The 230686-nt window shown below is 49.3% G+C and carries 209 protein-coding genes and 1 pseudogene (2 of these 210 only partly in view); 100 read left to right on the top strand and 110 right to left on the bottom strand.

Features of this window, described 5'->3' with window-relative positions:
• The 6 genes from ACO0K3_RS13450 to ACO0K3_RS13425 form a co-directional block, all read right to left on the bottom strand.
• Positions 1–2392 carry the 5' portion of a TIM-barrel domain-containing protein gene (locus ACO0K3_RS13450; RefSeq protein ID WP_422985366.1) on the bottom strand. Its footprint begins 26 nt before the window's first position, so 2392 of the gene's 2418 nt are visible here — the first part of the coding sequence; it begins with the start codon at positions 2390–2392; the stop codon falls past the left edge of the window.
• A 73-nt stretch (positions 2393–2465) separates the two neighbouring features.
• On the bottom strand, positions 2466–4163 hold the full coding sequence (locus tag ACO0K3_RS13445; protein WP_422985364.1) for an alpha-amylase family glycosyl hydrolase: 1698 nt from the start codon (positions 4161–4163) through the stop codon (positions 2466–2468).
• A 92-nt stretch (positions 4164–4255) separates the two neighbouring features.
• Positions 4256–5578: an MFS transporter gene (locus tag ACO0K3_RS13440; RefSeq protein WP_422985362.1), complete on the bottom strand. Its 1323-nt coding sequence runs from the start codon at positions 5576–5578 to the stop codon at positions 4256–4258.
• Between the two features lie 271 nt (positions 5579–5849).
• Positions 5850–7049 carry a cation:proton antiporter gene (locus ACO0K3_RS13435; RefSeq protein WP_422985360.1) on the bottom strand — a complete coding sequence of 400 codons (1200 nt, stop codon included), beginning with the start codon at positions 7047–7049 and terminating at the stop codon, positions 5850–5852.
• A gap of 119 nt (positions 7050–7168) precedes the next feature.
• Positions 7169–8677, bottom strand: a complete 1509-nt coding sequence (locus ACO0K3_RS13430; RefSeq protein WP_422985358.1) for a tryptophan halogenase family protein — start codon at positions 8675–8677, stop codon at positions 7169–7171.
• Between the two features lie 87 nt (positions 8678–8764).
• The gene (locus ACO0K3_RS13425; protein ID WP_422985356.1) at positions 8765–11578 is read right to left on the bottom strand and encodes a TonB-dependent receptor; all 2814 of its coding nucleotides are present in this window, start codon (positions 11576–11578) and stop codon (positions 8765–8767) included.
• Between the two features lie 595 nt (positions 11579–12173).
• Here ACO0K3_RS13425 and ACO0K3_RS13420 point away from each other — a divergent pair.
• Both ACO0K3_RS13420 and ACO0K3_RS13415 read left to right on the top strand, forming a co-directional pair.
• Entirely contained in the window at positions 12174–12617 is a 444-nt protein-coding gene (locus tag ACO0K3_RS13420) for a thioesterase family protein (RefSeq protein WP_422985354.1), read from the top strand.
• Between the two features lie 69 nt (positions 12618–12686).
• Positions 12687–13280: a flavin reductase family protein gene (locus ACO0K3_RS13415; protein WP_422985352.1), complete on the top strand. Its 594-nt coding sequence runs from the start codon at positions 12687–12689 to the stop codon at positions 13278–13280.
• A 32-nt stretch (positions 13281–13312) separates the two neighbouring features.
• Here the strand turns inward: ACO0K3_RS13415 and ACO0K3_RS13410 are convergent, their stop codons facing one another.
• A complete protein-coding gene (locus tag ACO0K3_RS13410) occupies positions 13313–13834 on the bottom strand; it encodes a hypothetical protein (RefSeq protein WP_422985350.1) in 522 nt (173 codons plus the stop codon).
• 55 nt (positions 13835–13889) lie between these two features.
• Here ACO0K3_RS13410 and ACO0K3_RS13405 point away from each other — a divergent pair, with 55 nt between their 5' ends.
• Entirely contained in the window at positions 13890–14609 is a 720-nt protein-coding gene (locus tag ACO0K3_RS13405) for a ribonuclease HI family protein (protein WP_422985348.1), read from the top strand.
• A gap of 64 nt (positions 14610–14673) precedes the next feature.
• Here the strand turns inward: ACO0K3_RS13405 and lnt are convergent, their stop codons facing one another.
• Together lnt and ACO0K3_RS13395 are read right to left on the bottom strand one after the other, a co-directional pair.
• The gene (lnt, locus tag ACO0K3_RS13400) at positions 14674–16251 is read right to left on the bottom strand and encodes an apolipoprotein N-acyltransferase (protein ID WP_422985346.1); all 1578 of its coding nucleotides are present in this window, start codon (positions 16249–16251) and stop codon (positions 14674–14676) included.
• Between the two features lie 63 nt (positions 16252–16314).
• Entirely contained in the window at positions 16315–17193 is an 879-nt protein-coding gene (locus ACO0K3_RS13395) for an HlyC/CorC family transporter (protein WP_422957537.1), read from the bottom strand.
• Positions 17194–17380: 187 nt separating this feature from the next.
• Here ACO0K3_RS13395 and ACO0K3_RS13390 point away from each other — a divergent pair, with 187 nt between their 5' ends.
• Together ACO0K3_RS13390 and ACO0K3_RS13385 are read left to right on the top strand one after the other, a co-directional pair.
• Complete coding sequence (locus tag ACO0K3_RS13390; protein WP_422985344.1) at positions 17381–17881, top strand: GFA family protein; 501 nt, start codon at positions 17381–17383, stop codon at positions 17879–17881.
• Positions 17882–18341: 460 nt separating this feature from the next.
• On the top strand, positions 18342–19898 hold the full coding sequence (locus ACO0K3_RS13385; RefSeq protein ID WP_422985342.1) for an oligopeptide:H+ symporter: 1557 nt from the start codon (positions 18342–18344) through the stop codon (positions 19896–19898).
• Between the two features lie 132 nt (positions 19899–20030).
• Here the strand turns inward: ACO0K3_RS13385 and ybeY are convergent, their stop codons facing one another.
• The 4 genes from ybeY to ACO0K3_RS13365 form a co-directional block, all read right to left on the bottom strand.
• A complete protein-coding gene (gene ybeY, locus ACO0K3_RS13380) occupies positions 20031–20483 on the bottom strand; it encodes an rRNA maturation RNase YbeY (protein WP_422985340.1) in 453 nt (150 codons plus the stop codon).
• Positions 20484–20582: 99 nt separating this feature from the next.
• Positions 20583–21719 (bottom strand): PhoH family protein, encoded by a 1137-nt coding sequence (locus tag ACO0K3_RS13375; protein WP_422985338.1) that lies wholly within the window; start codon positions 21717–21719, stop codon positions 20583–20585.
• On the bottom strand, positions 21719–23059 hold the full coding sequence (gene miaB / locus ACO0K3_RS13370; RefSeq protein ID WP_422985336.1) for a tRNA (N6-isopentenyl adenosine(37)-C2)-methylthiotransferase MiaB: 1341 nt from the start codon (positions 23057–23059) through the stop codon (positions 21719–21721). The genes ACO0K3_RS13375 and miaB overlap by 1 nt, the downstream gene beginning before the upstream one ends.
• A gap of 197 nt (positions 23060–23256) precedes the next feature.
• Positions 23257–23610: a hypothetical protein gene (locus ACO0K3_RS13365; RefSeq protein ID WP_422985334.1), complete on the bottom strand. Its 354-nt coding sequence runs from the start codon at positions 23608–23610 to the stop codon at positions 23257–23259.
• A gap of 350 nt (positions 23611–23960) precedes the next feature.
• Here ACO0K3_RS13365 and ACO0K3_RS13360 point away from each other — a divergent pair, with 350 nt between their 5' ends.
• Both ACO0K3_RS13360 and ACO0K3_RS13355 read left to right on the top strand, forming a co-directional pair.
• Positions 23961–24467, top strand: a complete 507-nt coding sequence (locus ACO0K3_RS13360) for a flavin reductase family protein (protein ID WP_422985332.1) — start codon at positions 23961–23963, stop codon at positions 24465–24467.
• Positions 24468–24480: 13 nt separating this feature from the next.
• Entirely contained in the window at positions 24481–24741 is a 261-nt protein-coding gene (locus ACO0K3_RS13355; RefSeq protein WP_422961624.1) for a SemiSWEET transporter, read from the top strand.
• A gap of 52 nt (positions 24742–24793) precedes the next feature.
• On the opposite strand, the gene ACO0K3_RS13350 is transcribed toward ACO0K3_RS13355, so the two are convergent.
• The 9 genes from ACO0K3_RS13350 to ACO0K3_RS13310 form a co-directional block, all read right to left on the bottom strand.
• On the bottom strand, positions 24794–25849 hold the full coding sequence (locus tag ACO0K3_RS13350) for an L-threonylcarbamoyladenylate synthase (RefSeq protein ID WP_422985330.1): 1056 nt from the start codon (positions 25847–25849) through the stop codon (positions 24794–24796).
• A gap of 161 nt (positions 25850–26010) precedes the next feature.
• Positions 26011–27216, bottom strand: a complete 1206-nt coding sequence (locus tag ACO0K3_RS13345) for a 5-(carboxyamino)imidazole ribonucleotide synthase (RefSeq protein WP_422985328.1) — start codon at positions 27214–27216, stop codon at positions 26011–26013.
• A gap of 279 nt (positions 27217–27495) precedes the next feature.
• The gene (purE, locus tag ACO0K3_RS13340; RefSeq protein ID WP_422985326.1) at positions 27496–28008 is read right to left on the bottom strand and encodes a 5-(carboxyamino)imidazole ribonucleotide mutase; all 513 of its coding nucleotides are present in this window, start codon (positions 28006–28008) and stop codon (positions 27496–27498) included.
• Between the two features lie 2 nt (positions 28009–28010).
• Positions 28011–28907 (bottom strand): phosphoribosylaminoimidazolesuccinocarboxamide synthase, encoded by an 897-nt coding sequence (locus ACO0K3_RS13335; RefSeq protein ID WP_422985324.1) that lies wholly within the window; start codon positions 28905–28907, stop codon positions 28011–28013.
• Positions 28908–29011: 104 nt separating this feature from the next.
• Complete coding sequence (gene fba / locus ACO0K3_RS13330; RefSeq protein WP_422961629.1) at positions 29012–30076, bottom strand: class II fructose-bisphosphate aldolase; 1065 nt, start codon at positions 30074–30076, stop codon at positions 29012–29014.
• 97 nt (positions 30077–30173) lie between these two features.
• A complete protein-coding gene (pyk, locus tag ACO0K3_RS13325; protein WP_422961630.1) occupies positions 30174–31607 on the bottom strand; it encodes a pyruvate kinase in 1434 nt (477 codons plus the stop codon).
• Positions 31608–31758: 151 nt separating this feature from the next.
• Positions 31759–32952, bottom strand: coding sequence for a phosphoglycerate kinase (locus ACO0K3_RS13320; RefSeq protein WP_422985322.1), 1194 nt, complete (start codon positions 32950–32952; stop codon positions 31759–31761).
• A gap of 111 nt (positions 32953–33063) precedes the next feature.
• A complete protein-coding gene (locus ACO0K3_RS13315) occupies positions 33064–33387 on the bottom strand; it encodes an AzlD domain-containing protein (protein WP_422985320.1) in 324 nt (107 codons plus the stop codon).
• Positions 33380–34138 carry an AzlC family ABC transporter permease gene (locus ACO0K3_RS13310; protein ID WP_422985318.1) on the bottom strand — a complete coding sequence of 253 codons (759 nt, stop codon included), beginning with the start codon at positions 34136–34138 and terminating at the stop codon, positions 33380–33382. Before ACO0K3_RS13310 ends, ACO0K3_RS13315 begins: the two co-directional genes overlap by 8 nt.
• A gap of 166 nt (positions 34139–34304) precedes the next feature.
• Here ACO0K3_RS13310 and ACO0K3_RS13305 point away from each other — a divergent pair, with 166 nt between their 5' ends.
• The 4 genes from ACO0K3_RS13305 to ACO0K3_RS13290 all read left to right on the top strand — a co-directional run bounded on the left by ACO0K3_RS13305 (position 34305) and on the right by ACO0K3_RS13290 (position 36780).
• Positions 34305–34508: a zinc-finger domain-containing protein gene (locus tag ACO0K3_RS13305; protein WP_422985316.1), complete on the top strand. Its 204-nt coding sequence runs from the start codon at positions 34305–34307 to the stop codon at positions 34506–34508.
• A gap of 201 nt (positions 34509–34709) precedes the next feature.
• Positions 34710–35141 carry a YybH family protein gene (locus ACO0K3_RS13300; RefSeq protein WP_422961635.1) on the top strand — a complete coding sequence of 144 codons (432 nt, stop codon included), beginning with the start codon at positions 34710–34712 and terminating at the stop codon, positions 35139–35141.
• An 11-nt stretch (positions 35142–35152) separates the two neighbouring features.
• Entirely contained in the window at positions 35153–36109 is a 957-nt protein-coding gene (locus ACO0K3_RS13295) for a YheT family hydrolase (protein WP_422985314.1), read from the top strand.
• 41 nt (positions 36110–36150) lie between these two features.
• The gene (locus ACO0K3_RS13290) at positions 36151–36780 is read left to right on the top strand and encodes a DUF2946 family protein (RefSeq protein ID WP_422985312.1); all 630 of its coding nucleotides are present in this window, start codon (positions 36151–36153) and stop codon (positions 36778–36780) included.
• Positions 36781–37156: 376 nt separating this feature from the next.
• Here the strand turns inward: ACO0K3_RS13290 and ACO0K3_RS13285 are convergent, their stop codons facing one another.
• On the bottom strand, positions 37157–38662 hold the full coding sequence (locus tag ACO0K3_RS13285) for a M48 family metalloprotease (protein ID WP_422985310.1): 1506 nt from the start codon (positions 38660–38662) through the stop codon (positions 37157–37159).
• Between the two features lie 159 nt (positions 38663–38821).
• On the opposite strand from ACO0K3_RS13285, the gene moaC reads away from it, so the two are divergent.
• On the top strand, positions 38822–39322 hold the full coding sequence (gene moaC, locus ACO0K3_RS13280; RefSeq protein ID WP_422985308.1) for a cyclic pyranopterin monophosphate synthase MoaC: 501 nt from the start codon (positions 38822–38824) through the stop codon (positions 39320–39322).
• A gap of 86 nt (positions 39323–39408) precedes the next feature.
• Here moaC and ACO0K3_RS13275 read toward each other — a convergent pair whose 3' ends face one another.
• From ACO0K3_RS13275 to ACO0K3_RS13215, 13 genes are all read right to left on the bottom strand, one after another.
• The gene (locus ACO0K3_RS13275; RefSeq protein ID WP_422985306.1) at positions 39409–41121 is read right to left on the bottom strand and encodes a Wzy polymerase domain-containing protein; all 1713 of its coding nucleotides are present in this window, start codon (positions 41119–41121) and stop codon (positions 39409–39411) included.
• Between the two features lie 103 nt (positions 41122–41224).
• Positions 41225–41992, bottom strand: a complete 768-nt coding sequence (tfpZ, locus tag ACO0K3_RS13270) for a TfpX/TfpZ family type IV pilin accessory protein (RefSeq protein WP_422985304.1) — start codon at positions 41990–41992, stop codon at positions 41225–41227.
• 153 nt (positions 41993–42145) lie between these two features.
• Positions 42146–42586, bottom strand: a complete 441-nt coding sequence (locus ACO0K3_RS13265) for a pilin (RefSeq protein ID WP_422985302.1) — start codon at positions 42584–42586, stop codon at positions 42146–42148.
• A 418-nt stretch (positions 42587–43004) separates the two neighbouring features.
• A complete protein-coding gene (locus ACO0K3_RS13260; RefSeq protein WP_422985300.1) occupies positions 43005–43445 on the bottom strand; it encodes a pilin in 441 nt (146 codons plus the stop codon).
• A 184-nt stretch (positions 43446–43629) separates the two neighbouring features.
• Positions 43630–44235 carry an FHA domain-containing protein gene (locus ACO0K3_RS13255; protein WP_422985298.1) on the bottom strand — a complete coding sequence of 202 codons (606 nt, stop codon included), beginning with the start codon at positions 44233–44235 and terminating at the stop codon, positions 43630–43632.
• A gap of 39 nt (positions 44236–44274) precedes the next feature.
• Positions 44275–45081 carry a Stp1/IreP family PP2C-type Ser/Thr phosphatase gene (locus ACO0K3_RS13250; RefSeq protein ID WP_422985295.1) on the bottom strand — a complete coding sequence of 269 codons (807 nt, stop codon included), beginning with the start codon at positions 45079–45081 and terminating at the stop codon, positions 44275–44277.
• 411 nt (positions 45082–45492) lie between these two features.
• On the bottom strand, positions 45493–46374 hold the full coding sequence (gene sucD / locus ACO0K3_RS13245) for a succinate--CoA ligase subunit alpha (protein WP_186947208.1): 882 nt from the start codon (positions 46372–46374) through the stop codon (positions 45493–45495).
• Positions 46375–46392: 18 nt separating this feature from the next.
• Positions 46393–47577, bottom strand: coding sequence for an ADP-forming succinate--CoA ligase subunit beta (sucC, locus tag ACO0K3_RS13240; protein WP_422985531.1), 1185 nt, complete (start codon positions 47575–47577; stop codon positions 46393–46395).
• 41 nt (positions 47578–47618) lie between these two features.
• Positions 47619–48209, bottom strand: coding sequence for a DUF2889 domain-containing protein (locus tag ACO0K3_RS13235; protein WP_422985293.1), 591 nt, complete (start codon positions 48207–48209; stop codon positions 47619–47621).
• Positions 48210–48439: 230 nt separating this feature from the next.
• On the bottom strand, positions 48440–48913 hold the full coding sequence (recX, locus tag ACO0K3_RS13230) for a recombination regulator RecX (protein ID WP_422985291.1): 474 nt from the start codon (positions 48911–48913) through the stop codon (positions 48440–48442).
• Positions 48914–49054: 141 nt separating this feature from the next.
• Positions 49055–50089, bottom strand: a complete 1035-nt coding sequence (gene recA / locus ACO0K3_RS13225) for a recombinase RecA (protein WP_422961648.1) — start codon at positions 50087–50089, stop codon at positions 49055–49057.
• A 949-nt stretch (positions 50090–51038) separates the two neighbouring features.
• Positions 51039–51494 (bottom strand): hypothetical protein, encoded by a 456-nt coding sequence (locus ACO0K3_RS13220; RefSeq protein WP_422985289.1) that lies wholly within the window; start codon positions 51492–51494, stop codon positions 51039–51041.
• Positions 51495–51633: 139 nt separating this feature from the next.
• Entirely contained in the window at positions 51634–52539 is a 906-nt protein-coding gene (locus ACO0K3_RS13215) for a LysR family transcriptional regulator (RefSeq protein ID WP_422985287.1), read from the bottom strand.
• A 254-nt stretch (positions 52540–52793) separates the two neighbouring features.
• Here ACO0K3_RS13215 and ACO0K3_RS13210 point away from each other — a divergent pair, with 254 nt between their 5' ends.
• The 13 genes from ACO0K3_RS13210 (at position 52794) to ACO0K3_RS13150 (ending at position 66957) form a co-directional block, all read left to right on the top strand.
• On the top strand, positions 52794–53369 hold the full coding sequence (locus ACO0K3_RS13210; RefSeq protein ID WP_422985285.1) for a YceI family protein: 576 nt from the start codon (positions 52794–52796) through the stop codon (positions 53367–53369).
• A 69-nt stretch (positions 53370–53438) separates the two neighbouring features.
• Complete coding sequence (locus tag ACO0K3_RS13205; protein ID WP_422985282.1) at positions 53439–54047, top strand: FMN-dependent NADH-azoreductase; 609 nt, start codon at positions 53439–53441, stop codon at positions 54045–54047.
• A 30-nt stretch (positions 54048–54077) separates the two neighbouring features.
• On the top strand, positions 54078–54665 hold the full coding sequence (locus tag ACO0K3_RS13200; RefSeq protein WP_422985280.1) for an NADPH-dependent F420 reductase: 588 nt from the start codon (positions 54078–54080) through the stop codon (positions 54663–54665).
• A 100-nt stretch (positions 54666–54765) separates the two neighbouring features.
• The gene (locus tag ACO0K3_RS13195) at positions 54766–55812 is read left to right on the top strand and encodes a pirin family protein (protein ID WP_422985278.1); all 1047 of its coding nucleotides are present in this window, start codon (positions 54766–54768) and stop codon (positions 55810–55812) included.
• Positions 55813–56503: 691 nt separating this feature from the next.
• Positions 56504–57256 (top strand): SDR family NAD(P)-dependent oxidoreductase, encoded by a 753-nt coding sequence (locus ACO0K3_RS13190; protein ID WP_422985276.1) that lies wholly within the window; start codon positions 56504–56506, stop codon positions 57254–57256.
• 568 nt (positions 57257–57824) lie between these two features.
• The gene (locus ACO0K3_RS13185) at positions 57825–58589 is read left to right on the top strand and encodes a response regulator (protein ID WP_422985274.1); all 765 of its coding nucleotides are present in this window, start codon (positions 57825–57827) and stop codon (positions 58587–58589) included.
• Entirely contained in the window at positions 58586–60133 is a 1548-nt protein-coding gene (locus ACO0K3_RS13180) for a sensor histidine kinase N-terminal domain-containing protein (protein ID WP_422985272.1), read from the top strand. The genes ACO0K3_RS13185 and ACO0K3_RS13180 overlap by 4 nt, the downstream gene beginning before the upstream one ends.
• A gap of 19 nt (positions 60134–60152) precedes the next feature.
• Complete coding sequence (locus ACO0K3_RS13175; RefSeq protein ID WP_422985271.1) at positions 60153–60494, top strand: DUF4212 domain-containing protein; 342 nt, start codon at positions 60153–60155, stop codon at positions 60492–60494.
• On the top strand, positions 60494–62530 hold the full coding sequence (locus ACO0K3_RS13170) for a sodium:solute symporter family protein (RefSeq protein WP_422985269.1): 2037 nt from the start codon (positions 60494–60496) through the stop codon (positions 62528–62530). The genes ACO0K3_RS13175 and ACO0K3_RS13170 overlap by 1 nt, the downstream gene beginning before the upstream one ends.
• Before the next feature lie 83 nt (positions 62531–62613).
• The gene (locus ACO0K3_RS13165) at positions 62614–64038 is read left to right on the top strand and encodes a circularly permuted type 2 ATP-grasp protein (protein ID WP_422985267.1); all 1425 of its coding nucleotides are present in this window, start codon (positions 62614–62616) and stop codon (positions 64036–64038) included.
• A 71-nt stretch (positions 64039–64109) separates the two neighbouring features.
• Positions 64110–65060, top strand: a complete 951-nt coding sequence (locus tag ACO0K3_RS13160) for an alpha-E domain-containing protein (RefSeq protein WP_422985265.1) — start codon at positions 64110–64112, stop codon at positions 65058–65060.
• A 109-nt stretch (positions 65061–65169) separates the two neighbouring features.
• Positions 65170–65988, top strand: coding sequence for a transglutaminase family protein (locus ACO0K3_RS13155; protein WP_422985263.1), 819 nt, complete (start codon positions 65170–65172; stop codon positions 65986–65988).
• Positions 65989–66081: 93 nt separating this feature from the next.
• The gene (locus tag ACO0K3_RS13150; RefSeq protein WP_422957592.1) at positions 66082–66957 is read left to right on the top strand and encodes a peptidase; all 876 of its coding nucleotides are present in this window, start codon (positions 66082–66084) and stop codon (positions 66955–66957) included.
• A 120-nt stretch (positions 66958–67077) separates the two neighbouring features.
• On the opposite strand, the gene ACO0K3_RS13145 is transcribed toward ACO0K3_RS13150, so the two are convergent.
• The 3 genes from ACO0K3_RS13145 to ACO0K3_RS13135 form a co-directional block, all read right to left on the bottom strand.
• Positions 67078–67626: a DNA-3-methyladenine glycosylase I gene (locus tag ACO0K3_RS13145; protein WP_422985261.1), complete on the bottom strand. Its 549-nt coding sequence runs from the start codon at positions 67624–67626 to the stop codon at positions 67078–67080.
• Positions 67627–67790: 164 nt separating this feature from the next.
• Complete coding sequence (locus tag ACO0K3_RS13140) at positions 67791–68504, bottom strand: site-2 protease family protein (RefSeq protein ID WP_422985259.1); 714 nt, start codon at positions 68502–68504, stop codon at positions 67791–67793.
• A 60-nt stretch (positions 68505–68564) separates the two neighbouring features.
• Complete coding sequence (locus ACO0K3_RS13135; RefSeq protein ID WP_422985257.1) at positions 68565–69470, bottom strand: DUF2167 domain-containing protein; 906 nt, start codon at positions 69468–69470, stop codon at positions 68565–68567.
• A 244-nt stretch (positions 69471–69714) separates the two neighbouring features.
• Between ACO0K3_RS13135 and ACO0K3_RS13130 the strand changes: the two genes are divergently transcribed.
• Together ACO0K3_RS13130 and ACO0K3_RS13125 are read left to right on the top strand one after the other, a co-directional pair.
• Complete coding sequence (locus ACO0K3_RS13130) at positions 69715–70227, top strand: peroxiredoxin family protein (protein WP_422985255.1); 513 nt, start codon at positions 69715–69717, stop codon at positions 70225–70227.
• Between the two features lie 131 nt (positions 70228–70358).
• Positions 70359–70871: a TlpA family protein disulfide reductase gene (locus ACO0K3_RS13125; RefSeq protein ID WP_422985253.1), complete on the top strand. Its 513-nt coding sequence runs from the start codon at positions 70359–70361 to the stop codon at positions 70869–70871.
• Between the two features lie 60 nt (positions 70872–70931).
• Here ACO0K3_RS13125 and ACO0K3_RS13120 read toward each other — a convergent pair whose 3' ends face one another.
• The 5 genes from ACO0K3_RS13120 to purM all read right to left on the bottom strand — a co-directional run bounded on the left by ACO0K3_RS13120 (position 70932) and on the right by purM (position 76833).
• Positions 70932–72461, bottom strand: a complete 1530-nt coding sequence (locus ACO0K3_RS13120) for a cryptochrome/photolyase family protein (protein ID WP_422985251.1) — start codon at positions 72459–72461, stop codon at positions 70932–70934.
• Between the two features lie 112 nt (positions 72462–72573).
• Positions 72574–73872, bottom strand: a complete 1299-nt coding sequence (locus tag ACO0K3_RS13115) for a DASH family cryptochrome (RefSeq protein WP_422985249.1) — start codon at positions 73870–73872, stop codon at positions 72574–72576.
• Positions 73869–74012: a DUF2256 domain-containing protein gene (locus ACO0K3_RS13110; protein WP_422960822.1), complete on the bottom strand. Its 144-nt coding sequence runs from the start codon at positions 74010–74012 to the stop codon at positions 73869–73871. Before ACO0K3_RS13110 ends, ACO0K3_RS13115 begins: the two co-directional genes overlap by 4 nt.
• 6 nt (positions 74013–74018) lie before the next feature.
• A complete protein-coding gene (locus tag ACO0K3_RS13105; RefSeq protein ID WP_422985247.1) occupies positions 74019–75560 on the bottom strand; it encodes an FAD-binding domain-containing protein in 1542 nt (513 codons plus the stop codon).
• 229 nt (positions 75561–75789) lie between these two features.
• Positions 75790–76833, bottom strand: coding sequence for a phosphoribosylformylglycinamidine cyclo-ligase (gene purM / locus ACO0K3_RS13100; protein WP_422985245.1), 1044 nt, complete (start codon positions 76831–76833; stop codon positions 75790–75792).
• Between the two features lie 241 nt (positions 76834–77074).
• Between purM and ACO0K3_RS13095 the strand changes: the two genes are divergently transcribed.
• The 7 genes from ACO0K3_RS13095 (at position 77075) to panB (ending at position 82689) form a co-directional block, all read left to right on the top strand.
• Positions 77075–78160, top strand: a complete 1086-nt coding sequence (locus ACO0K3_RS13095) for an AI-2E family transporter (protein ID WP_422985243.1) — start codon at positions 77075–77077, stop codon at positions 78158–78160.
• The gene (gene hda / locus ACO0K3_RS13090) at positions 78157–78840 is read left to right on the top strand and encodes a DnaA regulatory inactivator Hda (protein WP_422957605.1); all 684 of its coding nucleotides are present in this window, start codon (positions 78157–78159) and stop codon (positions 78838–78840) included. The genes ACO0K3_RS13095 and hda overlap by 4 nt, the downstream gene beginning before the upstream one ends.
• 38 nt (positions 78841–78878) lie before the next feature.
• A complete protein-coding gene (locus ACO0K3_RS13085) occupies positions 78879–79556 on the top strand; it encodes an HAD family hydrolase (RefSeq protein WP_422985529.1) in 678 nt (225 codons plus the stop codon).
• Positions 79553–80905 carry a polynucleotide adenylyltransferase PcnB gene (gene pcnB, locus ACO0K3_RS13080; RefSeq protein ID WP_422985241.1) on the top strand — a complete coding sequence of 451 codons (1353 nt, stop codon included), beginning with the start codon at positions 79553–79555 and terminating at the stop codon, positions 80903–80905. Before ACO0K3_RS13085 ends, pcnB begins: the two co-directional genes overlap by 4 nt.
• A complete protein-coding gene (gene folK, locus ACO0K3_RS13075; protein WP_422985239.1) occupies positions 80906–81391 on the top strand; it encodes a 2-amino-4-hydroxy-6-hydroxymethyldihydropteridine diphosphokinase in 486 nt (161 codons plus the stop codon). It abuts the gene before it with no gap.
• Between the two features lie 89 nt (positions 81392–81480).
• Positions 81481–81828 (top strand): DMT family protein, encoded by a 348-nt coding sequence (locus ACO0K3_RS13070; protein WP_422985237.1) that lies wholly within the window; start codon positions 81481–81483, stop codon positions 81826–81828.
• Positions 81829–81876: 48 nt separating this feature from the next.
• Positions 81877–82689: a 3-methyl-2-oxobutanoate hydroxymethyltransferase gene (gene panB / locus ACO0K3_RS13065; RefSeq protein ID WP_422985235.1), complete on the top strand. Its 813-nt coding sequence runs from the start codon at positions 81877–81879 to the stop codon at positions 82687–82689.
• 222 nt (positions 82690–82911) lie between these two features.
• Here panB and can read toward each other — a convergent pair whose 3' ends face one another.
• The 5 genes from can to grpE form a co-directional block, all read right to left on the bottom strand.
• A complete protein-coding gene (can, locus tag ACO0K3_RS13060) occupies positions 82912–83601 on the bottom strand; it encodes a carbonate dehydratase (RefSeq protein WP_422985233.1) in 690 nt (229 codons plus the stop codon).
• Positions 83602–83814: 213 nt separating this feature from the next.
• A complete protein-coding gene (locus ACO0K3_RS13055) occupies positions 83815–84429 on the bottom strand; it encodes a chalcone isomerase family protein (protein WP_422985231.1) in 615 nt (204 codons plus the stop codon).
• Positions 84430–84807: 378 nt separating this feature from the next.
• A complete protein-coding gene (gene dnaJ, locus ACO0K3_RS13050) occupies positions 84808–85929 on the bottom strand; it encodes a molecular chaperone DnaJ (RefSeq protein ID WP_422957612.1) in 1122 nt (373 codons plus the stop codon).
• Positions 85930–86055: 126 nt separating this feature from the next.
• Positions 86056–87993: a molecular chaperone DnaK gene (dnaK, locus tag ACO0K3_RS13045; protein ID WP_422960791.1), complete on the bottom strand. Its 1938-nt coding sequence runs from the start codon at positions 87991–87993 to the stop codon at positions 86056–86058.
• 133 nt (positions 87994–88126) lie between these two features.
• On the bottom strand, positions 88127–88690 hold the full coding sequence (gene grpE, locus ACO0K3_RS13040; protein ID WP_422985229.1) for a nucleotide exchange factor GrpE: 564 nt from the start codon (positions 88688–88690) through the stop codon (positions 88127–88129).
• Between the two features lie 521 nt (positions 88691–89211).
• Here grpE and rfbB point away from each other — a divergent pair.
• From rfbB to ACO0K3_RS12965, 15 genes are all read left to right on the top strand, one after another.
• Positions 89212–90282: a dTDP-glucose 4,6-dehydratase gene (gene rfbB / locus ACO0K3_RS13035; RefSeq protein WP_422985227.1), complete on the top strand. Its 1071-nt coding sequence runs from the start codon at positions 89212–89214 to the stop codon at positions 90280–90282.
• Complete coding sequence (rfbA, locus tag ACO0K3_RS13030; protein WP_422985527.1) at positions 90282–91175, top strand: glucose-1-phosphate thymidylyltransferase RfbA; 894 nt, start codon at positions 90282–90284, stop codon at positions 91173–91175. The genes rfbB and rfbA overlap by 1 nt, the downstream gene beginning before the upstream one ends.
• 78 nt (positions 91176–91253) lie before the next feature.
• Positions 91254–91799, top strand: coding sequence for a dTDP-4-dehydrorhamnose 3,5-epimerase (gene rfbC / locus ACO0K3_RS13025; RefSeq protein ID WP_422985225.1), 546 nt, complete (start codon positions 91254–91256; stop codon positions 91797–91799).
• Positions 91796–92719, top strand: a complete 924-nt coding sequence (gene rfbD / locus ACO0K3_RS13020; protein ID WP_422985223.1) for a dTDP-4-dehydrorhamnose reductase — start codon at positions 91796–91798, stop codon at positions 92717–92719. The genes rfbC and rfbD overlap by 4 nt, the downstream gene beginning before the upstream one ends.
• A 14-nt stretch (positions 92720–92733) precedes the next feature.
• On the top strand, positions 92734–94059 hold the full coding sequence (locus ACO0K3_RS13015) for a flippase (protein WP_422985221.1): 1326 nt from the start codon (positions 92734–92736) through the stop codon (positions 94057–94059).
• Positions 94056–94988, top strand: a complete 933-nt coding sequence (locus tag ACO0K3_RS13010) for a glycosyltransferase family 2 protein (protein WP_422985219.1) — start codon at positions 94056–94058, stop codon at positions 94986–94988. The genes ACO0K3_RS13015 and ACO0K3_RS13010 overlap by 4 nt, the downstream gene beginning before the upstream one ends.
• A 141-nt stretch (positions 94989–95129) precedes the next feature.
• Complete coding sequence (locus ACO0K3_RS13005; RefSeq protein ID WP_422985217.1) at positions 95130–95864, top strand: hypothetical protein; 735 nt, start codon at positions 95130–95132, stop codon at positions 95862–95864.
• Between the two features lie 3 nt (positions 95865–95867).
• A complete protein-coding gene (locus tag ACO0K3_RS13000) occupies positions 95868–96839 on the top strand; it encodes a UDP-glucose 4-epimerase family protein (protein ID WP_422985215.1) in 972 nt (323 codons plus the stop codon).
• Positions 96840–96858: 19 nt separating this feature from the next.
• Positions 96859–97419 (top strand): sugar transferase, encoded by a 561-nt coding sequence (locus ACO0K3_RS12995; RefSeq protein WP_422985213.1) that lies wholly within the window; start codon positions 96859–96861, stop codon positions 97417–97419.
• An 84-nt stretch (positions 97420–97503) separates the two neighbouring features.
• Positions 97504–99438 (top strand): polysaccharide biosynthesis protein, encoded by a 1935-nt coding sequence (locus tag ACO0K3_RS12990; protein WP_422985211.1) that lies wholly within the window; start codon positions 97504–97506, stop codon positions 99436–99438.
• A 42-nt stretch (positions 99439–99480) separates the two neighbouring features.
• A complete protein-coding gene (locus tag ACO0K3_RS12985) occupies positions 99481–100857 on the top strand; it encodes a phosphomannomutase/phosphoglucomutase (RefSeq protein ID WP_422985209.1) in 1377 nt (458 codons plus the stop codon).
• A gap of 247 nt (positions 100858–101104) precedes the next feature.
• Positions 101105–102106: a lipopolysaccharide heptosyltransferase I gene (gene waaC / locus ACO0K3_RS12980; protein WP_422985207.1), complete on the top strand. Its 1002-nt coding sequence runs from the start codon at positions 101105–101107 to the stop codon at positions 102104–102106.
• 173 nt (positions 102107–102279) lie between these two features.
• A complete protein-coding gene (locus ACO0K3_RS12975) occupies positions 102280–103182 on the top strand; it encodes a DMT family transporter (RefSeq protein ID WP_422985205.1) in 903 nt (300 codons plus the stop codon).
• 12 nt (positions 103183–103194) lie between these two features.
• Entirely contained in the window at positions 103195–104475 is a 1281-nt protein-coding gene (gene waaA, locus ACO0K3_RS12970; protein WP_422985203.1) for a lipid IV(A) 3-deoxy-D-manno-octulosonic acid transferase, read from the top strand.
• 296 nt (positions 104476–104771) lie between these two features.
• Positions 104772–107261: an adenosylcobalamin-dependent ribonucleoside-diphosphate reductase gene (locus ACO0K3_RS12965; protein WP_422985201.1), complete on the top strand. Its 2490-nt coding sequence runs from the start codon at positions 104772–104774 to the stop codon at positions 107259–107261.
• A 541-nt stretch (positions 107262–107802) separates the two neighbouring features.
• On the opposite strand, the gene ACO0K3_RS12960 is transcribed toward ACO0K3_RS12965, so the two are convergent.
• Entirely contained in the window at positions 107803–108219 is a 417-nt protein-coding gene (locus ACO0K3_RS12960) for a hypothetical protein (RefSeq protein ID WP_422985199.1), read from the bottom strand.
• Positions 108220–108528: 309 nt separating this feature from the next.
• Entirely contained in the window at positions 108529–108909 is a 381-nt protein-coding gene (locus ACO0K3_RS12955) for a hypothetical protein (RefSeq protein WP_422985197.1), read from the bottom strand.
• Between the two features lie 268 nt (positions 108910–109177).
• Between ACO0K3_RS12955 and ACO0K3_RS12950 the strand changes: the two genes are divergently transcribed.
• The 3 genes from ACO0K3_RS12950 (at position 109178) to ACO0K3_RS12940 (ending at position 110709) form a co-directional block, all read left to right on the top strand.
• Positions 109178–109321: a phage integrase N-terminal SAM-like domain-containing protein gene (locus ACO0K3_RS12950; protein WP_422985525.1), complete on the top strand. Its 144-nt coding sequence runs from the start codon at positions 109178–109180 to the stop codon at positions 109319–109321.
• A gap of 3 nt (positions 109322–109324) precedes the next feature.
• Positions 109325–109576: a tyrosine-type recombinase/integrase gene (locus ACO0K3_RS12945; protein WP_422985195.1), complete on the top strand. Its 252-nt coding sequence runs from the start codon at positions 109325–109327 to the stop codon at positions 109574–109576.
• Between the two features lie 227 nt (positions 109577–109803).
• Positions 109804–110709, top strand: coding sequence for a PEP-CTERM sorting domain-containing protein (locus ACO0K3_RS12940; protein ID WP_422985193.1), 906 nt, complete (start codon positions 109804–109806; stop codon positions 110707–110709).
• A 236-nt stretch (positions 110710–110945) separates the two neighbouring features.
• Here ACO0K3_RS12940 and ACO0K3_RS12935 read toward each other — a convergent pair whose 3' ends face one another.
• Positions 110946–111431, bottom strand: a complete 486-nt coding sequence (locus tag ACO0K3_RS12935; RefSeq protein WP_422985191.1) for a hypothetical protein — start codon at positions 111429–111431, stop codon at positions 110946–110948.
• A gap of 402 nt (positions 111432–111833) precedes the next feature.
• Here ACO0K3_RS12935 and ACO0K3_RS12930 point away from each other — a divergent pair, with 402 nt between their 5' ends.
• Positions 111834–112430 carry a hypothetical protein gene (locus ACO0K3_RS12930; protein ID WP_422985189.1) on the top strand — a complete coding sequence of 199 codons (597 nt, stop codon included), beginning with the start codon at positions 111834–111836 and terminating at the stop codon, positions 112428–112430.
• Between the two features lie 84 nt (positions 112431–112514).
• Positions 112515–112772, top strand: coding sequence for a TIGR03643 family protein (locus ACO0K3_RS12925; protein WP_422985187.1), 258 nt, complete (start codon positions 112515–112517; stop codon positions 112770–112772).
• 19 nt (positions 112773–112791) lie between these two features.
• Here the strand turns inward: ACO0K3_RS12925 and ACO0K3_RS12920 are convergent, their stop codons facing one another.
• The 3 genes from ACO0K3_RS12920 to ACO0K3_RS12910 form a co-directional block, all read right to left on the bottom strand.
• Positions 112792–114969, bottom strand: coding sequence for a prolyl oligopeptidase family serine peptidase (locus tag ACO0K3_RS12920; protein WP_422985185.1), 2178 nt, complete (start codon positions 114967–114969; stop codon positions 112792–112794).
• A 276-nt stretch (positions 114970–115245) separates the two neighbouring features.
• Entirely contained in the window at positions 115246–116166 is a 921-nt protein-coding gene (locus ACO0K3_RS12915) for a foldase protein PrsA (protein WP_422985183.1), read from the bottom strand.
• A gap of 229 nt (positions 116167–116395) precedes the next feature.
• Positions 116396–117052, bottom strand: coding sequence for an energy transducer TonB (locus ACO0K3_RS12910; protein ID WP_422985181.1), 657 nt, complete (start codon positions 117050–117052; stop codon positions 116396–116398).
• A 320-nt stretch (positions 117053–117372) separates the two neighbouring features.
• Between ACO0K3_RS12910 and ACO0K3_RS12905 the strand changes: the two genes are divergently transcribed.
• Positions 117373–118023, top strand: a complete 651-nt coding sequence (locus ACO0K3_RS12905) for a response regulator (protein WP_422985179.1) — start codon at positions 117373–117375, stop codon at positions 118021–118023.
• Between the two features lie 2 nt (positions 118024–118025).
• Complete coding sequence (locus tag ACO0K3_RS12900) at positions 118026–119546, top strand: ATP-binding protein (protein ID WP_422985177.1); 1521 nt, start codon at positions 118026–118028, stop codon at positions 119544–119546.
• 51 nt (positions 119547–119597) lie between these two features.
• Here ACO0K3_RS12900 and ACO0K3_RS12895 read toward each other — a convergent pair whose 3' ends face one another.
• From ACO0K3_RS12895 to ACO0K3_RS12860, 8 genes are all read right to left on the bottom strand, one after another.
• On the bottom strand, positions 119598–120392 hold the full coding sequence (locus ACO0K3_RS12895) for a tetratricopeptide repeat protein (protein WP_422985175.1): 795 nt from the start codon (positions 120390–120392) through the stop codon (positions 119598–119600).
• 114 nt (positions 120393–120506) lie between these two features.
• Positions 120507–121829 carry a TolC family outer membrane protein gene (locus tag ACO0K3_RS12890; RefSeq protein WP_422985173.1) on the bottom strand — a complete coding sequence of 441 codons (1323 nt, stop codon included), beginning with the start codon at positions 121827–121829 and terminating at the stop codon, positions 120507–120509.
• A gap of 85 nt (positions 121830–121914) precedes the next feature.
• The gene (locus ACO0K3_RS12885) at positions 121915–122238 is read right to left on the bottom strand and encodes a rhodanese-like domain-containing protein (RefSeq protein WP_422985171.1); all 324 of its coding nucleotides are present in this window, start codon (positions 122236–122238) and stop codon (positions 121915–121917) included.
• An 18-nt stretch (positions 122239–122256) separates the two neighbouring features.
• Positions 122257–122907, bottom strand: a complete 651-nt coding sequence (locus ACO0K3_RS12880; protein ID WP_422960757.1) for a protein-L-isoaspartate O-methyltransferase family protein — start codon at positions 122905–122907, stop codon at positions 122257–122259.
• A gap of 124 nt (positions 122908–123031) precedes the next feature.
• Positions 123032–126190 (bottom strand): efflux RND transporter permease subunit, encoded by a 3159-nt coding sequence (locus tag ACO0K3_RS12875; RefSeq protein WP_422985169.1) that lies wholly within the window; start codon positions 126188–126190, stop codon positions 123032–123034.
• 3 nt (positions 126191–126193) lie between these two features.
• On the bottom strand, positions 126194–127381 hold the full coding sequence (locus ACO0K3_RS12870) for an efflux RND transporter periplasmic adaptor subunit (protein WP_422985167.1): 1188 nt from the start codon (positions 127379–127381) through the stop codon (positions 126194–126196).
• A gap of 170 nt (positions 127382–127551) precedes the next feature.
• A complete protein-coding gene (locus ACO0K3_RS12865; protein WP_422985165.1) occupies positions 127552–128184 on the bottom strand; it encodes a TetR/AcrR family transcriptional regulator in 633 nt (210 codons plus the stop codon).
• A gap of 657 nt (positions 128185–128841) precedes the next feature.
• On the bottom strand, positions 128842–129861 hold the full coding sequence (locus ACO0K3_RS12860; protein WP_422985163.1) for a LacI family DNA-binding transcriptional regulator: 1020 nt from the start codon (positions 129859–129861) through the stop codon (positions 128842–128844).
• 719 nt (positions 129862–130580) lie between these two features.
• On the opposite strand from ACO0K3_RS12860, the gene ACO0K3_RS12855 reads away from it, so the two are divergent.
• From ACO0K3_RS12855 to ACO0K3_RS12815, 9 genes are all read left to right on the top strand, one after another.
• The gene (locus tag ACO0K3_RS12855; protein ID WP_422985523.1) at positions 130581–131834 is read left to right on the top strand and encodes an MFS transporter; all 1254 of its coding nucleotides are present in this window, start codon (positions 130581–130583) and stop codon (positions 131832–131834) included.
• Between the two features lie 126 nt (positions 131835–131960).
• The gene (locus tag ACO0K3_RS12850) at positions 131961–133316 is read left to right on the top strand and encodes a GH1 family beta-glucosidase (RefSeq protein ID WP_422985161.1); all 1356 of its coding nucleotides are present in this window, start codon (positions 131961–131963) and stop codon (positions 133314–133316) included.
• A 314-nt stretch (positions 133317–133630) separates the two neighbouring features.
• Positions 133631–136054 (top strand): TonB-dependent receptor, encoded by a 2424-nt coding sequence (locus ACO0K3_RS12845; protein WP_422985159.1) that lies wholly within the window; start codon positions 133631–133633, stop codon positions 136052–136054.
• Positions 136055–136503: 449 nt separating this feature from the next.
• On the top strand, positions 136504–136761 hold the full coding sequence (locus ACO0K3_RS12840; RefSeq protein WP_422985157.1) for a YkgJ family cysteine cluster protein: 258 nt from the start codon (positions 136504–136506) through the stop codon (positions 136759–136761).
• A 46-nt stretch (positions 136762–136807) separates the two neighbouring features.
• On the top strand, positions 136808–137176 hold the full coding sequence (locus tag ACO0K3_RS12835) for a VOC family protein (protein WP_422985155.1): 369 nt from the start codon (positions 136808–136810) through the stop codon (positions 137174–137176).
• A 156-nt stretch (positions 137177–137332) separates the two neighbouring features.
• Positions 137333–137911: a transglutaminase-like domain-containing protein gene (locus ACO0K3_RS12830; protein WP_422985153.1), complete on the top strand. Its 579-nt coding sequence runs from the start codon at positions 137333–137335 to the stop codon at positions 137909–137911.
• A 301-nt stretch (positions 137912–138212) separates the two neighbouring features.
• Positions 138213–139076 (top strand): undecaprenyl-diphosphate phosphatase, encoded by an 864-nt coding sequence (locus ACO0K3_RS12825; RefSeq protein WP_422985151.1) that lies wholly within the window; start codon positions 138213–138215, stop codon positions 139074–139076.
• A 3-nt stretch (positions 139077–139079) separates the two neighbouring features.
• Positions 139080–140921 (top strand): DNA helicase RecQ, encoded by a 1842-nt coding sequence (gene recQ, locus ACO0K3_RS12820; RefSeq protein ID WP_422985149.1) that lies wholly within the window; start codon positions 139080–139082, stop codon positions 140919–140921.
• Positions 140922–140931: 10 nt separating this feature from the next.
• A complete protein-coding gene (locus tag ACO0K3_RS12815; RefSeq protein ID WP_422985147.1) occupies positions 140932–141621 on the top strand; it encodes a helix-turn-helix transcriptional regulator in 690 nt (229 codons plus the stop codon).
• Between the two features lie 90 nt (positions 141622–141711).
• Here ACO0K3_RS12815 and ACO0K3_RS12810 read toward each other — a convergent pair whose 3' ends face one another.
• Together ACO0K3_RS12810 and ACO0K3_RS12805 are read right to left on the bottom strand one after the other, a co-directional pair.
• Entirely contained in the window at positions 141712–142104 is a 393-nt protein-coding gene (locus ACO0K3_RS12810) for an MAPEG family protein (RefSeq protein WP_422985145.1), read from the bottom strand.
• 241 nt (positions 142105–142345) lie between these two features.
• Complete coding sequence (locus ACO0K3_RS12805; protein WP_422985143.1) at positions 142346–144493, bottom strand: NHL repeat-containing protein; 2148 nt, start codon at positions 144491–144493, stop codon at positions 142346–142348.
• A gap of 189 nt (positions 144494–144682) precedes the next feature.
• Between ACO0K3_RS12805 and ACO0K3_RS12800 the strand changes: the two genes are divergently transcribed.
• Positions 144683–145057 (top strand): VOC family protein, encoded by a 375-nt coding sequence (locus ACO0K3_RS12800; protein WP_422985141.1) that lies wholly within the window; start codon positions 144683–144685, stop codon positions 145055–145057.
• Between the two features lie 215 nt (positions 145058–145272).
• Here the strand turns inward: ACO0K3_RS12800 and trmB are convergent, their stop codons facing one another.
• The 16 genes and pseudogenes from trmB to ACO0K3_RS12720 form a co-directional block, all read right to left on the bottom strand.
• Positions 145273–145992, bottom strand: a complete 720-nt coding sequence (trmB, locus tag ACO0K3_RS12795; RefSeq protein WP_422985139.1) for a tRNA (guanosine(46)-N7)-methyltransferase TrmB — start codon at positions 145990–145992, stop codon at positions 145273–145275.
• A 283-nt stretch (positions 145993–146275) separates the two neighbouring features.
• A complete protein-coding gene (locus ACO0K3_RS12790; protein WP_422985137.1) occupies positions 146276–147355 on the bottom strand; it encodes a porin in 1080 nt (359 codons plus the stop codon).
• Between the two features lie 504 nt (positions 147356–147859).
• Complete coding sequence (locus tag ACO0K3_RS12785; protein ID WP_422985135.1) at positions 147860–149137, bottom strand: multidrug effflux MFS transporter; 1278 nt, start codon at positions 149135–149137, stop codon at positions 147860–147862.
• Positions 149138–149497: 360 nt separating this feature from the next.
• The gene (locus ACO0K3_RS12780) at positions 149498–150970 is read right to left on the bottom strand and encodes an NAD-dependent succinate-semialdehyde dehydrogenase (RefSeq protein ID WP_422985133.1); all 1473 of its coding nucleotides are present in this window, start codon (positions 150968–150970) and stop codon (positions 149498–149500) included.
• A gap of 194 nt (positions 150971–151164) precedes the next feature.
• A complete protein-coding gene (locus tag ACO0K3_RS12775) occupies positions 151165–152175 on the bottom strand; it encodes a THUMP domain-containing class I SAM-dependent RNA methyltransferase (protein WP_422985521.1) in 1011 nt (336 codons plus the stop codon).
• Between the two features lie 66 nt (positions 152176–152241).
• Positions 152242–152376, bottom strand: a pseudogene (locus ACO0K3_RS12770) (class I SAM-dependent RNA methyltransferase); the annotation flags it as partial.
• A gap of 286 nt (positions 152377–152662) precedes the next feature.
• Positions 152663–153265, bottom strand: coding sequence for a 2-hydroxychromene-2-carboxylate isomerase (locus ACO0K3_RS12765; RefSeq protein WP_422985131.1), 603 nt, complete (start codon positions 153263–153265; stop codon positions 152663–152665).
• Between the two features lie 17 nt (positions 153266–153282).
• Positions 153283–153705, bottom strand: coding sequence for a CopD family protein (locus ACO0K3_RS12760; protein WP_422985129.1), 423 nt, complete (start codon positions 153703–153705; stop codon positions 153283–153285).
• 79 nt (positions 153706–153784) lie between these two features.
• Entirely contained in the window at positions 153785–155050 is a 1266-nt protein-coding gene (locus ACO0K3_RS12755; protein WP_422985127.1) for a glutamate-5-semialdehyde dehydrogenase, read from the bottom strand.
• A 235-nt stretch (positions 155051–155285) separates the two neighbouring features.
• Entirely contained in the window at positions 155286–156302 is a 1017-nt protein-coding gene (holA, locus tag ACO0K3_RS12750; RefSeq protein WP_422985519.1) for a DNA polymerase III subunit delta, read from the bottom strand.
• Between the two features lie 105 nt (positions 156303–156407).
• Entirely contained in the window at positions 156408–156941 is a 534-nt protein-coding gene (lptE, locus tag ACO0K3_RS12745; protein WP_422985125.1) for an LPS assembly lipoprotein LptE, read from the bottom strand.
• A gap of 2 nt (positions 156942–156943) precedes the next feature.
• Entirely contained in the window at positions 156944–159619 is a 2676-nt protein-coding gene (leuS, locus tag ACO0K3_RS12740; RefSeq protein WP_422985123.1) for a leucine--tRNA ligase, read from the bottom strand.
• Between the two features lie 117 nt (positions 159620–159736).
• Positions 159737–160189, bottom strand: a complete 453-nt coding sequence (locus tag ACO0K3_RS12735) for an ExbD/TolR family protein (RefSeq protein WP_422985121.1) — start codon at positions 160187–160189, stop codon at positions 159737–159739.
• 5 nt (positions 160190–160194) lie between these two features.
• Positions 160195–160851 (bottom strand): MotA/TolQ/ExbB proton channel family protein, encoded by a 657-nt coding sequence (locus tag ACO0K3_RS12730; protein WP_422985119.1) that lies wholly within the window; start codon positions 160849–160851, stop codon positions 160195–160197.
• A 200-nt stretch (positions 160852–161051) separates the two neighbouring features.
• On the bottom strand, positions 161052–161858 hold the full coding sequence (gene dapB, locus ACO0K3_RS12725) for a 4-hydroxy-tetrahydrodipicolinate reductase (protein WP_422985117.1): 807 nt from the start codon (positions 161856–161858) through the stop codon (positions 161052–161054).
• A gap of 14 nt (positions 161859–161872) precedes the next feature.
• A complete protein-coding gene (locus ACO0K3_RS12720) occupies positions 161873–162451 on the bottom strand; it encodes an outer membrane protein assembly factor BamE (protein WP_422985115.1) in 579 nt (192 codons plus the stop codon).
• Between the two features lie 188 nt (positions 162452–162639).
• Here ACO0K3_RS12720 and fur point away from each other — a divergent pair, with 188 nt between their 5' ends.
• Positions 162640–163077: a ferric iron uptake transcriptional regulator gene (fur, locus tag ACO0K3_RS12715; protein ID WP_422985113.1), complete on the top strand. Its 438-nt coding sequence runs from the start codon at positions 162640–162642 to the stop codon at positions 163075–163077.
• 4 nt (positions 163078–163081) lie between these two features.
• Here the strand turns inward: fur and ACO0K3_RS12710 are convergent, their stop codons facing one another.
• Positions 163082–163465: a response regulator gene (locus ACO0K3_RS12710; RefSeq protein ID WP_422985111.1), complete on the bottom strand. Its 384-nt coding sequence runs from the start codon at positions 163463–163465 to the stop codon at positions 163082–163084.
• Positions 163466–163522: 57 nt separating this feature from the next.
• Positions 163523–164551 (bottom strand): heat-inducible transcriptional repressor HrcA, encoded by a 1029-nt coding sequence (gene hrcA / locus ACO0K3_RS12705; protein WP_422985109.1) that lies wholly within the window; start codon positions 164549–164551, stop codon positions 163523–163525.
• 149 nt (positions 164552–164700) lie between these two features.
• Between hrcA and ACO0K3_RS12700 the strand changes: the two genes are divergently transcribed.
• From ACO0K3_RS12700 to arsC, 3 genes are all read left to right on the top strand, one after another.
• Positions 164701–165048, top strand: a complete 348-nt coding sequence (locus ACO0K3_RS12700) for an ArsR/SmtB family transcription factor (RefSeq protein ID WP_422985107.1) — start codon at positions 164701–164703, stop codon at positions 165046–165048.
• The gene (locus ACO0K3_RS12695) at positions 165045–165734 is read left to right on the top strand and encodes an aquaporin (RefSeq protein WP_422985105.1); all 690 of its coding nucleotides are present in this window, start codon (positions 165045–165047) and stop codon (positions 165732–165734) included. Before ACO0K3_RS12700 ends, ACO0K3_RS12695 begins: the two co-directional genes overlap by 4 nt.
• Positions 165735–165900: 166 nt before the next feature.
• A complete protein-coding gene (gene arsC, locus ACO0K3_RS12690; protein ID WP_422985103.1) occupies positions 165901–166320 on the top strand; it encodes an arsenate reductase (glutaredoxin) in 420 nt (139 codons plus the stop codon).
• 108 nt (positions 166321–166428) lie between these two features.
• Here arsC and ACO0K3_RS12685 read toward each other — a convergent pair whose 3' ends face one another.
• The gene (locus tag ACO0K3_RS12685; protein WP_422985101.1) at positions 166429–167118 is read right to left on the bottom strand and encodes an HAD family hydrolase; all 690 of its coding nucleotides are present in this window, start codon (positions 167116–167118) and stop codon (positions 166429–166431) included.
• A 173-nt stretch (positions 167119–167291) separates the two neighbouring features.
• Between ACO0K3_RS12685 and ACO0K3_RS12680 the strand changes: the two genes are divergently transcribed.
• The 4 genes from ACO0K3_RS12680 to ACO0K3_RS12665 all read left to right on the top strand — a co-directional run bounded on the left by ACO0K3_RS12680 (position 167292) and on the right by ACO0K3_RS12665 (position 171998).
• Positions 167292–168185, top strand: a complete 894-nt coding sequence (locus ACO0K3_RS12680; protein WP_422985099.1) for an NAD kinase — start codon at positions 167292–167294, stop codon at positions 168183–168185.
• 112 nt (positions 168186–168297) lie between these two features.
• Positions 168298–169944 carry a DNA repair protein RecN gene (gene recN, locus ACO0K3_RS12675; protein WP_422985097.1) on the top strand — a complete coding sequence of 549 codons (1647 nt, stop codon included), beginning with the start codon at positions 168298–168300 and terminating at the stop codon, positions 169942–169944.
• An 81-nt stretch (positions 169945–170025) separates the two neighbouring features.
• Entirely contained in the window at positions 170026–171132 is a 1107-nt protein-coding gene (gene hemH, locus ACO0K3_RS12670; RefSeq protein ID WP_422985095.1) for a ferrochelatase, read from the top strand.
• 20 nt (positions 171133–171152) lie between these two features.
• Positions 171153–171998, top strand: coding sequence for a symmetrical bis(5'-nucleosyl)-tetraphosphatase (locus ACO0K3_RS12665; protein ID WP_422985093.1), 846 nt, complete (start codon positions 171153–171155; stop codon positions 171996–171998).
• Positions 171999–172059: 61 nt separating this feature from the next.
• On the opposite strand, the gene ACO0K3_RS12660 is transcribed toward ACO0K3_RS12665, so the two are convergent.
• From ACO0K3_RS12660 to ACO0K3_RS12635, 6 genes are all read right to left on the bottom strand, one after another.
• Positions 172060–172794, bottom strand: a complete 735-nt coding sequence (locus ACO0K3_RS12660; protein ID WP_422985091.1) for a lysophospholipid acyltransferase family protein — start codon at positions 172792–172794, stop codon at positions 172060–172062.
• A gap of 246 nt (positions 172795–173040) precedes the next feature.
• The gene (locus tag ACO0K3_RS12655; RefSeq protein WP_422985089.1) at positions 173041–174324 is read right to left on the bottom strand and encodes a dihydroorotase; all 1284 of its coding nucleotides are present in this window, start codon (positions 174322–174324) and stop codon (positions 173041–173043) included.
• A gap of 119 nt (positions 174325–174443) precedes the next feature.
• Positions 174444–175403, bottom strand: a complete 960-nt coding sequence (locus ACO0K3_RS12650; protein ID WP_422960325.1) for an aspartate carbamoyltransferase catalytic subunit — start codon at positions 175401–175403, stop codon at positions 174444–174446.
• Positions 175396–175908, bottom strand: coding sequence for a bifunctional pyr operon transcriptional regulator/uracil phosphoribosyltransferase PyrR (gene pyrR, locus ACO0K3_RS12645; RefSeq protein WP_422985087.1), 513 nt, complete (start codon positions 175906–175908; stop codon positions 175396–175398). The genes ACO0K3_RS12650 and pyrR overlap by 8 nt, the downstream gene beginning before the upstream one ends.
• On the bottom strand, positions 175905–176309 hold the full coding sequence (gene ruvX, locus ACO0K3_RS12640; protein WP_422985085.1) for a Holliday junction resolvase RuvX: 405 nt from the start codon (positions 176307–176309) through the stop codon (positions 175905–175907). The genes pyrR and ruvX overlap by 4 nt, the downstream gene beginning before the upstream one ends.
• Positions 176309–177007, bottom strand: a complete 699-nt coding sequence (locus tag ACO0K3_RS12635) for a YqgE/AlgH family protein (protein ID WP_422985083.1) — start codon at positions 177005–177007, stop codon at positions 176309–176311. The genes ruvX and ACO0K3_RS12635 overlap by 1 nt, the downstream gene beginning before the upstream one ends.
• Before the next feature lie 199 nt (positions 177008–177206).
• Between ACO0K3_RS12635 and ACO0K3_RS12630 the strand changes: the two genes are divergently transcribed.
• A complete protein-coding gene (locus ACO0K3_RS12630) occupies positions 177207–178706 on the top strand; it encodes a cryptochrome/photolyase family protein (RefSeq protein ID WP_422985081.1) in 1500 nt (499 codons plus the stop codon).
• A 64-nt stretch (positions 178707–178770) separates the two neighbouring features.
• On the opposite strand, the gene ACO0K3_RS12625 is transcribed toward ACO0K3_RS12630, so the two are convergent.
• The 6 genes from ACO0K3_RS12625 to ACO0K3_RS12600 all read right to left on the bottom strand — a co-directional run bounded on the left by ACO0K3_RS12625 (position 178771) and on the right by ACO0K3_RS12600 (position 189473).
• Positions 178771–185265 carry an Hpt domain-containing protein gene (locus tag ACO0K3_RS12625; protein WP_422985079.1) on the bottom strand — a complete coding sequence of 2165 codons (6495 nt, stop codon included), beginning with the start codon at positions 185263–185265 and terminating at the stop codon, positions 178771–178773.
• Between the two features lie 93 nt (positions 185266–185358).
• Entirely contained in the window at positions 185359–187695 is a 2337-nt protein-coding gene (locus ACO0K3_RS12620; RefSeq protein WP_422985077.1) for a methyl-accepting chemotaxis protein, read from the bottom strand.
• 59 nt (positions 187696–187754) lie between these two features.
• A complete protein-coding gene (locus ACO0K3_RS12615; protein WP_422960318.1) occupies positions 187755–188345 on the bottom strand; it encodes a chemotaxis protein CheW in 591 nt (196 codons plus the stop codon).
• A 32-nt stretch (positions 188346–188377) separates the two neighbouring features.
• Positions 188378–188743, bottom strand: coding sequence for a response regulator transcription factor (locus tag ACO0K3_RS12610; protein ID WP_262837714.1), 366 nt, complete (start codon positions 188741–188743; stop codon positions 188378–188380).
• 29 nt (positions 188744–188772) lie between these two features.
• Positions 188773–189174: a response regulator gene (locus ACO0K3_RS12605; RefSeq protein ID WP_422985075.1), complete on the bottom strand. Its 402-nt coding sequence runs from the start codon at positions 189172–189174 to the stop codon at positions 188773–188775.
• 146 nt (positions 189175–189320) lie between these two features.
• Complete coding sequence (locus ACO0K3_RS12600) at positions 189321–189473, bottom strand: rubredoxin (protein ID WP_262837817.1); 153 nt, start codon at positions 189471–189473, stop codon at positions 189321–189323.
• A 205-nt stretch (positions 189474–189678) separates the two neighbouring features.
• On the opposite strand from ACO0K3_RS12600, the gene thiD reads away from it, so the two are divergent.
• From thiD to ACO0K3_RS12580, 4 genes are all read left to right on the top strand, one after another.
• Complete coding sequence (gene thiD, locus ACO0K3_RS12595) at positions 189679–190509, top strand: bifunctional hydroxymethylpyrimidine kinase/phosphomethylpyrimidine kinase (RefSeq protein ID WP_422985073.1); 831 nt, start codon at positions 189679–189681, stop codon at positions 190507–190509.
• A gap of 131 nt (positions 190510–190640) precedes the next feature.
• A complete protein-coding gene (gene hemL / locus ACO0K3_RS12590; RefSeq protein ID WP_422985071.1) occupies positions 190641–191924 on the top strand; it encodes a glutamate-1-semialdehyde 2,1-aminomutase in 1284 nt (427 codons plus the stop codon).
• Between the two features lie 121 nt (positions 191925–192045).
• Complete coding sequence (locus tag ACO0K3_RS12585) at positions 192046–192747, top strand: transglutaminase-like cysteine peptidase (RefSeq protein ID WP_422985069.1); 702 nt, start codon at positions 192046–192048, stop codon at positions 192745–192747.
• A gap of 12 nt (positions 192748–192759) precedes the next feature.
• Complete coding sequence (locus tag ACO0K3_RS12580) at positions 192760–194667, top strand: bifunctional diguanylate cyclase/phosphodiesterase (RefSeq protein WP_422985067.1); 1908 nt, start codon at positions 192760–192762, stop codon at positions 194665–194667.
• Positions 194668–195099: 432 nt separating this feature from the next.
• Here the strand turns inward: ACO0K3_RS12580 and corA are convergent, their stop codons facing one another.
• The 9 genes from corA to mpl all read right to left on the bottom strand — a co-directional run bounded on the left by corA (position 195100) and on the right by mpl (position 204068).
• On the bottom strand, positions 195100–196065 hold the full coding sequence (corA, locus tag ACO0K3_RS12575) for a magnesium/cobalt transporter CorA (RefSeq protein WP_422960313.1): 966 nt from the start codon (positions 196063–196065) through the stop codon (positions 195100–195102).
• Positions 196066–196148: 83 nt separating this feature from the next.
• Complete coding sequence (locus ACO0K3_RS12570) at positions 196149–196577, bottom strand: hypothetical protein (protein ID WP_422985065.1); 429 nt, start codon at positions 196575–196577, stop codon at positions 196149–196151.
• Entirely contained in the window at positions 196574–197260 is a 687-nt protein-coding gene (gene mtgA / locus ACO0K3_RS12565; protein WP_422985063.1) for a monofunctional biosynthetic peptidoglycan transglycosylase, read from the bottom strand. Before mtgA ends, ACO0K3_RS12570 begins: the two co-directional genes overlap by 4 nt.
• Positions 197257–198135, bottom strand: a complete 879-nt coding sequence (gene aroE / locus ACO0K3_RS12560; protein ID WP_422985061.1) for a shikimate dehydrogenase — start codon at positions 198133–198135, stop codon at positions 197257–197259. The genes mtgA and aroE overlap by 4 nt, the downstream gene beginning before the upstream one ends.
• A complete protein-coding gene (locus tag ACO0K3_RS12555; RefSeq protein ID WP_422960309.1) occupies positions 198132–199028 on the bottom strand; it encodes a TonB family protein in 897 nt (298 codons plus the stop codon). The genes aroE and ACO0K3_RS12555 overlap by 4 nt, the downstream gene beginning before the upstream one ends.
• A gap of 69 nt (positions 199029–199097) precedes the next feature.
• Positions 199098–201221 carry a ribonuclease catalytic domain-containing protein gene (locus tag ACO0K3_RS12550; RefSeq protein WP_422985059.1) on the bottom strand — a complete coding sequence of 708 codons (2124 nt, stop codon included), beginning with the start codon at positions 201219–201221 and terminating at the stop codon, positions 199098–199100.
• A 173-nt stretch (positions 201222–201394) separates the two neighbouring features.
• Positions 201395–202042 carry a chorismate--pyruvate lyase family protein gene (locus tag ACO0K3_RS12545; RefSeq protein WP_422985057.1) on the bottom strand — a complete coding sequence of 216 codons (648 nt, stop codon included), beginning with the start codon at positions 202040–202042 and terminating at the stop codon, positions 201395–201397.
• A gap of 32 nt (positions 202043–202074) precedes the next feature.
• A complete protein-coding gene (locus ACO0K3_RS12540) occupies positions 202075–202647 on the bottom strand; it encodes a YqiA/YcfP family alpha/beta fold hydrolase (protein ID WP_422985055.1) in 573 nt (190 codons plus the stop codon).
• Positions 202644–204068, bottom strand: coding sequence for a UDP-N-acetylmuramate:L-alanyl-gamma-D-glutamyl-meso-diaminopimelate ligase (gene mpl, locus ACO0K3_RS12535; RefSeq protein WP_422985053.1), 1425 nt, complete (start codon positions 204066–204068; stop codon positions 202644–202646). The genes ACO0K3_RS12540 and mpl overlap by 4 nt, the downstream gene beginning before the upstream one ends.
• Positions 204069–204374: 306 nt before the next feature.
• Between mpl and ACO0K3_RS12530 the strand changes: the two genes are divergently transcribed.
• The 7 genes from ACO0K3_RS12530 to ACO0K3_RS12500 all read left to right on the top strand — a co-directional run bounded on the left by ACO0K3_RS12530 (position 204375) and on the right by ACO0K3_RS12500 (position 210511).
• Entirely contained in the window at positions 204375–204968 is a 594-nt protein-coding gene (locus ACO0K3_RS12530) for a hypothetical protein (RefSeq protein ID WP_422985051.1), read from the top strand.
• Positions 204965–205504 carry a TlpA family protein disulfide reductase gene (locus ACO0K3_RS12525; RefSeq protein ID WP_422985049.1) on the top strand — a complete coding sequence of 180 codons (540 nt, stop codon included), beginning with the start codon at positions 204965–204967 and terminating at the stop codon, positions 205502–205504. The genes ACO0K3_RS12530 and ACO0K3_RS12525 overlap by 4 nt, the downstream gene beginning before the upstream one ends.
• Positions 205505–205571: 67 nt before the next feature.
• Complete coding sequence (gene aroQ, locus ACO0K3_RS12520; protein ID WP_422985047.1) at positions 205572–206009, top strand: type II 3-dehydroquinate dehydratase; 438 nt, start codon at positions 205572–205574, stop codon at positions 206007–206009.
• A gap of 123 nt (positions 206010–206132) precedes the next feature.
• Positions 206133–206591, top strand: coding sequence for an acetyl-CoA carboxylase biotin carboxyl carrier protein (gene accB, locus ACO0K3_RS12515; RefSeq protein ID WP_422985045.1), 459 nt, complete (start codon positions 206133–206135; stop codon positions 206589–206591).
• A 152-nt stretch (positions 206592–206743) separates the two neighbouring features.
• Positions 206744–208114 carry an acetyl-CoA carboxylase biotin carboxylase subunit gene (gene accC / locus ACO0K3_RS12510; protein WP_422960301.1) on the top strand — a complete coding sequence of 457 codons (1371 nt, stop codon included), beginning with the start codon at positions 206744–206746 and terminating at the stop codon, positions 208112–208114.
• A 93-nt stretch (positions 208115–208207) separates the two neighbouring features.
• Complete coding sequence (gene prmA, locus ACO0K3_RS12505; RefSeq protein ID WP_422985043.1) at positions 208208–209119, top strand: 50S ribosomal protein L11 methyltransferase; 912 nt, start codon at positions 208208–208210, stop codon at positions 209117–209119.
• A 12-nt stretch (positions 209120–209131) separates the two neighbouring features.
• Positions 209132–210511 (top strand): DUF3426 domain-containing protein, encoded by a 1380-nt coding sequence (locus tag ACO0K3_RS12500; RefSeq protein WP_422985041.1) that lies wholly within the window; start codon positions 209132–209134, stop codon positions 210509–210511.
• A gap of 11 nt (positions 210512–210522) precedes the next feature.
• Here the strand turns inward: ACO0K3_RS12500 and ACO0K3_RS12495 are convergent, their stop codons facing one another.
• Both ACO0K3_RS12495 and ACO0K3_RS12490 read right to left on the bottom strand, forming a co-directional pair.
• Positions 210523–211446 carry a pseudouridine-5'-phosphate glycosidase gene (locus tag ACO0K3_RS12495; protein ID WP_422985039.1) on the bottom strand — a complete coding sequence of 308 codons (924 nt, stop codon included), beginning with the start codon at positions 211444–211446 and terminating at the stop codon, positions 210523–210525.
• A 10-nt stretch (positions 211447–211456) separates the two neighbouring features.
• Positions 211457–212548 (bottom strand): PfkB family carbohydrate kinase, encoded by a 1092-nt coding sequence (locus ACO0K3_RS12490; RefSeq protein WP_422985037.1) that lies wholly within the window; start codon positions 212546–212548, stop codon positions 211457–211459.
• 652 nt (positions 212549–213200) lie between these two features.
• On the opposite strand from ACO0K3_RS12490, the gene rbsK reads away from it, so the two are divergent.
• The 13 genes from rbsK (at position 213201) to ACO0K3_RS12425 (ending at position 225740) form a co-directional block, all read left to right on the top strand.
• Positions 213201–214130: a ribokinase gene (rbsK, locus tag ACO0K3_RS12485; protein WP_422985035.1), complete on the top strand. Its 930-nt coding sequence runs from the start codon at positions 213201–213203 to the stop codon at positions 214128–214130.
• Between the two features lie 220 nt (positions 214131–214350).
• Positions 214351–215352: a BMP family lipoprotein gene (locus ACO0K3_RS12480; protein WP_422985033.1), complete on the top strand. Its 1002-nt coding sequence runs from the start codon at positions 214351–214353 to the stop codon at positions 215350–215352.
• Positions 215353–215657: 305 nt separating this feature from the next.
• Positions 215658–217235, top strand: a complete 1578-nt coding sequence (locus tag ACO0K3_RS12475) for an ABC transporter ATP-binding protein (protein WP_422985031.1) — start codon at positions 215658–215660, stop codon at positions 217233–217235.
• A 2-nt stretch (positions 217236–217237) separates the two neighbouring features.
• Positions 217238–218314, top strand: a complete 1077-nt coding sequence (locus ACO0K3_RS12470) for an ABC transporter permease (RefSeq protein WP_422985029.1) — start codon at positions 217238–217240, stop codon at positions 218312–218314.
• Positions 218315–218324: 10 nt separating this feature from the next.
• Positions 218325–219296, top strand: coding sequence for an ABC transporter permease (locus tag ACO0K3_RS12465; RefSeq protein WP_422985517.1), 972 nt, complete (start codon positions 218325–218327; stop codon positions 219294–219296).
• Positions 219297–219498: 202 nt separating this feature from the next.
• Positions 219499–220491, top strand: a complete 993-nt coding sequence (locus ACO0K3_RS12460) for a nucleoside hydrolase (protein ID WP_422985027.1) — start codon at positions 219499–219501, stop codon at positions 220489–220491.
• A 12-nt stretch (positions 220492–220503) separates the two neighbouring features.
• Complete coding sequence (locus ACO0K3_RS12455; RefSeq protein WP_422985025.1) at positions 220504–221346, top strand: isopenicillin N synthase family dioxygenase; 843 nt, start codon at positions 220504–220506, stop codon at positions 221344–221346.
• A 166-nt stretch (positions 221347–221512) separates the two neighbouring features.
• The gene (locus tag ACO0K3_RS12450; RefSeq protein WP_422985023.1) at positions 221513–221929 is read left to right on the top strand and encodes a cytidine deaminase; all 417 of its coding nucleotides are present in this window, start codon (positions 221513–221515) and stop codon (positions 221927–221929) included.
• Positions 221926–222156, top strand: coding sequence for a TIGR02450 family Trp-rich protein (locus tag ACO0K3_RS12445; RefSeq protein WP_422985021.1), 231 nt, complete (start codon positions 221926–221928; stop codon positions 222154–222156). The genes ACO0K3_RS12450 and ACO0K3_RS12445 overlap by 4 nt, the downstream gene beginning before the upstream one ends.
• 149 nt (positions 222157–222305) lie before the next feature.
• Entirely contained in the window at positions 222306–223187 is an 882-nt protein-coding gene (locus ACO0K3_RS12440) for a dienelactone hydrolase family protein (RefSeq protein WP_422960289.1), read from the top strand.
• 152 nt (positions 223188–223339) lie between these two features.
• Complete coding sequence (locus ACO0K3_RS12435; protein ID WP_422985019.1) at positions 223340–223801, top strand: methyltransferase family protein; 462 nt, start codon at positions 223340–223342, stop codon at positions 223799–223801.
• Between the two features lie 360 nt (positions 223802–224161).
• Positions 224162–224968: a ZIP family metal transporter gene (locus tag ACO0K3_RS12430; protein WP_422985017.1), complete on the top strand. Its 807-nt coding sequence runs from the start codon at positions 224162–224164 to the stop codon at positions 224966–224968.
• 1 nt (position 224969) lies between these two features.
• Positions 224970–225740, top strand: coding sequence for a C1 family peptidase (locus ACO0K3_RS12425; protein ID WP_422960285.1), 771 nt, complete (start codon positions 224970–224972; stop codon positions 225738–225740).
• A gap of 182 nt (positions 225741–225922) precedes the next feature.
• Here the strand turns inward: ACO0K3_RS12425 and ACO0K3_RS12420 are convergent, their stop codons facing one another.
• The 3 genes from ACO0K3_RS12420 to ACO0K3_RS12410 all read right to left on the bottom strand — a co-directional run bounded on the left by ACO0K3_RS12420 (position 225923) and on the right by ACO0K3_RS12410 (position 229151).
• A complete protein-coding gene (locus tag ACO0K3_RS12420) occupies positions 225923–226780 on the bottom strand; it encodes a sulfurtransferase (RefSeq protein ID WP_422985015.1) in 858 nt (285 codons plus the stop codon).
• Between the two features lie 123 nt (positions 226781–226903).
• On the bottom strand, positions 226904–227839 hold the full coding sequence (locus tag ACO0K3_RS12415; RefSeq protein ID WP_422985013.1) for a DMT family transporter: 936 nt from the start codon (positions 227837–227839) through the stop codon (positions 226904–226906).
• A gap of 202 nt (positions 227840–228041) precedes the next feature.
• Positions 228042–229151: an aromatic ring-hydroxylating oxygenase subunit alpha gene (locus tag ACO0K3_RS12410; RefSeq protein WP_422985011.1), complete on the bottom strand. Its 1110-nt coding sequence runs from the start codon at positions 229149–229151 to the stop codon at positions 228042–228044.
• 750 nt (positions 229152–229901) lie between these two features.
• On the opposite strand from ACO0K3_RS12410, the gene ACO0K3_RS12405 reads away from it, so the two are divergent.
• Positions 229902–230686 carry the 5' portion of a lipase family alpha/beta hydrolase gene (locus ACO0K3_RS12405; RefSeq protein ID WP_422985009.1) on the top strand. 148 nt of this gene lie beyond the right edge of the window, so 785 of the gene's 933 nt are visible here — the first part of the coding sequence; it begins with the start codon at positions 229902–229904; its stop codon lies beyond the right edge, outside the window.

The following is a 230686-nucleotide window of genomic DNA, read 5'->3' as shown; positions in this document are numbered from 1 at the left end:
TCTGCGCGATATTTGCACGCCAGTCGACCATGATATTCAATTGCTTTTTTTGCGCATCCCATACAAACGGAATAGCACGCTGATTCAATTTTACTGCGCTCGGTTTGGACGATACATTGTGTACAAAGATAGTCACTTTTCTGTCGATAGAGTCAACATGACGTCCGAGTCGGTTAGCCAGATACAAGTTCAACTGCTGCGCAGAAAATGTACTGGAAAATTCCAATAATTCGTAACGTCCCTTTTCATATGCGGAAGACGTTTCACCATCGTCCTCATACAATTTTCCACTACCCTTCGTTACGGATGCATCATGGTAGTAATGTAAATTGAATGATTTAGTGGAATACGCTGTCGTATTTTGAATCACATTGATCATAGGAATAAAGGCACCCGCCCTGACAAACACTGGAATATGCGAATTAACTACCGGCAAGAATTGCGTAGTACCGCCTTTGAATTGTTGATCCGTATAAAAATCAAACCAGTTGCTCTTTGCAGGGAAATAAATACTCGCTTCTTTTTCTCCCGCCTTCATGATGGGATGGACTAAAAAGTCGTTTCCCCAAAAATAGGTATCGGCCACATTAAACAGCGCCTGATTTTCTGGTTCCGCATAGAACAAGGGGCGCATGAACGGCACGCCAAGCTGGTTGTTATCAAATGCCAGTGTGTAGTTATACGGCAGTAACTGATAGCGCAACTGAATCGCTGCTTTTGCTAATTCCTTCGTTTTTTGCTCACGCAAGACCGGCTCCGAAGCAACTTCCTCCTGAGCATGCGGACGGAACACTGGTTGAAATACGCCGTATTGCAGCCAGCGGGTATATAACTCATCATCAAGGTTCGCTCCCGCAAAACCGCCAAGATCAGAGTGCATATACGCCATCCCCTGCATACCCATTTGCAATGCAATTTCAGGCTGCGAGCGAAGTCCGCCCCAAGTCCTGTTCACATCGCCTGACCATGGAATCATGCCGTAATGCTGGGAGCCAGAATAACCGGATCGCATCAGGATAAAAGGTCTTTGCCCGGGAAATTCTTTTTTATATCCATCGGCAATAAGTTTGGCCCATTGATGACCATAGATGTTGTGCATCTGATCGGCAGATCCGGTCTTATGCTGCAAGCCTGAAGGATGTACCTCAGGCTCCCCCAGATCACCCCACCAACCGGCAACGCCTTCACTTTTTAAATTTTTATAAATATTCCATAGCCAGTCTTGTGCCAGAGGATTAAAAATATCGATCAGACCAGTATTGCCGAAATAAAAATCATAGGTGAATGGTTTGCCGTTTTTATCGGTAGCGAGAATATTTTTTTGTACCGCCTCGCTCCATTTACCAGATGTCGTCAAGATAAACGGCTCAGTAATCAATATCGTTTTAACGCCTTTACCTGCGAAGTCCGATATCATTTTTTTCGGATCAGGGAAATTGTCTTTATCAAACTCCAGATTTCCCAGAGTTCCTTTGATATCCTTACCGAACCAGTACAAATCAAAAATAATCGCATCAACCGGAATCTGTTCCGCCTCAAATCGATCAAGAACAGAACGAGCCTCTGCTTCTGAATGATAGCCAAAGCGGCTTGCAAAATTCCCGAAGGCCCAGCGTGGCGGCAAAGGCTGTTTACCCGTTAGATTTGTATAATTGCCGACGATTTCTTTCCAACTATCACCAGCGATGACCTGATACGTTTTACGACCACTGATCGTTTCGTACGCTAATACATTTTCTTTTTTACTATCCAGATCCAAGTAGCCAATCGGCGCATTATCGAAATGTAGACCGTACATCTTTGAAGAGAATACTAAGGGAATGGCAAAGTTCATTTGCTCAGACCGCTCTTCATAACCGTAGTGTGCCTTGTTGTACAGAGGCAGGCGATGACCACGACGATTCATTCCCAAAGCGCGCGCACCGGCGCCGTATAGCGCTTCGCTGGCATCAAGATTAAAGTCCAGAACCTCTGTGCCTTCTTTTTTTACATAACCATTTTTCTCGGAAAGTAGCTGCTTTCCTTTATAAAAATAACTGATCTGAAAAGGTGACTTGCTGATACTGACATACATCTCGGCAACACGATATTCAAGCTTGCCGGGCATGATCGTCAGCTTGTGTTTTATCTCCGATGGCACCATGACGACAGCATGTGACGCCGGATCAAAGTTCTCACCATCTGGAATAAAACTGGTCTCGATAATTTTGTCAGAATATGGCTTGATGAAATAGCGACCATCATTGGTTTTGATCTCAAGATAGCTCGTTTTATCTGTAATACTTTCTATCGTCCGACTTATATTTTGCGCCAGTACATTGCTTGCCAGCATAAGCGGAAATATGCTGATTACAGCACGCTGGACGTGCTGGATTATCTGATTTTTTTTCATTGTGGAGAGCATAGTCGTCTGGCTTGATTTATTTTTTTGGCAAAATACATTCATAGGAATAAGCTACGTTCATCTATTCGACAGCGATTAAAATCACGGGCGCCTTAGCAGGAAACAAAGCCTTACCGTTAGCGACCGTGGCACTCGTTCCGGAATAGTAGTCTTTGACTTTCTGTCCATCAGCGAAAACACCTGCCACACTAATCGCAACCGTCTTTCCTACCGGTATATCAAGTGCGATAACGACCCTGTCATTGATTCCGCTCGACTCATAGATACGTCTGAAGGTATATGGCTGCTCCGCTATTTTTTGATGGACACCTGCACCCACCGCGGGATGTGCGTGACGGAACAGACCAAGCTTGCTCCAATGTGTGCGTATGTCTGAAAGACTAACTCCGTTACGTACGGCATGTGAACTCAACTCACTCCAGTTCATCGGTGAGCGCAAGTTTGCGTCACCTTCAGCACCGTCGACAACTAAGGCGCGGGCTGTTTCATCACCATAATAAATTTGCGCAGTACCCGGACTTAGTAATAATTTGGTAGCAGCTTCAAACGGTCGTTGACGCAAGCGATCAAAAGGTTCGCCATCATCATGCGAGCTGATGTAGTTCAGCACGGAATAGTTTTTTAAAGGGCCGTTTATTTTTGCGGAATAATCGCTGAATAAAGCTTCATATGACTGGTTCGCATCAGACTTGAAGCCGAAGTTAATCAGGCTATCAAAGCCGTTGTTATAAAAATTAACGCGACTACCGCCATCCATTGTGTAATACAAACCTTCTGCGATACTGTAGCCGTACACCTCCGCCGTCATGAAGAACGGATCGTCACTCAGTTTTTTATCTGGATATCGGTGCTTCCAATCCTCGTATGCAGCGCTGGCGACTTGCTTTAATTCTTTCCAGACAGCAGGTTCCACGTGTTTAGCCGTATCAGCTCTGAATCCATCTACACCAAATTTCTTGACCCAGTCTGCATGCCATTTCATCAGGTAATAGCGCGGCGCACGCGGCCAGCCTGTACGCGTGAAGAACTCATCAAGCTCTTTGACTTCGCGCTCGTAGCGCCCCTCTGACTTCCATTTTTCTGTCAATGCTGGCGGTAACGCCACAACCTGATTACTACCAGTCAAAACATCGGGAAGATTTTTGACTAGGGTGCAATCGACCGTACTGGCAACATCCTTATAGGTACATGGCGGTCCGGTACGAACCCAGGTATCCGGCCAGACCGGATCACTCGTGGTTACAGGTCCGGTATGGTTCATCACCACATCCAGCAAAACACGAATACCGTGCGCATGGGCAGTATCAACAAATTCACGCATGTCACTATCGCTTCCCAGGTTCGCGTCAACACGGGTCCAGTCCCGCGCCCAATAACCGTGAAAACCATAGGATTTGCCTGTCCCCTCATCCGTTGAACCATGAATCTGTTCAACAGGCGGTGTCAGCCAGATCACATCAACACCGAGATCTTTAAAATAACCTGCCTTAATTTTCGCAGTAATGCCTGCGAGATCGCCCCCCATAAATCCCCGCAATGGCGCAGCATCGGCACGGCGGTCATACGCAAGATCGTTCGCGGTATCCCCGTTATAAAAACGGTCTATCATCAGAAAATAAACTGTCGCGTTTTGCCACAGAAACGGAGCATCAGTAGCATGAGTGGCAAGCAGCTTTGCCGCCTGATCGCTGGCGATAGCTGATGTCGAAAAACTCGCAAAAAAGCAAACAAGAGTAAATGGAATCGCAAAAAATTTCATGCGCAGAATTCCAATCAAATCGAAAGTAGATAAGGTTAATGCGGCGCTCATATCCAGATAAGCGAATTGGCTATCTGGACAGAGCGGCCATTTTATTTTGTAGCGGCATCGTCTTTTACAAGCATCGTCAACAGGCCCGCCAGAATCATGCAGGCACCACCGAGCATTAACACCTTGACCGATTGATCGTTAAACCAATGTTTCAGCATAGCGCCAAGTACGACACCTGCCACGATCTGAGGAATAACAACGAAAAAATTGAATAAGCCCATGAAGTAACCCATCCGATTTGCCGGCAAGGCTCCCGCCAGAATTGCATACGGCATGGTCAGCACACTAGCCCATGCAATACCAACACCCACCATAGGCAGCAACAGCATTTGCTTGGAGGTGATTGCAAAGATGCTGATCAGACTGACGCCGCCAATGATCAGGCACAGCATATGTACAAACTTACGGCTGGTCTTGGCTGCCAGCACTGGCAATATGAACGCGGCTAGCGCAGAGATACCGCCATAGACGGCAAACATAATACCGACCCAGTTACCTCCCTCCTGATACGCGGCAGATTGCGCGTCGGAGGTATGAAATACCGTATCGGTAATTGATGGCGTGGTGTAGACCCACATCGCAAACAAGGCAACCCAGGTAAAAAACTGCACCAGAGCCAATTGCACCATGGTCTTCGGCATTTTAGTAAAGCCGCCCAGAATCTCCGTCAATGCTTTACCAATACCCTGATTATCTTTACGCTCCTGACGGAATTTTTCGAGATCCGCCGGTGGGATTTCTTTGCTGGTAAATACAGTCCACATGACTGCCAGTGCGAATACGGCGCCACCGAAATAGAAGGCATATCTAACTGTATCGGGGATTGCGCCATTGACCGGCACATTACTGACACCGAGATAATCCGTGAAAATAGTCGGTAGTAAGGAGGCAATTACACCACCGCAACCAATAAAGAAAGTCTGCATCGCAAACCCTGCAGTCTGCTGAGAAGGGTTCAGCTTATCGCCGACAAAAGCACGGAAAGGCTCCATCGAGATATTGATTGCAGAATCCATCATCCACAGTACGGCAACTGCCATCCACAACATGCTGGAATTAGGCATCAGGAACATCGCAATCGATGCGAGCAAGGCGCCGATGAAGAAGAATGGGCGACGCCGCCCCCAGAAGGCATGCCAGGTGTTATCACTCAGATAGCCGATGATGGGTTGTACCAGCAAGCCCGTAATCGGCGGCGCCAGCCAGAACAATGCGAGGTCATCGGTATTCGCACCCAAGGTGGAAAAAATCCGGCTGGTATTGGTATTTTGTAGTGCGAAACCAAATTGAATACCGAAAAAACCAAAACTCATGTTCCAGAGCTGCCAGAACGAAAGCTGCGGCTTGTTTGTCGATGTATGCATACTGCCAGTCCCCAATCTTTTTTTAATGTTTTATATAAGCGATCAATTTATCCGGGCGAACTACCCTTAACCGAATGCTCGCCTGTCACACTATTTTTATAGTGCATATTACCATAGCAATCTGTACCAAAACTACAAAATTAAATCTTCCGAGTAAAATTCAGTAAAACGAATGATTTTATTCTTTAAATTGAATGAAATATTCATTAAATAAAGCTATTTATGTAGCATTACTACCAAATAATTTTGGTGATGAAAAATATATATACGCCTAGTTCGATTTAAAAATAATCGTCTTGAGTCGCTGCAATTTCGGATACACCATGGGCACCGTCAGCATCGTACTGGCGATTGCCATCAGCAATAAGGCCGTGAAGGTTTCGTTGGTGATGATATTTTTATCGAGGAGGATATTGACGAAAATAATCATGATTAGCGCCTTGGTTTGCAACAACCATCCGATAATCGAGGCCTCTCCTTTTTCCCATTTAAGGATTTTCCCAGCGACCTGGATCCCGACCAATTTGCCGGTCACAGATGCCACCAGCAACGCAGCTGCGGCAATAAAAACAGTCGTCCCGCCGAGCGCCCAATTCGTTTTCAACCCTGTACTTAAAAAGAATACCGGCATGATTGCCAGTAGTACGTGATGGCGCATTAAATCCATTTTTTCCTGATTAAACCAATGCGCATCCATCACCGCGCCCGCCAGGAAAGCACCGACCATAAAATGCAGGCCAGCCCAATCTGCCGCAAAACTACAGGCAGCCAGCCAGATCAGACCCACATACCAGCGATCGCGTTCTTGAAGCCACACCATCAGCTTGCGAAAGCCATAGGTCGTGACAGCAAAGATCAACAAGAAAGCCAACTGCCTTCCGACGCGCGTCCAGTCGAGCAAAATGATGGCAAGTACGCCCCAGATCGCAATATCGTCGATACTGGCATAGCGCAGGATGCGCTGACCTATCGGTTGCCGCAGCACATCTAGTTTTTCCATCAGCAAAATAAGGATAGGCAAAGCGGTCACGGCGCATGCCATGCCTATTCCCAGGATAAATTGCCAGGTCAACGCCTTACTCCCCACCCATCCGTCCACAGTCAGCATACCCACTGCGGCCACGCAGCCAAACAACAGCGGCATACCCAGTGCCAGGCTCGCCGTAATACCGCTCTCGCGACGATGCTCCCAGGCCTTTTTTAGATCAAGTTCAATCCCGGCAATCATCACAAAAATCATGACTGCCCACCAGGCAATACCATTCAAAGACTGTATCACCTGAGGATTGAAGACAAACTGGTAATAGGCGGGAAATGCTGCCCCGAGAATACCAGGCCCCAGCAAAATACCGGTAATAATCTGCACCACAACCAGAGGCGCAAAATAGTCCGTCCTGCCCACACGCCAGATCAGATAAGGCACGGTAAAAATAACGAACATCGCGATCAGAAAAATTTCTGTCGTACTCATGGCAATCGGCATATGTGTTCCAGCAATCAGAAAATTAACTTCACAGGCAAGCCTTCATTAATTAACGCCAATCATTCAGCGCAAATCACTTAGAGCAAACCCGAGCGATGTACTACATATTAAGATTTTGCCGCACAGTGATGGGCTATATACGCCGCATGATCAGGCATGACATCGACGCATTTGGCGATGACTTCCCTGACACTCTCCATGTACTCAATAATGTCGGCCTCAGACTGTAGATCGACCAGTGAATGATAACTATCCGCTTTGAGATTCTGGCCTTCCAGCACCTGTAGCCAGCCCACTTCTGCAAATAATTCATTATCAATACGCAGCAGACGTCCACTGGTTTTAAACAAGTCCATCTTATGCGCGAGCGTGTCGGGAATCGCCATTTCAGCACAAGCCTTCCAGAAATTTGCATCGTCACGCTGATTGAGTTTGTAATGAAGAATCACGAAATCACGGATGCGCTCGTATTCGAAACGGCTCTGGCGATTGTATTCACTGATCTCGGTCGGATTAAATCCCTGATTCGGGAAAAAATCGATGAGTCGTGAAATTGACGATTGGATCAAATGAATACTGGTTGACTCCAACGGCTCCAGAAACCCGCTGGACAAACCGATGGCGACCACATTGCGATTCCAGCTCTGCTTACGCATACCTGTATTGAATTTCAGCATGCGAGGCTCTGCCAGCGGCTTACCATCCAGATTCGCCAGTAGGGTAGCAGCAGCCTCATCATCGCTGGTAAATTGGCTGCAATACACATGCCCATTGCCGATGCGGTGCTGTAGCGGAATCCGCCATTGCCAGCCGGCTTTGTGTGCAGTTGATCGTGTGTAAGGCGTCAGCTTCGGTGCGGATTCACAAGGCACCGCCAGAGCGCGATCACATGGCAGCCAATGCGTCCAGTCCTCATAACCAGTCTTGAGCGTCTGTTCGATGAGTAAGCCACGAAAACCAGAACAATCAATGAATAAATCACCTTCGATACGCTCACCGTTTTCTAAAACGACTGCATCAATATGACCATCTATTTCACGCTGGCTTACCTGGACAATCTTACCTTCGACACGTTTGACACCGCGTGCCTCAGAAAATTTGCGTAAAAACTTTGCGTACAGACTTGCATCGAAATGATATGCGTAGGCAATTTGATTCAGGGGGGAATTAGGAACATCGTGGCGCGCCGGCATGAATTTATTCGCCAGTGCCGCCATGCGGGTGATTGAGTATTCGCCCAGACCTTTTGCTTTGCCAAGGCTACGCATTTTTTGCCAGTACTGATCAAAACGCACCGTAAACAGGTCCTGACCTATCGTCCCGAATCCATGGATATAGCGGTCACCCAGCTTACCCCAGTTGACAAATTCGATGCCTAATTTAAATGTGCCCTGCGTTTCTCTGAGAAATTCATTCTCATCAATACCGAGCACCTGATTGAATCGCTGAATCATCGGTATGGTCGCTTCGCCGACACCGACAATACCAATTTCATCCGACTCCACCACGCGGATAGAATACTTCCCACGCAATACCGTCGCCAGAGCCGCCGCCGTCATCCAACCGGCAGTACCACCGCCGACAATCACCACATTTTTTATCAGAGAATTTTGCATGAACTTACCTTAGCGATTAATCAGCGTTCCATCATAGCAAAAAACCCCTGCCAGCCAGAGCCAACAGGGGTCGTTCGTACATAGAGTTTAGAACTTGTAGTTCGCGCCTAGCAGGTAGGATCTGCCGTAGGTAATTTTATTGGTGATGACGCTTGGATCACTGGCGTATTCTTGGAACGGTGTATTGGTCCAGTTATTTGCCTGGAACAAGACCGACAAACCTTTAAACCAGCCAGTCTGGAATTCGTAAGAAGCTTGCAGATCAATGATCGTCTCGCCTTTTACCATCGTCAACTGCTGATTATCCTGATAGTCGCTGACCTGACCCAGGAAATCAGAACGCTTACGTGCAGCCCATGCAACCTGGAAGCCGTTTTTCTCGTAGTACAGGCGCAGATTGCTGACGCGCTTGGACAAGCCTGGCAGTGGAATATTTACCGCCGTGAATGCCACATTACCAAAACCAAATCCTGGCAAAGTGATCTCACTGGACGTGTCTGAATGATTGACCATGACGCCGAAACCATCCAACCATGGTGTCACGAGAGAGAACGGGATATTCAGCGCGACTTCAAAACCGCTGATATTACCGCCTTCGCCATTACGTGGCGCCGTCATCAGACCAACCGTAGAACCTTTGTACGCACCAGTCAGTGGCAATGGTGTATTCGCGCTCACGTAAGGCTTGAAGTCAAATGTTGTCGGCGAACGATAGATGTAAGTATCCAGTTGCTTGTAGAAACCGGCAACGCTCAGATAACCCTTTTTACCGAAATATTTTTCGTAAGAGATATCGAGAGATTTCGCGCTGAATGGCTTCAGGTTTGGATTACCGCCGGTACCAGTCAAAATAGGATTGGAACCCTGCGTATTCACGCCAAACTGATTACTGGCGCGCATATCATCCATGTTGGCACGGGATAATACTTTAGCCGCACCCAGACGAATGAATTGCTCACTGCCGATATCAAAAGATACGTTCAGGCTTGGCAAGACATCAGAATAAGTTGTGCCGCCGCTGATTACTTTTGAAGGGCAAGTTGCCGCGGTAATACCTGTGCAATTTGCCACATCAACCTGATTACCAGTCGATGACTGGTCAGTACGAACGAATTGTGTGCCGAAATTACCTCTATAGTTCAGACCAAATAACTGTCCATCCAGATCGCCCATTGCATAGGCGGTGGTAACCTTCTCATGCACTGACCAGTCTTTTGCCAGTACAGAAGCATCAATCCATTGCGCCAGATCGTAGATAGAACCAAGTGAATTGGACGGATCCCAGGATGCAACTTGTAAACCTGTCGTACCGGCAGTACCCACTGCGGAGCCCGGCATTGTTGCAGCAGCATAACCGCCGCCACCTTTTACAACCAGACGACCCTCCTGACCAGCACGGATTTTTTCACGGTCAGAAAAATTCAAACCAAAATGCGCTGCAACAACAGGGCCAAAATTCACGTCACGACTTGCAGTGAAACGAATCGCATCAGCCTTATCATTCAAGGTAGGCAAAGCGACATAACCAGCTTGTGGCGTATTCGGACCACCGCCCCAGCCATCAACGTCCGTCAGTTTAGCGACGGCGCGGTCTGCATAGTTCAGCGATGTCGTGTACTTCACATCATTGAAATTGCCACCATTAAATCCCGTATAGGAGATGGTACCAAGTGAGCTGGCATCGCCGGGCTGACCAGCGGTTGTCTCAAAGCGAGAAGCATTTTTATTGGCCTTGGAATGAGACAAATCTGCATCCAGCGTCCACTCATCTAACTTCAATGAGCTGTTCCAGCCTATCGATGTCAGTTTATCGTCAGCGGATTCCTGGTGATTACGCACGACACCTTTGTAATTACTGAACGTACCGCTGGTAGCTACGCCGTTGACAATCGTCGCGTTGGACAAAACACCGTTAGGATCATATCCGCCCGCAGAGCCTGCAATCGCGCCTTCCAGGCCGGTTTTTTTCTGTGATGTATAACCGGAAGAATAGAAAATATCAACTGACGATTTGAAGTTTTTGTTTGGCTTGAACTGCAAAGTCAAGGATGCGCCATCGCGATTGCTTTTACCAGACTCTGTGTCGGCCTTAAAACCGCCAGGTACGGCAACTTGAGCGCCGTTATAAGCGACAGTAGGAGCCCAACCACCCCATGAATCAAATTTTTGCTGCGCGCCTGTATCCTCTTTGAATTTGGTCACACCCAAGGCAACACCGATAGTACGGTCGGCAAATTGATCGACATAAGAGAATGTCGCGCGATCGCCCGTACCCTCGGAAGGTGTCTGTACACCGGTGCGTTGCTTACGATAACTAGCCGCAATGACACGCTTGCCAAAATCCAGCGGTTGCAACGTATGCAAATCAATCGTCGCCGCCAGTCCTTGACCAACCAGGGATGCGTCCGGCGTTTTGTAGATTAAAACAGAACCCATCAGTTCAGCAGGGAACAAATCGAATTCAGGTGCGCGCGCGTTGCCAGTAGATGCTTGCTCACGGCCGTTCAGCAAGGAGCCATTGAAGCTTGGCGCCAGACCACGAACACTGACATCTGCAGCTTTACCAGAACTACGGCTACGTTGTGCAGTGACGCCAGGCAAGCGTGCGATCGACTCAGCAACGCTTGCATCTGGCAACTTACCGATATCTTCAGCAGAGATCGCCTCAACGATAGAACTATTATTCCGCTTGATATCAATCGCGGCTTCAATACCTTTACGAATACCGGTCACAACAACCGTATTGGCATCCTCTGACTTAGCAGCATCAGCCTGTTGCGCATAAGCACTACCCGCCGACGCGGAAATCAATACTGCACATGCAGCAGCAATCGGTGTCACATTGAACGCAAAGCGATTGATGGCGACACTCCCATCCTGCTTCTTCTTAAAGCTAGTCATTACCCGTCTCCTTGATTTTTTATAAAAAACCCAACTCCAGCAGCAAATTCTTGGCAGCTCAAACTTTTTTTGTAACTATCGCTAACTTGATGCCCCAAACCGAGTTTGTACTAAAACTAAATTACGTGTCAATTAATTTCTACGTAATTTTACGGAATAAAATTCCTCACTCTCAGAGATAAACATCTATGCGCGTTGCGTTTGAACCACAGTCGATCTTAAATATTTATGTAGTCATACTACATAAATATTTTGTAGTGACTAGATTTTCCCAAAGCGCATTGGCTTTATTACCATTTTTTCCAAAGCGCATTGGATTTTTTGTGGTTTAAATGAAAACAATCCATCCCTTCAAACTGACTTCAAACATCTGCCGAAAATCATCCGTCACAAGGGTAATATTCGGGTGTGACTTACTAATGCTGTTCAGTTAAACCATATCCCTTGTTTCGTCATTCCGGCAAAGGCTGGAATCTAATGACGTTATTGCCAAAAGACACTGGATCCCTGCCTGCGCAGGGGCGACGACTTCAGGCTAAGGCCTCAATTGAACGACCTTGGTGTTACGCACCCTATTTTTTAAAAAGAATTTTTTATGGCACGTCTTAGTCTGCATTTTCCCGAAAACCAGTATTGCTACACCACCCTGCTCACCGTGCGAGTCACTGACATTAATGCCGCCAATCATCTTGGCAACGATTCGATGATTTCCATGATCTCGGAAGCGCGCGCACGGTTTTTATTTGAATTTGGTATTGGCGAAACTGAGGACAACGGCACAGGCATTATCGTGACCGACCTTGCAACAACGTATAAAGCCGAAGCGCATGCACGAGATCAGTTGCAGTTTGAAGTCGGTGTCATGGACTTCAACAAATACGGCGGCGATATCACCTTCCGCATTACCCGTCCACGCGATGACAGCCTGATCGCCATGGCAAAATCCGGTTTCGTTTTTTATGACTATAAACAAGCAAGCGTAGTCACCATGCCAGAAAACTTCAGAACCAAATTCCCGCTCGTTAACTGGCTAGCCTGATAGCACCCCACTTGATCTCCAATGGAGCCGACCTATATGCTAATTGACTTTTCTACTCTTGAACCCCGCATGGCCTACTTCTGGATGGCGTCGACGATTACGCCGCGACCAGTCGCCTGGGTTTCTACGCGATCCCGAGATGGACGCACGAATTTAGCACCATTCAGTTTTTTTCAGATGATCACACCATCACCACCGACGCTGATGTTTTCACCGTTAGTGAACAGTAATGGCAGCATGAAAGACACTGTAAGGAATATCAAAGAAACCGGTGAATTCGTCGTCAACCTGGTATCACACGATCTGGTCAAGCTGATGAACGACACTTCATTTGGTTACGATGCAGAGGTCAGCGAATTTGAGCAATGCGGAGTAGGCGCCTTACCGTCAACCAAGATCAACGTGCCACGTGTTGACGGCACGCCTGTCAGCTTCGAATGCAAGCTGAGTCAAATCATGCCCTACCCGGCGCATGCGCCATCCTGTTATGTGATTTTTGGTGAAGTCGTGGCAGCTCATATTGACGACGCGATTCTAGGCGACGATCAGCAAATCGATCCGATGAAACTCGATCTGATTTCACGCATGGGAGCTGATTGGTATGGCCGCACTAAAGCGACAGAAAATTTTACTCTTGCGAGACCAACGGGCTGGGCACGCTGATCGGCATCATAAACGACAATCAGCCGTATTGATTACGGCAGGCGAGTCGACACGGAAGTGACTTGTGCACCAAAGAAATTCGTATCGATCTTAAAGGCATCCTTGATGCGCTGCTGGCCTGCCGCATCATCGGGCAATTGAAAAACTACGGTCAGATATTTAGAAGCGCCGGTCACATTGGCAGTGAGCGCAGATCCTGGTGTCACCTGTGATGAGTTCGGTGAAGTGCCAGAGGCTACGGTCTGGAATTGAGCGACGAGATTAGTATCCTCATCGGCAAGCAACCGGGTCAGCTCGGACGCGATTTCAGCTTCATTGACGATCATGCTGGTATGCGGCTCAGGCCATTTTTTTTGCCCGCCACTACCAATCGCGAAACCACCGGTACACTCATACTCAGTATCGGATATTTTCGCGTAATGGAACGGCGCCCAGCCGGCCACCTGATGTTTTTTGATTGCTGCTAACTCGATTGCCTGCGCATAGGTACCGCCATTGGCAATCATGCCGACTGGCAGAAATGACAGGCTTTCGTTTTTATCTTGATCCGACATAATTTGCCCACTTTAGTTATTATTCATTCACAACATCTAGTGTATACGAGCATCCATGCCAACTCACGATTTACTCCTGTCCATCGCTTTTAAAGCAGAGCTCAAGCAAAGTCGCCGCCTGATCAAGGCAGGGGAGTTTACCGAAGAACGTGCGTTACAACGCGTACTACAAAAGCAAGCCGGTGAAGCTGGCCTCGACGCCCTGATTCAGCAGCGTCAAGTGATTGGTCAAAAACGCATAGCCGCATCGGCATTACGTCAACAGCAAAAATCCGAAAGCAGCCTGCGCAGACAAGCATCAGCTTCAGACGACGCCATGACAGACGGTCGTAGCTGGCAAGCATGGTTCGACGGCTCTGCACATCCAAACCCAGGAAAAATCGGTATCGGTGGCGTGCTGATCAGCCCTGACGGGCAACGCATAGAAATCAGCCAGCGCATGCCCGACGGTGACAACAATGAAGCGGAATTCCATGCCTTGCAAAGTGTCCTGATACGCGCACTGGAATTGGGTGTTGATCAATTACGTGTCTGGGGCGATAGCCGCGTCGTGATCGATGCCATCAACAATGCAGCACATGGGGTTGCGAGCGCTGGGATGCAAAAGCAAAACTCTACGGTGCCGCATTTTCCGTCCGGTATTTTGCAAAACCATTTTTTACAAAGTTTGGCGCTAGCGAGCAAATTTAAGGAGTTACATCTGCAATGGATACCGAGAGAGAAAAATGTCATCGCCGACGCTTTGTCGCAAGCGGCAATATTAGAAAACTTTTAAAAATATAAAAACCGTCACTGAGACTAAATAGCCTTACTGCCCTCGACACTGTTTCTATACATCGTTATTCTTTAGCCTGATTCCTTGCAAGCTCTGATTGTGCAAGTGCGCCAGCAGAACCTGATCGCCTGGCAGCCATATACGCTAGTGACAGCGCCAGCACGGCTATCACCAGCACGCCGAGATTCCCCCACCGTACATACGGCGTCAGGCCACTCGTTCCCTGCACGTTTGACCGCAATACTTGCCGGGTCAAAGGCTGCGCCTGCGCAATCACCCTGGCATTTGCGGCGATCACTGCAGTTGCTCCTGTATTGGTCGCTCTGAGCATAGGGCGACCGGTTTCCAGTACACGCATTTGAGAAATTTGCAGATGCTGCGGAATCGCAATCGAGTCGCCATACCAGGCAATATTCGATGCATTCAGCAATATGGTCGGACTATGTGCGCTCTCTGAAAGCTGACTTGCGATTTCTTCACCAAATAAATCTTCGTAACAAATATTCGGCATCACCAGTTGATCTTTTACTTGCATCGGCGCCTGTAACACACCGGCACCGCTAAAGTCGCCTAAAGGGATATGCATCAGATTGACAAACCATCGAAATCCGAAGGGAATAAATTCGCCGAACGGTACCAGATGATGTTTATCGTAACGGTAAGCGCGAGATGCATATTCCCTGGAAAAACCGAGGATGCTGTTCGTATATTGATCACCGCCGTCATGCACGCCCAGACCGATCGCGAGATGGCTATTCGTACTTTGCGCAAACGCGTTCAGCAATGGGAGATAATCTGGCGGCAACTGGCTGGACAATACTGGCAAAGCAGTCTCAGGAACCGCCACCAGGTCCGCCGGTGCGCTGAGGATCATGTCGTGATACAGGCTGAGCGAGTCACTGATATGCTCAGGATTAAATTTCACATCCTGCGCAACATTCCCCTGCAATAAACTCACGCTGAGCGGCTGACCATACGGCTGTGTCCACTGTACTTGCCGCACAGCCAGACCAACGCAAGCGATGACAACCACTGCCAGCAATAAGCGCAAGCGCCAGATTTTTTTTCGCACACCGAGCGCCAAAGCACCTGCCAGCAAGGCATTGATCCAGCCAAGTCCATACACGCCGATCAGAGCGGCAAAACCAGCCAGTGGACTGTCTGTGTGCGCGTAACCAGATGCCAGCCAGGGGAAGCCCGTAAATACCCAGCCACGCAGGCACTCAGACAACATCCAAAAAGCTGGCATGACCAACAACAGGCTACTGACATCGGTGAGCTGCCAACGCTGCTTTAATTTTGCACTAAGAAGCAAAGCGAGACCTGCATAGCACGCGAGATACGTGACCAGCAAAGCAAGTGCCGCGATCGCCATCAGCCAGGGCATATCGCCGTAGCGTGTCATCGCGATCAGTAGCCAGCTCACGCCGCAAAATAACCAGCCAAAGGCGTATGTCCATCCCAGTAAAAATTGACGACGCAGAGAAGAAAAACTAGCCGACTGGCTTAACCAGAAAATCAGCGCAAGACTGATTGCCTGCCATGGCCAGAAATGAAAGGGAGCAAACGAAAAGACGTTCAAGCCACCCGCCAGCAACGCCAGCAGGATGGATGAACGAAAAGACAGATGAAGAGAGCGCAAGTGAGTTAACTCAGCATGAGGACGCTGGCGACAAATACGATACGAATGAGGGCGACATCCGCCTCATTCATCGGCCACCAGCACCGGCCGTTTTTCGACCAGTAAAATTTGTACCTGGCGCGCATCGGCACGCAAGACTTCAAAATGCAGATTGCCGATATTGAATTCTTCACCCTTATGCGGCACATGCTCCAGATAATCGGTGACAAAGCCACCAATGGTATCAAGCTTTTGATCGGAGAAATGCGAGCCCAGCACGGTATTGAATTGTTCAATCTCGGTCAGACCTTTGACACGCCAGCGCACACCGTCACCGTTATTTTCCAGCGCGATGATATTGTCTTCTTCTTCATCAAAGTCATATTCATCTTCGATGTCGCCAACAATCTGCTCCAGCACATCTTCGATCGTGATCAGGCCAGCGATACCGCCATATTCATCGACCACCATCGCCATGTGATTGCGATTCGCACGGAAATCGCGCAACAGGATATTTAAGCGTTTTGATTCCGGGATATACACCACCGGGCGCAACATCACGCGCACATCAAAAGACTCTTCAGCGTAATAACGCAATAAATCTTTCGCAAGCAGAACGCCGACTACCTTATCGCGATCACCTTCAATCGCAGGGAAGCGGGAATGCGCCGTCGACAAGACCTCAGGCATCCATTCTTCGATCGGTTTGGAAATATCAATCACGTCCATCTGGGAACGCGGCACCATGATATCGCGTGCAGCAAGGTCAGATACCTGGAACACCCCTTCGATCATCGCCAGCGCATCCGCGTCGATCAGGTTACGTTCTTGCGCGTCGTGCAGGACTTCCAGCAGTTCGGCGCGGTTCTCAGGCTCGGGAGAAATCAGTGCGGTCAATCGTTCAAACAATGACCTGTGTGGTTTAACGTCAGATGGTCTGACGCTACTAGAGTGCTCTTGCATATAAGGCTTAACGCCGTTGTTTCAATCCTATAGGATACAACAAATGCGGCCCCACCCCAAATTTTGAATGTTTTTTGCCTAATTTAAACTCGGATTTTTGCTTATTTTTGCTTATCACAGCTGGGTTAAGGTTCTATCTCACAGGCTATGTCAGTCGATATATCCTTATTTTTTAGGAGCGATAAAAATGCAGTTCCACTATCCCATTGAAGGCGGCTGCACCTGCCGTGCCGTGCGCTACCGTGTTTTGCGTGCGCCCTTGTTTGTACATTGCTGTCATTGCACCTGGTGCCAGCGCGAAACAGGGGCTGCGTTTGCTCTTAACGCCATGCTGGAGGCGGATCAGGTCGAATTAATCTGTGGCGAACCAGAGTTCATCAACACCCCCAGCAATAGCGGCAAAGGACAAAAAATCGCCCGCTGCCCGCACTGCAAGATTGCTGTCTGGAGCCATTATGCGGGTGCTGGTGAAGCACTGCGTTTCTTGCGGGTCGGCTCCCTCGATCAGCCTGATGCGATGCCGCCCGACATCCATATCTTCACATCGACCAAGCAAGCATGGGTGAGCTTACCGGCATCCACGCCCGCAGTGCGCGAATACTATGACCGCAAATCGTTCTGGTCACAGCCAAGTCTGGAGCGGCTGAACACCGTCCTGGTGAAGACTGGCAAACAAAAGCCGGATTGACCATATGAGCACTGGTGAAATACATATACTCCCCATATTTTTACTAAAAATAGCTTGATTCCCGCAGTGTTTTAAATGCGATATAAAAAATACTCCCTATTAGTATGTATTCTCACAACGAAAAGAAATTCTGAATAATAGATAAGGTGATGGCTTGTGCCAGCAAGCTTGCCTGACTGCAAAGAAGAAAAAATAATAGCATTCATCTCTATTTTTGTCGTTTTTCTTTTCATCTTCAACTAATTCTTGACAGATATTTAGGCAACTAGAGATACTGCGACACTTGCTTTGCTTTCATGTCAGTCAAACACCTGATATCGTCAGCGTTCAGTCAATCAGCCGCGTACCCTCGTACATGTCACAAGCGACAAGCGTGCGATTGCAGACATCCACAACGGCCTTTTCGGAGGCCGTTTGGCTATCTCTAACAAACCACAATAATAGTTAGATGGAGAATTGAATGAGTCAAACACCAGATAATCACGATCAGGCGAAAATGCCGTCGCAGATTCCCTACATCATCGCGAATGAGGGTTGCGAGCGCTTCAGCTTCTATGGCATGCGTAATATCCTTACACCGTTTCTGATTACCAGCCTGTTATTGTCAATGCCAGAATCGATGCGTAAGGGCATGGCGAAAGAGGTGTTTCATACGTTCGTCATCGGCGTGTATTTTTTCCCGCTGCTTGGCGGTTGGCTCGCTGACCGTTTTTTCGGCAAATACAATACCGTGTTCTGGCTAAGTCTGGTGTACTGCGCTGGCCACGCCTGTCTGGCGATATTTGACGACAACCGGAATGGTTTTTATACCGGCCTCTTCCTGATCGCGCTGGGGTCTGGGGGCATCAAACCGCTGGTTGCCTCATTTGTCGGCGATCAGTTTGACAATACCAATAAGCATCTCGCCCAAAAAGTGTTTGATGGCTTTTACTGGATTATTAATTTCGGTTCGTTCTTTGCATCGCTGCTAATGCCTATCTTCCTGAAGCAATACGGCGCAAGCGTTGCGTTTGGTATTCCAGGTTTATTAATGTTGATTGCGACGTTGGTATTCTGGTCAGGCAACAAAAAATATGTGCACGTCGCACCCGCAGCAAAGAATCCTGATTCTTTCCTGAACGTCATCCGCACGGCCCTAATGACAGCCACACCCGGTCAGTCACGCACTGGTTTTATCATCGCTGTATTGGGCGTGGTTCTGGCGATCGGCGCGCTCTTCATGACACCTGGAATCGGTATCGTTGCCGCCTTGTGTCTGGCCTTGGTATTGATCCTCGGCTTTGGCGGTGCAGGTGCATGGATACAGCTTGACCGTGCTCGCGGCATGCATCCGGATGAAGCCGTGGATGGCGTACGCTCAGTGTTACGTTTGCTGGTGGTATTCGCTCTGGTGACGCCGTTTTGGTCTTTGTTTGATCAAAAAGCCTCGACCTGGATTTTGCAGGCAGACCAGATGACCAAACCATCGTGGTTCCAGTCGGCGCAAATGCAGGCACTGAATCCTTTGCTGGTCATGCTGCTTATCCCGTTCAACAATCTGATCCTGTATCCGCTTTTAAAACGTATCGGTGTGGAACTCACTGCGCTGCGCCGTATGGGACTGGGTATTGCGTTCTCCGGTATTGCCTGGATCGTCGTCGGCATGATGCAAATCGCGATTGACGGTGGGAATGCCTTATCCATCACCTGGCAAATTCTGCCGTATGCCTTGCTGACATTTGGTGAAGTTCTGGTCTCGGCAACCGGACTTGAGTTCGCCTATAGCCAGGCGCCGCTAGCGATGAAAGGCGTGATCATGAGCTTCTGGAATTTGTCTGTCACGATCGGCAACTTGTGGGTATTGCTGGCGAATTCGAGTGTGAAGAGTGAGTCGGTGACGACGCAGATACAAAGCACCGGTATGAGTGTCACCGCCTTCCAGATGTTCTTCTTCGCAGGCTTTGCCTTGCTGGCGGCAATGGCATTTGCTATCTACGCCCGAAACTATCGCGTAGTGAATAATTACCGTAAGGTCTGACGGGAGTCTGCGCAAATATGCTGCCGGACTCACCGACAGCAACCTCAGTAGACACTTTCCCCTTTGCTGAAGCATAAAAAAAGCTACGCCTCACTGGCGTAGCTTTTTTACTTTGCTGAGGCCGGTTCTGGTTTACTGGTAAGGATTCGCCACACCCAGCTTCGTCAGAATCTCAACTTCCAGAGCTTCCATCTCTTCGGCTTCTTCATCGTTTTCATGATCATAGCCTTGCGCATGCAACACGCCGTGCACGACGAGATGCAAGGCATGTGCCTCGACTGATTTTTTTTGTTCCTGCGCTTCACTCAGTAATACGTCGGTACAAAAAATAATATCCGCCTGGGTGACTTCGGCGTCCTCATCTTCGGTGTAGGCGAAGGTCAATACATTGGTCGCATAATCCTTGCCGCGATAATCGCGGTTCAGTGTGCGCCCCTCTTCTGCATCGACAAACCGCAGTGTGAGTTCTGCCGGTGCAAACAGTGCCGCCTGTATGGTCTTGCGCAATAGCGGACGCGGCAATGCGTCTTTCAAACGAGGGTCGGCATATTGCACGGATAGAGTCAGTTTATGTTTTGCAGCCATGGTAAGGTTAACAGCGAGAGAGTCGGGTTGATACAATTAATCTGCTTAATGTGCTTAATGTGCTTAATCTGCTTAATCTGCTTAAGCAGATTAGTGATTTTATTTTTTTCGGCCATGGTAGGCCGATGCCAGAGGCGTCGGATGCTTCAGATTACCGAGGTCAGCGGTGTGTGCGCTTGCAGTTTCATAAGCATCGACAATCCGGCCGACCAGAGGATGACGCACAACGTCGGCACTGGTAAAACGATTAAACGCAATACCGCGCACATCGCTCAAAACCTGGCAGGCGTCGACCAGACCGCTGCGCTGACCGCGCTGCAAATCAATCTGCGTCACATCGCCTGTCACCACGGCTTTGCTGCCAAAACCGATCCGTGTCAAGAACATCTTCATTTGTTCCGGCGTGGTGTTTTGCGCTTCATCTAGGATGATAAAAGCGTGGTTCAGCGTACGTCCACGCATGTAAGCGAGCGGTGCAATTTCGATCGCCTGCTTCTCAAACATTTTTTGGGTACGGTCAAAGCCGAGCAAATCGTATAAGGCATCGTATAAAGGCCGCAGATACGGATCAACTTTTTGTGCCAGATCACCGGGCAAAAATCCCAGGCGCTCGCCTGCCTCTACCGCAGGACGGGTGAGGATAATACGTTTAACAGCATCACGCTCCAGGGCATCGACAGCACAGGCAACCGCAAGATAAGTCTTGCCAGTACCCGCAGGACCAATACCGAAAGTGATGTCATGTTCGACAATTGCTTTCAGATACAGGTTCTGATGTGGCGTACGTCCGCGCAAATCGCTGCGACGGGTTTTGAGTATCGGGCTCTCGACATCATCCGACTCTTCGACGTCATCCGGCGATTCCAGCACCTCAACAACCTTGGACAGTTTGCGTGGTTTTTTTACTTTATCTGCCGCACTGAGCATATCGCCACCGGCCTCGGCATGCGCTTTGGCGCTGGCATTGGCGCGCTGTTCAACCAGTGCAAGCTGGACTTCATCAATCGAAATGATTTTTTTCGCACGGGCATAAAAATGCTCCAGCATCTCCAGTGCGTGCTGAGCATTCGTACCACTGACAATAAACTTGTCACCGCGGCGAAAAATACTGACATCGAGAGCCGCCGAAATCTGGCGCAAATTTTCATCCAGAGGCCCACACAAATGCGCAAGCTTGGTGTTGTCCATCGGTTGAGGAACAAAATGCAGAACAGGGACAGGCGTTTTTGGTTTCATTAATTTTCTATCAGTTCATCAACAAGCTCGCCACGCAGCGAATAATTGTACGACTCTGTAATTCGGGTATTCACCAGCTGGCCGATCAGGCTGGCTGGGCCAGCAAAATTGACCACGCGATTATTTTCAGAACGCCCCTGCAACTCATTCGGATCTTTGACTGACGGACCTTCTACCAAGATGCGCTGCACTGTGCCGATCATCGCATTGCTGTATTTCTTCGTATTACTGTCGATCACTGCCTGTAAATGCTGCAAACGTTTCAGCTTGAGTTCATGCGGCGTATCATCGGCCAGATTCGCCGCAGGCGTACCGGGACGCTTACTGAAAATAAAGCTAAAGCTATTATCAAAACCGATGTCATCGATCAGCTTCATCAAGGCATCAAAGTCTTCTTGCGTCTCACCCGGGAAGCCCACAATAAAATCCGATGAAATCGAAATATCAGGTCGTACCGCGCGCAGACGACGCAGTACCGATTTATATTCTATCGCGGTATAGCCACGCTTCATTGCAGACAAAATACGATCCGAGCCATGCTGCGCTGGCAGGAATACATGGTTCGCAATTTTTGGAATCTTCGCAAAGGCGTCGATCAGGCGCTGATTAAATTCTTTCGGATGACTGGTGACAAAACGGATGCGTTCAATCTGAGGGAATTCTGCGATGTATTCCAGCAGCAAGGCAAAATCCGCAATCTCGCCATCTTCCATGGTGCCGCGATACGCATTGACGTTCTGGCCTAACAAAGAAATTTCTTTCACCCCTTGCGCAGCCAGTCCGGCGACTTCAGCCAGCACATCATTGAACGGGCGCGAGACTTCTTCGCCTCGGGTGTACGGCACGACGCAGTAACTGCAATATTTGCTGCAGCCTTCCATGATGGAAACAAAGGCGGTTGCCCCTTCGACTTTTGCCGGAGGCAAGTGATCGAATTTTTCTATCTCCGGAAAACTGATATCCACTTGCGAACGCCCGCTGGTGCGACGGTCACTTAATAATTGCGGCAAACGATGCAAAGTCTGCGGTCCGAACACAACGTCAACGTAAGGCGCGCGCTTGATAATTGCCGCGCCTTCTTGCGATGCCACGCAACCGCCGACACCGATGATCAGATCCGGCTTGTCGCGCTTGAGTTCGCGCAGGCGACCGAGATCGGAGAACACTTTTTCCGATGCCTTCTCACGCACGCTACAGGTGTTGAGCAGGATGACGTCGGCGTCTTCCGCTTTGTCGGTTTTAATCATGCCTTCGGCGGCGTGCAGCACGTCATTCATTTTGTCCGAGTCATACTCGTTCATCTGACAACCGAAGGTTTTAATAAATACTTTTTTTTGCATAAAACTGACTTCTTTTCTATGTACGCTGAGATCTGGCTCTTCCGCAGATTGTTGTCATCACCGGATCGCCTTGCTAAAACTACTGGGCTAATTATTGAGCGAACTAAGTTCAGCAACTTTCAGTAACTGTCAGCAACTAAGCGTGTGAACTAACTAGATTCAATTAATAATTAACATAATTAAAATAATTAAAATAATTAATTTTGTTTAATTTGCTTACTGATGTCTTGTTTGACTTCTTCTGTGGTCAAAATCCAGATGCGCTCAATGTCACCGTAATCGTTTGCCAGATAATTGACGGTCAATGTCGCAGACGGCAAAGTAGCAGGCAACACCAGCAAACCGACCTCATCATAAATACGTGTCGAGGGCTGAGTTCTGCGGACTTTTCCATCAATCACGATGTCAGGATATGCAGACGCGGTCAGTACACCGCGCTTAGTCCCTGCCGGGAAAGCACGCGGATCTGCGTGAGCGAGGCCCACTGTCAGGCTTAAACCAAGCAGCAAAAACATCGCGCAATAGCGTCGCAGTACGAGCAGACAAGCCATATGAATACCTCCTACAAAATAGACAAACAAATCAACAACTTATGCAACATATGCACGGTCTTTTGAGGGCGCAAGTTTAACACATGCGGACTGAACCGCTTACAGGACTCACGTGACAACGACTTATTTGGCATAATCGGGGGCTGTCCATCAAAATTTGAGATGATGACGGATGCACTTGTCGAAGGTGTTTTGCCGTGAATGAGGCGCTCATGGCGAATCATGAGCAACGAAAAAAGTCAAAAACAAACGACAATATGAGCGGCAATGCTTCGTCGGCGCTCAGATAGCACTGTTAAGCGTACCTGATGGACAATCGCGGAAACGCCCCAAATAATTGTGGAATCCTGATGCACACTCGCTCTCCCCGCGCCGCTACGCGCGAATTTGATACCCGCCACTTCCGTCAGGCTTTGTCGCAGTTTGCGACGGGGGTGACGGTCATTACAACACGTCTGGCCGATGGTACCTTCCTTGGCCTAACGGCCAGCTCCTTCAATTCCGTTTCGCTCGATCCGCCTCTGGTGTTGTGGAGTCTGGCGAATACAGCGACCAGCATGCCGGTATTTAGCGGCAACTCGCATTATGTGGTGAACATCCTGTCTGCGGAGCAAGCCTGGCTGGCAGAGCAATTCGCGAGCAAGAAAAAGGACCGTTTTGACGGTGTCGAATACAGCTTGTCGCGCACCGGCCATCCGATTTTAGTTGGTGCATCGGCGTGGTTTGAGTGTCATAATCGCAGCCGCTATCCCGAAGGCGATCACGTTATCTTTGTCGGTGAAGTCGAACATTGCGAATTCACACCACAGGCGCCACTGGTCTTTCATTCGGGACAGTTTTTAGCGCCTTCCAAATAATTTTCTGAATCTTATGACCGCATCACTCACCGATCTCATCGGTTATCTCGCTGCCTGCATGACCACCAGCGCCTTTATTCCGCAAGCATGGCTGACTTGGCGTCGTAAACGCGCAGAGGGTGTATCGCTTGGCATGTACGTCATTCTCGTTGGCGGGATTGCGATGTGGCTGGCATATGGCTTGATGCTGCACGCGCTGCCCATCATCATTGCGAATTTTATTACGCTGGTGCTGGCAATCTTTATTTTGGTGATGAAGCTGCTGTATAAATAAACGGCTACGCGCGCTGGTTACGTCGCTTGGTTATATCAATTTATGGAGCAGCTTATTTGAGCAGCTTCTGCAATACATCTCTGGAATCAAACGCGGCACGGCGCAAGCGGTCATTCACACCTTGCCAGGCCTTATCATCCGGTAGCATCTCAACCAGAATTACGTCGGCCTGTACCTCATCCAGCTCGCGCAGACCTGCATATAAATCATGCGCATACGCAGCAGGATCTGCGGCCAGAATTTTGAGCCCCGCCAGCGCTTGCGAACGATGCTCGTGATAACGCATGACCGCCACTTTGTTACCGGCGTCCAGCAAGGACTGCACGGTATTTTCCAGTACCGCATCGGCAATTAAAACGACCGGCGTGTTCGGTGCGTAATGCGCATCCAGCGTGCCCGATGCGCGTGGCGCGGCGGCGTCAGGTGCAGCAATCTCCCGGCCCAATACCGCAGCTAATTGCGCCGATGAAATATGACCCGGGCGCAGCAATACCGGCCCATGTGTCGCCAGCCGTGTCAGATCGACGATCGTCGATTCAATACCGACCTCACTTTGCCCGCCGTCGAGTACAGAAGCGATCATGCCTCTAGCTATTTCAGCAGGAAATTCATCCCGCACATGCTGTGCCGTGGTCGGGCTGACGTGACCGAACTTATTCGCGGATGGTGCTGCGATACCGCCTTTGCCTTGTTTAAACGCACGCAACAGAGCCTGCGCTACCGGATGCGAAGGACAACGCACACCAACCGAATCCTGACCACCAGATACGGCATCAGGAATATGAGCGGCACGCTGCAGAATCAAGGTCAGCGGCCCTGGCCAGAATGCGGCGATCAGCTGATGCGCCTCGTCCGGAATATTTTGCGCCCAATAGGCGATATCAGCCTCGGGAGCGAGATGCACGATCACCGGATGATTGGATGGTCGTCCTTTGGCCGCATAGATCGCCGCCACCGCTGCCGGATTCTCGGCATCTGCGCCTAGTCCGTACACGGTCTCGGTGGGGAAAGCGACTAATTGCCCAGCTGCGAGCTGTTGTGCGGCTAGCGTAAGCGATGATGCGAGCGCTGTTACGGGAGCAGAGGATACTGAACCGCTGTTACTCATAGTGGCTGGTCATTGCTAGTGGTTGCTGGTGATTGCGGGTACTTGCTCATGCTGACTCGTGCTTGCTTATGGTGATTTAATGTTGATGTATTTTTTTGATTGCTCTGTTTGTATTACGCCTCACATACGACATGTAAGGTGTAGCAGCAATCTCAGCGGATTTATGCCGCGATACCAAGGATCGCACAGGCTTTCGCCAGCGTTGCCTGCGCTGCATCCAATGTCGGGGCGACGAAAGTAATATGGCCCATTTTACGGGCACGTCGCGCCTCGGCTTTGCCGTATAAATGCAGATGAGCACCAGGCAAAGCCAGCACCTGATCCCAGGCCGGGTCGTGCGCTGAGCCGGTGTCACCGTCGAACCAGACATCGCCAAGAATATTCAGCATGACCGCGGATGAATGCTGACGCACATCGCCCAGAGGCAGTTGCGCAAGCGCGCGCACTTGCTGCTCGAACTGGCTGGTAACGCAGGCATCTATCGTGTAATGGCCGCTGTTGTGTGGACGCGGTGCCATTTCATTGATCACCAGCGAGCCGTCTTGCAGTACAAAAAATTCTATGCACAAGACACCAACATAACCAAGCTCGGCGATCAGTTCGAGTGCGGCTTTTTGCGCCTTATGCGCTACTCCGTCAGTGACATTCGGACTTGGTACTGTTGTGGTGAACAAGATGCCATCACGGTGTACGTTTTCGGCAATCGGATACACCACCGCTTCACCATCGACACCGCGCGCTACCAGCACCGATACTTCATACGCAAGCGGCAGCATTTTTTCCAGTACACATACCTGACCATTCATCTCTGCAAACGCGGTTGCCAGCTCGTCGCGCGTACGCACGCGGATCTGACCCTTGCCGTCGTAGCCCATGCGTACGGTTTTTAAAATGCCTGGCAATAAATGGTCACCGACACTGGCAAGATCGCTCTCATTGGCGATGCCGAGATGTGGCGCGGGGAACACGCCTGTATGCGCACCGCAGCGCGTGAAAAATTCCTTTTCCTGCAAACGATCCTGAGCCACTGACACACATTCTCCGGCAGGAGAGACGAAGCCATGTTGTGCCAGCATGATCAAACTACCGGCAGGCACATTTTCAAACTCGGTCGTCACTGCGTGACTCAGCTTGCCGAGAGCGAGTAGTGCATCGCGGTCATCATAGGCTGCCTGCAGATGATGCTCAGCGACCTGCCCCGCCGGACAACCCGCCTCAGGCTCCAGCACCGCAACGCGATACCCCATGGATTGAGCAGCATGCGCAAACATGCGACCGAGCTGGCCGCCGCCTAAAATGCCGAGGCAACTTTGATCGGTATTCGGCAACAGCGCCTGACGTGGGTGTGGTTGGGTATCGATAGTCATGATGTCAAACTGAAAGCGGTGCGACCCTTAGCGCTAGGCCAATGAAGAATCGCACCAGATACTACATGGCACAAGGGAGAAAAATAGATACTCCCCATTAAATTTATAAAAACAGGTCTATTCCGCACTTTTTTATTAGTGCATTAAAATATACTGGATAGGAGTACCCATATATTTAATGCACATAAATGCATGCAAATGAAGCAAATTGAAGAAAGCTAAAGCGAATGCAAGCAGCTCAGCGCATTCAGGCATCGCCCTCCTCAACCAACATCCACGTTACACCGGCAAAATCATGTCACGCGCAACCTGAGTCTGTTTGATGCGGAAGTCCACCAGTTTTTGCGCCAGCGCTTCATCGGTCGTCGCCAGCATGGCAATCGCTGCAAGAGCTGCATTCGCCGCCCCTGCCTCACCGATCGCAAACGTCGAGACCGGAATCCCCTTCGGCATCTGCACAATCGACAATAAGGAATCTTCACCACGCAAATATTTCGACGGCACGGGTACGCCCAGTACCGGCACGATAGTCTTTGCTGCGATCATCCCCGGTAAATGTGCCGCACCGCCGGCACCGGCGATGATCGCACGCACACCGCGCTCACGGGCAGTCTCGGCATAACGAAACATCTCATCCGGCATACGATGCGCAGAGACGACCTGCGCTTCAAAAGCGATACCGAATTCTTTGAGCACGGCAACCGCATGCTGCATCACGTCCCAATCGGATGAAGAACCCATCACAACGCCGACAAGTACCGGGCTGACTGCCGCTTGATTTGCTTGCGTCATGATCAGGCCTTCAATGTCTCACCGGTCAGGCGCTCAAGCGCTTCGCGGTATTTGGCAGCTGTTTTTTGTACGACCTCATCAGGCAGATCAGGTGCGGGCGCTGTCTTTTTCCAGCTCGTAATAGTTTCCAGATAATCACGTACAAACTGCTTGTCGAACGATGGCGGCGAAATCCCCGTCGCATACGAATCTGCAGGCCAGAAACGAGAAGAGTCCGCTGTCAACACTTCATCCATCAAATGCAATACGCCGTCGTCATCCAGACCAAATTCAAACTTAGTATCGGCAATGATGATGCCGCGTGTAGCCGCATATTCTGCGGCCTCAGAATACAACTGAATACTGATGTCGCGGATCTTGGCAGCGAGTTCTTTGCCGATCAGCTCTTCTGTTTTAGCATAGCTGATGTTCTCATCGTGCTCACCCATTTCTGCTTTGGCCGCTGGGGTAAAAATTGGTGCTGGCAATTTTGCTGCCTGTGGCAAACCCACTGGCAAAGTGATATCGCAAATGGCGCCGGTATCCTGATAATCTTTCCAGCCGGAGCCGATGATATAACCACGCACGACGGCCTCGACCATGATCGGCTTCAAGCGTTTTGCTACTACCGCACGACCGCGCACTTGTTCGACTTCTTCAGCAGCAACAACCGTTTCCGGCGCGATACCAGTCAGATGGTTGGGCACGATATGTCCGAGTTTTTCAAACCAGAAATTAGCCATCTGATTCAATACGCGACCTTTATCGGGAATCGGTTCATTCATGATCACGTCAAACGCGGACAAACGATCGCTGGTAACGATCAGGAGTTTGTCGTCACCGACAGCGTAGTTGTCACGGACTTTACCGCGGCCTAGCAGCGGCAAGGAATGCAGAGTGGAATTGATTTGCGTCGTCATAATATTTACTTTTTAAAAGTACGCAGGGCGCAGTGTGCGCCCCGTCTTTTTTAAATTGATTTACTGATGTTACTGCAATGAGTTTGTTGCACTAAGCTGCTGGCTTATTTGACCAACTGAGCCAAGCTGCCTTTTTTGTATTGTTCAGCAATTTTTTCCAGAGGCATAGGCTTGATCTTTGCCGCCTGACCTTCGCAGCCGAATGACAGATAACGCGCTTTGCAGACCAGTTTTGCCGCTTCACGCGCTGGCTTGAGATAGTCGCGCGGATCAAATTTGCCTGGATTCTCAAACAAATAACGGCGGATTGCGCCGGTCATTGCTAAACGGATGTCAGTATCAATGTTGATCTTACGCACGCCATGCTGAATACCGATCACGATTTCTTCTACCGGTACGCCGTAAGTTTCTTTCATGTCGCCGCCGAACTGACGAATTTCTTCCAGCAGTTCTTGTGGTACGGAAGAGGAGCCATGCATCACCAGATGGGTATTCGGGATACGTGCGTGGATTTCTTTGATGCGGTCAATTGCCAGAATGTCGCCGGTAGGCTTACGTGAAAATTTGTATGCGCCATGTGAAGTACCGATCGCAATCGCCAATGCGTCGCACTGTGTTTGTTTGACGAAATCAGCGGCCTGATCGACATCGGTCAGCAATTGTTCACGAGTCATTTTGCCGTCGGCACCGTGACCGTCTTCTTTATCGCCCATCATGGTTTCCAGCGAACCGAGTACGCCCAGTTCGGCTTCTACCGTCACGCCGATGGAGTGCGCGAATTTGACAACTTCACGTGAGACTTCGACGTTGTAGTCGTAGCTGGCAACGCTCTTGCCATCTTCCATCAGCGAACCGTCCATCATCACGGAAGTAAAACCGGATTTGATCGCAGCCATACACACGGCAGGTGACTGACCATGATCCTGATGCATCACCACAGGAATATGCGGATAAGCTTCGACCGCGGCTTCAATCAGGTGGCGCAGAAACGCTTCACCCGCATACTTGCGGGCACCGGCTGACGCTTGCATGATGACCGGCGCACCGACTTCATCGGCGGCTTGCATGATGGCAGTGACCTGCTCCAGATTATTGACGTTAAACGCTGGCAAACCGTAGCCGTTTTCGGCGGCGTGGTCCAGCAATTGGCGCATGGATACGAGAGGCATAATAGAACTCCAGAAGTACGATTAAAAATCTGTGCGAGGAAAGCAATGGCTTGTGGCGAGACTGTTCTGCGACACCAACTGATTGCGCTCCGTCTGTTTAGTTATCTCCGACCTTGACGATTTTCAGCGCGTTGGTGCCGCCGATCTGGCCCATCGGTTCGCCCCAGGTCAATACGATCATGTCACCTTTTGCGACTACGCCGTTTTTCAACAAAATATCTTCTGCTGCTTTCAACACCAGTTCGCGATCATTCGAGTGCGGCAACGTATACGTCTGCACATTGCGGTACAAAGCGACTTTGCGCTGCGTTGCGATGCTGGGCGTCAGCGCAAATAAAGGAATATCAATATTATGACGGCTCATCCAGAGTGCGGTCGAGCCCGACTCGGTCAAGGCCACAATGGCTTTCACACGTAAGTGATACGCCGTGAATAAGGCACCGTAAGCAATCGACTGATCAATGCGGGTGAAGGTTTGATTCAAAAAATCTGCATCGAGTTTGCATTCCTGAAACTTCTCTGCCTCGACACAAATTGCCGCCATTGCCTCGACGGTTTCAACCGGATACTTACCGGACGCAGTTTCCGCGGAAGTCATCACTGCGTCGGTGCCATCCAGCACGGCATTCGCGACGTCGGATACTTCGGCGCGAGTCGGTACGGCATTGACAATCATCGACTCCATCATCTGCGTCGCCGTGATCGCGAGCTTGTTCGACGCACGCGCCATCTTGATCATGCGCTTTTGCAACGCAGGGACTGCGGCATTGCCAACCTCAACAGCCAGATCGCCACGTGCCACCATGATGCCGTCTGACGCATCCAGAATTTCCTGCAACAGCGGAATCGCTTCAGCACGCTCGATCTTGGCAATCATCATCGGCTTGTGACTGTAGGCTTCGCCGGCAATATTCGCCAACTGACGCGCCATTTCCATATCCGTTGCATTTTTCGGAAAAGACACGGCCACATAATCGGCTTGAAACGACATCGCTGTCTTGATGTCCTCCATATCTTTGGCGGTCAATGCCGGCGCGGTTAAGCCGCCACCCTGACGATTAATCCCTTTGTTATTCGACAGCTCACCACCTATTTTGGTGATAGTGTGAATTTCATTGCCAATGATTTTTTCTACGATCAGCACAATCAAACCATCATTGAGCAGCAAGACATCACCTGGTTTTACATCACGTGGCAGGGCCTTGTAATCCAGTCCGACACGCTCTTGATTACCCAAAGTGCAATCGGCGTCCAGGATAAATTTGTCACCGTTTGCAATCTCAATTTTGCTGTTTTCAAACTTGCCGATACGGATTTTCGGACCTTGCAGATCAGCCATAATGGCGATCTCACGACCACACTCCGCTGCTGCCTGGCGTACCAGAGTGGCGCGATCGATATGATCCTGCGCCTTGCCATGCGAAAAATTCAAACGAACAACGTTAACGCCTGCTTGCAGCATGCGTTTTAGAATCGCTAACTCTGTAGAAGCTGGGCCTATCGTTGCAACAATTTTGGTTCCGCGTGACATCTGGTCTCCTGATAATTGAATACTGCTCTGTCGATTTTTATCGCTTTATTACTCTTATTACATTGCGGTATTGCGATATTTTTTCTGTATTTTTGCTGCACTTATTGCCGCGGTACTTCGTTGCAGCAGTTCGTTCAAATAACCCTGTGCCTTACTTCACTGCACGTTGCAACAAAATTTCTACTGCTGGTAAGGTTTTACCTTCCAAAAATTCGAGGAAAGCGCCACCGCCTGTCGAGATATAGCCGACTTTATCCGTAATGTTGTACTTGGCAATCGCCGCCAGAGTATCGCCACCGCCAGCAATAGAGAATCCTTTCGAGTCAGCAATCGCCTGCGCCAATACCTTGGTGCCATTGCCGAACTGATCGAATTCAAACACGCCGACCGGGCCGTTCCAAACAATCGTGCCCGCCAGTTTGATTTGTGCTGCCAGCGTTGCTGCGGTAACGGGGCCGATATCGAGAATCATGTCATCGGCTTCGACATCGCTGACTGCTTTGACCGTGGCTACAGCGGTCGGGGAAAATTCTTTGGCGCACACAACATCGGTTGGAATGGGTACGGATGCACCGCGTTTGGCCATCATCTCGATGATGGCTTTTGCCTCATCGACCAGATCTGCTTCCGCAAGGGATTTACCGATCTTCAGGCCAGCTGCGAGCATGAAGGTATTCGCAATGCCGCCGCCGACGATCAGGTTATCAACCTTGTCTGCCAGTGACTTCAAAATAGTGAGTTTGCTGGATACTTTGGAGCCTGCAACGATTGCCACTAGTGGGCGTGCCGGATGGCCAAGCGCTTTACCCAAGGCATCGAGTTCTGCAGATAACAATGGACCGGCGCAAGCGACTTTGGCATATTTGGCGATACCTTGGGTCGTGGCTTCGGCGCGATGGGCGGTGCCAAAGGCATCATTCACGTACACGTCACACAGGGCTGCCATTTTTTGCGCCAGCGCGTCGTCGTTCTTTTTCTCACCTTTGTTGACGCGGCAGTTTTCCAGCAAAACGACCTGGCCTGCAGCAACATCAACGCCATCCAGCCAGTTTTGTTTCAGCTCGACGGACATACCCAGCAACTCTGATAAACGTGCTGCAACGGGTGCCAGACTGTCTTCTGCTTTAAACTCGCCCTCGGTCGGACGTCCTAGATGGGACGTCACCATGACGGCAGCGCCTGCTTTCAATGCTTGCTGAATCGCTGGAACTGAGGCGCGGATACGGGTATCTTCGGTGATATTGCCGTGATCATCCTGCGGCACATTCAAATCTGCACGGATAAATACACGCTTGCCCTGGAGTTGATTGGCGGCGATCAGGTCGCTGAGTCGATTAAATTGCATGGAGGTGGCGAATGAAAGAGGTGGGAGAAAAATCTAAGTCCCGTATTCTACCAAACAGCCGCCCCAGACTACACCGTTTTTAGCAGGTTTTGCGCAAAACAGATGTAAATCTTACAACCCCAGGCGAATGAAGGTGTATACCGCCATCCCGAAAAAAATCGTCAGCAGCATATTCCTCTTAACCAGGAAAAATGCCGTCGCTGCAATGCCAGCGATGAGCTTGGGATTCGTCATGCCAAATACGATATGTCCGTTATTCATGAGCAAATCAGGCATGATAATCGCTGCCAGAGCGCAGGCTGGCGCATAGCGCAAGGCCTCTTGTACTCGTTTTGGCAAATTAATACGATGGCCCACCAGCCAGAATGAGCTGCGTGCGATGAAGGTCGCTACGGCGAGCAATACGATCACCAGCCAGATTTCTCCCTCACTCATGGGTATCTCCTTCACTGTCGATGTCACCGGCCTGCTTCGCGGAGGCATTTTTCCCGTGCGCCTCCAGCCATTCTTCTGCCGCCATTGCGGCTCCCATACCGAGTACAACAGCGACCAGCAAACCAAGCTTGTAAGGAAAATCGACCAATAGCAGCGCGACCGTGCCTGCTACCACGACGCCGACCATTGCGGCTTTATTCATTACCAGAGGCAACATGATGCATAAAATCGCCAGAGTCCCGGCAAATCCCAGCCCCCAGCTCATTGGCACCTGACTTCCGAGCAAAATACCCACCACAGAACCTACCTGCCAGGAGGCCCAGTTAGGGATGATCAGACCTTTAAGATAAGGTAACTTACCTTTTTCATGACCAGAACCGGGAAAGCGCTGAATGAACAATGCGACGGAGATATCACCGGAAAAATAGCCGAGATAAGCACGCGTGCGCCAGGGTAAATGCGCAAAGTGCGGTGCAAGAATCGCTGAAAAAATGACAAAACGCAGATTTACGACTAACGCCGTAGCAAAAATAACCCAGGCTGGCGCATGTGCGGCGATCAACGGCAAGGAGGCCAACTGAGCCGAACCGGCAAATACCATGAAAGTCATACCGAATGCCTGCGGGACACTCAGACCGGCTTTAATCATAGCGACGCCGACAACCAGCCCCCATGCACCGATGCCAAACAGGCTAGGCATGCCTACTTTCAATCCTTCTCGGAAAGCAAGCTGATCGGATTCAAAACTCATGGGAGGCTTTATTTATGCGGAAAAGTCCATTATTTTACCGACTAAACTGATTCATCGCACATGCATCTGGCCCGCAATCCGTTAAAATCATACTATGTAGTGCCATATCAATCGCCACAAAAGTAACACCAGGCACGCGTCCCACAAAAGTTAACCGGAGAAATTCATGTCAGCTACCAGCACAACCAATAATAACGTCGTCGAATTGCAAGCCAACGATTTGCCAGCACATTGCCCCAATCCGGCAATGCCATTGTGGTCATCCCATCCGCGCGTCTATCTGGATCTGTCTCATGGCGGTTCAGCGACCTGCTCCTACTGCGGCACACACTACAAACTGGCACCGGGCGCCGTGATCAAAGGGCATTAAATTTCCATCGGGCACCGGCATTCATCCGTATTAGGCAATACCGAGTTTATATGGGAGTATAGAGACTCAACGTCGAATACACCGCATAAAACAAGCGGAACCAGATCGATGAAACAGGTACTCCCACTCAGTATAATTAACGCACCACCCGCAACATAACCGCATGAACATCTCAGGCCCGTCACCCGGAAGGCATTCATCATGGCAGCAAAAAAGCAGCTCAACGGCAGTGCCGACGAAGTGGAAAGCGCCTTTTATGACGCGATCAGTCGTGCTGATCTTGATGCTTTGATGGCACTGTGGGCCGAGGATGAAGAAATTGTCTGCATTCACCCTGGCTCTACCCGGCAAATCGGCCACGCCGCAATCCGCAGCTCATGGGAAGCCATTTTTGAACGAGGTAGCGTGCACATCCACCCCGTGCAATTGCATGCGACACATAATCTGATGACGGCGGTACACAGTATCATTGAGGAAGTTCAGCGCACCAACGATGGCGCGCAGGAAGTTCATATTCTGGCCACCAATATTTACGTCAAAACGCCGCATGGCTGGCGCATCGCCATGCATCACGCCTCGGTCGCCGCTGGCAAACCACCCATCGATTTATTTAAAGCAAGCGTATTGCACTGATCGTTTTATTTATGCACTACTCAGCCCCCCGCTGGCTGCCCTCCGGCCATCTGCAAACTATTTATCCGGCGCTATATATCCGCAAGCCCGAAGTCGCGTTTCGTCGTGAACGCTGGGATACGCCGGACGGTGATTTCATTGATGTCGATTTTGTCGATGGCGATACCAGCCAGCCCTTCGTGGTGCTATTCCACGGGCTGGAGGGATCCAGTGACAGTCACTATGCACGGGCATTAATGGCATTGCTCAAAGAAAAAGGCTGGTCCGGCGCAGTACCGCATTTTCGTGGCTGCTCGGGTGAGCTGAATCAGGCTCCCCGCTTTTATCATTCTGGCGATGCGCAAGAAATTGCCTGGGTGACGCAAAAACTGCATCAGCAATTTCGGGCGCGTGAAGGCAAGGGCAAATTCTATGCGGCGGGCGTTTCGCTAGGCGGCAATGCCCTGCTGCGCTGGCTAGGCGAATCGCCGCAGCAAGCCAGCATTGTTGATGCGGCATGCGCGATCTCCGCACCACTTGATCTGGCACAAGGCGGCGCCTCGCTGTCGAGCGGTTTCAATATGGTCTATACCAAAATGTTTTTAAAAACACTAAAACCCAAGTGCCTGCAAAAACTGCATCAGTTTCCCGGTTTGTTTAACCGCGATGCCATGTTAAATGCCAAGAATCTCTATGAGTTTGACAACGTCGTCACGGCACCTTTACACGGTTATCTCGATACCGAGGATTACTGGAATCGTGCCAGCGCCAAGCATGTGCTGGAGGATATTCGCGTACCGACTCTGGTGATGAATGCGAAAAACGATCCGTTTTTACCGGGTCAACATTTACCGAGTAAAGCCTCGCGACATGTCACACTGGATTATCCTCAACATGGCGGCCACGTTGGTTTTGCCGTTGGAAGCTTGCCAGGCAGCATTCACTGGCTGCCGCAAAAAATCCTGCATTTTTTTGAGCAGGACAGATAATCTGGCTCTTGCAATGGCAACGGCAACGATGAAAGTACAGCATGGATGAGATCGTCAAAGCGGCAATCGCCAAATGGCCCAACGTACCGCACTGCTACGGCTGGCTGGCACTCGACGCACGTGGCAACTGGCGCATGCGTGATGAACGTGCGCAAGCGCTCAAGCTGCCCGGAGACAAGATTAGCAATCCGGCGTTGTTAGGCTTTATCAACCGCAATTATCAATGTGATGATGCCGGTCGCTGGTATTTTCAGAACGGTCCGCAGCGGGTGTATATCGAGCTGGAGGCGACGCCGTATATCGCCCGTGTGACGCCACAAGGCCTCAGCCTGCAGTCAGGCGAACCACTGACCGATATACGCCATGTTTATCTCAGTAACGACGGCACTTTATTATTTGAAAACGCCAATGGCATCGCGCAACTCGATGACCGCGATATGGCGATTTGTCTTGAATGGATACGTAAGGATAATCAGCCGATCGGCGACGACGCCTTGTTGCACTGGCTGGAACACGCTGAACAAGCGTCGTCTACACCTTTATATCTACAGCTACCGGCTCAGGCAGCCATCCTGATAGAACAGTCGGATGTACTTGGTTTGATGAAAAAACGCGGATTTGTGGCGTCGCCCGCGCTAAGTGCACAGCATCTGGATTTACAAGAAAAATAAGGAAGCTTCAACGACCTCATAGGGAAACTTCTAAAAACCTCCACATGAAAAAATCCTGTCGACATGACTTACGCAAAGATCAAGACCTTTCACCACAGAGACATGGAGAAAAGGCAGGAGTAAGGAGTTCGATGGAATATCGATCAAATATCGACTAAAAGTTTTAGAAGCGCCCGCAAACCAATCCGCAGCATTCATGCGGCTTCCAGCGGCTTTTCACGCCAGAAGGCGCGTCAATATTGCGGATTCGTTTTTCATATCAACAACACTGAGGGAACTTTCTCTTCTTTTTCTTTTCCTCTGCGTCTTTATATCTTTGTGCCTCTTTGGTGAGAGGTCTTGGTTCTTAATAAAGCCTGCAAGCAAATCCAGTCTCTTACTTGCGGTTTTTCTCGTCTTTCATTTCTTCTTTGTGTTTCTCTTTCCACTCCCGCTCTTTCGCATCAATCACCGCCTGATCGTAATACTGCGCATCCGGGGCGCGGCGGGCAATATCAAGTTGCTGCAAAGCCGCTGGCAATGCACTGTTTAAAGCGTAAGCCTCTGCCAGTGCAATGTGCTGCAGTGCCTGCTTGCCTTGCAACTCATACACTTTGCCCAGCTGATTTTGCAGCTTGGGATCTTGGCGATATAACTGCACCTGATCACGCAAAAACCGGGCGGCATCTTCGTGACGATTCGCGGCGACCAGCGCATCCACGTATTGATACACAATGCCGCGAGACAATGGCAACTGCTGCATGGCTTGTTCTGCCAGTTTGACGGCAGCGTCAACTTGTTTGGTCGCCAGCTTGAGATCGATGTCGAGACTAGCAAACATGCTGGTCGTTTTCAGCGCTATTTTTTGTCGTGGAGACGATTCCACCTGTTTGACGACTTTATCGAGCAGCTCTTGCGCCTTCGCATAGTCTTTTTGCTTGTAGGCTAAAAAAGCAAAGCCATACCGTGCCGCCAGCTTGCTATCCTCCTGATCGGTCTTGATCTGAGTATCAAAGAAAGTGGAGGCGTCCATATACCCTTGCGGCGTATCCGTTTGCAGCACGCGCACACGAGCTCTGGCGAGTGAGAATTCAAGGCTGTCGACATACTGCTTATAGCGCTGGTCGATCATACGCGCCTGAATATCGGCCATCCTTTCGCTGGTCAAAGGATGACTGCGCAAATACGCCGGTGCCGTATCATTGTAATTACGCGTCGCAACTTGCAAACGACCAAAGAATGACACCATGCCCGCCGTGTCAAAACCCGCATCCCGCAAGATCTGAAAACCGACGCGATCCGCCTCACGCTCAGCCTCACGACTAAAATTTAATTGCCGCTGAATCGCAACGCCCTGCCCGCCCACAGCCAGCGCCATCGCGGCATCGGGACTGGATCGCGCCGCCAATGCCGCCAGAATCATGGCCGCGATCGGAATCAGCGAATCGACTTTTTGACTACCGATCATGCGCGCAATATGACGTTGTGCGACGTGACCAATCTCATGCCCCATCACCGATGCCAGCTCGGATTCGGATTGTGCCGCCAAAATCAAGCCCGAATGAAAGCCAATAAATCCACCGGGAAACGCAAACGCATTCAAGACCGGATCGCGCACAGCAAAAAATTCAAAGTCATACATCGCCTCGCCCCGCGCATCAGGACGCGTTTCTAACATCCGGTTACCCAAACGATTCAAATACTCCGACAAAGGTGCATCATCCATATAATCCGGATCACGCCGGACACTTTGCATGATCTGCTCACCAAGCTTACGCTCCATCAAGGGAGACAAATCCTGACGTTCAGTGTCACCTAAAGTGGGTAAATTTTGCGCCAGAGTAGAAGAAGGCGCGATGGAAGCAGAAAAAAAACAAGTCGCCGTCAGAACCGCAAGTCGCATGATTTTCATTGGTGAGGATGGGAGTTTCAGTTTCACAATGCTATGATACTTCGCTATTCAATTTGTTCCTGGATTGTTTTCAAAAATATCATACGTCACGCCGATTCGCGCTGATATTTTTTATCGACTACCGTTACTAAGGTTTTTAATTTTCTCGCTATGACAAACGATCACGCAACAACCTTGACCCATTTTGATGCCACTGGTCAGGCACATATGGTCGATGTCGCAGAAAAAAAGGACAGTCATCGCATTGCCATCGCCAGCGGCACTATCCGCATGAAAGCAGATACGCTAGCAATCATCACGCAGGGAACAGCAAAAAAAGGCGACGTACTGGGGATCGCACGCATTGCCGCAATCATGGCAGCCAAACGCACCAGTGATCTGATACCGCTATGCCATCCGCTCGCCTTGACGCGAGTTGCCGTCGATTTTAGTATCGACGCCGACAAGCACCGTATCAGCTGCACAGCCCAAGTAGAAACAGTAGGAAAAACAGGCGTAGAAATGGAAGCACTGACAGCCGTGCAAGTCGGCCTGCTCACCATCTATGACATGTGCAAAGCGGTCGACCGAGGCATGGTCATGACCGATATCCGCGTGATGGAAAAGCATGGCGGCAAATCGGGTGACTGGGTCAGCATGATCGATGCATAAATCACGTAGAAATCACACCGACGTCACATCGATCATAAGCAACTCAAATAAAACCGCTGAGCATCTGGTCTAGGCAAACTAGATAACTAAGGCGCATCACGAGGCGGCATGGTCTTAAAAACTGCGGCATAGCGATCATCTAAGGATGCCTGTACTTTCCAATAGTCGAAATACTCAGGATAGACAATCGGATGCAAACGCTGCAGAGTCAGCATCATCCGTTTTGCTTTCTCAGGTTGACCATTAAGCACATAAATTTCAGCCATTTTGCTCAGCACATGAACATAACCAAAACGATGACTCATCCGTTCGGCAAACGCAATTTCCTCACCTGACATGCCTTCGCGAGCGACCAGTTTGCTAAATTTAAAATAATCAAAAAACTGCGGAAATAAGGTGAATGTAGGCTTTTCCAACACCTGTTTCTGTATCACATAACCCGATTGCTCCCAGCGCAAAGCTCTGAAACCCGCAGTGACTCGTTGATAATCAAACGTAATAAGTATCAGCGCGAGACAAGCCACCATAAATATGGATACGATCACCCACGGATTGACCCTGACGCCCTCAGATGGCCAGCGTAACTGATGCATCATGCCCATCAAAATTCCGACCGGAATCAGTACAAATGCATACCAGAGTGGAAACTCCACCATGCTATGAATGAATACTGCGACAAAAAATAAATTAGCGAAGCGAGAATTAACCGTCGCACGCGGCAGGATGCACGCCCTTAAAAACCACCAGCCCAAAACAGAAAAAATGACAATAGTAGCGGGAAAGCCCAGCTCAGCCAAAAAATTCAAAATCAAATTATGCGAATGCTCAGCATACGTTGAGGAGCCAAAATCAGCAGCAATATTCACCTGCTCCGCACCAAAACCAAACCAGCCAACACCCAGCCACGGATGCTGCAAAGCCATATGCCAGGCCTGCTGCATCAAAACCAATCGCTCCGAACGACCTCCAACGTGATCTGCGACTGAGCCGCTGGCGAAGCCGATTAGTTCGCCTAATACAGGCAAGCTAACAACAAATCCTACATACAATATTCCCAGAGCGACGATCAGCCAGCGGCTAACCGTTCTGCCCTTCTCAATACGAAAAATAGAAATCAAGATAAAGACAGGCACAATCAACCAACCAATCCTGGACTGTGTTAACGCAAGTCCCCATAGCATTGCTATTACAAGCGAGACGACAAATGCTTTACGGATCAAAAAACGTTGGTATAGCCACCAAATTGACGCAAGCCCAAAGCAAAATAACAAAGCCAATTGGTTAGGCTGCGCAACGTTCGCATAGGGACGCATGAATGGCTGTGCTGAGGGCGCTATGTACATTATCAACGGGCTAGCATCAAATCCGATGGCCTGGATTACTTGCATAATCACTGAAAGTAAAGCTGCTAACAAATGCGCAATTGCTAACGCACAGCAAATCGACTCAGCGCCTGATTCTGGATAAGCGTAACTGGCGCCAACGACTAATGCCAATCCGAAAAAGAGGAAATAGAGTGATGGAAGCAATAAGTCACTTTGTATCAAAACAATATCAAAGAACATTTGCAAAAATATTGCCCCAATTCCAAACACAGGAATGATTACTACTTGCGGAGTAATTAAACGTGGCGACTGAAATATTGCTAAGTAGCTAGAAATTATAAATAGTGCGAAGACGGTTAATATGTCGTGGTAATAAGTTCGATAAGGATGAATGTGATGAGGATGGACATATGACATAGTTAAAAATATAGTAAAAATCAATAGTCCATATTCATTTTTTTTCAATGAAAACATTTACAAAGCTTCTCAAAATTTTTCAACTACAAATTTACATAACAAATAGCTAAATTGTCTAATTTCGCTAAAATTGCTCTTAGTTAGCGGTAATTAATTCCGTTTAAAAAAAACTGCTTATAGGCAAATAACCCACTAGTTTTGCAGTTTTTGAATCTAATAGAACAGTCCAATTTGCTGTTTTTGATGCTATAGGCAGAAATAACAAATCATCGCTAGTGATTTCCGTTTTCTTAATAGCTGCATCAATAATTTTTTGTTCTTTAGGGTAATGCAAATAAAGTACTTTTACCGGCCTCGCTTTACTCAGGACTTGTGGCACTGACTCAGAATACGATTGCCAATAACTAGGACGAGTTCCAATGTCATTTCCGGCCAGAGCTTTAGTAATTGCATCTATCTTTTCCTCTCCAGTTATACTCGTTCTAGTTCCTAAAACAATCGGACCACCTAGTATTGAGCTTTTGAACCGGGCATGTGCCTGTGAGAGCTCGCTATCTGCGATATCAACATCCGTAATAACCCTAAAAAATACTCTCTCAAAAACTACAGCAACAGGTCTTGCTAAGTAAATACTGTGAACTCCATAAAATAATCCGCATAATTGGAGTACTACAATGAAACCAAGATCTCTGATTAACTCTGCCCTTTTTTTGCCTTGATCAAAGATAACAAATGTCAGCAAAGGCCCCAATACTAGGTCAACGCTAATCAATAAAATGAGCAAGGAAATTCCACCGGACATTTCGCTAAACGGCCACGGATACCAAACAAACAAAATTAAAATCGCCACAAATCCAGCCACAAATCCAGACAGCAATAAATGAAGCATTGCGGCCTTCAATCGGAACAAAAGTGTATTAATCGACATTTTTATAACCTTTAATTTTGAGTAAACTATTACCCCAAAATGTACTAATTTACGAATAAGACGAATACCGATAAATATTCTTAGTATAAGGATATGACTATAAGAAATAAAGCCCGCTATCGCGGGCCATATTGATTAAAAGTGCTGCTGCCATTAATTACGGCATTCGGCAGGAACATATTTATAAATCGCGGTAACTGCACCAGCTGCACATGCCCAGTTAACAGTTCTTGCACCAAGTGACGGTGTCAAAGTCATCGTTACAGTACCAGCCTTTGCAGTTGATATACCGGTAATTACACCGGTAGCATCTGTACATTTTACAGATGTGGTATTCACTGTTGCAGTAACCATGTCATCAATCCCCTTACAGCTACCTGCGGCTATGATATTTGCACTAGAGATATTCTCTGTGACGGTTGCTTTAAATCCTGACATAAGGTTAGTTGTCTCGGCAATACGGCTACGAATTGTATAGTCTTGGTATGCTGGTAAGGCAACTGCTGCCAAAATACCAATAATTGCTACGACAATCATCAATTCAATCAAAGTAAAACCAGTTTGATTATGCCGGCTCATTTTTGCTGTTTTCATTTTCAAACTCCCTGGCTGCAAATATATTATTTAAATAACTCTATGTAAAACATCAGCAAACAACGTGCCAGAGCCGTTAATTTCTATTAAGAATAAACAGATGGGCATAGCGTTTTATGAAACGAACCAGCATTCAATTTTCTATGAGATGAATAAACTATTTTGCCAAGATCTAGAATCAAATTTCCTCAAGAGTCTGCATCGCTTATCTGATCACCTTTAGTTACACATCTTTCAAATTGCATTTGATGAAACTAGAGCATCAGAAGTCCTTCTTTTGCGGACGGCAATCTTATAACTATTTAGATTTTGCTAGTTTTGGATCGTTTGAGTATTCACTAATTACTTTTAATTTACAGTAAGCACAAAAAATAAAGCCCGCGGTTGCGGGCTTTATTGAGCAAAGAGCTTACAACTATTAGTTACGGCACTCAGCAGGAACATATTTATAAATCGCAGTAACTGCACCAGCTGCGCATGCCCAGTTAACAGTACCTACACCAACTGTTGGCGTCAGCGTCATCGTTACAGTACCTGCTTTTGCAGTTGATATACCAGTAATGACACCAGTAGCATCGGTACACTTAACAGATGTAGTATTAGTTGTAGCTGTCACCATATCTGTAACACCTTTGCAACTACCAACGGCGATAGCATTAGCATTAGCAATGTTTTCTGTTACTGTCGCTTTGAAACCAGCCATCAAGTTTGTTGTCTCAGCAACACGACCACGGATTGTGTAATCCTGGTACGCAGGCAAAGCAACTGCAGCCAAAATACCGATAATCGCTACGACAATCATCAATTCAATCAAAGTAAAACCGGCTTGTGCACGTTGCATCATTTTTGTGGATTTCATTTTAAAACTCCTTGGTTGCAATAAATATTTCGGATGAACTACGCAGCAGTATGAGCAAACACCATGCCACATTGATTCTCTTATTTTCTTACCTAGAAAATGACAAAAAAAAGCTGTTAACTGATGCCTAGACTGACAAATTTTGTCCTATTTTTATTGATCTCAAAAATATGTCAGTTTTTAATTATTCAGATATAAATAATAATTTAGTGCCAGACAAATCAATAACATCACCGCTTGTAAGCAGCAAAGGTTTGATGTTGATACTCTGTTCATTTAGCAGAGGATGAGAGTCCCCGTCAACATGAGCAATATAATATGTCCCCTCTTGCTGAGTAATTGCAATAACTTGAATAGCTGGATTACCAATTGTTGTAACTGGCTTACTCAATATCATTTCTCGTCCAAAATTTGAACCATTTTGAACCTTTATCCGAGCATATTTAGGTTCATTTTTGATAGGCGTTAACTTATCAGATAAAAAAGCAGAGCCATTGTGTTCAGACTCAGCCTGAAATCGCAGCTTATATTTACCAACATCAATCACATCATCATGCTGCAACAAGTGTTTTTTGATGGGCTGCCCATTAACCATGGTGCCGTTGGTGCTGCCCAGATCGAGTACGAATGATCCTGTTGATGTGGTGTCGATTACCGCGTGCTGACCGCTGATAGTTAAATGATCAATAGGAATATCGTTCGTAGGGCGTCGTCCGATTGTCAGCCGGGGTTTGAGGATACTGATTTCTTTTTGAACCAGACCATTGAAAGTGACGACGATTTTCGCCATAGTGCTCTCTTTTAAAAAAACCTGACCACGGTGATTGATCTATTTTGACAGGATGTAATTCTTTAGTGATTGTGATCCTAGTTTCGAAATTCTCATCAAAATCACTGAAATATTATCGCGACCGCCCTGGTCATTTGCGCTATCAATTAGGACTTGGCAGCATAGTTTTAAATTATCGGCATGCAGCCTCATCAGATGGAGAATTTGATCATGATTGAGCATATCGGTCAATCCATCAGAGCATAGCAGGTAAATGTCGCCCTCCTCCATTGGATGCTCGTGAATTTCCACTTCTACCTCGTCTTGTGCGCCAACTGCTCTGGTGATGAGATTTTTGATCGGTGAAAACTGGGCGTTCTCTTCGCTGATTAATCCGGCATCAATTTGCGCTTGCAATACGGAATGATCATGAGTGATCTGTCGTAACTTGTCAGATCTATATTGATAGACCCGGGAATCACCGACATGCGCAACCAATAATTTATCGTAATGGCAAAATGCAACGACAACCGTGGTTCCCATGCCGATGAGCTCAGCGCTCTCCTGTGCTGCACCCCAAACCTGATTATTGGCTAAATCAATAGCATCTTTAATCCATCGCATAGCGATCGATGTTTTATGTCCAAACAGAGAGGAAAATGTCGAAGATTTTTTACGAAGTAGCTGTTGCCTAATACTGTCAACAGTCATTTTACTAGCGACTTCACCAGCATTGTAGCCACCCATGCCATCAGCCAGTATTGCGAAATCCGCTTCTGCACATATTTCTATGGCATCTTCATTGTGCGCACGTACCAGTCCGGTATCTGAGAGACCTGCAAACTCTAATACGCGTTGAAATGACATGGATATAGAAGTAGTTAAGTTCAGGCTATGCGTTAAAGGTCATTGGCATTTATGAAAACTGAAAATGCAGTCAGTAAGCCCATGTAGCTAAGCTTAACACCAACCAGAGGAATTGTTGCGTAAAGATAAGTAATTTCCAACATTACCCATACCATCAACTGCTATCGGAGCTTAATCGCAGTCTGTTCTTTGATGTTTATATAAAAACTGTCGTGACAAAGCTGCATCCCTCTTGCATGATCACATCGCAAAAAAATTCAAGGATCAGATGCAACTTTATCGACCTGCTTATAGAGTATTGCGATCAACTACTAGTTCCATCAATCAGCACTTACCTAGTTATACATATCTATCGATCATGTTGTCATAAAAAAAGGGGAGCAAAGCTCCCCTTTTTTAGACTTGAAAAAATTACAGCATGGCTTTCAGCAAACGCGCCATTTCTGACGGATTTTTAGTGGCCTTGATGCCGCATTCTTCCATGATGTCGAGCTTGGCTTGTGCCGTGTCAGCACCGCCAGAGATCAGCGCGCCAGCATGGCCCATGCGCTTGCCCGGAGGCGCAGTCACACCAGCGATGAAGCCGACAACTGGCTTCTTCATGTTGTCACGTACCCAGTAAGAAGCATTCGCTTCATCAGGACCACCGATTTCACCGATCATGATGACGGCGTCAGTATCTGGATCATCATTGAACATCTTCATGATGTCGATGTGTTTCAGACCATTGATAGGATCACCACCAATACCAACAGCAGAAGACTGACCCAGACCCAGTGCAGTCAATTGACCTACTGCTTCATAAGTCAGTGTACCGGAACGGGAAACCACGCCGATACGACCTTTACGGTGGATATGGCCTGGCATGATGCCGATCTTGATTTCGTCTGGCGTGATCAGACCTGGGCAGTTAGGGCCGAGCAATTTTGTTTTGCTGCCGGACTTAGCCATGCGATCTTTCAACATCATCATGTCACGCACAGGGATGCCTTCAGTGATGCAAATTGCCAGGTCCAGGTCAGCTTCTACGGCTTCCCAGATGGCAGCAGCTGCGCCTGCTGGTGGAACGTAGATCACGGAAACTGTCGCACCAGTAGCCGCTTTAGCTTCAGATACGTTAGCAAAAATTGGAATGCCTTCGAAATCTTCGCCAGCTTTTTTCGGGTTCACGCCAGCGACGAAACAGTTTTTACCGTTTGCATAATCGCGGCACATGCGGGTATGGAACTGGCCAGTTTTGCCAGTGATACCCTGGGTGATGACTTTAGTGTCTTTATTAATCAGGATGGACATAGTGATTCCTTGCGATAATTAAGCGTGAGCTGCAGCAGCGGCAACAACCTTCTGTGCTGCTTCTTCCATCGTGTCAGCCGCGATGATAGGCAGGCCAGAGTCAGCCAGCATCTTCTTGCCGATGTCTTCGTTAGTACCCTTCATACGCACAACCAGTGGTACTTGCAGGGAAACTGCCTTGGATGCAGTGATCACGCCTTCAGCGATCACGTCACAACGCATGATGCCGCCGAAAATGTTGACAAGGATGGCTTTCAGGCCTGGGTTTTTCAACATGATCTTGAAGGCTTCCGTTACTTTTTCTGCTGTCGCACCACCACCTACGTCGAGGAAGTTGGCTGGTTCGCCGCCGAACAATTTGATGGTATCCATCGTTGCCATGGCCAGCCCAGCACCGTTTACCAGACAGCCGATATTGCCGTCGAGGGAGATGTAAGCCAAGTCAAATTTGGACGCTTCGATTTCAGCCGGATCTTCTTCATCCAGATCGCGGTAAGCCACGATTTCTGGTTGACGGAACAAGGCATTCGCGTCGAAGTTGAATTTTGCATCCAGGGCGATCACCTTGCCAGAGCCTGTCAGGATCAAAGGATTGATCTCTGCCAGGGAGCAGTCAGTTTCCATGAAGGCTTTGTACAAACCTTGCAACTGTACGCGTGCATCAGCGATAGAGCCTTCAGGCACGCCGATTTTACGAGAGATGTCGTCAGCTTCCGCATCTTGCAGACCATTGGTCGGGTCGATCGCTATGGAGTGCAACAGTTCTGGATGTGATTCTGCTACTTCTTCAATATCCATACCGCCTTCGCTGGAAGCCATCAAGACCACGCGCTGGCTGATACGGTCAGTGACCATACTGACATACAGTTCTTTTTTGATATCGGCGCCTTCTTCGATCAACAGGCGACGAACTTTTTGACCCTCAGGACCAGTCTGATGCGTGACCAGTTGCATGCCCAGAATCGCATCTGCGTATTCGCGTACTTGCTCCAGAGATTTAGCAACTTTAACGCCGCCACCTTTACCGCGACCACCTGCGTGGATTTGCGCTTTTACGACCCAAACCGGGCCACCCAAAGTTTCAGCCGCTTTTACTGCTTCATCAACGGTTAAACATGGGATACCGCGCGGTACAGTTACTCCAAATTTGCGGAGAATTTCTTTACCCTGATACTCATGGATTTTCATACGACTTCCCTTCAGACACTGAGGTATTAGTTAATAAGTAAAACAACAAAAACGAACTAGCTGGATGATTTTGCGTCAGACGGCAAACTAAAAGCTGTCGACCAACGCGGGTAATACTGCGCAACCGCTGGCCCATCCAGGCGCAGCGCATGGCAACGATTAAGTTGAAACGGTTGTTGTGTTTGCTCTGACGCACTGGCGCTATCTCTAGTATCAATCACATCGCCTGCAAATGCCTGCACTGCTGCCGTCGGCAGAATTTGTGCCAGCTCTGTAATGTGAGTACATCCATGAATGCCGGACAATCGCTCTTTGACGCCCTGGCGAAATTGTCGAAACAAATTGAGTCCGATCAATTTCCTGTAATCAGGACTAATGGTGTTGCAAAACCCAGGATAAGGAACAGCATCTGAAACAGCCACGGCATCAACAATCGTTAAATTAGTATCGATAGTGATGCGCAAACTAAGATCGTGCAGCGCGGTGCCAACAGGGCGAATGCCTGAAGCAAGTTTGATGTCACGAGTTTTGGTATCGGTGATGTGGGCGTCGAGATCCCACAATCCGTCGTCACGAGCGAACGCGTTGATCTGGATTGAGCGCGTATGCTTCAGCGCACGTCCGATAGTTGTTGATGGTAAGGGCATAATGCCTGCTGGCGGCTATTTCAGAATAAAGAGCCACAATTGCGTGTCGTTACCGCAGCTTCTACGATAACAGCCGCTCCTGCGGCCCTGCAAAAAACCACAGAAGTGTAGCACAAGTGCTCAAGCAATCTTCATTTAGCGAGGTATTTACTCTCCAAATTCAAGAATTATTTGTATCATCAAGCTACATATCTATGGCTAATTTGATCATATTTTCGACATGTTTTTACTTAGCTCAGCTCTTCGCTATCCCAGTCATCCTCTCTGGGCGCTCTCATCGCGAATTGAATTGCCTTTTGTGAAAATCCGCGTTGTTGCAAAAACCGAGCTTGCTTCGCCCTCTCTATATGATCCGTAGCTTTACACGGAAATTTTCTGTGCAATACTTCTATCGCCCGACCGGACTCCGTAAGGCTTATCTCAGCTTTGATACGAGATATTTCCTGATCATCCATCTGATGGCTTTGTAACTCAGCCAAAATACGCTGATTACCAAAGCGAGCAATCCGCCGGTTCACCAAAGAATCGGAGAAGCGTTCAGCAGACAAATACTTAGCCGCCTCTAACACATCTAATAAAGCTGACACATCATCCCCATCTTGGGCATAACGCTGCAGCTTACGCGCCAGCTCGATACGGCTATGTTCGCGCATAGACAAGTACCGGAGAGCGCGTGCTTTTAAGCTGATTTGTGGTCTAGGCATAAAGTCATAAGCTCAATAAAAAACGCCGGCACATTCTTTAAGAGTGGATCCGGCGTTTAATGGAGATATCACAAAGTGTGGATGAAATTAGCCGCGCATGACGAACAACACCGTCGAACCCAACTAAATATTGCGTCTCACTTACTCGGCGACAGGTGGCAATAAAGGCACATTCAAATGCGCACGAACTTTATTTTCAATTTCGCGTGACAACTCTGGGCGCTCTTTCAAATATGTCCGGGCATTGTCTTTACCCTGACCAATACGCTCGCCGTTATAGCTATACCAGGCACCCGCCTTCTCAATGATCTTGGCTTCTGCGGCCAAATCCAGGATCTCGCCTTCACGTGAGGTTCCTTCGCCATACATGATGTCGAAATGCGCCTCTCTGAATGGCGGCGCCACCTTGTTTTTCACCACTTTCACTTTTGTTTCGTTACCGATGACTTCATCGCCCGACTTGATTGAGCCGGTACGACGAATATCCAAGCGAACCGATGCATAAAATTTCAGTGCGTTACCACCAGTAGTCGTCTCAGGGCTACCAAACATCACACCGATCTTCATACGGATCTGGTTAATAAAAATAACCAAAGTATTGGTGCGCTTAATGCTACCAGTCAATTTACGCAGAGCCTGCGACATCAGACGTGCCTGCAAACCAGGAAGCGAGTCACCCATATCGCCTTCAATCTCAGCGCGTGGCGTCAATGCCGCGACAGAGTCGATAACGACAAGATCGACGCTGCCGGAACGAACCAGGGCATCCGTAATTTCCAAAGCCTGTTCACCTGTATCAGGCTGAGAAATCAACAGTTCAGACAAATTCACACCCAGCTTTTGTGCATAACCCACGTCAAGCGCATGTTCTGCATCAATGAACGCACAGGTACCACCTAATTTCTGCATCTCAGCAATAGCTTGCAGCGTCAGAGTTGTCTTGCCTGAGGATTCAGGTCCGTAGATTTCAACAACACGACCACGTGGCAAACCACCGACACCGAGAGCAACGTCCAGACCCAAAGACCCTGTCGATACAACCTGAACCTCTTCTACGACCTCGCCATCGGCCATCCGCATAACGGAGCCTTTACCAAATTGCTTTTCAATCTGCGCCAGAGCGGCAGCCAATGCTTTGCTTTTGTCAGAGCTGGAATCGGATTTTTTGTCGTCCATGATTTCTTTCGGAAATAGTGCGCTTGGTTATTGTTACGCTTAATTGTCGGTTACCTAATTTTACTAACTGAGAACAGTCAAATTCTCGTTTTTATTTAATCTGACTATACTGTATAAAAAATCAGTGATTTATGCAAGCATGTTTTTTAAATTCTTCAAACCAACATAGTAACCATGATCCGTGCGAGTTGCCTCCATATTGCATAGTTTCAGTTTTTATTTAACTTTGAATTTTATTCAGCTAAGTCTGAACTTTGGAGTTGTGTTTGTACATTGCATTCAGTTTTTGGAGACAACACGGCCTGCGAAACGGTGCAGACGTTTTCAACGACCCGGACTTGAACTCTTGTTTGAGTTAGTGTCGAGCACCACGTTCGCACTCACAACAATCCCAATTGCAGTTAACCCTAAACTACCAATCTGTTGGCCAAAATTCGATGATCACCAGGCATCTAATTTGGAGTGGAATTGATTGGTTCGACATCAATGGCTACTTGGGGAAAGTCTAGTTTCTTTAGTTGCTCCCCCTTACAACTTGGAGTAAATACTTTGACGGAGTTTTTTGTTGGAACCGTAGTATCAACCTAAATCCATTCAACAAGTGCCGGAGGAACACCAGCTAATCGATTGACACGCCAATATTTTTCCCAATGTTGAAACCGTTCGGCAAAACAGTTTTTTCGTTACTACAGTGATCAGATAATACTTTTCGAACTTGATCGATCCCCAGCTCGGGGAGGGGGCTTACTATACGTCCGAGCATGTTGGTAGAATTAAATTGCATCATATTAAGAGCCATATTCGAAGAAAATTTCTACGCGGCTGCGTCCTTAACTTCCACGATCGGAAGATAGGCAACAAGTTGCAAAGGGAATGCCAACGCTTGTGGCCGGGGTTTTCCTTCTTGCATAATGATGGGTCGATGTCTGCAATTACATCTGCTTGCTCATCAATCCCAAGGGCATCGGTTTTTTGCTGTAATAGATCCCCTTTGACCAACCGGCATAAGGAGTAATGGCTTCATCGTAATGTACGGATCTAGCGCCACCATTCCAACTATCTCGACCAATAAAACAGCCCCACCAACGGCACCTTTGCTAACAGCATTGCAGAAAACTGTGGTCGTACCACTTGAAAGGAATGCCGCTTGCCCAAATATCCAATAATCTGCCGAACGCGTTGTGATTACAGGTACTACGAGGACTGAACGCCGTTTCATTTCAACGCTGGAATCCGCTGTGCCAAGATAAATTGCCATCAGCTTTACGTCCTCAATTACGCTAGCCATCGCTGCCTCATCTGACATATCAAAGCCAAATCGAATTGCGAGCTTTTGCAATTCCTTGGCAAGCACTTGGTGGTTTAATATGCTCATCGGCACAAAGACGACATTCGGACTGCGCATCAAACGCAGTCCACAAAATATAGTGCGGGAAAATTTATGGGTGATCAACTCACTCGAAAATTTGTACCAAGAATCGTCCAACTTTTTTCAAGCTTGCCTCTCGAGTAGGAATAACTTAACCGCCAAAATTTCTACAAGTTCACCCGGGAAGCTTTAGACATCCCTTTAGCTGATCAACAAACCAACGACCAGCGGGCCCGGGAGGTGCAGATGCTTGATGGAATGCTGAGACAATTAAGTTAAATCCCGCCTTGGGCAATTCATCCGATTCCAGGATGACCAACTCACCTTCCGAAATTTCTTTTGCTACAGTGTGAATTGGCATGCTACCCCATCCAACGCCATCTCTGAGAAAAGCATGTTTAGTAGAGAGATCAGCAAGGCGCCAAGTAAGTGGTGATATCACACCATAATCTTGGCCAGCCATTAAATCGGACCGATCAGTTAACACTAGTTGAACATGCTTTGCTAATTCACGTTTCGGAATTTTTGAATTAAATTCTGCCAAAGGATGATTTTTTGAAGCGACAGTTACTAACGGAATTTCCCCAAGTCGTTCGCCGACGAGTGAAGGAAAAGTCACAGGTAAAGAACCGAGAATTCCTAGACTACAACGTGCTTCCAATATTGGTTGATACGCAGCGCCTAGTCCCTCAACAAAAATTCTCAATGGTGTTAGAGGGAATTTACTTGCAAATGCTTTAGCTACTGCACTAACGACTGCAGTAGGAAAGAAAACGTCAATCACAACAGAAAGTTCTGGTTCAACCCCCGAGGACATTAATTTTGCACGAGCTTTCAACGTGTCGACACCAGCGACAATATTGCGAGCATCAGCAACAAGTAAGACGCCTTCTGGAGTTAACTTTGGTATCCGTCCAGTCCGATCAAATAACACGACCCCAATCTGATCTTCAAGACTACTTACCCAACCGCTCACTGCGGACTGTACACGGTTGAGCTTTCTACCTGCAGCAGAAAAGTTTCCTTCGTCGACTGCACAAATAAAAGTTCTGAGTTGATCTAACGATATCCCGTCTAACATGACGCTCCTTCTATCTCAAAAACAGATGGTATATATCTCAATATATCATCTTTTCAAGATTGATGGAGGTGCGTACGATTCGCTCTCATGGTGGTTAAGTTAGAAAGGAGATCAAATGAAGCAGCGAAATTTAAATGCGTTACAAACTGTGTGACGAAGCGCTTTGCTTAATTTCGCACTGCCAATCAAAGAACAACATCCGGCATGAATAAGCCGTAATTACCTCTATTTAGCAATCAAAAAGGAATATTTCTATGCGTAAAACTATTATTGCTGCCCTCTTAGCTGTTGCAGGTTTTTTGGGTACTGCACATGCTGAAACTGCAACTTATAACATTGACCCCACACACACTTATGTGACATTTGAGGTGACACATTTTGGTACATCTACAAATCGAGGTCGCTTCGATAAAAAGGAAGGAACTGTAGTTTTGGATTTGGCTGCACAGTCTGGAAAAGTCGATCTGACGATTGATTCAAGATCAATCACTACCGGCCTTGCAGCGTTTGATCAACACTTGCAAACAGCAGACTTTTTCGACTCAGTTAAATATCCTACCGCGAAATTTACCGCAGACAAAATTAGCTTCCATGGAGAGAAAATTTCCGAAGTAAAAGGGGAATTGACTCTATTAGGAAAGACTAAGCCAGTCTTGTTGAAGGCAACCAATTTTAATTGCTATATGAATCCAATTATTAAACACGAAGTTTGTGGTGGAGACTTTGAAACGACGATACAACGAACACAATGGGGAATGAACTGGGGATTAGATTATGGCGTTCCAGATACAGTCAAATTAGTAATTCAAGTTGAAGCAGTTAAACAATAATCTGCTGAAGTAAAAATAGTAACGAACTTTAACAATTTTTTGAAATTTACGAAAATTAAAGGAAATAATATGAAACTTCTTCATTTAGATTCAAGCATATTAGGTGCTGACTCCGTGAGCCGTAATCTCTCAGCAGAGATAGTCAGCCATTTCAAATCCAAGCATCCGGAAATTACTGTGATTGCCCGTGATTTAGCTTCTGATCCAGCATTGCATTTATCAGGAACCCATCTCGCAATCATGCACGGGGTAGAAATCAATGACGATATTATTAACGCGGATATTGCAAAAGGTAATGCTTACCTAGAAGAGTTGTTTGATGCTGATGTTTTGGTTATCGGAACACCAATGTATAACTTATCAATTCCAACTTCGCTGAAGGCTTGGATTGATCGCATCGCAATTGCAGGAAAAACTTTTCAATACACGGCGACCGGTCCTGAAGGCTTACTGAAAAATAAGAAGGCAATCATTGCCTCTGCACGTGGTGGTGTTTATTCAGCAGGAAGTCCAGCGGCAGCTATTGAGCATCAGGAGTGTTACCTCGTCGGATTATTGGGTTTTCTCGGCGTGACAGATGTAACTATTGTCCGTGCAGAAGGACTGGCGTTCGGGCCAGACGTAAAAGCTGCAGCTTTAAAACAAGCTTCGGTACAAATCGCTTCGCTGGAAGCTTAAGCTTTCCAATTAATTCTTAAAGGAAAAAACATGAAACAGTCTATTATCGGATCAGGCAACGTTGGTACTGCACTTGCACGGCATTTTTCACGAAATGGGATTGAAGTAAGTATCGCAAATTCACGTGGTCCGGAATCGATTCAACCAATGGTGACTCAAATCGGTGGGAAAGTAACCGCAAAGGAAATCGAAGAAGCGATCAAAGCAGACGTCATTATTTTAGCAATACCATTCCGTGCTCATCCATTAATTGGAAAAATGCTCTCTGACTGGAGTGGCAAAATCATTATCGATGCGATGAATGCATATGGTATCTCACCAGATGAATTGAAAGGACATGCATCGAGTAATTTGGTTGCAACATCATTTCCTGGCGCAAAAATTGTTAAAACACTTAACCAATTACCTGCAAAATTGTTGGCAATGAACCCAGCTGAAGGTGGTGGTCGCCGAGTAATGTTCGTATCTAGTAATGATACGAAAGCAGCTGAAGTTGGATCCCAATTAGTTTCTGATTTAGGTTTTGCACCAATCTTTCTCGGCAGAATTGATCAGGGGGGGGCTCTACTCGGGATGGGCGGGCCGTTGATCCTTCAAAATCTGATCAAATTTGGATAAGAACATACGTTTAAATTTAAATGATGTAGTCAACTGAAACTTTAAGGGGACTCATCGTTTTGAATTGCTTCAGACGATCCAATTCTTCGAATTGAGCGAGTTGAATTTTTTAAAAAAATATCGTCACATTATTAAAGCCAGCATGAGTTCCTCCATTTTAAAAATCAGCCCTCTTGGGTCAGTTTGGAAAACAATCGACCCATTTCTGATTTGCGTACACCATAATGACGAATATCCACCAGGTAACGAAAATTTTGGACCGCAAAATGGAATTGAAACAATCTATTGGCCTGAAAGTTCTAAGTCCAAACGTTGGAGCATGTACCATGGAAAGAAAGTACCTGGATTTCCCGCACATCCTCATAGAGGATTTGAAACTATTACTATTGTACGTAAAGGCCTAGTTGATCATTCTGATTCGTTGGGGGTTCGCGCTAGGTATGGAGATGGCGATACGCAGTGGTTAACAGCCGGCCGAGGCATCGTACATTCCGAAGTCTTCCCATTATTAAATAAAGATAAGTCTAATCCATTAGACCTAATACAAATTTGGCTAAATTTGCCAGCAAAAAATAAATTAGTCGATCCGAACTTCACTATGATTTGGGCTAAAGATATCCCTAAATATAGCTTTTGGAAATCGAATAAAAAAACTGAAGTACATTGTATTGCAGGAGATTTCCTCGGCGAACCCACTACAAAAATGCCGAAGCCTCCTCCAAATTCGTGGGCCGCTGATCTTGTGAATAATGTGGCGATTTGGACCATAAAGATGGAGCCGGGCGCCACTTGGGTATTGCCACCAACTCAAGTGCAAGGCATCCGAAGACAGCTTTTCTTCTTTGCCGGAGACTCATTGTCAATTGATAGTCACCTGATGTCACGTCATTCAGCCATAGAAATCCGAAGTGATGCCTCTGTTCAATTGTCCAACGGTGCACGACCAACAGAAATTCTCATGTTACAAGGACGCCCCTTAAATGAGCCGGTTGTACAACATGGCCCTTTCGTAATGAATTCGAGGGAAGAAATTATCGAGGCAATGAACGATTTTCAAAAATCCCGCTTCGGAAAGTGGAACTGGACTGACGACGAGCCAGTTCATGGACCAATCAATGAAAAATTTGTTTCTGGTATTCCTTTCTAAAAAAAGAGAAATTTTTTAGGTTCGAGATTTGTATTGAAAATCAAGCAATAGTTCTTTACTTACACTTACACTTACACTGACACTGATACTGATACTTAAATTTATACTGATTTAATTTAAAGCCTAAAACTCGGATTACTGATACTGAATTAGGCCAAATCTACCTTAAGTAGCTTAGTTTTTTAGGTAGATTGCTTAATCGAAATCCGACCCTTATCTCAGCGTGCGGGGTCGTTGAACGTCTGGCATCAAGAATCCCATCTGACTGTTTAGGGCGCAATCCGGGCTGTCGAGGCGAAATATCAACCACTGCAACCCGAGTCTGTTACTGACCATACACATTCCTGTAAGCAGAGATTATTTCTTTTGCCATAAATTATCTATTTGACATATCAATCTGCTTATTTGATGCAAATATCCGTTTTTCCGAAAAATTCAGAGTTAGATGAACGAAATCCATAAAAACTCAGAGTTATCCGAACATCGACACCGTGCGAGTTGCCTCCATATTGCCTGAATACCCGTCAACATAATGGCCAGCCTTCAATTACAAAGCGCTCCGTACTGCTGCACATAGCTTGAGGTGCATCAATTCGCAATCTCAGGTTTCAAACAAATAATGAACTGCTTGGCAATGCCTCATGCGTCGTGGGAGTAATTTATTTCGTCTGTACAAACAAGGAGTCGGATCATGCGTTTGAAAAATAAAAACATCGTCATTACCGGAGGTGTGAGCGGGATCGGACTCGCTACTGCCGAACGCTGCCTGCAGGAAGGCGCCAATATCGTGATTGCAGATCTGCACGGCGACGCGGGCAAGGAAAGGGTTGCGGAGCTGAATTCACTTTATGCGGGACGCTGTCACTTTATTTCTGTTGATGTCACCTCGACCGAACAGGTGGATCAACTGATTGCAGAGACAGTCAAACAATTAGGTAGCCTGGACGGAGTATTCAACAATGCGGGTATTGGAGGAATGTGTGCCGCGGACAGCTACACAGACGACGATTATCTGCGCATCATTGATATCAACTTAAACGGCGTCTTCAGAGTGGCGCGCGCCTCTCTGCGGCAAATGTACCGGCAAGGCAATGGCAGTATCGTCAATTGTGCCTCGATTTTAGGTGTCTTCGGACAAAGCATGACTGCTGCTTATTCCGCAGCAAAAGGTGGCGTCGTCAATCTGACGCGCACTCTGGCGCTTGAGGCGGCATCGAAAGGCGTCAGAGTCAACGCAGTTTGCCCTGGCTATATTGATACGCCACTCTTATCAGGACTTGATGCAAACATGCGGCAAGCGTTGATTCAATTGCACCCTGTCGGCCGTCTGGGGCGACCGGATGAAGTCGCCAATGCTATCCTATTTTTACTCAGCGATGAAGCCAGCTTTATTACGGGGACTAAGCTGATGGTAGATGGCGGATTCACGGCAGGAAAATCTTAAACTATCACGCAAGGACTTACACAAAACAAAAAAACTGCTTACCAACAGTCAAAACGAATCCGCAAGCTGGATGCGGCTCTCAGAGGCATTTCGTGCCAACAGGCGCACTCCGCTTGCGGATTCGTTTTGCGCTCTGATTCGATATTCTATGAACCTGCTGGCTTCTGCCTTTTCTCTGCGTTGTTGTGCCTCTATGTTGAGAGGTCTTAGTCTTTGCGTAAGTCTCGGGTCAATTCAAGACAAGCTCAACAAGCTACGCTCACCCGCCGAACGCGATACCAAATTGCGCGTTTTAGGCCGAGAGAACTCTGTTTGCTGGAAAAAATACACAATAGCGCTCAAAGCAATGGCATCCGCCGCATAGTTAGTCTGAGTTTGTGACAAAAGTCTCCAAACCAAATAGACTTAAGTCCAGAGACAAACAAAACCATTGGACAAATACCAAACCTCGTTTTAAGGCGCAGAATAGCTGCATGCGAATGTCGTGACGGCAATCTATTTGCGGCGACGCTTGCTCTGTCTGATTAAAACGATGTCTGTATTCTGTCCGCAATAAGAAAATTCCACCATGCGTATATTGCTCGCTGAAGATGATAGTGTTCTCGCTGACGGCCTGACCCGATCGCTGAGACAATCTGGCTATGCCACCGATTGTGTTGCCAACGGCCAGGAAGCAGATTCTGCATTATCGACTCAAGATTTTGATTTACTGATTCTGGACTTAGGTTTACCCAAGCTCAGCGGGCTGGAAGTATTACGTCGCCTGCGCGCACGCAACTCGCATTTGCCTGTGCTGATACTGACAGCCGCGGACTCCGTCGAGCAAAGGGTAAAAGGCCTTGATCTAGGCGCAGATGATTACATGGCAAAACCGTTCGCGCTGTCTGAACTCGAAGCGAGGGTCCGGGCCCTGACCAGGCGTGGCGCGGGTGGCGGTCCTACGGTCATCAAGCACGGCCCGCTGACCTATGATCAGGTCGGGCGTATTGCCTACATCAATGAGCAAATGCTCGATCTCTCGGCGCGCGAATTAGGTCTGCTCGAAGTGCTACTGCAAAGAACCGGACGACTAGTATCCAAAGAGCAGCTGGTCGATCACCTCTGCGAATGGGGTGAGGAAGTGAGTAACAACGCCATCGAAGTCTATGTTCATCGCCTGCGCAAAAAAATTGAAGTCGATGGCGTCAGGATCGCTACCGTCCGCGGCTTAGGCTATTGCCTGGAAAAATTCTTTGTTGCACCTGTCGCCGTGACGAATACAGTCACCAACTCAGTCACTACCCCAGTCAATAACACAATCGCTAACACAGTCACACCTACTGACACACCATGACTGACGACCACGGCGCAGAACTAGCGATTCGTCCGCAAGCGCCGGAGCATCCTCTGCATAGCCAGCCACCGGAAAAAATTCAACGTTCTTTATTCGGTGAAATTCTGGACTGGATGCTGGCGCCATTGCTACTGCTGTGGCCAATGAGCATCGCGATCACCTATCTGGTCGCAAAATCGATCGCTAATCAACCGTTCGACCGGGCACTTGAAGACAATGTCCTAGTCTTATCACAGCAAGTAAAACAGGTCGATGGAAAAATCATTACCCAAATGACCAGCCCGGCACGCGATATTTTGCGCGCGGATGATCTCGACAGTATTTATTTTCAGGTTAAAACAGAGCATGGTGATCTGATCGATGGTGATAAAGATTTACCGACTCCGCCAGAAGAAGAAAAAGCCGCCACTGGTACAGTACAGATACGCAATGAGACACTGCGCGGCATTGATATCCGTATCGCTTACAGCTATATCAATCTGAACAAAACCACGAGCAATCTGGGCACCCAGAATGCGGAGAAATATGCGCCGAATCTCGTGTTGATTCAAGTCGCAGAAACCTTGGAAAAACGTGCTGTACTCGCCAATGAAATCATTAAAGGCGTGATCCTCCCGCAGTTTATTATTTTGCCGATTGCACTGGCATTGGTCTGGTTTGCATTAAGTCGCGGACTCTCGCCGCTGGCAGAATTACAGCATCGCATACGAGCGCGTCGTCCGGATGATTTAAGCCCGATTGACTCGCGTCAGGTTCCTGAAGAAATTACCCCGCTGGTTCGCTCTTTGAACGAGATGCTGGAACGCCTTGCACAAACGATCGACAACCAAAAACGCTTTATCGCTGATGCAGCACATCAGATGAAAACACCGCTGGCAGGTATGCGTATGCAGTCAGAATTGGCGTTGCGGCAAACGGATCAGGAGGAAATCCATCGCTCCCTGCTACAGCTGGCAAAAAGCTCGGAAGCGGCTACACGTCTGGTCAATCAATTACTGACACTCGCAAGAGCAGAAAATCAAACGCCTGCGACCAAGCCTCTGGAACCTGTTGAACTGACCGAGCTGGTGCGTAGCACCGTCCACGACTGGATACAAACCTCTTTCTCGTACCAAATCGATCTGGGGCTGGAGCAGCCGGATTTTCCTGTGATGATTTTTGGTAATCCTCTGATGCTCCGCGAGTTGCTAAGTAACCTGATTGATAACGCGATTCGCTACACACCAAAAGGGATGAGCGTCACGGTCAGAATCCGGGTTAGCGAAGAACAGGCGCTGGCAATATTAGAAGTCGAGGACAATGGCCCCGGAATTCCGGTTGCAGAACATGACCATGTATTCGAGCGCTTTTATCGCATCCTCGGCAGCAACGTTCAGGGCAGCGGACTAGGTCTGTCTATCGTGCGGGAAATTGCTCAGCAACATAATGCCCCGATCGAGATCATGTATAACCCGCGTAATCAGGATGCAAAATATCCGGGCTGCCTGTTCCGTGTTTCGTTTCAGATGAATCCACACGCCAGCTTGCCCGGTGATTTTTCCTGAACTCAGGCGAAGACAACACATGACAGAGACCAACACCACCGTCACCTCCGGCAGCCGCGCCAATAACGTGAATAGTGCCTATTGGCGTCATACTCGTCAGCTCACAGCGATCTTGCTGGCAAGCTGGCTGGCACTGACATTCGGTGTATTATTTTTTGCCCGCGAACTGGCGTCGTATACTTTCTTCGGCTGGCCATTGTCCTTTTATATGGCGGCGCAGGGACTGACTTTATTCTATGTTCTGCTACTGGCACTCTTATCGATTGTCATGCGCAGAATAGAGCGAACCCATCAAATCCATTTGAACAATCAAACCGGTCATGCCGCTGATACGCCAGCTTCAGCAAAGGAAAACGCCTAATGGTGCAACGTCGCTTTACCAAACGTCTGACGATTTATTATGCATGGTACACACTGCTGTTCATCGTATTTCTGATCAGTCTGGCGGTATTGGAAAAAGAAGGCGTGCCGCGTGCATGGATAGGATATCTGTTCATGTTCTCGACTATCGTGATCTACGCAGGCATCGGTGTCTTGAGCAGAACCTCCGATATTTCTGAATACTATGTTGCCGGACGCCGTGTCCCTGCGATTTTTAATGGTATGGCGACAGCGGCTGACTGGATGTCAGCGGCAAGTTTTCTTAGTCTTGCCGGCGGACTCTACTTGCAAGGCTTTGACGGACTTGCCTACATCATCGGATGGACGGGTGGATTTTGTCTGGTGGCACTGCTGATCGCACCGTATATACGCAAGTTCGGCCAATACAGTATTGCTGATTTTTTAGGCACGCGCTTCGCGGGCGCGCAAGGCAGCAACATTGTCAGAGTGCTTGCTGTGATTGCGACTATCTTTATTTCTTTCACCTATGTGGTCGCGCAGATTTATGGCGTGGGATTGATAACGTCGCGCTTCACCGGCGTTGATTTTTCGGTGGGAATTTTTCTAGGGTTAGCGAGTATTCTGGTGTGCTCATTTTTAGGCGGCATGCGCGCAGTTACCTGGACTCAGGTAGCGCAGTACATCATCATCATTATTGCGTACATGATTCCGGTCACATGGCTATCCGTCAAGCATACGCAAACACCAATACCACAAATTGCCTACGGCTCTAAATTATCCGCATTAAGCAGCAAAGAAAAACTGTTTGCCGCCGATCCTAAAGAACAGGAAGTCCGCGCCATATTCAAACAACGTGCTGAAGGGTTTCAGCTCAAGATTCAGCAACTCCCGAATTCATGGGAAGAAGGTCGCTATGAATTACAGCGCAAGCTTGATGAACTTAAATCCGGTAACGCATCGCTGATAGAGATCAAAGCTGCAGGTCGTGCTCTGGCGAATTACCCCAAGACGCCGCAAGAGGCGCAGCAACGCTGGACAGAAGCTAAGAATAATAATCTGGGACGTGCCGAACCCACCATCACGAACTACACGCCCTACGCGGCAAAAGACAGTAACGAATCTGACATTAAACGGAATAATTTTCTGGCGCTGGTTTTTTGTCTCATGATGGGAACCGCCGCCCTGCCCCATGTGTTGATACGCTACTACACGACACCCTCGGTACGTGAAAGTCGTGAGTCGGTATTCTGGTCGCTGTTTTTTATCATGCTCTTATACATCACGATTCCCGCATTGGCGATCCTGGTGAAATACGACATCTATAACTCGCTCGTCGGAATGGAATTCTCTAAGCTTCCATCATGGGTCACCTACTGGGCCAGCATCGATAAAATTAATCCGCTGGTCAATATCACCGACATCAATCATGACGGCATTGTTCAACTGGCAGAGATTGCGATTGATGGCGATATCGTGGTGCTGGCGACACCGGAAATCGCCGGTCTGCCTTATGTGATCTCCGGCCTCGTTGCCGCTGGCGGACTGGCCGCGGCTTTGTCCACAGCGGACGGTTTATTGCTGACGATTTCTAATTCTTTATCTCACGATATTTATTACAAGATTGTTGACCCAAGCGCGTCGACACAAAAAAGGGTCACGATTTCAAAACTCTTGTTGCTGGTGGTTGCGTTGGTGGCCGCCTATGTCGCATCCTTAAAACCCGCTGATATATTGTCTCTGGTCGGTGCCGCATTTTCTCTTGCGGCGTCGGCGCTATTCCCTGCACTGGTATTGGGCATATTCTGGAAGCGGGCGAATCACCAGGGAGCAATTACCGGAATGATCGCGGGCTTTATCGTTTGTGTGTTTTATATGCTCAACACACATCCGTTATTCGGTGGTAGTGTTGCTAATCAGTGGTGGCATATTGCGCCGATTTCTGCTGGTGTATTTGGTGTACCGGCGGGTCTGATCAGTATGGCGGTCGTCAGTCTGATGACACCCAAACCCGATCCGCATACGCAGGACCTGATTGATTTTATTCGCGCACCATAGCCGCTGTCAGACCGCTTAGACCACTTTAATTACGCTGGCATGCTTCTTGATAGTACCTACTCAAACAACAGCGAACTAACATCATGGCAAAATTTTTCAATGAAATGACTGCTGATGGCATCGATGCAGCAGGTAATATCCGTGAACACTATCGTGAGTTCAGTACCTGGTTAAAGCAGCAATCGCCAGAGACCATACAGCGTAAGCGCGCTGAGGCTGATCTGACTTTTCGCCGCGTCGGCATTACCTTTGCCGTCTATGGTGACGATGCTGGCACTGAACGCCTGATCCCCTTTGATATTATTCCCCGCATTATTCCCGCATCGGAATGGGCGCAATTGCAGACTGGTCTGGTGCAGCGAGTTAAAGCGCTGAATATGTTTATTCATGACATTTACCATGATCAAAACATCATCAAGGCAGGGATTATTCCAGCCGAGCAGATTTATAAAAATGCGCAATACCGGCCAGAGATGCAAGGAATCTCTGTCGCATCGGATATCTACGCCCACATCGCCGGTGTCGATATCGTCCGCGCCGGCGCCGGTGAGTTTTACGTGCTGGAAGACAATCTGCGCGTACCGTCCGGCGTGTCCTACATGCTGGAAGATCGCAAGATGATGATGCGTTTGTTCCCCGACTTATTTGCGCGCAATAAGATTGCACCGGTCGATCATTATCCTGACATGTTGCTAGACAATTTACGCTCAGTTGCCCCGATGGGTGTCAATGATCCGACCATCGTCGTGATGACACCGGGAATGTATAACTCAGCCTATTTTGAACACGCATTCCTGGCACAGCAAATGGGTGTCGAGCTAGTTGAAGGCAAGGACTTGTTCGTCAATGAAAACGCCGTGTATATGCGCACCACCCGCGGTCCTAAGCGGGTCGATGTTATTTATCGCCGGATTGATGACGACTTCATGGATCCCCTTGCATTCCGCCCTGACTCTTCTCTGGGTGTCCCTGGTTTATTGTCCGTCTATCGTGCTGGCAGAGTTACATTGGCGAATGCGATTGGCACCGGTGTTGCGGATGATAAATCGATCTATCCTTTTGTTCCGGACATGATCAAGTTCTACCTGACGGAAGAACCGATACTGAATAACGTGCCAACCTATCAGTGCCGCAAACCCGAAGACCTTGCTTATACACTGGCACATTTACCGGAACTGGTGGTTAAGGAAGTTCATGGAGCCGGTGGCTATGGCATGCTGGTGGGTCCAGCATCGACCAAGGCACAGATCGAGGATTTCCGGCAAAGACTGATTGCCAAACCGGATGGCTATATTGCCCAGCCGACGCTGGCATTGTCCGCCTGCCCTACCTATGTCGAAAGCGGTATTGCCCCTCGCCATATTGACTTAAGACCATTCGTGCTGTCAGGTAAAACTATCTCGATGGTACCGGGCGGACTCACCCGCGTGGCGCTGCAAGAAGGATCACTGGTAGTCAACTCATCCCAAGGCGGCGGCACCAAAGATACCTGGATACTCGAAAAATAAGGGTACGCGAGCGGATCACCGGATTCCACCGTTTTTGAAAATAATCATGGCATTGCGCAGGAGAAGAACTCATGTTGAGCCGCACCGCAGATCACTTATTCTGGATGGCACGTTATACCGAACGTGCTGAAAATACCGCCCGCATGCTAGATGTCAACGTACAGACATCGATGCTGCCTCAATCCGCTGAAGATGCGGAACAAGGCTGGCGCGCCATGCTTGGCATCTCAGAACTACAAAGCGCATTTGATCATAAGTATGGCTTGCTGAATGCAAAAGACGTGCTCGATTTCATGGTACGCGATCCGGACAATCCATCATCCATCGCCGCCTGCCTGACCGAAGCCCGCGAAAACGCACGTGCCGTGCGGGGCACGCTGACAACCGAAGTATGGGAAACCCAGAACGCTACCTGGCTCGATATGCAGGAGCGACTGAGTAGCGGCTTGCTTGACACTGATCCGAGTCAATTTTTTGAGTGGGTCAAATACCGGTCGCATTTATCACGCGGCGTGACGCTGGGCACGATGCTCAAAGATGAGGCGGTGCATTTCATTAGGCTAGGTACTTTCCTGGAGCGCGCCGATAATACTGCCCGGATTCTGGATGTAAAATTCCACGCGGCAAAAGACATCAACAGTACCGACGAAGCCGTACAACGTGATTTTTATTACTGGGCTGCGTTATTACGCTCAGTATCGGGCTTTGAAATTTACCGCAAAGTGTATCGTGACGTTATCACACCAGAGCGCGTGGCCGAACTCCTGATGCTGCGTGGCGATATGCCAAGATCCTTACTCGCCTGCATGGATGAAGTCGTCCATAACCTTCAGGAAGTACGCAATGATGTGTCCTCAGACACAGAGCGCTTCGCAGGCAAACTGCACGCAGAATTACAGTTCGGTCGTATCGAAGATATTCTGGCAGCAGGCTTGCACGATACGCTGACGGAGTTTTTGGAACGCATCTTTGCACTGGGCAACCGCGTCAGCCGCGACTTCCTGGTACCACTTGCCGCATGATGAATCAACTGACAATAGCAACATACTCCCGCTCAGTATTTTTATATCACCTAGTATAGATGAGCGGATTCAACCTATTTTAATGAAAAAGGGTGGGAGTATATAAATTATGCAACTATCAATACGGCACGAAACCACATATCGCTACACGACTCCGCTGGCATATACCATCCAGCAATTGCGCCTGACGCCACGCGTAGAATCGCAACAGCGCAGCCTGTCATGGCAAATCGAAACAACCGGCAGTCGCCACGCCTACACCGATGCCTATGGCAATCTCTCGCACATGCTCACTATCAATGGCCAGCTGGAAACGCTGAGCATCGTCGCACAAGGTGTGGTGGAAACGGTCTTTCCTTATCAAGGCAGGTTGAACTTAATTGAAACCTTATCGCCGTGGATCTTCACGGTGCCAACACCGCTTACAGAGCCGACGCCGAGCATCATCGCCTTTTCAGCCAACTGCCTGCCAGCCAGGCCCGAACAAACCCAGACCAAGCATCTCATGAAAATGGCTGAGCACATCTTTGGTGCGGTAGCGTATCGAAGTGGTGCAACCCTCGTCACAACCACGGCAAATGATGCCCTAATGCTAGGACTGGGCGTATGTCAGGATCACGCCCACCTTTTCCTTGCCTGCTGCCATGCGCATGGGATTCCGGCACGCTATGTCAGCGGCTACATTGATCCGGGCTCGACCGATCATGCTGCCAGTCATGCCTGGGTTGATGTCTGGGTAGAAGACAGCGACTTCTCCGGCTGGGTCAGCATCGATGTCACGCATGCGCGACTGATGACCGATGCCTATTGCCGCTTGGCGATTGGTCGCGACTACGATTCCGCCGCCCCTATTCGCGGCGTCAGGCGCGGTGGCGGCGACGAAATTCTGGATGTCAAAGTACAGGTGGTACCGATTTATGAAAACTAGGATCGGCTAGCGCCCCGTAGCTACGAGGCGTAAATTACTTAAATAATTTAGCCTTAGGGTAAAATAAGACTTTTATAAAAGACTCTTGCAACAATGACATATTGTGTTGGCATGCGCCTCGATGCGGGGCTGGTTTTTCTCTCCGACTCCCGTACCAATGCGGGCGTTGATCAGGTCGGCACTTTCAGAAAAATGAGCGTGTTTGAAAATCCTGGTGACCGTATGATGGTCCTGATGACCGCCGGAAATCTTTCTATTTCACAATCGATTCGCCAACTCGTCTCTGAGCATGTATGCGCTGATGGCAGCACAATCTGGAATGCACCGAATATGTATGAGGCTGCCCGCATTCTCGGTGAGGCCGTGCGTACAGTGCATAAACGAGATGCCGCCTCTTTGTCGGAATTCGGTATCGACTTCAATGTCAGTATTATTTTCGGTGGCCAGATCAAAGGTGAGCGTTGCCGCCTGTTCCAAATTTATGCCGCTGGCAATTTTATAGAATCGCATAACGAAAATACCTATTTCCAAATTGGTGAAGCCAAGTATGGCAAGCCGATTATTGACCGCGTAGTTACGACAGCGACACCGTTAGATGAAGCGGCAAAGTGTGCGCTGATTTCTATGGATTCAACCTTAAAATCCAATGTATCCGTAGGCCTGCCACTGGACTTGCTGGTGTATGAAAATAATAGTCTGGCAGTTACCCGCTTTGTAACGATAGACGAAAAAAATCAATACTTCCAGATGATACGCAGTACCTGGGGACGTCAGTTAAAGAGCGTGTTTGAAGGTATCGATGACCCGGTATGGGACGCGGCACCCGATGCGACCAGCAATGTCCTGTCATCGACAAACATGAACAGCAAACCTGTCCGCGTAGCGATACCAAGTCATGTCAGTGCAACAGGCATGGATAAAGCTCCTCTGCAAAGTCTGGCTCAGCAATTCAATAGCAAGCAACAATGATTTTCTAAGACTCATTGTGCAGGCAGACAATCATCAAAAAAAGGCACAAGATTCGTGCCTTTTTTTCTTCTTGAGCGGCACGAAAAAATCAGTCGTCAAGATTAACCCTAAGCTTAGCCGCTAGGTACGCCAGGCGCAGTCCACCGCATGATCCTGCACCATGCCAATTCCCTGCATATATGCATAAATAATCGTCGACCCGACAAACTTGAATCCACGCTTGCTCAGGTCTTTCGAGATCTGGTCTGACAATGTAGTTTTAATAATCCGGTCGCCATTATTGCGAATCGGCTTGCCATTTATATGCCCCCATAAATAAGCATCTAATCCTCCAAGTTCGTCACATAAACGCAAATATGCCTGCGCATTAGTGATCGCCGCCGCAACCTTAAGCCGGTTCCGCACGATGCCTGGATTGGCTAATAACTGCGCAACTTTCTCCGCATCATATACCGCGATTTTCTTTGCATCCCAATGATCAAAAGCGATGCGATAATTTTCACGCTTGTTGAGTATCGTCTCCCAGCTCAAGCCCGCCTGCGCACCTTCAAGATTAAGCATCTCAAACAAACGCAACTCATCATGACAAGGCACACCCCACTCATGATCATGGTAATGAAGATAAAGAGGATTCGATGGATTGGCCCAGGAGCAGCGTTGCGTAGACATGGTATTTTTCATTTAAAAACATGATGAGACAGGCATTCTCACACAGAATCTGACGATCTTAAAACATCACTACTCGCCCCAGTAGTTTTTTGATTATCCATGTTAGCTCCCCCAAAAAAAGCAGGCGATACCTGCGCTTTTAAAAATAACATTCCAAGAAAAACTCAAGACCTGGGCAATATCTCATGCAGCTCGTAACTCATCAAAGCAAGGAAGGCGACCAAGCCCAGATACAGCGCGCCATAGTTGATCCGTGTGTTCGTCGGAACCTGATAATAATCCGCAGGCAAACCCTCAGGTGCTTCTTTGGAGAATGCTTGCTTTAACTGCGGATACGCCAGAATCGCAATCAAAATCAGCATAGGACTTGGATTGTAGAAAAATAAGGCAATCAGCAAAGGAATACCTGCCAGCCATACTTTGGGAGAAATGATGGCGGTGATACGACCACCATCCAGTGGCGAAATCGGGATGAGATTAAACAAGTTAATCATAAATCCCGAGTAGGCTAACGCTAACATCAAGTTGCTTTCATAATTTCTACCCAGCCAATAACATGCTAACGCTCCCATACTTCCGGCGATCGGTCCGGCAAATCCGATATACGCTTCTGTCTCTACATCATGTGGCAATTCTTTAAGCTGTATCCAGGCACCGACAAAGGGGATAAACGTCGGTGCACCAACATCTAGTCCCCGCTGACGAGCTGCGATGAAATGTCCCATTTCATGTATAAAAATGAGTAAAACAAAACCCACTGCATAACGCCACCCAAAAATCCATGAGTAAACAATCATAGAGATGAGCATCGTGCCGCCCGTCGTCAGCAACTTACCCAGCTTGCCAACAGCGAATAACCACGTCAACAACTTAACCATCCTGAAATCCTCTAATCAGTTTTTGTTTTAGATGTGCAGTGATCGTACCTGCACCTACACTCACGCTTGCCCTGTATCGCCATCCTTCTTTTTACCAAACAGCTTGGCGATCCCGGCGCCGGCCGCGGCAAGGCCTACTAAAAGTAATTTTTTAAAAGCCAGTAACATCGCAAAAATTTTACCGAAAAACCCTAATTTGGCAGCGACCCCGCCAGCCACCAGAGCGGCTAAGCCGTACTCGGCAACCTTATCACTTTTCGCATCAAAATCAGCATAACGATTGCCGTCTGCGAACTCAGTAAAAGCAACGACGTTTTGCATTTCTTTTTTCACTTCCGTGATTTGCTCCATACCTGCCACGGCATTCAACACCAGCACGCCCTTGCGGCCAAGAACACGGATGTTGTAGTTCAAGGAATTTTCTCCGGCCTTGCTGCCAGCGAACTCTTTCGCCCAATAAAATTTGTGACTCGTTTTGTCATAGCTCGGCTTCTCCGCCCAGCCCACCAGTGTCATAGGAAAATAACCCGCTTTTTTACGCTCTTCATTCGCGGCGACATTTGCCTCCTTCATATCCTTGAGCAAGTCATCATAGTTAATACTGTCCGCATCGTCATCCTTGACATGGCCATCTTCATCATAGGTCACAACCACGCCCCAACTCGCTGGACTGAGCGGACTGACATTAGCAGGAAAAATCATACCCAAGGTTTTTGCGCCCGGCGGATTGCCCCAGGCATCGACCAATACTTTTTCCGTATCTTCAGGGGACAAATAACGAAACGATGGTGATAAATTCAGATTCGCAATGCCGTTTGGCACCGTGATTTTGCCCTGCTGGAATTTCAACGACGCCACGAATTCTTCTGCTGTCATTTTCTTTTCTGGCGCATCGGCAGCTTGTATCGCCGGCGTCAACAGCATTGAAAAAGCAACGGTAATGATCATCCCTAATTTTTTAAACATGGTTTCCCTTTGTGGTTTTATGATTTTGCTGGCAGTTGATCTGCGCTCATTGAAATAAGCGGACGATATTATCAAATTAACCACATCAATAGTGCTTTTGATGGAAATATATTTGCTAAATTCTGTAAGCTTGTGAGCTTATTGCAGACTAATTAGTCATACATATGGCTGAGGCCATTCTTCCCTCTTCAATTTATTTCCTGCTTCATACAACACCGAAGTCAAACAGACACGAGGCCACATCATGAACCGACGACACTTCATCCACAGCCTGGCGATCTCAGGCTTATCCATCGTAAGCACTGGCATCATGGCGCAAAACAGCAAAGAGCCGGCCCGATATACGATGCAGGGAACCGATATGAATGGTAAAAAATTCGATCTGAATGAATTATCCGGCCAGACTGTGCTTGTGAGTTTTTTCACTGGCGGATGTAATCTTTGTACCCGCGACTTGAAATTAATGCGCGAATTTTATGTCGGCAATTCAAGACGAAAATTCGTCTTGCTCGCCGTGAATATTGATCAGGATAAAAAAGATTTCGATACCTATAACCAGTTCGTTTCACTGGCGATTCCGAAAGAACAACGCTTCCCCACCATATGGCGAAATGCACCTGGCCACAAAGACAATTTCGGCAGCATCGTCCGCGAACCTACCCATTTTGTATTGAACCAAAAAAGCGAATTAGTGTTTAAACGCGAAGGTACTTTTCAACCAGACGACTGGGACAATCTCTGGCTCTCTCTGAGTTAACTTTTCCCAAAAAAATATGCGCAAAGTAGTGCCGCATTCTTCTGGTACTCTATGTATCGGCCACCTATTTTCTGCGTATTTTCTTGCTTATTTCGTTACTCAATTCGGTGTACTTACGTCTAGGGGATAATATGAATCGAAGAGATTTCATTCAGTTGACGAGCATTGCTGGCTTGATGATATCGTCACCACTCGTATCAGGACAGTCAAAAGCTGAACCGCTTAAATACACGCTGCATGGTACAGATATCACGGGAAAGATACTCGACCTTAAGGATTTTTCAGGTCGTACGATATTGGTCAGTTTCTTTACCTTCGATTGCGAGCTCTGTAGCCATGATCTGAAATTAATGCGAGAATTTTACGTCAGTAATTCGAAGAAAAAATTCGTACTGCTGGGCGTCAATATCGATCAAAACAAAAAAGACCTGGACGAATACAACGACATCACCACGCATGCCTATCCCAAAGATCAGCGTTTTCCTACCGTATGGCGTAATGCATCCGGCCACAAAGATAATTTCGGTAGCATCGTGACACAACCAACTCACTTCGTTCTGAACCCACAACACCAGCTAGTATTTAAACGTGAAGGTACGTTTCAGCCCGGCGACTGGGATAAGCTCTGGCTGTCATTGGAATAAGCTGAGAAATCACGCCGCTAGCACTGGCAGCGACCACAACAAAGTTCAATCTGCATTCAGTCAGAGTTCGTCAAGGCGAGTACGTAACAGTGCCGCTCGCTCGGTGAAAGCATGGACAGCCTCTGCGTCCATTTTCTCTAACTGACGGTACACCATGCCAATACGCGGATTGTTTGCCAGACGGTCTGCATTACGATAAAAGAAGTCCCAGTACAGCGCGTTATAGGGGCAAGCCCGTTCGCCGAGACGGGCTTTTTTATCGTAATGACAGCCCTTGCAATAATCACTCATTCTGTCGATGTAAGCAGCACTTGATACATAAGGTTTGGTTGCCAGAAGTCCGCCATCGGCAAATTGACTCATGCCGAGAGTGTTCGGCATCTCCACCCACTCAAACGCATCGATATAGACGCCGAGATACCAGCAATGCACCGCATGCGGATCCAGTCCGGCTAACAGCGCAAAATTACCAATCACCATCAATCGCTGTATATGATGAGCATGCGCCTGTTCCAGGGATTGCCCTATTGCATGAGAAAGGCAACGCATCTTGGTCCGCCCAGTCCAGAACCAGGCGGGCAAGGCAGTTGAGTGACCGAACACATTATGCTGACCGTAATCCGGCATATTCGTCCAATACACACCGCGCACGTATTCACGCCATCCCAGAATTTGCCGTATAAATCCCTCCACCGCCGCCAGCGATGCATGCCCCCTTTGATATGCCGCTTCTGCTTTGCCGATGACTTCATGCGGGTTCAGCATTTTGACATTCAATGCGAACGATAATAGTGAGTGGAATAAGCGCCAGGCATTGCTGCTCATTGCGTCCTGAAAATCACCAAAATGTGGCAACGCATGGTCGATAAAAGCATCAAGTTGTTGTAATGCTTCAGTACGGTTCAGAGCCCATGCCAGTTGATCTGCCCGAGGATTGCCAAAACTTTTTACACCAGCAGCAACAATCGTATTCCACAGAGCAGAATGATCGTGAAAACGACGTTGATCGACAGGCTCCGCCGGCGTGCCGCGCCAAGGCTTGCGATTGTCATGATCATAGTTCCATTGACCACCGGCTGGCTTCTTCGCATCTTCCATCAGGATCTGATGTTTGACTCGCATTTGCCGGTAAAAATACTCCATCAACCATTGACGACGGCCGGTGAAAATATCCGCGGCTTCCGAGCGTGTTGTATAGAAATGTTCGCTATCAACCATCACCCAGGCGACTGGCGAACGTCGTCCATGTTCATATAATTGCTGATCAAGCCGCCATTCATCGGGCGCCTGATATTCAAAACTGATCGCCTGATAATGCGTAATAAGATGATCAATATTGGCGGGTAATGATTGCAGATTAGTGGCATCATCAATCGTCAGATAATGCACACGGTGTCCCTGCTCTTTTAACTGGCGCGCCATATCGCGCATGGCTGCAAAGATGGCCAGAATTTTTTGTGCGTGATGTAAAACATAGTCGGTTTCCTGACGTACCTCCATGAAGACATACACAATATCGTCCGCTGTTTCGGAGAACCAGCGATGCCGGAGATTCAGTTGATCGCCAAGGATTAATCGTAATATTGTCATAGAGATGCCAGGTATGCTGAGGGAGATGCGCGAACACAATGTCAACGCACTGTTGAAACTGATTGAAACTGATTGAAACTGATTGAAACTGGTTAATACTGTTAGAGAGAAATCATAGGCTCAGCCAGCGCCGGCGATAACTGCCATCCGCATCATGATCCCGTGTTTGCTTTTGCGGGTTAAAACGTCGCCCGTTACGCGGATCCGTACCCCGCCCAGAAATATATAACCAGTTGCCTTGATTGCTGTAGACGTCATAGTCAACCAATTGCGACTCAAACCAGGCCGCTCCAGCCCGCCAGTCGCAAGCGAGATCATGGATCAGGTAGCTGGCAACAACTTGCCGCAACCGGTTCGACAAATAACCTGTCATGGCTAATTCGCGCATTCCGGCATCTACTAATTCCTCGCCCGTTTCTCCTTTGCACCAGCGTGCAAAGGCCTCGTCATCATGAGGTGGCGCAGGCAACTCCGATAAGCCGCGAGCAGCATATAAACGCCGTCCGTATTTGAGATGAAGAAAACGGAAATAATCCCGCCACAACAGTTCGAACCATATCCAATAACTGCCTTCATTGGCGCCCTGCTCCTGCTCAAAGGTTTTCAACTCTGCATAAATGGATCGGGCGGACAGCGCACCTGAGGCCAGCCATGGTGAGAACTTGGTGGAGTAATCCGTGCCCGTCAAGCCATTGCGGGTGAGTTTGTAGGTATGCGGCAGTTTTCTCGCGAGATACCGACGCAGATGCGCATTCGCTGCGCTCGCGCCGCCCAAAAATTCTGTCTTATTGTAAGGAAATGAGGAGCGGTCATCTCCAATGTGACTGGCGCAAACAGTAATGGATGTGGCCCGACGTTGCTCAATCAGAGCCATCTGTTCAGGCAAGGCCGGCACAGATAGCGGTACGCCCAGCGGACGTGGCGGCTTCATACCATCGGCCTCAATCGCCGTGCGGAACTGCGTGAATATGTCAGGCAGTTCCTGCTCAGCAAATGGCAGATCGTCAGGATCCAGCAAACTCGATTGCCAGCTCGCGATCACTTGCACGCCCTCATGCCGCAAGGTGTGTAGCGCTGCCTCTTCTTCGGGTGCTGCAATCGCCTCACAGAAAACGGCTGCTGCATCATATTTACGAATTAAGTCCGGCAAAACCTGGCGAGCTTCACCATGAAGCTCTAGCAAGGTGCTGCCATAAGATTGCAGATGCGTATGGAGGTCATCTAAGTTCGCGGATAAAAATTGTTGCCGGTGTATTCCCATCCGATCAAAACCCCAGATCGTTTTTTCCGATACATCAGGGTTATGACAAAAAACCGGAATCAATCTGTCCGCCCGGCTGCAAGCACTTAAAAATGCCGCATTATCCGCAAGGCGCAAATCGTTACGGAACCAGTAAATTAATGTGGTCATGTGGTACTCCGGCTATCGCGACGGCAGCGTTCTGAGCAATATTTGACGTCATCCCATACTTTTTCCCATTTCTTGCGCCAGCTAAACGGTCGCTGGCATTGCGTGCAGGTTTTGCAAGGCAAATCGGATTTTTTACGCATTTTCATTCAGAACTCCCAGCTCAGTTGCGGTGATTTTTTCGTACTGGTTTGTTTGCGCTTTGAGTGAGGCTGGCTTTTTTTCCTTGACCCATGTTTTTCAACAATCGCTGCTTTCGCCGACTTCACCGCAGGCTGGCCTCGCAGAGCAAAGAGACGCGCCTTGGCTGCTCTTGTCGCCTGCTCCAGGTCCACCACTGGCATAGGAATATCCTCGCCAACCGTAATACCACAGTTCGCCTGCATCTCGGGGGGCATACGCCAGGGCTCAAACAACCAGGAGTCAGGGACGCGGCGCATGGCTGGCAACCAATGACGGACAAAACGTCCTTGCGGATCATGGTCCATCGCCTGCTTGATTGGATTGTAAATACGCGGGATATTAATGCCCGTCGTACCCGATTGCATTTGCATCTGACTCCAGTGTATACCCGGCTCATAGTCCAGAAATTGACGCGCCAGCCAATGGCCTACCGGCCGCCAGTCTAGCCATAAAGGATAAGCAGCCACTGACACGAGCATGGCGCGCATACGAAAATTCAGCCAGCCAGTTTCACGCAACATGACGACACACGCGTCAACCAGTGGCCAGCCCGTACGTGCTGTGGTTAAGGCAGCGAAATGATCTGGGTTCCAGTCATGCTCACGCAGACCGTCGTAGCCGCGATGCAGGTTGCGGTATTCCAGTTCTGGCTCGCTCTCTAATTTTTGGATGAAATGACAGTGCCAATATAAACGACTGATGAATGCGCTCAATCCTTGTTTTTGACGCGATGCTGTGACCGGCAGTTGCGCACTCTGCTTCAGGGTTGCCTGTACGATTTCGCGCAAACTCAAACAACCATACGCAAGATAAGGAGATAAGCGGGAACAGGCGGTCGGGGCGGATAAAGGCGACGAAATACCGCCGCGATACTGATTGCTGCGATCACTCAAAAAACTCTCCAGCACCGCGACACCGGCAGCGCGTCCGCCTGATTGACGACGAGGCGGGTCGATTAACTGCAATCCCAGCTCCAGAGGTGCCGGAGGGCGCTGCTGATCAAGCGGAAAGGTGACGAAGCTCTCACTGTTTAACAGCGGGACTGGCAGACAGGGTTGCTGTACATGCGCATCCCAATGCGTATGCCAGGCATTGCGGCTGGCAAGCCGTCGTACGACACCAAATTGGGGAAACTCTTGCCAGGTGACTTGCTGTTGACGACACCAACGTCCGAGTGCCAGATCGCGCTGGTAAGTAAGTGCATTACCAGTTTCTTCATGGGAGTAGATCGAATGAAAAGGCAAAGCAGCATACAACTGCTGGAACACTTTGGGGACATCCCCCGTCAGCACATGCAACTGGCCGCCTGACTGACGTAGCGCGGTGTACAACTCGCGCAAACTTTCCAGCACAAATTGATAATGTTGATTCGCCGCATCCGCATGACCCCATATTCTTGGCTCGATCACGTAGATGCACAACACCTGCCCATGAGCGGCGGCCGTGTGAAGCGCGAGGTGATCATGTATACGCAGATCACGTTTAAACCAAACGATGCTGTAACTCATGCTTTGCATTATACAAATGCGAGGCAGCAGGATTTTTGCTGTATCAGTGACGAACCTGAGAGAAGCGGGTCAAGAGAGGGACGGGAGCGTAATAAGATGATGCCGGATGTAACAGCACGAACCAGGTTACGCCGAAACAGGCAAAGGCTAACAGCAATAAAAAAAGCGCATGATGCACATGCGCTTTTTTATGGGATAAAACGGATAAAACGATTGTTCTTGGTTTATCTCAGATGACAATCGTCTGATGCTCGTCACCTTCACGTGCACGGATAGTACCGATACGTGCCACAGTTTCGCCTGCGGCTATCAGTTGCGCCATCGCAGCATCCGCGTTTTCTTTCGACACGATCACGACCATGCCGATACCGCAATTGAATACACGGTGCATTTCTGCATCGGCAACACCGCCATGCTGTTGCAACCAGGTAAACAAAGGTGGCAATTCCCATGTGCTGCTGTCTAATACGGCAGTCAAGGTGTCACCCAGTACACGCGGTACATTTTCTACCAGGCCGCCACCGGTGATATGCGCCATGCCTTTAACTTCCATGCTCGCCATCAATGCCAGTAAAGGTTTTACATAAATACGAGTAGGCGCCATCAGTGCATCCGCCAGACTGCGTCCGTGGAAATCGGCATTCAGGTCCGGATTGGCAACGTCAATAATCTTACGTACCAGAGAGAAACCGTTTGAGTGGATACCAGAAGAGGCCAGACCGAGGATCACGTCACCCGGAGCGATCTTGGTACCATCAATGATGTTGGATTTTTCTACAGCACCGACCGCGAAACCGGCAAGGTCGTATTCACCATCCGGGTACATCGACGGCATCTCCGCTGTTTCGCCGCCGATCAGGGCACAGCCTGCCTGTTCGCAACCAAAGGCGATGCCTTTGATTACATCAGTCGCAACGGCAACATCGAGTTTGCCGCAGGCGAAATAATCGAGGAAGAACAAAGGTTCAGCACCTTGTACCAGAATATCGTTGACGCTCATGGCGACCAGATCAATGCCAACAGTGTCATGGCGATTCAGGTGAAAAGCGAGCTTTAGCTTGGTACCGACGCCGTCAGTACCAGAAACCAGAACAGGTTCCTTATATTTTTTACTGATTTCAAACATGGCACCAAAACCGCCGATGCCAGCCATGACGCCTTCGCGCATTGTGCGTTTAGCAAAAGGCTTAATCGCGTCGACTAGCGCATCGCCAGCGACCATATCGACGCCAGCGTCACGGTAAGAGAGGGAAACATTGCTTGGTGTGCTCATGATATTCGTCAATAGGGGCTTGAGGCGGTAAAATAGGAGGCTTGCCGTTGAATCCTGCAAATTTCAACGGCAAAACCGCTATTTTAACAAAACGCTCGCTCCGCTCCTAGTTTTTAGGGGCTTTAATTCATACCAGGCCAGATACTTGCCTGAATTGTTACCTGAGAGCGAAGACAACATTGCCACTCTGGCACTGTAAAATTTGCTAAGAATTTTTGACCTGACGCTACCTAGCCAGCCTATGCCATTTTCTTTTACTGCCGAGCAAAAACAGACCGCCCTGTGGCTGCTGATCGGATGCGCGCTCCTTTTGCTGGTATCGATGCTGGGACCGATTCTGATGCCGTTCATCGTTGCGGGCATCATGGCGTACATCCTTAACCCTTGGGTGGATCGTCTGTGCGCCTTACGAGTCAAGCAATTCCGGCTGCCGCGAGCACTGGCGGCAAGCCTTTTAATTGTTTTGGCAGTTTTGCTGATGTTGACCATGCTGCTGATCATGACGCCGATTTTGCAAAAACAAATTCCTCAGTTACAAGATCAGATTCCACGTTTTTTTGACAAAGCCAATGACTTGCTGGGTCCAACGCTGAGTGATCTGGGAATCAAGGTCCGCTTAGATAGCGCCGGTATCAAAACCATGCTGACCAAGCAACTCGCTACCAGTGGTGATGTTATCGGCAAGGCTGTTCTGTCATCAATACGGGTGGGCGGTACAGCGGTCATCGGAATGGTGGCGAACCTGCTGTTAATTCCTATCGTCTTGTTTTATCTGTTAATGGACTGGCATCCGTTGATGAACAGACTGGAACAGTTCATCCCGCGTCGCTGGGTCGGCGGTGTGAAATCAGGCGCCATCGAAGTCGACAGTATTCTGGCGCAGTATCTGCGCGGACAAATCATGGTCATGATCGTTCTCGCGATCTACTACTCAGGCGGACTGGCGCTAGCGGGTTTTGATCTGGCGCTACCGGTTGGCATCATCACGGGATTGTTGGTTTTCATTCCTTATCTGGGCTTTGGACTCGGTCTGGTGCTGGCTTTGATTGGTGCGGTACTTCAGTTCGACGGTCTGCATGGTCTGGTTGCTGTCGCGGTGGTCTATAGCATTGGTCAGATACTGGAAGGATTTTTCCTGACACCTCGGCTAGTCGGGGAACGTATAGGCCTGCATCCGCTGACGGTGATTTTTGCCTTGATGGCATTTGGTCAGCTGTTTGGTTTTATCGGTATTCTGGTCGCACTACCTGCCTCGGCAATTCTCGCCGTGGCGGTCAAACATTTGCGTGTTTCTTATTTTAATAGCTCTCTTTATCGTCAACCATGAGGCAATTACTGCTTGATCTGGATGCGGAAAAACTGCCATCCCTAGATACCTTTGTGGTCGGACAAAATGCGGAACTCGCCCAATTGCTGAGTCTGTTTTCCCATCGCACGCCAAGTCAATATGGCGAACGTTTTGTCTACTTGTGGGGCGAAGCAGGTGCGGGTAAAACACATCTGCTGCATGCCCTGGCTACCAGCGGGCAAGCGCGTTATATCAGTGCCGACGCACCCGGCAGCGCCTTTGATCACACTCCAGAAATTAGTTTATATTTGCTCGATGATTGCGAAAATCTGCCGCCTCAATCCCAGATCGACGCCTTTAACCTGTTCAATGAAACCCGCGCCCATGGTGGTTTTCTGGTTGCCGCCGGCAATCATCCACCTATGATCCTGAATGTCAGGGATGATTTACGTACCCGCCTCGGCTGGGGCCTGATCTATCAGGTTGTGGGATTGACGGATGAGGATAAAATAGACGCGCTGGAGCGCTCGGCGCATGCGCGTGGCATGAGCATCTCAAGTGGCGTGTTACCCTACCTGATTACGCATTACCAGCGCGATATGCGCTCACTGACCTCCATGCTTGATCAACTCGATCACTACTCGCTGGAAACCAAGCGGGCGATCACCTTACCTTTACTGCGCGAGCTGCTGCAACAGCAACAAGCCTATACCAATTAATGCCTACCAACGACTCACAGCCCTTGCCATCCGCCATCATGCGTAACATCGCTTTATTCGATCTTGACCACACTCTGCTTCCTATCGATTCAGATTATGAATGGGGCCAGTTTTTAGCACGTACCGGTGCTGTTGATGCCAACGTGTTTGCACGGCGTAACGCAGAATTTTTTGCACAATATCAAGCCGGCACTCTGGATCCGGTTGAATATCTGGAATTTGCACTTGGCACCCTGGCACAATTTCCCAGTCATCAACTTGATGCAATGCATCAGCAGTTTATGCATGAGGTGATTCATCCAGCGCTATTGCCAGCGGCCAGAGATTTGTTGCAGCAACACCAGGATCAGCAAGACCTGATCGCCATCATCACGGCGACCAATCGCTTTGTGACAGCACCGATCGCCAAAGCTCTTGGTGTAGAACATCTGATCGCCGCCGAACCGGAACTGGACAGCCATGGAAAAATTACCGGCAAACTGCTGGGCATCCCTACCTCCGGTCAAGGCAAAGTCACCCATCTGCACCAATGGCTAGCGTCTCAGGGCAAGCAGCTCAGCGATTTTCCGCAGAGTTATTTTTACAGCGATTCACAAAACGATATTCCTTTATTGTCGATTGTGAGTCATCCTGTCGCCACGAATCCTAATAACAAACTACGTGCCCACGCCGAACAACTCGGCTGGCCGATTATTCATTTATTTGACGCGCAATGATCAAGAAATTTATCCGCAAAATGCTGGGTGTCAAAAACCCGCCAGAACCCGCAGGAACGAAGCGCAAACCCACTGTGCTCAGTGCCAAAGAACACGGCATCAATCCTGAATTGCTGTCATCGAATGCCGTTCGGGTCACGCAGACTCTGCAGGAAAACGGCTTTAAAGCCTTTGTCGTAGGCGGTGCAGTGCGGGATCTGCTGCTAGGTGTCAAACCCAAAGATTTTGATATAGCGACGAACGCCACGCCGGAACAAGTCAAGCGTCTGTTTCGCCGCGCCTTCATCATCGGCAGACGCTTTCAGATTGTGCATGTCATGTTTGGTCAGGATTTGCTGGAGGTCACCACTTTCCGCGGTGCGGCGACTGACGGCGCACCCAAGGATGAACATGGTCGCGTGCTGCGCGATAACACCTTCGGTGAGCAGCATGAAGATGCCGCCCGACGCGACTTCACAATCAATGCGATGTACTACGATCCCGCTACGCAAACGGTGCTGGATTATCACGGTGGGATTGCGGACATCCGTAAAAAAATGTTGCGTATCATCGGCGTGCCTGAGGCACGTTACCGCGAAGATCCGGTACGTATGCTGCGCGTCGTGCGCTTTGCTGCAAAACTGCAATTCAGCATCGACGAAGCAACGCGCGCGCCTATTCCTGTCATGGCACCTCTGATCAATAATGTACCAGTCGCCCGTGTATTTGATGAGATGCTCAAGCTGCTGATGAGCGGGCACGCAATGGCATGCCTGCAGCAGCTCCGCAAAGCCGGTCTGCACCATGGCTTAATGCCTTTACTCGACGTCGTACTGGAGCAACCGCTGGGTGAAAAGTTCGTTACTCTTGCATTGGCCAACACAGATGAGCGGGTACGACAAGGCAAACCCGTTTCACCAGGCTTCCTGTTCGCCTCTTTGCTATGGCATCAGGTTCTGGAGAAATGGGAAGCCTATAAAGCCGCAGGCGAGATGGCGATTCCCGCACTGCATCTGGCTGCTGACGACGTGCTGAATAAGCAGACCGATAGCCTGGCCTTGCAACGCAAAATAGGATCGGACATGCGCGATATCTGGGCGATGCAACCGCGCTTTGAAAAACGTATCGGTAAGTCTCCTTACAAATTGCTGGAGCATCCGCGTCTGCGTGCTGGTTATGATTTCCTGTTACTACGCTGCGCCTCTGGTGAAATTGATGCGGAGATCGGTGAATGGTGGACGGCCTTCATGGAAGGTGACGGCAGCGAGCGTGAGCATTTGCTGACGATCAAACCTAAGGACGCCGCGGGAGAAGTAAAAAAACGCCGCCCGCGCCGCCGCGCACCACGCAAAGCGGCTGCTGCCGAATAAATGGTGACGACAATCCAGGCATGTATTGGCATAGGCGCGAATCTCGGCGATGCACGAGGCACCGTCGAGCAGGCAATTATTCGGCTAGCGGCATTGCCCGCCTCGTGTTTACTGGCACAGTCAGGCCTGTATCTGAGCACCCCGATTGAATCCTCTGGCGACGATTACATCAATGCCGTCGTGCAGATCAGCACCAGCCTGTCTGCTCATGAATTGCTCAAGGCATTGCAAGAAATCGAATTGGCGTTCGGACGTGAACGCCCCTACCGGAATGCGCCGCGCACGCTTGATCTGGATTTACTATTGTACGGATCGGAACAGATTGATCACGAAAATCTGACCGTGCCGCATCCCAGAATGACTGAACGGGCTTTTGTCTTGCTGCCCTTATTACAAGTGAATCCCGACGCGGAGATCCCCGGTAAAGGCACGGCACGTGATTTTATAGAACTGGTCAGGGGTCAGGGCATCCAACTTCTAGGGTAATTTACTTATACTCCCCACCAGTACCATTAATTTTCAGATGAATCCGCAATATTGATGTGCGTGATAGAGCAGCAAAGAGAGATACTCCCATGCAAATACCTGTCATCCTGCAAACCACCGGCCTGTTGATTTTATCCAATGTGTTCATGACCGTGGCGTGGTACGGGCATTTAAAAAGTCTGTCCAGCAAAGCCTGGTGGGCCGCCGCGCTGATCAGCTGGGGCATCGCTCTGTTTGAATACCTGCTGCAAGTGCCTGCTAACCGTATCGGCTATACGCAATACAGTCTGGCGCAATTAAAAATCTTGCAAGAAGCGCTGACACTGATCGTTTTTGTGCCTTTTGCTATGCTGTATATGGGACAGCCGTTTAAGCTCGACTATGTATGGGCTGGCTTATGTTTAATCGGTGCAGTGTATTTTATTTTCAGAAGCTGACACTCAGTATGAAGAATCAATATATCAATACTATTCTGGAGAATTATCTTGGCTGAATATTTACAAGATCGCAAAGCGGTCAGCATCCCGGGCTTGATCGCGCAACGCCAGCAAGGCGAAAAAATCACAATGCTGACTTGCTATGACGCCAGTTTTGCGGCTTTGATGGATCGCTGCGGTGTTGAGATGTTGCTGATCGGTGATTCCCTTGGCATGGTATGCCAGGGACACAACTCAACGTTGCCGGTCACCGTGCAGGATATTGCCTATCACACGGCAAGTGTGTGCCGCGGCAATAAGAGTGCGCTGGTCGTCGCAGACATGCCATTCGGCAGCTATGCCACACCAGAATCTGCCTTCAACAATGCCGTGCAACTGATACAAGCAGGCGCGCAAATGGTCAAACTCGAAGGTGGCGCCTGGCTGGCACCGACGATTAAATTTTTAACGGAACGGGCCGTGCCTGTCTGTGCACATCTGGGCCTGACACCGCAATCCGTGCATCAGCTTGGCGGCTACAAAGTACAGGGCAAAACCACTGCTGCAGCAGATTTACTCAAAGCAGATGCGCTGAGCTTGCAGGCGGCGGGCGCCAGCGCGCTGGTGCTCGAAGCGATTCCCGCAGCCCTGGGTAAAGAAGTCACCGATTTACTGGCAATACCGACGATCGGCATAGGCGCAGGCCCGGACTGTGCCGGACAAGTCCTGGTCATGCATGATTTGCTGGGTGTATTCCCTGGACGCAAAGCGCGTTTTGTGAAAAATTTTATGGATGGACAAACAACGATTGATGCCGCTGTTCAAGCGTATGTGGCGGCGGTCAAGGACAAGTCCTTCCCTGCTCCTGAGCATTGCTTCTAAGCGCGCATGGTGACCGGTGCGCTTACTCACCAGCGATCGCATTCTGTGGCGAATCATCTGGCTATCACTTCTGGCTATCACTAAATATTGGTTCAGGCCTTAGGGTCTGTCACGACAGCGATTAAATTACTTCGCCGATTTACCTCGCTAAAAACGAGGATATATATTGGAAACGCGCTGCACTGCCGGGCAGCGCGTTACACCATTAGAATGTGCCAAAATTTATTTCGCCAGCAGAGTGTTTTCATCTTTAAAACGCGACAGGCTGGTTTCAAGATGCTGCGCCAAAGTATCTGCTGAATTCACCCGCATCCCCAGCTCACGTAATAAACCGTCATGCAGGCCGTACACCCAGCCGTGAATCGTGAGGTTCTGTGAACGTTCCCAGGCATCTTGCACAATCGTAGTCTGGCACAGGTTCACGACTTGTTCTATCACGTTCAGCTCACACAAGCGATTACTCTTTTCACGTTCGGTATAGACATCACCGAGATACGCTTCATGCTTCTGATGCACGTCCTGGACATGCCGCAACCAGTTATCCGCCAGGCCAACACGACGACGTGTCAGCGCCGCATGCACGCCGGAGCAGCCATAGTGTCCGCAAATGATGACATGCTTTACGCGCAGGACATCAATCGCAAACTGCAATACAGACAAACAATTGAGATCGGTGTGAACCACGACGTTCGCGATGTTCCTGTGGACAAATAGCTCACCTGGCAACAAACCTAATAATTCGTTGGCAGGAACGCGGCTGTCAGAGCAACCGATCCACAGATATTCTGGAGATTGTTGCGCAGCGAGTTTCTTAAAAAAATCCGCGTCTTTGGCATTAATTGCATCTGCCCATTGACGATTATTCTGAAGAAGTTGCTCAGGAGAGAGAATGGATTGGTCTTGCGTGCTCATACTTGCCCTTCATTTTCAACAGGCGTGATTTTAACCGAGAATCCACTCTAAATTTAAATCCATTGAAAAGAAGTCCGCAGGTCATTTCATCAAGAAAATAAAAAACGCGGCAGTCAATTTGACTACCGCGTTTTTGAACTACCCTTATACCGCCTAGATCAATCTGTGATTTAGGTTTTCAGGTTTTCGACTAGTCTCTGCTAATCAATAACATTAGCGAAAGCCGCTTTTTTCCTCGCCAGTATCAGCCAGCATCGCTTTTTTCAGGGAACTGTCGACTGGTTTTTCACCAAGCCAGATACGTAACAAGGCATTATTAAAAGCGATATCAGGATATGGCTCACCCAGTTTTTTACCGTTTAAATAAAACGTTGTTCCTACACCAGGCACCCAGTCAGTCAGCATGATGTCACCTTTTTTCAACTCAGGCACCGAGGCGAATAATTCACCTAAGCGCAGAAATTGCATGGTTAATTTACCTTTCTCGGCCTTATCGGTATTTTGCTGAATACCGGACATGAAACCTCGGCCAAACTCCTCATTACCAAGATCGCGCAACATCACGATTGTGACGCGCCTGGGGCCGGTAGAAGCCAAGATATCAGGCACTGTCGTCTTTTTACTTGGTAAGTAAAGGCCAGCTGCGTAGACTTTAAAAATCGCTTTGTAGCGAATGCCAGCGCCATTGAGTTTTAAATCGGTATTTGCCAGATGTACTGTGTCTTCAAACTTCGCACCTGCCACTTCTGTTGTTGCTGCATGCGTAACCAGACTTGCAGACGCAAACAATGCTGCGACCAACAAGCGCTTACTTGTATTCCAAACCATATTTGTCTCCATTAATTTTTTTTACCCTTATTTTTCGCACGGGCGTCTCATTATGCAATGCGAAGTTAGAGTAAGCCCACTAAGCAGTCATGACGAAAGCAATTCGTTGCCACCTCACCACAGAGTTAAGCTTACCTGAAATTATTTGCGTCTGCCTTGCTTAAGCGCAGTGCGGAAAGAGGTAATTTGGATATGAATTAGCAGAAAATAAGACGTTTCAACGAGATATGTGATGACTGACATGATGGATTGTCAAGCCCTGCCTCTGTAATACAAAGTACAAAACGTAGGCGTAAAAAAACCTGCCAGATATCTGGCAGGTTTCGGATTTATTGCCCGTCATCAGATGACAGGCAATGGGCCTTAAACGCTTATCGGTTACTCAAAAAACTTTTTGACCTTATCCATCCAGGTCTTGCTTTGCGGATTATGCTTGGCCCCGCCTTCAACTGTGAGTTGCTCAAAATTACGCAGCAATTCTTTTTGTTTGTCCGTTAATTTAACAGGGGTTTCAATCACAACATGACAAAACAAATCCCCCGCATAACCTGAACGTACACCCTTCACACCCTTGCTACGTAAGCGGAACGTCTTACCAGATTGTGTGCCTTCCGGGATCGTGAATGAGGCTTTACCACTTAAAGTAGGAACTTCGATATCACCACCCAATGCGGCTTTCACAAAGGAAATTGGCATTTCGCAATGGAGATCGTCACCTTCCCGCTGGAATACAGGATGTTGCTTGATGTGGATTTCAACATATAAATCACCCGGAGGACCACCGTTCACGCCTGGTTCGCCATTACCCGACGAACGGATACGCATGCCATCATCAATACCGGCCGGTATTTTGACTTCCAGCGTTTTGTTACGCTTGATGCGACCAACACCGGAGCAGCTAGTGCAAGGGTCGGGAATCATCTTGCCTGTGCCATGGCACTTGGGGCAAGTTTGCTGAATACTGAACAGCCCTTGTTGCATACGTACCTGACCATGTCCTGCACAGGTGCTGCAAGTAACCGGTTGGGTACCGGGCTTGGCACCGGAACCGTGACAGGTTTCGCACTCATCCCAGCTTGGTACACGTATCGTTGTATCAAAGCCGTTAGCAGCTTGCTCTAAGCTGATTTCCAGGTTGTAGCGTAAATCAGCACCGCGATACACTTGCGGACCGCTACTGCGACCACGCCCGCCGCCGAAAATATCACCAAAAATATCACCAAAAGCATCAGCAAAACCAGCGCCGCCAGCACCGCCGCCGCCGCCCATATTCGGGTCAACGCCTGCATGTCCGTAACGATCATAGGCGTCACGCTTTTGCGCATCGGACAGCATCTCGTAGGCCTCTTTCGCCTCCTTGAATTTTTCTTCCGAAGTTTTGCTATCCGGATTACGGTCCGGATGATATTTCATCGCCAGTTTGCGATATGCTTTTTTGATTTCATCTTCCGTGGCATTTTTTGCTACGCCCAGAATTTCGTAAAAATCACGCTTCGCCATCTCTTTACACCTTGTTCTTTGCGCCTTATTAACTCTCAGCGAATTAAGCAAAAACGCCGAGCAGGAAAATCGCGACTACGATCAACCTGCCCGGCGAGTCTTGGCGGGGATTACCCGCCGGACTAATTACTTACCGTCTTTGACTTCTTTGAAGTCTGCATCGACAACATCATCGTCTTTTGCATGCGCGTCAGCTGTACCGGCGGCACCTGCTGCACCGCCCGCCGCAGCCTGCTGAGCTTGCATGTCTGCATAGACTTTTTCACCCAACTTTTGTGACGCTGTGGACAAAGCACCGATTTTGGTATCGATCTCAGCCTTGTCACCATTCTTCAGGATATCTTCCAGATCTTTGATAGCGGCTTCAATTTTTTCTTTCTCGCCCGCTTCCAGCTTGTCGCCATGCTCGCTTAAGGCTTTTTTAGTCGAATGAACTAATGCATCGCCTTGATTGCGAGATTCTGCCAATTCCTTGACCTTTTTATCTTCTTCCGCATTCAACTCGGCATCTTTCACCATTTTTTGAATTTCTTCTTCAGTCAAACCGGAGTTTGCCTTAATGGTGATTTTGTTTTCCTTACCGGTTGCCTTGTCTTTTGCACCTACATGCAAAATACCGTTCGCGTCGATATCAAAAGTCACTTCAATTTGTGGTGTGCCACGTGCTGATGGTGGAATACCTTCCAGATTGAACTCACCGAGACCTTTGTTACGGGCAGCGATTTCGCGCTCACCTTGGTAAACTTTAATCGTTACTGCCGGCTGATTATCATCTGCTGTCGAGAATACCTGGCTGAACTTGGTAGGAATCGTTGTATTCTTTTGGATCATCTTCGTCATTACACCACCTAGAGTCTCAATACCCAGAGACAACGGTGTCACGTCGAGCAACAACAAATCCTTACGATCGCCAGACAGAACTGAACCTTGAATCGCTGCGCCAACGGCAACAGCCTCATCCGGGTTCACATCTTTACGTGGTTCTTTGCCAAAGAATTCTTTAACCAGTTCCTGAACCTTGGGCATACGCGTCATACCACCAACCAGAATGATGTCATCGATGTCTGAGGTTTTTACGCCTGCATCTTTGATCGCCATGCGGCATGGGTCCATCGTTTTCTGGATCAGTTCTTCAACCAAAGCTTCCAACTTCGCACGAGTGATTTTCAAATTCAAATGCACAGGTGCGCCATTTGCCATGGCGATGTAAGGCTCGTTAATTTCTGTTTGCTGCGAGCTGGACAATTCAATCTTTGCGCGTTCTGCAGATGCTTTGATACGTTGCAAAGCGATAGGATCCTTGGACAAATCCAGACCGTTGATCTTTTTGAATTCCTCGATGATGTAGTCAATGATGCGTTGATCAAAATCTTCGCCGCCCAAGAAAGTATCGCCATTCGTAGACAATACTTCAAACTGCATTTCGCCATCTACGTCAGCGATTTCGATAATCGATACGTCAAAAGTACCGCCACCCAAATCGTAAACTGCAATCTTGCGATCGCCTTTTTCTTTTTTATCCAGACCAAACGCCAACGCAGCAGCTGTTGGCTCATTGATGATACGCTTGACATCCAGACCAGCAATACGGCCTGCATCCTTAGTTGCCTGACGTTGTGCGTCATTGAAGTAAGCAGGCACAGTAATAACTGCTTCTGTCACTTCTTCACCGAGGTAGTCTTCAGCAGTTTTTTTCATTTTGCGCAAAACTTCAGCAGAAATTTGTGGTGGTGCCAAACGCTTATCGCGTACGGAAACCCAGGCATCGCCGTTGTCTGCTTTGGAGATTGTGTAAGGCATCAGACCAATGTCTTTTTGCACTTCTTTTTCGTCGAATTTACGACCAATCAAACGCTTGACCGCAAACAATGTATTTTTTGGATTGGTCACTGCCTGACGTTTTGCAGATGCGCCGACCAGAATTTCGCCGTCTTCTTGGTAAGCAATGATCGACGGCGTAGTACGCGCGCCTTCTGCATTTTCAATAACTTTTGGCTGGCCGCCTTCCATGATAGCGACGCAAGAGTTGGTGGTACCTAAATCAATACCGATCATTTTTCCCATGATATTTCCTTTTTAGTTTAATTATTTGATATTTATTGAGCTGCTTTACGTAGTGTTGCCGCTCTGTTGTTCTGGATATAGGGCAAAAAACCCTAGTTTCAAGCATTTTTTATCGTTTTTTTGCCTGTTTTTACTATTTTCCTTGCGCCACGGTAATCAATGCTGGCCGCAATAAACGATCGGCAATCGTGTAACCCTTTTGCAGTACCGTCACAACCGTGTTTGCATCTTGCTCAGCAGGCACCATGGAAATTGCCTGATGCTTGGCTGGATCTAACTTCTCACCCTGAACAGGGTTAATTTCAAGCAAACGGTTTTTTTCAAACGCCGCGCTCAATTGTTTCAGCGTCATTTCTACACCTTCTTTGAGAGACTCAATCGATGGTGTTTCTACTTTTAAAGCCATTTCCAGACTATCTTTAACCGGAACCATTGCTTCAGCAAAACCTTCTATCGCAAATTTATGCGCCTTCGCGATATCCTCTTGGGCACGGCGACGGATATTCTCACCCTCAGCCTTAGCGCGCATGAACGCGTCCTGCAGCTCCAGAACTTTGGCTTCCAGCTGCGCTAATGTCTCGTTTGCATTAGTCTCTGCGGCATCAGCATCTTGTGCAGCATCAGTCACCGATTCCACGACAGGTTCTGCGGGCACTTCTGCATTAACGTTGTCTACGGGCTTTTCTTGGTCTTGCATCGTTTATCTCCAAATCAAATACACATTTCTTAGGAAATGGGGGGTAACCATGTCATTTCAAGGGGTATTCATGAACTTTTTCGGGGATTAACGGCGAGGGCAGCGCAAGTAACGACAATATGCTACTTAATTAGACGTTTTGTTACAAATTTTACATGGGTTAAGCCTGGAAAATCCCGGTAAACCCACTACCATTATTAGTGAGATTCGTGCGTTCACCCCGACCATGAATAGCTCCTGTCAGCTCACTGAGGAGATTGCTAAAATGAAATTATCTCTTATTTCCATCGTCGTTTGCGCATATACCGTGATCGTGGTTGCTTGGATTTGTATGTCGCAAGCGAATATTATTTAAAACACAGCCAACTCAAGTAAACCCGCAATAAATTTTTCTGAATACCATCAAACTCCCTACAAGCAGATCTGTTACACAGCTAAATTTTTCCACTTGAATCGAAAATCAAGCCTAGTCGCGTAAAATTGCTAACTTTAGACGGCTTTTAGCAAAAAGGAACTCAGGCATGATTTTCGTCACTGGTGGCGCAGGCTTTATTGGCGCCAATTTTGTACTCGATTGGCTAGCGCAAAGCGATGAGTCCGTCCTCACATATGACAAACTGACTTACGCAGGCAATCTGAACAATCTTGTAAGCTTACGCAGCGACCCTCGCCACTTGTTTGTACAAGGGGACATCAACGACCAAGATCAATTTACCAAGTTGCTTGAGCAACATCAGCCAAGGGCTGTTTTACATTTTGCGGCAGAAAGCCATGTAGATCGCTCTATTCTCGGACCTGCCGCATTTGTAACTACCAATATCAATGGCACCTTCCACTTATTAGAAGCGACCAGAACGTATTGGCAAAAATTATCCGCACCAGAAAAATCGGTATTTCGCTTCTTACATGTATCTACTGATGAAGTCTACGGTACGCTTAGCGCGGATGATCCGCCTTTTTCGGAAACTACCCCCTATGCGCCGAACAGTCCATATTCCGCATCAAAAGCAGCATCCGATCATCTGGTGCGCTCGTATCATCATACTTATGGACTACCTACTCTAACAACGAATTGCTCTAATAATTACGGTGCCTACCATTTCCCCGAGAAATTAATCCCGCTCATTATTACCAACGCTCGTGCCGGTAAAGAATTACCCGTTTATGGTGACGGTCAGCAGGTACGTGACTGGCTATACGTGAATGATCATTGCGCTGCAATACGCCGCGTATTGTTAGATGGGCAGATTGGCGAAACTTATAATATTGGCGGATGGAACGAGCAAACCAATCTGAGTGTTGTCCATACCTTGTGTGACTTGCTGGATGAGCTTCGGCCGAAAAAAACCGGTAGCTACCGCGACCAGATCCGGCACATCACAGACCGCCCGGGACACGACAGACGTTACGCCATTGATGCCAGAAAAATTGAGCGGGACCTTGGCTGGAAACCAGCAGAAACGTTTGAGACGGGCCTGAGAAAAACTGTTGAATGGTATCTGGCAAATGATACTTGGGTGAACCAGGTTCAGTCGGGTGATTATCTAAAATGGGTAGATTTGCAATATAGCAATAGAACGGAGGCGATATGATGCGAACTACCAGTCTCAGAAAAGGCATTATATTAGCGGGAGGCTCAGGCACCAGACTGTATCCGGTAACGCAAGCAGTATCCAAGCAATTGCTGCCGGTGTATGACAAGCCAATGATCTATTACCCTTTAACTAGCCTAATGTTAGCGGGCATCCGTGAAATTTTGATTATTTCAACACCTCAGGATACGCCACGCTTTAAAGAGTTATTAGGTGATGGATCCCAATGGGGAATCAATTTGCAATATGCCGTCCAACCTAACCCGGACGGACTGGCACAAGCCTTTATTATCGGACGAGAATTTGTTGGTGACTCACCTTCTGCGCTAATTCTCGGCGACAATATTTATTATGGCAATGAATTTGAAAGCCAGTTACGTGCTGCGGACGAAGGTATATCTGGAGCGACCGTATTTGCGTACCATGTGCATGATCCGGAGAGATACGGTGTAGTCGAGTTCAATCAGAACAGACAGGCTGTCAGTATCGAAGAAAAACCCGTAAAGCCAAAATCTAATTATGCGGTCACCGGCTTATATTTTTATGATCAACAAGTACTGGAAATTGCGGCGAGCATGAAACCGTCGGCTCGCGGTGAATTAGAAATTACCGATGTCAACAACGCCTATTTAAAGCAAGGTCAGTTGCATGTAGAACTAATGGGGCGTGGCATGGCATGGCTGGATACCGGTACGCATGAGTCATTGCTAGAGGCAGGTCAATTCATCGCCACCATAGAAAAGCGTCAAGGATTAAAAGTTGCATGCCCAGAGGAAATCGCCTATCGCCGCGGATACATTGATGATGCTCAGCTAGAAATGCTCGCGCAACCGCTCAAAAAGAACGACTACGGGCGTTATTTATTACAGCTATTAAATGGAAACGCCTACTAAATCGCAAGGTAGCTTACTTAAAATGAGCCCCCATTAAAATCAGTTCGCTTAAATTAAAACGATAATAAATCTTTGCATATGAACATCATACAAACCAACCTGCCAGAAGTTGTCATCATCGAGCCACGTGTCTTCAGTGATAACCGTGGTCATTTTTATGAAAGTTTTAATGCAAAAAAATTCGCCGATCTTACAGGTATTAAAAGTGACTTCGTTCAGGACAATCACTCCCGATCAACAAAAAATGTGCTCAGGGGAATGCACTACCAGATCAGGCAAGCGCAAGGTAAATTGGTACGAGTCATATCAGGTGAGGTATTCGATGTTGTAGTTGACTTGCGTAAAAGCTCACCACATTTCGGCCAATGGACAGGGATCACCTTGTCCGCCGCCAATCGCTTACAACTGTGGATACCGCCAGGATTTGCTCATGGCTTTTTGGTTACCAGTGATGATGCTGAGTTTCTATACAAAACTACCGATTATTGGGCGCCGGAACACGAACGCTGCCTGCAATGGGACGATCCTGCTATCGGCATTCAATGGCCTTTATTGCACCCGCCCGTGATGTCGGCCAAAGACCAGCAAGGAAAACTGCTAGTTGATGCTGAGGTTTTTGAATGAGGATATTATTGACCGGCAGCACAGGGCAAGTAGGTAATGCATTATTACGCCAGCTACAAGGTCTGGGGACGATCATTGCTCCCAGGCGCGATCAGCTGGACTTGAGTCAACCAACGCTGGTGCGACAAACCATCCGTGATCTTCAGCCCGACCTGATTCTGAATCCCGGTGCCTACACCGCTGTTGATAAAGCTGAGAGTGAGCCAGACCTGGCCAATGCAATTAATGCAGAGTCACCGGCCGTCATGGCAGAAGAAGCAAAAAAATTGGGTTGCATCTTGATTCACTACTCTACCGACTACGTATTCAGCGGTAATAAGCAAGACGACTCAGGTAATTGGGTGTCTTACAAAGAACAGGATGCACCCCATCCAATGAATGTCTACGGGCACAGCAAACTCTCCGGTGAACAGGCAATTATGCAAAGTGGCTGCCGCCATTTAATCTTTCGCACCAGCTGGGTATATTCCTTATTTGGCAAGAATTTTTTGCTGACCATGCTACGACTTGCCAATGAACGGACTGAACTCAAGGTAGTTAACGATCAGTGGGGCGCGCCTACTTCTGCTGACTGGCTGGCCCAAGCAACTTCAGACATCGTGCGGCAAATTCAGCAAACCAAAAAACCTGGCGAGTGGTGGGCGGAGCACCAAGGGCTTTATCATATGACACCAGCAGGTAAAACAAGCTGGTGCGGGTTTACCGAAGAAATTATTGCTCAAGCCAGCAAACGCCAATTGTTGCTCAAAGAAGCACCACACGTACACGGCATCCCCTCAAGTGACTACCCAACTCCAGCCCGCAGACCAAATAACTCACTGCTTGATACTGCGAAGCTGACCCAGCATTTTTGTATTCAAACGCCAACATGGCAAGCGGCGCTGGATAGCTGCCTGACCAACTCCGCACTCAATCAATAAGTGACTAATAACCAATGTCACTAAAGCGAAATACCTTATGGAATCTGCTCGGCAACGGCTTACCTCTGATTGCGGCTGCGATCTTTACTCCTTACACCTTACGACAGTTAGGCAACGAGGCATTTGGTGTATTAACACTGATCTGGGCATTAATCGGCTACTTCAGTCTGTTTGACTTCGGAACCGGACGAGCGCTCACCTATGAGATCAGTAGACTAAGATCCAACGCGCAACCCAAGTTGATTCCGGCAGTTTTAAAAGCGGGGCTTATGCTGACTGCAGCTACCGGAACTTTGGGCACACTGATCATGATTGTACTGGCACCACATCTGGCGCAAAATTGGTTAAAAATCAGTCTGCCATGGCAAGAAAATGCACAATTAGCCTTTGAAATTGCGGCCCTAGGCGTCATCCCAACCGCCGTCACAAGTGGCTTGAGAGGCGCCATGGAGGGAATGGAACGATTCCGTGCCTCTAATATGAATCGCATTTTCCTCGGTTTTTGCATGTTCACCTTACCAGCAATAGCAATCAAATTGCACGGCCCCAGCCTGTGGCAAATTGCACTCTACCTAGCCATGGCGCGCTTGCTTGTAGTTTTCGGTGGCATGCTGCAACTGCGTGAATACCTGTTCATCAAAAAAAGTGATGTGACAGAGACGACAACAGATCCGGAATACGCACTATCACAACGCATACGCAGCCTGATGTCGTATGGATTATGGGTAACCCTTTCCAGCATCATTAGCCCTCTCATGGTCTTTGGCGACCGGTTCTTTGTCAGCGCAATGGTAGGAGCAGATCAACTATCGATTTATGCAATTCCTCAGGAGGGATTGATGAGACTGTTGATCGTTCCTATGGCAATTTGCGGTGCCTTGTTACCGTTGTTTGCCACGTTCTCCGACTATCAGGCACTAAAAGAAAGTTATCGACAGAATTACAAACGTATGGCAATGATCATGCTGGGACTATGCAGCGTAACTGCATTAATTGCCTACCCTGGGCTAAGTCTTTGGCTTTCCCCTGACTTTGCCAAAGATGCATTGCCAATCACCCTCATACTTACGGCGGGAACCTTTTTAAATGGTATCGCTTTGGTACCACATACCTTCTTGCATGCTCAAGGTCAGACAAAAAAGACCGCACAATTTCACTTGTTTGAATTAGTCTTGTATATTGCCGCGCTATACATTCTTGCCAGAGAATTTGGATTAATTGGCGCAGCGCTGGCATGGACTTTCCGGGTTACTCTGGATTGGGGATTGTTACACCTAGCAGCGAAACAACACTTGAAAAAACTGCCTTTTCAAGACCTTAGTATCGATCGTAAGAAATGACCAACGAACCATCTGACTTATCCGCTCCCCTCATCGCCGCAGTTGTAGTAGGCTTTTTTCCTGAGGTTGATGTTCTGCAAGCTCTATTAAGTAGGCTACATACGCAAGTACAGCAACTCTACCTCGTCGATAACGGGGGCTGCGACGCATTAGATCTCAGTGCGCTGCCAGGCTGTCAGCATATTAAATTAGATAAAAATTATGGTCTTGGCTATGCTCTGAATAAGGGTTTTGAAGCAGCAAACAAAAATGGCGCAAGTTATGTCGCTACCTTTGACCAAGATAGCGCACCACCTGACAATCTGATAGCTACTCTCTTCGCACAACACCTGCTTTTAAAAAATAAACAGATCAATTGTGCGGCAATCGGTCCCAGCTTCTTCGACCGGAGAGAAATTAAAAAAGTATATTTCCCCTTTTATAAAGAGGGTACCAAGGGAATTCAAACAATACTCCCGCAAAATCACATGGACAATACTAAAATTGTTGAGGTCGATGTATTGATCACATCTGGCATGTTGATTAGAACGGATGCATGGCTAGATACACTACGTTACGACGATGGAATGTTTGTTGATTACACTGACACCGAGTGGTGCTTCAGAGCGAGAGATAAAGGCTATCGCCTGTTTGGCAGCACGGAAGTGCAGATGGGTCATGCCTTATCTGATGCGCCTCCGGTAAGGTTGTTTAAGCTGAATTTCTTCCACTATTCCGCTTTACGGCGTTACTATTATTTCAGAAATACTTTATTAATTTGTAAAAAACCCTATGTCTCTGCTGCGTGGAAAAAAAGACTTTTGACGGGACTGGCGTTACGATTTATCGTCAGCCTGTTCTATGAGAGTAAGCGCTGGTCACAATTTATAATGATGTGCAAAGGGATATGGGCTGGATTACATAATAAAAATGGCGCCTATTCCAAGTAAAGCCAAGTATCAATAATCAAATAACAGATCAGATAATCATAAGAAAGATCAGGAAATGTGGATGGAGAGAACCGCATGATCCATATTGCTATCGTAAGCCATGGACACGAAGAATTACTCATCGCGAGTAATCTGGGGGGATTGCTTCAGGCTGGTGAAGGGATCCGCGTTTGGGTAAAGGATAACAAGCCTTCAGCTCGTTTAAAGATTTATTGCCATGAGCATCTTGTTACTTACGTCGATCGCATGCCAGGGCTAGGCTTTGGAGAAAATAATAATTTTTTGTATGCACAAATCAAATCGGAATGTGGTTTTCAGCAGGGTGATTACTTCGTCGTGCTCAATCCTGATTTAAGTATTGCCCCTGAGACGCTACTGGCACTGATTGAGCAAATGAAAAAAGATGCATGCGCTCTGGCTACAATCAATCTCTACAGAGACCAGGAATACTTGACCAGTGATGCGAATATCCGTCGCTTCCCCACCTTATTCTCTTTGTTGAGAATGACTATCAAGCGCTCCATTACAAAAAATTATGACAAAAAGAATATGCGCTCAGCCTGCCATGTCGACTGGGCATCGGGCGCTTTTCTCGTCTTCGATGCCATGCATTACGCCGCACTACAAGGTTTTGATCAAGCCTATTTCATGTATTTTGAGGATGTCGATATTTGCTATCGTTCGCAGCAGTTGTTGGGTAAGGGAGTTTTATATTATCCGCAGTTCAAGGCAATTCACCTTGCAGCGCATAAAAACAGAAACATTATTTCTCAACATGCAATCTGGTTTTTTAGTAGTTTCATGAAATTTTTATCACGCCGTTATTTTCTTTATCAGCGACAAAAACCTCTATCTGCCTCCAACTGGGCAAAATAGCTAATGAGTCAAATATTCTTACTCACAGGAGCTACTGGCTTTGTAGGACAAGCGGTGCTGTATCAATTGCAGCAACAACAATCAAAAGTAATCTGTGTTAGCCGCCAGCACACGATTAATCCACAATCTGGTAATACTATTTATCAGCACATTCCAGAACTAGGCTCTGCAACACAGTGGGAGACCACATTGACGGGAATCACTCATATCATCCACTGCGCCGCCCGTGTCCACGTCATGAACGAGACGGCTGCCGATCCTCTAGCCTTGTTTCGGGAAGTGAATGTTGATGCTACGCTGAATCTGGCGCGGCAAGCTGCTGCTGCAGGCGTCCGGCAATTTATTTTTATCAGTTCAGTGAAGGTCAACGGCGAAGCGACTGCCAAAGGCTTGCCATTTAGCGAAGACAGCGCCCCTCATCCTGAAGATGCATACGGCATCTCAAAACATGAGGCAGAGCAAGCGCTGCTGGCGCTTGGTCGTGAAACGGGCATGGGGATTACCATCATTCGTCCGCCGCTAGTTTATGGTCCGGGTGTGAAGGCGAATTTTTTGAGTATGCTGCGCTGGGTTAAAAAGGGATTTCCCTTACCGTTCGCCAGCGTGGACAACCGCCGCAGCTTTGTCTGTCTGGATAATCTGGTGAGTCTGATACTGACCTGCATCGACCATCCAAAAGCGATGCAAGAGGTATTTTTGGTATCCGATGGACAGGACTTATCTACTGCCCAGCTATTACAATACTGTGCAAGCGCTTTACAGGTGCCGTCGCGCTTATTCCCATTCCCACCGGGCGGGTTGATGCTGGCAGCTAGAATCGTGGGGAAACAGTCTGTCGCTGAACGTTTATGCGGGTCTTTACAAGTCGACATCAGCAAAGCGCAGCGCTTACTCGGCTGGACACCACCCTGTACGGTGCAGCAAGGCTTGCAGGCAACAGCGGCGGCACTGCATCAACCCTCAAACAGCGCCTGAACAATCTGAAGGATATTTTTTGAAACGTGCTTTTGATCTTTTTCTGGCCTTGATTGCCGCCAACATCTTATTTGTCCCTATCGTACTGACGGCCATCTGCGTACGGCTTAGCTCGCCGGGGCCGGTCGTGTATTGGTCTAATCGCGTCGGTCGCTATAATCGCATTTTTAAAATGCCTAAATTCCGCAGTATGCGTATTGATACGCCGGCGGTAGCAACCCATCTGCTCAGCAATCCGGATCAGTATCTGACTCCCATCGGTTCTTTTCTCAGAAAATCGAGTTTAGATGAGCTACCGCAGTTATGGAGCATACTCAACGGCGATATGAGTTTTGTCGGCCCCCGTCCTGCGCTTTATAATCAGGATGATTTGATTGCACTGCGGTCAGAGCGTCAGATTGATCGTATCCTGCCAGGCCTGACCGGCTGGGCGCAAATCAACGGACGTGATGAATTACCTATCCCTGCCAAAGTCGAACTTGATGCCTACTATGTACAGCATCAGTCGTTCTGGCTCGATATCAAAATATTGTTTCTCACTTTTTACAAAGTAGTCAGGCGTGATGGCGTTACTCACTAGCCTAGTAGTCAATGAATACACAATTGATCTCTCGTAAAAACACGCAAGGACAAATTCCTTACTTCGAATAAGAATAAAAATCGCATGCAATTTCTTCTCGCTTTACCCCGTTTAAAAAAGCAAGCCATTGCCGCACTGGCAGATACCGTGTGTTTGCCTCTGACTTTTATCCTCGCGATCTGGCTGCGTTATGACGGTTTAAGTATCGAAGTATTGTCGCATTACGCAATATTGATCGTCGCTGTACCGCTGGTGTCTATCCCCATATTTATTCGTATCGGCCTATACCGTGCGGTTATCCGTTACCTTGATCAAAAAATTATCTACATCGTGGTGCTCGGCGTCACCATGTCCGTCTTATTTTTGGCTTTCGTCAGTGTAATGACGCACATCATGGCACTGTCTCGTGCAGTGTTTGGCATCTACTGGGCGGGGGCGATCTTATACGTTGGCGCAAGCCGTTTGCTAGTGCGGTCTTATCTACTGGGTGTCAACCGGAATGACGACGCCATCAAAGTCGCCATCTACGGCGCTGGCAAAGCAGGCGTGCAACTCGCTACCGCCTTACGTTCCAGCGATGAATACGTCTGCGTTGCCTTCATTGATGACAATCTGAATGTGCAAGGCTCGCTGATCGCTGGCGTTAAAGTCAGCCCAGCTCAAGCCTTGCATAAACTCATAGATCAATACGAGATCAAAGAAATCCTGCTCGCCATGCCGTCGATTTCTAAAACGAGACAAAAACAAGTGCTTGATGAACTTGAACAATACAAGCTCAAGATCAAAGTCACACCATCAATTAAAAGTCTGGTGAATGGCGAACTCAGGGTACAGGACGTACGAGAAGTCGGGATTGAAGATTTACTAGGCCGCGATGCGGTCGAGCCAGATCCGCGTTTGCTGGCAACCTGCATCACTGATAAAAAAGTTTTGGTCAGCGGTGCAGGCGGATCGATCGGCTCCGAACTATGTCGTCAAATTTTAAACCAGCAACCAGCGCAACTGATTCTGCTCGACATGTCCGAATATGCGTTGTATGCGATTGAACATGAACTCAGCAGCTTGTGCGCAGCAATGAAGTCCCCTTGCGAGATTCTGCCTTTTCTCGGCTCAATTCACGACAGCGCAAAACTAGACAAAATTTTCCAGACCTATCAGATCGACACGGTCTATCACGCCGCCGCCTACAAGCATGTGCCACTGGTAGAACATAATCCAATCGAAGGCATACGCAATAATGTGTTTGGCACCCTGCGTCTGGCTGAAGCCGCGATCAAGGCGCAGGTCAAAAACTTTGTCCTGATTTCGACCGACAAGGCTGTTCGTCCTACAAATGTCATGGGAGCGACCAAACGTCTGGCCGAACTGATCCTGCAAGCCTGCGCACGCAAACAGACGACGACCCGATTCTGCATGGTACGTTTTGGAAATGTGCTGGGCTCGTCCGGCTCCGTGGTTCCCTTGTTCCGCCGGCAGATCATGCAAGGCGGCCCGATCACGCTGACGCATCCTGAGATTACGCGTTATTTTATGACCATCCCGGAAGCCGCACAGCTGGTGTTGCAAGCGGGCGCCATGACCGCCGACGGTGGCGGCGATGTCTTCGTACTCGACATGGGAGAGCCGGTCCGCATCATCGATCTGGCACGCCGGATGGTGCATCTGAGCGGCCTCGAAGTAAAATGTGATGCGACCCCCGACGGCACAATAGAAATCCACCATGTCGGCTTGCGCCCTGGCGAAAAACTGTATGAAGAACTGCTGATCGGCGACAACGTCGAGCGCACCACCCACCCGCTGATTATGCGCGCGCAGGAAAAAGAAATTCCCTGGCCCGAACTGCACGTCTTGCTACAACAGCTTGACATCGCCTGCACAGAATTTAACTACGAAGAAGTCCGTACTCTCTTGCTAAAAATAGTGGCAGAATACGAACCACAATGCGGTATCGAAGATTTTTTATGGCAAGCGCAGATACAACATCATTTGTCTGCTCAGCACTCGACCGAATCGACTTAATACGAATCGAATCAATAAGTAATAGAAAGATAGAAAGCCATCATGTCCCTACTCTCCCCCAGCATTTTTAAAGCCTATGACATCCGTGGCATTATCGGCAAAACTCTGGACGCCGATGTCGCCTACCTGATCGGTCAAGCCTTCGGTAGCGCAGCGCTGGCGAAAGGCGAACAAACCGTAATCATCGGACGCGATGGCCGCTTGTCCGGTCCTGACCTGATCAAAGCTCTGGCAAGCGGTCTGCAAGCAACCGGTGTCAACGTCATTGACCTCGGTATTGTTGCCACACCCATGGTGTATTTCGGCACGAATACCTTAGGTGCTGCATCCGGCATCATGGTCACTGGTAGTCACAATCCGCCGGACTACAACGGCTTCAAAATGGTGCTGGCTGGCGAAGCAATTTATGGCGATGCGATTCAGGCTTTGTATCAGACCATCTTGAATAAAGATTTCAAACAAGGCAGTGGCACTTATCAGACGCATGACATCAAGGTGGCCTATCTGCAACGCATCATCGGTGACGTCAAACTCGCGCGTCCGATCAAGATCGCGATTGATTGCGGCAATGGCGTGGCAGGTGCATTCGCTGGCGAACTGTATCGTGGTATGGGATGCGAAGTGACCGAATTGTTCTGCGAAGTCGATGGTAATTTCCCTAACCATCATCCCGATCCGGCACATCCGGAAAACCTGCAAGACCTGATCCGTGCTTTGCAAAACAGCGATGCCGAAATCGGTCTGGCGTTCGACGGCGATGGCGACAGACTCGGGGTGGTGACCAAAGATGGTCAAATCATTTATCCGGACCGTCAACTGATGTTGTTCGCAGAAGACGTCCTGACACGTAACCCCGGCGCGCAAATTTTGTATGACGTCAAATGCACACGTCATATTTCTGCCTGGGTCAAAGCACGCGGCGGTGTGCCGCTGATGTGGAAAACAGGCCACTCACTGGTCAAAGCAAAATTGCGTGAAACCGGCTCACCGCTCGGTGGCGAAATGAGCGGTCACATTTTCTTCAAAGATCGCTGGTATGGCTTTGACGACGGCATGTATGCCGGTGCCCGCTTGCTGGAGATTCTCAGCAAAGTCAGCGATATGACGGCGACATTAAACAGCCTGCCCCAATCTGACAGCACGCCAGAACTGCAATTACAACTCAATGAAGGTGAGAATTTTGCGATCATCGCCGAGATGCAAAAGAACGCCAACTTCCCCGGTGCCGATGAAGTGATTACCATCGATGGTCTGCGCGTCGAATATCCGGACGGCTTTGGCCTGGCACGTTCATCCAACACGACACCTGTGATTGTGATGCGATTCGAGGCAGAAAATCCCGCAGCACTGGCGCGTATTCAGGCGGCGTTAAAACAAGCCGTGCTGGCGGTAAAACCCGATGCTCGGCTGCCATATTAACTGCTCGGCGAAAGGCTAAACAAGCAACGCCCGATGACGAAGAACGACGCTCTTATTAATATCTGCACTGAAATTTGCACAACAATAAGAGCGTCAATGAAAGCGTCACCTCCCCCGCTCCGGATAAATGCATACCCCTAGGTAGTATCTTTCGTACCCCTAATAAAGATAAGCGGGTAAAGGCCTATTTTTATCATAAGTAGGGGGAGTATATGAAAAAACCCTCTCAACAAGCGATCTTATTGCTGTGAAAATCCTGCTCATCCGCGTCTCATCGCTAGGCGATGTCCTGCACAATATGCCGATTGTGAACGATCTGCTGCGCCGCTTCCCCGGCGCTCAAATCGACTGGGTCGTCGAAGAAGCCTATGTGCATCTGGTGAGGCTCAATCCCGGCATACAACAGGTTTTTCCGTTTGCATTACGCCGCTGGCGCAAGACCCTGATGAGCAAACCGACGCGTCAGGAGATTCGTGATTTTGTCCGTCAGTTACGCGCTCAGGAATACGATCTGGTACTTGATACGCAAGGTTTGCTCAAAACCGGCATCATCATGGGCATGGCAAAGATCACACCGACGGGCAAGAAAGTCGGCCTCGCGAATGGTACAGAAGGATCAGGCTATGAGGGTATTTCCCGCATTTTTCACACCGCCAGCGTAGCGGTCGATCCCCGCACTCATGCCGTCTTGCGCGGTCGCCTGGTCGCAGCACATGCCGGCGACTACACCGTCAACACTCCAGCCAGTTTTGGCCTGCGCCAGTTATATAGCCCATCGCAAACCCGACCGGCGTGGATGCCAGATCAGCCGTATGCCGTGTTCTTCCACGGTACTGCTGGCGCCTCAAAAAAATGGGCAAGAGAAAACTGGATACACCTTGCTAAGACCTTGCAGGCAGCAAATCTGCCTATCTTGCTCCCCTGGGGTAATACGGCAGAAAAAGCCGAAGCGGAACAGATGGCAGCACAAATACCCGACGCCACCGTACTACCGCAACTCTCCATGCAAGACGCCATCATCCTCGCCCAAGCCGCGCGCATTGCCATTGGCGTTGATACCGGACTGACCCATATTGCCGCTGCTTACGAAACACCGACCATCGAGATTTATTGCGATTCACCACGCTGGAAAACCGAAGGCAACTGGTCCGATCAGATTGTGAACCTGGGAGATAAAGGGCAGCCTGCTAATGTGGTCGAGGTGGAACGGGCTGTGCAAGCCTTACTGAGTAAAACTGTGTCGACTTAGATTGACGCGCTCCATCACAGCCCCCTCAACTGAAAGCGTAACCGATCGAGCTCGGTCAGCTAACTGAGATTTTGCGTCACTGATTTCATCTCCCCGTCATCAGCACAGTCTCTTTTTAAGGTATATTCCACCCTTGCCCTCGTTTCCAAAGAGGAAGTTTTTCCTCGCCTCTGATGATTTCCACTCGTAAAAATCTGGACGGCTTTGCTATCGCCGTTATGGTCTTGCTCTGTATTTGCTGGGGCTTGCAGCAAGTTGCGATTAAACTCGCTGCGCCTGTACTCAGCGCCAGCATGCAACTGGGTCTGCGCTCTGCTCTCGCTGCAATGCTAGTCATGCTCTTGATAGGAGTGCGTCGTATTCCATTTTCCCTACGCGACGGTAGTCTGCTTCCAGGTATTGCCGCTGGCGTGTTATTCGCGGTCGAGTTCATGTGTATCTCTATCGGGTTGAACTACACCTCGGCCTCGCATATGTCGGTGTTTTTGTACACGGCACCGATTTTTACAGTGATGGGCTTACATTGGCTGATCCCGGCAGAACGCATGCAAACCAGTCAGTGGCTAGGCATCGTCTCGGCATTTATTGGCGTGGCAATTGCTTTTTCAGCCGCACTTCAAACCAATGCACATGATCTCGGCGATATGCTGATTGGTGATGCGCTGGGCATTTTAGGTGGCATCTTATGGGCAGCAACGACTGTTGTGATACGTCGCTCCAAACTGTCCGAGGCGCAGCCGACCACGACCTTGCTGTATCAGCTGACAGGTGCGGCAGTATTGCTGCTTCTGTTTTCGGCGGCGAAAGGTGATTTTCAGTTACACGCCTGGGATGTCCATATCTGGATCAATCTTTTATTTCAGTCAGTTGTGATTGCATTTATCAGCTACCTGACCTGGTTCTGGCTGCTGCGCCGCTATCTGGCATCGCGCTTATCGGTATTCTCTTTTTTAACCCCCTTATTTGGTGTCGCTGCGGGCGTTGTGTTTTTGCATGATCCCATCAGTCCGCGCTTTGTGATGGGGGCGACACTGGTGCTGACCGGCATTGTGTTGGTCAATTTTCGTCGAAACTGATACTCTGCCGCCATGCGCCTTTTATATTCATTTGTCTGGAGTTTGTCCCTGCCCATCGTCTTGCTAAGACTATGGATACGTGGTCGTCAGGAGCCTGGTTATCGTCAGCACATTAGCGAACGCCTGGGATTTTATCCTGCCTATACCCACAAAAAAACGCTCTGGGTGCATGCGGTATCTGCAGGTGAAACGCGCGCTGCCGAACCTCTGATACGCGCTCTGCTGCGGCGCTATCCGCAGCATCATCTGATACTCAGCCATATGACGCCAACAGGTCGAGCCACTGGTGCGCTGCTGTTTGCCGATGTCTCGGACCAGATTACGCAGGTGTTTGTGCCTTACGATATTAACTGGATGGTCAAACGCTTTCTGCGTCATTATTCGCCCTCTCTGTGCGCCTTGATAGAAACCGAAGTCTGGCCAAATCTGGTCGCGCAATGCAAGCAATTTGGAGTGCCCGTCGCCCTGGTCAATGCGCGGCTCTCTGACAAGTCATTAAGAAAAGCCCTGAAGCTATCCTCCCTGATCTTGCCTGCGGCCAATGCGATTACCTGCGTAGCAGCGCAATCCGGTCCCGATGCAGAGCGTTTAAAAAGTCTTGGTGTGAATCAGCTGGGGGTGACCGGCAATATGAAGTTTGACGTAACACCGCCGGAACATATGGCGGAACGCGGCGCACGCTTGCGGCACTGGCTGGGTGACCGGCAAATTTTCTTATGTGCGAGCACCCGCGATGGCGAAGAAGAATTACTGCTGAATGCGTTTGTCGCGCACCGCAAAGCTAATACCCTGCTCGTACTCACGCCACGTCATCCGCAGCGCTTTGACCAGGTCGCGGCCATGCTGACCCAGCATGGCTTGAGCTTCGTACGTCGCTCGGTCATGGATCTGGACGCTGACGAGAATCCTTTGCCGTCGTCGGTTGACGTTGTTCTGGGCGATAGTATGGGTGAGATGTACATGTATTACGCCGCCTGCGATCTGGCCTTTGTCGGCGGCAGTCTGGTGAACCTTGGCGGTCATAATCTGATTGAGGCCTGCGCCATGGCAAAGCCGGTGATGACGGGGCCGTACACGTTTAATTTTTCTGAAATCACCGAACAAGCCATCACTGCACAGGCGGCATTACGCGTCGCCAATCCAGACCAGCTTTTTGCACAAGCCTGGGCCTTACTGGATCAACCGGCAACGCGGGCATCGATGGGACAAAATGCACACGCCTTCTTCCTGCAACATCAGGGTGCAACGTCCAGAACCATGCACATGCTGGAAAAGATCATCAAGACAGCCTGATCACGCCACGACCCCAAAACACTACAGTTAGTGACAATCCCCAAAAGCTACACTACAATTCGCGCCTTTTGCCTTTCTTGAGGGGTATCAAGGCAAACCCGGAACGGAGGTTTATAATGAATCCTCTGTTTGAAAATTTCCTGCCTTTTTACTAATTTATTGCGCTTAGTTTGCTCTTACATTGGCATTGCAGGTGGCTGCACAGTCACCCGGCACATCGACACTTGCATTAATACCTCCCAATATTTGCATCCCCTATTTTTTTGCTTTACATGAATGAACGGAATCAGAGAACCATGAACGCCAACGACAAAATGCTCGGCATCACTGAAATGCCAACCCAGGAAATCTCTCTCGACGTCCTCCTCGAAAAATATGCCAAGGGTAATGAATCAAATATTCTTGAAGTTCAGCAGCGTGTAGCCAAAGCACTGGCGTCGGTAGAAGGCGCAGATTTTCATGGTTATTACGAAGAAAAATTCTTGTGGGCGCAACAAAATGGCTTCGTCCCAGCTGGCCGGATCAATTCTGCTGCCGGTATGGATTTACATGCCACGCTGATTAACTGCTTCGTACAACCAGTCGGTGACTCTGTCTCCAGCACCACTAACGGCAAACCCGGCATCTACACCGCCTTATCCGATGCGGCAGAAACCATGCGTCGTGGCGGCGGTGTCGGTTACGATTTTTCTACGATACGCCCAAAAGATTCCCTGGTGCGCGGCACACGTTCACGTGCGTCTGGCCCGGTCTCTTTTATGCAAGTATTCAATGCATCCTGCTCTACCGTCGAGTCGGCGGGTGCGCGTCGTGGTGCACAAATGGGTGTATTACGCGGCGATCATCCGGACATTCTGGAATTTATCCGTTCTAAGGATCAGGGTGGTCTGACTAACTTCAATATCTCGATTGGCGTGACCGATGAATTTATGGAGGCCGTCGCCAACGACAGCGATTATTGCCTAGTGCATAGAGCCGAGCCGGGTGATGAAAAAAAAGAAGCCGGTGCCTATCAACGTGAAGACGGTATCTGGGTACACCAGACGGTGCGTGCCCGTGCGCTCTGGGACGAAGTTATGCGATCGACTTACGATCACGCCGAACCTGGCATCCTGTTCCTGTCACGCATGAATACAGAAAACAATCTGTACTACTGCGAAAAAATTGAAGCGACCAATCCTTGCGCCGAACAACCGCTGCCCGACTACGGTTGCTGCTGCCTGGGTTCAATTAATCTGACCAAATTTGTGACCGCACCATTCTCTGATGCGGTGAGTTTTGATTACGACAAATTTAAAACCGTCGTCAGTATCGCCATTCGCATGCTGGATAATGTACTGGAAGCGACGGCATGGCCCTTGCCGCAACAAGAAGCCGAGGCACAATCCAAGCGCCGTATCGGCCTGGGCTATCTCGGTATCGGCAGCACGCTAGTCATGATGGGCTTGCGTTACGACTCAGACGAAGGTCGCGCAGTCGCACAAAAAATCTCCGAAGTCATGCGCGATGCCGCGTATCTGGCCTCATCCGAACTCGCAAAAGAAAAAGGCGCATTTCCTTTATTCGACAGTGACAAATATTTGGCAGGCCTGTTCGCCAAGCGCTTACCAAAAAACATCCGCACAGCGATTGCCAAGAACGGTCTGCGCAATTCTCATCTGCTATCCATTGCGCCAACAGGCACGATTACGCTCGCGTTTGCCGACAATGCTTCGAATGGAATTGAGCCTGCGTTCTCCTGGGTCTATAACCGCAAAAAACGTATGCACGATGGCGAAAGCAAAATCTACGAAGTCGCCGATCATGCATGGCGTTTGTATCGCCACATGGGCAATGACGTCAGCGACGACAGCAAATTACCGGCACAGTTTGTCACCGCACTGAACATGTCGGCAACTGACCATATGAAGATGCTGCAAGTGGTACAGCCATACATCGATTCTTCGATTTCAAAAACGGTCAATGTCCCCGCAGATTATCCGTACGAGGACTTCCAGAATCTGTATATGGACGCCTGGCGCGCTGGCCTCAAAGGTCTGGCAACCTACCGTCCGAACAGTATCCTGGGCAGCGTATTATCCGTCGCAACAGAAACGGCAGCACCGGTAGTCAATACGGTTCCTGATGACGACCTGCTACGCAAACAATTCGACGGCCGCCCTTTTGGCGATCTGGAATCAGTGACCTCCAAAGTCCAGTACATGACCTATGAAGGAAAGAAAACCGTCTACCTGACAGTCAGCTTCATCCACTTGCAAGGCATGGTCGGCGGCGAGCGCGTCACGATAGAACGCCCATTTGAATTCTTCATGCCAGCAGGACAAAAGAACGATGGCCAGCAATGGATTTCAGCAAGCATGCGCCTGCTATCAATGGCAGCGCGCTCCGGCGGATCTATCGCCAAAGCACTGGCTGATATGCGTGAAGTGGTCTGGGACAAAGGCACGGTACGTTGTGGCACCATCACCAAAGAAGATGGCACGCAAGCACCGCTATTTCACGAATCTGAAGTCGCAGCAATTGGCTATTCTCTGCAACGTATCCTGATCAAACGCGGCTTTATAGACGCATCAGGCAATCAGGTACCGGTGACCGTATTGGCAGAACAGTTCCGCAGCAAAAGCCTCGCCTACGGCATGGACGACCTGGCCTACGAAGGCGAAACCGCCCCGATCAGCTACGTCGCCACTGGCAAGAAATGCCCGGATTGCGGCGCTTACGCCTTGCAGAAAATAGACGGCTGCAGTCGTTGCGTGTCTTGCGGCTATGTGGGTGCTTGCGGTTAATTCGAATGGCGGTACAGGCTGCAACTTTGTGGTGGGATGCACCATAAGCTGCTATTTTAACGGCACAAGTTGCTATCGCTACGGCATAAGTTGCTTTAGCGGTAGCATAAGCTAATTCTTAGCGAAAGGTATCTTTGATCTACTAGAATAGGCGTACCAGGAAAATTAAATACCACCTTGGACTTCCCCTAATTTCGTAGACAACTTTTAACTTCCAAATTGTTGTTGATCGTGCTGCGAGTGCCTACGGTTTTGCTCCAGGTGTAGAGGGCGGCGCCCCTTCCCTTCAAGCTGGAGAAAGTCAAACGCCGGTGCTGTTGCTAACACCGGCTTTTAGTTTATTGCGCACGGCTCACGGTTGATCTGATGCTTTACCTGTCTGAGATCCTGGGCTTCACTTCGCTCTTCGCCAACCTACGCTAGCCCGGGCTGCGCTTGCTTTAACCAACACCATGGCAGTTTGGCACAGTTGATGCCGTAGGGGGAGGAGTCCATTCCATTGCCCTACGCCCTACGCCTTACGGCCTTACGCTTGATACAGTCAAGTTTTCTTTAAGTTGCACTTTCCATGATAAATATCCTCTTCTTTAACCCCAACCAACACTCCAGACAACTTAAAGATGCCATCGCCCCTCTTAAGGGTAATGATAGTCGCGCCCATAGTTTTAGGTATTGGTCGATCCTCGGAATAATTGGTATATGAGCTAATTGCGACAAGCCCAAGAGAATTGTTTTGGATAATCTGATATTCAAGTCGACGCCTTGCGATATCGCTATATGGCCCGAACAGTTTTTTGCCAGATATTTGATATTCTGCGGAGTAACTAACCTTATCACCGTGTGCAGGCTCATATTTGCACAACCAATGTTCCTCATTACCCGCCTGGGCACCATTTGCAAAAAACCAAATCAATGCAATAAATGCTCGTGGAATAAAACGATTTAATATCGATTTCATGTTTAATTGGTACATTTATAATGATTTGCATCATAGAGACTGTGGAAGGAATTTAAAACTGAGGCAAATGCGGTTTCGATATTTCCGACGGCTTCTGCTCTATCCAGTTGGATTAGGCCCTCTCGATGCGCGCGTGCATTGGCTTCAAGAAGCACCCTCAGTGCATGAGATAGGTCTTCGAATGCATCGGTTATTAGGGTCACGGTGTTTCCGATAAGAGAGGAGGTCTAACGCAAAAATGAGCGGATGGCCGCCCACAAATTAATAAAGAACACTGCCGCATCGCGGCCAGTCCGATCGATCGCCCTGTTAGGTCTCATAAGCATAAGGCTCGACTTTGATGTATGGATCAGCCCAGACTCTGAAGCCATAAGGTGCAAGAACCGTGAGATCAAATCGCCCAGAAAAAAGGTTTGCTGCAGCGAACTCAATGAACTTTCCTCTTTTGTCATTTACAGCCCTAACTCCTGGCGTACCAATAAGTCTGAGATGAATGAGCGGCTCTTCTTGGCACGCCATGTACACACTAATTTGAACTTCACAGTCCAGAGGCCAGATGCTTATCATCAACCGAAGGTCGCCCAGTTGAACCACGTATTCAGAACAAATGCCATACTCGTCATCACCCTTTGGGGCACTTCCCAGAAGCTCCAAGAAATCGAGAGAGTCCCACTGAAATTCGGAAGCCATCTTGAGACCTAACTTTAATTAGGCGGACAGATACCGTCCACCTAATTCAACCAATCAAATCCATGAAGAGGCTTGTCACACGGTCGTTTGAACAATGTACTGCATATAAACACAGTACTAAATAACCATGAAAAACGTCACTCCACATGTATAGGCTTCAGACGCGATTTTAAAACCAAAATTGCTCGATCAGCTCAAACGTTGCATATGAGATAAGTATTATAGCCTACGTACCGAAGAAGCCTATGTCTATTGGGCACGTTGGTTTATTCGCTTTCACGGCTTGCGCCACCCTGCAGAAATGGGTGCTGCCGAGGTTAACGCCTTCCTCTCTTATCTCACCAATGAGCGGCATGTGGCCGTTGCCACGCACAAGCAAGCCTTATGCGCATTACTGTTTTTGTATAAATAGGTTTTGCAAATCGAATTACCTTGGCTTGATGAATTACATCGTCCAACACGTGCGCCGCGTCGGCCAACTGTATTGACTGCGAATGAAGTTGCGTCTGTGTTCGAACACATGTGCGGTGTACACGCCTTGATGGCAAAGCTCATGTATGGCACTGGAATGCGTTTGATGGAATGCATGACATTACGGATCAAAGATGTCGATTTTGAACGGCGTGAAATCACGATCCGCCACGGCAAGGGGGCAAAGATAGGATGACGATGCTGCCGCTTTTGCTGGCTGTGTGCGAAAGCACGTTTCCATATTTCTTTGTGAATGTCGGTGAAATTTACAGTAGTTTGTGCATTTCTTCATCTCAACCACAAAACCCTGGTAAGCCTATGATTCAAAAACCTTTTTTTAATGGCGCAAATTTTGCTTTTTTGATCTAAGGTTAATTCTCATTGGACATCTAAACATACCTAACGGTAAGAGAGAGGAAATATATGTCATTTAGCAAATTTATCATGCGTGAAAAACTTTGCAATGCACTGTTTGCAGGTCTGCTCATAGGGTTTTTTTCGACATCTGCCAGCGCGACGCCCTATTTGTACGAAACGTTTGGCGGCCAGAACGGTGAAATTGCCGCCCTGAATCTAGGAGTCACGACGGAATACAACGCGCACAGTGGCAACATCGGTTCGGTCGTAGCTGGGGGTGGCAAGGTTTATTGGACAGAGGGAAAGAATCTTTGGTCTGCTAATGGCGATTTGAGTAACGCTAGCATCTTGCATGTCAACGGACTCGCTCCAAACGGCCTGGCATTGGATGTGCCATCGGGCTATTTATACGAAACGTTTGGTGGTCAGAACGGTGAAATTGCCGCCCTGAACCTCGGGGTTACGACGGAATTCAATGCACACAGTGGCAACATCGGTTCGGTCGTAGCTGGGGGTGGCAAGGTTTACTGGACAGAAGGCAAGAACCTTTGGTTTGCCAATGGTGATTTAAGTGACGCCAGCATCTTGCATGTCAACGGACTCGCTCCTAACGGCTTGGCATTGGATGTGCCATCGGGCTATTTGTACGAAACGTTTGGTGGTCAGAACGGTGAAATTGCCTCCTTAAACCTAGCAGTTACGACGGAATTCAGCGCACATAGTGGCAACATCGGCTCGGTCGTAGCTGGGGGTGGCAAGGTTTACTGGACCGAAGGGAAGAACCTTTGGTTTGCCAATGGTGACTTAAGCGACGCTAGTATCTTGCATGTCAACGGCCTCGCCCCTAACGGCCTAGCATTGATGCTGGATGTCCCGACGGAATCGGTACCTGAGCCATCTGTTCTCATGCTGGTTGGAGTGGGACTAGTAGGATTGGTTCGTAGCCGCCGTCAAAAAATGTCTGTAGCTTAACTGCAAACTGCTACGTATCAGTATAGAGTGCCCAAAACCATGCGGGCTACCCTCAAAATAGATAACGAGTTCCGCCTTATGGCTGAGCCTAGATTGACAACCATAAGTTGCTATTAATATGTCTTGAAATTAAATAATGCCAGTGAAATTCGCTGGCATTATTTTTTTCATATAGTCAAAAATTTCGGATGTTAAATTTTACTAACATCCAGCTTACGTGAGTGTATTTATACACCTCACCCAACAGCACAAACGTCGGTATCAAGCGCTATGGAGCGCGAGAGCATGTCTCTTTCCTTGCTTGTGTAGAGCGAATCTTCATAGGACATCAGGAATGCATGATTACGCATCGATTGATACCAAGGCTCAATGACATTCTCGACAAAATTAAAGATCTCTTTGGCACACATCGTCACAGAGTGTTCGTCTTCAGCATATTGAAATACGTTAGTCCGTTCACTGTCTAGCGCAGAACGGTATTGCTCGCCGACCAGGTCATTTAACCCTAAAGTATTCCAGGCATCATCCACGATGTGCATTCCCATCGTGATACGAAAAGATGTGTCGGTGGTGACGTGGTGGAGATGAATGTACTCAAGATGGGGAAGTGAGGTACGAATAAAGTACATCGATTTATTCCGGAGAAATCCTTTCTGCTGAAGCAATGCCTCCAGTCGACGCAATACTTTTTCCTTATTATTACGCGAAAGCTTTTTATCCATTGTGGTGTCTTAAAAAGTACGTTGCAGAAGAAAAAATGGCATTGCTGTCTAGAGCAGTGGTTATTTCAATAATAAATTGTAACGATCTATCTTCCAATCGTTATTTATACATTTGCTTACAAATTACAACATTTGGTTGCATTTACATTTCGTTGTTAAAACGAAAAAGCATGAAGAGGTGGCGGCGTAACTCCTTTAGGATGAGGAAATGTATCGCTGGAAGGAATTATTGATGTCTAAATTTTTGCAGTAACGCCAGCCGCAACCAATATTGCCCATCACGGGAAACTCTGTGACTCAGCAGGCTCATAAAGGATTTGGATGATTGAGCGTGATCAATCGTATTGACGTTGTCACGGAAATTACCGCTCTCTCTTAAACCTGGCACGGTAAAATTGTGAAATGAAAATTACTGTACTTTTCCCTACACACACCGAGGCCAGCTTGTTTCAACGAGATGGCGTTCATACCATCATCTCTGGTGTTGGACTCACTGCAACGACCATGGCAACGCTGAAAGCAATTCAGTCTGATCAGCCGGACATTCTGATTCTGGCTGGAATTGCCGGCGTCTACGAACACTCGTCGCTCAAACTATTTGACGTAGCGCTGATTGAGAGTGAGCTCGAAGCGGATTTAGGCTTCTTTACAAAAAATGGATTTGTGCATATGGCACATTTGCCTATCGCAATGGAATTTGAACGACGTCATACGCTGCATTGTCCCCACGTTCCTGTTGATACGCGGTTTAAACGAGCGAGCAGCTTGTCGTTGAATGCGGCTCTTGCGCCATTTGTTGATACCAGCAACGTCGATATAGAGAATATGGAAGGTGCGGCATTTTTCCATGTTTGCCTGCATGAGAATCAACGTTTCTTAGAACTGCGTGCTATCTCAAATATGGCAAAAATTGGCGATGACAATTGGGATATGACGACTTCTGTACAAGCACTGACCAATGGACTACATCAGTTGATCGACAGCTTGCAGGCGACCTGAATTTCATTCACTCAGTCGTACAAATCAGCGCAATAAATTGATCAATTAACTTAATAAGTTTCAGTATTTTAGCGACCCAATTCAATGATACCGATAACCAATCTGGAACTGGATGATATCAATAGGATTATCCAGATGGCCTGGGAAGACCGGACTGCATTCGATGCCATCAAGGCGCAATTTGGCTTGAGTGAATCCGACGTGATCAAGCTGATGCGTGGTAATTTAAAACGCTCAAGTTTCACGTTGTGGCGAGCGAGAGTGACCGGGCGCAAAACAAAACATCTTGCCTTGCGCCCCGTTGGTATGACGCGCTTTAAGTCTCGGGATCAGAAGGGATAAAAATTTTGTGGCTTAGTAATTAAGTTGTATGTGCAAAAATGAAGGAGAAAATATCTGCCATTTTTGCCATGCCGTTTTTACGCGACGTCGCATAATGCCCTGTCTCATAGTCGACTCTCAATAAAGCACCGGGGACATTGGTAGAGGCTGCCTGTAAGCGAGCAGCGAATTTACCGATTTGCCAAGGCTCAACCCTCAGATCATTTGCGCCAGTAATCAATAAGGTGGCAGGGTATCGAGTGCCATCTTTGACTGAATGATAGGCATCCATTTTTTGCAGCGCATGGAACTCATCTTCTTTTTTTACGGTACCAAATTCAGCATCATTACCCGGTCCGTTTGCAGTTAATTCAAATCGCAAGGTATTGAATAACCCGACCTCGCCGATTGCGGCAGCAAACAAATCCGGTCGCTCGGTAATCGCTCTGCCGACCATGATACCGCCAGCAGAAGTACCCCATAGAGCGAGGTGTTTTTTGGCTGTCCAGCCTAGTTTGATCAGATGCTCTGCCGAGTCAATTGCATCGCGCCAGGTATTTGGCTTGGTCGCTTTTTTCCCCGCTACATGCCAGGCTTCGCCAAGCTCACCGCCGCCACGTACGTGTGCATAAACAATCACACCACCAGCCTCCAGAAACGCCAGATTACTGGCGCTAAATCCGGGGTCAAGGATGGCACCATAAGATCCGTAGGCAACGATCAGTAAAGGATTACGACGATTTAATTTGATATCTTTGCGATGCAGGATTTCCAACGGTACTCGCACGCCGTCGCGGGTTGGGGCATCAATACGGGTCGTCTTGAACGTAGCGACATCGAAGCTCGGAGGCTTCGCAAAAACAAACTGTTTTGTACTCAAATCAGTCGCGTTCACTTTGTAGGTAACACCCGGCCAGGTTAGGTCGTCCATTTGAAACCACGGACCATCTTCATCTTGTGTAGCAAATATATTCCAGACCGCGCCAGATTTCTGCAATTGAACCCGTTCGATTTTTCCCTCAAATGAAACACGTCGTAAGCCGCCCAGACCTTTGGTCAGGTCGTGGACATATACGCCATCGCGGGCAACCTCCATCGTGTCAATTACTCCTTCGCCGACGGGTAATACGACTGCTCCATTTGCAAAATCACCTGCACTGGCGTCCACCTTGACAAGCTCTCCATTACTCTGGCGACCTTTCGCTAAAATATAGACGGTGTCACCAACCAGTTTTGCACTCATCACGCCCGCAGCACGTCCGGCAATCTTGCGCCACTGCGGCTTACCACTGAAGAGGTCCTCCGCTTTAGTGATGTACACCATCGCGATATCATTTCCGTTCAACAGATGCAGCCCGAGTACCCAGTTACTATTCATTGCACCTTTGACCTGCGGAGTGTCGTCTTCCATGGGCTCATAATCAGGCCCCTCTGCCTCACGAAACACCTCGACATCTGTTGCCGGTGGCGTACCTAGCCTATGCATCCAGCAACTTGCGCCGCGACCAAAATCCTGGGATCCCAGAATGGCATCGGCTCGTACCCGATAATAAAAAAATCGCGTCCCGTCAGCACTCCATCCACTACCGCGAGACAAAATGCGGGTAATCTCAACGACGTCGCCACTCACCACGTTTTTGATATAGCTTGTTGTAACTTCTGAGCCTCCGATAGATATGCCGTAAGCGATATGACTACCGGTGTGACAAGGCAACACATAATCCAGAGTCGCTGGCGGCTCATCCGCTTTACGACCAGCCAATGGGTCGATCAGAACACGCTCAACTCCATCAGCTTTATCCCTTACGAATACTTTAAATCCCTGCTCTCCCCCAAGCCGCTTGTAAATAAACAGACGACCACCTGCGGGAGCAACATATTGCAAAGCGTCTGTTTCGGAACCATAAAATTCCAGACGCTTCAATATCGCGGCGCGTTTTGGCAAACCATCGAGAGTTGAACGTGCATATTCACCTTGCTGACGTAGCCAGGTTTCCCACTCGGCTGTTTTAGGCTGCACCTCCATCCAGCGATAAGGATCTGTCACATCGACACCCCAATAGCGATCCGTGACAGGATCAACTCTTGTCTTCGGGGGGAGTTTGCTCAGCGTTGCTGATTCTGGTGCCAGGACCTTTGCGGAGCTTGCCCAAGCAGGCATTGCACTCCCTGCGGCGGTAAAAGCGATAAATTGACGTCGTGAAATAGCTTTGAACATGAACCAACTCCTTACTTGTGAGAGGCAATGCGTACGATCCAAGCACGCTTGCCATTGCGTCGCGACAAACCCCGTTCATAGCGCATGGGGCCGATGAAAGGCTAAGCGGTTCTGTCAAAAGCTTAGTTGTCTTTATTATCATTTAATATCATAAAGACCACAAGATGTTCTGCTTATTTTCTGTGCGATGTATTGATTGGTTTTGAGCAAGTGTCGAAGCATAAAAAAAGGAGCCGAAGCTCCTTTTTTATTCAAATGAATGGCGATCTGTGAAAATTATTTCTTCTCTGGTTCTGCCGCCTTCACTTCGGCAGACGCTGAACTTGCTGCCGGAGCAGATGCCGATGCAGGTGCAGGTGCAGGTGCAGCAGCTTTTACCATTTCAATTTTTGCTTTGGTGTGAATATCATCCAGCAATTTTTTCAGACTTTCTTGCTGTACTTGCTGCTTCAAACCATCTTTGATCTGCGCGAGAGGCGGGATCACTTTGGCACGGGAATCTTCTAACAAAATGATGTGGTAACCAAACTGTGATTTGACTGGCTCTTGGGAGAATTTGCCTTTTTCCAGTTTAGCGACAGCGTCGCCAAATTCAGGCACCATGCGCTTAGGATCAAACCAGCCCAAATCGCCGCCATTTACTTTTGAACCGGCATCCAGGGATTTTTGTTTTGCAATCGATTCAAATGCGCTGACATCTTTTTGCAACTTCGCGATGATCTCTTTGGCATCCGCTTCTTTCTCTACGAGAATATGGCGAGCCTTGTACTCATTGCCGCCCAATTTCGTTTTCAGCTTGTCGTATTCTGCATTGAGTACATCATCAGAAATCGCATTATTTTTCAGATAATCCTGAATAAACGCATTTGCTAAAATTGATTGCTTGGTCAACTCACTCTGATCCAGAACTTCCTGAGATTTGTCCAGACCCTTTTTTACCGCTTCCTGTGAAATCAATAACTGCATTGCCAGGTGATCGACGATTTCTTTGCGTGCTTCAGGCGTGTCTGGCTGCCCTTGCGCTGCACGTTGCTTCATCATTAAATCTACGCGGCTCTCGCTGATCGCTGTACCGTTGACAGTAGCTGCCGCTGGACCTGTCGCAGCAACTTCTGTTTTATTACAGGCAGTCAGTGCCAGCATAGACATCGCACTTACCAACAAAATACGCTGAGTCATACGAGATTTGATCGTCATCTTTTCATTCCTTTTCAATAGGTGGGCTTAGGTGTGCAGACATCAGGCAATCTGACAGCGTGATGCAGCAAGCCGCACATATTAGCAGGATTAATTCTCTTGCAATACCCATCATGGGATTTACGATTCAAAAGTCGTTAATCAAACTTTAAACGAGCCTTTGAGTCGTGTGCCGGAATGAGTTGCGCTTAGTTAATTGTATTTAACCAAATACATTAAATTAAGTACATTAACTACTCAGACTCCACACGTACTGTATTTTGGACCAGGACTTTTGTGCTTGCCCGTTCAGACTCGCAGGTTTGAACTTACACAAACTTAAGCCAGCTCTAGCAGCTTGGTCCAACTCTTTATATCCACTTGACTGCTCTACACGTGCATCAACAACTCTGCCGTCTGTGCCGACGAGTAAGGCTAGGGTAACCGTCCCGGTGTATTCATTGCGTAAGGCATTCCGGGGATACTCAGGTTTTTCACAAGACTTTGCTTCGACAACAGCACCGATAAACACCGGCATGGAATCCGCCTTCGTTTGCGACATCTCAACCTGACCAGTACGGTTGCCATCATCCGGAGGATTGAACCCCGTTCTTTGAACAACGGTAGTGCTTGGCGCTGGCTCATGGAAAACGATCACATCAGGTGGAACAACAACCGGTATCAGTGGATCCCTCAATGCAGGCAGCGGTAACAACTCCTTTGGCTCAGGTAAGGACTCCGGCTTTGTCGGCTCAACGTAGACAAAATCCGGATCCATACGCGGTAAACCTGCGGGCGGCTTCAATCCGTAGAGCAAACCGACTAAGAGTAACAAGTGCAATAGGCTCACGACTAAAACACCTGATATTGATGTCGGTTTTTTCTTTCCAGAAATAGAAAATTCCATATATTTCTCCTTTAGTTAAATTTAAATACTTTTAATTAGCAATTAAATTACCAATTAAAAGTAAATATATAATCTAAAATAAGAAATATCAACTACTTAGAAGTATACATCTGTTGTGAATGTTAAATTAAAATTACTATTAACCAGCAAAAATGTGAAAAAATCGTTAATATATGGACAATAATAAAAGGGGGCTAATGTAAGAAATAGCGATTCCCCGATTGCAAGGCATAAATATCTCTCAAAACTCAAATATCAATTACATAAATATGCCATACCGAAGTATAATTTTTACTTCCATAGAGAAAAGAAAAGCATCCATGCAAGATTCCCTCACTACTATTCGTATCCTGTTTGCGGATGATCATCCGATTGTCATGTCTGGGTTTGCCATGTCCTTACAAGGCGAGGACGTTGATGTAATCGGACAAGTAAAGACAACTCAGGACGCTATCGAACAATTCAAAGAATTGCTGCCGGATGTATTGATTCTCGATATTCGTTTTGGCGAGCAGCTTTCAGGGTTCGATGTCGCCAAAGAAATTCTCGACACACATCCTGCGGCGAAAATAATTTTTTTAAGCCAATTTGATCAGGATAGTTTTATCAAAGAAGCGTATCGCCTTGGCGGCAAGGCGTTTGTGACGAAGGATTGCAATCCACAAGACTTAGCGACAGCCATCCGAAAAGCACATTGCGGTGAGTTATATTTTTTACCCGCAATCGCAGAACGGCTCGCCAATTTATCCGTGAAAGGTGATGCATCTCCTCAGTCACTTTTAGATGAACGATCACTAGATATATTTACCCTGATTGCAGAAGGATTTACGAATGTAGAGATTGCTGAAAAATTAGATATTTCGACTAAAACAGTCAGCAATACCAGTCAGATGGTCAAAGAAAAATTAGGCATCCACAGACAAGCAGACATGACCAAGCTAGCTCTTAAGCATGGCTTGATACAGGCATAAAAATGCTGGAATATTTAGCTGGATTCATCAGAAAATTTAAAGCAATACAACATTGGAGCATACGGCATCGCCTGCTTTTTATTACACTTGTCCCAGTGAGCTATCTCTTTTGCATGCTGGTGTGGCATTCATATTGGCTGCACACACAAGAAGTTAAAAATGAAATCGAAGAACGCGGCAATATTATTACCAAGGTATTGGCCGAGAGTAGCGAGTATGCACTGGCATTGAACAAACTCCCTGACCTGAAACTATCGCTAGATGGATTGGTGCAATCAGAAAGAGGTATTTTAAGTATTGATATTTTAGATGTTAATCGAAAAGTTTTACTTCATAGCCAGTCAAAAGAAAGAAAAGTATCCAGCCATCGCATTTTTGATCTTCCCATTAAAAAGCGCCTGACATGGGTCAACCTGATACCAAGCGTTACAGATCCAGTCGCACAAAATGACAATCTGTTGTCAACAACAAAAACACAACTAGCAGGCTATGTTGTCGTCGTCATGTCCTTCGCCGAACTGGAAGACAAACAACAACATCGATTTGCGATTGAGTTAGCTGTAGCAGCGCTGGGATTGATCATCAGCGCATGGCTTGCTGTGCATCTATCAAGAACGCTATCCATCACGTTTGCACAATTCATCGATGCCTGCCGATCCATCAGAAGTGGTAATTTTACTATTGATCTGACGGTGAAAGATGGTGGTGAAATCGGCGAATTGCAAACCTCCATCAAGGAAATGGCGGATAGCTTACAGCGATCTACAACCGAACTGGAGAGTCGCGTTGCAGTACGTACCGCAGAACTGGAAACCTCCCGTAACGAGGCAATTAAAGCGAACATGGAAAAAAGAAAGCTAATCCAAAAAATTCATGGCATTGTTGAAGAAGAAAGGAAGAGTATCGCATTAGAAGTACATGACGAGCTGAATGCCTCATTGATTGCAGTACGCCTTGAATCACAGCGCATTATCGATTTAAGTCAACAAATATCACCGTCAATTGGGCGGGATAAAATTCAGCAACACGCCCAATCAATTAATAAAAGCGCACTCGATTTATATAATAACGGTCGCGCCTTGGTACGTCGCTTACGACCAGAGGTACTGGACATGCTTGGACTGGAAGGTGCAATCTCGGAAATGGTCTCTAGCTCCCAAAATAACTACCCGAGCTGTGATTTCAGCTATTCATCAGAAGGAAATTTTGACAACTTAGATAACACCTCTGCGATGTCAATTTATCGCATCGTTCAGGAAGCCTTATCCAATATCATCAAGCACGCTAATGCGCGACATGTAGAGATCATTCTGCAAAGAGATATTGTGACCCATGCGGTTCATCTCCTCATTTCTGATGACGGCACAGGCTTTGATCAAACATTGACGACATCAGGCCTTGGCCTGATCGGCGTTAGAGAGAGAGTATTTGCACTAGATGGTGATATTCAAATTCTGTCTGATACAGACGGCGGTACAACTATCTCCATCCTAATCGGACGCTTGACAAGACAAACTAATTAGAAATCCTTTGTGAGAGGACATGTATGATATTTTTTCACATTTACCAACAAATTACTTTCTTGGAATAGCACTAGACGGAGCTAACCTATCTCGTACTTCGTACTGTGGATCAATTTCTTTTTGATGCTGAAGAATATCGTAAAGCGCCTGCTTAGCCTTGATTTCACTATTTTTTTCAGCAACAAATTTTTCTGTGTTTAATAGCCAAGCATCGCGTTTTGCAATAGTTGTATCGGCCGCTTTCTGAGAATCCGCTGTAATCTTTGAATACACATTATTCAAATGAACTTTAGCTTGTTCATATTCCTGCTCATTCATCAGCTTCGAAATATCTCCCGGAATACGCTTTCCTGGAGGTAAGGCATCATTCATATTTTCAACAAAATTGTTATAACAGTTTTGCCATGTATTGATCAGTTGATTGACATTTTTTATCTCGCTATTTGTTTTAGATAAAACAGGAATTTCTGGTGTTCCACAATTAAATTTACCGGAAATCAAATCTTTACCATCATACTTAGATAACCAATATTCAATATCACTATGTCGTATTTGTCGCTGACGGATTACCTCTAAAGCTACCATTGCTTTCGCGTTACCGCTATTTGCGGACTTCTGCAGCCACTCCGATGCCTTGCTCATGTCAACAGAAGTTCCTTCCCCGTACCAGTGCATTTCACCCAAGTGAAATTGGGCCTCAGCGTTACCGCTATTTGCCAACCTTGTATAGAGTTTAAAAGCTTCCGTATATGAACGATTGTCAAGAAGTCGGTTGGCATCGGCAAGCTCGTCAGCGATGGCGACATTCGTCAAAAGTAAGGAGAAGCATAAAATATATTTATTCATTATTTTCTCGCAATATTGTTATAACTCCAAATTAGGATAACAATAGTCATCTGATAAGACAACCAATAAAAAAGCTCGCTTGCGCGAGCTTTTTTATTGGACTGGAACTAAAAATTAATGCTGCAACAAATCGTTAATTTCTGCCAGATCCGATTCTTTTAAAGTGCCGGCGGCGGATTTTAAACGCAAGCCATTCATGATGGTGTCATAACGTGCCTTAGCCAAATTCTGACGTGTTGTATATAACTGTTGCTGTGCATTCAGCACATCAATATTAATGCGTACGCCGACCTGATAACCAAGCTTGTTTGAATCCAGCGCCGATTGAGAAGAGATCTCTGCAGCTTCCAGAGCTTTGACTTGTGCCAATCCGCTGTTAACGCCAAAGTAGGCTTGACGGGCTCCTTGTGCGGCTGTGCGGCGTACATTGTCGAGATCGCTTCTGGCTTTATCTTCTAAAGCAATTGACTCGCGCACACGGCTGTCTACAGCAAAGCCAGAGAACAAAGGAATGTTCCACTGAACACCGATAGTCGTCGGCTTCACAACACCGGTACCGGACAAGGAATTGCCGCCTGTTGAAGTGCGTCCTGTACTGGCAACTAAATCCAGCGTTGGCATGTGACCTGCGCGGTTTCTTGAGATATCACGTTGAGCAATTTCTAAGGCAACTTGTGAAGCAACTACGCCGTAATTCTGCTTCTCTGCAGAGCCTACCCACTCCTCGATACGTTCCGGCTGAGGTGAGCTGAGTTTGATGCCTGGTTTCAGGCTGGATAAATCGCCCGCTTCTTTGCCAATGATTTGCTGAAGTGCTGCGCGCTTGATTTGTAAATCGCTCTGACCAGCAAATTCCTGGGCGATGATCAGATCATAACGGGCTTGTGCTTCATGCGTGTCGGTAATGGTTGACGTACCGACTTCGAAATTGCGCTTTGCTGACGCCAGTTGTTCCGAGGTTGCCGACTTTTGAGCCTGTAAAGTCGCAAGCGTATCCTGTGCAGCAAGTACGTCGAAATAAGCCTGACCTACTCTGACGATCAGGTCTTGCTGCGCCTGGGCAAATTGCGCATCACTTACGATGACGGATAATTTGCCTTGTTCATATTGTTGCCAGTTCGCCCAGCGAAATAAGGGTTGCGACAACGCCAAGGTATACGTATTTGTGTAGCTCGTACCCTTACTGTCACGGCCCGCCAGATCTGACTCAAAATTACTATTGGTACGAACATCGCTACCGCTCAATGCCACACTTGGCAAAATACCTGCACGGCCTTGTACAGATTTTTCTTTACCTGCCACTTGCGAAGCGCGGGCGCTACCGTATTGCGCATCATTGACTAAGGCATCTTTGTATATTTGCAGCAGATCGCTGGCGCTGGCATTGAGCGTCAGAAAAGCACTGGCAATCAGTGTGGCAATGATGGGATTACGCATGTAACACTCCAGAGAGTAGTAGTTAGTTAAATTTATGTTTGAGCTTGCTACGCTTTAAGCGTTTCAGACAGGTCAAACGTCTCAATCAATAAGTCGGCATTGCACTATCGACCGACTGTGCCCAGGCATGCACACCGCCAGTCAGGTTGATTACCTGGGTAAATCCCTGGCGCTCTAAAAAAAGAGCGACCTGCATACTGCGTGCTCCGTGGTGGCAAATGCAGACGATCGTAGAATCAGGATCGAGCTCTTGCTGTCGTCCCGGTATGCTCTGCATCGGCATCAGAACAACACCTGGAATATGACACGTTTCATACTCCCAAGGTTCCCTGACATCGAGCAAAACCGGAGGATTTTTTGAAGTATCCGCCAGCCAGCTTGCTAACTCGGGTGCAGTTAAATGTTGCATGACAATTTCCGCAATCGTTTAAAAAATGAAACGCGATACATGCTCAGACTGCGGCAAGGCTGGCACCACAGTTTCAAACAAGGTTGTCGCTTTAAAACTGGTATCAGATTCACGACGTATCAGTTGCGCTGCCATGACCGGTGCCTGTCCAGTGACGACAAATAAACGACCACCGATATTGAGCATATCCTGCAATACTTGCGGAACGATTTCGAGAGAACCGCTGACGACGATAACGTCATAAGCCGCACCCTGCTGAGCGGTCAGTCCACTGGCTTGAATAATGCTGACATTCGAGACATCGTTATCACGTAAATTTTTTGTGGCTGTTGCAATCAATTCAGGATTGGTTTCAGTCACTGTCACATGCTTCGCCTGATGCGCCAGCAGTGCTGCCAGATAACCTGTGCCGGCGCCAATCAGCCAGACAGATTCTGATTTTTTCGATGCTACCTCCTGAACGATCCGCGCCTCCAGTTTGGGGCTTAATGCGAAAGCGCCGCCGGCCAAAGGTAACTCGGTATCAAAGAAGGCCAGACTTTTTTGACTCTCAGGAAAAAAGTTTTCGCGCTTGCAAACGATGAGTAAATTCAAGACGTCCAGATCCAGGACATTCCATGGGCGGATTTGCTGTTCTATCATGTTGAAACGGGATTTTTCGATATTCATGGTATTTACTCTGTCGCAATATAGGTGGGGAACCCGCATTTTATCAAAGCGCAGCCCCCGATTAGAAGAATCCTTGTTTATTAGTTCAAATTGCCAGATCAAATTACTAGCTCAAATTACTAGCTCAAGAAGTCCATTTGTTTTTAAACCAGGTCCCCAAATCATCCAGATAGGTGTACATCACAGGAACCACCACCAGCGTCAGCAATGACGAAGTAATAATGCCGCCTATTACTGCCTGCCCCATCGGCGCACGTTGCTCGGAGCCCTCAGTCAAGGCGAATGCCAGTGGCACCATACCAAACACCATTGCCAGGGTTGTCATCAGAATAGGACGCAGACGGACATGAGCAGCCTCCAGCAGAGCCTCCATACGTTCCATTCCCTCTTTACGTGCCTGATTCGCAAAATCGACCAGCAAAATTGCGTTCTTGGTGACCAATCCCATCAGCATGATGAATCCGATGATAGAGAACATATTCAAGGTCGAACGGAAGAACATCAGCGCCAAAAATACGCCAATCAAGGTCATAGGCAAAGCCGACATAATCGCCACGGGTTGCAAGAAGCTGGCGAACTGAGATGCCAGGATCATGTAAATAAAGATGACTGCCAACGCCAGGGCAGATAAAGCATAACCAAAAGACTCCGCCATGTTTTTAGACGCGCCACCCATTTTGTAACGATAACCAGGTGGCCACTGCATGCTGTCCAATACCTTTTTCACTTCAGCGCTTGCCTCGCCGGCAGAGCGACCGACGACGTTCGCCGACAACTCTACCTCGCGATTGAGATCGCGCCGGTTAATCTGATTTGCCCCGGTGGATGCCTGAATGTCCGCTACCTGACGCAGCGCGACCATTTTAGGAGAACCGTCCGCATTCAACTGAGAACTGCTCAGCATCAGTCGTGATAAATCATCCTGGTTGTTTCTGTCATTGGGCGACAAGCGGACTGAGACGTCATAATTTTCATCGTCCGGTGCGCGCCATGTCGTTGCAGCCTCACCGGCTAGCAATGGTCGTAGGGCGGCACCGATTTGTGCTACGCCAATACCCAGATCGGCGCCCTGATCCCGCTTGGGACGTACAGAAATCGTCGGCTTCTGGGCTTTCAAGCTAGTATCAAGATCGACGACTCCCGGAATAGCGCGCATACGTCGTTGCGCCTCTTCCGAAAGTGTAGCAAGTTGCCGTAAATCGGTTCCCAGCAAGCTCAGGCGCAATTGTTTATTGTCGCCTCCGACACCATCCAACGCACCGATATGCGTGACCGTAATACCCGCAATTTGAGTCAAGCGATTACGCAAGGGAATCGACATCTGCGAAGTGCTGCGCACCCTGTCCTTGCGCGGTACCAGCCTGATGTAGGTGGTTACATAATTCTTACCCTGTGCTGAGCCGGTGTTGACTGTGCTATAGGTATCTAATACTTCAGGAAACTCCTTCAGTACAGTCTCGACCTGATGCACTTTGGTTTCAGTCAATTCCAGCGAGGATCCTACTGGCGTGTAAAAAGTCACACCGGTTTCAGAATAGTCAGCTTGCGGCACAAACTCTGATCCGATCAATCCTGTAGCAGGAATCATCAGGCCACCGACAAAAGTCAGCAGCGCAATCAATAAAGTCTTGATACGGTGTTTAAGCGACCAGCGCAACATACTTTGATAGCCGCGCGAAAACCATTGCACCCCGCGCTCAAATTGTTCCAGTACACGACCAATCGTGTGCGCATAAAACCCTTTTCGCGCTTGCCCTTCATGGCCGTGCGCATCGGGATCAGGCCAGATCGACGACAACATAGGATCCAGCGTGAAGGACACAAACATCGAGATCAATACGGCCGCCGTCACAGTAATACCAAACTGGTGAAAGAAGCGTCCAATAATCCCGCCCATGAATCCGACTGGCAAAAAGACGGCCACAATCGAGAATGTCGTTGCCAATACCGCGAGTCCGATTTCTGCAGTGCCTTCCAGCGCTGCCGTATGATGATCCTTGAACTTGCCATTCACTTTCATGCCGGCATGGCGGACGATATTTTCTCGTACCACAATCGCATCATCGATCAGCAAACCAACACACAGGGACAATGCCATCAGCGTAATCATATTGATGGTAAAACCGAACATATCCATGAACAGGAAAGTTCCGATCAGAGCAACCGGTAAAGTCAGTCCGGTAATCACGGTGGAACGCCATGAATTCAAAAACAGGAACACGATCAGGATAGTCAGCGCAGCGCCTTCGATCAGCGTCCTACGTACATTTTCAACACCAACCCGTATCTGCCGCGAACCGTCTTTGATGATCTGTACCTTCACACCCGGATACAAGGCTTTCAGTTGCGGATCCAGATTCTTTAATGCCTCTACAAGTCCATCGGCGACTTCAATCGTGTTTTGTCCCTGGGCTTTCAGGATATCAAGCGCCAGCGTGCGTTGTCCGTTATACAGAGCCAGACTTTCCTGCTCTTCCTGACCGTCAACAATGGTGGCGACCTGAGATAAAAATACCGGCTGTCCACCACGTTTAGTCACAATAATGCGACCAAAATCCGCAGGGTCTTTGACACGTCCCTGTATCTGGACAATTTTTTCGTTATCCAAAGAACGTATCGCACCGGTTGGTAACTCCTGGTTTTCGTTTTTTACCGCGTTGATCACCTGATCGACACCCAAGCCTAGGGCTTCCATCTCATTCGGCTTGATATAAATCTTGATCTCACGTTTGACCCCACCGACTAGCGTGACGGAACCGACGCCTCGCACATTTTCAAGACGCTTTTTAACGATCTGATCACCGATCGTCGTCAGCTCGCGAAAACCGCGTTTTTTTATCTTGTCGTCATTCGTTACGGAAACAGAAAAGATGGGTTTGTCTGACGGGTCGTAACGCGTCACGCGCGGCTCTTTGACTTCTTTACGGAATCCCGTTTTTACCAAAGCCACTTTTTCACGTACGTCTTGTGCTGCTTGCGCCGGATCAATGGTCAGATCAAATTCCATGATCACGACCGAAGTACCTTCGTACGAACGCGATGTCAGTGCGCTGATACCATTGATGGTGTTCACCGCCTCTTCCACCTTGCGCGTGATATCGGATTCAATGGTCTCAGGTGATGCGCCCGGATAGTCGGTCTGAATCACGACAACGGGAAACGTAATATCGGGAAACTGATCGACGCGCAAGCGTTTATATGAAAACAAGCCCAGCACGACAAACGCCACCATCATCATGGTTGCGAGCACGGGGTTGCCGATACTGATACGAGTGAACCACATGATCTAGCCCTTGCTCACAGATGCTGGCGTTGCGCTTGGCTCTACCGTTGGAGCAGGTGCAGGTGATGGTGATGGTACTGCAAGTTTGATGCTTAATCCCGGACGCAGACTACCGAGATTGGCTTTGACAATTTGTGCGCCGCTAGTTAAACCGGATAAGACTTCTGCCGCAGGTCCGGCAACGCTATCGCCCTGCAAACCGAGGCTGATACTTTTCTGTTGCAGCACATTGTTCTCGATCGCGTAGACAAACGCTTTGCCTCCGTCATATTGCACTGCTGTTTGCGGGATCGTGAGGACATGGAGTTTTTTATCGAGAGCGAGTTGCGCTTCTGCGAATACGCCCGCTTTTAGCAAGCCATCTGGATTCGCAACCTGAATATACGACATGATGGAGCGAGAACCAGATTGGACGGCGGGATTGATACGCGTAACTTTACCGACAATAGCAGCGCTGATACCTTCTACCTTGAGGGCAACTTCTTGTCCTAAGCGAATATTGGCGATGTCCTGACTGGGTACGGCGGCTTCCATTTCCAGTGTACGTAAATCGACGATATCAAGCAGGCGATTATCCGCAGAAACTTTTTCGCCAGGCTGTACGCTACGGGTGCTGATAACCCCGGCAATCGGCGCTTTGATCAATGTATCGGCGAGTGCTTTTTGTGCGACGGCGAGTGCGCCTTTAGCGGAATCCACATTCGCTGCTGCAATGGCGTACTGGTTAATCGCGTTATCAAACGCGTTCTTAGAGATGAAATTTTTATCCAGCAGTGCTTTGTTGTTATCGCGTGTCTGTTTCGCGATTTCCAGTTGCCCCTGCGCGGCCAGCAATGCACCACGCGCTTGTTCCAGGCGCGCGTCGTACTCTGTCGTGTCCATCTTGATCAGCACTTGTCCCACTTGTACCGTCTCACCTTCTCGAACCAAAACTTCCTTCACTTCAGAAGCGACCCGAGCTTTGACTGCGGACTGATTCATCGCACGCAAGGCGCCGGATAAGGTCAGGTTTTTTTGTATATCAGTAGTACTAACTGTCGTAATGTCACCAGGTAAAAATTCCAGCACTTGCGGTGTGCTGACGGTAAGCGGTGCTTTAGGCGCATCTGAAGATTTTTTCTTCATCACGACCACCGCGACCATGATAAGCACGACCACAATGACAATCCAGGTTCCACGACGCTTCAACATAGAGATCCGATATTTAGGTAATTATTTTTTAAATCTGCGCATTGGTGCGACATGATTTAGTTTGTATGCTGTGTCTTCAATTGCTACTTATGCCAACCAATCCGCACCGATTTATATTGAGTGATGCTGCTGCCGTGACAGCGAACTCACAAGGTTATGCGGCCTTATCTTTATCTGACAAGCAGGCCGTGCAAAGCCATATCAATGTAATGCTCCAGATAACTATCCAGATCTTTGTTGGGAATCTGGCATACGCTGTACGAGTGCTTCCACATCATCATCATAATCATTGGCGCAATCAAAATTTTTGCTCCGATTTCCGGATCTATCGCACGCATCTCACCACTAGCAATACCTCTGCGCAGCATGCCAACGATCATCGCGTCGCCCGGAGCAATCACTTCATCATGATAAAACTGCGCCAGGTCCGGAAAGTTACTCGCCTCCGCCATCATCAGCTTGCTCAAGCCAGACAATTTAGTCTTACCCATGCGCTCCCACCAGGTCGTCATGAACAAGCGGAACAAATCGGCGGTACTGCCGGAAAAAGCTTGTATTAATTCGCCCGCCTCATCGATCAAGGGCAGCACATTTTCACGTACGACTGCTTTAAATAATTCTTCTTTGCTGCTGTAATACAAATACAAGGTTCCCTTAGACACGCCCGCTGCCCGCGCAACATCGTCCAGTCGCGTCGCAGCGAAGCCACGTTCGACAAATAAGTCGAGGGCGGCTAAAAGTAGTTCTTGAGGGCGAGCATCCTTGCGGCGCTCCCAGCGTGGCTTAAATGGACAGGACATCATAGAAGGGGAAATTAACTTACTTTTGAGTCAGTAATATAATCATCTATCCCGACAGCGTCAAGCAAAGCCCGCCCTGCAACCCGGTACGGAGTCTGACAAAGGCCGGGTTCCGGCACAATCAGAATGCGACGAATGGACAAATTGACAGTCTGAAATGCAACAAACTGGCACAAAGCTATACCGACCCAGAAGCAAAAGTAGAGAGAAATCGGATGTAAACCCGACATTGGTATGGCGACGGCAAGCAAAAAATAGCGTCAAAACGGGAGTTGCGCATTCAAAATCACCGGGAAGTTCTAAAAACTTCTAAATTGGAAAATCACATCGATAGAACTGATACAACAACCCAAACCCCTCACCACGGAGACACGGAGACACAAAGAAAAGGCAGGAGTAGAGGAGTTAAACGGCTCCAAGAAATATCGATTTTTGGATTTTTAGACACTTCCGACATCGACTCCGCAGGCCGGACGCGGCTTTCAGAGGCATTTCAGGCTAGCAGGCCCATCCAGCATGGGGATTCGTTTTAAAAATTTTCTAAAAACTCGGTAAACTGCACGCTTCCCCAAGCAAGATATCTTGCATGTGTGCCACTGTAACGAGGCATTTTGGTTATCGAGTCAATATTGTGTCAGTGTTACTGTAAGTGCGGAGCAATTAACGAAACCGCCTTGTCGTTTCCCTGACCACCAACTCTAGAGGCGGTAATTCTGTTGTAATTTTCTCGCCATGAATCAAGCCCATTAATGCCACGGTTGCCAGACGTCCCATGTCATATAAAGGCTGATGTATGGTGGTCAAAGGCGGGGTTGTATACAGCGAGCCAGGTAAATCATCGAAGCCGACCAGAGAGATATCATCCGGAACGCGAATACCTCTGCGATACAGGCTCAGGCGTACGCCATACGCGGTCAGGTCATTGGCCGCAAACACCGCGCTAAACTGCTGCTGCGACTCAAATAGACGATTCATTGCCATTAAACCGCTAGCCTCGTGAAAATCGCCCTCTACTACCAACTGCGGATCAAAGGCCAGATTTGATTCAGTCAGTGCGCGCCGGTAGCCCGCCAGACGATCGGCGGCATCCACGTTATTCGAAGGTCCCGCCACGAACGCGATTCTGCGATGACCAAGCTCAATCAGGTGCCGTACCGCGAGATAAGCGCCATGCTCATTGTTGAGCTTGAAGCCAATCGCCGTCTTGCTATTTAGCATGCGCCCTGTCGCTACAATCGGACGCTGATTCGCAAAACGCAGCACATCCTTATCTTCGATACGGCCTGACAGCAAAATAATTCCATCAACTTTACGCGCCAGTAATAATTTGATCCGCTCGGACTCTTCTTCTGCGTTCCAGTGACCACTCACAATCACGGATGCAAAACCTGTTCCCTTGAGTCCGTCATCAACACCATGCAAAGTCTCATCAAAAAACGGACTGGAAATATCCTGCACCACGATGCCTATCGTCATGGAGCGGCCTTTTTTCAGGCCCTGTGCGAGCTGATTTGGCTCATAGTGCATTTGCGCGATGGCTGTCTCTACCGCAGTTCTCTTGTCCGCCGACACCTTCGCTGTACCATTCAAAATACGAGATACCGTGCTGGGCGAGACGCCAGCTTCTTTGGCGACATCTAGCAACGTGACCGGTATAGTGGCATTTTCTTCTTTGTTCAATTCTTTCCTCTCGCTTTTGAACATGGTAAATAACCCATGGCCTACAGCTATATTTTTATATCATCAAAGTACCGACTTCCGCATCAGGCTTCGCCAGCACCCGCCCGCCCCTGCAACATGAGGCAGAATCAATCACTCAACTGATAAAGCGCTCAAAAAACACTGGCCAAGAATAGCATAGGCACATCAGAAGCCGCCTCGTTTGGCGATGTGTTTGCCGCCCTCATTAGATCAAACAATGTCACCCGGTTTTTTTATATTTTTTATTTGACATATTTTATTTGAAAACGTTTTCAAAATACAACAATATTTTAAATAATCAATCCTCCTATGAAAACCCCCCTGCTATGACCTAGTCTCGCACTAAGCACTAGGTAAATAATTTACAAAAATTGCCCCGTCACGATTGACACAAATGAAATTGAAGTGGTAAATTTCATTTGAATTTGAAAACGATTTCAAAATAAAAATAAGCGGAGACAAGTAATGCAGCCTTACCACGCCATCGGGCATGTGGTCGCGAACTCATCGCGCGCCACCATCATCCTTTCTAACAGCGCGAAACTGAAGCGAGTCGGCTTTGTCACGTCGGTTAATTCTCAGAGCCTTGTCCAATGAACTCTGTGCCTACGCCATCAGCCAGCAATACGCTGCACACCACGCCATCCACACGCCCCGGAAAATCCCCCCTGCTGTGGGTGCCGACCGGTTATTTCACGATGGCGCTGACCTATATGACGTTGACCAGCGTCACTGCAATCATGTTCAAGAATTTAGGTATGGATAACGGCAAAGCAGCAGAATATGCAAGCTATCTAATTCTCGCGTACACAGTAAAACCTTTATTCGCACCGTTTGTGGAAATGTACCGTACCAAGAAATTTTTTGTACTGTGCTCACAATTAGCCATCGGACTGGGCTTTGCCGGTGTTGCGCTGGCAATGGCACTACCAAACTATATGGTGGTGATGATGATCGCCTTCTGGGTACTCTCATTCGTCGGCGCTACACAGGATATTGCACAGGATGGCGTGTACGTCACCTCATTGGACAGCAAAACCCAATCACTGTATTGCGGCATTCAAAGTCTGAGCTGGAATATCGGCCCCATCATTGCCACGGGAGGTCTGGTCTATCTGAGCGGATGGCTACATTCTCATTATTTTCACCATGATGCCAACGTCTTTGGCTCGGACTGGATTGCATCCTGGCGCATCATATTTTTTATTGTTGCTGCAGTGACGCTTTGCATGGCGATCTGGCATCTGCGCGTCATGCCCGACGGCGCACGTGCCGACAACGCGCCAGGCTCAATCAAGGCTGCGTGGGAAATTCTCATCGATTCTTTTAAAACCTTTTTTCAAAAACGCGATGTCTGGCTGATGATCGCCTTTGCCTTTCTGTTCCGTCTAAGCATCGGCTTTCTGGAAAAAATTGGTCCTTTTTTTATGGTGGATCCTATTAACAAAGGCGGGCTTGGTTTATCCAACGAATTACTCGGCATCATCTACGGCACCTATGGGCTGAGTGCCGTCTTATTAGGATCGCTGCTGGGTGGTATTTTTGTCGCCCGACGCGGCTTGCGGCCGACACTGTTCATCCTGTGCTGCGCGGTCAATATCCCCAACATAACATTCCTCTTGATGAGCATCTATCAGCCAGACAATCTGATACTTATTAGTGCAGGTGTCGCCATTGAAAAATTCTTTTTCGGCTTCGGTTCAGTCGGCTTCATGATTTATCTCATGCAGCAACTCGCCCCTGGCAAATACACCACAACCCACTATGCGTTCGGTACGGGTCTGATGGGGTTGTGCATGATGATCACTGGTACTGTCAGCGGTCACTTGCAACAGTTGCTTGGCTACGTAAATTACTTCGTGTTTGTCATGATTGCTACCATCCCGTCGTTTCTGGTGACCTGGAGGGCTCCTTTCCACCATCAGGATACGGATACAAATGTCAGCGCATAGTCGAAATACGATGATATTTTTTTAACCGCAAATGAAATCGTTTTCATAATGCATTGAAAAATAAAAAACACGACACCCGTTTGAAATCCATTTTTATATTTACTTTTGACTGATAAGAATTGAACCATGTCTAAATTCCCGAACAACTTTACCTGGGGTGTTGCAACCAGTGCTTACCAAATTGAAGGTGCGGCAGCAGAGGATGGCCGCGGCCCTTCAATCTGGGATACCTTTACGAATACTCCAGGAAAAATTATCGACGGATCAACCGGCGATGTCGCTTGCGACCACTACCATCGTTATCAGGAAGACGTAGAACTGATCGCCTCCTTGCATGTCAACGCGTACCGATTCTCGGTATCCTGGTCACGGGTACAACCGACCGGATCAGGCGAATGGAATGAGGCTGGTTTTCAATTTTATTCCAAATTACTCGATCAACTTATCGCAAAAAATATTCAGCCACATCTGACGCTGTATCACTGGGATTTACCCCAAGCCCTACAAGATCAAGGCGGATGGCTGAGCCGCGATACAACACAACATTTTGCACACTATGCAGCAGAGGTAGCACGTCGCTTCGGCGATCGTGTCGCCAGCATCGCCACCCACAATGAGCCGTGGTGTACTTCAGTTCTTGGTCACGGCACGGGTCAATTCGCACCCGGCATGGCAGATCCTGTATTAGCGATTCAGGTGTCTCATCATCTGTTGCTGTCGCATGGCCTGGCATTGCAAGCCATGCGTGCTACCGGCACTAAAACTAAACTTGGCATCGTTCTGAATCAGTGGCCGGTCACCGCCGCTACCGACTCTGCCGAGGATCTCGCCAAAGCCAAGCTCGAATACGCACAATCTGTGCAGTGGTATATGGATCCTATTTTTAAAGGCCATTATCCGGCACTAGCTTTGGCACATCTTGATCAATCGCTTTTGCTCATTCATGAAAACGATTTCAAAAATATCCAGCAACCACTCGATTTTCTGGGGGTGAATTATTACACCCGTACCTTCATTAGTACCGAACACCCCCCACGCAAACCCGAGGGCAAATTAGGCTTTAGTGATATGGGATGGGAGACCTATCCCGATGGCTTAACCGATCTGCTGGTCGGTTTGCATCAAGAATATACGTTACCTCCGGTGTACATCACTGAAAACGGCATCGCCGTTGCCGATCAGTTGAACAAGGATAGCGGTGGCATCGATGATCATCAAAGAACCGACTATCTGCGTCGACACCTTGACGCGTTGCAAGCAGCGATGCAGCAAGGAGTTGATGTACGCGGCTACTTCTACTGGAGCCTGATGGATAACTTCGAATGGAATTCTGGCTACGCCAAACGTTTTGGCATGGTCTATGTCGATTATGCGACGCAACAACGTACCGTCAAAGGAAGCGGCATCTGGTATCGCCAGTTTATCGACTCGCACATGGCATTACATGCCACCCGTGAATATGCACAAAGTAAAACAGCGTAGCCATCTCAGGTAACAGCGCATGGCGACAGCAAAGGATGTAGTACAGCAGCAAGGAGTGCAGTAAGAGGTGAGTAATTAGCAAATATCCGCCCCAAAAATGGCAGTTAAACGATAGTGCCACCTGATTTTTTGCAGGATAAAAAGTAATAAAACTCAAGACAAATTGATCAACATGGTAATAACAGCGCCACGCACAGCAATAAGAAGTACGGGCCGTAAAAATGGGAGCGAGAGAAGTATGAACACATCATAAAATGTACCTCATCCAATCTAACAATAAACCAAACTCCATACGAGATATTAGAGGACGACAAATGAACCACTTTAAAAAAACAACGATAGCACTGAGCCTCGCTCAAATTGCGTTCGTTTCCAGCGGTACCGCAACAGCGCAAACTGCACCTGCAGCAAACAATGAAAAAATCGATAGTATCGTTGTCAGCGCTACACGACGCGACACCATGCTACAAGAAACTCCGTTGGCAATTACCGCCTTCACCCAGGAAACTCTTGCCAATAATCAGGTCAAGGATCTCGCCTCTCTGATGGCATTGATCCCTAGTCTGAATGTGGAACAGCACGGCGACTCCGGTGGTGTACACGTCTACATGCGCGGCGTCGGCTCAGCCAACCACACCGAACTAGGTGATCCTGCCGTGGCTTTTTATATGGACGGTATCTACATGCCACGTCCGCAAGCAGCCACCGCATTAATGTACGATCTGAGTCGTGTTGAAGTTGCCCGCGGCCCGCAAGGTACGCTGAACGGACGTAATTCAACCGCAGGTGCAGTCAGCCTGGTATCCGGCGCGCCGAGTACTGATAAAGTCTTTGGTTCAGCCAGTATTACGGTTGGCGACTATCGTCATCTGCAAACACAAGCGATGATCAACATTCCTTTCAGCGACAGCGTGGCATTACGCCTCGCTGCGATCAAGGATTCGCATGACGGCTACGTCGATTTTCAGAAAGGTTCTAACGTTTTGCCTGGAGCGGCCAAATACGGTGCAGGTAATCAAGAAGGCGCACGCGCTTCTTTGCTCTGGAAAATCACGCCGGATCTGAAAGCCAGTTTCATTGCTGACTATTACAAAGACACCGGTGCTGGCAATATCTATCTGGCAGTCGAGCCAAGAGCGGGTCAGACATTGCGCTCTGCCCTGGTAGACACACCCGGAACACTTGATCAATCAATCATGTCGTATAAAGGCAAGATTTCATACAAGCTAAATGAAGCGACTGAGTTGCAATACATGGGTGGCTTTACCCGCTACCAACGTACCAATGCCAATGATGCCGACGCTGGCTTGTTCCCGGGATTTAAAGCAGAAAACCGTACTGACTGGTCCACATTTGACAGCACTTCGCATGAATTCCAATTACGCTCCGATGACAACAGCGCATTCCAGTGGTTAGGCGGTGTCTTCCTGTTCAACGAAAAAAATAAAATCCGTTTTGACATTGATCGTAGCCAGATCGCACCTGCCACACTGGCTCAAGACATTGCATCTGGTTCAGTTATTTTTGTACAACCTACCGTTGGCCAATACGCGTCGATGATGTCCTTTATCCAACCGGATCGCCAGCTTAAATCCAAAGCCGTCTTCGGTCAGATCAGTCAGGAATTGAATGACCAGCTGAAGTTAACAGCAGGAGCACGCTACACCAAAGACAGTAAATCCGATGTTGGTGGCCGTAACTGGGCATGTCCCGGCTGGCCTAGCCCGGGTGTTTATGGTACCACGCCATTGCCAAGTGACGCCTATGCCTATGCTCAGTTGGTCACACCGGGCGGCGGCCTGGTCAATACCCACAACGTCGGCCCCGGCGGCACCATCAATGCAGCAACGTGTGGTCGGAACTATCAAGGCGAAAACGATGCATCGCTCGAATATAGCCAGGCAACTTACCTCGCTCGCGGTGAATACAAACTGGCAAAAAATACCCTGCTGTTTGCCTCAGTAACTACAGGCTTCCACTCTCCGGCAATCGGTGATGGTGGTGCCACGACCAAGCCAGAAAAACTGACGAGCTATGAATTGGGCTTCAAAGCCGATTTGTTCGATCGTCAGCTATCCTTGAATATCGATGCCTTCATGATGAAGTACAAAGACAAACTCGAATCACAGGTCGTCAATAATGTACTTGCCAACTTCAATGCTGCTGGCGCCACAGTCAAAGGTATAGAAGCAGAATGGGCATGGCGCCCGACCAACGTAGATCGCTTCACAGGCAACGCAACCTACCTGAATGCTGTCTATGACGACTTCATCTCTTGCGACACCGATGCAGCCCGCGCAAACGGACAATCCTGCGGCTCCACCGCACCGAATGTCAATGTTGGCGGCAGCACGATGAAGCATGCGCCGAAGTTTGCCACCACGGTGCAGTATGAACACGACTTCACCCTGGCTGGCGGTATGTTGACGCCACGCGCCTCCCTGCACTACGAAAGTATGTCCTTCGTCGGCAGCGGTGCATTTAATAACGAGGTACCAGGCCATCCGGGAGTAAAGAAGCAAGAAGCCTACTCGACACTCGACCTGAGCCTGCGTTACGCACCGTATAACAAAGCCTACACATTAGAAGCTTTCGTCACGAATGCTACAGATAAAGCTGTCAAACTAGACGTCGCTGATCTGTGTGGCGATCTGCCATGCCGTCCGGATCAACAACTATTCGGCGCGTTCTACAACGCACCTCGCACTATGGGCGTTCGTGTTTCATATAAGTTCTAAGTTTCTGCACTGATATAGCAAGCGCAGAATTGGCGTAGTCGTAGAAGTGCCGTAGTACGCTAAAGCATGCAGTAGCGCATCGCGGCAAAGCAGTAGTAGTAAAGTAGTAGAACGTGCATTAAAAGTGTTGTAGTAAGTCCGTTGTATCGGAATACAGTTTGAACGCTGTATTCCGCTAGTCATACCCACTCCTTGTGCCGCATTCGTGCGGCACTTTTTTTTGCCTGTCGCCTACTCCACCGTGATTGGCAAGGTCTCGCGTGACACCCTCATTTTAATCAGCACAAGGTCAGCGAAAACGTATCCGGTAAAATACCCACTGATTCTATCAATGACAGTCATCCGACGTCACCGCGGGTGAAGAGGCAAACACTCACGATCAGCAATACACAACTGGTAAAAAAAATTTAAAGCAAGCATGAGCAAAGCAATCATCACTCCATTACCACATGAACTGCCGTGACAACTGCGGCGCCTGCTGCATTGCGCCTTCCATCTCCAGTCCGATACCGGGTATGCCGCTTGGCAAGCCGGCCGGCGTACGCTGCATCCAGCTCGCGGATGATCATCGCTGTAAAATTTTCGGTCGGCCAGAACGTCCTGCATGTTGCGGTGGCTTGCAGGCATCGCTAGAAATGTGTGGCGAAACGCGGGAGCAGGCACTGATATGGATTGCTGAGCTGGAGCGGATTACCGCGGTCAGGTAATATATTTTTCGAACAATTCTTATTCAATCTTTATTCAATCACGTCAATGACACCAAACCTAAGCACGATCATTCTGTACGCCAGAGATATGCAAAGAACCGCAGCGTTTTATCAGACGTTTTTTGGGTTCGTCACTACGGGTAGTGTTGTCGAAGGATTGATTGAATTGCGGGCTGCTGATCACGGTGCGGGCATATTGATTCATCAGGCCGCCAAGAGTGTCAAACTGGGGCAAGCTGCTGTAAAACTGATGTTCGACGTCGCAGATATCGAAGGTTTTAAAAAGCTGAGTGCGGAACGGGGTTTGATTTTTGGCAGCACACATCAGGCTAAGGGTTACGCCTTTGCTAACGCCAAAGATCCGGACGGCAATTCTGTTGCGATCTCTAGCCGGGCTTTCCGTGAAAATACATAGAACTCAGTTCTTGAATAGGCGCGCTGATCCGTCTTGTCGCTGGGCTATCCCGGTTGGTAGATCTTGAGGTCCAGCCGTTATTCTGGTCATCGTCATTTACTCTTACTGTCTCGCGAATACCATTAACCGATACCGCATTTATCGCCACCGACTTCTATGCAAAATTATCTGATAGCAAGCACCTATATCGATTTCGACGATCCGGATGTGTCGGCACTGGCAGCTACATTCGCCGAGGGCGCATCATCACAACGGGATGTGGTTCAGCGGTGTTTTGAATTCGTCAGGGATGAGATCAAACACAGTGTTGATTTCATGCGCAATCCAGTCACCTGCAAGGCGTCTGAGGTACTACGACATGGCACCGGCTACTGCTATGCAAAAAGTCATCTTCTCGCCGCCCTATTACGAGCGAATGGCATCGCCGCCGGATTGTGCTATCAGCGCTTATCCGTAAGCGGACAAGGCGCGCCATTTTGTCTACACGGATTGAACGCCGTCTATCTTGAGGAGTTCGGCTGGTACCGCATCGATGCGCGCGGCAATAAGCCGGGCGTCAGAGCACAATTTTCGCCCCCGGTTGAGGCACTGGCGTTCCCTATCCTCGATGCGCAGGAGAGAGACCTGCCGGAAATCTGGTCGGAGCCCTTACCAATAGTTATCGCTACGCTCAAAAAATATAGCCGCGTTGAAGACGTGTTATGCGATTTACCGGATGTACAGATCTTGCAGTAAGTGCGGGCAAGCGCAGGGGTCGTGTCAGTCCATGCAAGCCTCTGCTATCTACCTTCAGATAATTTCTATTTACTACGATAAAAAACCATACTCCTACTGAGTATTTTTCAACACACCAATAGAAATAGCCGGACTAGGCCTATTTTTACTCTAAATATAGGGGAGTATATTTCCCCACACTCTATTGCTGAAATATTGAGCAGCGCGCTACAGGTGCACATGTTAAGCTTCGTGCCGACTAAATCCTGCTCGCATTGTTGAGCTTTTTGCCCCTTTTAACCCTTTCACTCTTCCGCTGACTATGGATATTCTCTTCGCCGTAAAAATCATCATCATGGGTATTGTCGAGGGCCTGACAGAATTTTTGCCTATCTCATCGACGGGGCATTTAATCCTGACCGGTAGCTTGCTGAACTTTACGACAGAGACGGCCAAGGTATTTGATATCGTGATACAGGCAGGGGCCATTTTTGCAGTGTGCTGGGAATATCGCCAAAAGATTGCGAGCGTCTTGCTCGGTCTGGCGAGTGAAGCGAAAGCGCGTAAATTTGCAGTGAATCTGGTCGTTGCGTTCTTACCAGCTGCTATTCTCGGCGTGCTGTTTATCAAAAAAATTAAAGCACATCTGTTCGCCCCGGTACCGGTTGCGACGGCGTTTATTGTAGGTGGTCTGGTTATCTTATGGGTAGAGCGCAAACGCGCTGACACCGCCACAGACAGTGGCGCGGATAGCCATGATGATCAGCATGCACGCATCCATTCTGTCGATGACATGACGGTCATCGATGCACTCAAAATCGGTATTGCACAATCGTTTGGCCTAATCCCTGGCATGAGCCGCTCTGGCTCGACGATTATCGGCGGTATGCTGTTTGGCCTGTCACGCAAGGCAGCGACAGAGTTTTCTTTTTTCCTGGCGATCCCGACCTTGCTCGGTGCCACCGTATTTTCCCTCTACAAAGCGCGCAACGACCTGTCCGGCGCAGATCTGCCTATGTTTAGTCTGGGAACAATTGCCGCATTTATTTCAGCATTTTTTTGTGTACGCTGGTTATTGCGTTACATCAGTTCGCATAACTTCAATGCCTTCGCCTGGTATCGCATTGCATTCGGCATCATGATTTTGATTACCGCGTACACCGGCACCATTGCATGGGTTGAATAAGTAGTGATAAAAGCAGTCACAGAAACAAGTAATAGCAACAATCCTGCCCTGCACTTATTGCAGACCGTATTTGGGTATCCGTCTTTTCGCGGGCAGCAAGAGCAGATCGTCGATCATGTCGTATGCGGTGGCGATGCGCTGGTCTTGATGCCGACCGGCGGTGGTAAGTCACTGTGTTATCAGATTCCTGCCTTGATACGTCATGGCGTGGGCATTGTCATCTCGCCCCTGATTGCGCTGATGCAGGACCAGGTCGATGCGCTGGAAGAAGTCGGCGTGCGCGCTGCGTTCTTAAACTCTACCCAGAGTTTTGATGAAGCCCTGCGCATCGAGAGAATGATGCGCGAAGGCGAACTCGATATGGTCTATATCGCACCGGAACGGCTGATGACGCAACGCTGCCTGGAACTGTTATCAGTGACGCCGCTCGCCTTGTTTGCGATTGATGAGGCACATTGCGTATCGCAATGGGGTCATGATTTCCGGCCGGAATACATCAAGCTGTCTGTCCTGCATGAACGCTTTCCAGAGGTACCTCGCATCGCGCTGACGGCAACAGCAGATCAGCAAACGCGTGATGAGATTATTCATCGCCTGCAACTAGAAAATGCGTTGCAATTCGTCTCCTCCTTTGACCGTCCCAACATCCGTTATCAGATCGTAGAAAAGGCGAACGGGCGCAAGCAGCTGCTCGACTTCATCAACGCCCAGCATAGCGGTGACGCCGGTATTGTGTACTGTCTGTCCCGCAAAAAAGTAGAAGAGACCGCCGAATTCCTGAACGAAAATGGTATCACTGCCCTACCCTATCATGCAGGAATGGCGCTGCCAGAACGCACCAAAAATCAGGCGCGCTTTCTGCGTGAAGATGGCATTGTGATGACGGCCACGATTGCGTTTGGCATGGGCATTGATAAACCCGATGTACGCTTTGTTGCGCATCTGGATTTGCCTAAAAGCATAGAGGGTTATTACCAGGAAACCGGTCGCGCCGGTCGTGACGGTGCGAGTGCCAATGCGTGGATGGCCTATGGTTTGCAAGACGTGGTGCAACAGCGCCGTATGATCGACGAATCAGAGGCCAACGAAACCTTTAAACGGGTGCAAGGCGTCAAACTGGATGCAATGCTCGGCTTGTGTGAAACACTGAATTGCCGGCGCGTACATATCCTCGATTATTTTGGCCAGCAATCGCAACCTTGTGGCAATTGCGATACCTGTCTCGCACCACCGACTTCATTTGACGGCAGCCTTGCCGCACAAAAAATTCTCTCCACAATTTATCGTGCGGATCAACGTTTTGCTGCGGGTCATATCATCGACGTATTACGCGGGATCGATACTGATCGCGTCAAGCAATGGCGGCATGATCAGCTCTCGACTTATGGTATCGGCTCGGATAAAAGCGAAGCAGAATGGCGGGCGCTGTTACGCCAGCTGATCGCGCTCGGCCTGGTCGCCGTGGATTATGAGAACTTCAGTTCACTTAAGCTCACTGAGGATTCACGTGCTGTATTAAAAGGCGAAACGAAGGTGCAATTGCGGCAGTATAAAAAAGCTGAAAAAGCCGTTAAACATAAGCGCCAATCCGCCAGAGATTATGCCGAGGAAAATCTCTCCACCGTTGAACAGACCATCTTTGAAAAACTACGCTGGTGGCGAGTCGAGACGGCAAAAAAACACAATACGGCGGCCTTCATTATTTTTCATGATTCGACACTGCGTGAAATTGCCAAAGCACATCCGCGGTCAATGGATGACCTGCGCGGCGTAACGGGTGTCGGCGAGAAAAAACTCGAACGTTACGGTGCAGAAATCGTCGCCCTGATCGCTGAAGTCGAATAAAAAACCAGCCATGTCACGCTCGCAACGTCTGCTCCAGCTCATGCAAATACTGCGTCGCCACCGCTACCCGATCACCGGCGCGGCACTGGCAAGCGAATTGGGAATCAGCCTGCGCTCACTGTACCGCGATATCGTGACGCTGCAAGAACAAGGTGCAAAAATTGAGGGCGAGGCGGGTCTCGGCTATGTACTTCAGCCGGGATTTAACTTGCCACCACTGATGTTTTCTGAGGAAGAAATCGAAGCAATCGTGCTGGGATTCCGCTGGGTTGCCGAACATGGCGATACGCATCTGGCAGTCGCTGCACGTGATGCACTGGCAAAAATTGCCGCGGTACTTCCGGGGGATTTACGTCATGATCTCGACACCACGGCTTTATTGATCGCCCCCGGTCAAGAGATAAGCAAAAATGATGAACACCTGCGTCTCATCAGACGTGCAATCCGCACCGAACATAAACTAGATATCCGTTATCTCGATCAGCATGGCAACGCCAGTCAACGGGTAATCTGGCCGTGTGCTCTGGGTTTTTTTGATCGCGTCCGCGTGATCGTCGCGTGGTGTGAATTACGTCAAGAGTTCCGGCATTTTCGAACTGACCGGATTGCCCAGCTCTGCGTAATGGAACAAAACTTGCCACGCCGCCGTCAGGCTTTACTCAAGGAGTGGAGAATTCTGGAAGGTGTGAAAGCGCAATAGAATGCGTAATAAAAAACGTCATATCGATTCTCTGCTGATGTGAAATAGAACTGTTTTTTTCAACACCTTCGGTTGGATATTTTATAGGTATTAATGCATCAGTAATTGCCAAGCAATCGTCATCTGAGCAGCAACACCGGTCAAGAATGCCAGCGTACGTATCCACGGAATAGCGAAGGTGTAAGTGATGGCATGCACCACGCGGGCCCAGAAATACACTACACACGCCGTCGCAATCGCTGCACTGCTCACTCCGGCAAACTGTGCGATCAACACCAGAGGTGCGAACACGACCAGATTTTCTATCGCATTCGCATGCGCTTTCATCAGACGTTGTGCCCATGCCGTTTGTGGCTTGGGGTGTTCAGGATAACCAACTGAGTTCGACAGGCCGCCAGCAATGACACGGTTCAAAATATACGGCACCCATAACAAACCAGTAAAAGTAGTGACGAGCGTGAGATAAAACAATTCTGTTTTCATGAGTGTCTCTTTCTATTATTGTGGTCTAGAGCCATACACTATGCTCAATGCGTGGCTCAACGTGATGATGTCATGTCGTTACACAGCCAGCAGCCAGCATTGACCGTGCGACAAATGCAGTGTAATTCTTTTCTCAAGCGCGGTGTGACTGGCATGTGTGACTGACATGTGACTACAGGCACTTCAGCTGGCGGCTGTAAGCTTAGCGCTCACATTTTTACTCATATTTTTATTCCAAATCTCACTCTACTGTCACCGCTACATCAACACCTTTGGTGGCAATATTCCCTGCATAGTCCGATGCAAAAATTCTGATGAGGTAGTTTCCTTTTGCCAGGTCAGCGACAGGCAGATGGCTGGTTTTTGCTACGCCATCTCTGACGATATTGCTCACCATATATTGAAACCGTGTTTCGGCATTACCATGTACCGTGATTCCACTATGCGGTGCGTAGGCGATCTTGACCGCATCTTTGTCGGCAGGTAATTGACTAAAATCGAGAGTGATCACCGGTTGTTCATAGCCAGCCAGTGCCTTACCATCCTTGCTTAATAACTGATAACCAAGCTGATACAAACCTAAGCGTCGTCTGGCAGCATTGCCGTCGACTTTGTCGTAGGCATCAACTACGATACCCAGATCGGCTGTGCCTTGCGGAACATGCACATGACCATCGCGTGCCTTGGTGATGATGTTGCCCTTGCCATCCAGAATCGATACCTCATCAATGACGGGGGCGATCCTGTCAATCAACCCGTCCAGTGACAAAGCCAAAGGATTCCGGTAACGTCCGTACTCCTGGTACGCCAGATGGACATGGAACATGCGATTGACCGTGCCTAATACATCACCGGTGACAAAACGAGTTCCGCGCTTGACACGCACTCGCCCAAGCTTGCCGTCTGCGTTGACGATCTGCGTGAATTTGTCGGGATTCACTGAAACATCTTTAATGGTCCGGCCGACCCGCATATGGATGTAGCTCATCTTGTCGATCGCGAGACCTTCGCTCAACTCCCCGAATCCCCAGTTCGGCATCGGATCGCTGATTTTTTCATCCATGACTGCCAGGACATTTGCCCCCATGTCAGCTTGCATATCTACACCATTATGCAGATGATCACGGTTTTCCCCTTTAAAGTTACCGCGTACTTCTCCGATAACACCGACGATTTCATGCGAAGCGTGTTGTGGCTTTAAGGGCCAAGGTAATTTGTTCAGCGTTGCAGCGGACAGTGATTGTTCTTGTCGCTCATGCAAAGCCTTGAGACTGGTATCCGTGTTTGCCGAAGCATTTTTCAGTTGTTGAACCGAACGCGCTACCGAATCGACCACCAGCAGATTGCCATTTTTTTGAAAGGCGATCGCGACTGGCCACTCGAATTCGGTATCCGACTCTATCCCGGTCATTGCCTGTATTTGCTGCTCAGGCGTCCAGGTGAGGATTTGACCGCTGCGCATCTCGGCGATATAGAGGATTCCATGTTGATTCAACGCCAGGGCGCTTGGCCTTTTGAGTAAGGCCTCTTTATCTTCCGGCAGGGAGCGCGCAACTGTGCTGACGACACCTTCATGACTGATATGGCGAATCGCATTGTTACGGGTATCGGCAATCAAGAGTTCGCCTGCGGCGTCGACAATGACAGCACAGGGCGTATCAAGCAATGCCTCACTCCCCGCACCATCCGCATAACCCGGGCGACTACCGGCAATCGTCGTGACTTGCCCGTCCGGACTGATACGGCGAATCCTGTCGTTATAGGTATCAGCAACATAAATATTGCCGCTCTGATCGATAGCAACACCAATCGGCCCGTTGAACATGGCCTCCTTGCCTGCGCCATCTTTAAAGCCCGCAACGCCAGTTCCCGCAATGGTCGTCACAACACCTTGGGGAGAAATTTTACGGATCGCATTATTACCAGTGTCTGCCACCAACAGATTACCCGCCATATCAAGGGCAAGTCCGGAGGGCGTATGAAACATCGCCGCAGCACCGGTACCATCAGCATAACCTTCACTACCGCCAGCCAGAGTCGTAACCAGCCCTTGAGTTGAGATTTTACGTATCCGGTTGTTGTCACCAGCGTCGCTGACGTACGCATTCCCTGCCGCATCAATGACTACACCATACGGATCAGAAAAACGTGCCGCAGCAACATCTGCATCCTTGAATCCCGCTACTCCATCACCGGCAAATACAGTTCGCGTCACAGGTGAAGCAAGTACGGCCGGACGTGCCTGCACAGGTGTACTGAGGTTCTTCGACCAGGTCTGTCGTAGATGATCGGAGACCATGGGGCCGTGAAACAACAGATATGCGCCGCCGGATACAAGGACAAGAAATATACCGAGGATCAGAGGAAGTTTGATTTTATGAAAAGACACGTGGAAGTAGATTGACTAATTCTGGATTGGCAAGTGTAGCGCAAGTGACGTAAGAATTTTTCTGCATATCAATGCGCCGGTCATTCACTACTGACAGAAACTGACACAGCCAGCTACGACAATGACTTCGCTGCAAAACAAAAGGGAATGAATTGCCCTTCACACTAATTTCTTGATAAAGGACACACCATGCCACATCCTAATTTCATCATTCTATATGTCGACAATACTGCTGCCAGCGAACAGTTCTACAGCACTATATTAGGCATGAAGGCGATAGAGTCATCGCCAACATTCGCCATGTTTGCACTCGACTCTGGTGTCATGCTAGGGCTTTGGTCAAAGCACACCACAATACCAGCACCGTCACATCAGCAGATGGGCGGCACTTGCGAAATTGCATTTGCGCTGGGCAGCAAGGCGATCGTCGATCAGACATATCACGACTGGAAAGAGCGCCACCTGCCGATCGTACAAGAACCCGTTGAGCTGGATTTTGGCTATACCTTTGTTGCAACAGATCTGGACGGCCACCGCCTGCGGGTGTTTGCGCCAGGTAATTAGAATTATGTAAGACTCAATAAAAATGCGCATTAGCAGCCAATATTGACTGCTAATGCGCATCATATTTACCCAATATTTTTAGATTTTTTAGATTTTTTAGATTTTTTCTCTTTTACCTGACGCTGAAAATCGATGAAGATTTTTAAAGATATCTTAAACAATGCTTTTACACGCACGCAGAATCTAGCGGATAAAACGAGTCAAGTAAAAAATTTTTAACGCTTACTAAACACTAAATCCCAAACACCATGACCAAGCTTCAGGCCACGGTTTTCAAATTTTGTGACAGGGCGATAATCGGGTCGCGGTGCATAAGCATCCGCGGTATTTTGCAGGCTTGGCTCTGCGCTCAGCACATCGAGCATCTGTACCGCATATTCTTCCCAATCGGTTGCACAGTGGAGGTAACCACCTGGGGCAATACGCGAAGCGAGCAGAGCAACCAGCGGGCCCTGAATCAGGCGGCGTTTGTTGTGACGTGCTTTGTGCCATGGGTCGGGGAAGAAGACATGTACGCCTGCAAGTGAATTGGGCGCAATCATGTTTGTAAGAACTTCAAACGCGTCATGCTGAATAATGCGTTGATTTTTTAATCCTGATTCATCTGTCAATTTCAGCAAACTACCTACACCGGGCGTGTGCACTTCAACACCGATGAAGTTTTTTTCCGGCATGCTGGCAGAAATTTTAGCGCTGGTTTCGCCCATGCCAAATCCAATCTCGAACACTGTAGGCGCATGGCGACCAAACGCGGCATCGATATCTAATACAGCCTTTTGATATGGCAACATCAATTGCGGGCCAAGCGTCTCGATTGCTCGCGCCTGCGCATCCGACAAACGACCGGCACGTGTCACAAAGCTGCGAATACGATGCTCGGTTGGGTCGTAGAAAAGTGGCTTAGATAAGCCGTCGGCGGGTTTGGAATCGGACATACGTGTGAGCTTTAAGAAAGATGAGGATCCATTTATCCGGATCGGCTCATGAGAATTGGATTAACTGATTGAATTGACTTGCGACGCTTAGTTAAAGTTAAGCGTAAGCCAGAGTAAAGACGTATTTTACGCGGTTTTAACCCCACTTAGCAAACTTAGGAGGACTCTGTAGCAAGCGCCAGTATGAGTCAAGATCCATAAAACAAATGGGGTAATCATCACTGATTACCCCATTTTTACTGCGAATTCACTTCTGATTTATTCAGGCTAAGCCTGACATCAATTAGAACTGGTGACGTACACCAAATGTGAGTTCTTTTACGTCTGCGCCATTCACGGATGCCAAAGTCTTGGAATTAGCATCTTGTGTCAAACGAGCGTAAGCCGCATACAAATCAGTACGCTTAGACAATGCATATTGGTAACCCAATGCGAATTGTTTAGCATCGCCAACTGTATCAGTCGTTGTAGTGTTGATACGTGTGGAATCTTTCACTTTTGTGAATGTAGCGATTACTTTGCTTGAAGCATCAACTGGTACTGTTGCACCCAATGTGAATACTTTTTTGTCCAGAGCAGAAACTGCTTTGTCATCTTCAACTTTTTGATAGATCACAACTGGCTTAACAAAACCGAAGTCATAAGTTGCAGCAACTGTGTTTGCTTTCTTACCTACGATAGGACCACCAACAACTGCTTGTTGATTGTCTTTAGTGAAGGAATAGCCAACATCCAGGCCACTTGCGTTGTAACGCAGGTTCAAGCCCAAAGAACGGCCAGCAGATGTGTCACCAGCAACTTCACCCATACCGTAACCAACCAGAGCGGAGAAACCGTTCAGGTTACCTGGTGTGGAGTACAGAACTGCATTAGTGATACGGCCATTGGATGCACCAGCTGTGTTTGCTGTGTCGCCACCAACGAAGTACAAAGTGTTGTTGGACAGACCGCTACCGTTGTTGATGTAGCCAGATGCGTATGGATCGAAGTTGTCGAAGAATTTGAAAGTTGGAGTCTTGTCGCGGCCCAGATCAACAGAACCGAAATCGCCAGACAGACCAACCAAAGAGCGGCGACCAAACGCCTTGCTACCTTGACCAGATGTGCCATCATCAACGTTCAGGCCCATTTCCAACACGAAGTTTGCTTTCAAACCGCCGCCCAGATCTTCAGTACCTTTGAAGCCCAGACGTGAACCACTTTCCTGACCGCTTTGCAGTCTGGAAACTTTACCAGCAGCAGCGCCAGTGTCCAGGCTTTGGAAGCCAGCGTCAACGATACCGTAGACGGTTACAGAAGATTGCGCGAATGCTGCGCCGGAGAAAGCACCGATTAGAGCCAGTGCGAGTAATGATTTTTTCATAGGGTAATATCCAGAAAATTATAAGTTTAGTCTTTGCTGCAACACAACAAATTCAGCGAGCAAAAACAAATTTGCAGGTCTTTTACAGCCTTGAGCACTCTAGGTGACTCAATGACAGAAGCCACGATACCTGCGGAAAATGACAACTTGATGAAATTGGTACTTGCTCACAAATAAGACTGTACCTAGCGTTGCTTAAAAAATACACGAAATATTTTTAATAACGGTATGCACATTTCTTAGATGCGCCAATTTCAATTTGGTTCGCATTATATGCAGATTTTCAAAATGCTGCAGAGCATCAATAATGTAAGGTGTCAAAAGCTTATTTCAAGTCAAGGAAAGCAAATATTTTTGGCCTAATTGTAAAAAACTGTATCAGTGAAAGACATTTGAATTTCGTTGTATGAAGTAGCTCATTGAGTAAGTGCACTTAATAGTGTATTTGATAGTGAATTCATACTCGGATTCGCTACCCGATTGAGTATCGTTCCAGCTATCCGGCTATCCAACGGTTTCCCAGGCATTTTGTTTTTGATTCGTCATGGCACGCCAGTAATGGCGCCCTGTGTACCACAAGACCATGCCAATCACGGCAAATGCTAGCTGGCCGAGCGCCAGCGTCAAAGCAGAGTGATCCAATGCAGGAGCGACCACCCCGGCGACCACAGCACCTAGCATGGTCACCGATGCTGACTGGCAAGACGCGACAATCCCGCGAATTGTCGGGAACAAATCGAGCACCAGCAAGGTTGCTCCAGGAGCTACCAGCGACATACCGAAGCAATAAAAAAACAAAGGTAAAACCGACCATGGCAACATCGGTGGCCAGATAGCGTGATACGCCACATTGAATAAGGCAGCGCCAACCAAAAAGCTGAATCCGATATTGACCTGCCTCCAGACCGATAATTTTCCTGCAAGACGGTTCGCCGCCAGAGCACCGAGAAAAATCCCGCCCACAGATGGCACAAACTGCCAGCCAAATTGATCTGCACCAAGATGCAGATGTTGGGTAATAAAAGCCGGTGCCGACGATACGTATAAAAACAAACCGGCAAAATTAAAAGCAATCGTGCCTGCTTTCAAGTGGAACAACGGCGACTTAAATACTTTTTTGTAGCTATCCCATAAAAACTCTGCACTGAATGGCTGACGCTTATCTAAAGGCAAGGACTCAGGCAAACGTTTGTAGCAAGCCCAAAACAGCACCAAGGTGTACACAAACAGAAGTAAAAATATGCTGCGCCAGCTGAGATAACTCACAACCCAACCACCCAAAATCGGCGCAATCGCAGGCGCAATCGAAAAAATCATCGTGACCAGCGACAGCAAGCGCTCGGCCGCCGCGCCCGCATACAGGTCGCGGATAATCGCCCGGCCAACCACTACGCCAGCGCCGGCAGATACGCCCTGCAAAATACGAAATCCCCACAAATAATGAATGCTATGTACCGACGCACAGCCAAAGGATGCAACGGCGAAGATCGCCAGAGATACCAGGATCACATTGCGACGACCAAAAGCGTCGGACAAAGCGCCATGCCACAAGGTCATCACGGCGAATGACAGCATGTACGCAGTCAAGGTCTGTTGTACCTCGATCGCACTCGCCTGCAAGCTTGCCTGTATCGCCGGGAAAGCCGGCAAATAAGTATCAATCGAGAACGGCCCCAACATTGCCAGCGCCGCTAATAAGGTAGCCAAGGCGCCTGTGCTGGCTACTTGCATAGGTGATGGCGAGGAAGGTGGAACGGACGGCTCGGGTGGCGTGGTCGACATAATTTCACTTATTAAAACAGGAGTATCGCCGCATCACATACACGGCGATTTACAACATGGTGCAAATACAGTGTCCGGACGGTGCCCGGTACAGCGACGAATGAAGCATCTGATACCGGCACTGTATTTGCGCATTGACTTATAACTAGACATCACTTTGATACAGCAACACAACATTACCAGGCTCACACTTTTTGGCTCACACTTTTTGGCTCATACTTATCAGTTCACACATCAGTTCACACTTAAGCCTGATGCCCGGATGTGAACGATACAAACAATCGGGCTATAAGTGGTTGGAAATCAGCGTTGAAAATCAACGTTATAAATCTAGGCTGAAAAAAAGTACAAAAAATCCGCTTAAATTCCACCCATGCATAAGTATTTCATTTCGAGATACTCATCCATCCCGTAGACAGAGCCCTCGCGTCCCAAGCCCGATTGCTTGACGCCGCCGAAGGGCGCTACTTCGTTTGAAATCAGACCGGTATTGATACCGACCATACCGTATTCCAATTGCTCGGCAACGCGCCAGACACGGCCAATGTCACGCGAGTAAAAATACGACGCCAGACCAAAATCAGTATTGTTCGCAGCGGCGATGACTTCAGCTTCAGACTTAAACTTGACGACTGCGGCAACCGGGCCAAAAGTCTCTTCACTCATGATCTGCATCGACTCTGTGACATTCGATAACACCGTAGGTTCATAAAAAAGTGAACCGGCTGCATGTTTTTTTCCACCAGCCAGCACAGTCGCCCCCTTAGACAAGGCATCGGCGACATGTTCTTCTACTTTTGCCACGGCCTGTTCATCGATCATCGGCCCCTGATTGACACCTGCATCAAGCCCGTTACCAACCTGGATTTTTTTTGCGCCGGCAGCAAGTTTTTCGACAAAAGCGTCGTAAATCGATTCATGTGCATAAAACCGGTTCGTACAGACGCAGGTCTGACCGGCATTACGGAATTTTGATAAGAGTGCGCCCTCCACCGCGGCGTCAAGATCGGCATCATCAAACACGATGAAAGGTGCATGACCACCTAATTCCAGCGCGAGTTTTTTCACGGTAGAAGCACACTGCCGCATCAGGATACGGCCAACTGGCGTAGAGCCTGTGAACGACAAATGACGGACCACCGGGCTATCGCATAAGACTTTACCGACCTCAACCGAACGCTCAGAGTCTGCCGTAATCACGTTGATCACACCTGCGGGCACGCCTGCGCGATGTGCCAGCTCTGCCATTGCCAGTGCCGACAAAGGTGTTTGCTCCGCTGGTTTGATCACGATACTGCAACCGGCGGCCATCGCTGGTGCGACCTTACGCGTGATCATCGCAATCGGAAAATTCCACGGTGTGATCGAGGCGCAGACACCGATGGGCTGCTTCAATACCACCATGCGTTTATCCGTCCAGGTTGAAGACATGACATCGCCGGAAACACGTTTGGCTTCCTCGGCAAACCACTCAATAAAGCTGGCACCGTAGATCACTTCGCCCTTCGCTTCCGCGAGTGGCTTGCCTTGCTCTACAGTCATCAGGACTGCCAGATCATCGGCGTTGGCCACCATCAGATCAAACCATTTACGCATAATCGCAGCACGCTCTTTACCGGTCTTCGCCGCCCACAACGGAAAGGCGGTTTGTGCCGCATCAATTGCCGCCTGAGCCTGCTCAGCACCGAGATTCGGCACAGTGCCGACCAAGGCAGAAGTCGCTGGATTGGTGACATCGAATGTCCCGGATGCACCAACCCAGATACCATTGATATAGGCCTGGCTGCGTAACAAACTGGGATCTTTTAAATTGAGGGAAGTAACTTGGGACATGAATTAATCTCCGGAATAGTTGCTGTATGTGCTGTATGTGCTGTATGTGCTGTATGTGCTGTATGTGCTCTGCGCTCTGTCTATGCGATGAATTCTATGGCTGCTGTGAATGCTGCATGCGTTGATGAACTGGCGATCAGCATAAAGCAAAACGGGCGAATCTGCTGTGCAGCTTCCGCCCGTTTGATGAAGAGTTAAGACAAGTTTTTAGGCTTGGCTTCTTCGCGGCGATTAAAGCCCGCGACCATATCGAAGCGGAATAAACGACACTCTAGTGCGCCATTAAAGAACGGTGTTTTACGCGATTCTTTCAGACGCAACATTTTAGGCAAACCCAGATCGGCGGTGAACAGAAAAACGCTCCAACCGGCAAAGCGCTGTTTCAGCGTCGAACTGAATGCGCTGAAAAAATCTCTCGCCATATCATCTGGTTCAACCGTGCTGTCACCACGCACACCAATACGTTCACCGTACGGCGGATTGGTCAGCAGGACGCCTGGTGTCTCTGTCGGCGCTTTGATTTCCTGCGCTTCAATCTGCTTGAGCGGCACGTCGAAACGGATACCGGCCTTATTCAGATTATTGCGAGTCATCACGATCATATCGCCTGAAATATCGCTGCCAAAAATCGTCGGCTCAGAAGGCAAAGGATGCGGTTTAGCCTTGGCTTTGGTTGCCAGCCACTCTTCTTCTTGAAAGCCCGCAAATTTTTCAAATGCGAATTCACGGCGTAAGCCCGGCGGGATACCGGCCAGCATTTGTGCTGCTTCGATCAGGATCGTGCCCGAACCGCACATAGGATCAAGCAAAGGCATACCCGGCTTCCATCCCGTGGTGCGCAGCAAACCTGCTGCCAGATTTTCACGCAACGGCGCATCGCCTGTTTCCATGCGCCAGCCACGCTTAAACAAAGGTTCGCCGGAGGTATCAAGATAAATCGTGAAATTGCGCGCATCCAGAAAACCGACGATACGCATATCCGGATTTTTGGTATCTACCGATGGGCGCTGGGTGAACTGATCACGGAAGCGATCGCAAATCGCATCCTTAATTTTCAGCGTCGTGAATTCCAAGCTCTTCAGCGGTGATTTCACTGCCGTCACGTCAACGCGTATGGTGTGGTGATATCCGAACCAGTCTTCCCATGGCTGCGCCAGGGTCAGGTCATAAATATCGTTTTCATTCAGGTAACCGGCATGTGCCATCCGCAGCAAAACACGGGATGCGATACGGGAATGCAAATTGATGCTGTAGGCATCGCGCAGTTCGCCAGAACAATGCACACCGCCTGGCACCTGTGTGTGTACATGCAGTGTCTGATCAAACTGAGCAATCTCATTCAGCTCTTCAGCAAGAGCGACTTCCAGGCCGCGAGGGCAAGGGCAAAAATACGAGTAACGTGTCATGGGGAACCTTTTATCCAAATTAATTTTTAAAGACCAAGCTCTTGCTTAGCCGGTGTTGAACATCAAATACTACGTTTTAACGTCAGAATATCAGGACGTAAACAAAACCTTAAAACCTTAAAACCTTCAAACCTCTTACTGCAATACGTACGGATATGGATTTTTCAATAATCCAAAAACGGAACACGCTTTATTGGCGGGCCTTCCAGCACGAAAGGCCTCCACAAGCCGCATCCAGCCTGCGGATGGCATTACGAAATTTCTAACAACGCCTTACTCAAAACCCTTATTCCTGAAACACACGCTCTAAAAAATCCAGTCGGTCCTGTCCCCAATAGCTCTCGCCATTGAAAACAAACCAAGGTACGCCGAACACATTATTGGCGATCGCCTCATTCGTAAAACGTTCGTATTCGGCTGATACGCTGCTGGTTTCCGACGATTTGATCAAGGCCTTACCATCGAGATCACAATCAAGCGCGATACCAACCAGTGTGTCGGTATCGGCAATATTTTTTTGCTCTGCCCAGACCCCGCGCATGATGGCGCCGGTTAACTGTAATGCTGTCTCGGTGCCGTGCGCCAGCTGCGCGGCGATAATCAGATGCGCAGCAGAATCAGCAGCGACAGGAAAAAAAGTCGGCTGCAAATTCATCGGCAACTCCAGATGCGTGCTCCAGCGCTGCATCTCGACCAGGCGATATGCCTGCCTTTGCGGCGCACGTTTAGCCAAAGGCAGGCCGCCCGAAATCGGAAATACTTTGCCTAAATCGATCGGCTTCAGATCAATGCGAATTGCGTGTTTTTTCGCCAGATCGACGAAACGCTGGTGACCCAGATATGCCCATGGGGATTGCGGCGCAAAATAGTATTCACAGACTCTGTTCATCGTGCTTCCCTGAAGGATTAAAACGGTTTGACTACGACGAGAATAACGACGGCGAGCAATAACACAACGGGCACTTCATTGAACCAGCGAAACCAGGTATGCGTACGTTTGTTTTTGGCTTGTTCAAATTTTTTCAGGATACTGCCGCACGCATGGTGATAACCGATAAGCAAAACAACAATGAAAAGTTTTGCATGCATCCAGCCGCTACCGGGACCACGCCCGATGCCCGTCGCAAGCCAGTACCACAGCCCGAAGCCAATCGCAGGAACTGCCAAAATCGTCATGAAGCGGTATAACTTGCGCGCCATCAGCAACAGGCGTTCTGTCGTGACAGCTTCGTTTTCCATCGCAAGATTGACAAAAATACGAGGCAAATAAAACAGCCCCGCAAACCACGACGTCACAAACACAATGTGTAGCGCTTTAATCCAGAGCATGCATTTCTCCTGTAATTCATCTATTCATATTGAAGGCGGATGCGACACTATTCCGCCACAACGCCGGGACGGCGAATGCTCATTGGCGAACTTCGCCATTCCCAAATACCACGTACTTGAGCGACGTCAGTCCCTCTAAACCGACTGGTCCACGCGCATGTAATTTGTCGTTCGAGATACCGATTTCGGCACCCAGACCGTATTCAAAGCCATCGGCAAACCGCGTTGACGCGTTGACCATCACCGATGCAGAATCGACTTCGCGTAAGAAGCGCATGGCACGTGTGTAGTCTTCGGTGATGATGGACTCGGTATGTTGCGAAGAATAATGATTGATATGTTCAATCGCTTCATCCATGTCGGCCACCACTTTGACGGACAGAATCGCTGCCAGATATTCGGTGCTCCAGTCGTCTTCGTTCGCACTGGCTAAATGAGGATAACCCGCCAGCAATTGCATCGCTTCCGGATCGCATCTCAACTCGACTTGTTTGCCCGCATACCGTGTTGCCAGCTCCGGCAATACTTGTGCCGCAATCCCGCGTGCGACCAGCAAAGTTTCCATGGTGTTGCAGGTGCCGTAGCGATGGCATTTTGCGTTGAAGGCGACATCCAGCGCTTTTTTACTATCGGCTTTGTCATCGATATACACGTGACAGATGCCATCCAGATGTTTGATCATCGGCACTTTGGATTCGCGCATCAGGCGCTCGATCAAGCCCTTGCCACCGCGCGGAACAATCACGTCGACATAGTCTGGCATGGTGATCAGTTCACCGACCGCAGCCCGGTCGATGGTCTCGACGACCTGTACCGCATCCGGTGGCAAACCGGCACCAGCCAACCCCTCTTTGACGAGTTTAGCCAGGGCCTGGTTGCAATGAATCGCTTCTGAGCCACCGCGCAGGATGGTCGCGTTGCCGCTCTTGATACACAAACCTGCAGCATCGACAGTTACGTTCGGGCGAGCTTCGTAAATGATGCCAATCACGCCCAGCGGGACGCGCATCTGGCCGACCTGGATCCCGGTCGGGCGGAATTTCATATTCGAGATTTCGCCAATCGGATCGGCGAGGCTGACAATTTGCTCCAGTCCTTCGGCCATGGTGGCGATCGCCTTGTCTGACAGAGTCAGCCTGTCCAGCATTGCGGCTTCCATGCCATTTGCACGTGCTGCCGCGAGATCGAGTTCATTCGCTGCGCGCAAGGCCGCTGCCTCGCGGCGTATCGACGCGGCAATCAATGATAAGGCGCGATTCTTGGCTGCCGTATTGGCCTTGGCCATGGCACGCGACGCTTTGCGGGCGCGTATGCCAAGGTCTTTCATGTAATCTTTGATATCCATGTGTAATTCTTTATCGATTACGGTGAAAAATCATGCGAATTCGCACATACTCCACCATGTATATTTTTAATACCTAGTATTACTGTACGGATCAATGCCTGTTTTCAGGCATACTCCCACAACAATCACGTAACATAACGAAACGTACGCAACGTACGTACCATGAGTCAATCAGCCTGCCGCTTAGTCGTCCACCAGGCGCACCAAGCGTCTGGCACCAACTCTGGCGACCTGCTTATCCGCGCGCGACTCTGAGACCTAGCTGCAACAGTGCGTCCCATGCATCACCCGCAAAGGCTTTAGCACGCAAACCCTTGACCATCTTATCGACTTGCGCCGCCTCTTGCAGCGCAGTCTCCAACGTGGCGAGGCTGACGCGACGCAATGCGGGCTCCATCAATTTTTCACGAGGACCCCAGATCCGGTATTCCTTAAGCAGCATACCCAGGGATTTACCCTGACTCATGCCGGACTTCAGCTTGAGCAGGGTACGGAGTTCTTCGGCGACCGCCCATAACACCAGTGGCAGCGCCTCGCCCTCGCCTTTTAGACCTTCCAGCATGCGCACCAGACGAGAGACATTGCCAGCTAACATCGCCTCATTGAGCTTAAAGACATCGTAACGCGCTACATTCAGCACTGCGTCGTGGATTTGTTCAAAACTCAGCTTGCCAGCGGGGTGGAGCAAGGCGAGTTTTTGGATTTCCTGATGCGCTGCGAGCAGATTCCCCTCAACCCGGTCAGCAATAAAATCCAGGCTTTGCCGATCGGCGCTTTGTCCTTGCATAGAGAGCCGCAAAGAAATCCAGTTGGGCAATTGCGCCCGTTCTACCAGCGGGATGTCGATATACACCGCCGCCTGTTGCAAACTGGTGACCCAGGCCGCCTTTTGCGTAGCCCAGTCCAGCTTGGGTAGGGTAATCAGGGTCAGATTATCCGGTGATAAGTCGCTCACATATTCTTGCAATGCTGTACCGCCATCCTTGCCGGGCTTGCCGGTAGGAATACGTAAATCAACGAGCTTTTTATCCCCGAACAGGGATTGCGACTGGTTCGCGGCAAGCAGAGCACCCCATTTAAAACTGCGCTCTACTGTCAGGATTTCCCGCTCAAGAAAACCCTGGGCCTTCGCGGCACGACGGATTTTGTCCGCTGTTTCCAATGCCAGCAAATGCTCGTCGCTGGTGATGACATACAAGGACGCCAGCGATTTGCTCAGATGAGCGTCGATTGCATCAAAGCGTAATTGCATCTCATTGATCTCCACGGATGAGGACATCATCCTCTGCACTTCCACTCTTCTGCGCGTGAAAGAAGTCTGAAGTAAGCGCCAGGATGATCGTAGGCACTTGCGTCATTAGTCGGTTTTCAGCACGGCCAGGCGGCGCATGATTTGTTGCACCAGATCGCTTTGCATGTCCCGATACAGCAGGGCCTCTTCAGCCTCTTTCGCCAAGACTTGCGACTCATTAAACGTGATATTTCGCTTCAGGCTGATATCGGTCGGTGCAAGCAGCTCTTTGCCAGCCTCATTGCGAACCCGAAAGCGGAAGGTATAGATCAAATTGTATTCACGTGCGCGGCCCTGACTATTCAAGGACAAAATGACTTTTTCACGCGTTTCACCCAGTACTTCCAAAATCACGTCTACATTTTTGGCTTCGCTGGCAATGACCGTTTTTCCATTCGCACGAATATTGCGTTTCAGTTCGCCGCCAAGTGGCGCACTGTCTGGCAAGCCGATGTAGATACTGGAAAAAGGGAATGCCACCGGCCCGCGCAAAGCAAAGCCGCAAGCAGACAATGCCAGCACGGCAGAGGCCATCGCAACGCAGGCAAGCAGCTTGCGCGCGATGTGACGAAGGGAGAAAGTAGAGAATTGGGTCATCATGATCAGGCGACGATATTAATCAGCTTGCCCGGCACCACGATGATTTTCTTCGGTGTGCCTTCGACAAAACGCAGGACATTTTCATTCGCCATCGCCAGAGCTTCTATCGTCGCTTTGTCCGCATCCTTGGCTACGGTGATGCTGCCACGCAGCTTGCCATTGACCTGGATCATCATCTCGATTTCAGTTTGAACTAGGGCAGCCTCATCGACTTGCGGCCACGGCGTGTTCAGGATATCGGTGAAAGCAGTAGCATAGCCCAACTCTTCCCACAAGACATGCGTCAGGTGCGGGCAAGCGGGATACAAAGCGCGCAGCAGGACGCCGAAAGCTTCGCGCAAAACTGCGGTGTGGCCTGCACCTTCGAGTTTGAACGCTTCAATCGTGTTCAGCAATTTCATCGCACCGGAAACCACCGTGTTGTACTGCATCCGCTCATAGTCATAGCTGACCTGACGCAAAATAGTGTGTACTTCACGACGCAGGGTTTTACTATCTGCACTTAGTTCGCCCTGCAAATCACTAGCAACGCCAGCACGCAGCAAATCAGCATGCTTGTAGCCAAAATTATAAACACGGCGCAAGAAGCGGTGAGCGCCTTCAACGCCGGAATCATTCCATTCCAGAGTCTGCTCAGGTGGCGAGGCAAACATCACGAACAGGCGCGCGGTATCGGCACCGTATTGATTGATCAGCTCTTGCGGATCGACACCATTACTCTTGGATTTGGACATGGTGGTCATCTCGTATTCGAGCGCCGACCCATCCGATTTCAAGGTCGCACCAGTGATCTGACCTTGCTCATTGGTGATGACGTTGACTTCTTCTTCCCAGAAATAATTCTTGCCTGCACCTTCTGGCTTTTGGAAGAACGCGCCCTTCAAGACCATGCCTTGCGTCAGCAATTTAGAGAACGGCTCATGCGCATCGATCAGCTTCAGGTCACGCATGACCTTGGTCCAGAAGCGCGCATACAGCAAATGCAAAATCGCATGTTCGATACCGCCGATGTATTGATCCATCGGCATCCAGTATTTGCTACCTTCTGCGACCATGGCCTGATCATTGCTCGCGTCACAATAACGCATGAAGTACCAGGAACTATCGACAAAGGTATCCATGGTGTCGGTCTCGCGCTTGGCTGGCTTGCCGCAACTTGGGCAATCGACATGCAGGAAATCGAGACGTTTATTCAGCGGATTACCGGAGCCGTCCGGAATACAATCTTCTGGCAATACGACCGGCAAATCTTTTTCCGGTACAGGCACCGCACCACATGACTCGCAATGGATGATAGGGATAGGCGTGCCCCAGTAGCGCTGGCGGCTGATGCCCCAATCGCGCAAGCGCCAGGTGGTTTTCTTTTCGCCCAGTTCTTTGGCCCCCATCAGTTCTGCGACTTTGCTGACAGCCTGTTTGCAAGTTAATCCATTTAGGTCAATCCCAGAATCGCCACTATTGATCGTCAAGCCACGCTGCTTGTCGCCATACCAGTCAGCCCAAGCATCGGTCGAATAGGTTTCGCCCTCGACAGCAACCACTTGTTTGATAGCCAGATTGTATTTTTTTGCAAAAAGGAAATCACGCTCATCATGCGCAGGCACGCCCATAACCGCGCCGTCACCATAGCTCATCAAGACGTAATTACCGACCCAGACCTCCACCTGCTCACCTGTCAGCGGATGCGTGACGGACAGACCCGTTGGCTGCCCTTCTTTTTCACGTACGGCAACTTCAGCTTCAGTGGTACCGCCTTTTTTGCATTCTTCGATGAAGGCTGCCAGACCAGGATTACTCGCAGCGGCATGCGTCGCCAGTGGATGTTCCGGTGCTACGGCACAGAAAGTCACACCCATGATGGTATCGGCACGGGTTGTGAACACGTACATCTTGCCGTCCTGAATCAAAGCACCGCTGACATCCTTGATGTCATGTGTAAAAGCAAAACGTACGCCTTCGGATTTGCCTATCCAATTTTCCTGCATCAGGCGCACGCGCTCTGGCCAACCGGACAGGTAATTTGGATCTTCTGGATTGGCAACGGCGGACAATAACTCTTCAGCGTAGTCGGTAATGTTTAGGTAGTAGCCAGGGATTTCACGCTTCTCGACCAGCGCGCCGGAGCGCCAGCCGCGCCCGTCGATCACCTGCTCATTAGCAAGTACAGTCTGGTCAATCGGATCCCAGTTCACTACTTGCGTACGGCGTTCGCAGATGCCAGCTTCCAGCATTTTCAGGAACAGCCATTGATTCCATTTGTAATATTCAGGCGAGCAAGTTGCGACTTCGCGTGACCAGTCAATTGCCAGACCCATGGCTTGCATCTGGGTCTTCATGTAGGCGATATTGTCGTAGGTCCATTTGGCCGGCGGCACCTTGTTTTTGATCGCGGCGTTTTCTGCCGGCAGGCCAAAGGCATCCCAGCCCATCGGCATCAGGACGTTGTAACCATTCATCCGCAATTGGCGCGCCAGCATGTCATTGATGGTGTAATTACGCACGTGGCCCATGTGCAGCTTGCCCGAAGGGTAAGGCAGCATAGAGCAAGCGTAGTACTTTCCTTTTGGGAAGCGCGGGTCGTTTTCAACCGCTTTATACGCGTCTATTTTTTTCCAATGAGATTGTGCTGATTGCTCGACGTCGGCTGGTTTATATACTGAGCTGAATTTTTCTTGCATGGCGGGCTATATTTTCTGAATGCGAGGGAATCTTTTGAACCTTGGATTATAACTGGTTCAGAGGTGCTACTGACGGCGGGATGGCGCGCCCGGCTATTTTTTGCCAGCGTTGCGGGTTTATCTGGACTGCGACGGAGATGTCGCGGAGGCCGGATCAGTAACAAAGCCGATTTTATCCAAGCCCTGCGCCTGCGCAGCCGCCATGACCTGCGCGATGATGTCGTAACGTGTTGCCTTATCAGCACGCAATTGCAGCTCCGGCTGCGGTTGTTTTTTTGCGGCCTCTGCCAATTTAAGGTCTAAATCACGAAAACTGATCGGTACTTTGCCCCAAAACAATTGTCCCCGCGCGTCAAACGACAGGCTGATGGTGTCGGGCTTATCCGGGGAGGCCGTCGATTTGGCGGCGGGCAACTCTAACTTGATCGATTGTGTCAGCAAGGGCGCGGTAATGATGAAGATCACCAGCAACACCAGCATCACATCAACCATCGGTGTGACGTTGATGTCAGCCATGGACACGGGCGTTTTTGAAGTCAAATCATTGCGGCTGAATTTACCAAAGGCCATCGCGATTAGGCCTTAGTCAGGTGCGCATGCAAGTCGTAGGCAAACGCATCCAGCTCTGCCTGACAAATCCGGTTTAAGCGGTTAAACGCGTTATACGCCAGCACCGCTGGAATCGCCACCAGCAAACCCAGTGCCGTCATGATCAGCGCCTCGCCTACCGGACCGGCGACCTGGGCAATCTGCACGCTGCCTGCGCCTGCAACAGTAGTCAGTGCATGATAGATACCCCAGACCGTTCCTAGCAAACCGACAAACGGGGCTGTTGCGCCGATTGAGGCGAGCACGCTTAAACCTGCTTCCAATCTGACAGTGGCAATGTTTAGTTGTTGTCGCAGTACCCTCGTCAGTACGTCATCGAGACTGGCTCTGGCATTCAGGCTAACGTTTAAGTTTTCAGGTGCTGTCGCTTCTATCGACGCTCTCGCGAGAGGCGCATAAATTTCTTCAAGATCAGCCTGGTTCAACAATGCCAGCGCATCGGCAAAACCAGGCGCTTTCCAGAAATTGGACAATGCCGCCGCAGCGCGGCGGATGCGCCAGAACGACCAGGACTTGTATAACAAAATGAACCAGCTGAACAAGGACATCGCCAGCAATACATAGGCAATGAGGTGACTGAATTCATCCACTTGCGCCCAGTAATGGGAAATCGTCGGATTCATAGGGTTCTGCTTGTATCTCAGCTAAAAGAGGAATGAAGATGTATCGAGCGAACAAACATATGACTAAGTACGACAGATAAAGAGAAGAGGCAAAACATGCATGATGAGCTGTTAGGGGCTACTGCCAACTTTTTCAGCAAAACGCACCCGCACGCAGCGGCAACAAAATAAATGCCGCCGGAGCGATTTGCCTGAGTCGCTTAATTCAGTCCGAGCACGTCGTACATATCGTATAAACCTGTCTGCTTGTCTGCCAGAAAGCGTGTTGCGCGCAAGCTGCCATGAGCATAATTGATACGGCTTGAAGATTTGTGGCTAATTTCTACGCGCTCGCCGATGCCGGCAAACATCACTGTATGGTCGCCAACAATATCACCACCACGAATCGTCGCAAAACCGATCGAGGATGGATCCCGCTCACCGGTCACACCCTCACGGGCGAATACGCCGACCTCGTTCAGATCACGACCCAGCGTATCAGCAATGACTTCACCCATTTTCAGTGCGGTACCGGATGGTGCATCGACCTTATGGCGGTGATGCGCCTCGATGATTTCGATGTCATAGCCCTGAGCAAAACTTTTTGCTGCCATTTCCAGCAATTTCAAGGTCACATTGACGCCGACACTCATGTTCGGTGCGAACACAATAGCTGTTTTTTGAGCTGCCGCAGCGATTGCGGCTTTGCCTTCTTCATCAAAACCTGTCGTACCAATGATCATCTTGATGCCATGTTCGGCACAATAGGCCAGATGAGTCAGCGTGCCTTCAGGACGGGTAAAGTCGATCAAAAAGTCGGCATCAGCCAGGCCCCTGGATAAATCAGATTCGATCAAAACACCGGCTGGCTTACCCATACTCGCAGCGGCATCCGTACCGATAGCAGGCGATGCTGCGACATCAATCGCGCCGACCAACACCGTGTCGTCGGCGGCAGCGATCGCTTCTATTAACATTTTACCCATGCGACCGGAAGCACCGGCCACCGCAATTTTCAATGCACTCATGCTGGTTATCCTGATTATTTTTTCTTGTCTTTATCCGTTGTCAGGATAGAGGATTCCGCTCTGACGCCAATAGCCGAGGTCGTGATGTGGGCGAGGTAGTCTTTTTCTGTCGGCAAATTACCGCCCTCAAAACGCTGCACCGTATTATTCTTAAAAAACACGGCAACACGGCTGGTAATCAGATCGCCGTTTGGTTTTTGTAGACGGAAAGGATAATCCCAGCGATCTTCATGGAACATATCTGTCAACAAGGCCGTGCCCAGCAAAAAGCGCACTTGCTCACGGGTCATACCCTCTTTGAGCTGCGACATCATTTCTTGAGAAACAAAATTACCTTGTTGAATGGTAATGCGGTAAGGCGAGATATAACCGAGGAATTTAGAAACACCGGTACGACCAACAATCTGTGCATCGGTCGATGCCGCAGTAGACGCTCCAGTCGCCGCCGCATCCGTTGTCGCGGTGAGTTTTGTCGCAGCAGGTGCCTCAACCATAGGATTAAACAAGGCACAACCAGACAAACTCAAGGCAAAAGCCATCGCCGTCAATCGTAGTGGCATGCCTTTGGATGCTTCAGGGAACAACAATCGCATAGTGTTAACCTCAATGTGTGTGCAACAGTGTACAGTTTGCAAATAATTCACGGCTGGGCCGTTGCTTAGCTCAATCTAGCTGGATATATAGGCTTGAGAAAATCGCCGACAAATCTGCTGGTGATTTACTTTGAGTTAAGCTTTAAACCCTATATCATAAAGCAGATAGACCTTTTTTTACTGAAAACATGACGAATTCCACTACTGACCTCAAATCCAGCGGCCTCAAGGCGACTTTGCCAAGATTGAAAATTCTGGAAATTTTCCAAAACAGTTCGATTCGTCATCTGACAGCAGAAGACGTCTATAAAATCCTGCTCAACGAAAATATGGACGTCGGACTGGCAACGGTGTATCGCGTTCTGACTCAGTTTGAACAAGCCGGCTTGCTACATCGCAATCATTTTGAAACTGGCAAGGCAATTTTTGAGCTGAACGAAGGTACGCACCATGACCATCTGGTCTGCTTGGACTGCGGTCTGGTGGAAGAGTTCTTTGATGAACAAATTGAAAAACGCCAGCAAGCGGTCGCCCAGGAGCGCGGCTTTACTATTGCAGAGCATGCTCTAGCGCTGTATGGCAACTGCACAAAAGTCAATTGCGAACACAAAGCACGTAAAGCATAAGGCGCTATTTACCTAACTTTACAACCACACTGGCGACGGTATCCAGCACACGCTGTGCATTAAACGGTTTCACAATGAAGCCATGGATGCCTGCTTTAACCGCCTCACTTACCGTATCCTGATCCTTATTCGCGGTGACCATCAGCACCTTCACGTCTGGCAACGCTTCTTTAATCTTTGGCAAAATTTCCAGTCCGCTGATTTTAGGCATCACCACATCAAGCAAAATGATTTTTGGCTTTAACTTGACCGCCATCTCCAAACCAGTACTGCCGTCAGCCGCCTCACCGATCACGTTGTAAGCCTCGCTGCGCAGGATGACACGTAACACTTCACGCGTCGCTTCGTTGTCATCAACGATCAAAATAGAGATGTCTTTGTTATGCATACGTATCTTCACTGACTGAATGTCTGATCACAATCACGATGCCATCACCACGACAAGTTAATTGTTCACAGAACCTAAGGCATTAGAAAGTAATTTCGCCGTAATATCTACAATCGGAATGACACGCTCATACGCCATGCGTGTCGGACCAATTACACCCAGAGTACCTACAATTTTGCCGTTCACGCCATAGGGCGCAGTGACAATACTCATTTCGTCCATCGGCACCAACTGCGATTCACCACCGATAAAAATCTGCACGCCAGTTGCCTTACTCGACACATCCAGCAACTGCATCAGGCCGGTTTTTTGTTCGAACATATCAAATAGTTTACGCAAAGAAGTCATGTTATTCGACAGATCCTGGACGTTCAACAAATTGCGTTCACCGGAAATCACGACTTCATCAGACTGATCCGACATCGCGTCGCTACCCGCCTCGACAGCCGCCTGCATCAGACGCGTCATATCGTTTTGCAACTGACGTAATTCGCTGTTGATACGCAACCGGGCATCTTCAAAACTCAAGCCGCCAAAATTCTGATTCAGATAGTTTGCTGCCTGTACCAATTGCGAAGCATTGTAGTCAACATCGGTCAGCAACAAGCGATTATGTACCTCGCCGTTCGGCGCAACCACAACCAGCAAAATCCTTTTTTCAGACAAGCGCAAAAACTCCACTTGCTGAAAAATAGATTCATGTCGCGGCGTCATCACGACTCCGGCAAATTGCGACAGCGACGATAAAACCTGGGCAGCATTCGAGATGATTTTTTGCGGTGAATTGGCAAATACATTCGCCTGCATCCGGGATTCCAGCGCGGTACCGTCAATTTCTTGTACCGTCAGCAATTTATCGACAAAAACACGATATCCCCGCGGTGTAGGAACACGTCCTGCCGAAGTGTGCGGACTCGCCACGAAACCCATCTCTTCGAGATCCGCCATCACATTGCGGATGGTCGCAGGTGATAACTCCAGACCGGAAATTTTAGACAAGGCCCGGGAACCTACCGGCTGGCCATCAGCAATGTAGCGTTCTACCAGGGCTTTCAATAATGTTTGTGCGCGGATATCAAGTTCCATAAAGATATTCTATGTCAGTGAGAGATGAATGGCATAAAAATCTATGGTGAAAAATGAATCGTAAGAAAAGAACCGTAAATAAAGAAAGTAAAAATCCGTTTACTTTGATATTTCAATCAATATAGAATTATTGAATTAAAAGGGACATCATGGAAACCAAACAAGCCGTTGCCGCACTTGCCGCGATCGCACAAGATTCCAGGCTTGCTATTTTTCGCCTGCTGGTACAAAGCGGTCCTGACGGCCTGATCGCTAGCAAAATTAGCGAGAATCTGGGAATTGCGCCGTCGTCACTCTCTTTTCACTTAAAAGAGCTGACTCACGCGAATATGATCAGCGTTACTCAGAATGGCCGCTTCATGATCTATGTAGCGAATTTCACCACGATGAATGCCTTGTTAGGTTTTCTGACCGAAAACTGCTGCGGCGGCAATCCCTGCTCAAGTACCTCAGCTTGCACAGCCGCTGCTGATACGGAAGCGAAAGCATCAGCATGAATTTACCGAATTTGTCCAAACGGCTGGTTGCCGAAGGACTGGGAACTGCGTTTTTACTTGCAGTCGTAGTCGGCTCCGGCATCATGGCCGAGCGACTCGCCGGTGGCAACATGGCACTGGCTTTACTAGCCAATGCCATAGCGACCGGTGCCGGACTGGTCGCGCTGATCCTGATGTTTGGCGGCATATCCGGTGCGCACTTCAATCCTGTTGTGAGCTTATCGGAAGCTTGGCAAAAAAAACTGCCCTGGTCGTACGTAACGCCCTATATTGTCGTGCAGGTAATCGGTGCATTTGCCGGCGTTGCAGCGGCGCATGGTATGTTTGAGGATCCGGCATTTTTTGCATCTGAGCATGTTCGTACCGGCGCCGCACAATGGTGGAGTGAATTTATCGCGACCTTTGGCCTGATCGGCGTCATTATTGGCTGTTCACGCAATCGCCCCGATCTCACGCCATTTGCTGTTGCTGCCTATATCACAGCGGCCTATTGGTTCACCTCGTCCACGTCTTTTGCCAATCCTGCCGTCACGCTGGCACGTGCTGCCAGCAACACGTTTGCCGGGATTCGCCCGATAGATATCAGTGGATTTATGCTTGCGCAAATAGCAGGCGCAGCGGCAGCAAGCTTATTGTTTGGCTGGCTGTATCCTCCCATCACTCACGACTCTATCCAGATTCAGTAGCAGGTATTCCATACCCAATATAAGCCAGCGACAATTCAGCTTAATTGCCTGGCTTCGTTAGTGGGTTTAGTTAGTGAGCGTAGCGAATGGACTTAATGACCGGACTTACTTGCTGGGCTTAATTACACAGACAATTACTCAATTTCATCAAGGACTTTTGACGACTATGACTATCACGATTTATCACAATCCAAAGTGCGGGACATCACGCAACACCTTAGCGCTGATTCGTAATACCGGCGCAGAACCTGTCGTCATTGAATATCTGCAAGATCCCCCAAGCCGGGAAAAATTGTTGGAGCTCATTAGCGGCATGAATCTGACGCCACGTGAGCTATTGCGCAAAAAAGGGACTCCCTATGAAGAGCTACAACTCGATGACAGCAAATGGTCTGATGATGAGTTGATCGACTTCATGACCAGCCATCCGATACTGATCAATCGGCCCATCGTCGTTACTCCTGCCGGTACCAGGCTGTGCCGTCCGTCGGAACTGGTTCTGGATATTTTATCCGAACCGCAGCGTGGCGAATTTATAAAAGAGGATGGAGAAAAAGTGATTGATCAGGATGGTCGTCGCGTCTGAGTCAGTTGCTCATTTTTTCTGGAAAGTCGCTATAGCGAACGCAAAGAAAGTACGGAAGCTTTATCAAAACGAATACGGCAGCGAGCTGATTGATGCTTTAAATACAGCTCATTCAACTAATGCAAGCACGTCATGCAAACTACTGACCACGGCATGCGGTCTGATATGTGCATGATGTGGTTTATCTTGTTCTAGTTGATGACGATTCATCCAGACGCCATGCATACCGACTTTTTGTGCGCCCTCCACGTCTAACAAGAGATCGTCGCCGACATACATGACCTGCTCTGGCTTGAGATCGAGTGCATGGCAGGCTGCGGTAAAAATACGCGGATCGGGTTTAGCACAGCCGAAGCGATGTGCGGCGAGAGAGACTTTGAAATGCGCTGCCAGTCCGATTTCATTCAAATCGGCAAATCCGTTCGATACGGAGCCCAGTCTCACGCGCTTGCCAAGCGCCTGCAAACCCGGCAGCACATCGTCATACAAACTGACCTTATTCCTGGCATCGGCAAATACCGCCATTGCCTCATCCGCCTTGCTCACATCAACTTTACATTCCTTAAACAAGGTCGACAGCAATGCATGGCGCAGTGACCAGAGATCGTATTGAAAACGTGGATTGGTTTTGACCAACTTTTCACGATACGTACGCATCCGCTCGATTGAATAATGTCTCGCAACCTCAGGCGTATTGAACATCATCCATTGATACAGAGTCGCCTCGGCGTATTGGATGACAGGCGCGACTGGCCACAAGGTGTCATCTAAATCAAATAGAACTGCCTGGATCTGCATCTTTGCTCACTTTTTCCGTATTTCATGCTGGGTCGCCGCATTTGGAATATCCAAATCAGATGCAATTATGGTCTAATCTGAGTCATCTCGCATGCCTCATACTATGTTTGATCGAATGTTTCATAGTATGTTTTACAGTACGCTTCGTACTCTAGCTAACAAATCTGACCTTTATGACTTCTTCGGCTAAAACCATTGCACTCGTTGGCAAATACAATGCCGCAGGTATAACCGAATCGTTGACTGAACTTGCCGACTTTTTGAGTAAGGCCGGGCATACCGTTGTCTTTGAGGAAGAAACTGCGCAGAACATTCTGCTAGATGCTTATACCGTCATGAATGTCGCGGAAATCGGCAAATTTGCCAATGCCGCCATTGTGCTCGGAGGTGATGGCACGATGCTCGGGATTGCACGACAGCTAGCGCCTTACAATGTGCCGCTGATCGGCATCAACCAGGGGCGCCTCGGCTTTATTACCGATATTCCCATGGACCGGATGTTTCCCGTCATTACAGAAATGCTAGAGGGAAAATATGAATCCGAGCGCCGCAGCCTGTTGCAAGGGATCGTCGTACGTGAGGGCAACCAGATTTTCAGCGGCATGGCGTTCAATGATATTGTGGTGTCGAGAGGTGCCGGTTCAGGCATGGTGGAATTACGGGTCGACGTTGATCATCACTTCATGTACAACCAGCGCTCGGATGGCCTGATCGTCTCTACGCCGACCGGATCCACGGCATATGCGCTGTCCGCTGGCGGCCCGCTGCTACATCCCAGCCTGAGCGGTATCGTGATGGTGCCGATCGCGCCACATGCTCTGTCTAACCGCCCTATCGTGTTGCCTGACTCAAGTGAAATCGTGATTGAGATCGTCGCAGGACGTGATATCAGCGTGAATTTTGATATGCAATCGTTCGCCAGCCTGATGTATCAGGACAAAATTATGATACAGCGCTCTGCCCATACGATCACCTTTTTACACCCACGTGGCTGGAACTACTATGACACGCTGCGCGAGAAACTGCACTGGAATGAATACCCCTCCGTCGAAGGGGCTTTACGTTAAAATAGAATGATGCTCTGCTGCCCCTGAACGATCGGTGCGGCGAGTATGATTACTCACCTTTTCCTGGGTGACGACTCCAGTTTTCTTCAATTTCTTATCCCTGTAACCACCTATGCTGCGCACGCTTGCTATCCGTGATTTTGTTATCGTCGATGCGATAGAACTTGAATTTTCTGCGGGTTTCACCGTCTTTACGGGGGAGACCGGTGCAGGTAAATCCATTCTGATTGATGCCCTGAGCCTGAGCCTCGGAGGGCGCGGTGATGCCAGCATGGTACGTGAGGGTGCAGCACGCGCCGACATCTGTGCTGAGTTCTCGGTTGATCAAAACACAACCGCCTGGCTAAACGAAAACGATTTTGCTAATGACGACCATGAACTGATGCTGCGTCGTGTGATTGATAATGCCGGCCGCTCAAAAGCCTACATCAACGGCATACCGGCAACAGCAGGTCAGTTGCGTGAACTTGGTGAATTACTGGTTGACATCCACGGTCAGCATGCACATCAGTCTTTATTGAAATCAGAAGCACAACGGGCACTGCTCGATATGCAGGGTGGCTTGCAAACGCAAGCGCAAGAAGCTGGCAAATTATTCAAGGTGTGGCGTAATCTGGTCAAGCAAAGAGAAGAGTTTGAGCGCGATTCAAAAAATGTATTACTAGAGCACGAGCGCCTGGAATGGCAGGTGAAAGAACTCGACAAATTACAAATTCAAGCCGGTGAATGGGAGAGCATCACCCACGAGCACAGCCGTCTGGCGCATGCTGCCAGCTTGCTTGAAGGTGTGCAGGAAGCTGCCGATCTGATTTCAGAAACCGATCATCCCATGCTGTCGCAACTCTCGTCGCTGCATCAGCGTTTATTGAAACTGGTCGAATACGATGTAGCGCTGCAACCGGTCGTCGATGCACTCGATTCTGCCCGCATCAATTTGCAGGAAACCAGCTACGCATTGAATGACTACCTGAACCGGATTGAACTGGATCCGGCTCGCTTACGTACCGTTGAAGCGCGCTTAGAAATCATGCACGCCACGGCGCGGCGCTTCCATGTTGCACCAGAATCTCTACATCTGGAGCTGGCGATTCTCTCTGAGCAATTGCAGCAGTTAGCCGATGCCTCCGATATCGATGCACTCAAAACGCAGGAGAAAAATGCCTATGCTGCCTATGAACAGGTCGCACAAAAACTATCCAAAGCGCGTCACAAAGTAGCAAAAGAATTAGCTGCCGCAGTCACCACCGCTATGCAGGATCTCAGTATGAGTGGTGGTAGTTTTGCGATTGCCCTGCATCCTTGCGAAGCGGCTAGTCACGGGCTGGAACAGGTCGAATTCCAGGTGGCAGGTCACGCCGGAGTGCAACCGCGCTCCCTCGCTAAAGTGGCATCAGGGGGTGAACTCGCCCGCATCTCGCTGGCGATCTCGGTGATTACCTCATGTGCGACAGCGACGCCGACGCTAATCTTTGACGAAGTTGATAGCGGCATCGGAGGCGGCGTTGCTGAAGTCGTGGGACGCCTGCTTAAACGTCTGGGACAAGACCGTCAGGTGCTGTGCGTGACGCATTTACCGCAAGTGGCGAGTCAGGCAAATCAGCATTTTCAGGTCAGCAAAGACAGCAGCAACGGTAAAACCCAATCGCAGATCGACCGGCTCGATTCTAAGCAACGCGTAGAAGAAATTGCCCGTATGCTAGGCGGTATCGAAATCACCGCGACCACGCGCAAACATGCCCGGGAATTGCTGGCATCCTGAACCAGCGAATGCTTTGACCATGACCAGCTCAGTTCAACTGCGAAAAACTTTAACACCACCAATAAGATTACTAAAATACCTATGCGCTTCCTGAAAGAACCTGACTATACGCACGGCAAAGCCACTAAAACCGGCGTCGTCCTGATTAACCTTGGTACACCGGATGCACCAACCACGTCTGCAGTCCGGCGCTATCTGAAAGAATTTTTATGGGATCCGAGGGTTGTCGAAGTGCCGCGTCTGATCTGGTGGTGCATCTTGAACCTGATCATTCTGCCATTTCGCTCAGGTCAGTCAGCGAAAAAATATGCCTCGATCTGGAGTAAGGACGGCTCTCCGCTGAAAGTCCATACCGAAAAACAGGCCATCTTGCTCAAAGGCTATCTGGGTGAGCGTGGACATGAAGTACAAGTTGCATATGCCATGCGCTATGGCTCGCCAAATATCCCGACGGTGCTGCAAAAACTAAAAGAAGAAGGCTGCGAACGGATTTTGATTTTGCCTGCCTATCCGCAATACTCAGCGACCACAACGGGCTCTAACGCCGATGCCGTTTTCAGCCATTATCAGCGTACCCGAAACATGCCAGAGCTACGCCTGGTGCGCAGTTACCATGACCATGATGCGTATATCCGCGCTCTGCGTTTGTCGATCATGAACCACTGGCAAAATAACGGGCGTCCCGAAAAACTAGTCATGAGTTTTCATGGCTTGCCAAAAGCGTTTTTAATGCGCGGCGATCCCTACCATTGCGAATGCTACAAAACCGCGCGCCTGCTGGCAGAACAACTGGGCCTCAGCAAAGATCAGTATGTCGTCACCTTCCAGTCGCGACTCGGGCGTGCCGAATGGCTGCAACCCTACACCGCCCCCACGGTGAAAGCCTTGGCTCAACAAGGCATCAAACGGATCGATGTAGTATGCCCTGGCTTCATCGCTGATTGCCTTGAAACATTGGAGGAAATCGCCATGGAAGTCCGCGATGAATTCTTGCATGCAGGCGGTAAAGAATTTAGCTATATTCCTTGCCTCAACGAATCACCTGAGTGGCTGCGCGCACTTGCTGAAATTACTGAGCAACACCTGATTGGCTGGCCAACGATGATGACTGTCAGCATGCGAGACAAGCAAAAACAAGATGCCCTGATCAGCCGCTCAGAATCCAAGCGTCTTGGTGCAGATCACTGAGCCCGATAGCCGGATAGATTATGCACACAGCACCATCAGGCCATGTCGACACCTACGTCATCGGCGACATTCAAGGTTGCTGTGAGCAGCTACAGCAACTGCTCACCAAGATAGAACAACAGTCTCCGCAAGCACGCTTGTTATTTGCAGGTGACCTTGTCAATCGCGGGCCACAATCGCTGGCAACGCTGCGTCTTGTAAAACAGTTACATGAGCAAGGTCGTGCTGACAGCGTGCTGGGCAACCACGATCTGCATTTGCTGGCGGTAGCCAATGGCATACGCCCCGCTCATCGCAGCGATACGCTGGACGACATTCTGCAGGCGCCTGATCGTGACGACTTACTTGACTGGCTGCGCCATCGCCCGCTGGCGATCTGTCTTGACGATCATCTGCTGATACACGCCGGTGTTTTCCCGCAATGGTCAGTGCAACAAACGCTGTCGCTGGCGCAAGAGGTTACGACTCAATTACAAAGCGAGAACTGGATCAGCCTGTTACGTCAGATGTATGGCAATACACCGAACCAGTGGAATGATCATTTACAAGGCGCGGACCGCTATCGCTGCATCATCAATGCGCTGACACGCATGCGGTTTTGCAGCAGTGACGGAATCATGGATTTTGCGAGCAAAGATGGCGTCGGAACGGCACCGGCGGGATATGCGCCATGGTTTGACCTGCCGAGAGCAAGTGCGGACCACACGCTGGTCTTCGGCCACTGGTCAACTATGGGACTGGTCCTGCGCCCCAACCTGATCAGCCTCGATACCGGCTGTGTATGGGGTGGGAAATTAACCGGCGTATCCTTAAGAAACAGAGATGTCGTACAGATCGATTGTCCGCAGCAGCAGGAGCCTGGTTAGGTTTTTGCTCTGACATTTTGTTCTGACACCGCGGTTTATCTGGTGAGCTTATTCCGCGAACTTATTCCGCGATACCGAGCTGCTTCATCACAGCCACCCGCGCGACCAGCGCGACTTCGCGACGGTGGGCACCGTCGGTAGAAATCGACGGCAATCTGACGAGCTCAGCCGTCATTTTAGGTGCGCGTAAAATCGCATGCATACTGTCGACAAACGTCATGTCACCGATAAAATCAGCAGCTGCATGCAAGCGCCCTTGCGCATCCACATAGCGCACAACCAGCGGCTGTACCGGGACATGCGCTTCTATTGCGGCTTCAAATAAGTTCGCATGGAACGGCAATACATTACCTTGTGCGGCAGTCGTGCCTTCGGGGAAGAAAGCGATGCGCTTGCCAGCTTCGATCTGATGCACCAGACCTTCGTAGATACGGCGCACGTCGCGCTGTCTGCCGCGCTTGAGAAAAATCGTACCGGCTTTTTCGCATAACCAGCCAAGCAAAGGCCAGTCGCGGATATCGGACTTGGCAACGAAATGACAGGGATGCAACGTGTTAATAACGAAAATATCAAGCCAGGAAACATGATTCGATACGATCATCGCCCGCTCTGCGACGGCGCCATCACTCAGGTCTTTAAACACTACCGTGACTGTACAAATCGTGAGTAGTTTTTGCGACCAGCGACGCACCAGGCGCTCGTGCGTCTGTACCGATGTAAAAGGAAACACCACAGCACAGGTCAATAATCCAGCGAATAAATGGATCACTACCCGTGCGAAACGCCAAGCTATCATGCCTATCCTGTTTTTATATACTGAGTGGGAGTATTTTTAATAACGTAGATATAATCTGCGCAATCAAGGCATTTTATGCCGATACTCCCCTATTTATTGATACTGCGGCATATTTTTGCGTTACATGCAGCTTTTAAGCGACATCGGCCCATGGACACGGTCAGATCAGCATTGAATCTGATCTGACACTCAGAAACCTCAACTGAGTTTCAACCGAATCTCAACTGAGTTTGAATGGAGCTACACTTAAGACGCATCAAACGCGATATGACCAGAGACGATCGTTGTCTTCACGACGCCGGGCAATTCATAGCCAAGGAAAGGGGTATGCTTGCCCTGACTCGCCAACACTTTGGCATCGACTGTCCAGCGCGTCGCGGGGTCAAACAGGCAGACGTCAGCGACACATCCGACAGCCAGTTGACCGCAACTCAGGCCAGCAACCTTCGCCGCAGCATGCGTAATAGTCGACAGCATTTGCGATAACGACACATCGCCACGACTCTCTTCCGCCCATTTCAATGACAGCGAGAGTAGCAACTCCAGCCCTGTTGCACCAGGTGAGGCTTCGGCGAACGGCAGCAGTTTTTCATCATCATCAACCGGAGTATGGTCAGAGCAAATGGCGTCAATCGTGCCATCCAGCAAAGCCTGGCGAATCGCATCGCGATCACGCTGAGTGCGTAAGGGCGGCGTCAGACGGGCATTCGAATCGAAGTACCCAATATCCGCATCAGTCAGATGCACATGATGTGCGCCGACATCGCAGGTCAGAAGCAGTCCCTCTTTCTTCGCCTGCCGGATCAGTTCCAGGCCCGCAGCGGACGAAATGCGGCACAGATGCACTTTGGCGCCAGTCGCCCGCATAAGTTCGAATAAGGTATGCAGAGCGATCGTCTCCGACATCACGGGCACACCAGCCAAGCCAAGGCGTGATGCCAGAGGCCCGCTATGCGCTACGCCACCTTTGCCGATGAAGGCATCTTGTGGACGCAGCCAGACGGTGTAGCCAAATGTACTGGCATATTGCAAAGCGCGCTGCAACACATTGGTATCGGCAATCGTGACTTCGGCTTGCGAAAAACCGATACAACCGGCATCAGTCAGTGCGGCCATTTCTGTCAGTGCTTCGCCCTTCAGCCCGATAGTGAGCGCACCCAGGGGATAAACATGAGCTTTATTCTGTACCCTGGCGCGCTGCTTGAGCATCTCGACCAGACCGGATTCATCCAGCACAGGGTCGGTATCGGGCGGACAGACCAGACTCGTGACACCGCCGCGCATGGCGGCCTGCAACTCGGATTCCAGCGTTGCTTTGTACTCGAATCCCGGCTCACGCAAGCGGGCACTCAGATCGACCAGGCCAGGTGCGACGACCAATCCCGTCGCATCAATCGTTTTATTCGCAACGAAATCGGCAGGCGCCTGACCAACCGCCACAATCTTGCCAGCGGCGATAAATACATCTTTCACTGCATCGACCTGATTCGCAGGATCGATCAGACGACCGTTTTTGATATGTATTTTCATACTTGTTCTTTCACGTGTTTTTTCGCTTATTTTTGCTTGCGATCCCGCGCATACTGACACTATGTTGCGTGCTGCGCCGTGGATATTCGCGGTGTTCGCTTGTGTTGTCAGCAGAATGGCTAATTGCCCGCAACAATGCTCATGACCGCCATGCGCACAGCAATACCGAATGTCACCTGCGGCAAGATCACTGCTTGCGGGCCGTCGGCTACAGCGGAATCAATCTCAACACCGCGATTCATCGGCCCGGGATGCATAACAATCGCATCAGGCTTTGCCAGCGCCAGGCGCTCCGGCGTCAGTCCATAACTCTTAAAATATTCTTGTGCCGAAGGAAGCAAGGCACCGCTCATACGCTCGTTCTGTAAGCGCAGCATGATAATGACATCCACACCTTTGAGACCTTCGTCCATGTTATTGAAGACGCGTACGCCCATTTGCTCCAGACCGCCCGGCAACAAGGTACGTGGCCCGATCACACGCACCTCTGGCACGCCGAGCGTCGTCAGTGCATGAATATCCGATCGTGCAACGCGACTGTGTAATACGTCGCCGACAATCGCCACCGTGAGATTGGTGAAATCTTTTTTGTAGTGACGAATGGTGTACATGTCCAGCAAACCCTGAGTCGGGTGGGCATGACGACCATCACCGGCGTTGACTACGTGAACATGATTTTGTCTGGTGTCGTTCAGGTGTTTGGCGATCAGGAAGGGCGCACCCGAAGTCGCATGACGTACCACGAACATATCGGCATGCATCGCCGCCAGATTGTCGATGGTATCGAGTAGTGATTCGCCTTTGCTCGTACTTGATGCGGCAATGTTCAGATTAATGACATCGGCAGACAAACGTTTGGAGGCAATCTCAAACGTGGTGCGGGTGCGTGTCGAGTTTTCAAAAAACAGATTGAACACGCTTTTACCGCGCATCAACGGGACTTTTTTGACTTCGCGGTCACTCACGCTAACGAAGGAGGAGGCCGTATCCAGAATGTGATTGACGATGGATTTTGGCAAGCCATCGATGGTCAGCAGATGCTGGAGTTCGCCGTTTTTATTGAGCTGGGGATTATGCATGATCTATCGAGAAGCTAAGTTGACCACCGTCTGCACGCTGCAGATTGACGGAGCAGTTTTTTTCAAATTCGGCAGTATGGGCGACGAAATCTGCCGCAATCGGCAACTCGCGCCCGCCTCTGTCGACCAGAGCCGCCAGCATGATTTTTGCGGGACGACCATAGTCAAATAATTCATTAATTGCGGCGCGTGTTGTGCGTCCCGTGTAGAGCACGTCATCGACCAGAATAATGCTGGCGCCATCGACATCGAACGGAATCTGACTAGGCTTCACTTCAGCGTGCAAGCCTTTAGCCGCATAGTCGTCACGGTAAAATGAAACATCGATAAAGCCGGGCTTGCCCTTCAGGCCAAGATCACCGACCAGACGCTCTGCCAGCCAGGCGCCGCCAGAGTAAATGCCAACGATAGCGAGATGCTCATCGGCGGCAACACGCGCTTTAATTTGTGTCAGCAATTGCTGGTAGAGCGTTTCCGCATCGGGTAATTGCGTAAAGGAGGTCATGGGGTCTGGTCAAAATATTGTTGCAGAATAAGGGCGGCTGCCTGTGCGTCAATATGTTCGCCGCGTTTGGCGCTCAGCACAGCAGAAGAATAACGTTCATCGACTAAGATCGTCGGCACAGTAAAACGACCGTGCAGCTGATTGGCAAATCGGGTGCAACGTAGCGTCATTTCGTGCCCGGCGCCATCAGGATGCGTAGGTAGGCCTACGACGCATAGTACGGGTTGCCAGTCTTTGATCAGTTGTGTGATTTCACTAAACTTGCCATCGTTGGTCGCGGCACTGATGATTTTTAAAGCCTGAGCTTGTCGCAGCAAGGTGTTACCGACTGCGACTCCAATACGTTTTAATCCGAAATCAAATGCCAGGATGGTGCCAGATACATTGGCGACAGCATTCATCAGGCGTGCCCTGCATCGGCTGCTAGCATCATCGGATCAATACCGAGTAATTTGATCGCAGCGGTAAAACGATCTTCAATTGGTAACTCGAACATAATCCTGGCATCAGCGGCAACAGTCAGCCATCCGTTCGCACCTATTTCCTGCTCAAGTTGACCCGCACTCCAGCCTGCGTAGCCGATACTGACCAGGACTTGCGCAGGGCCATCACCCGATGCAACCGCTTCTAAAACATCGCGCGACGTAGTGAAAGCGATCTGATCCGTGACTCTAAGCGAGGATGAAAACTTGCCGGCAGGCGCATGTAAAACGAAGCCACGATCATCTTGCACCGGTCCACCAAACATCACAGGCTGCTGGCGCATAGGGTGAGAATCAGGAATAATTTCAAGTTTTAAATCGATACGATCAAATAAACCCGCTAGCGTCATGTCAGTCGGCTTATTGATGACCAGTCCCATCGCGCCACGCTGATTGTGCTCACACAGATAAATCACTGTGCCGCCAAAAATCGGATCCTGCATCGATGGCATTGCAATCAAGAAATGATTGGTGAGATTTAAAGTGGCATCGGACTGAGATGCCTTGCCGGATGTGCCGGGGGATGTGTCAGCAGCGGCATCAACAGGAGCATCTGGCTCTTGCTGTACGAATTCTGCCGATAATTCAGAGTGGGGATTTTTGATTAACTTCGCCATGCATTCATTTTAGCATTTTTGGGCTGTTTTTTCGATGTCTGTGCTTGCGGCAAAATGCTGGATATTCCTACTTTGTTCTGCTTTTGGGCATCTTTTAGGGCGCATGGGTGGTTATCTGGCTGACGATAAAGCGAGCTAATCACGCTCTGAGACAATCAGCGCTATCTCAACATAACGAATCATAATTTTTCATACTACGATGACCACTTCTCAACTGACTGTCGACCGCTCTCTGGTCTGGTTCCGGCGCGATCTGCGCTGCTTTGATCATGCTGCCCTGTATGCTGCCCTTAAACATAGCCAGGCGGTGTATTGCGTTTTTATTTTTGACAAGAGCATCTTGCAGGATTTAGCGCCGAATGACAGACGTGTCTGGTTTATTTATGAAAGTATCAAGGAACTGGCGCAAGCACTGGCGAAACTGGGCGGAAAGCTCATCGTACGTTACGGTATTGCCGAGGAAGACATCCCTGCACTGGCAGCAGAGCTAAACATCAACGCGGTATTTGCCAATCACGATTACGAGCCTCAGGCAATCAGGCGTGACGCTCTTGTCAAGCAGAGACTGCAGAGCTTTGACTGCGCAATGTACACGCGTAAGGATCAGGTAATTTTTGAGAAAAATGAAGTCTTGTCGCTCGCAGGAACTCCTTTTTCCGTATTCACACCGTATAAAAATGCCTGGCTGAAGAAATTTTATGCCGAAGGAAGCGATTTTTATAGCAAGCCCTATCCCGTCGACCTTTACGCAAACCGTTTTGCGGCAGATTTGCCTGCTGCACTGACCGCTATCCCGAGCCTGGCAGAGCTGGGACTTAATGACGCTCCGGAATCACATATGAACGTGCCAACCGGCATGTCCGGGGGGGCGGCATTACTCGATGATTTTTTACAACGGATACAGCGCTACGGTCAGGCAAGAGATTATCCATCGGTAAAAGGCCCCTCTTATCTGTCGGTACATCTGCGCTTTGGTACCGTATCGGTGAGACATCTGGTGCGCGAAGCAATGACCTGTATGCGCACTGCTGCCGATCTTGGTGGAGCGCAAGTCTGGCTGGCAGAACTGATCTGGCGCGATTTTTATTTTCAGATCCTGCATCATCATCCTCATGTTGTGGAACGCTCCTTTAAGAAAGACTACGATGCGATCCAATGGGAACAGGGTGAGCAGGCAAAAAATCTGTTTGCGGCCTGGTGCGAGGCGCGTACGGGCTATCCGCTGGTCGATGCGGCAATGACACAATTGAATCAGACAGGATATATGCACAACCGTCTACGCATGGTCGCGGCGTGCTTTTTAATTAAAGACTTGGGCATCGACTGGCGCTGGGGTGAGCGTTATTTTGCACAGCATTTGAATGACTTTGATTTGTCTGCAAATAATGGGGGCTGGCAATGGGCATCCTCGTCCGGTTGTGATGCGCAGCCCTACTTCAGAATTTTTAATCCGGTCACGCAATCTGAAAAATTTGACGCGGAAGGTAAATTTATCCGCCGGTATTTACCCCAACTCGGTAAGCTCACCAACAAACAAATTCATGCCCCATGGCTGCAGAGCACGGATGCATTGCGATCGGCTGGACTGACTTTGGGAAAAGACTATCCGCTGCCCGTCGTCGAACATGATCTGGCGCGCAAAGCGACTTTGGCTCGCTATGCAGTAGTAAAAAAGCCAGACGAAAAAAATGCACCTTGAGCAAGGTGCATTTTTAAATTTACATCTGGAGGATGATCTCTAGAAGACATTCGGCACGGTTTATTTATACGACAACCGCTTCTTTACTTACAAAACGTGTAATTGCTCCGAGCAAATCATCTTCACGATAGGGCTTACCAAAGTACTCGTTCACTCCCAGCTCCTGTGCATAGTTACGATGCTTGTCTGCTGTGCGTGAAGTAATCATGATGATAGGAATGTGACTGGTGCGCGCATCACTACGAACGTTACGAGTCAGATCGAACCCATCCATACGTGGCATTTCGATGTCAACCAGCATGACATCCGGTGTGACCGATTGCAGTTGCTCCAGAGCGTCAATACCGTCTTTGGCCAGTACCACCTGATATCCCTCACGTGTCAGCAAACGCTGGGTAACGCGACGTACCGTCAATGAATCATCAACCACCATGATCGTATGCTGAGTACGTAAGCCCTGGACTGGTGCGACTTCTGCATTCGCAGTACCGGCACTGAGATTAGCAACTGCACCCATTTCAGGATTATCCTGAGTTGCTTGCTGAGTAGGATGGCGGGCATGTTCATGTTCCATTCTGTGCGCCAAAGGCACAGGATTCAGAATTAGCACGATTTCACCAGAGCCGAGTACCGTAGCGCCGGCAATACCGGTCATACGCGCTAACTGCGGGCCGATATTTTTAACAACGACCTCACGGTTACCGACGATATCATCGACGTGAATCGCAACGCGCTCTGCACCGCTCTTCATGATCAAGATAGGTGAATATTGCTGCGCAATCGGTGCCACCTCGTGCTCACCTAACATCGATGACAAATAATGCATCGCAACGCGAGCGCCTTGCCACATAATCGCGCCATCATTATAAGCAGTCGCCAGCATTGCAGATTTCAATTGCTGTACCTGCTCAACAAGAACGGACGGCACTGCAAAAGTTTTTCCACCGGATTTCAAGATAACGACCTGAGTGACGGCGAGAGTCAATGGCAAGTGAATGGTGAAGTGCGCACCCTTACCTTCGACGGAGCTCACTGCAACACGACCGCCCAGAGATGCCGCCTCAGAGCGCACTACGTCCATACCGACACCACGACCTGCCAACTCGGTAACCTCGCTAGCAGTAGAGAAACCCGGTTCAAAAATCATGTTAACGGCGTCGGCATCGCTGGCATTGTCGTCGTAACCAATCAAGCCAACTGTTTTGGCTTTTTCACGAATACGTGACAAGTTCAAGCCCTGTCCGTCATCGCTGAAGTGGATCACAACTTCATTACCTTCCTGACGAATTTCAACTAAGAGTTCACCGATTTCTTCTTTGCCGCTGGTACGACGTGCATCACGTGTTTCGATGCCGTGAACAATTGCATTACGCAATAAATGTTCAAACGGTCCGATCATTTTTTCCAGAACGCTACGGTCAATCTCAACCGATGTTCCGCGGATATCAAGATTGACACGCTTGTCGACTTCTTTCGACGTCTGGCGGGTTACCCGGTACAAACGCTCGGCAATGCTCGCAAACGGAATCATACGGACACGCATCAGATCCTGTTGCAATTCACGTGTGAGACGTGCTTGCGTATGCAAGTCGTTCGATGCGCCATCAATCGTACGCGTCAGGTTGGTCTGCACCGTGGCCACGTCGCTGACGCTCTCAGCCATCATGCGAGTCAGTTCCTGCAAACGGGTAAAGCGGTCAAATTCCAAAGGATCAAATTCGCGGTCGCCAGACATCGCCATGCGCGAAGTAATTTGAGTTTCTGCCTGAATCTCGACTTCACGCAATTGCGCACGCAGACGGTTCACGTTTTCGGTCAACTCCGTCAATGAGGTGCGCAGTGTGCCCACTTCATTTTCTAACTTAGAACGTGAAATGGAAACTTCACCGGCCTGATTGACGAGACGATCAAGAATATCTGCACGGACACGCACCAATGGCACAGGGCCTGCAGGTGCGGCTGGAGCGGTGACTGCCGCACGACCAGGCACAAAATTGCTGACGGCATTTGATGCCTTTAAAGGTACTACAGGTGCAAGGCTGACCAATTCTTTCGGGGCCGACACGGTATCGGCCGAACTGGTAGCAGCTGTTGCATCCTGACTCAGCGCTTCCTGGAATTGATCCAGCTCTTGTGCTGCTGTCAGCGCTTCTGCGGCAACAGGCGCAACTACTTGTAACTGCGGATTCTGCAGGCGATCAAACAGTTGCATGCTGTAGTCGTGACGCATGACCAGATCATCCATCAGTGGCTGACGCGCTGCTCCGCCACCGGCGTGCATAAGATTCTCCACACGCGTTTCCATATCATGGGTGTGCTGCCCCAATTCCATCGCACCCGCCATCCGTGCACTACCTTTAATCGTATGCATCAGACGCAAGATGGATTGAGGAATAGCCGTTTCTTCCGGTTGTTGCTGCCATGAGCGCAATAGCTGCCCTACCATAGGCAACAAATCATGACCTTCTTCGATAAACACTGGCAAGAGATCCTGATCCAGATCATCTTTGATCCGCAAATCGGGATCTGATGTCAATGGTGCTGCATCAAATGTAGTACCCGCCGCAACTTCCTGGTGTTGTGGCACTAGCGGCGCAATAACAGGCTCTGCAACTAGCTCTGGTATCGCAGTATCTACACTGACCACTGACTCTGGTTCAACCTGAACTGGCGGCTCAACGACTGGCTCATCAGAAACTGGTTCAATAAGCGCCTCAGGCAAGGCGTCTGCAGTGACATCAATAATTACATCTGGATGCTCAAGCAAATCTGCAGCAATCGCACGTTGCGTGTCCAGATCTAGCAAACTCTCTTCTGGTTTGTCTAAATTAGCATCTGTCGTTGGTTCAGGTAGCAATTCAACTGCAGAAGCTTCTCCGGCGATATCCAATTCAGCTAAATCGTTGATATCGAGTTTTTCGTTTGTAGAGGTAATGAACTCATCATCTGCACCGGCATCCGAACGCGCTATGACAGCAAGCAATAATTTATCCAGCTGACGAACTTCGGTCGATGCATGCTCTGCAAGCTCAGACAAACCGAATTTTTTCAACATCTGCTTCACGGTTTCAACTGCGTGATCCAGTGTGTCAAACTCTGCATTGTCTAGTACCACAGGATGACGCTCTAAACGCTGAAGAACCATTTCCAGACTGTGTGCAAGCTCTTGAACCGACTTCAAACCTACCGTAGCAGAGCTGCCAGCTAAAGAATGAGCTGCATGCACCGCATGTTTGGATACGTTGCGATGTGGCTCATGACGCCACTCAGCAAAATCCTGTGACAGGTAGCGGACAATTTCATCCGTTTCTGCCATGTAAATCGTGTGCAAAGGCAAACTGATCTCGATATCGCCGATACGTTTTAGGTTATCATCCTGCGCTTCAGAAGGCTTGGATAAATCTGGGAACTCAATGATCTGCGCAGTCGATGCCGCTTCCGCAACGAGATTTGCCAATGGCTCAGGTGCTATCGCGGTAACTTCTGACAAAGTCTCATGGTGAGTAACAGCATCCGAATGTACGATAGTCTCAAGCACCGCGGCAGTATCCTGAGGCAATTCAGCTGCGGTATCTGCCACCACATCAAGAACAACTGGTTCTGCCGATAAAACTTCCGGTATATCGAGGCTATCTGTTGCAACGAGTGCTTCAGGGACTGATGCTGAGTCGGGTAACACGACAGGTTCGATGAAATCAATTGCTTCGATTAAAGTAGGCGCTTCCGTAATTTCCTGGCGATCAACCGGACTTAATGATGTTGGTTCAAGTACAGTAATATCAGAGACAGTGATCGCATGATCAACACTGTCACTCACCGGGTCTTCTTCATCCGCATCGAAGGCGGCAACCGCCTCAATGACGATCTCAGCCTCTTCCGGCACGGAGTTTGCCGTCTCTACAGCAGCAGTAAGCTCAACCAGAGCGGGCGAATCAGTGTGAGCGTCATCCAGTGCAGGATGAGCACCTTCAGCCAAAACAGGTTCGACTACAACATGCTCAATAACAGGAGGTGCCACTTCTGCTTTGGCAGTTTCTATATATTGGAAATCCTGACCGGCTTTAATGCGTTCTGCTGCGGCAATCAGAGCTAATCCATTGCGACTGGAGAATCCCACATGCTTCAAATCCTCGACCCAGGCAAACATTTCGTCTGCAGCTCGGTCTAGCAAGGCATACAAATGCTCGTTACCATCACGTGATTCGGACAGCCACATATTCATGATCTGTTCGATACTCCATGCAGCCTCACCAAAGACGGTCAGACCAACCATGCGTCCACTGCCTTTTAAAGTATGGAATGAGCGACGCAGACTTGTAAGATGTTCTTGATTACCCGGATCGCGTCTCGATGCTGGCACAGTTTCTCTGACAAAGCCAAGAACCTCATCTGCTTCCATCAAAAATATTTCCAACAACTCAGCATCAATCGCATCATCATTGGCAGGCAGCTCAGGAACATAACTAGGCGCAGGTTCACTGACAACGTGCGTCGTTGCCGCTACGATATGGTTGAGTGCGTCTTGAGAAATAGTCGAGTCTGCTTGCCCCAGCAAATCAATCGCCGCACGAGCACGTGTACTCGCATCAGCATCATCAAGAAGGGTAGCAACCGAGCGCTCCGACTCAAGTGAATCTTTTAGCTGTGCCTGCAGCTCACGGTTTTCTGGCTCTTCCATCAAAGAAGCAACAAGCTTTGACGATTGCTGCTGCTGATTGACCAGCTCTTGTTCTGCGGTAACGACCGTCTCGGATAACGGCGCCTGAACAACATTTCCGGCAGACTCATTCAGTGAAGAGGGAAGCAATTCTTTCTCTACACTCTTTTCCAGCAATCTGGAACGTAACAATCCAGCATCCGCATCAAAACTGAATTTTTTCTTTGCTGTATCTGGTTGAGATTGCAAGATCTCGATAAAGAAAGTCAGTGCACCAATATTTTGTGCGACATTTTGATGAGCGCTTTCCGCATGTTCAGTACCGGCAACTTCAGAGAAATTTGCAATGACTTTGCGGGCATGTTCGACAGCAAGCATGGCGTCATCCTGATCCAGGATAGCCAGAGCGCCGCCAATCTGATGCAAAATCGGATCAACAGGTGACAATACATCGACACTAGCCGGATCACGGAAGTACTCGTCCAGAGTTTTTTCAACCTGACGCAGACTGGATTGCATTTCTGCCACCAGTACCGACATCGTTTGTCTTTGTTGCGCCTCACGTGAAATTTCACCCATCCAGGCGGCTTGAGTTGGCGGTTCATCACCGGAAACCAGTGACAACAAGCGTGCCGTTACTTCGTCCGCACGTTCGGAAAAATGGTCTGGCAAACGTGAGATATGGTCGAGTGCATTTTCTACAAACAATAAGCTTGTTGCGAGCTCTATGCCGATCTTGCCCTTCTCCGGTGTGTGAGCGGCATGGCGTGCGATACCACTCAGTTCACGGAGCAACTTCGACAAGGGAGCTGAGTTCAGGCTTGCACCATTCTCAGCCAGGTCTTTCATTTTTTGAGCAAAGCGATCTGAGACGCTAGCATCGCCATTAGCAATTCTGCCCCACAGATTTTTTAAACTACCCACCTGCTCTTTGGCAGTCGCCAACACATTGGCGGCAATCTTGCCATAGTTTTTTTGATCGTAATCAATCGGAACCTGATTATCGAGCTGATATGCGCGGCGAATTTGTGCGACGAAAGCTGAGGGGTGATCGACCTGCGCAATAAAAAACAAAGCATCTCGCAGCAAACGCTCAGGAATACTGGAAACACCGTCCACAAGACGGCGAATCTGCAAATTAATCCGTCCGAAAATTTGTTTTACGTATTGTTTATTTTCGATCGCACCCTGTGCAACCGCCTCGGCAAAGCCGCGCATCACCAGCCAGAAAGCTTTCGCTTGCGGAGTGACCTGTGCATGCTCAATCTCACCGATCAGATCGTGCATCGCCTTTACGGCAAGCAGTTGCTGCGCATTATCTTTGCTGGTTAAAACAGTCAGCAAGAGTTTTTCAAAACGTTGTCTCAGGCTGGTGTAATTCACAGCAGCGACATGATGTGCGATGGTCAACTCAGGAATTTGCTCCTGAACTGACAAAGACGGGAAGAACAAATCGGCAGGATGAATACGCTCGGCACCCTTTAATTCGAGTAATGCACGATAGTAAGGAAACAAACGCACGGGTTGATGTGCGCTGCCAGACAACAAGTCTTCGAGGTAACGCAAAATAGCGTGGAAAGCGTCGTTGATGACGTCAACATGCGCCGGACTCATTTCGAGTTGCCCCGATTGAAGGCGCTCGATCAAATCCTCGATGGTCTCAGTAACAATCGACACACCGTCGATATCCACAATCTGCAAGGCGCCATGCGCCTGATGCAAATAACTTTTGGCATGCAATAGCATCGTGGATTTACTGTCGTCATCCTGCACGACAGCATCCGACAATAATTTTCCAGCACTGGTAATTGCTTCGCGGACTTCACCCATCACCCAAGACAAAGGGCCAATATCAAACTGCTCCTGGGGAGTTTCTTGCGAAATTGAAAAATCAGACGTCATGCGTACCCCGCAAACTCAAAGGGCGATAAACCTTCGCTTATCGCCATGCATTTATGATCTGGCTACGAACAATACGCAGCCAGTAGCTGAAAATTAAGCAGCAACCCGGAAACGAGATACGGAGTTTCTAAGTTCTTCAGCCAACATCGACAATTCACTAATGGAATGCGCAGTTTGTTGTGTACCGGTCTGAGTTTGCTCAGTAATCGTCAAAATATGTTGAATATTCTGAGCAACGCCGTTAGCAGAAGTTGCCTGCTGCTCGGTAGCGAGAGAGATGCCTTGAATCAGTTCCGCGAGACGGTTCGAAACGCTACGGATTTCAGACAACGCGGTACCAGCAGCATCAGAAAGTTTTGCTCCCTCAACCACACCCTGCGTGGATTTTTCCATCGCGGCAACCGCATCGTGCGTATCTGTTTGAATCGTACGAACCAGCGCACCAATCTGCTTGGTCGCTTCAGCTGAACGTTCCGCAAGGCGCTGAACCTCTTCCGCAACCACGGAGAAGCCTCGACCTGCTTCACCCGCTGACGCTGCCTGAATCGCCGCATTCAACGCCAAGACGTTGGTCTGTTCGGTAATGTCAGAAATCAGTTCAGTGATCTCGCCAATCTCTTGAGAGGACTCACCGAGACGCTTAATACGCTTAGATGTTTCCTGGATTTGTTCGCGAATCTCGTTCATACCTTTGATCGCGTTTTCCACCGCGTGGGAACCTTGTTCTGCCGCAGCAACCGACTGACGCGCAACCTCGGCCGATTCGTTCGCAGAGCGGGAAACGTCGGTAATATCCTGTGCCATGGTCACAACAATCTGACCCGCGTCAGAGATTTCACGAGACTGCTGTTGTGATGCTTCCAGCAAATCATTAGAAATACTTTGCGCCTGATTGGATGCAGAAGTAACCTGCGCCGCCGTTGACGTAACACGACCTACCAGCCCGCGCAACTCTTCCACCGTGTAATTAACCGAGTCGGCAATCGCACCAGTAATGTCTTCGGACACCGTTGCCTGAATCGTCAAGTCACCATCCGCCACTTCCTGCAATTCATTCATCAGACGCAAAATCGCAGCCTGATTCTGATCGTTCGCAGCTTTCGCTTCTTCTTCCTGCTTCTGCGCTTGCAACATCTGCGCATCGGCCTCTACACGACGTTCATTCGCCTCTTTAGCGCGGTTACGGCTATCCTGCAACAGAACCAGAGCGATACCTGCAGCTGAAACCAGCGCCAATACAGCGCTTAACAACATCAGCCAGAATGAAATACTGATCGTATCTTGCTGAGCAGTGTACGTTTTTTGAAGCTTGGTAATTTTTTGCTTCAAATCTTCGTTTTCGTTAAACACCAATTGTTCGGATTGTTTCGCTGCAATAAAGTTTTGCAGATTACCGAGAATGCTGGAAACGGAAGTCTGGTATTCAGCAAACGCTTTTTGCAATTCGAGTAATTTTTCACGTGTTGCAGCATCTTTCGTCGGCGTCAGACGCAATACATCGCTACCATTGAGGAAGCCGTCAACTAGATCACGGAACGTGTTTGTATCTTTACCCAACAAGAATGCCGTTTCAGGATTAACACCTTCAGATGTCAGGAATTCATTCGCGCTACGAGCCAGACGCTGAGTCAACATCACCAGCTGACCTGATGCTGAAATTTCACGGGAATTACCACCGCCCTGCACTTTTAAGGTCGAAATTTGTTCAGTCAGTTCCAACAGACCGCCGGACATACCATTCAGTTTTTGCAGCGTCTGACCGAAACCCGTCAACTCTTTACGCAATTTCAAAATTGTGTCGGACGCTTTGTCAGAGTTATTCCAGGCCTTCTTAGTGTCAGCCAGGATAGGCTCAACAGAAGAATCTGGCTTTTTCAATTCACGGCCTTGATAAGATAAACCATTCAACAGAACGTTTAGATCGCTGTTGATCTCGCGACGGCTTTCATCGAGCTGTTTAAACGCTGCCGGATTACCCTGAATCGCATTCGGTGCCGCTTTACCAATACGCTGGGAGTGCATCAGCACCTCACCGGCAATCTGCGCCTGCGTAGAAATCAAAGTTGACTGGGCAGAGTTCAGATAAACGAACAGAGCAACCGCCAGCAATGAACCCACCATCAGGATCAGCAATAAGCGGATCTGTCTTTGCAACGGCAAATGACCAATCAGCGGGAGGCGAATATCTCCGCCTTTTTCCAGCGCATCACCAATGAAGGTCGCATCAGCACGCGGTACATGTGTGCGCTCTGCGACGACTTCTACTAGCTCAGGCTTTGCTTCACCATGAGCGTCTTCCGGGAGCATCTTCACGTTACTAGCCTCTTCAATCGAATCGGCAGCATTATTGAACTCCCGGGCGCTTGATTCTGCTAAGTCAAGCTCTTGGTCTTGTTTTTTCTTGGACAAGGACGGTAGTTTAAATGCCATTACTAGGTCTCCTAAACGATTGAGAAGCTGTCAGCCAATGTAATAATTCAACTGACGAATTACAAACCAATATGTAAAAAATCCTGATCTTGCACCAACGTAGCCAAACTCAGCTGCGTCCAGATGTTTGCATCACGATCACGATATTTCTTAACGATCCAAGGTTTCTGGTCGGGTTGGTTTTCCCCTTCCGGATTCACTTGCTCTTCCATTTCTGCTACGTTCCTCAAACCCAACACCTGAGTAACGAGCAAGCCACTGTTAAATGCCAAGCTAGGGGCAAATGCAACGACACGGCAGCTATGATCCAGATTAGTCACATCGCGCCCCTCAAAACGAGCAAGGTCGACAACGCTGGTCAAACTTCCCCGTATGTTTGACAAGCCAACATACCAGTCTTTGGTCAGAGGGACTCTAGTCATAGAACCGGCAGAGACGATCTCACCGGACTCCTGCAAATCAAGCAAATACCTTACCTGTCCAATCATCACGCCTAGTTGACTTGCGCTAACGCGCGCGCCACTTTGGGCTGCCTGCATACGCTCAACCAGCTGCGCCTGAAATTCCCGCAAACGGGTACGGCGCAGACCAGCATCTGGTCTGGTTCTGTCTAGGCTTGTCGCTGGTTTATCGCGAGAAGTTTGGTCCATAATGGTCCGGAAAGGTTATCGAACGAAAACAATCAGCCGAGTGCGGCTATCTTTGCTAATAATTCCTGCGGGTCAATTGGCTTGACGAGGTAGTCACGCGCACCTTGACGCAATCCCCAGATACGGTCAGTCTCCTGGTTCTTGCTGGTACAGATAATCACAGGAACATCCTGTGTTTCAGGATCACGGGCAATCGCACGTGTGATCTGAAATCCATTCTGACCAGGCATGACCACATCCATCAAAATCAATTGTGGCTTATCGGCCTTGATTTTTGTCAGTGCCTCTTCGCCATTTTCAGCAGTTGATACTGAAAAACCATTTTTAACGAGGATATCCGTTAAAAAATAACGCTCGGTCGGAGAGTCATCCACTACCAAAATTTTCTGTATAGCCATTTTTTACCTCAACATTTAATACGGTTAAATCATTTGAATGGCGTGCCGGATGTGTAATTACGCACCGTTTTGAGCAAACTGTCTTTTGTAAAAGGCTTAGTCAGATATTCATCTGATCCTACCATCGCACCGCGCGCACGATCAAATAAGCCGTCTTTGGAAGACAACATGATCACTGGCGTATCACGAAATTTGGCACTTTTTTTGATTAATGCGCAAGTCTGATACCCATCCAGCCTTGGCATCAAGATATCGCAAAAAATCAAATCAGGATGAGAGTCGTTAATTTTAGCTAAAGCATCAAAGCCATCTTCTGCCAAAACCACCTTGTAACCCACCTGCCCCAAAAAAATCTCTGCTGACCGACGGATCGTGCTGCTGTCGTCGATCACCATAATTTTCAAGCTTTCATTGCCTGTCAACGTTGACATAAGATTATCTCTAAGATACTGGGGTTAAAATCATCTGACACTGTAACAAAAAATGACAAACTTGCGATGATTTTTTCCCAGAATAAACATTCGAGTACAACACGCAACACCAAACCACTTTAAAAATTATTTTTTAAACAATCAAATCAGAATGCGACCATCTCGAAATCTTCTTTGCGGGCGCCACATTCTGGACAAGTCCAGTTCATCGGCACATCTTCCCAGCGAGTTCCTGGCGCAATACCCTCATCTGGCAAACCTTGCTGCTCATCATAGACCCAACCACAAATCAGGCACATCCATGACTTCAATTCTGTAGTTGCTGATTCTTTATCACTCACGACCAAAACCCTTCAATCAAGTAAAATACCGAGATTGTCGCAAAACATTTCCGCTAGTCTTAAGCATGCACTTTTTAGCACTGATATTGGTGCCTGAATTGAAAACACCGCCGGAATATTGAGCAATAACCTCTACAAAGTCGACTATATTAATCTACCAAACGTGCAAAACCAAATTTCTCCACTTATTTTGACCTTTGGGGCCTCCGATCCGGTTGCCGCAATCGGCGTGCAGGCAGATCTGGCCTCTTTTGCCGCAATGGGTTGTCACGGCCTGCCGGTCATTACTGCCATCCTTGTCGGTGACACCTCACAAATCGATGACATCTATCCGATGGAAACCGATCTGGTCACAGATCAAGCCCGTACCGTCCTCGAAGATATGCCTGTCGTCGCGTTCAAGGTCGGACAAATAGCGAGCGTAGAAACAGTCACCGCAATTGCCGAAATCGTCTCCGATTATCCGGATATGCCGCTGATACTGGATCCATTTAATTCCGGCATGCCGGAAGTACCGGAAGCAGAGGATCTGTTGCTGGCCATCCGCGAGCTCCTCATTCCGCAAGCCAGCTTATTGCTGATCTCCGCCGTTGAATTATCCAGACTGGCAGAGACCTGGCGAGAAACCGGTGCCCAGAGTCTTGCCAGCGCTGAAGAAGAAATGCTGGCAGATGTGGCTACCCTGATTGAATCTGGTTGTGAATACGTTCTGGTTACAGGCACGCCAACCAGCACCGTAGAAGTAGCTAATATTTTATTCGACGAATCTGGCGTGGTGCGCAACGATCACTGGCAAAGAGTCAGCGGCTCACATGCCGGTGGCGGCACCACCTTATCCGCCAGTATTGCTGCCCTGCTGGCCAACGGTCTAGAAATTCCGGAAGCGGTACTTGAAGCACAAGAATTCACCGTCGCGGCAATTGGTCACGCACAACGTCTGGGTATGGGCAAGCTTATCCCTGATCGTTATTTCTGGGCGAAAGAACCAGAATAATATTGAGTCTGACTTTATTGAGCCTGATTTGACTGATTCTCGTTTTTAACGCATCGCAAGACATAACCGTCTCCGTGGATGCACATTCTTTTTTGATCTTTTCATCATTACCTACCTGACACTGCATCACCATGATAAATAAAAACGACAGCCTGTTTTCCCGGGCACAAAAAACGACACCAGGCGGCGTTAATTCACCCGTGCGCGCATTCCGCTCTGTAGGCGGAACACCTCGCTTTATCACCCGTGCTGAAGGCCCTTATTTCTGGGACGCAGAAGACAAGCGCTATATCGACTATATTGGCTCATGGGGACCAGCAATTGTCGGACACGCTCACCCTGTCGTCGTCAAAGCAGTTCAAGAAGCCGCTACGCGCGGCCTGAGTTTTGGTGCACCAACTGAAGGTGAAATTCTGATGGCAGAAGAAATCTGCCGTCTGGTTCCGTCCATTGAACAAGTTCGTCTGGTCTCCAGCGGCACGGAAGCAACAATGAGCGCATTGCGACTGGCGCGCGGGGCAACCAAACGTGACAAGATTATCAAATTCGAAGGCTGCTATCACGGTCATGCAGACTCCCTTCTGGTTAAGGCCGGCAGTGGTTTACTCACATTTGGCAATCCGACCTCGGCAGGCGTTCCGGAAGATTTCACTAAACACACATTGGTGCTGGACTATAACAACCCGCAACAACTGGAAGATGCGTTCAAAGCCTATGGCAAAGACATTGCCTGCGTGATTGTCGAGCCCGTTGCCGGCAACATGAATCTGATCAAAGCGACGCCAGAATTTCTTCAGACAATGCGTCGTTTGTGTACGGACTACGGTAGTGTCTTGATTTTTGATGAAGTCATGTGCGGCTTCCGAGTCGGCCTTGGCGGCGCGCAAGCCTTGTACGGAATTCAGGCCGATATCACTGCGCTGGGCAAAGTGATCGGGGGCGGCTTGCCCGTAGCAGCGTTCGGCGGACGCGCAGAACTGATGCAGCACATGGCGCCTTTAGGTGGTGTCTATCAGGCAGGCACTTTGTCCGGCAACCCGGTTGCTGTAGCGGCAGGCATGTCGACACTGAAGCTCGTACAAGAGCCTGGCTTCTACGAAAATTTATCGGCGCAAACCACGAAATTGGTTGAAGGCTTGAGCGCTGTCGCCAGAGAGGCCAACATCTCGTTTTGCGCCGATTCTCAAGGCGGCATGTTTGGTCTGTATTTTGCCAACTCCATCCCGGACAGTTATGCAAGCGTGATGGCAAGCGACAAGGAAAAATTTAATCGTTTCTTCCATCTCATGCTCGATGCCGGCGTCTATCTGGCTCCTTCTGCATTTGAAGCGGGATTTGTCTCCGCCCAGCATGATGATGCCGTCATTGCCGCAACGATAGACGCTGCCCGACACGCCTTTGCTCAATTGAATTAATGCTACAGTAGCCCACGCTGCATCAGCTCAGCCTGTCTGCCGTCGTCGAGACAAAGTACAGAGTAGCCTGGTGCAGTCCTCATTTTTTTGTCTCTTGATGTGATACCCACGGACACTTAATTTGTCATCGCGCTCTCGTCAATTGCCTGTGTTGAGTAAGCTAAGTAAGCTGGCATTCTGTGTGTCAGCTTCATGCATGCTGCTGACGGTCAGTGCCTTTGACTTTCCGCGCTTACAAGCCAGTATCCGGGCGCTGGGCGGTACTCAGCAAGCACTGAATGAGTGGCAAAAATTAGTGCAGGCGAATGCCACCACATCAATCACCATCAAGCTTCAAACCGTCAACGATTTTTTTAATCAAAAAATAAGCTACGCAGAAGATCAGGAAGTCTGGGGCGTTCCTGATTATTGGGCAACGCCGATGGAAACGCTGGCCAAGGGTAAAGGCGATTGTGAAGATTTCGTCATTGCGAAATACTTTACTTTACGCAGCATGAATGTTCCGGATAATCAATTACGCCTCATCTATGTCAAAGCGCGGATTGACAATACCGACGGTACTGGCGGCAGTACCCAGCAAGCGCATATGATACTGGCGTACTACCCATCGCCCTCTACGGACGGTGAGCCTCTGGTACTGGATAATTTAAATACCGAGATTCATCCGGCATCACAACGTAAAGACTTAACACCGATATTCAGCTTCAATAGTCAGGGAATTTTCTCCGGTGCTGCGGCCAATGCCGTAGCGGGTGCCGGCGGTACCAGCCGTCTATCGAGGTGGCAGGACTTGTTAGAACGTGCACGACGCGAAGGTTTTTAAAGGAAACGCATTATGTCTATGTATCGCCAACTCTGGCTTGCCATTATTCTCAGCACGCTGCTCGCATCGATAGGCAGTTTGCTAGCGTCGACACTCAGTTCGCGAGCATATCTGAATGAACAGCTCAGGATGAAAAACGCCGATAATGCCAGCGTTCTTGCCCTGTCGATCAGTCAGAAAAGTGCCGATCCTGTAGATCTCGAATTAATGGTGGCGGCACTCTTTGATCGCGGGCATTACGAGAGTATCAGCATCATTAACCCTGATGGTAAAAAAATGGTCGAGCGCGTGACTGCGGCTGAAAAAACCCAAATACCGCAGTGGTTTATTCGCCTGTTCCCGATCCGCTCTATCCCGGGCCAAGCGCAAATCAGCGATGGTTGGAAACAAGTCGGTACGATTTCTCTGGTATCGCAAAGTGGTTTTGCGTATCAGGCATTATGGGACTCCACCTGCAATATGCTGGGAGCGATTGGTCTGGCTGGATTAATTTCCGGCTATCTGGGCACACGGGTATTACGCCGTCTGAAGCAACCATTAGATTCCGTCATTGCACAAGCAAACGCCTTGTCAGAGCGACGCTTTGTGACGACCCCCGAGTCACAGGTACCCGAGTTAAAACAACTATCGGTTGCGATGAATGCGTCCGTCAATTTATTAAAATCCATGTTCGCTGAAGAGGCCACCAGACTCGACCACTTGCGCCGCGAAGCGAATACCGATGCGATCACCGGTCTGGCAAACCGCACGCATTTCATGGCGCAGCTACAAGTCATGACCGAGGAAGAAAATGCCGCAACCGGCACGCTGGTGATGCTCCATCTGACACATTTCGCTCAACTGAATCAGCAATGGGGGCGTGAAAAAACGGATGCACTGCTCAAAGATATCGGCCAGGCCTTGCAGCAACATATTCTGGCATTAGAAGAAGGCTTCGCTGCTAGGTTGAACGGATCGGACTTTGCTGTTTTGTGTCGTCATGCCGACGCAGAACCCGTAGCAAAAACGCTGCTCGACCTGGTGAAATACACACTAGAGCAAGCGGGCGATCATCCATGCAAAGCCTGTATCGGCTATGGTGAATTTAACTATGGCATGACTGCAGGCGACCTGCTCTCTCAAGTCGATACGGCGATTGCCAGCGCTGAAATGAGTAGCCAAAGCGATGCCCGTCGCGCAGTGCCACTCGGCATTGCACAGGCCCCAAAAAGCAAAGACGAGTGGACTAATCTGATACAGCAGGCTTTGCAGCAAAATCGCATCAAACTCGCGGTGTTTCCTGTCACTGATTTCACTCACCGCTTGCTGCATCAAGAGACCGCGTTGCGTCTGATGTTTGACGGTAGCTGGTTTGCGGCTGGCCGCTTTATCCCGATCGCAGAACGACTAGGTTTATCCGCACAACTCGATCTCAGTGCGGTTTCGCTGGGCCTCGTTACCTTGGGTCAGCAACCTGAATTACCGGGGCTGGCGATTAATCTATCGGCCTTTTCTATACGTGATGCGAGATTCAGGGAAGAGCTGCGCAGGTTGATGGAAACCTATACCGATCTCTGTCATCGCCTATGGCTGGAGATACCTGAGAACGGCGTGTTCGCCCAACTCGACGCCTTCAAAATTTTTGAGCAAATGGTGCGGCCATTTGGTTGCAAGATCGGTTTCAAACACGCAGGACATCAGCTCAGCAAGATGAATTTAATCCATGACATCAAACTGGATTATCTCAAGATTGATGGCAGTTTTATACGCAGTATCGATAGCAACGAGAGCAACCAAGTGTTCATCAAAGGCATGACGAATATCATGAGCCGCATAGGCACACAGGTCATTGCAGAAGCGGTCGTATCTGAAGAAGAGTTCAATGCCCTCGCCACGCTCGGGCTGACCGGAGCAACCGGGTCAGGCGTGAAGCTACTCTAGTTTTGTGTGTTTAATTTCCGTCCGGAGCAAAGCAATAACTCGATGTTGCGACGGTACTAGGGTAAATGAATTCATCCGCCATGAAATTCCGAAAATCCATGCGGGAAGTTCTAAAAACCCTCAAATTAAAAATCCTATCGATAGGACCGACGCCAAAACCAAGACCTCTCACCACAGACACACAGAGACACGGAGACACAGAGGAAAGGCCGGAGTAGCAGAGGGGCAGGAGTAAGGGCTTCTATGAAATATCGATTAAAGGATTGTTAGCATTGTCTAGTCTCGAATCCGTACGTTGGGTGCGGCTTTCAGAGGCATTTCAGGCCAGAAGGCGCACCAGCATTGCGGATTCAGTTTTCAGAAATGATTTTTTGCGTACGAGCTGTATTAGCAATGACGCACTCTAATCATTGGTGGCATGAAAAAAATGATCTATTTCAACCAGCCACGGCGACGGAAATACAGAAACGGGGCGATAGCAGAAGCTAGCATCAATACCAGTGCAAACGGATATCCCCAATCCCATTGCAACTCCGGCAAAATTTTAAAGTTCATACCGTAAATACTGGCGATCAGCGTCGGCGGTAAAAATGCGACCGAGGCCACAGAAAAAATCTTGATAATTTTATTCTGATTGATATTAATAAAACCGACGGTCGCATCCATCAGGAAGTTAATCTTATCGAACAAAAAGGAGGTGTGACCATCAAGTGATTCAATGTCGCGCAAGATCTGCCGCGCCTCTTCAAACTGGTCGGCGTTCAGCAGACGCCCCCGCATCAAAAAACTCACAGCCCGGCGCGTATCCATCATATTGCGGCGAATCCGGCCGTTAAGATCTTCCTCTTGCGCAATCGCATTCAAGGCGGCCGCCGCATCCTGATCAGAGAAATTCTTTTGCAATACTGCCCGGCTTACCTCTTCGAGATTCTGGTAAATTCCCTCCAGCGCATCAGCAGAATACTCGGCATCCGTTGCGTACAAATCCAGTAAGACATCTTTGTAATCGTTGATCGAACCAGGCCGGGAACGGGCGCGCATACGCACTAGTCGGAATACCGGCAAATCGAGAGTATGAACAGAGAACAGGATATCGCGGGCAAGAATGAAAGCGACTGTGACGGTACGGGCTGGCTCGTCGTCATCATCAATCAGAAAATCTGTGCGCAAATGCAGGTCGCCATTATCCGCTTCGTAGTAACGGGCTGAGGCTTCAATATCTTTGACCTCGTCCTCGCCGGGCAAGGTCACGCCATAAATACTCTTGACCCATTCGCGCTCTTCTTCATTCGGATCGGTCAGATCGACCCAGATCGGCAACGTATTCTCCAGATCTTCGCGGTTCTCTACATTGATCTGGCTGAGGCGGCCATTGTGTAAAACGAAAACATTAATCATGGATGGATTCCGGCGAAAACGGATGGCTGGATTGTAAACCTGTTCATCTTACAATTTCAAACAAGATGACAAGGGCATCGACATCAGCGAGCTTGCTTATTAATCAGTTGTTCACGTAAATCAGCAACACCACTGGCCTGATTTTCACCGCTGGACACGGGCGCTTTAGGCGGTTCAAAGCCCTTGTTATCGATCAGCTTGACTGTGCGTGTCGTTGTATTTGTATCGAGACAGTCAGTATTGGAGAACACGACTTTTCCCTTGATCGTACAACGGCGCACTTCTGAATCTGCGGTGATCGTCTGCCCTATAGGATTATGTAAATTAGCCGCGTCCTTGATACCGGCGGAGATCGCATCACCGGATTTTGTCCAGCGCAGGAGCGCGTCGTGAAAAGGCAATTCGCCATAACGCATAAAATAAAAGAAGGCGAGTGCTAACGACGTCACGACCATCATCACAATCGACGTCATCAGCAAACTAATTGCACCGGATTGCTTCTGCAAGCTCATGGCAACTCCGCAGAATTCATACGTTTCAAAATCATTTCACTGCGTCTTTGTAAATACGCCGATCCGGTATTTTTATCGAAATAGCGCGGCTTAGGCAGCATCACGGCAAGCCGTGCCGCTTGTGCAGGTCCCAGCGCAGCGGCACTGATGCCGTAGTAGTGCTGAGATGCAGCCTCGGCACCAAACACACCGACACCCCATTCAACAACGTTCAGATAAATTTCCAAAATCCGTTCTTTATCCATGCACAGCTCCAGCATGTACGTCACGATCAATTCCTGCCCTTTGCGCAGATAACTACGTTGTCCAGACAAAAACAAATTCTTCGCCAACTGCTGTGTAATCGTCGAACCACCGGACACTACTTTGCCCTTCTTTTGATTTTTTTCGTAGGCTTTTTGCATGGCTTCCCAATCGACACCGTCATGATCGACAAAACTATCGTCTTCGGAAGCAATCACAGCGCGCTTCAGGTTGTTCGAAATTTTGTTATACGGTACCCATTTATGCTGGAGCCTGGCGTCTGGATTTTTTTCTTGCAGTACGCTTAATTGCTGACGCATGAAGCTGGTAGACGAGGGATTGAATTGTACCCACCAGCAAATTTGCAGCAAAAAATACGCCTGCAGCATAATGAATAAAAGTATCGGCAACAGAATCAGCCACAAGAAAAAACGCTTCATGACGACCTCGCCGCAGCCATCAACGCGCTGCGCAACTCTGCCAGCACGGACGCCGTCTCAGGCAATACACCACGCCATAGCGCAAAGGCGACTGCCGCCTGTTCAACTAGCATTCCAAGGCCGTCACGGATCTGTGCCTCATGGCTAGCGGCAAAGCGCAAGAACGCTGTCGGCGCTGCTCCGTACATCATGTCGTAAGCCAGCGTATTTGCAGTAAAAATGCCTGAAGAAACCGGCGGCACATCGTCGTGCAAACTTGCGGAGGTAGCGTTGATGACGATATCAAATTCACCGTTTACATCACTGAACGCGCTGCTGGTGACAATAGAGGCGATTCCTGCAAGCGGTTCATATTGATGCGCCAGCAAGACCAACTCTTCAGCTCGCGCAACGGTACGATTGGCAATCACCAGCTGTGCAGGTTGCTGTTCCAGTAGAGGCAGGAGCGCACCACGCGCGGCGCCGCCAGCGCCGAGCAGTAATACGCGCTTTCCCTGAAGCGTCACACGCGCATTACGTACGATATCGGCAACCAATCCCTGACCATCCGTGTTGTCGCCAAGAATGACAGCACCCTCAAACTTCAGCGTATTGACCGCACCGGCAGCTTGCGCACGCGGTGTCAATTGTGTGGCAAGCGCAAAAGCCTCAAGCTTAAAAGGGACAGTGACGTTCGCCCCTTTACCGCCAGAGTCACGAAAGGACAAGACCGTCTGTGCAAACCCATCCAAAGGAGCCAGCAATCGTTGATAATCGATTAGCTGCGCCGTCAATAAGGAAAAGTGCGCATGTATCGCCGGCGACTTGCTATGCGCGATCGGATTGCCGATGACAACGTAACGGTCAGCTGTTGCGGTTCCATTCAGGGTACTCAATTGGGGCCTCCGCGCAACTCGGTTTCAAGTTGTTGATCACGGGTGAATTTGAAGCGGGTAATGACGACCCAGAGATCATCTTTATCATTCGAGCGCATATTCGCCGGGAACTTGCCAAACGGCGCCGCCCGCCGCACGATGCGCAAAGCAGCCGCATCCAGTGCGCGGTTACCCGATGATTTTTCTACCTTTGGTCCGCCATCTTTTTCGTAGATGGTGCCGTCCTGAAAAATCGGAATATAGATAATCAATTCACCGTACAGCTTCTTGCCGTCTTTTTGAGGAAAATTCAGCGTACCGATGTCCTCAACTTTTTTCTGCAGGGCCTTGTAATACATGGCATAGCCAACTGCTTGCGTACTCGGTGTAATAAAGGTTTTACGCGGACGTTTGTTCTGATCTTCTATGGTCTGTGAAATCTCCGCAGCCATTCTGGCCAGCGCCTGATTGCTGTCCACATTATCCCGGCCATCGCTACTTTGTTTGCTGTCTTCTGATTTATTGCTGTCACTGGTTTTAGTAGATCTGAACGGTGTTTTCAAATCGACCTGGTCCATCAATTTTTTTTGTCGTTCTTCCAACTCTTCGACTTTGCGCTTCGCCGTCATAATGCTGTCGCCGTTTTCGGTCTTGCGCATATCCGGTAGCGGTGACTTGGCGCGCCCCGCATCGCTCGCACCACCGCCATCGAGATCGGCCTGAGCTAATGCTTCTGCTTTTAAAGGTTTTTTATCATGCTTAGCATTGACTAAAATAACTTCCAGACCGGGATCCGCAGCAACAGCCTCAGCAGGTCGGGGAGAAACAAAGTGTAATAACAAAATCGTCCCGTGCAAGACCAGGGAGATCAAGATGGCAGTGGACAGAATCAGATTATCAAAAATGGATTTCACAAATAGTTTCGTCGTTTTTTTAATGTAAGGCGGCGATCAGAAGTCATCGACTATTCCTGCGGACTATGTTCAGTTTTCTGGCTGCGCCGGATTGACGTGATGCTCGGCCTGCTGCGACACGGTCAATGAGTCGATCGCATCAACTTCGCCTGACATTGTAGCGCCGTTACTTTCTTCCGTAACGGTCAATTCGCCAGCTTCGCTAGACTGATCAGCCATATCATCGGCCACGGCGGCAATCTCGCCATCCGCAGCGTCGTCTTCGACATCACCTAAGCCCTCTTCGGTCACGCTGGATAACATTTCCAGAATACGCGCTTCGACACTGAGATCTACCTCGTCCCAGCGCAGGATGTCGAGTTTGACCTGTGCGCCGCGCGCCATTTGCGGCATGCCCGGCAAACGGATGATCAGGGGAATATCGACCAGGCGCAGCACTTCATCCTTGAGCACTACGGCCTCAACCTGACGTGCCTCTTCTTGTTGCAACCAGCGCAGGCACCAGTATCTTTCCATGGTGGACTGGAAGTCGCCATAGGCGGAATACGCAGCGTCAAAACCGGATACGATTGCGAACAGGTCGGCGTCTTTGGGTTTAAACGGCGCGACCAGCGGTGCGGTTACGCCATTTTGTACGCAGGCGATGATTTGCCACTGATTCACCAGATCGGTATAGCGACGCAATGGCGAAGTACTCCATGCATATTGATCGACGCCCAGCCCCTGATGTGGCGCGGCATGGGTGACCATACGCACTTGCATCTTGGCGGCCCAGCCACCAGACCCGCCACCCTGCGCACGATAGATGCCGGGGATACCGTGATCGGCCATGAATTTGCCCCAGGTACTGTTCGCAAAAATCATCAGCTCGGCAACCATCTTATCCAGCGGCGCACCACGTTTGCGGCGAACGATGGAGACAACATCATTCTCAACATAAAAGTTGAAATCGACGCGGTTGGTTTGCTCTGGCTTAAGTCCGAAACCTTCGCGCTTCGCCATGCGACCCTGCTCAAGCACCAGCGCCCATTGCCAGATTCTGGCGATCTCAGCTTTGTGCGGATACTCGCCGCCATTATTTGCGAGATTGTCCTCGGTCACCAGTGCATCGAGATCGTTATGACGCAGATTCGATGCCATCGGTATTGCTTCGACCTTGGTTTCGGTGCTGACGACAGACCAGTCTGTTGTGTTGAGCGTCACATATAACGACAGCGCCGGACGTGTCTGGCCTTCGCCGAGCGTATAAGTCTCGACCAGCGCATCGGGCAACATCGTGATCTTGTCGCCTGGCATATACACAGTGGACATACGGGAACGCGCAATGGCATCGAGCGCATCACCGCGCTGTATACCCAGCGCCGGCGCCGCAATATGAATACCGACGCGTATCTGGTCGCTGCCTAACTCAACGACGGAGAACGCATCATCAATCTCGGTCGTGGTTACGTCATCAATCGAAAAAGCCTGCACATCTGCCACTGGCAAATCCGTCGGCAAAGCAGGAATAGGCGCTGCAGGAAACCCCACGCCCCTAGGAAAACTCTCAAACAGAAATTTAGAAAAGTGCAGGTCTTTCGCACTCGTCAGTCCGCCGCATGCCAGCATCAAGCGCGCTGGCGAAGTTTGCAAGGCATCGCAGGCTTCGGCCATGGCTTTATATTCAATGCTGTTTTTATCAGGCTTGAATAATAGTTGCAGCGCCAGTGATGTAAAGGCGGCAGGCAGGCGATGCTGCTTCAATTCCTCAACATACGTCGCCTGTACGATCAACTGCTGCTTCTTCTTTTCTATCCCTGCCAGAGCTGCCTTCAAGGAGGCTTCCGGTGCTTTTTTGTAGCGGCCACGGCCCTTTTTATAGAAGTAAACCGGTGAGCTATGCAACGCTAGAATCAGTCCAGCTGCCTCGTCGGGCGTCGGTGCGTGTCCAAAATATTCGGCACCCAATTCAGCAAAACCAAATTCATCCTCGCCCGCGACTTCCCATAAAAACGCCAGGTCAATCTCGGCCGCCAATGTTTTTGCCTGAGTCATCAATGTGGCAGGATCGGGAGAACCGAACTGCAACAGCACATCCTTCGCCTTGACTTTGCTACGCTTGCCGCTCGCCAGCTCAACCTGATACGCCTCACCCGCCTGCGACAAGACACTGCCCGCCTTGAAATCACCTGATTCTTCAAAAAATAAGTTCATGCAATACTTCTTTGATGCGCCGGTCGCCCGGCTATTGTTTATCCAATACAGATCTGACGTCGATGCATGAGCAGTACACTGCTTCGACACGCTGTCAATCTATAATCAATTTATTGCAAAAAGGGGGGAGTATCGCCCAATTTAAGCCCAGTCCGTAATCGATACGTCGTGGTTTAAATATGCTCCCCACCAGTATGCTTTAATTTCAAGTCTATAATCGCTGGTAGGAACACCTCCGTTACCAGCAAGCTACTGCCTTTACGACGAAACACCGATCGTCGTGCCAGCAAGCTAAATACGCCCTGCGTCAGTCCGGCTAACTCTTCAATAGCGGCAATCCTGCGCATCAGGGGATGCGACGGGCGCAAACGTGCGTACATCAGATCACCACGCGCCACCAGCGGATCGTTAAACAAGGTTGTCCCTAGAGAACGCTCACCGAGAGAGCGGAATAAAGGCCATTGCGTAGCACTCGCCGTCAACGGCACCACCGTATGCGCATAGACCATCGCTTGCCCGTCACAGCGCAAGATCACCTCTCGCTCATGCACTTTACGAACCACAGGCAAACCGATCTGCTCAGCCTCATCAGGCAGACACAGGGCACGGCGCTGGTACAGGCGCTGAACGCGAAACTGGCCGCAACGCGCTACCAGACGCGCAGTCAGCGAACCGCGGTTGGACAGCCAGTCCGCCATCAGAGGCGAGGCCTGTACGCCGTTCACATTGGCAAACCAGCGCGCATGAGCTGGCGTCACGATCAGCGACATGCGAGGAGTACCTTTATCCGCATGCTGATGTGCCGCGGCTTTGTGCTTCATGCCTTGGCTCATACTCTGCTTCATGTTTTGCGTCATGCTTTTTCATCGCAAAACACTATTACCTGATCGATATAATCAACAAAATCCGCCATACCATGATCACTGCCCTGAATTACAATCTGTTGAGCGCCGGGATAATGCGCGACCATCTCGCGCCAGTCCAGCACCTCATCTCCCGTCGCTGCCAGCAACAAGTAGCGTTCGGGCTGAGTAATGGCCACTACTTCGCAGGCACGTAACTCCGGCACATACTCCGCTTTAAACTCAAATATCTCGTCACTGTGATAAGCCGTCGTGACGCCGACGTATTTCTCCAGATCACGCGGCGGCTTGACGGCAGGATTTAACAGTACCGCTTTGCAGCCATAACGCTCCGCCAACCAGGTTGCATAAAATCCCCCCAGGGAGGACCCGATGATAGTGATCTCGCTGGGGAGATAAGCGGCAAGAATCTGCTCGGCTTGCTGGATTGCTAGCAAAGGCGAGGCCGATAGCTGCGGACAAACATAATCATCAGCACGGCCAAGGCGCTGCATATGCTCCGCCATCATGCGGGCTTTAAAGGATTGTGGCGATGAGCGAAAACCGTGCAGGTACAAAATCATGCTTGTGCAACCTTGCCCAAGGCATCCAGCAATTTTTGATGAATGCCGCCAAAACCACCATTGCTCATGACCAGAATATGATCACCTGGCTGCGCTTTGCTGACAATGTCTGCGACCAGCTCACTCAGATCATGATGAGCACTCGCCTTGTCGCCAAGCGGCTGCAAGGCTTCGGCCAGGTCCCAGCCCAGGACAGTTTTACCTGTGGCAGGTGCGCCATAAGCAAAAACCAGATCCGCCGCTGCCAGACTGCCTGGCAAAGCTTGTTTCATGGTGCCGAGCTTCATGGTGTTGGAGCGCGGCTCCAGTACTGCCAGAATGCGTGCCGCACCGACTTTACGCCGCAAACCCGCAACCGTGGTCGCAATCGCTGTCGGATGATGCGCAAAATCGTCAACGACGGTGATGCCATTTGTAACACCGCGAACCTCCATGCGACGCTTCACATTGACAAACTGTCCCAGAGCCTCAATAGCAATCGCCGGCGTGACGCCGACATGGCGGGCCGCCGCAATCGCAGCCAGTGCATTCAGGCGATTGTGCGCGCCATTCAATTGCCACTGTACCGTACCCTGAAATTCGCCATGATAGAGAACGTCGAAATCTTCGCCGTCTTTTAAGATCAATGACCAGCCTTGCTGCGCATCACTGTGTATATCCGCAGTGGGATCCACGCCGAAAAATTCTTTACTACTCCAGCAACCGCGCTCCAATACGCGCTGCAACGAACCTTCCTGCCCGTTCACGATCAGACAACCAATGCCGGGTACCGTGCGCACGAGATGATGGAACTGCGTTTCAATCGCGGTGATATCGGGAAAAATATCGGCATGATCGTATTCGAGATTATTCAGAATTGCGGTCTTGGCGTGGTAATGCACAAACTTGCTGCGCTTATCAAAGAAAGCGGTATCGTATTCATCAGCCTCAATGACAAAAAAATCGGATGCCGCCTGATTTAATGCCTGACCAGACAGACGCGCGGAAATACCGAAATTCAAGGGCACGCCACCGATCAAAAAACCCGGCGCATAACCGGCAGACTCCAGTATCCACGCCAGCATCGCCGAGGTCGTCGTCTTGCCATGAGTGCCCGCGACAGCCAAAACCCATTTATCCCGCAGGATATGTTCGCCCATCCATTGAGGACCGGAGATATAAGGCAAGCCACGATTCAGGATTTCTTCCATTAAGGGATTGCCGCGGGTGACGACATTACCGATCACATATAGATCAGGTTCAATGGCAATCTGTTCAACACCAAAACCTTCCGTCAATGTAATTCCTTGCGACTCCAGCTGCGTGCTCATCGGCGGATACACATTCGCATCACACCCCGTCACTTTGTGCCCCGCCTGTTTCGCCAACACGGCCAGACCACCCATGAACGTACCGCAAATACCTAATATGTGAATGTGCATAATTATTTAGTCAAACGAGCTAGCTGCGCGCAAATTTCAGAATCCCGCAATTCTACCTGAGAGATGCCTTTAACCCAGCTTTTCCATCAACCCGCCCATCTGTACGGAGGCACTGCTGAAATAGTAGGAACTCCATTCAATCCCATTGTTTTTTGATCCGCACGTTCATTGCCAAATTGCAAGCGCAGCGACAACGTTTACCTGGCTGGCAAATTGCCTGACCTTATTTTGAGAGTAAATCCGGCTTTACCTTAGCTTTAATCCAGCTTTAATCCGGGATTTCTCCTTTTGGTTTATCATGCCGACATGATGATAAGTACTCCTAGAGAAGCCGAATCCCTGCGCGCCGAAATCGCTGCGCTGGCGGCTCGCATGATTGCTGAAGATGGCGCAGATTATGGCTCCGCCAAGCGCCGCGCTGCCAAACAATTGCTAGGCAATCAAAAAGTTCGTGGCGATGTCATACCCGACAATCAGCAGATTGAGCAGGAAGTACGTGAATACAATGCCATCTTTTTTGGCGACACCCAACCACAGCGCTTGCTGGAATTGCGCGAAATTGCTCTGGATGTAATGCAACTACTGGAGAGGTTCAATCCATATCTGGTCGGCGCCGTCATGAATGGCACCGCAGGTGATCATTCCGACATCTATTTGCATTTATTTACCGACAATGGCAAAGATGTCGCCATTTTTTTGCTGAATCAAGATATTCGTTTTGAAGTAACCGAGAATACCTCAAGCAAGCGGCATGAGCCGGTTGAGACCTTAAGTTTTATGTATCAGCAAGAGGGAGTGCATCTGGCGCTTTACAATCATGATGATTTGCGCGCCGGAGGTCGAAATGAGCGCGCAGGCATGGCCGCAGTGGCGGCATTAATTTCAGAAAGTCAGGAATGAATAAACGTTTTTTCTTCGCCGCCGTTTTGGTCGCGATTGCATCAATCACATTTGGCGTAGTCGCCGCCAACAAACAGCTGGCGCCTTCAGCCCCCAAAAACGCCAGCGTGGCGCAATTGCTCGCACTATCCTTGCCTGACAGCAAGGGACAAATCCAGAAACTCGCACAATGGCAAGGGAAGTTTTTATTGGTTAATTTCTGGGCAACCTGGTGCGGACCTTGCGTTCAGGAAATGCCAGAACTGTCCGCATTACAAAAAGACTTGGCCAGCGCCAACGTTCAGCTTCTGGGCTTGGGCATTGACAGCCCCACCAATATCGCTGACTTCGCAAAAAAATATCAGATTACCTACCCCTTATTCGCCGCTGGCATGGAAGGTACCGAGTTATCTCGCCAATTGGGCAATCAGGCAGGAGGATTACCGTTTACCGTACTGATCGCCCCGGATGGCTCGGTGGCAAAACAATATCTCGGTCGTCTGAAAATGGATGAATTGCGGGCCGATATAAGTAAACTGACTAAAGCAGCCAAATAGTTTTCCTTGCCAATCCACTACAAATAGCGGCAAAATGCGGCTATCTTCGTGAAACAGAATTGATAATATGGCAAGCAAACTGCTGCTGCTGAATGGTCCGAATCTGAATTTGCTAGGCATCCGTGAGCCGAAAGTCTATGGCGCAACGACACTGGCCGAGCTGGAAAATGCCGCACAAAACCAGGCGCAGCAAGCCGGAGCAAGCCTGATCTGTTTCCAAAGTAATCACGAAGGCGCCCTGATTGACAGGATACATGCTGCGCGTACAGAACAGATTGACGCCATCATCATTAATCCGGGCGGTTTGACGCACACCAGCGTTGCTTTGCGTGACGCACTTGCCGGAGTTGCGATTCCTTTTATTGAGGTACATATTTCCAATGTGCATCAAAGAGAACACTTCCGGCATCACTCTTTTCTTTCCGAAATAGCCAAAGGCGTGATTTGCGGCCTTGGCACTGAAGGCTATCGATTAGCGATTGACTTTAGTTTAAAAAATCTTTAAATTCTTGCATCTTCACGCAATTTACATACATTGGCTTTGATATAGCATATAATTGCGTGCATTCCAATAACGCTTGCTGAACTAATTTTTGAGTTCAGACGCATCTTCACCAGGGGATTTCACATGGATTTAAGAAAACTCAAGACTTTGATTGATCTCGTTGCCGAGTCCGATATTGCCGAACTTGAAGTCACTGAAGGCGAAGGTAAAGTCAGGATTGTTAAAACCTCTGCCGTTCCGCAAAATCAAGTCGTGATGATGCAACCTCAGCACATGCAACAAGCAGCACCAATGGCAGCAGCACCGGTCGCCGCTGCCAGCGCTCCGGCAGCTCCGGTTGTACCCGAAGGTAACATCGTCAAATCTCCTATGGTAGGCACGTTCTACCGCTCTTCCGCTCCAGGCTCCGCACCATTCGTCGATATCGGCAAAAACGTCAACGCTGGCGATACCCTGTGCATTATTGAAGCGATGAAACTGTTGAACGAAATCGAAAGTGATTTCAGCGGCACCATCAAACAGATTTTGGTAGAAAACGGTCAGCCAGTCGAATACGGCCAGCCTTTGTTTATCGTTGGCTAATTCAAGACTCTAGCCTGGACATCGTTTTAAGATAGGCCAAGATATCAAAACGGCTAAACTCAGTATTCCACATTGCGTACTCGCTGAATTTTGTACCCAAGTGAGCATACTGCCTGCAACGCTGCAAGCAAGGTTACTGCAAAATTTATATCATGTTTGAAAAAATTCTAATCGCCAACCGGGGGGAAATCGCGCTACGTATCCAGCGCGCCTGCCGTGAAATGGGCATCAAAACCGTGGTCGTTCACTCTGAAGCAGACCGTGAAGCAAAATACGTCAAGCTGGCTGATGAGTCCGTCTGTATCGGCCCGGCACCCTCGAATTTAAGTTACCTCAGTATGCCGGCAATTATCAGCGCCGCTGAAGTGACTGACGCACAAGCGATTCATCCAGGCTATGGCTTTTTGTCTGAAAATGCCGATTTCGCAGAGCGCGTAGAGCAATCCGGTTTTGTCTTCATCGGCCCGCGTGCAGAGTCTATCCGCCTGATGGGCGACAAGGTATCTGCCAAACACGCCATGATCAAAGCAGGCGTACCTTGCGTACCGGGGTCCGAAGGCGCACTTCCTGACGATCCTAAAGTCATCGTGCAAACGGCACGTAAAGTCGGCTATCCGGTCATTATCAAGGCGGCTGGCGGCGGTGGCGGGCGTGGCATGCGCGTGGTCCACACTGAGGCAGCGTTGCTCAACGCGGTCACCATGACCAAAACAGAGGCTGGCGCTGCATTTGGCAATCCTGAAGTGTATATGGAGAAGTTTCTGGAGAATCCGCGTCATGTGGAAATCCAGATCCTGGCGGATCAGCACGGCAGTGCCGTCTGGTTAGGCGAGCGCGATTGCTCTATGCAACGTCGTCACCAGAAGGTCATTGAAGAAGCACCGGCACCTGGTATCCCGCGTAAGATCATCGAAAAAATCGGCGACCGTTGCGCTGCAGCTTGCCGCAAGATCGGTTATCGCGGTGCAGGTACATTTGAATTCCTGTACGAAAACGGCGAGTTCTATTTCATCGAAATGAATACCCGCGTTCAGGTTGAACATCCGGTAACCGAAATGATCACCGGTATCGATATTGTGCAGGAGCAGATCCGTATCGCGTTTGGTGAAAAACTACGGGTACGCCAGAGCGATATCGAACTGAAAGGTCATTCTATCGAATGCCGTATCAATGCAGAAGATCCGTTCAAGTTCATACCATCACCAGGACGTATCACATCCTGGCACGCACCTGGCGGCCCTGGCATTCGGGTAGACTCACATGCTTATGCTGGCTATTTTGTTCCGCCAAATTATGATTCCATGATCGGCAAGGTAATCTCTTACGGCACGACCCGCGAACAGGCGATTCGTCGCATGCAGATTGCGTTGTCCGAAATGGTAGTAGAGGGAATACAGACCAATATTCCTTTGCATCGTGAGCTGATGGTCGATGCGCGATTCATTGAAGGCGGCACCAATATTCATTATTTAGAGCACAAGCTGGCAGAAATGCCTGATCTGGCAAAGAAAAATAAATCTTAGATCCGGCTTCCGGATTTTCGAACTATAAGTAAATCAGGACGCAGCAGATCTATTGGTCTGCTGCGTCCTGATGTAGTAAACAAGGATATAAAAATGGGTTGGATAGAAATTGTCATCGAAGTAGCGCGCGATCATGCGGAAAGTCTGTCAGATGCATTGATGGAGGCAGGTGCGTTGTCCGTTTCTGTTGAAGATGCTGATGAAGGTACCGATGCAGAAAGACCTTTATTCGGCGAGCCTGGCATGGAGCCGGAAGAAGCCGCATGGGATCACAGCCGCGTCGTTGCGCTGATCGCAGAAGACGCAGATCCCGTCGCTATCCTGACCGCAGCATCGACTGAAGTCGGCCTGCCGACTATTCCAGCCCATACAACCCGTACCGTCGAAGAACAAGACTGGGTGCGACTGACGCAATCCCAGTTCGACCCTATTCATATCGGTAAAAACATTTGGGTCGTACCAAGCTGGCATGACATTCCAGATCCTGATGCACTCGTGCTTGAGTTAGATCCTGGACTAGCCTTTGGTACTGGCAGCCACCCTACTACCCGTCTCTGCATGGAATGGCTGGAAGCCCACGCACCGAAAGATTTGTCCGTATTAGATTACGGTTGCGGCTCTGGCATTCTCGCGATGGTTGCGAAAAAACTCGATGCACGCGCTGTGGTCGGTGTCGATATTGATCCGCAAGCGATAGAGTCAGCGCAATTCAATGCAGAACGCAATCATTGCGACATCACGTATGCGCTGCCAGAGACTTTTGCGGCCTCACATCCGATCGGCGTACAGTTTGACGTCGTTGTCGCCAATATTCTATCCAGCCCGCTCAAAGTTATGGCACCGATGCTGGCAGGTCGCGTTGCTGAAGGCGGCGCGCTGATTTTATCTGGCGTCTTAGCCCGGCAGGCTGAAGAAGTTGCTGCAGCCTATGCGCCATTTATTCAACTCACCGTCTGGGCAGAGCACGAAGGCTGGGTAGCCTTGTCCGGTCGCCGTTCAGTCTAAGGACGCACAAGCATGGCACTAGCCACTCAATGCCCTCACTGCCATACAACCTTCCGGGTTGCCAATGATCAGTTGAAGCTGCATGGTGGTCTTGTGCGTTGCGGTTCGTGCCAGCAAACTTTTAACGGCATTGAGCATTTGCTGGCACCTACCGCAGCTACTCCCCCGGCGACTCCGTCCGCCCCACACCCCACTGTTACTCCGGTCATTTCAACCACTTCGACCACTTCGACTAATCAGATCGCGGCCAATCCAACGCCAACTCCCGACGTCATTGCGCCAGCACCTACTGAGATTGCAGCGCCGGCAATTGCGGAGCAAGCATCGGAGGCAATGCCGCAAGAAGAACCGAGCCATACGGCAAGTGTTGAAGCCTTGGAAGTAACCTCTCCGGAGGCGCTTGTCGATAAGGCTGAAGCGCATTCTCCGGCAATCGTGGCAACTACGGATGCGAATAGCGAAGCCCCATCAAGCATTGACGATCTTGATTTTGATATGGGTGTCGAAGATCTTGACGCACCATCAGCGAGTGCTCAACATATCGTGTCAGCGGATGACACGCTCGATGATGAAAAAATCAATCAAGTTGAGCTGGAGACACGTATTGCTTTAATGGATGAGCCTTCATGGTCAGCTACAGAGGCATCCGGCGAGGCAACAGAATCAGATAACAGACAAGAACCGCATTTAGATAATTCCGGCCCAACTGCCGGTGACAATGCGCATGATCCTCAGGACGAGGAGGTCTATTCCGGCGAGCCGGAGCAGCATTTGCATGACGGCTTAGACTTTGATACCAGCGGCAAATCCGACTCGATTACCGATGAGTTATCACAGCAAGAACAACAGCCGGAGCATGAGGCAGAATTACCAGGCTTTGTCATCGCCGCAGAAAAAAACAAAGGACGCCGTCGCTGGATCCGTATTGCGATGATCGTTTTATCCCTGCTTATGCTGTTGTCACTAACAGGCCTGGTCAGTTACAGCGCTCGCAATCAGATCGCGGCTTGGTTGCCGCAGACAAAACCTACATTAATCGAGGGCTGCAAATTACTAAAATGCCAGATCAGCCTGCCCGCACAGATCGATCAGATTTCGATTGAATCAAATGAGCTGCAAGCGCTGTCTGCCGCCAGAAATGTTTTTACTCTGGCCGTACAATTGCAAAACAAAGGGTCGCTCACGCAAGAATGGCCAATGCTAGAGCTGGTGCTGAACGATGCAAAAGACAAGCCCGTTCTGCGCAAAGTATTTGTACCATCCGATTACCTGAACAATAAAAACGACCTGCCTAAAGGTTTTTCCCCTTCTAGCGAACAATCCGTTAAATTGTATTTTGAGTTATCCGACATCAAAGCTGCCGGATATCACGTGAGCATTTTTTATCCTTGATGTAGCACGTATCAAGCAGCCTGATTCAGAGCATTCAACGCGACCGCCAGACGCGAACCAACTACCGCGTTATTTTTGACCAGAGCAATATTCGTGACCAAGCTGCGACCTTCCGTCAATTGCTTAATCCTGTGTAATAAAAATGGGGTGACTGCCTTACCGCTGACACCCTGCTGTGCCGCTTCCTGCAAAGCCTGTTCTGTAATCTGATCAATCTCGGCCTTTGGCATCGCCTCAGTCTCTGGCACCGGATTGGCAATAACTACACCGCCCCGCAAACCCAGACTCCATTTACAACGCACAAAACTGGCCTGCTCCTGCGCACTATCTAAACGGAAGTCCGCTTTGAAGCCGCTATCGCGAGTAAAAAACGCCGGGAACGCCGTCTGACCGACGCTAACGACCGGTACGCCATGGGTTTCCAGATATTCCAGTGTCAGCCCCAGATCCAGTATCGACTTTGCACCGGCACATACGACTGCGACCGAAGTTTGGGCTAGTTCCTGCAAATCGGCAGAGATATCAAAACTGGTTTCAGCTCCGCGATGAACGCCACCGATACCGCCGGTGACGAATACCTGTATTCCCGCCAGCTCCGCACAAATCATCGTCGCCGCCACAGTAGTCGCACCGAGCTTGCCGGTCGTGAGCACATACGGCAAATCACGGCGACTGACTTTCATCGCGTCCGGTGCGCTGGCAAGCTGTTCAAGCTCAGCGTCAGACAAGCCAATCCGTATCTTGCCTCCGATGATCGCAATCGTCGCTGGCACCGCTCCCGACGCACGAATCAACTGCTCGACTTCACGCGCAGTCTGACCGTTTTGCGGGTAAGGCATGCCATGGGAAATGATAGTGGATTCCAGGGCGACAATCGCCTTGCCCTGTGCTTTTGCCTGGATGACTTCTTCTGAAAAAACGAGATGGTTTTGCATAATGTATTTCTTATTTAGGTAAATTTATCAAAGTATCAGGAGTCAGGTCAGGGCAGACAGTTGCAGCACTTTGTAAGGTCAGCGCAGCCAGATGCAATCCGCGCTGTGCTGCCGATATCATGTCCGTATCGTCATGGCACAGCGACCAGCAAACCGCCGCGGCAAACGCATCACCTGCGCCGGTGACATCACAGACATCCACGGCTGGCGCATGTAATTGATGCCATTCCGCGCCGTCGGTCAGCATGACGCCAGCCTCGCCCAAAGTGACAATGACATCCTGTACGCCTTGTGCCTGCACTAAGCGACAGGCATGCTTAATGTCATCCTCGGTATCAAGCGTTTGCGCTACCCGGGTTCCCAGCTCGGCCCGGTTGAGTATCAGCAACCTGACTCCTTGCAAGTTGTCAGGCAGGAGGCTCATCTTCGGCTGGGACACGGCAACCAGAACCAGCGGGTGACCGCAACGGATCGCTTCAGCCTGCAAATAGTCAATACTGGATTTAGGCAAATTCAGATCCGCAACGGTCATCAGGGCGACCGCCCTTTGCGTCTGCCGGCTCGCCAGAAAAGCTACATCAAGCTGTTCACACAATTGCATATGCGCCAGTGCCAGCACCATTTCACCATCGGCATCGAGAATCGCGGTGTAGCTGCCACTACCCTGACCGCTCAGCGTCAGGCTGGCACTGGTGTCCATCCCGGCAACACGCGCCTGCGCCAGCAAACTAGCACCGCTCGCATCGTCCCCCACAGCGCAGATCAGGCTCACGGCACTGCCAAGGCGGGCGAGATTTTCAGCAATATTGCGCGCCACACCGCCAAAACTCTCGTGCTGGCTGACCGGATTCGACGTCCCCATCTGTAACGTCCCCACAGTCCGTACTTTGCGGTCGATATTAGCCCCGCCGATGCACACCACCGGTCTGCGCTCAGGAAATACATAGGCACGCCCCAGCAAGCGTTTTTCGCGAATCAGGCTGGCGATATGACCTGCCACCGCTGAACGCGATAATTGCAGCCGCTCTGCCAGCTCCTGCTGCGAGATAAACGGCTGGGCATGAATAATTTGATATACCTGTTCTTTTTTTGATTCGATCACAAGGCGTCCAAAAGTAAGGCATTAATACAATGATGCAAAAAAATACAACCGTGAAAACGGTGAAGTAAAGAGGACTTACGCAAAACGACAATCTAATCACCACCAAGCACATTGAATCCGCAGGCTGGATGCGGCTTCCAAAAGGTTTTCGTGCCAACAGGCGCACCCCGCTTGCGGATTCGTTTGGGGGAGCTCCTAAAAGAGTTTCTAAAAAAACTTCAACCGATATTCCATAGAATCGCTTACTTCTGTCTTTTCCCCGTATCGCCGTGCCACTGTGTCTCCGTGGTAAGAGGTCTTGGTTTTTGCGTAAGTTCTATAAAAATAAGATAAAACAGCGGAATAAAACAAACATTTGTCTACAATATTAAACAAATGTCTTTTTTTCGTCAAACTCTTCGTCCAACTCGTCGTCACATGGTCATTAATTCCCTCACCATTTGCAACCGGATGCCACGCTGGCAGAGCATTTATTACATGATGATTTGACATGGCTAACTATCCCGTCCAAAATTTGCAACATTTTGAATTTGAAGCAAAATTTCAACGCTTTGCAGATTAGTTCTTGACTTGCATAAGCCCACCATAGTTAAATAGGAAATCGATTGCGCAAACGATTGCGCGATCATTTTTTTAGCCAAGAGATCGTCAAATGAAGCCACGCATCGCCGTTGTTGGTAGCGTCAATATGGACCTGGTGTTTCGCACCCCTCGCATGCCCGCCGTCGGCGAAACCATGCACGGTCATGAATTCTGTCAAATCCCCGGTGGTAAAGGTGCAAATCAAGCGGTAGCGGCAGCACGTCAGGGGGCGGAAGTCAGCTTTATCGGCGCAGTAGGCAATGATGGTTTTGGTGAATTTTCTCAAGCCTGTCTGGCAAAAGAAGGCATAGAACTCAGCCATCTGGCAACGATCAATGGCGTCGCTACCGGCGTCGCAGGCATTCTGGTCGAGGATAGCGGCAACAACAGTATCGTGCTGGCAGCCGGCGCCAATGCGCGCGTCAGCGTGGCCCAGGTAGAGAGCGCCAGCACCGCGATCAGTGCGGCAAAGCTCTTGCTCTGCCAGCTCGAAACGCCTCTGGCCAGCGTAGAACGTGCGATTCAGATCGCCCATCAGCATCAAGTCGGCGTTATCCTGAATCCGGCTCCCGCACAAGACTTATGTGACGACATTTTGCAACTGGTTGACTATCTGGTGGTGAATGAAACAGAAGCATCTCAGCTCAGCCACATCACGGTGACCGACCAAAACACTGCCAAATCAGCTTCGCAGGCACTGCTAAAGCGTGGTGTAGGCACTGTCCTGCTGACCATGGGTGAGCACGGCGTCATCATTACAGATAAAACAGGTAGCCAGTTTATCGCCGCGATCAAAGTTGACGTCGTCGATACGACAGCAGCGGGCGATACCTTTGTTGGCGCATTCGCGGTTGGTCTAGCTAATGGATTGAGTGTGCTCGATGCCAGCGGCGAGGCGCAATATACGGCAGCACTGACGGTGACCAAACTTGGTGCACAAACCTCCATCCCGCATCGTCAAGATGTACTGGAATTTATGCAACGCCGCCAAGCGGCTTAGCTAACACTAATTTCGCAAAAGTAGCTTAACCGGATGCTGACATTAGACCAGTCAGCTCAGCATCACGGCAACAAATTTTGAAATAAAATCGGCGCTGCCTGACTGGAATAGAAAGACCATGTTAGGCTTGCTAGCCGCTGGTAAAAATACGCTTGAACTGATTTGAACCTGCCTGGCCAAGCAGTCATCTCCAACGAATACGACCGACGAGGATATACCGATGAAACTGAAGCATCTTTGCCTGACCATGACCGCTGTATCGAGCCTGTTCGCCGCGAATGTATACGCCGCGGACCCTAAGCTGGCGGTGATTTACGATGCAGGCGGCAAGTTCGACAAATCCTTCAATCAGTCGGCCTCCGAGGGCGCAGAACGCTTCAAAAAAGAAACTAAAATCTCGTATCTCGAAGTCCAGGTTGCCAGCGACACCCAGACCGAACAGGTGCTTCGCAATCTGGCACGCAAGAACGTCGACCTGATCGCCGCGATCGGTTTTGCTCAGAGTCAGGCAGTTCAGAATATTGCCAAAGAATTTCCAAAAACCAGATTCGTCCTGATCGATGGCGTCGCCACAGGTGATAACGTCAGCTCCGTCCTGTTCAAGGAACAAGAGGGCTCTTATCTGGTTGGTGTAGCCGCAGCAATGGCGAGCAAATCCAAAAAAATCGGTTTCGTCGGCGGCATGGACATCCCGCTGATCCGCACCTTCTCTTGCGGCTACGCGCAAGGCGCCAAAGCCATTGACGCTAAAGTCGATGTCACAACCAATATGGTCGGCACCACGACGTCTGCCTGGAACGATCCGGCTAAAGGTGGTGAGCTGGCGCGTGCCCAGTTTGAACGTGGCGTCGATGTCGTCTTTGCGGCAGCGGGTGGCAGCGGCATGGGTACACTGCAAACTGCAAAAGAAAAAGGCAAGCTGGCAATCGGCGTGGACTCCAATCAAAATTATCTCTATCCGGGCACCATGCTCACCTCGATGGTGAAACGCGTTGACCAGGCCATCTATGACAGCTTCATGCAAATCAAAAATGGTAACTGGAAAGCTGGCGTCATCAGCAAAGGCTTGAAAGAAGGCGGCGTAGACTGGGCGTTAGATAAAGACAACCGCAACCTGATTACGCCAGAAATCGAAAAACGTGTGAACGCCGCCAAGCAAGATATCATCAGCGGCAAAGTCAAAGTGATCGATTTCCGTGAAGGCAGTAAGTGCCCGGTTTGATACCGACTTGATACCGATTTGATGCTGGATTCATGTCAGATTAATTGGCCAGCGAACCAGCAAATAGATATAGGGCTTAGGCAAAACTGTTCCAGCTAGGCGTGCCGACGAAGACAGTGCTATGGCACGGCGGCAACAACGACGCTGGGGCGGTTTTGCATAAGTCCTAAGATAAAGAGAGATTGATGTAAGACCGCTGCCCATATCTGCAAAGATGATGGGCAGAATAAATTGCCGGTGATCGTCAGTCCTCTGTTGCCATAACCATAGCCATCCTCATTCAGCTCATTTTTTACCATCCCTGTATGCAAGCAGCCGTAGAATTCCAGCAAATATCGAAACGCTTTGGCGCAGTGCATGCCAATCGTGATGTGAGTTTTTCTATCGCGCCAGGCAGTATTCATGGCGTTATAGGCGAAAACGGCGCAGGCAAATCGACACTGATGAGTATCCTGTACGGCTATTATCGCGCCGACAGCGGCAAGCTACTGATCAACGGTCAGGCTCAGCACATCCGCAACAGTCAGGAAGCCATCAAGCTCGGTATCGGCATGGTGCATCAGCACTTTATGCTGGTAGAAAACATGACGGTACTCGATAACGTGATGCTCGGCTCCGAGGGTGGCTTCCGCCTCGCTGCCCATCGCACCGAGGTAGAGAAAAAGTTACGTGAAATTTGCCAGCGCTATGCACTGGATGTTGATCCTCTCAGCAAAATTCAGGATCTTTCCGTCGGCTTGCAGCAACGGGTTGAAATTCTCAAACAGATCTATCGCAGTGCGAATATCCTGATCCTCGATGAACCGACTGCGGTTCTGACCGTGCAAGAAACTGCCTCGCTGTTTGCCGTATTGCGTATGTTTAAAGAGCAGGGTAAAACCATCGTCCTGATCACGCACAAGCTGCAAGAAATTCTCGACATCACCGATCAGGTAACCGTGATGCGCGCCGGTACTGTGGTCGGCTCCGTTGCAACGGCAACGACGAATAAAGAAGAACTCGCCAACCTGATGGTAGGTCGCCCGATCCAGACACAATTGCCGCGTGGGCCTTATGCGCCGGGTCAGCCAGTGCTGGAAGTGAAGCATCTGAATTTGCGTAGTAAACAATCTGTCGAACTACTGAAAAATATTAATTTCACCCTACGTGCAGGTGAAATTGTCGCCATTGCCGGCGTCTCAGGTAACGGCCAAAGCGAATTGCTGGAGATCCTGTCCGGCATGCGTTTGCCAAGCAGCGGTGAAATGCTCATGCAAGGCAAGACATTACCAATCGCCAGACGCAAAGACGCCGACGGACTGCCAGCAACGTTCCGCCAGCTCGGGATCGCGCATGTGCCGGAAGACCGCTTGCGTGATGCGGTTGTGAAGAATTTTTCGGTGATGATGAATAGCTTTCTCGGCTATCAGACACAGGTCAAAAAACGGTTCGGCTTGCTGGATCTCAAAGGCACGTTGGCGCGCTGTACGGATCTCTTGAAAAAATTTGATGTACGCCCGGCCGATCCTGCCCTGCGTATCGCCTTGCTCTCAGGCGGTAACCAGCAAAAAGTTGTCATTGCCCGCGAAATCGCTGCAGCACCTAAATTAATGCTGATCGGACAGCCGACCCGTGGCGTAGATATCGGCACCATCGAAAATATCCATGCACAAATCCTGGCAATGCGCGATGCAGGCGTCGCAATTTTGCTGGTCTCGGTCGAACTCGAAGAGGTCCGTGCGCTGGCCGACCGGATTCTGGTCATGTCCGACGGCTGCATCACGGGTGAACTGATGGCAGAAGAATTCGACGCAACACGTATCGGCCTGCTGATGGGCGGCTCCGCTACTCAGCCGGCGCACTCAACCGACACGGCGCGTCCGACATCACAGAGCAATGCATAGCCATGAATAATAACGAATTGCCACGCTGGGCTACAGCGATCGCCCTACCGCTTCTGAACTTGCTCTCCGCATTGCTAGTGGCTGCACTGGTTATCTACCTTCTGGGAGAAAGTCCGGTTGAATCGCTGGGTATTCTGCTTAACGCGGCGGTACTCAATCCTGAGGGTTTGGGTTATACCTTGTTTTATGCATCGACATTCATTTTTACCGGCTTGTCCGTCTCCATCGCAATGCAAGCGGGTTTGTTCAATATCGGCAGTGAAGGCCAGATGTATGTCGGCGGCCTTGGCTTAACGCTGGTGTTGCTGGCGCTCGACGCGAGTCTGCCGGGATGGTTGCTGATTCCTCTGGCAATCATCGGCAGCGCGGTGTTTGGCGCGACCTGGGCGTATTTGCCCGGCTATCTGCAAGCCAGACGCGGCAGTCATATCGTGGTGACGACCATCATGTTTAACTTCATCGCGGCCAGCCTGATGAATTTTGTGATCGTCACTTATCTAATTCCAACCGGTCAGCAAAACCCCGCCAGCCGTGTGTTTGCAGAAGCTGCCTGGTTACCGAAATTGAATGCAATATTGCCCGTACTTGGCGAAACACCGCTGAACATCAGTTTCGTCCTGGCGCTGGTCGCGCTGGTCATCTATGGCATCGCGGTGTGGCGCTCTGCCTGGGGCTATCAGTTACGCGCCACGGGTCTGAACCAGCATGCCGCCCACTATGCGGGTATCTCGATCACAAAAACTATTGTCATCGCGATGTTGATTTCCGGTGCTCTCGCTGGCCTGGCATCCGTGAATTCCCTGATGGGGTCAACGCATTATCTGAACCTGAATTTCCCGGCAGGCGCTGGTTTCATCGGCATTGCGATTGCCCTGATGGGTCGTCAGCATCCGCTCGGCATTTTGCTGTCATCAATCCTGTTCGGCGCGCTGATTCAGGGCGGCTTTGATCTGTCGCTGGAAAAACCGAATATCCCCACCGAAACCTTCATCTTTATCCAGGGTCTGATCATCTTGTTTTGTGGCGCCATGGAAAACCTGTATGCACCGGTGTTAGCGCGCCTACTTAAGCGGAACTGAAGCGGAGTTAATAATGTTTGATGATTTTCATTTCGCCAGCATACTGGTCTCTACCATCCGCAATGCGCCGGTTCTTATTTTCGCCGCGATGGCGGGTTTGTTTGCTGAACGCAGCGGCGTCGTCGATCTGGCACTGGAAGGCAAAATGCTGGCCTCGGCCTTTGTCTCTGCTGCGGTCGCCTACACAACACAAAATCCCTGGTTGGGCATACTGGCAGGAGTCGGCATCTCTGTCGCAATCGCTTTGCTGCAAGGCTTTGTCAGCATCACACAAAAAGGTAATCAACTGGTCGCCGGTATTGCGATTAATATTGCCATGAGCGGCCTGACTTTTGTCCTTGCCCAATTCTTTTTTTCGCAAGGTGGGCGTACGCCAGATCTGGGACAGGCGCGCCTGTTTGATATCGTTTTACCGGGTACCGCAGCAGTAGAGAATATCCCGCTGATCGGCTGGCTCTACGGCAAATTGATCGGTGGTCACAGCGCTCTTGTTTATCTGGCGTTCGCGTTAATCCCTGTCGTGCACTGGGTCGTTTATCACAGCCGTTTCGGCTTACGCCTGCGTGCTGTTGGCGAAAACCCGCACGCGGCAGATGCTGCAGGTATCAATGTTGAGCGTACCCGTTTCATGGCGATGTTATGTGCGGGTGTCTTATGCTCGTTTTCGGGCGCTTATCTGTCTATCATACAAAGCGGATTCTTCCTGCGCGATATGTCTGCCGGTAATGGCTATCTGGCACTGACTGCCCTGGTGTTCGGCAACTGGCGGCCTTTACAAACAGCATTAGGCTGTCTGATGTTTGGCTTTTTTACCGCCTTGCAAGTACAGATCGAAGGTATCGAATTTCCAGGCATTGGCAAAATCCCCGGCTCCCTGATACAGATGATTCCGTATGTCGTCACTGTCGTCGTACTCGCGGGTTTGATGGCGAAATCTGTCGCACCAAAAGCAATTGGCGTACCGTTTGTGAAGTCGCGTTAAAAAATTAAATACGCTCTCCCGCCTGAGGGAGAGAACCATCGCTGAGATCGCAGCAGCCATAGAGCTAGATAGCTATGTGGCCATATAGCGAACAGCCATGTTGGATCATGTTTTCGACCTCCTTGAACCGGGTCAACCGCAACAAGTCATTTCGCGTCTGGGTTCTGTTAATGGCCAGCCGGAGTAATTTTGGAGAACATCCATGCAAGCAAAACACAAAGTCATTTTTGATACAGACCCAGGTGTGGACGATGCAATGGCGCTGTACTTTGCACTCGCCCATCAAGACATCGACGTCATTGGTATTACCACCACCTTCGGTAATGTGTATGTAGAGCAGGCAACGATCAACGCCTTGTATCTGACCCGCATCGCAGGCCGCAGTATTCCGGTAGCGCAAGGTGTGGACGTACCATTCGCAAAAGCTGCTGGCACACCGCCTGACTTTATCCATGGTGCCGATGGTCTGGGAAATCTGCCAAGCCGTATCGACGTCGGTGGCAAAGCAGAAGTCGAAAGCGCCGCAGAATTCATCGTCAAAATGGCACGTCAGCATCCGGGTGAAATCACCCTGGTCGCGGTAGGTCCGCTCGGCAATCTGGGTCTGGCACTGAAGATGGAGCCGCAATTACCTAAGCTGCTGAAAAAAGTCGTACTGATGGCTGGTGCTGTTGACGAACCAGGCAACGTATCGCCGGTCGCCGAAGCCAACGTCTGGAATGATCCTGATGCCGCCGATCTGGTATTTACTGCAGGCTGGGATCTGACCATGGTCGGTCTGGACGTCACCCACCGCGTAGTATTGCCATCGAGCTTCTTCGCCCGCCTGGCAGCACAGCATCAGCACATCGCGATGGACACACTGTCACATGCGGTGAATTTCTATGCAAACTTCTACCAAAGCATCCGTCCTGACCTCGGTCATGCCTGCTATGGTCATGACGTACTAGCGTTTGTGTGGCTGGTCGCGCCAGAGATATTCGAAACGCAATCCGGCCGTGTCCGTGTCGCCAAAGAGGGTATAGGCAATGGCCAGACCATGATGGCAAAACTCGCGATTCCTTACCCGCAACCGGGCTGGGAAATCAGCAAGCCAGAGACCCGCGTCTGCATGAAAGTCGATGCCGATGCCTGCGCTACATTGATCGATGCAACCTTGTCCGGCAACTGGCTACAACCAGCGCTGAGCAACTAAGGAGAAGCCGTCATGCATATTCAACCAGTTGATTATCGCGATCCGGAAGCCGCAAAAAAATTCACCGAAAGTCTGCACAACACCGGCTTTGGCGTCTTAACCAATCACCCTTTGTCGCAAGATCTGCTCAATACCATTTACAAGGAATGGTATGACTTCTTCCAGACGGATGCGAAGAATAAATACGACTTCGATGCCGAAAAAATGGACGGCTATTTTTCGCCGAAAATTTCTGAAACGGCCAAGGGCAATACCAAACGCGATCTGAAAGAGTTCTATCATATCTACCCGGAAGGTCGTTATCCCGCCGAAGTATCCGATGCAGCACGCCAGTACTACGACCAGGGCAATCAGCTCGCGACCGAACTGCTGCAATGGGTAGAGGATCACACGCCAGCCGACATCAAAGCCAAGTACTCCATGCCACTGTCCGATATGATTACCGACAGTGACCTGACTTTGCTGCGCGTATTGCACTATCCGCCTTTGCGCGGCGATGAAGAACCGGATGCGGTGCGCGCTGCAGCACATGGCGACATCAATCTGCTAACCGTATTGCCAGCTGCGACGCAGGCGGGCTTGCAGGTATTGGGCAAAGACGACACATGGCATGATGTGCCCTGCGATTTTGGTATGCTGATCGTGAACATCGGCGACATGCTCGATGAAGCGTCGCAGGGTTACTACCCGTCGACTATTCATCGCGTCCTGAACCCGACTGGAGAAGAAGCGAAAAAATCACGTATTTCTTTGCCGCTGTTCCTGCATCCGCGTCCCGACGTGGTGCTGTCGGAACGTCACACCTCCGGTAGCTATTTGCAAGAACGACTGAAAGAACTCGGCGTTAAGAAATAAAGTTTTAGAGAATTTCAAAACGATCCCGCTTTATTCATGCGCCTCTCCAGCCATTTTCGGTCTGGAAGCCGCACCGGATAAGCGGGATTGATTTTAAAATGATGATGAATCGATCTGCCTGGTCTGGCTATTCTGCTCAGACACTTTACCTCCAAAGAGAATCCGTATGACAACCCAAGACCTCACGCAACACCTGATCGCCGAAGCCCATCAAGCCCGCGAACGCGCCTACGCGCCCTACTCCAAGTTTAAAGTCGGTGCCGCGGTACAAACCAAAGACGGCAAAATTTTTCGCGGCTGTAATGTCGAGAACGCATCCTACGGCCTGTGTAATTGCGCCGAGCGCACCGCGCTGTTCAGTGCCATCGCAGCCGGCTATCGCCCCGGTGATTTCGCAGCAATTGCTGTCACGGGCGATACCGACGGCCCGATCGCCCCCTGCGGTGCCTGCCGCCAGGTCATCATCGAACTCGGCGGACCGACATTAGCTGTCGTGCTGACCAATATCAAAGGTGACATCAAACACACGACCGCCGGTGCACAATTGCCGGATGCGTTTTATCTGGAGCCGGACGCCAATTGAGCCATCTCAATCCCAAAAAACTCCTGCTCAGCAAATGGACTGCGGCTAAGCCTGAGAACAAAGAAAAGCATTTTATTGTGACTAAGCTCATTGAGCCGGAGACGCCAGATACTCCGGATAAGCCATGTGAGCTGATCATAATCGAAGCAGTTCACTCCGGGAATAGCCGCACCATTCCCTGGAAGGAATTGACAGACACCACCAAATGGCTGCAGGGCTGGAAATAACAGCATCTGAAAAGTGACCAGGCTACCACGGTCATTGTGTGACAAGCTGGCACGGCGGCGATACAAATCACCAACGCAAGGGTTTGAGGTTTTCCGGTATGCTATGCGCTGTTTTCCCCATGCCACAATAATTCCTTCAGGAGATTGTTATGCAGAATCAACAGGATTTCGATAGTCTGGTCGGTAAGTCAAAACTGGCTGAGGGCGTTGATCGCCGCAGCTTCATTCAGACCGCCGTCGGTGTCGGCTTTGCCGCCGCTGCTTTACCCGTCATGGCGCAAACCATGATCAAGACCGACACCAACGGATTGACCGCTGGTGTCGTTGTACTAGAAATCAACGGGCAAAAAGTGCCTGTCTATCGCGCACAACCTGAGGGCAAAACCAATCTGCCTGTGGTTCTCGTGATCTCTGAAATTTTCGGTGTCCACGAACACATCGCCGATGTCGCGCGCCGCTTCGCTAAGCTCGGCTACCTCGCTCTGGCACCCGAATTATTCGTCCGCCAGGGCGATGCCAGCAAGTACCCGAACATCGGTGAACTGATTAAAGAAGTTGTCTCCAAGGTGCCCGATGCCCAGGTCATGTCCGACCTCGATGCCATAGTTGCCTGGGCCAAGACCAACGGCGGCAATACCAGCAAACTGGCAATCACTGGCTTCTGCTGGGGTGGTCGCATTACCTGGATGTATGCCGCTCATAATCCCGGCGTCAAAGCCGGTGTCGCCTGGTATGGCCGCCTGGTTGGTGAGCCTACACCGCTCTCCCCAAGCAACCCTGTTGACATCGCAGCGGGCTTGAAAGTGCCCGTGCTCGGCCTGTACGGCGCGAAAGATACCGGCATCAACGCCGAGTCGATTTTCAAGATGGAAGTGGAACTCAAAAAAGGTAATAGCAAATCCACATTCAAAGTCTACGAAAATTCCGGCCATGCTTTCCACGCTGACTATCGTCCTAGTTATGTCGAAGCAGATGCTAAAGACGGCTGGACTCGTTGCGTCGCCTGGTTTAAAGAAAACGGCGTGGTGTAAGTCTCACCCGATTCAACATACTGACCGCCAAACAGCTTCCTGATCAGCGCCCTATCCGGTCCGAGCAGACTCAGACCGGATAAATTCCCTCCCCCGCACGAGCTGCGACCAAACGAATACCCACTTCAGTCTAGTCACCAAGAGGACTCAGCATGTCATCACTAGAACTCAAAATTCCACCGCCCTTACTCGCATTGGCAATAGGTTTTGGCATGAGCTTGCTAGCGCGCGTGCTACCGGTAATCGAATTACCATATCCACTCAGATTGATACTCTGCCTCGCTATCGCCAGCATTGGCGGCGTCTACAGTCTCGCTGGCGCCATCGCTTTCCGCGCAGCGAAAACCACCGTCAATCCGATGACACCCGAAAAGACTTCGTCACTGGTACAAAGCGGCATCTACAATCTAACCCGCAACCCTATGTACGTCGGATTATTCCTCGTGCTGTGTGGCTGGACTGTATTTCTGATGTCACCGCTGGTGGCAATTGGTCCGGCTGGCTTTATGCTCTGGATCAAACACTTCCAGATCGCGCCGGAAGAGCGGGCGCTGACGGAATTGTTTGGTGAGGAGTATGTGAAATATAAACTACGGGTTAGGGCTTGGTTTTAGAAATTCTAGGATCAAAATAGATACTAAATCTATGAGCTGTAGGAATTAACTAAAACGGCGAGACGAGGTTTAGTTTCGACCCAATATTTTCAGAGCAGGTGCAACGATAGAAAATTCTGTAAGTTTTGTGTTAACAACATGACTATGTGTCTCCACTCCGTATCTGGTCGTTAACGTCATTTTTGTGCTGGCGTTTTCCACTACTCCAATCAAATTATTTTTAAGCTTAGCAGAAGCGATCCTCCGATCTCATATGAAGCTTGATGGGATAAAAAATCGGTATTATCTGGCAGCGTATGTGGGTAGTAATTTGCAGAAAACCTCACTCTGTGTTTTAATTTGCAACCCAGTTGCAAGCGCATGGCTTGCATTGATGATTCGAGGTTCAAAATTCACTCCACGTTGTTATCCATTTTATTCGCCACGACGATTGCTGGCGTGCTGAGCATTAGTGCTGCGGCTATTTTTTCGTTCTCGCTGTTATCCAAAATGGTCGAACGTATGGTCAGCCTGTCGGTCGGCATTATGCTGTCGACCTCGCTGTTGCATGCGCTACCTGAGGCGTTTGAATCGGGTGCCGATCCGCGTACTTTGTTTGCGTGTTTGCTGGGCGGTTTGCTGGCGTTTTTCTTACTCGAAAAATTTGCGATCCTGCGGCATTCGCATCATCACGAAGGTGACGGACATCATCACGAGCATGGTCATGATGCACATGAGGCGGGTAAAGCAGGCTGGATGATACTGGTCGGTGACGGCTTGCATAATTTTACCGATGGGATTTTGATTGCCGCTGCATTTTTGGCTGATCCTAAGCTAGGTCTGGTAACTGGTCTGGCGATTATCGCGCATGAGATTCCGCAAGAAATTGGCGATTTTATCGTGTTGCTGAATGCGGGTTTTTCGCGTACCCGTGCCTATATGTACAACCTGATTTGTAGTCTGATGGCGGTGGTTGGCGGCGTGCTGGGTTTTTATATGCTGGAGGGCGCGAGCAATCTGCTGCCGTACGTGCTGGTGTTTGCTTCGTCAGGCTTTATTTATATTGCGGTAAGCGACCTGATGCCGCAAATGCAGCGTCGTGCGACCTTGCGTGAGACGATTCCACAAATACTATTAATCGCACTGGGCGTCGCTCTGGTGTTATTCGTTACGAGTCACAGAGGCTGATATGAGCAGAAAAATCGCGGGATATGGATGGTTGCCAGACTTACCGGATCATCGCGATCATAGCTTCGATCTGCCACCGGATTATCTGCACCACTTACCAACTAAGATTGACCTACGTCCGCACTGCCCCAGCGTGTTTGATCAAGGCGAGCGCATCGGTAGTTGTACGGCAAATGCGGTATGTAACGCCTTTCGCTTTAATCTGATGAAGCAGGGGATGCAACGTCCGTTCATGCCGTCCCGCCTGTTCTTGCATTACAACGCCCGGGTGATGATAGGAACAGAACGCCAAAATCACGGTGCGCAGATTCGCGATGCAATCAAGAGCATCGCCAAGCAGGGCGTTTGTCGTGAAACTAGCTGGCCGTACGTCGCGAAGAAGTATGCGACCAAACCGCCGCGCACTGCCTATGACGAAGCACTGGATCATCAGGCAATCTGCTACCAGCGCTTGCAGCAAAAACTCGATCATTTAAAAGTCTGTCTGGCGACGGGTCATCCGTTTGTGTTCGGACTAACCTTGTACGAGGGTTTTGAATCCGACAAGATGGCGGCATCCGGCGTGCTGCAGATGCCGAAAAAAAATGAGGGACTGGTCGGTGGTCATTCGGTATTAGCGGTCGGTTATGATGATAAGAGCGAGCGCTTTATTGTGATGAATTCGTGGGGGCCGCAATGGGGAAAGCAGGGATTTTTTACCGTGCCTTATGCTTACTTGCTGGAGTCAAACTTGGCAGCAGATTTCTGGACCATACGCGCAGTCGAAGGATAATGTGACGCCATCAGGATCACACGATACTTTTGATATCACCTATCAGAAATAATATACTCCCACCCTGTATATTTTCGCATCGCAGGTAAAACATGCGGAATTAAGCATATTTTACAAAAAAAGAGGGGAGTATCTGTATTTAACTATTTATTTGTTTGTTCACATCAGCCGCTTTATGCGGATTATCCCTCAGCACCGGTGACGTAGGGACGCGCTGGCTCCGAGCACCATTCGCTCCATGATCCCGGATATAACGCCGCACCGCTTAAACCGGCAACCTCAAGCGCCAGCAGGTTATGGCAAGCCGTTACCCCGGAGCCGCATTGCATAATCGATTTAGCCGCATCCGGCACAATCGCAGCCCACTCCGCCCGCAATTCCTCGGCTGATTTAAAGCGGCCATCTGGCTGAAGATTATCTTTGAAGAAGCGATTTTTAGCGCCGGGAATATGACCGCCAATCGGATCAATCGTTTCATTCTCACCTCGAAACCGATCCGCAGCCCGAGCATCCACCAGCGTGCGTGCCGAGGTGGCGAGATTGGCCAGTACGTCACCGACGCTGACCTGGTTGACCAGGCTGGCAGACGCGCTGATATTGCCCCGACCTCCATCAGCAACTTTCTCCGTCAGTGACAAACCCGCTGCCTGCCAGGCCGGGATGCCACCATCCAGCACCGCAACGGACCGGTGACCAACCCAGCGCAACATCCACCACAGACGCGCTGAGAACATACCGCCGTGTGCATCATATGCAATGACCTGAGTCGAATGATCGATTCCCCATGAGCGTAAAGCGCGGATAAAATCTTCTTTAGCAGGCAAAGGGTGGCGCCCGTGAAAAGCACCGTTTGACGAGGTTTTAGCACCAGACAACTGGCTGTCGAGGTGAGCGAACTGGGCGCGCGGCAGATGGCCCGTGTCATACGCTTTTTTACCGGCATGCGTGTCCATCAGATCATGGCGGCAATCGAGAATGACCCAGCGCTGGTCATCGATGTGGGCAGCTAAATCACTTGCAGAGATCAGAGTCGTGTACATAGTTTCCTTTATCTGAATAACTGACGAAAAATGCTTACAACACCAAATGCCCTCTGTAGAAAACACGGATGACAGAACATTCATGCGTAAGGTGCGATGCCCGCGCCACCGAACGAAAGCTTGCTATTCCGAGGCAATCGGATCGTTAGGAAGAACCGGTTTGTTACGACTATTATAAAACGTTGCGATCAGGCCGCTACTCAATATGACGGCGATACCACACCAGCTTAACCAGCTTAGCTGATCATGCCACAGCATCACATCCCAGATACTGGAGAACACAATACCGACATATTGCAGATTCGCGACTACCAGCGTGTTTCCAAGGCGATAGGCCCTCGTCATCGCCATTTGCGCCGATGCCGCAGTGACACCAATGACCAACAATAACAGTAAACCTTTGAGCTTGTGGGGATGCCAGCCGGATGCCAGCGAATGATCGGATAAACCACCCGTAAGCAAGGCGCCGAGCACACCGGCTACTGCACAGGTTGCAGAAAAATAAAACACAACACGGTACTCCGGCTCCCCCATCAAACCCATCTGACGCACCTGCATATACGCGAGTGCAGCCAGCATGCCAGAAACCAGGGCAACCACACCACCCAGCATCTGATCAGCATGCATACTCGGTCGCAATAACAAAATCACGCCGACGAATCCCAGAGTCACGGCACCTACCAGACCCCATTCGATACGGCGATTGCCATTACCGTCACGTGCGGCTTTAAACCAGGCCGTTGTGAACAAAAAAACGGCAATCCAGACCGGTGACATGTAATTCAGGGTAACCGCCATCGCCAGCGACAGGCGACTGATTGAATAAAACCATAACCACAATGCCAGCACGCCAATTGCTCCGCGCCATAGATGATGTCCTGGCATCGACGTGCGCAAGCTACCGCCCTGTACACGGATCAGGATAAAAATCATCAGCATGCCAATCGCACCGCGATAAGCAACGATCTCTGAAGTTGAATACGTATCCGAGGCGAGCTTCACGCAAACACCCATGATAGAAAACAAGAAGCTGGCTACCAGCATCCAAAGTGACTGCATCGTTTTTCTCAAAAAAATAAGGGGAGCTATTTCGCTCCCCTATTATGCAGGTAATCGATTGACGTCTTCATTTAGGTAACTAAGCTAACTAAGCTAAGTAACTTAGTTGAATAACTTAGTTTGAATAACTTAGCTACATAGCAAAGTAGCATAACTAAGTTACATAACCGACTGACGCAACTGAGGTAATTTTATCCTGCGGCTAAAACTGCATTCTGCGTCGATACCACTCATGGAAATGCTGCATACCATCTTCCATCGGTGATTGATACGGGCCGACTTCACTGACACCGCGATCCATCAGAATCTTGCGACCGGCATCCATGCGCAAAGCGATCTCATCATCTTCAATGCAGGTTTCCATATAGGCGGCACGCTCGGCTTCGATAAATTCGCGCTCGAACAGAACAATTTCTTCAGGATAGTAAAACTCAACCACATTGCGCGTCTTGCCCGTCGCAGTCGGCCATAAGGTCGACACTACCAGGACATGGGGATACCATTCGACCATGATATTCGGGTACAGCGTCAGCCAGATCGCGCCGTATTTTGGCGTCTCGCCGTTACGGAATTTCAACACTTGTTCTTGCCAGGCCTGATACGTAGCGGAGCCAGATTTCAAGAGTCCGTTATTCACACCAACCGTCTGCACGCTGTAGTCTTCGCCAAATTCCCAACGCAAATCATCGCAGGTGACAAAACTGCCTAAGCCAGGATGAAAAGGCTCTACGTGATAATCCTCAAGATACACTTCGATGAAGGTCTTCCAGTTGTAATCACATTCATGAACTTCAACATGATCCAGCATATAACCGGTGAAATCGAGGTCTTTGGTGACGCTGAGCTGCCCCATTTTTTCCATCACGTTATAACCGTTTTGCTCGAACAGTAAACCGTTCCAGTTTTGCAAAGGTGTACGCGATAGATTCAGGCAAGGCGTGTCGTCGAAATGCGGCGCGCCGATCAACTCCCCTTTGAGGTCATAAGTCCAGCGATGCAGCGGGCAGACAATATGATTGGTATTGCCGCGACCGTTGAACATCAATGCCTGGCGATGGCGGCAGACGTTGGACATGAGCTCAATACCAGTAGCCCCCTCGGCATTGCGAACAAGCATGCGACCCTCGTTCTCGGCAGCGAGCGTGGCAAAGTCGCCGACGTTGGGCACCATCAATTCATGACCGACATAACGCGGGCCAGACTGGAAAAGTTGTTTGATCTCCCGTTGCAATAAGGATTGATCAAAATACACGTGAACAGGAAGTTGCGCGTCAGAGCGCGCGAGTTTGGAAAAAGAAGCCAGATCGGACATCCCTACCCCCCAAATTAATTTGCACCAACCTAAAGGAGAAAGAATCCACAAAAACCTGCTTTTAACTGCATATCGCGGTCAGTTGCGACAATATTCAGGCAAAAGCTCACACAAAAAGAATGAAGAGGAAATTTTGGACAAGACCGCGGATTATACCTGAATCAGCTGCACTGGGTAGCTACCGTGCGGCGATTGCCGTTATGCCGGCTCAAATCTTTACTCACGGACTGTTGTCAGCAGCCGACATATTTGCCTCAAAATTAACGCAAATGCATTTTTAGTAATCTTCGTCTAATTTTTTTGATCGCATCGACTTGTCTGTCATGCGCCGTGACATTTTTTTAATCCTCCCCATGAGGCAAGCTTGCCCTAATTGAATTTCCCTCTCAACGCCAAGGATGCTGCAGTGCACAGCGGCCATTATTTTTGCTGCGTCGCAGCTTGCTTATGAAATAGGCAAAACCTAGCCTGAGTTACTTCAAAGTCTGCGAATACGTGGACAGGCAGTGATGGGTAGTTCAATTTCTTTGGACGAGCTATCTATCTCATAGTGCGTTTTTTGCAGTTTTGTAACGACCAGAATAACCAATAAAAACAGTGTGGAGAGCACGGCACATTGGTAGAACTTGGTCGGCACATGCTACAAAAAGTTCGTATCGTAACTAACAAGGAAAGGAGGCACAGTAAAGGACACGACGCGGTCCTGCTTCATTTTGGCTATGTGAAAAAAATAATTTAAGAGACAAAAAAATGAACAAATCCTTCGTAAAAAAAATCTGCGCTTTACTGATTACTTTGACGGTGTTACCCGCACCTTCATGGGCCACCGGCTATACGGAAACAAAATATCCTATCGTGCTGGCACATGGTCTGTTTGGATTCGACAATATCGGTCCGGTTGAATATTGGTATGGCATTCCGGCAGCCCTGCGCTCCGATGGCGCCAAAGTCTATGCGACACAAGTCTCCGCAGCGAACAGCACGGAAGTTCGCGGAGAACAATTGCTGACGCAAGTGAAACAAATCATCGCGGTCACCGGCAAAGCAAAAGTCAATCTGATCGGACACAGTCATGGCGGCCCGACAGCTCGCTACGTCGCCTCGGTACGCCCCGACCTGATCGCATCTGTGACATCCGTAGGTGGTGTCAATCGCGGCTCTAAAGTTGCCGATCTGTTGCTGGGTATTGCACCGGATGGTTCGTTGTCTAACGCAGTCATTGTATCGATCACAAATGGTCTGGCAACCGTGATTAACTTCCTCTCCGGCGGCAAAGGCTTAACTCAGGATTCGCTGGCAGCAGCAAAATCACTGAGCACCGCTGGCTCACTGAAGTTCAATGTAGCGCATCCGGAGGGCATTCCGACCAGCAGTTGTGGTGAGGGGGCATATCAGGTAAATGGTGTGTCGTATTTCTCATGGAGTGGCGCACAAGCTTATACCAATGTACTGGACATCATCGACCCTGCCCTCGCATTAACATCACTGGCATTTGGCGGTGCAAAAAATGACGGCCTCGTCGCAAGTTGCTCGGC

Source organism: Undibacterium sp. Rencai35W (assembly GCF_049340185.1).
Lineage (GTDB): Bacteria > Pseudomonadota > Gammaproteobacteria > Burkholderiales > Burkholderiaceae_D > Undibacterium.
This window is presented reverse-complemented; position numbering and strand designations above follow the sequence as displayed.

Excerpts from the sequence above, each read along its gene's own strand:
- ACO0K3_RS12625 (WP_422985079.1), bottom strand. The coding sequence starts at position 185,265 with ATGACGTCTGATTTTTCAATTTCGCAAGAAACTCCCCAGGAGCAGTTT.
- trmB (WP_422985139.1), bottom strand. The coding sequence starts at position 145,992 with ATGTCCGATTCCAAACCCGCCGACGGCTTATCTAAGCCACTTTTCTAC.
- rbsK (WP_422985035.1), top strand. The coding sequence starts at position 213,201 with ATGAAGCCACGCATCGCCGTTGTTGGTAGCGTCAATATGGACCTGGTG.
- ACO0K3_RS13255 (WP_422985298.1), bottom strand. The coding sequence starts at position 44,235 with ATGGCGAAAATCGTCGTCACTTTCAATGGTCTGGTTCAAAAAGAAATC.
- ACO0K3_RS12865 (WP_422985165.1), bottom strand. The coding sequence starts at position 128,184 with ATGATGTCCTGTCCATTTAAGCCACGCTGGGAGCGCCGCAAGGATGCT.
- ACO0K3_RS13250 (WP_422985295.1), bottom strand. The coding sequence starts at position 45,081 with ATGTCATTTCAACGCGTATTAGAGTTTGCAGGTCTCTCAGATACCGGA.
- ACO0K3_RS12735 (WP_422985121.1), bottom strand. The coding sequence starts at position 160,189 with ATGGCCTTTGGTAAATTCAGCCGCAATGATTTGACTTCAAAAACGCCC.
- ACO0K3_RS13150 (WP_422957592.1), top strand. The coding sequence starts at position 66,082 with ATGACATATTGTGTTGGCATGCGCCTCGATGCGGGGCTGGTTTTTCTC.
- ACO0K3_RS13170 (WP_422985269.1), top strand. The coding sequence starts at position 60,494 with ATGGTGCAACGTCGCTTTACCAAACGTCTGACGATTTATTATGCATGG.
- ACO0K3_RS13070 (WP_422985237.1), top strand. The coding sequence starts at position 81,481 with ATGCAAATACCTGTCATCCTGCAAACCACCGGCCTGTTGATTTTATCC.
- ACO0K3_RS12915 (WP_422985183.1), bottom strand. The coding sequence starts at position 116,166 with ATGACGATCAAATCTCGTATGACTCAGCGTATTTTGTTGGTAAGTGCG.
- pyrR (WP_422985087.1), bottom strand. The coding sequence starts at position 175,908 with ATGACCTCCTTTACGCAATTACCCGATGCGGAAACGCTCTACCAGCAA.
- ACO0K3_RS13055 (WP_422985231.1), bottom strand. The coding sequence starts at position 84,429 with ATGGTTTGGAATACAAGTAAGCGCTTGTTGGTCGCAGCATTGTTTGCG.
- rfbB (WP_422985227.1), top strand. The coding sequence starts at position 89,212 with ATGATTTTCGTCACTGGTGGCGCAGGCTTTATTGGCGCCAATTTTGTA.
- ACO0K3_RS12460 (WP_422985027.1), top strand. The coding sequence starts at position 219,499 with ATGCAAGCAAAACACAAAGTCATTTTTGATACAGACCCAGGTGTGGAC.
- ACO0K3_RS13300 (WP_422961635.1), top strand. The coding sequence starts at position 34,710 with ATGGCAGCAAAAAAGCAGCTCAACGGCAGTGCCGACGAAGTGGAAAGC.
- ACO0K3_RS12790 (WP_422985137.1), bottom strand. The coding sequence starts at position 147,355 with ATGAAAAAATCATTACTCGCACTGGCTCTAATCGGTGCTTTCTCCGGC.
- ACO0K3_RS12605 (WP_422985075.1), bottom strand. The coding sequence starts at position 189,174 with ATGTCAACGTTGACAGGCAATGAAAGCTTGAAAATTATGGTGATCGAC.
- ACO0K3_RS12550 (WP_422985059.1), bottom strand. The coding sequence starts at position 201,221 with ATGAACTTATTTTTTGAAGAATCAGGTGATTTCAAGGCGGGCAGTGTC.
- hemL (WP_422985071.1), top strand. The coding sequence starts at position 190,641 with ATGATAAATAAAAACGACAGCCTGTTTTCCCGGGCACAAAAAACGACA.
- ACO0K3_RS12600 (WP_262837817.1), bottom strand. The coding sequence starts at position 189,473 with ATGTGCCTGATTTGTGGTTGGGTCTATGATGAGCAGCAAGGTTTGCCA.
- ACO0K3_RS12885 (WP_422985171.1), bottom strand. The coding sequence starts at position 122,238 with ATGCAACATTTAACTGCACCCGAGTTAGCAAGCTGGCTGGCGGATACT.
- ACO0K3_RS13335 (WP_422985324.1), bottom strand. The coding sequence starts at position 28,907 with ATGACGACGCAAATCAATTCCACTCTGCATTCCTTGCCGCTGCTAGGC.
- ACO0K3_RS12825 (WP_422985151.1), top strand. The coding sequence starts at position 138,213 with ATGGATATTCTCTTCGCCGTAAAAATCATCATCATGGGTATTGTCGAG.
- ACO0K3_RS12910 (WP_422985181.1), bottom strand. The coding sequence starts at position 117,052 with ATGGAATTTTCTATTTCTGGAAAGAAAAAACCGACATCAATATCAGGT.
- ACO0K3_RS13130 (WP_422985255.1), top strand. The coding sequence starts at position 69,715 with ATGAACCGACGACACTTCATCCACAGCCTGGCGATCTCAGGCTTATCC.
- ybeY (WP_422985340.1), bottom strand. The coding sequence starts at position 20,483 with ATGGCTGCAAAACATAAACTGACTCTATCCGTGCAATATGCCGACCCT.
- recN (WP_422985097.1), top strand. The coding sequence starts at position 168,298 with ATGCTGCGCACGCTTGCTATCCGTGATTTTGTTATCGTCGATGCGATA.
- ACO0K3_RS12815 (WP_422985147.1), top strand. The coding sequence starts at position 140,932 with ATGTCACGCTCGCAACGTCTGCTCCAGCTCATGCAAATACTGCGTCGC.
- dnaK (WP_422960791.1), bottom strand. The coding sequence starts at position 87,993 with ATGGGAAAAATGATCGGTATTGATTTAGGTACCACCAACTCTTGCGTC.
- ACO0K3_RS13385 (WP_422985342.1), top strand. The coding sequence starts at position 18,342 with ATGAGTCAAACACCAGATAATCACGATCAGGCGAAAATGCCGTCGCAG.
- ACO0K3_RS13320 (WP_422985322.1), bottom strand. The coding sequence starts at position 32,952 with ATGCAATTTAATCGACTCAGCGACCTGATCGCCGCCAATCAACTCCAG.
- accB (WP_422985045.1), top strand. The coding sequence starts at position 206,133 with ATGGATTTAAGAAAACTCAAGACTTTGATTGATCTCGTTGCCGAGTCC.
- ACO0K3_RS12500 (WP_422985041.1), top strand. The coding sequence starts at position 209,132 with ATGGCACTAGCCACTCAATGCCCTCACTGCCATACAACCTTCCGGGTT.
- ACO0K3_RS13265 (WP_422985302.1), bottom strand. The coding sequence starts at position 42,586 with ATGAAAACAGCAAAAATGAGCCGGCATAATCAAACTGGTTTTACTTTG.
- fba (WP_422961629.1), bottom strand. The coding sequence starts at position 30,076 with ATGCCTCTCGTATCCATGCGCCAATTGCTGGACCACGCCGCCGAAAAC.
- ACO0K3_RS12900 (WP_422985177.1), top strand. The coding sequence starts at position 118,026 with ATGCTGGAATATTTAGCTGGATTCATCAGAAAATTTAAAGCAATACAA.
- ACO0K3_RS12435 (WP_422985019.1), top strand. The coding sequence starts at position 223,340 with ATGTCATCACTAGAACTCAAAATTCCACCGCCCTTACTCGCATTGGCA.
- ACO0K3_RS12775 (WP_422985521.1), bottom strand. The coding sequence starts at position 152,175 with ATGGCACATGCCGGTTACCTGAATGAAAACGATATTTATGACCTGACC.
- miaB (WP_422985336.1), bottom strand. The coding sequence starts at position 23,059 with ATGCAAAAAAAAGTATTTATTAAAACCTTCGGTTGTCAGATGAACGAG.
- ACO0K3_RS12890 (WP_422985173.1), bottom strand. The coding sequence starts at position 121,829 with ATGCGTAATCCCATCATTGCCACACTGATTGCCAGTGCTTTTCTGACG.
- ACO0K3_RS12830 (WP_422985153.1), top strand. The coding sequence starts at position 137,333 with ATGCAAAATTATCTGATAGCAAGCACCTATATCGATTTCGACGATCCG.
- ACO0K3_RS12810 (WP_422985145.1), bottom strand. The coding sequence starts at position 142,104 with ATGAAAACAGAATTGTTTTATCTCACGCTCGTCACTACTTTTACTGGT.
- ruvX (WP_422985085.1), bottom strand. The coding sequence starts at position 176,309 with ATGAATGCTGTCGCCAATGTATCTGGCACCATCCTGGCATTTGATTTC.
- ACO0K3_RS13115 (WP_422985249.1), bottom strand. The coding sequence starts at position 73,872 with ATGACCACATTAATTTACTGGTTCCGTAACGATTTGCGCCTTGCGGAT.
- dnaJ (WP_422957612.1), bottom strand. The coding sequence starts at position 85,929 with ATGGCGAAGCGTGATTTTTACGAAATTCTGGGCGTAGCAAAAAATGCC.
- ACO0K3_RS12480 (WP_422985033.1), top strand. The coding sequence starts at position 214,351 with ATGAAACTGAAGCATCTTTGCCTGACCATGACCGCTGTATCGAGCCTG.
- fur (WP_422985113.1), top strand. The coding sequence starts at position 162,640 with ATGACGAATTCCACTACTGACCTCAAATCCAGCGGCCTCAAGGCGACT.
- mtgA (WP_422985063.1), bottom strand. The coding sequence starts at position 197,260 with ATGAAGCGTTTTTTCTTGTGGCTGATTCTGTTGCCGATACTTTTATTC.
- ACO0K3_RS13435 (WP_422985360.1), bottom strand. The coding sequence starts at position 7,049 with ATGAGTACGACAGAAATTTTTCTGATCGCGATGTTCGTTATTTTTACC.
- ACO0K3_RS13365 (WP_422985334.1), bottom strand. The coding sequence starts at position 23,610 with ATGGCTTGTCTGCTCGTACTGCGACGCTATTGCGCGATGTTTTTGCTG.
- ACO0K3_RS13175 (WP_422985271.1), top strand. The coding sequence starts at position 60,153 with ATGACAGAGACCAACACCACCGTCACCTCCGGCAGCCGCGCCAATAAC.
- ACO0K3_RS13140 (WP_422985259.1), bottom strand. The coding sequence starts at position 68,504 with ATGGTTAAGTTGTTGACGTGGTTATTCGCTGTTGGCAAGCTGGGTAAG.
- ACO0K3_RS13430 (WP_422985358.1), bottom strand. The coding sequence starts at position 8,677 with ATGCAAAATTCTCTGATAAAAAATGTGGTGATTGTCGGCGGTGGTACT.
- ACO0K3_RS12580 (WP_422985067.1), top strand. The coding sequence starts at position 192,760 with ATGTCTATGTATCGCCAACTCTGGCTTGCCATTATTCTCAGCACGCTG.
- ACO0K3_RS12420 (WP_422985015.1), bottom strand. The coding sequence starts at position 226,780 with ATGTACACGACTCTGATCTCTGCAAGTGATTTAGCTGCCCACATCGAT.
- ACO0K3_RS13190 (WP_422985276.1), top strand. The coding sequence starts at position 56,504 with ATGCGTTTGAAAAATAAAAACATCGTCATTACCGGAGGTGTGAGCGGG.
- ACO0K3_RS13410 (WP_422985350.1), bottom strand. The coding sequence starts at position 13,834 with ATGTCGGATCAAGATAAAAACGAAAGCCTGTCATTTCTGCCAGTCGGC.
- ACO0K3_RS13135 (WP_422985257.1), bottom strand. The coding sequence starts at position 69,470 with ATGTTTAAAAAATTAGGGATGATCATTACCGTTGCTTTTTCAATGCTG.
- ACO0K3_RS13445 (WP_422985364.1), bottom strand. The coding sequence starts at position 4,163 with ATGAAATTTTTTGCGATTCCATTTACTCTTGTTTGCTTTTTTGCGAGT.
- ACO0K3_RS13360 (WP_422985332.1), top strand. The coding sequence starts at position 23,961 with ATGCACACTCGCTCTCCCCGCGCCGCTACGCGCGAATTTGATACCCGC.
- ACO0K3_RS12695 (WP_422985105.1), top strand. The coding sequence starts at position 165,045 with ATGAATTTACCGAATTTGTCCAAACGGCTGGTTGCCGAAGGACTGGGA.
- ACO0K3_RS12835 (WP_422985155.1), top strand. The coding sequence starts at position 136,808 with ATGACACCAAACCTAAGCACGATCATTCTGTACGCCAGAGATATGCAA.
- ACO0K3_RS12880 (WP_422960757.1), bottom strand. The coding sequence starts at position 122,907 with ATGAATATCGAAAAATCCCGTTTCAACATGATAGAACAGCAAATCCGC.
- ACO0K3_RS13205 (WP_422985282.1), top strand. The coding sequence starts at position 53,439 with ATGAAACTTCTTCATTTAGATTCAAGCATATTAGGTGCTGACTCCGTG.
- ACO0K3_RS13215 (WP_422985287.1), bottom strand. The coding sequence starts at position 52,539 with ATGTTAGACGGGATATCGTTAGATCAACTCAGAACTTTTATTTGTGCA.
- ACO0K3_RS12660 (WP_422985091.1), bottom strand. The coding sequence starts at position 172,794 with ATGATAGCTTGGCGTTTCGCACGGGTAGTGATCCATTTATTCGCTGGA.
- ACO0K3_RS12540 (WP_422985055.1), bottom strand. The coding sequence starts at position 202,647 with ATGATTTTGTACCTGCACGGTTTTCGCTCATCGCCACAATCCTTTAAA.
- ACO0K3_RS12985 (WP_422985209.1), top strand. The coding sequence starts at position 99,481 with ATGTCCCTACTCTCCCCCAGCATTTTTAAAGCCTATGACATCCGTGGC.
- rfbA (WP_422985527.1), top strand. The coding sequence starts at position 90,282 with ATGCGAACTACCAGTCTCAGAAAAGGCATTATATTAGCGGGAGGCTCA.
- ACO0K3_RS13390 (WP_422985344.1), top strand. The coding sequence starts at position 17,381 with ATGCAGTTCCACTATCCCATTGAAGGCGGCTGCACCTGCCGTGCCGTG.
- can (WP_422985233.1), bottom strand. The coding sequence starts at position 83,601 with ATGAGCACGCAAGACCAATCCATTCTCTCTCCTGAGCAACTTCTTCAG.
- ACO0K3_RS12920 (WP_422985185.1), bottom strand. The coding sequence starts at position 114,969 with ATGTTCAAAGCTATTTCACGACGTCAATTTATCGCTTTTACCGCCGCA.
- ACO0K3_RS13125 (WP_422985253.1), top strand. The coding sequence starts at position 70,359 with ATGAATCGAAGAGATTTCATTCAGTTGACGAGCATTGCTGGCTTGATG.
- ACO0K3_RS13120 (WP_422985251.1), bottom strand. The coding sequence starts at position 72,461 with ATGACAATATTACGATTAATCCTTGGCGATCAACTGAATCTCCGGCAT.
- waaA (WP_422985203.1), top strand. The coding sequence starts at position 103,195 with ATGCGCCTTTTATATTCATTTGTCTGGAGTTTGTCCCTGCCCATCGTC.
- ACO0K3_RS13375 (WP_422985338.1), bottom strand. The coding sequence starts at position 21,719 with ATGAAACCAAAAACGCCTGTCCCTGTTCTGCATTTTGTTCCTCAACCG.
- recX (WP_422985291.1), bottom strand. The coding sequence starts at position 48,913 with ATGCCTAGACCACAAATCAGCTTAAAAGCACGCGCTCTCCGGTACTTG.
- ACO0K3_RS12655 (WP_422985089.1), bottom strand. The coding sequence starts at position 174,324 with ATGAAAATACATATCAAAAACGGTCGTCTGATCGATCCTGCGAATCAG.
- ACO0K3_RS13210 (WP_422985285.1), top strand. The coding sequence starts at position 52,794 with ATGCGTAAAACTATTATTGCTGCCCTCTTAGCTGTTGCAGGTTTTTTG.
- ACO0K3_RS13085 (WP_422985529.1), top strand. The coding sequence starts at position 78,879 with ATGCGTAACATCGCTTTATTCGATCTTGACCACACTCTGCTTCCTATC.
- ACO0K3_RS12840 (WP_422985157.1), top strand. The coding sequence starts at position 136,504 with ATGAACTGCCGTGACAACTGCGGCGCCTGCTGCATTGCGCCTTCCATC.
- pyk (WP_422961630.1), bottom strand. The coding sequence starts at position 31,607 with ATGTCACGCGGAACCAAAATTGTTGCAACGATAGGCCCAGCTTCTACA.
- ACO0K3_RS12800 (WP_422985141.1), top strand. The coding sequence starts at position 144,683 with ATGCCACATCCTAATTTCATCATTCTATATGTCGACAATACTGCTGCC.
- ACO0K3_RS12455 (WP_422985025.1), top strand. The coding sequence starts at position 220,504 with ATGCATATTCAACCAGTTGATTATCGCGATCCGGAAGCCGCAAAAAAA.
- hda (WP_422957605.1), top strand. The coding sequence starts at position 78,157 with ATGAGGCAATTACTGCTTGATCTGGATGCGGAAAAACTGCCATCCCTA.
- ACO0K3_RS13295 (WP_422985314.1), top strand. The coding sequence starts at position 35,153 with ATGCACTACTCAGCCCCCCGCTGGCTGCCCTCCGGCCATCTGCAAACT.
- ACO0K3_RS13355 (WP_422961624.1), top strand. The coding sequence starts at position 24,481 with ATGACCGCATCACTCACCGATCTCATCGGTTATCTCGCTGCCTGCATG.
- ACO0K3_RS12855 (WP_422985523.1), top strand. The coding sequence starts at position 130,581 with ATGGCGCTGACCTATATGACGTTGACCAGCGTCACTGCAATCATGTTC.
- ACO0K3_RS13155 (WP_422985263.1), top strand. The coding sequence starts at position 65,170 with ATGCAACTATCAATACGGCACGAAACCACATATCGCTACACGACTCCG.
- ACO0K3_RS13185 (WP_422985274.1), top strand. The coding sequence starts at position 57,825 with ATGCGTATATTGCTCGCTGAAGATGATAGTGTTCTCGCTGACGGCCTG.
- hemH (WP_422985095.1), top strand. The coding sequence starts at position 170,026 with ATGCGCTTCCTGAAAGAACCTGACTATACGCACGGCAAAGCCACTAAA.
- ACO0K3_RS12765 (WP_422985131.1), bottom strand. The coding sequence starts at position 153,265 with ATGAACAGAGTCTGTGAATACTATTTTGCGCCGCAATCCCCATGGGCA.
- holA (WP_422985519.1), bottom strand. The coding sequence starts at position 156,302 with ATGCAATTACGCTTTGATGCAATCGACGCTCATCTGAGCAAATCGCTG.
- ACO0K3_RS12470 (WP_422985029.1), top strand. The coding sequence starts at position 217,238 with ATGAATAATAACGAATTGCCACGCTGGGCTACAGCGATCGCCCTACCG.
- ACO0K3_RS12525 (WP_422985049.1), top strand. The coding sequence starts at position 204,965 with ATGAATAAACGTTTTTTCTTCGCCGCCGTTTTGGTCGCGATTGCATCA.
- ACO0K3_RS12410 (WP_422985011.1), bottom strand. The coding sequence starts at position 229,151 with ATGTCCGATCTGGCTTCTTTTTCCAAACTCGCGCGCTCTGACGCGCAA.
- ACO0K3_RS13440 (WP_422985362.1), bottom strand. The coding sequence starts at position 5,578 with ATGCATACATCGACAAACAAGCCGCAGCTTTCGTTCTGGCAGCTCTGG.
- ACO0K3_RS12415 (WP_422985013.1), bottom strand. The coding sequence starts at position 227,839 with ATGCAGTCACTTTGGATGCTGGTAGCCAGCTTCTTGTTTTCTATCATG.
- pcnB (WP_422985241.1), top strand. The coding sequence starts at position 79,553 with ATGATCAAGAAATTTATCCGCAAAATGCTGGGTGTCAAAAACCCGCCA.
- ACO0K3_RS13425 (WP_422985356.1), bottom strand. The coding sequence starts at position 11,578 with ATGACTAGCTTTAAGAAGAAGCAGGATGGGAGTGTCGCCATCAATCGC.
- ACO0K3_RS12760 (WP_422985129.1), bottom strand. The coding sequence starts at position 153,705 with ATGCTCTGGATTAAAGCGCTACACATTGTGTTTGTGACGTCGTGGTTT.
- lptE (WP_422985125.1), bottom strand. The coding sequence starts at position 156,941 with ATGATGACCCAATTCTCTACTTTCTCCCTTCGTCACATCGCGCGCAAG.
- ACO0K3_RS12570 (WP_422985065.1), bottom strand. The coding sequence starts at position 196,577 with ATGAGCTTGCAGAAGCAATCCGGTGCAATTAGTTTGCTGATGACGTCG.
- ACO0K3_RS12700 (WP_422985107.1), top strand. The coding sequence starts at position 164,701 with ATGGAAACCAAACAAGCCGTTGCCGCACTTGCCGCGATCGCACAAGAT.
- ACO0K3_RS13095 (WP_422985243.1), top strand. The coding sequence starts at position 77,075 with ATGCCATTTTCTTTTACTGCCGAGCAAAAACAGACCGCCCTGTGGCTG.
- ACO0K3_RS13160 (WP_422985265.1), top strand. The coding sequence starts at position 64,110 with ATGTTGAGCCGCACCGCAGATCACTTATTCTGGATGGCACGTTATACC.
- ACO0K3_RS12925 (WP_422985187.1), top strand. The coding sequence starts at position 112,515 with ATGATACCGATAACCAATCTGGAACTGGATGATATCAATAGGATTATC.
- ACO0K3_RS12450 (WP_422985023.1), top strand. The coding sequence starts at position 221,513 with ATGACAACCCAAGACCTCACGCAACACCTGATCGCCGAAGCCCATCAA.
- leuS (WP_422985123.1), bottom strand. The coding sequence starts at position 159,619 with ATGCAAGAAAAATTCAGCTCAGTATATAAACCAGCCGACGTCGAGCAA.
- ACO0K3_RS12680 (WP_422985099.1), top strand. The coding sequence starts at position 167,292 with ATGACTTCTTCGGCTAAAACCATTGCACTCGTTGGCAAATACAATGCC.
- ACO0K3_RS12975 (WP_422985205.1), top strand. The coding sequence starts at position 102,280 with ATGATTTCCACTCGTAAAAATCTGGACGGCTTTGCTATCGCCGTTATG.
- ACO0K3_RS12965 (WP_422985201.1), top strand. The coding sequence starts at position 104,772 with ATGAACGCCAACGACAAAATGCTCGGCATCACTGAAATGCCAACCCAG.
- ACO0K3_RS13180 (WP_422985272.1), top strand. The coding sequence starts at position 58,586 with ATGACTGACGACCACGGCGCAGAACTAGCGATTCGTCCGCAAGCGCCG.
- ACO0K3_RS12850 (WP_422985161.1), top strand. The coding sequence starts at position 131,961 with ATGTCTAAATTCCCGAACAACTTTACCTGGGGTGTTGCAACCAGTGCT.
- ACO0K3_RS12635 (WP_422985083.1), bottom strand. The coding sequence starts at position 177,007 with ATGGCGAAGTTAATCAAAAATCCCCACTCTGAATTATCGGCAGAATTC.
- ACO0K3_RS13165 (WP_422985267.1), top strand. The coding sequence starts at position 62,614 with ATGGCAAAATTTTTCAATGAAATGACTGCTGATGGCATCGATGCAGCA.
- mpl (WP_422985053.1), bottom strand. The coding sequence starts at position 204,068 with ATGCACATTCACATATTAGGTATTTGCGGTACGTTCATGGGTGGTCTG.
- ACO0K3_RS12990 (WP_422985211.1), top strand. The coding sequence starts at position 97,504 with ATGCAATTTCTTCTCGCTTTACCCCGTTTAAAAAAGCAAGCCATTGCC.
- ACO0K3_RS12475 (WP_422985031.1), top strand. The coding sequence starts at position 215,658 with ATGCAAGCAGCCGTAGAATTCCAGCAAATATCGAAACGCTTTGGCGCA.
- ACO0K3_RS12620 (WP_422985077.1), bottom strand. The coding sequence starts at position 187,695 with ATGGCATTTAAACTACCGTCCTTGTCCAAGAAAAAACAAGACCAAGAG.
- ACO0K3_RS12845 (WP_422985159.1), top strand. The coding sequence starts at position 133,631 with ATGAACCACTTTAAAAAAACAACGATAGCACTGAGCCTCGCTCAAATT.
- ACO0K3_RS13145 (WP_422985261.1), bottom strand. The coding sequence starts at position 67,626 with ATGTCTACGCAACGCTGCTCCTGGGCCAATCCATCGAATCCTCTTTAT.
- ACO0K3_RS12960 (WP_422985199.1), bottom strand. The coding sequence starts at position 108,219 with ATGAAATCGATATTAAATCGTTTTATTCCACGAGCATTTATTGCATTG.
- ACO0K3_RS13010 (WP_422985219.1), top strand. The coding sequence starts at position 94,056 with ATGACCAACGAACCATCTGACTTATCCGCTCCCCTCATCGCCGCAGTT.
- ACO0K3_RS12895 (WP_422985175.1), bottom strand. The coding sequence starts at position 120,392 with ATGAATAAATATATTTTATGCTTCTCCTTACTTTTGACGAATGTCGCC.
- ACO0K3_RS12730 (WP_422985119.1), bottom strand. The coding sequence starts at position 160,851 with ATGAATCCGACGATTTCCCATTACTGGGCGCAAGTGGATGAATTCAGT.
- ACO0K3_RS12780 (WP_422985133.1), bottom strand. The coding sequence starts at position 150,970 with ATGTCCCAAGTTACTTCCCTCAATTTAAAAGATCCCAGTTTGTTACGC.
- ACO0K3_RS13285 (WP_422985310.1), bottom strand. The coding sequence starts at position 38,662 with ATGCGACTTGCGGTTCTGACGGCGACTTGTTTTTTTTCTGCTTCCATC.
- ACO0K3_RS13310 (WP_422985318.1), bottom strand. The coding sequence starts at position 34,138 with ATGAGTTTTGAATCCGATCAGCTTGCTTTCCGAGAAGGATTGAAAGTA.
- prmA (WP_422985043.1), top strand. The coding sequence starts at position 208,208 with ATGGGTTGGATAGAAATTGTCATCGAAGTAGCGCGCGATCATGCGGAA.
- rfbD (WP_422985223.1), top strand. The coding sequence starts at position 91,796 with ATGAGGATATTATTGACCGGCAGCACAGGGCAAGTAGGTAATGCATTA.
- ACO0K3_RS13105 (WP_422985247.1), bottom strand. The coding sequence starts at position 75,560 with ATGAGTTACAGCATCGTTTGGTTTAAACGTGATCTGCGTATACATGAT.
- tfpZ (WP_422985304.1), bottom strand. The coding sequence starts at position 41,992 with ATGTCGATTAATACACTTTTGTTCCGATTGAAGGCCGCAATGCTTCAT.
- ACO0K3_RS13395 (WP_422957537.1), bottom strand. The coding sequence starts at position 17,193 with ATGCAAGAGCACTCTAGTAGCGTCAGACCATCTGACGTTAAACCACAC.
- arsC (WP_422985103.1), top strand. The coding sequence starts at position 165,901 with ATGACTATCACGATTTATCACAATCCAAAGTGCGGGACATCACGCAAC.
- ACO0K3_RS12870 (WP_422985167.1), bottom strand. The coding sequence starts at position 127,381 with ATGTTGAAGCGTCGTGGAACCTGGATTGTCATTGTGGTCGTGCTTATC.
- ACO0K3_RS12905 (WP_422985179.1), top strand. The coding sequence starts at position 117,373 with ATGCAAGATTCCCTCACTACTATTCGTATCCTGTTTGCGGATGATCAT.
- aroQ (WP_422985047.1), top strand. The coding sequence starts at position 205,572 with ATGGCAAGCAAACTGCTGCTGCTGAATGGTCCGAATCTGAATTTGCTA.
- ACO0K3_RS12955 (WP_422985197.1), bottom strand. The coding sequence starts at position 108,909 with ATGGCTTCCGAATTTCAGTGGGACTCTCTCGATTTCTTGGAGCTTCTG.
- grpE (WP_422985229.1), bottom strand. The coding sequence starts at position 88,690 with ATGCAAGACCAAGAAAAGCCCGTAGACAACGTTAATGCAGAAGTGCCC.
- rfbC (WP_422985225.1), top strand. The coding sequence starts at position 91,254 with ATGAACATCATACAAACCAACCTGCCAGAAGTTGTCATCATCGAGCCA.
- ACO0K3_RS13015 (WP_422985221.1), top strand. The coding sequence starts at position 92,734 with ATGTCACTAAAGCGAAATACCTTATGGAATCTGCTCGGCAACGGCTTA.
- dapB (WP_422985117.1), bottom strand. The coding sequence starts at position 161,858 with ATGAGTGCATTGAAAATTGCGGTGGCCGGTGCTTCCGGTCGCATGGGT.
- ACO0K3_RS12615 (WP_422960318.1), bottom strand. The coding sequence starts at position 188,345 with ATGGACCAAACTTCTCGCGATAAACCAGCGACAAGCCTAGACAGAACC.
- purE (WP_422985326.1), bottom strand. The coding sequence starts at position 28,008 with ATGACGCAAGCAAATCAAGCGGCAGTCAGCCCGGTACTTGTCGGCGTT.
- ACO0K3_RS12940 (WP_422985193.1), top strand. The coding sequence starts at position 109,804 with ATGTCATTTAGCAAATTTATCATGCGTGAAAAACTTTGCAATGCACTG.
- hrcA (WP_422985109.1), bottom strand. The coding sequence starts at position 164,551 with ATGGAACTTGATATCCGCGCACAAACATTATTGAAAGCCCTGGTAGAA.
- ACO0K3_RS12935 (WP_422985191.1), bottom strand. The coding sequence starts at position 111,431 with ATGGATAAAAAGCTTTCGCGTAATAATAAGGAAAAAGTATTGCGTCGA.
- moaC (WP_422985308.1), top strand. The coding sequence starts at position 38,822 with ATGACAAACGATCACGCAACAACCTTGACCCATTTTGATGCCACTGGT.
- ACO0K3_RS12530 (WP_422985051.1), top strand. The coding sequence starts at position 204,375 with ATGATGATAAGTACTCCTAGAGAAGCCGAATCCCTGCGCGCCGAAATC.
- ACO0K3_RS13290 (WP_422985312.1), top strand. The coding sequence starts at position 36,151 with ATGGATGAGATCGTCAAAGCGGCAATCGCCAAATGGCCCAACGTACCG.
- ACO0K3_RS13275 (WP_422985306.1), bottom strand. The coding sequence starts at position 41,121 with ATGTTTTCATTGAAAAAAAATGAATATGGACTATTGATTTTTACTATA.
- ACO0K3_RS12785 (WP_422985135.1), bottom strand. The coding sequence starts at position 149,137 with ATGTCGACCACGCCACCCGAGCCGTCCGTTCCACCTTCCTCGCCATCA.
- ACO0K3_RS12495 (WP_422985039.1), bottom strand. The coding sequence starts at position 211,446 with ATGCAAAACCATCTCGTTTTTTCAGAAGAAGTCATCCAGGCAAAAGCA.
- ACO0K3_RS12665 (WP_422985093.1), top strand. The coding sequence starts at position 171,153 with ATGCACACAGCACCATCAGGCCATGTCGACACCTACGTCATCGGCGAC.
- ACO0K3_RS13345 (WP_422985328.1), bottom strand. The coding sequence starts at position 27,216 with ATGACTATCGATACCCAACCACACCCACGTCAGGCGCTGTTGCCGAAT.
- ACO0K3_RS13220 (WP_422985289.1), bottom strand. The coding sequence starts at position 51,494 with ATGCGCAGTCCGAATGTCGTCTTTGTGCCGATGAGCATATTAAACCAC.
- ACO0K3_RS12545 (WP_422985057.1), bottom strand. The coding sequence starts at position 202,042 with ATGAAGCACAAAGCCGCGGCACATCAGCATGCGGATAAAGGTACTCCT.
- sucD (WP_186947208.1), bottom strand. The coding sequence starts at position 46,374 with ATGTCCATCCTGATTAATAAAGACACTAAAGTCATCACCCAGGGTATC.
- ACO0K3_RS13405 (WP_422985348.1), top strand. The coding sequence starts at position 13,890 with ATGCCAACTCACGATTTACTCCTGTCCATCGCTTTTAAAGCAGAGCTC.
- ACO0K3_RS12875 (WP_422985169.1), bottom strand. The coding sequence starts at position 126,190 with ATGTGGTTCACTCGTATCAGTATCGGCAACCCCGTGCTCGCAACCATG.
- ACO0K3_RS13420 (WP_422985354.1), top strand. The coding sequence starts at position 12,174 with ATGGCACGTCTTAGTCTGCATTTTCCCGAAAACCAGTATTGCTACACC.
- ACO0K3_RS13235 (WP_422985293.1), bottom strand. The coding sequence starts at position 48,209 with ATGCCCTTACCATCAACAACTATCGGACGTGCGCTGAAGCATACGCGC.
- ACO0K3_RS12755 (WP_422985127.1), bottom strand. The coding sequence starts at position 155,050 with ATGGATATCAAAGATTACATGAAAGACCTTGGCATACGCGCCCGCAAA.
- ACO0K3_RS12720 (WP_422985115.1), bottom strand. The coding sequence starts at position 162,451 with ATGCGATTGTTGTTCCCTGAAGCATCCAAAGGCATGCCACTACGATTG.
- accC (WP_422960301.1), top strand. The coding sequence starts at position 206,744 with ATGTTTGAAAAAATTCTAATCGCCAACCGGGGGGAAATCGCGCTACGT.
- recA (WP_422961648.1), bottom strand. The coding sequence starts at position 50,089 with ATGGACGACAAAAAATCCGATTCCAGCTCTGACAAAAGCAAAGCATTG.
- corA (WP_422960313.1), bottom strand. The coding sequence starts at position 196,065 with ATGATTAATGTTTTCGTTTTACACAATGGCCGCCTCAGCCAGATCAAT.
- ACO0K3_RS13000 (WP_422985215.1), top strand. The coding sequence starts at position 95,868 with ATGAGTCAAATATTCTTACTCACAGGAGCTACTGGCTTTGTAGGACAA.
- ACO0K3_RS13305 (WP_422985316.1), top strand. The coding sequence starts at position 34,305 with ATGTCAGCTACCAGCACAACCAATAATAACGTCGTCGAATTGCAAGCC.
- ACO0K3_RS12440 (WP_422960289.1), top strand. The coding sequence starts at position 222,306 with ATGCAGAATCAACAGGATTTCGATAGTCTGGTCGGTAAGTCAAAACTG.
- folK (WP_422985239.1), top strand. The coding sequence starts at position 80,906 with ATGGTGACGACAATCCAGGCATGTATTGGCATAGGCGCGAATCTCGGC.
- ACO0K3_RS13350 (WP_422985330.1), bottom strand. The coding sequence starts at position 25,849 with ATGAGTAACAGCGGTTCAGTATCCTCTGCTCCCGTAACAGCGCTCGCA.
- ACO0K3_RS13110 (WP_422960822.1), bottom strand. The coding sequence starts at position 74,012 with ATGCGTAAAAAATCCGATTTGCCTTGCAAAACCTGCACGCAATGCCAG.
- ACO0K3_RS12610 (WP_262837714.1), bottom strand. The coding sequence starts at position 188,743 with ATGGCTATACAGAAAATTTTGGTAGTGGATGACTCTCCGACCGAGCGT.
- ACO0K3_RS12630 (WP_422985081.1), top strand. The coding sequence starts at position 177,207 with ATGACCACTTCTCAACTGACTGTCGACCGCTCTCTGGTCTGGTTCCGG.
- ACO0K3_RS12930 (WP_422985189.1), top strand. The coding sequence starts at position 111,834 with ATGAAAATTACTGTACTTTTCCCTACACACACCGAGGCCAGCTTGTTT.
- ACO0K3_RS12685 (WP_422985101.1), bottom strand. The coding sequence starts at position 167,118 with ATGCAGATCCAGGCAGTTCTATTTGATTTAGATGACACCTTGTGGCCA.
- ACO0K3_RS12710 (WP_422985111.1), bottom strand. The coding sequence starts at position 163,465 with ATGCATAACAAAGACATCTCTATTTTGATCGTTGATGACAACGAAGCG.
- purM (WP_422985245.1), bottom strand. The coding sequence starts at position 76,833 with ATGAGCACACCAAGCAATGTTTCCCTCTCTTACCGTGACGCTGGCGTC.
- ACO0K3_RS13200 (WP_422985280.1), top strand. The coding sequence starts at position 54,078 with ATGAAACAGTCTATTATCGGATCAGGCAACGTTGGTACTGCACTTGCA.
- ACO0K3_RS13315 (WP_422985320.1), bottom strand. The coding sequence starts at position 33,387 with ATGAGTGAGGGAGAAATCTGGCTGGTGATCGTATTGCTCGCCGTAGCG.
- ACO0K3_RS13415 (WP_422985352.1), top strand. The coding sequence starts at position 12,687 with ATGGCCTACTTCTGGATGGCGTCGACGATTACGCCGCGACCAGTCGCC.
- ACO0K3_RS12650 (WP_422960325.1), bottom strand. The coding sequence starts at position 175,403 with ATGCATAATCCCCAGCTCAATAAAAACGGCGAACTCCAGCATCTGCTG.
- ACO0K3_RS12425 (WP_422960285.1), top strand. The coding sequence starts at position 224,970 with ATGAGCAGAAAAATCGCGGGATATGGATGGTTGCCAGACTTACCGGAT.
- ACO0K3_RS13260 (WP_422985300.1), bottom strand. The coding sequence starts at position 43,445 with ATGAAATCCACAAAAATGATGCAACGTGCACAAGCCGGTTTTACTTTG.
- ACO0K3_RS12430 (WP_422985017.1), top strand. The coding sequence starts at position 224,162 with ATGGCTTGCATTGATGATTCGAGGTTCAAAATTCACTCCACGTTGTTA.